Origin of the sequence: Pseudomonas entomophila (assembly GCF_029193575.1) — a bacterium.
Lineage (GTDB): Bacteria > Pseudomonadota > Gammaproteobacteria > Pseudomonadales > Pseudomonadaceae > Aquipseudomonas > Aquipseudomonas entomophila_G.
In genome coordinates, this window is the sequence record NZ_JARGCS010000009.1 from 1 (window position 1) to 191468 (window position 191468).

Annotated in this window: 171 protein-coding genes, 3 tRNA genes and 3 pseudogenes; 82 read left to right on the top strand and 95 right to left on the bottom strand. The window is 65.1% G+C overall.

The features are described 5' to 3' along the window. Both P0Y43_RS02975 and P0Y43_RS02980 read left to right on the top strand, forming a co-directional pair. Window positions 1-549, top strand: a 549-nt coding sequence (locus tag P0Y43_RS02975) for an IS66 family transposase (protein WP_275635816.1), incomplete at its 5' end; no start/stop codon positions are given. A gap of 47 nt (window positions 550-596) precedes the next feature. Continuing rightward, window positions 597-908: pseudogene (locus P0Y43_RS02980) on the top strand (hypothetical protein); the annotation flags it as partial. Between the two features lie 54 nt (window positions 909-962). Here P0Y43_RS02980 and P0Y43_RS02985 read toward each other — a convergent pair. The 14 genes from P0Y43_RS02985 to P0Y43_RS03050 form a co-directional block, all read right to left on the bottom strand. Further along, the gene (locus P0Y43_RS02985) at window positions 963-1175 is read right to left on the bottom strand and encodes a HEAT repeat domain-containing protein (RefSeq protein ID WP_275635818.1); all 213 of its coding nucleotides are present in this window, start codon (window positions 1173-1175) and stop codon (window positions 963-965) included. Window positions 1176-1207: 32 nt separating this feature from the next. After that, a complete protein-coding gene (locus P0Y43_RS02990; protein ID WP_275635819.1) occupies window positions 1208-1711 on the bottom strand; it encodes a hypothetical protein in 504 nt (167 codons plus the stop codon). A 42-nt stretch (window positions 1712-1753) separates the two neighbouring features. Continuing rightward, window positions 1754-2626, bottom strand: a complete 873-nt coding sequence (locus P0Y43_RS02995) for a phage antirepressor N-terminal domain-containing protein (RefSeq protein WP_275635820.1) — start codon at window positions 2624-2626, stop codon at window positions 1754-1756. Further along, window positions 2623-2829: a hypothetical protein gene (locus P0Y43_RS03000; RefSeq protein ID WP_275635821.1), complete on the bottom strand. Its 207-nt coding sequence runs from the start codon at window positions 2827-2829 to the stop codon at window positions 2623-2625. The genes P0Y43_RS02995 and P0Y43_RS03000 overlap by 4 nt, the downstream gene beginning before the upstream one ends. Next, window positions 2826-2984, bottom strand: a complete 159-nt coding sequence (locus tag P0Y43_RS03005) for a hypothetical protein (RefSeq protein ID WP_275635822.1) — start codon at window positions 2982-2984, stop codon at window positions 2826-2828. Before P0Y43_RS03005 ends, P0Y43_RS03000 begins: the two co-directional genes overlap by 4 nt. 678 nt (window positions 2985-3662) lie before the next feature. After that, window positions 3663-4022 carry a hypothetical protein gene (locus tag P0Y43_RS03010; RefSeq protein ID WP_275635823.1) on the bottom strand — a complete coding sequence of 120 codons (360 nt, stop codon included), beginning with the start codon at window positions 4020-4022 and terminating at the stop codon, window positions 3663-3665. 620 nt (window positions 4023-4642) lie between these two features. Next, a tRNA-Thr gene (locus P0Y43_RS03015) sits at window positions 4643-4718 on the bottom strand. A 98-nt stretch (window positions 4719-4816) separates the two neighbouring features. Beyond that, a complete protein-coding gene (locus P0Y43_RS03020; protein WP_275635824.1) occupies window positions 4817-5065 on the bottom strand; it encodes a hypothetical protein in 249 nt (82 codons plus the stop codon). A 20-nt stretch (window positions 5066-5085) separates the two neighbouring features. After that, the gene (locus P0Y43_RS03025) at window positions 5086-5466 is read right to left on the bottom strand and encodes a hypothetical protein (protein ID WP_275635825.1); all 381 of its coding nucleotides are present in this window, start codon (window positions 5464-5466) and stop codon (window positions 5086-5088) included. 313 nt (window positions 5467-5779) lie between these two features. Further along, complete coding sequence (locus tag P0Y43_RS03030; protein WP_275635826.1) at window positions 5780-6997, bottom strand: methyltransferase; 1218 nt, start codon at window positions 6995-6997, stop codon at window positions 5780-5782. Window positions 6998-7084: 87 nt separating this feature from the next. After that, window positions 7085-7774: an ABC transporter permease gene (locus tag P0Y43_RS03035; protein ID WP_275635827.1), complete on the bottom strand. Its 690-nt coding sequence runs from the start codon at window positions 7772-7774 to the stop codon at window positions 7085-7087. Further along, window positions 7771-8466 carry an ABC transporter permease gene (locus tag P0Y43_RS03040; protein ID WP_275635828.1) on the bottom strand — a complete coding sequence of 232 codons (696 nt, stop codon included), beginning with the start codon at window positions 8464-8466 and terminating at the stop codon, window positions 7771-7773. The genes P0Y43_RS03035 and P0Y43_RS03040 overlap by 4 nt, the downstream gene beginning before the upstream one ends. A 57-nt stretch (window positions 8467-8523) precedes the next feature. Next, on the bottom strand, window positions 8524-9273 hold the full coding sequence (locus tag P0Y43_RS03045; protein WP_275635829.1) for an ABC transporter substrate-binding protein: 750 nt from the start codon (window positions 9271-9273) through the stop codon (window positions 8524-8526). 11 nt (window positions 9274-9284) lie between these two features. After that, complete coding sequence (locus tag P0Y43_RS03050; RefSeq protein ID WP_275635830.1) at window positions 9285-10058, bottom strand: ABC transporter ATP-binding protein; 774 nt, start codon at window positions 10056-10058, stop codon at window positions 9285-9287. A 643-nt stretch (window positions 10059-10701) separates the two neighbouring features. On the opposite strand from P0Y43_RS03050, the gene gabP reads away from it, so the two are divergent. Further along, window positions 10702-12090, top strand: a complete 1389-nt coding sequence (gabP, locus tag P0Y43_RS03055; RefSeq protein WP_275635831.1) for a GABA permease — start codon at window positions 10702-10704, stop codon at window positions 12088-12090. A gap of 130 nt (window positions 12091-12220) precedes the next feature. Here the strand turns inward: gabP and P0Y43_RS03060 are convergent, their stop codons facing one another. The 7 genes from P0Y43_RS03060 to P0Y43_RS03090 all read right to left on the bottom strand — a co-directional run bounded on the left by P0Y43_RS03060 (window position 12221) and on the right by P0Y43_RS03090 (window position 18348). Then, window positions 12221-12664 carry a hypothetical protein gene (locus tag P0Y43_RS03060; protein ID WP_275635832.1) on the bottom strand — a complete coding sequence of 148 codons (444 nt, stop codon included), beginning with the start codon at window positions 12662-12664 and terminating at the stop codon, window positions 12221-12223. Window positions 12665-12758: 94 nt separating this feature from the next. After that, the gene (gene ppk2, locus P0Y43_RS03065) at window positions 12759-13673 is read right to left on the bottom strand and encodes a polyphosphate kinase 2 (protein WP_275635833.1); all 915 of its coding nucleotides are present in this window, start codon (window positions 13671-13673) and stop codon (window positions 12759-12761) included. Between the two features lie 179 nt (window positions 13674-13852). Then, window positions 13853-14191 carry a hypothetical protein gene (locus tag P0Y43_RS03070; RefSeq protein ID WP_275635834.1) on the bottom strand — a complete coding sequence of 113 codons (339 nt, stop codon included), beginning with the start codon at window positions 14189-14191 and terminating at the stop codon, window positions 13853-13855. A gap of 401 nt (window positions 14192-14592) precedes the next feature. Continuing rightward, a tRNA-Phe gene (locus tag P0Y43_RS03075) sits at window positions 14593-14668 on the bottom strand. Between the two features lie 91 nt (window positions 14669-14759). Then, a complete protein-coding gene (locus tag P0Y43_RS03080) occupies window positions 14760-15032 on the bottom strand; it encodes an oxidative damage protection protein (protein WP_275635835.1) in 273 nt (90 codons plus the stop codon). Continuing rightward, entirely contained in the window at window positions 15029-16096 is a 1068-nt protein-coding gene (gene mutY, locus P0Y43_RS03085; RefSeq protein WP_275635836.1) for an A/G-specific adenine glycosylase, read from the bottom strand. The genes P0Y43_RS03080 and mutY overlap by 4 nt, the downstream gene beginning before the upstream one ends. After that, window positions 16093-18348 carry an AsmA family protein gene (locus P0Y43_RS03090; protein ID WP_275635837.1) on the bottom strand — a complete coding sequence of 752 codons (2256 nt, stop codon included), beginning with the start codon at window positions 18346-18348 and terminating at the stop codon, window positions 16093-16095. Before P0Y43_RS03090 ends, mutY begins: the two co-directional genes overlap by 4 nt. Window positions 18349-18728: 380 nt before the next feature. On the opposite strand from P0Y43_RS03090, the gene P0Y43_RS03095 reads away from it, so the two are divergent. From P0Y43_RS03095 to hisF, 6 genes are all read left to right on the top strand, one after another. After that, window positions 18729-20387, top strand: coding sequence for an OFA family MFS transporter (locus P0Y43_RS03095; RefSeq protein ID WP_275635838.1), 1659 nt, complete (start codon window positions 18729-18731; stop codon window positions 20385-20387). A 221-nt stretch (window positions 20388-20608) separates the two neighbouring features. Beyond that, window positions 20609-21202 carry an imidazoleglycerol-phosphate dehydratase HisB gene (gene hisB / locus P0Y43_RS03100; protein WP_275635839.1) on the top strand — a complete coding sequence of 198 codons (594 nt, stop codon included), beginning with the start codon at window positions 20609-20611 and terminating at the stop codon, window positions 21200-21202. Beyond that, window positions 21202-21840, top strand: a complete 639-nt coding sequence (gene hisH, locus P0Y43_RS03105) for an imidazole glycerol phosphate synthase subunit HisH (RefSeq protein WP_275635840.1) — start codon at window positions 21202-21204, stop codon at window positions 21838-21840. The genes hisB and hisH overlap by 1 nt, the downstream gene beginning before the upstream one ends. After that, entirely contained in the window at window positions 21841-22101 is a 261-nt protein-coding gene (locus P0Y43_RS03110; protein WP_275635841.1) for a DUF2164 domain-containing protein, read from the top strand. Window positions 22102-22128: 27 nt separating this feature from the next. Continuing rightward, a complete protein-coding gene (gene hisA / locus P0Y43_RS03115; RefSeq protein ID WP_275635842.1) occupies window positions 22129-22866 on the top strand; it encodes a 1-(5-phosphoribosyl)-5-[(5-phosphoribosylamino)methylideneamino]imidazole-4-carboxamide isomerase in 738 nt (245 codons plus the stop codon). A 10-nt stretch (window positions 22867-22876) separates the two neighbouring features. Further along, window positions 22877-23647, top strand: a complete 771-nt coding sequence (gene hisF, locus P0Y43_RS03120; RefSeq protein WP_275635843.1) for an imidazole glycerol phosphate synthase subunit HisF — start codon at window positions 22877-22879, stop codon at window positions 23645-23647. A gap of 90 nt (window positions 23648-23737) precedes the next feature. On the opposite strand, the gene choV is transcribed toward hisF, so the two are convergent. The 3 genes from choV to P0Y43_RS03135 all read right to left on the bottom strand — a co-directional run bounded on the left by choV (window position 23738) and on the right by P0Y43_RS03135 (window position 26781). Continuing rightward, a complete protein-coding gene (gene choV, locus P0Y43_RS03125; RefSeq protein ID WP_275635844.1) occupies window positions 23738-24916 on the bottom strand; it encodes a choline ABC transporter ATP-binding protein in 1179 nt (392 codons plus the stop codon). Beyond that, window positions 24913-25761, bottom strand: a complete 849-nt coding sequence (gene choW / locus P0Y43_RS03130; RefSeq protein WP_275635981.1) for a choline ABC transporter permease subunit — start codon at window positions 25759-25761, stop codon at window positions 24913-24915. Before choW ends, choV begins: the two co-directional genes overlap by 4 nt. Before the next feature lie 72 nt (window positions 25762-25833). After that, the gene (locus tag P0Y43_RS03135; RefSeq protein WP_275635845.1) at window positions 25834-26781 is read right to left on the bottom strand and encodes a choline ABC transporter substrate-binding protein; all 948 of its coding nucleotides are present in this window, start codon (window positions 26779-26781) and stop codon (window positions 25834-25836) included. A gap of 445 nt (window positions 26782-27226) precedes the next feature. Between P0Y43_RS03135 and P0Y43_RS03140 the strand changes: the two genes are divergently transcribed. Both P0Y43_RS03140 and P0Y43_RS03145 read left to right on the top strand, forming a co-directional pair. Then, a complete protein-coding gene (locus tag P0Y43_RS03140) occupies window positions 27227-28603 on the top strand; it encodes an L-serine ammonia-lyase (RefSeq protein WP_275635846.1) in 1377 nt (458 codons plus the stop codon). A gap of 391 nt (window positions 28604-28994) precedes the next feature. Then, entirely contained in the window at window positions 28995-30101 is a 1107-nt protein-coding gene (locus tag P0Y43_RS03145; protein WP_275635847.1) for a GlxA family transcriptional regulator, read from the top strand. A gap of 62 nt (window positions 30102-30163) precedes the next feature. On the opposite strand, the gene P0Y43_RS03150 is transcribed toward P0Y43_RS03145, so the two are convergent. The 5 genes from P0Y43_RS03150 to choX form a co-directional block, all read right to left on the bottom strand. After that, complete coding sequence (locus P0Y43_RS03150) at window positions 30164-30421, bottom strand: hypothetical protein (RefSeq protein WP_275635848.1); 258 nt, start codon at window positions 30419-30421, stop codon at window positions 30164-30166. A gap of 442 nt (window positions 30422-30863) precedes the next feature. Next, window positions 30864-31334, bottom strand: a complete 471-nt coding sequence (locus P0Y43_RS03155; protein WP_275635849.1) for a thioesterase family protein — start codon at window positions 31332-31334, stop codon at window positions 30864-30866. A 10-nt stretch (window positions 31335-31344) separates the two neighbouring features. Then, on the bottom strand, window positions 31345-32310 hold the full coding sequence (locus P0Y43_RS03160) for an L-carnitine dehydrogenase (RefSeq protein WP_275635850.1): 966 nt from the start codon (window positions 32308-32310) through the stop codon (window positions 31345-31347). A gap of 25 nt (window positions 32311-32335) precedes the next feature. Then, entirely contained in the window at window positions 32336-33220 is an 885-nt protein-coding gene (locus P0Y43_RS03165; RefSeq protein WP_275635851.1) for a 3-keto-5-aminohexanoate cleavage protein, read from the bottom strand. Window positions 33221-33354: 134 nt separating this feature from the next. After that, on the bottom strand, window positions 33355-34299 hold the full coding sequence (gene choX, locus P0Y43_RS03170; protein WP_275635852.1) for a choline ABC transporter substrate-binding protein: 945 nt from the start codon (window positions 34297-34299) through the stop codon (window positions 33355-33357). A 110-nt stretch (window positions 34300-34409) separates the two neighbouring features. On the opposite strand from choX, the gene P0Y43_RS03175 reads away from it, so the two are divergent. Then, a complete protein-coding gene (locus P0Y43_RS03175) occupies window positions 34410-35396 on the top strand; it encodes a GlxA family transcriptional regulator (RefSeq protein WP_430540217.1) in 987 nt (328 codons plus the stop codon). Window positions 35397-35410: 14 nt separating this feature from the next. Here P0Y43_RS03175 and P0Y43_RS03180 read toward each other — a convergent pair whose 3' ends face one another. Further along, on the bottom strand, window positions 35411-35815 hold the full coding sequence (locus P0Y43_RS03180) for a lysozyme inhibitor LprI family protein (RefSeq protein WP_275635854.1): 405 nt from the start codon (window positions 35813-35815) through the stop codon (window positions 35411-35413). A 283-nt stretch (window positions 35816-36098) separates the two neighbouring features. Here P0Y43_RS03180 and P0Y43_RS03185 point away from each other — a divergent pair, with 283 nt between their 5' ends. From P0Y43_RS03185 to P0Y43_RS03210, 6 genes are all read left to right on the top strand, one after another. Then, a complete protein-coding gene (locus tag P0Y43_RS03185; protein ID WP_186712608.1) occupies window positions 36099-37076 on the top strand; it encodes a dipeptidase in 978 nt (325 codons plus the stop codon). 77 nt (window positions 37077-37153) lie between these two features. Then, window positions 37154-37684, top strand: a complete 531-nt coding sequence (locus P0Y43_RS03190; RefSeq protein WP_275635855.1) for a DUF5943 domain-containing protein — start codon at window positions 37154-37156, stop codon at window positions 37682-37684. 15 nt (window positions 37685-37699) lie between these two features. Beyond that, the gene (gene dgcA, locus P0Y43_RS03195; RefSeq protein WP_275635856.1) at window positions 37700-39760 is read left to right on the top strand and encodes a dimethylglycine demethylation protein DgcA; all 2061 of its coding nucleotides are present in this window, start codon (window positions 37700-37702) and stop codon (window positions 39758-39760) included. A 185-nt stretch (window positions 39761-39945) separates the two neighbouring features. After that, window positions 39946-41898, top strand: coding sequence for a dimethylglycine demethylation protein DgcB (gene dgcB, locus P0Y43_RS03200; protein ID WP_275635857.1), 1953 nt, complete (start codon window positions 39946-39948; stop codon window positions 41896-41898). Further along, window positions 41898-43130, top strand: a complete 1233-nt coding sequence (locus P0Y43_RS03205; protein ID WP_275635858.1) for an electron transfer flavoprotein subunit alpha/FixB family protein — start codon at window positions 41898-41900, stop codon at window positions 43128-43130. Before dgcB ends, P0Y43_RS03205 begins: the two co-directional genes overlap by 1 nt. A gap of 10 nt (window positions 43131-43140) precedes the next feature. Then, window positions 43141-43911, top strand: coding sequence for an electron transfer flavoprotein subunit beta (locus P0Y43_RS03210; RefSeq protein ID WP_275635859.1), 771 nt, complete (start codon window positions 43141-43143; stop codon window positions 43909-43911). A 659-nt stretch (window positions 43912-44570) separates the two neighbouring features. On the opposite strand, the gene gbcA is transcribed toward P0Y43_RS03210, so the two are convergent. Beyond that, complete coding sequence (gene gbcA / locus P0Y43_RS03215) at window positions 44571-45863, bottom strand: glycine-betaine demethylase subunit GbcA (RefSeq protein WP_275635860.1); 1293 nt, start codon at window positions 45861-45863, stop codon at window positions 44571-44573. Between the two features lie 295 nt (window positions 45864-46158). On the opposite strand from gbcA, the gene gbcB reads away from it, so the two are divergent. After that, window positions 46159-47259, top strand: a complete 1101-nt coding sequence (gbcB, locus tag P0Y43_RS03220; protein ID WP_275635861.1) for a glycine-betaine demethylase subunit GbcB — start codon at window positions 46159-46161, stop codon at window positions 47257-47259. 125 nt (window positions 47260-47384) lie between these two features. Here the strand turns inward: gbcB and P0Y43_RS26995 are convergent, their stop codons facing one another. Continuing rightward, window positions 47385-48257, bottom strand: a complete 873-nt coding sequence (locus P0Y43_RS26995) for a methyl-accepting chemotaxis protein (RefSeq protein WP_430540218.1) — start codon at window positions 48255-48257, stop codon at window positions 47385-47387. Continuing rightward, window positions 48240-49010, bottom strand: a pseudogene (locus P0Y43_RS27000) (MCP four helix bundle domain-containing protein); the annotation flags it as partial. The pseudogene P0Y43_RS27000 and the gene P0Y43_RS26995, both read right to left, overlap by 18 nt. A gap of 271 nt (window positions 49011-49281) precedes the next feature. Between P0Y43_RS27000 and P0Y43_RS03230 the strand changes: the two are divergent. Both P0Y43_RS03230 and P0Y43_RS03235 read left to right on the top strand, forming a co-directional pair. Continuing rightward, window positions 49282-49512, top strand: a complete 231-nt coding sequence (locus tag P0Y43_RS03230) for a hypothetical protein (RefSeq protein WP_275635863.1) — start codon at window positions 49282-49284, stop codon at window positions 49510-49512. After that, entirely contained in the window at window positions 49509-49811 is a 303-nt protein-coding gene (locus tag P0Y43_RS03235) for a cell division protein ZapA (protein WP_275635864.1), read from the top strand. Before P0Y43_RS03230 ends, P0Y43_RS03235 begins: the two co-directional genes overlap by 4 nt. A 123-nt stretch (window positions 49812-49934) precedes the next feature. On the opposite strand, the gene P0Y43_RS03240 is transcribed toward P0Y43_RS03235, so the two are convergent. Beyond that, the gene (locus P0Y43_RS03240) at window positions 49935-50975 is read right to left on the bottom strand and encodes a low specificity L-threonine aldolase (RefSeq protein WP_275635865.1); all 1041 of its coding nucleotides are present in this window, start codon (window positions 50973-50975) and stop codon (window positions 49935-49937) included. A gap of 316 nt (window positions 50976-51291) precedes the next feature. Between P0Y43_RS03240 and P0Y43_RS03245 the strand changes: the two genes are divergently transcribed. The 9 genes from P0Y43_RS03245 to P0Y43_RS03285 all read left to right on the top strand — a co-directional run bounded on the left by P0Y43_RS03245 (window position 51292) and on the right by P0Y43_RS03285 (window position 61653). Beyond that, entirely contained in the window at window positions 51292-52545 is a 1254-nt protein-coding gene (locus tag P0Y43_RS03245) for a serine hydroxymethyltransferase (protein ID WP_275635866.1), read from the top strand. A gap of 14 nt (window positions 52546-52559) precedes the next feature. Next, the gene (locus P0Y43_RS03250; RefSeq protein ID WP_275635867.1) at window positions 52560-53810 is read left to right on the top strand and encodes a sarcosine oxidase subunit beta family protein; all 1251 of its coding nucleotides are present in this window, start codon (window positions 52560-52562) and stop codon (window positions 53808-53810) included. 16 nt (window positions 53811-53826) lie between these two features. Then, window positions 53827-54159 carry a sarcosine oxidase subunit delta gene (locus tag P0Y43_RS03255; RefSeq protein WP_275635868.1) on the top strand — a complete coding sequence of 111 codons (333 nt, stop codon included), beginning with the start codon at window positions 53827-53829 and terminating at the stop codon, window positions 54157-54159. Next, a complete protein-coding gene (locus tag P0Y43_RS03260; protein WP_275635869.1) occupies window positions 54156-57173 on the top strand; it encodes a sarcosine oxidase subunit alpha in 3018 nt (1005 codons plus the stop codon). Before P0Y43_RS03255 ends, P0Y43_RS03260 begins: the two co-directional genes overlap by 4 nt. A gap of 142 nt (window positions 57174-57315) precedes the next feature. Further along, the gene (locus tag P0Y43_RS03265; protein WP_275635870.1) at window positions 57316-57948 is read left to right on the top strand and encodes a sarcosine oxidase subunit gamma; all 633 of its coding nucleotides are present in this window, start codon (window positions 57316-57318) and stop codon (window positions 57946-57948) included. Between the two features lie 12 nt (window positions 57949-57960). Next, window positions 57961-58818 (top strand): formyltetrahydrofolate deformylase, encoded by an 858-nt coding sequence (gene purU / locus P0Y43_RS03270; protein ID WP_275635871.1) that lies wholly within the window; start codon window positions 57961-57963, stop codon window positions 58816-58818. A gap of 259 nt (window positions 58819-59077) precedes the next feature. Further along, on the top strand, window positions 59078-60277 hold the full coding sequence (gene fdhA / locus P0Y43_RS03275; RefSeq protein ID WP_275635872.1) for a formaldehyde dehydrogenase, glutathione-independent: 1200 nt from the start codon (window positions 59078-59080) through the stop codon (window positions 60275-60277). Window positions 60278-60675: 398 nt separating this feature from the next. Then, window positions 60676-60984 (top strand): hypothetical protein, encoded by a 309-nt coding sequence (locus P0Y43_RS03280; RefSeq protein WP_275635873.1) that lies wholly within the window; start codon window positions 60676-60678, stop codon window positions 60982-60984. Window positions 60985-61086: 102 nt separating this feature from the next. Further along, complete coding sequence (locus P0Y43_RS03285) at window positions 61087-61653, top strand: DUF2780 domain-containing protein (RefSeq protein ID WP_275635874.1); 567 nt, start codon at window positions 61087-61089, stop codon at window positions 61651-61653. Between the two features lie 48 nt (window positions 61654-61701). On the opposite strand, the gene P0Y43_RS03290 is transcribed toward P0Y43_RS03285, so the two are convergent. Further along, window positions 61702-62589: an acyltransferase gene (locus P0Y43_RS03290; protein WP_275635875.1), complete on the bottom strand. Its 888-nt coding sequence runs from the start codon at window positions 62587-62589 to the stop codon at window positions 61702-61704. A gap of 181 nt (window positions 62590-62770) precedes the next feature. Here P0Y43_RS03290 and P0Y43_RS03295 point away from each other — a divergent pair, with 181 nt between their 5' ends. From P0Y43_RS03295 to creD, 4 genes are all read left to right on the top strand, one after another. Beyond that, complete coding sequence (locus P0Y43_RS03295) at window positions 62771-63274, top strand: ATP-dependent zinc protease family protein (RefSeq protein ID WP_275635876.1); 504 nt, start codon at window positions 62771-62773, stop codon at window positions 63272-63274. Window positions 63275-63359: 85 nt separating this feature from the next. Next, window positions 63360-64043: a two-component system response regulator CreB gene (gene creB, locus P0Y43_RS03300; RefSeq protein WP_275635877.1), complete on the top strand. Its 684-nt coding sequence runs from the start codon at window positions 63360-63362 to the stop codon at window positions 64041-64043. Further along, entirely contained in the window at window positions 64043-65476 is a 1434-nt protein-coding gene (gene creC / locus P0Y43_RS03305; RefSeq protein WP_275635878.1) for a two-component system sensor histidine kinase CreC, read from the top strand. Before creB ends, creC begins: the two co-directional genes overlap by 1 nt. A 116-nt stretch (window positions 65477-65592) precedes the next feature. Further along, the gene (gene creD / locus P0Y43_RS03310) at window positions 65593-66921 is read left to right on the top strand and encodes a cell envelope integrity protein CreD (RefSeq protein ID WP_275635879.1); all 1329 of its coding nucleotides are present in this window, start codon (window positions 65593-65595) and stop codon (window positions 66919-66921) included. 132 nt (window positions 66922-67053) lie between these two features. On the opposite strand, the gene P0Y43_RS03315 is transcribed toward creD, so the two are convergent. The 5 genes from P0Y43_RS03315 to aceE form a co-directional block, all read right to left on the bottom strand. Further along, complete coding sequence (locus P0Y43_RS03315) at window positions 67054-67677, bottom strand: glutathione S-transferase (protein WP_275635880.1); 624 nt, start codon at window positions 67675-67677, stop codon at window positions 67054-67056. Window positions 67678-67680: 3 nt separating this feature from the next. Beyond that, window positions 67681-68349 carry a peptide-methionine (S)-S-oxide reductase MsrA gene (gene msrA, locus P0Y43_RS03320; protein ID WP_275635881.1) on the bottom strand — a complete coding sequence of 223 codons (669 nt, stop codon included), beginning with the start codon at window positions 68347-68349 and terminating at the stop codon, window positions 67681-67683. A 126-nt stretch (window positions 68350-68475) separates the two neighbouring features. Further along, the gene (locus P0Y43_RS03325; RefSeq protein WP_275635882.1) at window positions 68476-71169 is read right to left on the bottom strand and encodes a putative bifunctional diguanylate cyclase/phosphodiesterase; all 2694 of its coding nucleotides are present in this window, start codon (window positions 71167-71169) and stop codon (window positions 68476-68478) included. A 331-nt stretch (window positions 71170-71500) separates the two neighbouring features. Next, window positions 71501-73135: a dihydrolipoyllysine-residue acetyltransferase gene (gene aceF / locus P0Y43_RS03330; protein ID WP_275635883.1), complete on the bottom strand. Its 1635-nt coding sequence runs from the start codon at window positions 73133-73135 to the stop codon at window positions 71501-71503. A 13-nt stretch (window positions 73136-73148) separates the two neighbouring features. Next, window positions 73149-75794 carry a pyruvate dehydrogenase (acetyl-transferring), homodimeric type gene (gene aceE, locus P0Y43_RS03335; protein WP_275635884.1) on the bottom strand — a complete coding sequence of 882 codons (2646 nt, stop codon included), beginning with the start codon at window positions 75792-75794 and terminating at the stop codon, window positions 73149-73151. A 384-nt stretch (window positions 75795-76178) separates the two neighbouring features. Between aceE and glnE the strand changes: the two genes are divergently transcribed. The 8 genes from glnE to P0Y43_RS03375 all read left to right on the top strand — a co-directional run bounded on the left by glnE (window position 76179) and on the right by P0Y43_RS03375 (window position 86253). Next, window positions 76179-79112 carry a bifunctional [glutamate--ammonia ligase]-adenylyl-L-tyrosine phosphorylase/[glutamate--ammonia-ligase] adenylyltransferase gene (gene glnE / locus P0Y43_RS03340; RefSeq protein ID WP_275635885.1) on the top strand — a complete coding sequence of 978 codons (2934 nt, stop codon included), beginning with the start codon at window positions 76179-76181 and terminating at the stop codon, window positions 79110-79112. A 180-nt stretch (window positions 79113-79292) separates the two neighbouring features. Further along, window positions 79293-80342, top strand: coding sequence for a lipopolysaccharide heptosyltransferase II (gene waaF, locus P0Y43_RS03345; RefSeq protein WP_275635886.1), 1050 nt, complete (start codon window positions 79293-79295; stop codon window positions 80340-80342). Next, entirely contained in the window at window positions 80343-81401 is a 1059-nt protein-coding gene (gene waaC / locus P0Y43_RS03350; protein ID WP_275635887.1) for a lipopolysaccharide heptosyltransferase I, read from the top strand. Beyond that, window positions 81401-82525 carry a glycosyltransferase family 4 protein gene (locus tag P0Y43_RS03355; RefSeq protein ID WP_275635888.1) on the top strand — a complete coding sequence of 375 codons (1125 nt, stop codon included), beginning with the start codon at window positions 81401-81403 and terminating at the stop codon, window positions 82523-82525. The genes waaC and P0Y43_RS03355 overlap by 1 nt, the downstream gene beginning before the upstream one ends. Beyond that, the gene (gene rfaP, locus P0Y43_RS03360) at window positions 82522-83328 is read left to right on the top strand and encodes a lipopolysaccharide core heptose(I) kinase RfaP (RefSeq protein WP_275635889.1); all 807 of its coding nucleotides are present in this window, start codon (window positions 82522-82524) and stop codon (window positions 83326-83328) included. The genes P0Y43_RS03355 and rfaP overlap by 4 nt, the downstream gene beginning before the upstream one ends. Continuing rightward, a complete protein-coding gene (locus tag P0Y43_RS03365) occupies window positions 83328-84062 on the top strand; it encodes a lipopolysaccharide kinase InaA family protein (protein ID WP_275635890.1) in 735 nt (244 codons plus the stop codon). Before rfaP ends, P0Y43_RS03365 begins: the two co-directional genes overlap by 1 nt. Then, a complete protein-coding gene (locus tag P0Y43_RS03370; protein ID WP_275635891.1) occupies window positions 84059-84811 on the top strand; it encodes a lipopolysaccharide kinase InaA family protein in 753 nt (250 codons plus the stop codon). The genes P0Y43_RS03365 and P0Y43_RS03370 overlap by 4 nt, the downstream gene beginning before the upstream one ends. Then, window positions 84811-86253 carry a lipopolysaccharide kinase InaA family protein gene (locus tag P0Y43_RS03375; protein WP_275635892.1) on the top strand — a complete coding sequence of 481 codons (1443 nt, stop codon included), beginning with the start codon at window positions 84811-84813 and terminating at the stop codon, window positions 86251-86253. Before P0Y43_RS03370 ends, P0Y43_RS03375 begins: the two co-directional genes overlap by 1 nt. A gap of 152 nt (window positions 86254-86405) precedes the next feature. On the opposite strand, the gene P0Y43_RS03380 is transcribed toward P0Y43_RS03375, so the two are convergent. From P0Y43_RS03380 to P0Y43_RS03410, 7 genes are all read right to left on the bottom strand, one after another. Continuing rightward, window positions 86406-86585: a hypothetical protein gene (locus P0Y43_RS03380; protein WP_275635893.1), complete on the bottom strand. Its 180-nt coding sequence runs from the start codon at window positions 86583-86585 to the stop codon at window positions 86406-86408. Beyond that, window positions 86582-87694, bottom strand: coding sequence for a PepSY-associated TM helix domain-containing protein (locus P0Y43_RS03385; RefSeq protein WP_275635894.1), 1113 nt, complete (start codon window positions 87692-87694; stop codon window positions 86582-86584). Before P0Y43_RS03385 ends, P0Y43_RS03380 begins: the two co-directional genes overlap by 4 nt. A gap of 132 nt (window positions 87695-87826) precedes the next feature. Next, window positions 87827-90232, bottom strand: coding sequence for a TonB-dependent siderophore receptor (locus tag P0Y43_RS03390; protein WP_275635895.1), 2406 nt, complete (start codon window positions 90230-90232; stop codon window positions 87827-87829). Window positions 90233-90426: 194 nt separating this feature from the next. Continuing rightward, entirely contained in the window at window positions 90427-91383 is a 957-nt protein-coding gene (locus P0Y43_RS03395; protein ID WP_275635896.1) for a FecR domain-containing protein, read from the bottom strand. Then, a complete protein-coding gene (locus tag P0Y43_RS03400) occupies window positions 91380-91898 on the bottom strand; it encodes an RNA polymerase sigma factor (RefSeq protein ID WP_275635897.1) in 519 nt (172 codons plus the stop codon). The genes P0Y43_RS03395 and P0Y43_RS03400 overlap by 4 nt, the downstream gene beginning before the upstream one ends. A gap of 170 nt (window positions 91899-92068) precedes the next feature. After that, complete coding sequence (locus tag P0Y43_RS03405) at window positions 92069-92779, bottom strand: 3'-5' exonuclease (RefSeq protein WP_275635898.1); 711 nt, start codon at window positions 92777-92779, stop codon at window positions 92069-92071. Continuing rightward, a complete protein-coding gene (locus tag P0Y43_RS03410; protein WP_275635899.1) occupies window positions 92776-94713 on the bottom strand; it encodes a putative nucleotidyltransferase substrate binding domain-containing protein in 1938 nt (645 codons plus the stop codon). Before P0Y43_RS03410 ends, P0Y43_RS03405 begins: the two co-directional genes overlap by 4 nt. 207 nt (window positions 94714-94920) lie before the next feature. Between P0Y43_RS03410 and P0Y43_RS03415 the strand changes: the two genes are divergently transcribed. Further along, a complete protein-coding gene (locus tag P0Y43_RS03415) occupies window positions 94921-95370 on the top strand; it encodes a response regulator (RefSeq protein ID WP_275635900.1) in 450 nt (149 codons plus the stop codon). Window positions 95371-95406: 36 nt separating this feature from the next. On the opposite strand, the gene P0Y43_RS03420 is transcribed toward P0Y43_RS03415, so the two are convergent. Then, a complete protein-coding gene (locus tag P0Y43_RS03420) occupies window positions 95407-97584 on the bottom strand; it encodes a malate synthase G (protein ID WP_275635901.1) in 2178 nt (725 codons plus the stop codon). A 456-nt stretch (window positions 97585-98040) separates the two neighbouring features. Between P0Y43_RS03420 and P0Y43_RS03425 the strand changes: the two genes are divergently transcribed. Further along, the gene (locus tag P0Y43_RS03425; protein ID WP_275635902.1) at window positions 98041-98559 is read left to right on the top strand and encodes a glycine cleavage system protein R; all 519 of its coding nucleotides are present in this window, start codon (window positions 98041-98043) and stop codon (window positions 98557-98559) included. 48 nt (window positions 98560-98607) lie between these two features. On the opposite strand, the gene rarD is transcribed toward P0Y43_RS03425, so the two are convergent. The 4 genes from rarD to P0Y43_RS03445 all read right to left on the bottom strand — a co-directional run bounded on the left by rarD (window position 98608) and on the right by P0Y43_RS03445 (window position 102266). Next, window positions 98608-99495 carry an EamA family transporter RarD gene (gene rarD, locus P0Y43_RS03430; protein WP_275635903.1) on the bottom strand — a complete coding sequence of 296 codons (888 nt, stop codon included), beginning with the start codon at window positions 99493-99495 and terminating at the stop codon, window positions 98608-98610. 60 nt (window positions 99496-99555) lie between these two features. After that, window positions 99556-100533 (bottom strand): serine/threonine protein kinase, encoded by a 978-nt coding sequence (locus tag P0Y43_RS03435; protein WP_275635904.1) that lies wholly within the window; start codon window positions 100531-100533, stop codon window positions 99556-99558. A gap of 175 nt (window positions 100534-100708) precedes the next feature. Beyond that, window positions 100709-101473, bottom strand: coding sequence for a TOBE domain-containing protein (locus tag P0Y43_RS03440; protein ID WP_275635905.1), 765 nt, complete (start codon window positions 101471-101473; stop codon window positions 100709-100711). Window positions 101474-101528: 55 nt separating this feature from the next. Next, the gene (locus P0Y43_RS03445) at window positions 101529-102266 is read right to left on the bottom strand and encodes a ComF family protein (protein ID WP_275635906.1); all 738 of its coding nucleotides are present in this window, start codon (window positions 102264-102266) and stop codon (window positions 101529-101531) included. An 89-nt stretch (window positions 102267-102355) separates the two neighbouring features. On the opposite strand from P0Y43_RS03445, the gene bioB reads away from it, so the two are divergent. From bioB to P0Y43_RS03490, 9 genes are all read left to right on the top strand, one after another. After that, the gene (gene bioB / locus P0Y43_RS03450) at window positions 102356-103414 is read left to right on the top strand and encodes a biotin synthase BioB (protein WP_275635907.1); all 1059 of its coding nucleotides are present in this window, start codon (window positions 102356-102358) and stop codon (window positions 103412-103414) included. Between the two features lie 2 nt (window positions 103415-103416). Next, window positions 103417-104589, top strand: a complete 1173-nt coding sequence (gene bioF / locus P0Y43_RS03455; protein WP_275635908.1) for an 8-amino-7-oxononanoate synthase — start codon at window positions 103417-103419, stop codon at window positions 104587-104589. Next, complete coding sequence (locus P0Y43_RS03460) at window positions 104582-105313, top strand: alpha/beta fold hydrolase (protein ID WP_275635909.1); 732 nt, start codon at window positions 104582-104584, stop codon at window positions 105311-105313. The genes bioF and P0Y43_RS03460 overlap by 8 nt, the downstream gene beginning before the upstream one ends. Next, window positions 105306-106130, top strand: a complete 825-nt coding sequence (gene bioC, locus P0Y43_RS03465; RefSeq protein ID WP_275635910.1) for a malonyl-ACP O-methyltransferase BioC — start codon at window positions 105306-105308, stop codon at window positions 106128-106130. The genes P0Y43_RS03460 and bioC overlap by 8 nt, the downstream gene beginning before the upstream one ends. A gap of 1 nt (window position 106131) precedes the next feature. Continuing rightward, window positions 106132-106812: a dethiobiotin synthase gene (bioD, locus tag P0Y43_RS03470; RefSeq protein ID WP_275635911.1), complete on the top strand. Its 681-nt coding sequence runs from the start codon at window positions 106132-106134 to the stop codon at window positions 106810-106812. A gap of 135 nt (window positions 106813-106947) precedes the next feature. After that, the gene (locus P0Y43_RS03475; protein ID WP_275635912.1) at window positions 106948-107244 is read left to right on the top strand and encodes a pyrroloquinoline quinone biosynthesis protein PqqE; all 297 of its coding nucleotides are present in this window, start codon (window positions 106948-106950) and stop codon (window positions 107242-107244) included. 278 nt (window positions 107245-107522) lie between these two features. After that, complete coding sequence (locus tag P0Y43_RS03480; protein ID WP_275635913.1) at window positions 107523-109328, top strand: phenylacyl-CoA dehydrogenase; 1806 nt, start codon at window positions 107523-107525, stop codon at window positions 109326-109328. A 225-nt stretch (window positions 109329-109553) separates the two neighbouring features. Then, complete coding sequence (locus P0Y43_RS03485) at window positions 109554-110837, top strand: GGDEF domain-containing protein (RefSeq protein ID WP_275635914.1); 1284 nt, start codon at window positions 109554-109556, stop codon at window positions 110835-110837. Between the two features lie 120 nt (window positions 110838-110957). Then, window positions 110958-112736, top strand: a complete 1779-nt coding sequence (locus tag P0Y43_RS03490) for an acyl-CoA dehydrogenase C-terminal domain-containing protein (protein ID WP_275635915.1) — start codon at window positions 110958-110960, stop codon at window positions 112734-112736. Between the two features lie 336 nt (window positions 112737-113072). On the opposite strand, the gene P0Y43_RS03495 is transcribed toward P0Y43_RS03490, so the two are convergent. Beyond that, window positions 113073-113981: a LysR family transcriptional regulator gene (locus tag P0Y43_RS03495; protein WP_275635916.1), complete on the bottom strand. Its 909-nt coding sequence runs from the start codon at window positions 113979-113981 to the stop codon at window positions 113073-113075. A gap of 211 nt (window positions 113982-114192) precedes the next feature. On the opposite strand from P0Y43_RS03495, the gene P0Y43_RS03500 reads away from it, so the two are divergent. Together P0Y43_RS03500 and P0Y43_RS03505 are read left to right on the top strand one after the other, a co-directional pair. Further along, the gene (locus tag P0Y43_RS03500) at window positions 114193-115467 is read left to right on the top strand and encodes an aspartate aminotransferase family protein (protein WP_275635917.1); all 1275 of its coding nucleotides are present in this window, start codon (window positions 114193-114195) and stop codon (window positions 115465-115467) included. Between the two features lie 208 nt (window positions 115468-115675). Beyond that, on the top strand, window positions 115676-115834 hold the full coding sequence (locus tag P0Y43_RS03505) for a YqaE/Pmp3 family membrane protein (protein ID WP_009681539.1): 159 nt from the start codon (window positions 115676-115678) through the stop codon (window positions 115832-115834). A 52-nt stretch (window positions 115835-115886) separates the two neighbouring features. Here P0Y43_RS03505 and P0Y43_RS03510 read toward each other — a convergent pair whose 3' ends face one another. From P0Y43_RS03510 to P0Y43_RS03555, 10 genes are all read right to left on the bottom strand, one after another. After that, window positions 115887-117695 (bottom strand): alpha/beta hydrolase family protein, encoded by a 1809-nt coding sequence (locus tag P0Y43_RS03510; protein WP_275635918.1) that lies wholly within the window; start codon window positions 117693-117695, stop codon window positions 115887-115889. Further along, a complete protein-coding gene (pqqE, locus tag P0Y43_RS03515; RefSeq protein WP_275635919.1) occupies window positions 117661-118809 on the bottom strand; it encodes a pyrroloquinoline quinone biosynthesis protein PqqE in 1149 nt (382 codons plus the stop codon). Before pqqE ends, P0Y43_RS03510 begins: the two co-directional genes overlap by 35 nt. Continuing rightward, on the bottom strand, window positions 118781-119056 hold the full coding sequence (gene pqqD, locus P0Y43_RS03520) for a pyrroloquinoline quinone biosynthesis peptide chaperone PqqD (protein ID WP_275635920.1): 276 nt from the start codon (window positions 119054-119056) through the stop codon (window positions 118781-118783). The genes pqqE and pqqD overlap by 29 nt, the downstream gene beginning before the upstream one ends. Further along, entirely contained in the window at window positions 119053-119802 is a 750-nt protein-coding gene (gene pqqC / locus P0Y43_RS03525; RefSeq protein ID WP_275635921.1) for a pyrroloquinoline-quinone synthase PqqC, read from the bottom strand. The genes pqqD and pqqC overlap by 4 nt, the downstream gene beginning before the upstream one ends. A gap of 64 nt (window positions 119803-119866) precedes the next feature. Next, window positions 119867-120778: a pyrroloquinoline quinone biosynthesis protein PqqB gene (gene pqqB / locus P0Y43_RS03530; RefSeq protein WP_275635922.1), complete on the bottom strand. Its 912-nt coding sequence runs from the start codon at window positions 120776-120778 to the stop codon at window positions 119867-119869. 68 nt (window positions 120779-120846) lie between these two features. Beyond that, entirely contained in the window at window positions 120847-120918 is a 72-nt protein-coding gene (pqqA, locus tag P0Y43_RS03535; RefSeq protein WP_003243383.1) for a pyrroloquinoline quinone precursor peptide PqqA, read from the bottom strand. Between the two features lie 121 nt (window positions 120919-121039). Continuing rightward, window positions 121040-123358: a pyrroloquinoline quinone biosynthesis protein PqqF gene (gene pqqF / locus P0Y43_RS03540; RefSeq protein WP_275635923.1), complete on the bottom strand. Its 2319-nt coding sequence runs from the start codon at window positions 123356-123358 to the stop codon at window positions 121040-121042. A 59-nt stretch (window positions 123359-123417) separates the two neighbouring features. Beyond that, a complete protein-coding gene (locus P0Y43_RS03545; RefSeq protein WP_275635924.1) occupies window positions 123418-124206 on the bottom strand; it encodes a carbon-nitrogen hydrolase family protein in 789 nt (262 codons plus the stop codon). A 15-nt stretch (window positions 124207-124221) separates the two neighbouring features. Continuing rightward, a complete protein-coding gene (locus P0Y43_RS03550; RefSeq protein WP_275635925.1) occupies window positions 124222-125904 on the bottom strand; it encodes a flavin monoamine oxidase family protein in 1683 nt (560 codons plus the stop codon). Window positions 125905-126119: 215 nt separating this feature from the next. Further along, a complete protein-coding gene (locus P0Y43_RS03555; protein ID WP_275635926.1) occupies window positions 126120-126581 on the bottom strand; it encodes an Lrp/AsnC family transcriptional regulator in 462 nt (153 codons plus the stop codon). 214 nt (window positions 126582-126795) lie between these two features. On the opposite strand from P0Y43_RS03555, the gene P0Y43_RS03560 reads away from it, so the two are divergent. Both P0Y43_RS03560 and P0Y43_RS03565 read left to right on the top strand, forming a co-directional pair. Continuing rightward, complete coding sequence (locus P0Y43_RS03560) at window positions 126796-127446, top strand: hypothetical protein (RefSeq protein ID WP_275635927.1); 651 nt, start codon at window positions 126796-126798, stop codon at window positions 127444-127446. 135 nt (window positions 127447-127581) lie between these two features. Next, entirely contained in the window at window positions 127582-128265 is a 684-nt protein-coding gene (locus P0Y43_RS03565; RefSeq protein ID WP_275635928.1) for a glycosyltransferase family 25 protein, read from the top strand. Between the two features lie 16 nt (window positions 128266-128281). Here the strand turns inward: P0Y43_RS03565 and P0Y43_RS03570 are convergent, their stop codons facing one another. Beyond that, window positions 128282-129502 (bottom strand): MFS transporter, encoded by a 1221-nt coding sequence (locus tag P0Y43_RS03570; protein WP_275635929.1) that lies wholly within the window; start codon window positions 129500-129502, stop codon window positions 128282-128284. Window positions 129503-129590: 88 nt separating this feature from the next. Here P0Y43_RS03570 and P0Y43_RS03575 point away from each other — a divergent pair, with 88 nt between their 5' ends. Continuing rightward, window positions 129591-130151, top strand: a complete 561-nt coding sequence (locus tag P0Y43_RS03575) for a TetR/AcrR family transcriptional regulator (protein WP_275635930.1) — start codon at window positions 129591-129593, stop codon at window positions 130149-130151. 590 nt (window positions 130152-130741) lie between these two features. Then, a complete protein-coding gene (locus P0Y43_RS03580; RefSeq protein WP_275635931.1) occupies window positions 130742-131755 on the top strand; it encodes an acyltransferase family protein in 1014 nt (337 codons plus the stop codon). A gap of 6 nt (window positions 131756-131761) precedes the next feature. Here the strand turns inward: P0Y43_RS03580 and P0Y43_RS03585 are convergent. The 8 genes and pseudogenes from P0Y43_RS03585 to rpsU form a co-directional block, all read right to left on the bottom strand. Beyond that, window positions 131762-132481, bottom strand: a pseudogene (locus P0Y43_RS03585) (hypothetical protein); the annotation flags it as partial. Between the two features lie 174 nt (window positions 132482-132655). Next, window positions 132656-133192, bottom strand: coding sequence for a hypothetical protein (locus tag P0Y43_RS03590; RefSeq protein ID WP_275635932.1), 537 nt, complete (start codon window positions 133190-133192; stop codon window positions 132656-132658). Window positions 133193-133470: 278 nt separating this feature from the next. Then, the gene (locus P0Y43_RS03595) at window positions 133471-133875 is read right to left on the bottom strand and encodes a toprim domain-containing protein (protein ID WP_275635933.1); all 405 of its coding nucleotides are present in this window, start codon (window positions 133873-133875) and stop codon (window positions 133471-133473) included. Between the two features lie 338 nt (window positions 133876-134213). Then, a tRNA-Ile gene (locus P0Y43_RS03600) sits at window positions 134214-134290 on the bottom strand. 14 nt (window positions 134291-134304) lie between these two features. Beyond that, on the bottom strand, window positions 134305-138048 hold the full coding sequence (locus P0Y43_RS03605; RefSeq protein WP_275635934.1) for an EAL domain-containing protein: 3744 nt from the start codon (window positions 138046-138048) through the stop codon (window positions 134305-134307). 125 nt (window positions 138049-138173) lie between these two features. Beyond that, the gene (rpoD, locus tag P0Y43_RS03610; protein WP_275635935.1) at window positions 138174-140024 is read right to left on the bottom strand and encodes an RNA polymerase sigma factor RpoD; all 1851 of its coding nucleotides are present in this window, start codon (window positions 140022-140024) and stop codon (window positions 138174-138176) included. Window positions 140025-140091: 67 nt separating this feature from the next. Next, window positions 140092-142074 carry a DNA primase gene (gene dnaG, locus P0Y43_RS03615; RefSeq protein WP_275635936.1) on the bottom strand — a complete coding sequence of 661 codons (1983 nt, stop codon included), beginning with the start codon at window positions 142072-142074 and terminating at the stop codon, window positions 140092-140094. 291 nt (window positions 142075-142365) lie between these two features. After that, entirely contained in the window at window positions 142366-142581 is a 216-nt protein-coding gene (rpsU, locus tag P0Y43_RS03620) for a 30S ribosomal protein S21 (RefSeq protein WP_003255575.1), read from the bottom strand. 204 nt (window positions 142582-142785) lie between these two features. Here rpsU and tsaD point away from each other — a divergent pair, with 204 nt between their 5' ends. Further along, window positions 142786-143811, top strand: coding sequence for a tRNA (adenosine(37)-N6)-threonylcarbamoyltransferase complex transferase subunit TsaD (tsaD, locus tag P0Y43_RS03625; RefSeq protein ID WP_275635937.1), 1026 nt, complete (start codon window positions 142786-142788; stop codon window positions 143809-143811). A gap of 11 nt (window positions 143812-143822) precedes the next feature. Here tsaD and plsY read toward each other — a convergent pair whose 3' ends face one another. Beyond that, complete coding sequence (gene plsY / locus P0Y43_RS03630; RefSeq protein WP_275635938.1) at window positions 143823-144392, bottom strand: glycerol-3-phosphate 1-O-acyltransferase PlsY; 570 nt, start codon at window positions 144390-144392, stop codon at window positions 143823-143825. 74 nt (window positions 144393-144466) lie between these two features. Here plsY and folB point away from each other — a divergent pair, with 74 nt between their 5' ends. Together folB and folK are read left to right on the top strand one after the other, a co-directional pair. Further along, the gene (gene folB, locus P0Y43_RS03635) at window positions 144467-144823 is read left to right on the top strand and encodes a dihydroneopterin aldolase (protein WP_275635939.1); all 357 of its coding nucleotides are present in this window, start codon (window positions 144467-144469) and stop codon (window positions 144821-144823) included. Further along, window positions 144814-145323, top strand: coding sequence for a 2-amino-4-hydroxy-6-hydroxymethyldihydropteridine diphosphokinase (folK, locus tag P0Y43_RS03640; protein ID WP_275635940.1), 510 nt, complete (start codon window positions 144814-144816; stop codon window positions 145321-145323). Before folB ends, folK begins: the two co-directional genes overlap by 10 nt. Before the next feature lie 55 nt (window positions 145324-145378). On the opposite strand, the gene P0Y43_RS03645 is transcribed toward folK, so the two are convergent. The 11 genes from P0Y43_RS03645 to P0Y43_RS03695 form a co-directional block, all read right to left on the bottom strand. Then, complete coding sequence (locus P0Y43_RS03645) at window positions 145379-146512, bottom strand: multifunctional CCA addition/repair protein (RefSeq protein WP_275635941.1); 1134 nt, start codon at window positions 146510-146512, stop codon at window positions 145379-145381. A 53-nt stretch (window positions 146513-146565) separates the two neighbouring features. Next, complete coding sequence (locus P0Y43_RS03650) at window positions 146566-148134, bottom strand: SpoVR family protein (protein ID WP_275635942.1); 1569 nt, start codon at window positions 148132-148134, stop codon at window positions 146566-146568. Next, a complete protein-coding gene (locus P0Y43_RS03655; RefSeq protein WP_275635943.1) occupies window positions 148131-149402 on the bottom strand; it encodes a YeaH/YhbH family protein in 1272 nt (423 codons plus the stop codon). The genes P0Y43_RS03650 and P0Y43_RS03655 overlap by 4 nt, the downstream gene beginning before the upstream one ends. 139 nt (window positions 149403-149541) lie before the next feature. Next, window positions 149542-151464: a PrkA family serine protein kinase gene (locus tag P0Y43_RS03660; RefSeq protein WP_275635944.1), complete on the bottom strand. Its 1923-nt coding sequence runs from the start codon at window positions 151462-151464 to the stop codon at window positions 149542-149544. A 283-nt stretch (window positions 151465-151747) separates the two neighbouring features. After that, entirely contained in the window at window positions 151748-152077 is a 330-nt protein-coding gene (gene glpE, locus P0Y43_RS03665) for a thiosulfate sulfurtransferase GlpE (protein WP_275635945.1), read from the bottom strand. A gap of 14 nt (window positions 152078-152091) precedes the next feature. Then, the gene (locus P0Y43_RS03670) at window positions 152092-152958 is read right to left on the bottom strand and encodes a symmetrical bis(5'-nucleosyl)-tetraphosphatase (RefSeq protein WP_275635946.1); all 867 of its coding nucleotides are present in this window, start codon (window positions 152956-152958) and stop codon (window positions 152092-152094) included. Beyond that, complete coding sequence (gene apaG / locus P0Y43_RS03675) at window positions 152958-153338, bottom strand: Co2+/Mg2+ efflux protein ApaG (protein WP_275635947.1); 381 nt, start codon at window positions 153336-153338, stop codon at window positions 152958-152960. Before apaG ends, P0Y43_RS03670 begins: the two co-directional genes overlap by 1 nt. Window positions 153339-153454: 116 nt before the next feature. Then, a complete protein-coding gene (rsmA, locus tag P0Y43_RS03680) occupies window positions 153455-154243 on the bottom strand; it encodes a 16S rRNA (adenine(1518)-N(6)/adenine(1519)-N(6))-dimethyltransferase RsmA (protein ID WP_275635948.1) in 789 nt (262 codons plus the stop codon). Next, entirely contained in the window at window positions 154240-155229 is a 990-nt protein-coding gene (pdxA, locus tag P0Y43_RS03685; RefSeq protein WP_275635949.1) for a 4-hydroxythreonine-4-phosphate dehydrogenase PdxA, read from the bottom strand. Before pdxA ends, rsmA begins: the two co-directional genes overlap by 4 nt. Then, on the bottom strand, window positions 155226-156545 hold the full coding sequence (gene surA, locus P0Y43_RS03690; protein ID WP_275635950.1) for a peptidylprolyl isomerase SurA: 1320 nt from the start codon (window positions 156543-156545) through the stop codon (window positions 155226-155228). The genes pdxA and surA overlap by 4 nt, the downstream gene beginning before the upstream one ends. Then, window positions 156526-159357, bottom strand: a complete 2832-nt coding sequence (locus P0Y43_RS03695) for an LPS-assembly protein LptD (RefSeq protein ID WP_275635951.1) — start codon at window positions 159355-159357, stop codon at window positions 156526-156528. The genes surA and P0Y43_RS03695 overlap by 20 nt, the downstream gene beginning before the upstream one ends. 130 nt (window positions 159358-159487) lie before the next feature. On the opposite strand from P0Y43_RS03695, the gene P0Y43_RS03700 reads away from it, so the two are divergent. From P0Y43_RS03700 to P0Y43_RS03710, 3 genes are read left to right on the top strand one after another with little or no spacing between them, the layout of a single operon-like run. Further along, window positions 159488-160507 carry an aminoglycoside phosphotransferase family protein gene (locus tag P0Y43_RS03700; protein ID WP_275635952.1) on the top strand — a complete coding sequence of 340 codons (1020 nt, stop codon included), beginning with the start codon at window positions 159488-159490 and terminating at the stop codon, window positions 160505-160507. After that, on the top strand, window positions 160504-161175 hold the full coding sequence (gene murU, locus P0Y43_RS03705; RefSeq protein ID WP_275635953.1) for an N-acetylmuramate alpha-1-phosphate uridylyltransferase MurU: 672 nt from the start codon (window positions 160504-160506) through the stop codon (window positions 161173-161175). The genes P0Y43_RS03700 and murU overlap by 4 nt, the downstream gene beginning before the upstream one ends. A gap of 1 nt (window position 161176) precedes the next feature. Beyond that, entirely contained in the window at window positions 161177-161941 is a 765-nt protein-coding gene (locus P0Y43_RS03710; RefSeq protein ID WP_275635982.1) for a TerB family tellurite resistance protein, read from the top strand. Between the two features lie 14 nt (window positions 161942-161955). Here P0Y43_RS03710 and P0Y43_RS03715 read toward each other — a convergent pair whose 3' ends face one another. Then, complete coding sequence (locus P0Y43_RS03715; protein ID WP_275635954.1) at window positions 161956-162939, bottom strand: alpha/beta hydrolase family protein; 984 nt, start codon at window positions 162937-162939, stop codon at window positions 161956-161958. Between the two features lie 94 nt (window positions 162940-163033). Here P0Y43_RS03715 and P0Y43_RS03720 point away from each other — a divergent pair, with 94 nt between their 5' ends. From P0Y43_RS03720 to trpE, 9 genes are all read left to right on the top strand, one after another. Further along, window positions 163034-165421 (top strand): PAS domain-containing sensor histidine kinase, encoded by a 2388-nt coding sequence (locus tag P0Y43_RS03720; protein ID WP_275635955.1) that lies wholly within the window; start codon window positions 163034-163036, stop codon window positions 165419-165421. Window positions 165422-165431: 10 nt separating this feature from the next. Continuing rightward, window positions 165432-166061, top strand: a complete 630-nt coding sequence (locus P0Y43_RS03725; protein ID WP_275635956.1) for a response regulator — start codon at window positions 165432-165434, stop codon at window positions 166059-166061. A 272-nt stretch (window positions 166062-166333) separates the two neighbouring features. Further along, window positions 166334-167446: an ABC transporter ATP-binding protein gene (locus P0Y43_RS03730; RefSeq protein ID WP_275635957.1), complete on the top strand. Its 1113-nt coding sequence runs from the start codon at window positions 166334-166336 to the stop codon at window positions 167444-167446. A gap of 40 nt (window positions 167447-167486) precedes the next feature. Beyond that, window positions 167487-168521: an ABC transporter substrate-binding protein gene (locus P0Y43_RS03735; RefSeq protein WP_275635958.1), complete on the top strand. Its 1035-nt coding sequence runs from the start codon at window positions 167487-167489 to the stop codon at window positions 168519-168521. 67 nt (window positions 168522-168588) lie between these two features. Beyond that, window positions 168589-169836, top strand: coding sequence for an ABC transporter permease (locus tag P0Y43_RS03740; protein ID WP_275635959.1), 1248 nt, complete (start codon window positions 168589-168591; stop codon window positions 169834-169836). Between the two features lie 12 nt (window positions 169837-169848). Continuing rightward, window positions 169849-170676, top strand: a complete 828-nt coding sequence (locus P0Y43_RS03745) for an ABC transporter permease (protein WP_275635960.1) — start codon at window positions 169849-169851, stop codon at window positions 170674-170676. Between the two features lie 164 nt (window positions 170677-170840). Beyond that, window positions 170841-171515: a ribulose-phosphate 3-epimerase gene (gene rpe, locus P0Y43_RS03750; RefSeq protein WP_136912648.1), complete on the top strand. Its 675-nt coding sequence runs from the start codon at window positions 170841-170843 to the stop codon at window positions 171513-171515. After that, complete coding sequence (locus P0Y43_RS03755) at window positions 171512-172330, top strand: phosphoglycolate phosphatase (RefSeq protein WP_275635961.1); 819 nt, start codon at window positions 171512-171514, stop codon at window positions 172328-172330. The genes rpe and P0Y43_RS03755 overlap by 4 nt, the downstream gene beginning before the upstream one ends. A 68-nt stretch (window positions 172331-172398) precedes the next feature. Then, entirely contained in the window at window positions 172399-173880 is a 1482-nt protein-coding gene (gene trpE / locus P0Y43_RS03760; protein WP_275635962.1) for an anthranilate synthase component I, read from the top strand. Window positions 173881-173992: 112 nt separating this feature from the next. Here the strand turns inward: trpE and estP are convergent, their stop codons facing one another. Further along, a complete protein-coding gene (gene estP / locus P0Y43_RS03765; protein ID WP_275635963.1) occupies window positions 173993-175882 on the bottom strand; it encodes an esterase EstP in 1890 nt (629 codons plus the stop codon). A 375-nt stretch (window positions 175883-176257) separates the two neighbouring features. Between estP and P0Y43_RS03770 the strand changes: the two genes are divergently transcribed. The 4 genes from P0Y43_RS03770 (at window position 176258) to P0Y43_RS03785 (ending at window position 179537) form a co-directional block, all read left to right on the top strand. Next, window positions 176258-176851 carry an aminodeoxychorismate/anthranilate synthase component II gene (locus tag P0Y43_RS03770; RefSeq protein ID WP_275635964.1) on the top strand — a complete coding sequence of 198 codons (594 nt, stop codon included), beginning with the start codon at window positions 176258-176260 and terminating at the stop codon, window positions 176849-176851. 9 nt (window positions 176852-176860) lie between these two features. After that, complete coding sequence (gene trpD / locus P0Y43_RS03775) at window positions 176861-177910, top strand: anthranilate phosphoribosyltransferase (protein ID WP_275635965.1); 1050 nt, start codon at window positions 176861-176863, stop codon at window positions 177908-177910. Then, entirely contained in the window at window positions 177907-178740 is an 834-nt protein-coding gene (gene trpC, locus P0Y43_RS03780) for an indole-3-glycerol phosphate synthase TrpC (RefSeq protein WP_275635966.1), read from the top strand. Before trpD ends, trpC begins: the two co-directional genes overlap by 4 nt. Before the next feature lie 92 nt (window positions 178741-178832). Continuing rightward, complete coding sequence (locus P0Y43_RS03785) at window positions 178833-179537, top strand: lipoate--protein ligase family protein (protein ID WP_275635967.1); 705 nt, start codon at window positions 178833-178835, stop codon at window positions 179535-179537. Here P0Y43_RS03785 and crp read toward each other — a convergent pair. Then, a complete protein-coding gene (gene crp, locus P0Y43_RS03790; protein WP_275635968.1) occupies window positions 179534-180178 on the bottom strand; it encodes a cAMP-activated global transcriptional regulator CRP in 645 nt (214 codons plus the stop codon). The genes P0Y43_RS03785 and crp overlap by 4 nt on opposite strands. A 189-nt stretch (window positions 180179-180367) precedes the next feature. Here crp and P0Y43_RS03795 point away from each other — a divergent pair, with 189 nt between their 5' ends. Next, window positions 180368-180790, top strand: a complete 423-nt coding sequence (locus P0Y43_RS03795; RefSeq protein ID WP_275635969.1) for an OsmC family protein — start codon at window positions 180368-180370, stop codon at window positions 180788-180790. Between the two features lie 181 nt (window positions 180791-180971). Here P0Y43_RS03795 and P0Y43_RS03800 read toward each other — a convergent pair whose 3' ends face one another. From P0Y43_RS03800 to hemJ, 6 genes are all read right to left on the bottom strand, one after another. Next, the gene (locus P0Y43_RS03800) at window positions 180972-182012 is read right to left on the bottom strand and encodes a DUF2157 domain-containing protein (protein WP_275635970.1); all 1041 of its coding nucleotides are present in this window, start codon (window positions 182010-182012) and stop codon (window positions 180972-180974) included. Between the two features lie 9 nt (window positions 182013-182021). Continuing rightward, a complete protein-coding gene (coq7, locus tag P0Y43_RS03805) occupies window positions 182022-182669 on the bottom strand; it encodes a 2-polyprenyl-3-methyl-6-methoxy-1,4-benzoquinone monooxygenase (protein ID WP_275635971.1) in 648 nt (215 codons plus the stop codon). A 66-nt stretch (window positions 182670-182735) separates the two neighbouring features. Then, on the bottom strand, window positions 182736-183074 hold the full coding sequence (locus P0Y43_RS03810; protein ID WP_275635972.1) for a histidine triad nucleotide-binding protein: 339 nt from the start codon (window positions 183072-183074) through the stop codon (window positions 182736-182738). A 64-nt stretch (window positions 183075-183138) separates the two neighbouring features. Beyond that, the gene (locus P0Y43_RS03815) at window positions 183139-183921 is read right to left on the bottom strand and encodes an SDR family NAD(P)-dependent oxidoreductase (RefSeq protein ID WP_275635973.1); all 783 of its coding nucleotides are present in this window, start codon (window positions 183919-183921) and stop codon (window positions 183139-183141) included. A gap of 76 nt (window positions 183922-183997) precedes the next feature. Beyond that, window positions 183998-184945: an NAD(P)H-dependent flavin oxidoreductase gene (locus P0Y43_RS03820; protein WP_275635974.1), complete on the bottom strand. Its 948-nt coding sequence runs from the start codon at window positions 184943-184945 to the stop codon at window positions 183998-184000. 29 nt (window positions 184946-184974) lie between these two features. After that, window positions 184975-185400, bottom strand: coding sequence for a protoporphyrinogen oxidase HemJ (gene hemJ, locus P0Y43_RS03825; protein ID WP_275635975.1), 426 nt, complete (start codon window positions 185398-185400; stop codon window positions 184975-184977). Window positions 185401-185541: 141 nt separating this feature from the next. Here hemJ and argC point away from each other — a divergent pair, with 141 nt between their 5' ends. Next, a complete protein-coding gene (gene argC, locus P0Y43_RS03830) occupies window positions 185542-186576 on the top strand; it encodes an N-acetyl-gamma-glutamyl-phosphate reductase (RefSeq protein ID WP_275635976.1) in 1035 nt (344 codons plus the stop codon). A 145-nt stretch (window positions 186577-186721) separates the two neighbouring features. After that, window positions 186722-187072, top strand: coding sequence for an iron-sulfur cluster insertion protein ErpA (gene erpA / locus P0Y43_RS03835; RefSeq protein WP_275635977.1), 351 nt, complete (start codon window positions 186722-186724; stop codon window positions 187070-187072). Between the two features lie 60 nt (window positions 187073-187132). On the opposite strand, the gene P0Y43_RS03840 is transcribed toward erpA, so the two are convergent. Next, the gene (locus tag P0Y43_RS03840) at window positions 187133-188224 is read right to left on the bottom strand and encodes an anhydro-N-acetylmuramic acid kinase (RefSeq protein WP_275635978.1); all 1092 of its coding nucleotides are present in this window, start codon (window positions 188222-188224) and stop codon (window positions 187133-187135) included. 1 nt (window position 188225) lies between these two features. Next, complete coding sequence (locus tag P0Y43_RS03845; RefSeq protein WP_275635979.1) at window positions 188226-189644, bottom strand: peptidoglycan DD-metalloendopeptidase family protein; 1419 nt, start codon at window positions 189642-189644, stop codon at window positions 188226-188228. A 214-nt stretch (window positions 189645-189858) separates the two neighbouring features. Between P0Y43_RS03845 and tyrS the strand changes: the two genes are divergently transcribed. Then, window positions 189859-191058 (top strand): tyrosine--tRNA ligase, encoded by a 1200-nt coding sequence (gene tyrS, locus P0Y43_RS03850; protein ID WP_275635980.1) that lies wholly within the window; start codon window positions 189859-189861, stop codon window positions 191056-191058. Window positions 191059-191468 lie beyond the last annotated feature (410 nt).

The window sequence follows — 191468 nt, forward strand, 5'->3', positions numbered from 1 at the left end:
CGCAAGTTTGTTGAAGCTCAGAAGGTGCAGCCCAAGGGCAAAGCCGGGCGAGCAGATATGGCGCTGGCATTGATCAATAAGCTGTATGGCGTCGAGCGTGAACTGAAGGACGCCTGTGATGAGCAGCGATTGACTGGCCGGCAGGAGAAGAGCCTGCCGATCTTGAGGCAATTGAAAAGTTGGTTGGATAAAACTCAGCCTCATGTGACGCCGCAAAGTGTGCTCGGCAAGGCTGTGAATTACCTGGCGAGCAATTGGAGTCGGCTGGAGCGTTATGTGGAGGCTGGGTATTTGCCGATCGACAACAACCCGGCAGAGCGCGCCATAAAGCCATTTGTGATCGGCCGCAAAGCCTGGCTGTTCAGCGACACGCCCAAGGGTGCCGCGGCCAGCGCGCAGCTCTACAGTTTGGTCGAGACCGCCAAGATCAACGGCCAAGAGCCCTATACGTGGCTGCGCCACGTACTGGAGCGGCTGCCCGGTGCGCAGTCGGTGGCAGAATATGAAGCTCTGTTGCCCTGGAACTGTTCACCGGAAATGCCACGGTAAACGATGGTCTCACCTTGCGGTAGGTGGGGTTCATGGATCGCTTACACCTCAACCTGGTGGTGGGGCAGAAGCTGAACGCGACGATCGGCGGCGACCTGCAGGAGCGGATCGAGGGCTTGCGAAAGAGTGTGGCGGCGGTCAGCCAGCGCCTGCAGGCGCCGAAGACGTGGCTAGGGTCGGAAGGAGTAAACGTGCTCCAGGTGCTGTGCGATCTGCTCGACCTGGTGCAGGAAATGAATGCCCAACTGGCGGGCCACACTCATGGGCCAACTCCGGTACCGAGTAACGCGACGGCGTTCACGCAAGCACGAGTCTCGACACTTTTGCTTTCGGAGAGGCTTAAACCAATCACTCTATAGAAAAGGCCGCTCTCTAGCGGCCTTTTTAGAACAGTCCAAGTTGGCACAGCTTCATTATGGTTTTAAGGACTTACCAAGCGCTCTAATCGCTGCCGCCTGCAGAGTTAAGTCTTCCAGTGGATCATCAATCACCGCGATAAGCGCATCACGCGCAGCACTGGTGTCCGTGTTACCCAGGGCATCGGCGGCAGCGATCCTTCTTTCCATGAAGTCTCTGTCGTCACGCATAATATCTGAAAGCTTAGTGATTATATTTGAGGGATTCATTTCTGGCGCCTGTCTGGTTTATGTAAGTTGGTTTATTGATCGCAATGTCCGCTGATACTTATTTTGATATTGGATCGCGGAATATCGTAAGTCGCAGAGATTCGATTAATTGCATCTACAATAGTGAGCAGTCTATCATCGTCGTGATTATTGATCTTCAAGTCTGAGTGTGTGGAACCTTCTAAATCAGGCGGCGAAAGGTGCACGCTGAGGTCGGCCTCGAACACATCGCCATTTTCGGTTTCCTGGATGGATCTCGGGAGGCCATCTATAGTCGAGACGCTTAAGATATCTGCCACTACGAACTTATGTGCCCACTTGTCATCCTTTCGAGAAACGGTGGTGCTTCTAATTTTTCCGAGGTAGCCAGTTTTGAGAAGTCTTGCGTCGTAGTGGGTGGCTGCAACGTAAATGTATTCGAAAGTAAAATCTTTCAAAGGGGTAATGTAGATTTTCTCGATTGTAAATGTGTCTATTAATTTAGCTATTTGCTTGTCATTACTTACGATTAACAGCGTTTTCTGTTCTTTGCTCATCTTCAATTCCTTTTAAATTGCGCGCAGCGTACTTGTTTTTCTTCAATCGCGCTGTCTGTTTGCTTGTAAGGGTGAATTAGGGGCAAATGAGGCTCTTAGAGCTTCTTTAATATCCGCTTTCACTCGGAATGGGATTTCGTACTTGGCAAAAGTCTTGTTGAGTGAACTCCAGTGCAGGGCCAGGATCTGCTCTGGCTTCTTGGAGTGATTGTAAGCGATGCCTAGGGCATCGAGCTTGCGAAGCGCTGCCCACAGTGGCTCCAAGAGTTCATCCGCACTGGGCGTACCCTGGCCGATACTCTCGAGAATAGGAACTGACAACCCCAACTGCTGTGAGACGAGAGCCAGTTGGTCATGGAGCGCGCTGCGCAGGGTGTTATCGCGGGTCCGGTGCAGTTCCTTGAGCAGGGCCACCCTGTGACGCGATAGCGCGATCTGCTGGTTCACGCTGGTGCTGCCTGGCCTTGAGGCGCTGCCCTTGGTCCAGTAGTCCCACAGCGCGTCGTCGCATTCTTCCTGGTAGCGGATGATCTTGTCGCGCAGATCGGGCTTCACTTTGTTTGGGTTGATCGTCATCAGCCAAGAAGCCAGTTTTCGCAGGGGGAGACAAACCGCTTCTTGCGCGCCACCCAGCGAAGGTGTGGTGATAATCACCATACCCCACCGGGTTGTGTTGTTGCTCAATTTTGCGTGCTGACTTTTCCAGTCGAGCCCCATGTTGGTGACAATCGGCTTCATCGCGACGAACGGATCGTTGTCTTGACCTACCAGCATGACGGTGTCGCCGTGGAACGGGACTGGCATCAATTGTGGGTGCATATCAAATCCTTGTGCATGGCGATCAACTGAGGCGGAAATCGCCGCAGTTGGGTAGGCAGTTGTTGTCGACATGACAACACCTTCACCGTCATTCATCGGGAAGAAAACCTCACGCCTGCAGCGTCCACCACGCTGCCCAGGTTCTCGGTGGTCAGGTCCAGCCAGGCCGCCATCATCTGCGGCGTCATCGAGTTGGAACGTTGTACCTCATCCAGCAGGATCGCCACCAGTCGCATCGAGTCGTGCACCTGCTTCAGCTTGTAGAACTCGTCTTCGGTCAAGGCGTAGGGCGTTCTCATTGGGCACCGCCTTGCGCTTCCAGGGCGCGCACGATGTCCATGTGGTGGTTGTAGCGGGCGAGGCGGGAAGCGAGCGAGGAGTCGGCGTGCAACGCGGCCAAGGCCATGCGGCGGTGCGCCAGGGCGCGGACTTTGGACGGAATGAGGGCGGTCATGCTGGAGCTCCTGAGTTGAGGAGCCATCACCGCTTGCGGCCAAGCAAGGAATGGTGACGGCTGTACGTGGGTTGGCCGACCGGGACTCAAGGCACCCGGCACACCCGAAGGTGTCCCACGCACAGCCGCCATAACGAAACAGCGGACACAAAAAAAGCGCCTCCTATCGCATGGAGGGCGCTTGTGCGCCTTGAGTTGTGCGACCGGCCAAGGTCGGTCGCTGATTTGGCAGCGACGGCCAGAGACTAGGCGCAATGCGCCTAGTGGTCAACAAAAATGCCGGCCGCAAAAAAAATCGGCGGAGAAAATCACTTATCCCCCTCCCGCCGACGCGCTTTTCGTCGCGAATTAGTGCAAAGCAGCGGTGGGGTGCAATGCGAGCTGCAGGCGGCGCCGTCTGCGGGGTCCCGCAGGGGGTGCGCCATTTCACACAGTGAAAGGAAATGAAGGATTGTGCAGGCTCGGCTGCACAGTGGGGCGGGGAAGGGGCAGGAGGGCAGGCCCGCTGCAGGCCACGTAATCCGGGAGGGCGCGGTGTGAAAACCTAGGTTCTACCGGGTTTTCCATTTTGGACTTGGTCTTTTCAACCGCTGCAGATCGCACCAGGTGCAGAGCGCTAATTCGCCTGGAGCCCCCGAACGGTGGGGCTCCTGCGTTTCCTCAGCTTTGCACAGCGCTTCACGCCTGCTCGACAGCCACCAGTCGGAGGTGGGGCATGTTGGCTTCTTTCTGCAGGCGCTTGAATTCCTTGGCGACCACAGGGATCAGCAGGCGATCCAAGGCGTGGCGCAGTTGCAGGGCCTGAGCCTCGGTCAGGCGCTTCACTGTTCCAGTACGAGCGCTCGCACAAGCCACCTTCTCAGGCGCAATACCGATCGCGTCCATCGCCCCATCGATGTAGCCGTCCAGGTACTCACGGCGCTTGAACAGGATCGAGCTCTCCGGCGCTTCCTGGTAATCCCAGTGCACCTCCCAGGCCTTGCCGGACTGGATGATTTCGATGATGGGCAGTGCCGCTTGGGTCGCTGGTTTGCGCATGCTGATTCTCTCGATCAATTCGCTACGCGGGGCAGTGTGAAGGATAGCTTCGGGGTGCCCCATGAAAGGTTTTTCAGGCTGACCCTCAAATCCCTGTCAGAACATGGATATCTGTCAGGAAATCGGCTGCAGGCCGCGTATTTACTGGGTTTGCGATCTGACAACGAACTGGGAAATTCGTGGCAAATCTGACAGACCAAATAAAAAAGCCTTATAAATCAATGGCTTGAGAAATCGAAATCTGACACAGTGGTTTTGTCAGGTTTTGACACCTCGCCGACACCTTTCTGACACTACCTGAAAACGCTGGAGGCCTTGAGATAGAAGGGTTAGACAGAGGTAAGAATATTCATCTGACAAATCTGACAGGCTTTTTAGGGGGCAACCTAAATTTTGCTTTGCTACGTGCAGGGGGGCGTTTCGTATGACGCGTATACACAGCGACGGCTCGAAAAACCCGGCCTATCACACCGCGATACTGCTACTACTCACCCCTTCGCATACGAGCCTTGGCTTGCCTGCGATCGGCCACTGGGGCCTTGAGGAGGGCGCTTGTTACGTGCGTTGTTACGCATAGGCTTGAAAAGGCCTCAGCAAACGTACGTAAGTGCTTGATTTGATGGTGCCGGCACCAGGAATCGAACCCGGGACCTACTGATTACAAGTCAGTTGCTCTACCATCTGAGCTATACCGGCACAGGGGCGTCATTATAGCGATCGGCGTGCGCCTGTAAACCACTTCCTTGCGCTCAGCCCTAAACGCCCTAAGTTACCGCCTGGAAAGAAGAATTCTCCTACCAGCCGCGGTGGATGGTGTTGACGCTCGGCTCAGGCTGCCCGGGGTTGAAGAACAGCTTGTCGTTGTCGCAGCCGCGCTTGCGGCACGGGGTCTCGACACGCAGTGGCAGGCCGCGGTCGCCGCCCAGTTGCATGCCGGGCATGTTCCAGTCCAGCGAGGGTTGCTTGGGGGCGGGGGCGCCGCCGGCGCATCCGGCCAGGGCCACGGCAACGGTCAACAGGGCGAAAGGTTTGGTCTTGGTCACGGTGTTCGGTCCGTTCTGAGTCAGTAGTCGTTCTGGATACGTACCACGGTGCCGCCACAGGCGGTGTAGCAACTGTTGTAGTCGCCGGTGCAGTCGTACTGCGGCTCCCGGCTGAAATCCGTCAGGGTCGTGGTGCAGGCGCGGCGCGCTTCTTTATAGCTCTTGCCCTTCTGGCAGGCGCTGTACTGGCGCTGCGAGGCACGCATCAACTGCAAATGCAGCCGCTCCTGGGCATCGGCGTTCACCTGGCAGCGGTTCTGCTCCTGGGTGCAACCCTTCATACAACCCTGCGCCGTTGGCGGCGCGGCATAGCGATAGCTGTAGGTCGGCGCGCAGGCGGCGAGCAGCAGGCTGGCCAGCAGCAGGGTGGCAAGGCTTGCTAGTCGGGCATCCATGGTCATGCGGCAGTCCTTGATCATCATCGCTGAAGGGGCCTCAGCACTCGACGGCGGGCGCGATGATACACCGATCGGCACGCGGGCGCTGCTTCGCTGAATCGAGGCCTCGCTGAAAACGCTTATGCACAAGGGGCATTCGCCCTGTGCGCGAAAGGCATGCCGAACCGCTGTACCACTGGTCTTTGCGCAAAGGCCTGTTTTTACTGGTTTTCGCTTACCTGCCGGAATAAGCCGAACGCTGCAAATAGCGATTGGATCCCACATTCCGTGATTTTCATCACAAGCTTGTTCACAGAGTTATCCACAGGTTGTGCGGTCAGTCGCGCTCGGCTAGCAGCAGCAGGTTGCGTGGGGTCAGCGGGTAGTCGCAGAACAGCCCGACGTTGACGACGTAGCCGTGCTCCTGGAGGAACAGCGCGCGGTCGAGCACCAGCCACAGCTCCAGCGGGCGGCGGAACAGGTTGCGCAGCAGTTCGAGGTTGCGCACCTCGGCCAGGCGCTGCCAGCCGGCTTGCTCCAGCGCGTGCCAGTCCAGCGTGCCGCTGAGGGGCACTTGGCGCAGTTGCGCCAGGTCGCGGCAGTACTGCTCGAAGGGCTTTTCCAGCCAGGCCGTGGGCAGCGACGGGGTGGGCAGGTAGTCGTCGCACTGGCGTTGCTCGCGTTGCAGCAGGTCGAAGCCCAGGCGCCGGGCCATCGAGGCATCGCGCTGGCGGCGCACGCGGGCGCTGGAGGTGACCGCCTCGTTGAGGGGCAGGCCGAGGTCGGCGATCGACAGGTGCAGGGGGGAGGCCTGCGCGGCCGTGGACATCGGCTGGTAGTGCTCGCCGGGCACGCGGTTGTAGCAGCACGGCGATACCGCCACCTGGCGGCAACCCTGCTGGCTGGCGGCGCGCAGCAGGCGCATGTGCAACTCGCCGCAGGCGTGCAGGGCGACCACGCTCTTGTCGTCATCCAGGTGGCGGGCGCTGTCGGCGGCCAGCACGTCCTGCTGCACGTGGGTGGCGGGCAGATGGTGGTGGTCGCTCAAGGCCTGGCCTGCCTCGACCAGTTCGGCGTCGTATTCCAGGCAGGTCAGCTGTTGGCCGGGCTGCAGCAGGCGCCGGCCCAGGTGGCCCTTGCCCGAGCACCAGTCCAGCCAGTGGCGGGTGGGCTGCTGGAAGGCCAGGCGGCTGCCGAAGGCTTCGATCTGCTGCCATTTGCGGCCGGGGACATTGACGTCCAGGCGATGGCCGGCGGGGTGAAGGTCGGTGTTGGGCAGTTCGCCGACGTCGGCCAGGCGCAAGGCTTCGGCGGCCAGCTGCGGGAAGGGCGCGGGGGCGGGCAAGCATTCGGGGTGATGCTGGGCGGCTTCGGCCTCTTCCAGGGTGCGTTGGCGCAGCCAGTGGGCCAGTTCCGGGTGCTGGGTTTCCCAGTCCATGCGCCGGGCGGTGAAGGGGCGGGGTTTCCACAGCGACTGGTGGGCGGCCAGGAACTGGTCCAGGGCCTGGAAGCGGTCGCGGAGTTGGTCGTCGTGGAGGTGGGGGGGGGTGGCCATGGTCGGGGTCGTGGGGGGTTGGGGCCACGTTGCGGCCCAATCGCGGGGCAAGCCCGCTCCTACAGGTTCAGGAGCGGGCCAACAGGGTCAGCGACCTTGGCAGGCGTCGACACGCAACCAGCGTTCCAGCAGCTTGAAGCCTTGCACCAGGATGAACGAGATCAACAGGTAGAACACCCCGGCAGCGAAGAAGATCTCCACCGGCAGGTAGGTGCGGGCGATGATCGTCCGCGCCATGCCGGTCAGCTCCAGCAGGGTGACGGTGCTGGCCAGGGCGCTGGCCTTGAGCATCAGGATCACTTCGTTGCTGTACGCCGGCAGGCCGATGCGCGCGGCGCGCGGCAGCATGATGTAGAACAGCGTCTTGCCCCGCGACATGCCCAGCGCCCGCGCCGCCTCGATCTCGCCCTTGGGAATCGCCTGCAATGCACCGCGCAGGATCTCGGCGATGTACGCGGCGGTGTGCAGGGTCATGGTCAGCACCGTGCACCAGAACGGGTCGCGCAGGTACGGCCACAGCGAGCTGCTGCGCACTGCGTCGAATTGCGCCAGGCCGTAGTACACCAGGAACAATTGCACCAGCAGCGGCGTGCCGCGGAAGAAGAAGATGTAGCTGTACGGCACCGCGCGCACGTACCAGTGCCGCGAGGAACGGGCGATGCCCAGCGGGATGGCCAGGATCAGCCCGGCGACGACGGCGATGGCCACCAGCTCCAGGGTCAGGGTCGCGCCCTGGGCCAGGCGCGGCAGCCACTTGATGATCACTTCCCAGTTCATTGCGCGGCCCTCATGAAGCCGCGAGCGGCGCGTTTTTCCAGGAAGTGCATGCCGATCATGGCGAGGACGGTCAGGCTCAGGTAGATGCAGGCGGCGACCATGTAGAAGGTGAACGGCTCCTTGGTCACGGTCACGCCGATCTGCGCGTGCCGCATGATTTCCTCAAGGCCGATCACCGACACCAGGGCGGTGTCCTTCATCAGGATCATGAACAGGTTGCCCAGGCCCGGCAGGGCGATGCGCCACATCTGCGGCAGGATGATCCGCGACAGGATGCGCCCGCGCGAAAGCCCCAGCGCCAGGCCGGCTTCGCGGTGGCCCTTGGGGATCGCCAGGATGGCGCCACGGAACACTTCGGTGGCGTAGGCGCCGAAGCACAGCCCCAGGGCGATCACCCCGGCGGCGAAGGCGCTCAGTTCCAGGCCAGGCAGGTTCAGCGCCTCGCCGAGGGCGTTCATCAGGCCGACGGTGCCGAAATAGATGAGCAGCACCCAGAGCAGTTCGGGTACGCCGCGCACCAGGGTGGAATAGGTGCCACCAAGCCATTGCAGTGGCTTGGCCGGTGAAGTCTTGGCCAGGGCGCCGAGCAGGCCCAGGACCAGCCCCAGCAGCAAGGCGCAAAGCGCCAGTTTTACGGTCATCAGGGTGCCGGCCATCATGGCCGGGCCGAATCCGTGCAGGTCGATATTCATGGGCAGGGTGCGTTCAAGGGACCGACACCGCGCAGCGGCGGTGTCGGTCGGGGCGAATCAATAGATGCTGAACGGGAAGTACTTGTCGTTGATCTTCTTGTACGTGCCGTCGGCGACGATTTCCTTCAGCGCGGCATTCAGCTTCTCGCGCAGCGGGTCGCCTTTACGCACGGCGATACCGATCTTGTCGCTCTCTTCCACCGGCTCGCCCTTGAACTCGAAGTTCGAGCCGTCCTTGCTCTTGAGCCACTCGTACTGCACGTACTTGTCGGCCAGGATGCCGTCGATGCGGCCGGAGACCAGGTCCAGGTAGGCGTTTTCCTGGGTGTCGTAGAGCTTGATCTCGGTGCCGCTGGTGTTGTCTTCCAGCCAGGTGCCGGCCAGGGTCGCGCGTTGGGCGCCGATCACCTTGCCTTTCAGCGCGGCCTTGTCGGTCTTGAAGTCGACGTTCTTCGGCGCGATGAACTGCAGCTTGTTGGAGTAGTAGGGGTCGGTGAAGTCGACGGCCTGCTTGCGCTCGTCGGTGATCGACAGCGACGACACCAGGAAGTCGAACTTCTTGGCGTTCAGGGCGGGGATGATGCCGTCCCAGTCGGAGGTGACGACCGAGCACTCGACCTTCATCTTGGCGCACAGGGCGTCGCCGATGTCCTTGTCGAAGCCGACCACGTTGCCGCTGGCGTCCTTGTTGTTGAAGGGTGGGTAGGCGGCTTCGATACCCATGCGCAGTTTTTCGGCGGCCATGGCGTTGGCCGACATCACCAGCGTGGCAGCAGCGGCCAGGAGGAACTTCTTGTAAGTCTGCATGTATTGCTCCGTTAGCGGTGGCTGGACATGAATTGCTTGCAACGCGCCGAGGTCGGGTTCTCGAAGACCTGCTGCGGCGATCCCTGCTCTTCGACCAGGCCCTGGTGCAGGAACACCACTTCACTGGACACCTGGCGGGCGAAGTTCATCTCGTGCGTGACCAGCAGCATGGTACGGCCTTCTTCGGCGAGCGCACGGATAACGTTAAGCACTTCCTGGACCATTTCCGGATCGAGCGCCGAGGTCGGCTCGTCGAACAGGATGACCTTGGGCTTCATGGCCAGGGTGCGGGCGATGGCGGCGCGCTGCTGCTGGCCACCGGAAAGCTGGGCGGGGTAGCTGTGGCGCTTGTCGAAGATGCCGACCTTGTTCAGCAGCGCCTCGGCGTGCTCGATCGCCTCGGCCTTGCTTTGGCCGAGCACGCGGCGCGGGGCCTCGATGATGTTGTCGAGGATCGACATGTGCGGCCACAGGTTGAAATTCTGGAAGACGAAGCCGATCTCGCTGCGCAGGCGGTTGATCTGGCGGTTGTCGGCGGCGATCAGGTCGCCGGTCTTGGTGCTCTTGAGCTTGAGCTCTTCACCGGCCACGAGGATCTGGCCCTGGTGCGGGTTCTCCAGCAGGTTGATGCAGCGCAGCAAGGTGGACTTGCCGGAGCCGGACGAACCGAGGATCGAGATCACGTCACCGTCGCGCGCGGTCAGCGAAATGCCCTTGAGAATTTCCTGGTCGCCGTAGCGTTTGTGCAGATTGCGGATTTCCAGCGCGGGCGTGGCCTGGGCCATGTGCGGTCCTCATGTGTTCGGTTGCGTTCCCAGCTGTTGGCGGCCTTCCTGGCGAGCGCAACGCTAGCATAGCGCCTTGATGGCGGCCAACCGGGTCGCAGGGGGCTCGGGTCGCTGGCGGGGCAGTTTGTCGCATCGCTGCAGTGCAACGTCGCGCGGATGTCCGCAAAGGCGGTTTCCGGTACCCGGAGCCTGGATGAAAAAAAGGCGCGATGGTGCCACCTTTGGGCCGGGGAGGGAAGCGCTTTTGTCCTGGGCGCGAAGGCCCTATCGCGGGGCGAGCCCGTTGTAGCAGCGGGCTTGCCCCGCGATGGAGGCGATGGTTGCTCCACAGGGTTGCGCCTTTCTGTGCGCCGAAATGGCGAACAGGTGTTACCAGGCGCAACCTTTTGCCTGTTTGTAAGTGGGTATTTCAGTAATGCACACTTGGCACGCGACCTTGATGGCCATTCGGTCAGGCAATGACCGAAGCCCCCGCCAAGCCCCGCCATTCGTGCCTGTCGGATAATTCAGGACGAATGATGATCGTTCCTGGCGCGCTTATTGCCGCCAGGCAGCCCACCGATTGCCGCGACGCCTAAACAACCCCTGGCGCGCTTCGTATCCAGCAATCGGGTGGTCCACTCCTTACAAAGGTAGTTTTATGAGCGGTAAGCACAATTCCAATGACCTCGCTCAGGGGCTCAAGCAACGGCATGTCACCATGCTGTCCATCGCCGGCGTCATCGGTGCCGGTCTGTTCGTCGGTTCCGGCCATGCCATCGCCGCAGCCGGGCCTGCTGTCCTGCTCGCCTACGCCGCCGCCGGCACCCTGGTGGTGCTGGTGATGCGCATGCTCGGCGAGATGGCCATCGCCTCGCCGGACACCGGTTCGTTCTCCACCTACGCCGACCGCGCCATCGGGCGCTGGGCCGGGTTCACCATCGGCTGGCTGTACTGGTGGTTCTGGGTGCTGGTCATCCCGCTGGAGGCCAACGCCGCCGCGGCCATCCTGCATGCCTGGTTCCCGGCGGTCGACCTGTGGGCGTTCTCGCTGGTGATCACCCTGGTGCTGACCGGCACCAACCTGTTCAGCGTGAAGAACTACGGCGAGTTCGAGTTCTGGTTCGCCCTGCTCAAGGTGCTGGCGATCGTCGCCTTCATCGTGGTCGGCTGCGTGGCCATGTTCGGCCTGGCGCCGGGCAGCCAGGTCAGCGGCGCCAGCCACCTGTTCGATACCCAGGGCTTCATGCCCAATGGCCTGGGTGCCGTGCTGGCGGCCATGCTGACGACGATGTTCTCGTTCATGGGCACCGAGATCGTCACCATCGCCGCGGCCGAGTCGAAGGACCCAGGCAAGCAGATCACCCGCGCCACCAACTCGGTGATCTGGCGGATCTGCCTGTTCTACCTGGTGTCGATCTTCCTGGTGGTGGCCCTGGTGCCGTGGAACGACCCGGCCCTGGCCGAGAAGGGCTCGTACCAGACCGTGCTGAGCCTGATCGGCGTGCCGAACGCCAAGCTGATCGTCGACATCGTCGTGCTGATCGCCGTGACCAGTTGCCTGAACTCGGCGCTGTACACCTCTTCGCGGATGCTGTTCTCGCTGAGCAAGCGTGGCGACGCCCCGGCCATCGCCCAGCGCACCACCAAGGCCGCTACCCCGCACTGGGCGGTGCTGCTGTCCACCGCTGCGGCGTTCCTCACCGTGTTCGCCAACTACGTGGCGCCGGCGCAGGTGTTCGAGTTCCTGCTGGCCAGCTCCGGGGCGATCGCCCTGCTGGTGTACCTGGTGATCGCCGTGTCGCAACTGCGCATGCGTGCCCAGCGTGAGGCGCGTGGCGAGAAGATCGCCTTCAAGATGTGGCTGTTCCCCGGCCTGACCTGGCTGACCATCGCCTTCATCGTGGCGGTGCTGGTGGTGATGGCGATCCGGCCGGACCACCGTGCCGAGATCGTCGCCACCGCGCTGCTGAGCATCGGTGTGGTCGCGGCGGGCTTGCTGGTGCATCGCAAGCGCGAGGCGGCTGGGCGGGTGGCGTTGGATAACTGATCCGCGTTGGCATGAATGAAAAGGCCGCGTCCTGCGAAGGGCGCGGCCTTTTTATTTGTCTGTGGTGGCCCTTTCGCGGGTTTGCCCGCGAAAGGGCCGGAGCAGGCAATAAAGATGTTTAGGGGTGGGCTCAGCCGAACTGCTTCTGCTGTTGCTGCTGCTTGGCCACCAGCTCCGAGGCCGCCACGTAGGCGTCCTGGAATTCATCGCTTTCCAGCCACGCCATGGTGGCGTCCGCGTCGGTGCCGTCGAGCCACTGACGGTAGGCGGTGAACACCAGCACGATGTAGTCGGTGGCGTGCTCTTCCTTGTGGCCCTTGAGCACCAGCGCCAGCAGCGGGTCGACCAGGAAGACCGAGATCATCGGCACCAGGCCGTTCTGCTGGGCTTCCTTCATCTTGTCGAACAGGCTGTTGTAGCTGCCCGATTCCATGGCCTTGTTGAACACCTGCTCGACGCTGGCGCTGTCGCCAGTGCTGGCCTTCACCGCCTGGCCGCTGCGCACCATGCGGTTCTGCTTGGCCTTGGAGGCGGCGCGCTTGGCGCGTTTCTGTTGCTTGGTATTGGAGGCCATGGGGGCGTGAATCCTTGGTGTGGCTGGAAATGCGCGTATTGAAGCGTAGTTGCCGGGGAAACCCAAGTGTTGTTGGGCGATAGGGCCCTAGGGCTCACCCAACCGCCTCATCCTCTTCGAACCCTCGCGAAGCCCGCCCCACCAGCAGCGCATCCGGCGCATGGGCCACGCTGTGGTCCTTGCCCGGATAATCCAGAGAATGCAGGAAATGGCGGATGCAGTTGATCCGCGCGCGTTTCTTGTCGTCGGACTTGATCACCGTCCACGGTGCGTCGGCGGTGTCGGTGTGGAAGAACATCGCCTCCTTGGCCTCGGTGTAGTCGCCCCAGCGGTCCAGCGACTTGATGTCGATCGGCGACAGCTTCCAGTGCTTGAGCGGGTCGTCGCGGCGCGAGATGAAGCGGCGCAGCTGTTCCTCGCGGTTCACCGAGAACCAGTACTTGAACAGCCGCAGGCCGCTGTTGCACAGCATGCGTTCGAGCTCCGGCGCCTGGCGCATGAATTCCAGGTATTGCACGGGGGTGCAGAAGTCCATCACCCGCTCGACGCCGGCGCGGTTGTACCAGGAGCGGTCGAAGAACACCATTTCGCCGGCCGTGGGCAGGTGCTGCACGTAGCGCTGGAAGTACCACTGGCCTTTTTCCTGTTCCGAAGGCTTCTCCAGTGCGACGATGCGCGCACCGCGTGGGTTCAGGTGCTCCATGAAGCGCTTGATGGTGCCGCCCTTGCCCGCCGCGTCGCGGCCCTCGAAGAGAATGACCACGCGTTGGCCGGTGTCCCTCACCCAGCTTTGCACCTTCAGCAGCTCGATCTGCAGGGCATGCTTGGCCTTCTCGTATTCCTGGCGGCGCATGCGCGTGCGGTACGGGTAGCTGGCCGGCAGGCGCGCCGAGGTGCTGTCCTCGTTGCTGCCCTTGCGGGCGCTGGCCACCTGCAAGGCGGCGGGTTGCTGGCTGATCGCGGTGATGCTGTCGGGCGTGGGCAGGGGGAGGGTGGATTCTTCGCTCATGGCGGTCCTTGCGGGTCGGTGATGTGCACCGTTCATGCTAGGGCGGCCAGGGGCGGGGGCGTTGATGTCGATCAATGCCGGGGCTGCTGCGCAGCCCATCGCGGGGCAAGCCCGCTCCTGCAGGTATCCGAATCAGCGGCGTACCTGAGCGGGCTTGCCCCGGCAAGACACCGAAGCTATCAGCCGTTCGTCGCTGGAGCTTCCGGCTTGTGCCTTTCCAGCGTATGCGCAATCGCACCGGCAACGGCCTTGGCGGCATCGAGCGTGTATTTCACCAGCCAGGCATCCCGGGCCGAAAACTCACGTTCATGCATGGCTGTGGCATATACCGGCTCGTCGAGCGCATCCAGCAGTTCGCACAGTGTCCGCGCCGCATCGGCAACAGGAATACCTGGCGTCACGGTGAATAGTCGAAGGTTGTCGGGTTCCATTCCAGTGGGGCAAAAACGATGTCCTGCGGAAATCGTAAGGACGAGGCTTGTGCTGTCAGGCGGTGAAGGGTGAGAGGCAATGCGCATAGGTGGACTCCTTGTACTGGTTTGCCGCCACCCCGCTGCCGCCACCCCGCTGCCGCCAAGCAGTTAGGGTGGCGGATTGCGCAGGATTGGCGGACCGGCGTACAAGGGAACCGGCGCACCCGAAGGTGCTCCTGCGCAACCTGCCATAGCACAGGTGTGCCGGGCACAAAAAAGCGCCGACAACCATGATGGGGAGGCCTGCCGAGAGGAAAACGATCCAGTCTTACTTGTCGATGCTTTGAGTGACCTCGAGCGTGCTGCTGATAAGGCGGGCTGAGAAAGCCCGGTCATTACCCAGCGTCCACCTTCTCAAACCAAAAATTCCAGACAACAAAAAACCCGCACTAGGCGGGTTTTTTGTTTTGCTTCGACTGGCTTTGCAACCACCCGATGCTTAATGGTGGTGCCCAGAGACGGAGTCGAACCGCCGACACGAGGATTTTCAATCCTCTGCTCTACCGACTGAGCTATCTGGGCGACGGGGCGAATTAAAAAGGTTTTCAGATCCTTCGTCAACGACTTTTTGAAAATTTTTTTAAATTATTCCGTCGCTTACGCTTCACCAGGGTCACGCGCTGGGTGGCACGTACCCTTCTGCCTGGGCGTAGTCTTCGCCAGCGAAGAACTTGTCCATTTCCGCCTGGAGGAATTTGCGGTCCTCGGCGTTCATCATGTTCAGGCGCTTCTCGTTGATCAGCATGGTCTGGTGCGCCTGCCACTCGTCCCAGGCCTTCTTCGAGATGTGCTCGAAGATGTCCTGGCCCTTGGCGCCAGGGTAGGGCGGGCGCTCCAGGCCGGGCAGTTCTTCGTTGTACTTGCGGCACTTCACGGTGCGGGTCATCGGGAATCTCCTGCAATCAATTCATCGGCCGCGCGTTTGAGCAGTTTCTTGACCGGGGCGGCGAGGCCCAGGCGCGGCGGGGTGGCGAGGTTATACCAGAGCCAGTCGGGCTCGGCCACGTGCGAGCCGACCGGGTCCACGCGCACCAGCCACGGCTCGATGGCCAGCTGGAAGTGGCTGAAGGTGTGGGTCAAGCCATCCAGGGCCCGGCTGCCGGCCAGGCGCAGGCCGTGCTGGTAGGCCAGGTCGTCGAGCTGTTCGAGGCTGTCCAGCTCCGGCAGGCTCCACAGCCCGCCCCACAGGCCGCTCGACGGGCGACGGTAGAGCAGGATCGCGCCGTCATGGTTGGCCAGCAGCGGCATCAGCGTCTTGCGCTGGGGCAGGGCCTTGCGTGGCTTGGGCTCGGGGTAGCGGGTCTCCTCGCCGTGCAGGTGCGCCTCGCAACCGCGTTGCAACGGGCAGATCAGGCAACTGGGCTTGCTGCGGGTGCACAGCGTGGCGCCCATGTCCATCATGGCCTGGGTGTAGTGGTTGGCGCGGGCCTGGGGGGTGAAGCGCTCGGCGCTGGCCCACAGCGCATTGGCCACTTTCGGCTCGCCGGGGTAGCCGGCTTGCGCGGTGTAGCGGGCCAGCACGCGCTTGACGTTGCCGTCGAGGATCGGCGCGCGAATGCCCATGCTGATGCTGGCGATGGCGCCTGCGGTGGAGCGGCCGATGCCGGGCAGCTCGGTGAGCTGCTCGACGCTGCGCGGGAACTCGCCGCCGTGGCGCTCGACGACGATCTTCGCCGCTTTCTGCAGGTTGCGTGCGCGGGTGTAGTAGCCCAGGCCCGTCCACAGGTGCAGCACTTCGTCCTCCGGCGCCTCGGCCAGGGCCTGCACGGTGGGCAGGGCCTGCATGAAGCGGTCGAAGTAGTTGAGCACGGTGCTCACCTGGGTCTGTTGCAGCATGATTTCCGACACCCACACCCGGTAGGGGGTGATGCCCTGTTGCCAGGGCAGGTCGTGGCGGCCGTGCTGGTCGTACCAGTCCAGCACGGCGCTGGAGAACTGCTCGGGGCTCATCGCTTGAACAGCCCCTTGAGTGCTTCTTTGATTTCCGGGCTCACTTTGTCACCGAGTTTCTCATCGAGTTTTTCGTCGAGCTTGTCTTTCAGGCGGTTGCCGGCCAATTGCGCGGCGACCTTGCCCAGGCCGTCCTGGTCCAGGCGGCAGGCCTTGGCGCCCAGTTCCAGCGGGCCGCGGCAGCGCAGCGGCACGGCGACGCCGACGTAGCGTTCGTTGACCTGGCAGGCCGGGTCGGGCATGGCGCGCTGGTCGCCTTCGACGATCACGCCGACGTTGTAGTCCATGCCCAGCACGCGCAGGTCGAGGTCGCCCTGGCCGTTGACGGTCAGGCCCGGGATGCGTGCCTTGAGGTCGGGGTTGCTGGCCACGCCGTTGCGCACCACCAGGCTGCCGCGCAGTTCCTGGAAGGGCGTGTCCTTGGCCCGTGGCTCGCCGCTGAGCTGCTTGCGGTTGAGGGTGGCGATGGCCTGGCACAGTTGCTGTTCGAGGTTGGCGTTGACCAGCACGCCATCGTTGATGGTGAAGCTGGCATTGCCGTTGAGGGTGTCGATCAGCGCTTTCTGGCTGTTGCCGGTGGCGGTCAGGTCGCTGGACAGCGTCAGCAGCCCCTTGACCGGCGGCGCCTGGTCGGGGCTTTCGCGCTTGATGAAGTGCTCCACCGGCACGCGGTTGATCTTGGTGTTGACGCCGATCTGCGGCACGGCCGGGCGCACGTCGACGGTGCCCTTGGCCTCGAAGCTGCCGTTGTACAGGCCGCCGCGCAGGGTTTCCAGGGTCACCAGGCCGCCTTGGCCGTTGGCTTTGAGCTGGGCGTCGCTGATCGGCAGCTTGTCGAGGGTCAGGGCGCCGAAGGCCAGGTCGGCCTGCAGGTCGAGGGCGCGCAGGCGATCGACCGGCAGCAGCTTGTCGTTGCTCCAGGCCACCTGGGTGGGCGCGTTGGGCAGCGGCGAGGTGCCGGCGCCGACGGTGGCGCTGGCCTCCTGCTGCTTGACCTCGGCCTGGCGCGCGGCGGTGGCGCCCTTGGCCTCTTCGCTCTTGGCCGGCAGGTAGCGGTCGGCGTTGAACGTGTCGGCCTTCAGTTGCAGGCGCAGGGCTTGCTTGGCGAAGTCCTCGATGGCCACGCGGCCGCTGAAGGTGCTGTCGTCCAGCTTCACCGCCAGGTCCTCGAAGGCCAGGCTGTTCTGCGTGCCTTGCAGGCGGCTGACCAGCTCCAGCTTGCTGAACGCGGCGGGGTCGGCGGTGGCCGGCAGCGGGTGGCCGATGCCGTCGAGGAAGGTGCGCAGGTCGAACTGGGCGATGGACAGCCCGGCGCTGAGCTGCGGCGCCTTGTCCAGGTCGCGCACGTTCAGCTCGCCGAGGGCGCGCAACTGGTTGGCGGAAACCTTCAGGCCAGTCCAGGAGGCGACGTTGGCCGCCAGGTCGACCATCACCTGGCCCTGGGCGGCGAAGGTCATGCTCTTGCCGGCCAGCGGCTCGCCCGAGGTTTCGCCGGACAGGCGCATGTCTTCGAGGTTGTAGCGCTTGAGGCGGCGGTCGAAGCGCAGCTCGCCGGTCAGTTCGGTGCGCGCCTTGATGTTCGGCGCGCTGGCGCTGAGGAAAGCGCTGGCCTTGATCGGGATGTTCACCCCATCGTGCACCGCGCCGGTGCTCAGCTGGATGCTCTCGGCGCCATAGCTCTTGCCGCTCTGTTCATCGGTGAACTGCACCCGCGCGTTGTTCACGGTCAGGCTGTCGATGTCGAGCTTGACCGCGCGCTCGCTGCCGGCCGGCGTGCCGCCCTCGGCGCTGGCCGGGGTAGCTGGCGCCTGGGTGGTGGCGGCCTGGGTGCCGGCGTTCGGCTCGGGCAGCGGCTTGCCGATGTCTTCCCAGTTGCCGTGGCCGTTGGCGTCGCGGGTCAGGGTCAGGTTCAGCCCTTCCACGCGCACGTCGCTCATCTGCACTTCGCGGCGCAGCAGCGGCAGCACGCGCACCGACAGGCCGAGCATCTGCAGGTCGGCGAACGGCGCCTTGGGGTTGGCCAGGGTGGCGATGCTCGCCTCGTGCAGCTCCAGGCCCAGCCAGGGGAACAGGCTCCAGCCGATGTCGCCGTTGAGGGTCAGCTCGATGTGGGCCTTGTCGCGGGCCAGCTGGCGAATCTCGTCTTTGTAGTCGTTGGGATCGAAGAGGTGGGTCAGGGCGAAGCCCAGCGCCACGATGATCAGCAACAGCCCGAGCAGCCCCAGTCCCAGGATTTTGCCGAACGCTTTCATGGGCGAGTCCTTGTAGTCCGATTTTTAAATTCAAGCGGCTGAGTATAGCGCCGCTGCCATGGCCTCTGCGTATCCGACAACAGATACAGAGCATTTCATTTGAGTGTGTGGATGCCTGCCACGGCACCCCCGGTTCGGGGTTCGACCCCGTGCAATGCGACAGTTCCGTCAAACGTTTGCGCTGGCACAAAAATATCAATGTCAGAGTGCTTTCATCGGGCTTGCCACCTGTTACTCTTGCGCCGTTCGGGGAGCATCGTGCGACGCATTGTCGCGGATGTTGCCGCAAACGGCCGGGCTTTTCCGGGGGAAAAGCCACATTCAGAGCCGGGTATTCAATCCACGAACGCCAGCCTACCTACAAATAAAGGAACGATCCCATGAACAGCAACGTTGCGACAGGGATACCGGAACGCGTGCCCGGTTTCCTGTCCAAGGAACGCATCATCGCCCGCCCGGGCTTCAACCGCTGGCTGGTCCCGCCGGCGGCCCTGGCCATCCATTTGTGCATCGGCATGGCCTATGGCTTCTCGGTGTTCTGGCTGCCGCTGTCGCAAGCCATCGGCATCACCGCGCCGGTCGCCTGCTCGGCTGACGTGGGCTTCATCGCCCGCCTGTTCAGCGCCGAGTGCGACTGGCCGATCTCCATGTTGAGCTGGATCTACACCCTGTTCTTCGTCTTCCTCGGCTGCTCGGCCGCGGTGCTCGGCGGCTGGCTGGAACACGCCGGCCCGCGCAAGGCGGGCCTGGTGTCGGCGCTGTGCTGGTGCGGTGGCCTGCTGATCTCGGCGATCGGCGTGAAGACCCACCAACTGTGGCTGATGTGGCTGGGCTCCGGGGTCATCGGCGGTATCGGCCTGGGCCTGGGCTACATCTCGCCGGTCTCGACCCTGATCAAGTGGTTCCCGGACAAGCGCGGCATGGCGACCGGCATGGCGATCATGGGCTTCGGTGGCGGCGCGATGGTTGGCGCACCCCTGGCCACCGCGCTGATGGGCCACTTCGCCAACGGCCAGGAAGTGGGCGTATGGCAGAGCTTCGTGGCCATGGCGGCGATCTACTTCGTGTTCATGACCGCCGGCGCCCTGGCCTACCGCGTGCCGCCGACCGGTTGGAAGCCTGAAGGCTGGACCGCCCCGGCGAAGAAGGCCAACACCATGGTCACCGACCGCCACGTGCACGTCAGCGTTGCGTGGAAAACCCCGCAGTTCGCGCTGATCTGGTTGGTACTGTGCCTGAACGTGTCGGCAGGTATCGGCATTCTCGGCATGGCCTCGCCGCTGCTGCAGGAAGTCTTCGCCGGCAAGCTGCTGGGCAACGGCCTGAGCTTCAGCGAGCTGAACAGCGCGCAGCTGGCGCAGATCGCCGCCATCGCCGCGGGCTTCACCGGCCTGCTGAGCCTGTTCAACATCGGCGGTCGCTTCTTCTGGGCGTCGTTTTCCGACTACATCGGCCGCAAGAACACCTACTTCGCCTTCTTCGCCCTGGGCGTCGGCCTCTACAGCCTGGTGCCGAACCTCGGCCACCTGGGCAACGTGGCGCTGTTCGTGGCGGCGTTCTGCGTCATCCTGTCGATGTACGGCGGTGGTTTCGCCACTGTGCCGGCGTACCTGGCCGACCTGTTCGGCACGCAGATGGTCGGTGCCATCCACGGTCGCCTGCTGACCGCCTGGGCGGCGGCGGGCGTGCTCGGCCCGGTGCTGATCACCTACCTGCGCGAGTCGCAGCTGGCGGCGGGCGTGGCGCGCGCGGCGGCCTACGACATGACCCTGTACATCCTCGCCGGCCTGCTGGTGCTGGGCTTCATCTGCAACGCGCTGGTGCGCCCGGTGGCCGACAAGTACTTCATGACCGATGAAGAGCTGGCCGCCGAGCGCGCGCTGAGCCACGACAAAGGCGCCGATGGCGCCCGTTCGCTGGAATGGCACGCCGCGCCGGGCAGCCTGCCGCTGGTGCTGCTGGCCTGGGCGGTGGTGGTGATTCCGCTGGCCTGGGGGGTGTGGATCACCCTGCAGAAGACCGCGGTGCTGTTCCATTGATGGCTGATACAGCCGGCTGATTGGCTGGCTGTGATGGCCCTGTCGCGGGGCGAGCCTGCTGCTACGAGTACTGCGCTGTGTGAAAACGGCGGGGTATTTGCGGGAGCGGGCTCGCCCCGCGATGCATTTGCCCGCCTGCCACACGTCATCCGCGTTTCAAGCCGGCGCGTCTTGGGCCTATAATGGAGCCCTTTTCGCCCAATGATTTTGCGGAGCTGGTGATGGTCGAACGTAAGGCTTCCGTCGAGCGCAACACCCTGGAAACCCAGGTGAAGGCCTCGATCAACCTCGATGGCAGTGGCAAGGCCCGATTCGATATCGGTGTGCCTTTCCTCGAACACATGCTCGACCAGATCGCCCGGCACGGGCTGATCGATCTGGACATCGAATGCAAGGGTGACCTGCATATCGACGATCACCACACCGTGGAAGACGTCGGTATCACCCTCGGCCAGGCATTCGCCCAGGCCATCGGCGACAAGAAAGGCATCTTCCGCTACGGCCACGCCTATGTGCCGCTGGACGAAGCGCTGTCGCGCGTGGTCATCGACTTCTCCGGCCGCCCAGGCCTGCAGATGCATGTGCCGTACACCCGCGCCTCGGTCGGCGGCTTCGACGTCGACCTGTTCCAGGAGTTCTTCCAGGGCTTCGTCAACCACGCCCTGGTGACCCTGCACATCGACAACCTGCGCGGCCACAACACCCACCACCAGATCGAAACCGTGTTCAAGGCCTTCGGCCGCGCCCTGCGCATGGCCGTCACGCTCGACGAGCGCATGGCCGGGCAGATGCCGTCGACCAAGGGATGCCTGTAATGCAGACAGTCGCCGTAATCGACTATGGCATGGGCAACCTGCACTCGGTGGCCAAGGCGCTGGAGCACGTGGGCGCTGGCAAGGTGCTGGTCACCAGCGACGCGGCGGTGATCCGCGAAGCCGACCGCGTGGTGTTCCCCGGGGTGGGCGCGATCCGCGACTGCATGGGCGAGATCCGCCGCCTGGGCTTCGACAGCCTGGTGCGTGAAGTCAGCCAGGACCGCCCGTTCCTCGGCATCTGCGTCGGCATGCAGGCGCTGCTCGAGCGCAGCGAAGAGAACGACGGCGTCGACTGCATCGGCCTGTTCCCCGGCCAGGTGCGGTTCTTCGGCAAGGGCCTGGAGGAAGACGGCGAGCACCTGAAGGTGCCGCACATGGGCTGGAACGAAGTCAGCCAGTCCGTCGACCACCCGCTGTGGCACGACATCCCGCAGCAGGCGCGTTTCTACTTCGTGCACAGCTACTACATCGAGGCCGGCAAGCCGGGCCAGGTGGTCGGTCGCGGCCACTACGGCGTCGACTTCGCCGCCGCGCTGGCCGAGGGCTCGCGCTTCGCCGTGCAATTCCACCCGGAAAAGAGCCACACCCACGGCCTGCAACTGCTGCAGAACTTCATCGCCTGGGACGGGCGCTGGTAAATGAGCCGGTCGCGGAACAAGGCCCCGATCATCACCCTGGCCCCGGAGCAGGAGCGCGAGGCGCTCGACACCCTCAAGCGTTTCCTCGAGGACCGCTTCGAGCTGCAGCTGGGGTCGTTCGAGGTGGCCGAGGTCCTCGACCTGTTCAGCAAGGAAATAGCACCCCACTACTACAACAGGGCGATTGCCGATGTTCAGCTGCACCTCAAGGAGCGGTTCGAGAGCATCGAAAGCGACCTGTGGGCGTTAGAGAAGCCCTGAACTCCAACGATTAGACAGGTTCCCAAGATGCTGATTATCCCCGCTATCGATCTCAAGGACGGTGCCTGCGTGCGCCTGCGCCAAGGCCGCATGGAAGACTCCACGGTGTTTTCCGACGACCCGGTGAGCATGGCCGCCAAATGGGTCGAGGGTGGCTGCCGTCGCCTGCATCTGGTCGACCTCAACGGCGCCTTCGAAGGCCAGCCGGTCAACGGTGAAGTGGTCACCGCCATCGCCAAGCGCTACCCGCACCTGCCGATCCAGATCGGCGGCGGCATCCGTTCGCTGGAAACCATCGAGCACTACGTCAAGGCCGGCGTCAGCTACGTGATCATCGGCACCAAGGCGGTCAAGCAGCCGGAGTTCGTCGCCGAGGCGTGCAAGGCCTTCCCGGGCAAGGTCATCGTCGGCCTGGATGCGAAAGACGGCTTCGTCGCCACCGACGGCTGGGCGGAAGTCAGCTCGGTGCAGGTCATCGACCTGGCCAAGCGTTTCGAGGCCGATGGCGTCTCGGCGATCGTCTACACCGACATCGCCAAGGACGGCATGATGCAGGGCTGCAACGTGCCCTTCACCAAGGCCCTGGCCGAAGCCACGTCGATCCCGGTGATCGCCTCCGGCGGCATCCACAACCTGGGCGACATCAAGGCCCTGCTGGACGCCAAGGCCCCGGGCATCATCGGCGCCATCACCGGCCGTGCCATCTACGAAGGCACCCTCGACGTCGCCGAGGCCCAGGCCTTCTGCGACAACTACCAAGGCTGAGGACCGACACATGGCACTGGCCAAGCGCATCATCCCTTGCCTGGACGTGGACAACGGCCGGGTGGTCAAGGGCGTCAAGTTCGAGAACATCCGCGATGCCGGCGACCCGGTGGAAATCGCCCGTCGCTACGATGAGCAGGGTGCCGACGAGATCACCTTCCTCGACATCACCGCGAGCGTCGATGGCCGTGACACCACCCTGCATACCGTCGAGCGCATGGCCAGCCAGGTGTTCATCCCGCTGACCGTGGGCGGTGGCGTGCGCACCGTGCAAGACATCCGCAACCTGCTCAACGCCGGCGCCGACAAGGTCTCGATCAACACGGCCGCGGTGTTCAACCCGGAGTTCGTGGGTGAGGCGGCGCAGCGCTTCGGTTCGCAGTGCATCGTCGTGGCCATCGACGCGAAGAAGGTGTCCGGCCCGGGCGAGGCGCCGCGCTGGGAGATCTTCACCCATGGCGGGCGCAAGCCGACTGGCTTGGACGCCGTGGAGTGGGCGAAGAAGATGGAAGGCCTGGGGGCGGGGGAGATCCTGCTGACCAGCATGGACCAGGACGGCATGAAGAGCGGTTTCGACCTGGGCGTGACCCGGGCGATCAGCGATGCGCTGGGGATTCCGGTGATCGCCTCCGGGGGCGTGGGCAACCTGCAGCACCTGGCCGACGGGATTCTGGAAGGGCATGCCAGCGCGGTGTTGGCGGCGAGCATCTTCCACTTCGGCGAGTACACCGTGCCGGAGGCCAAGGCCTACATGGCGTCGCGTGGGATCGTGGTGCGCTGATTCAGCGAAGGGGGCTGCGTTGCAGCCCAATCGCGGGGCAAGCCCGCTCCTACCTGGACCGTGTAGGAGCGGGCTTGCCCCGCGATGGTTTCAACCGTGGTTCTTGCCGAGCAAGGCGTGATACAGCTCGGTATCGCCGAGAATCCCCACCACCTTGTCGTTGTCCTGCAGCACCAGCTTGTGGCCGGTCTGGTAGCGGATCTGCAGCGCTTCGCGCATGCCGATGTCGGCGTTCACCAGGGTCGGCAGGCGGCCCAGGCTCTCCACGTCCTGCCCCGGCGCCCAGGCTTGCAGGTCCAGGCCATTCTGGCCCTGGCGCGCGCGCTTGATCGAGTTGCCTTCGCCCAGGTCCAGCCAGGAGTCGCCGCCGGGGTCGAGGCACACCGAGCCGTTGATGCGCTTGCAGTTGTCCAGGCTGCGCATCAGGCTGCGGCCGCACAGCACGTTGAGCGGGTTGGTGTGGGCGACGAAGGTACGCACGTACTCGTCGGCCGGGTTGAGCACGATCTCCTCGGGCTTGCTGTACTGGATGATCCGCCCGTCCTTCATGATGGCGATGCGGCTACCCAGCTTCAGGGCTTCGTCCAGGTCGTGGCTGACGAATACGATGGTCTTGCTCAGCTTGCGTTGCAGCTCCAGCAGCTCGTCCTGCAAGCCTTGGCGGATCAGCGGGTCGAGGGCCGAGAACGGTTCGTCCATCAGCAGGATGTCGGCGTCCATCGCCAGCGCCCGGGCCAGGCCCACGCGCTGCTGCATGCCGCCGGAAAGCTCGTCGGGCTTCTTGTTGCGCCACTGGGTCAGGCCCACCAGCTCCAGCTTCTCGTCCACCAGCTTGCGCCGCTCCTTCTCGGGGCGGCCCTGCATCTCCAGGCCGAAGCTGATGTTCTCGCGCACGGTCAGCCAGGGCATCAGGGCGAACTTCTGGAACACCATGGCGATGCGCTTGGTGCGCATCATCTTCAACTCCGCCGGGGTGCAGTGGGCGACGTCGATGTCCTTGCCTTCATGCTCGATGAACAGCTTGCCGCGGCTGACGGTGTTGAGGCCGTTGATGCAGCGCAACAGGCTCGACTTGCCCGAACCGGACAAGCCCATCAGCACGCAGATCTCGCCCTTGTTGATCTCCAGGTTGGCCTTCTCGACCCCGACCACCAGGCCGGTCTTCTTGAGGATCTGCTCGCGGGTCTGGCCCTGGTCGAGCAGGGCCAGGGCCTCGCGCGGCTTGTTGGAGAAGATGACGTCGACATCTTCGAAGCGAATGATGCTCATGCCTCACCCCTTACCGGCAGTTCCGGTTGCTTGCAGATACGGTCGAGCATGATCGCCAGCAGCACGATCGCCAGGCCTGCCTCGAAGCCCAGGGAGATGTCGGCGGTGTTCAGTGCGTTGACCACGGGTTTGCCCAGGCCGTCGGCGCCCACCAGGGCGGCGATCACCACCATCGACAGCGACAGCATGATGCATTGGGTGACGCCCGCGGCGATGCTCGGCATGGCGTGGGGCAGTTCGATGCGTGTCAGCAGCTGGCGGCGCGAGCAGCCGAAGGCCTTGCCGGCGTCGAGCAGCTCCTGCGGCACGTCGCAGATGCCCAGGTAGGTGAGGCGGATCGGCGCGGCGATGGCGAACACCACGGTGGAGATCAGCCCCGGCACCACACCCAGGCCGAACAGGGTCAGGGTGGGGATCAGGTAGACGAAGGTGGGGACCGTCTGCATCAGGTCCAGCACCGGGCGCATGCCGGTGTAGAACATCGGCTTGTGCGCGGCGACGATGCCCAGCGGCACGCCGATGGCCACGCAGACCACGGTGGCGAAGGTCACTTGCGCGAGGGTTTCCATGGTTTCCTGCCAGTACCCCAGGTTGAGGATCAGCAGGAACGACAAGGCGACGAATACGGTGAGCGCCCACTTGCGCTGGATCAGGTGCGCGAGGGCGGCGAACAGGGCGACGAGCACGAAGGGGTTGAACCAGGTCAACGCACTGGTGACGCCATGGATCATGAATTCCAGGGCCTGTGCGATGGCGTCGAAGTAGCTGGCGCCGTTCTGGGTCAACCATTCGACGAATGAGGCGATGTACTGCCCCAGGGGTATTTTCTGATCGATAAGCATGATAGCGAGCTTCCACCTGCGAGATTGGAATCAGTCCGGGGCGGGCACGGTCCCGCCCCGAGGTAGTGCCTACAGCTACTGCGCCAGCTTGGCCCTGGCCGCCTCCAGGCCCGGTTTGCCGTCAACGGTGGTGACGCCCGCCAGCCAGGTGTCGAGCACCTGCGGGTTGGCCTTCAGCCACGCCCTGGCGGCGGCGTCCGGTTTGACCTTGTCGTCCAGGACCTTGCCCATCAGCTCGCTTTCCATGTCGAGGGTGAACGACAGGTTCTTCAGCAACTGGCCAACGTTGCTGCATTCCTGTGCATAGCCCTTGCGGGTATTGGTGAAGACGGTGGCCTTGCCGAAGTCAGGGCCGAAGAAGTCGTCGCCACCGGTGAGGTACTTCATTTCGAAGCGCTTGTTCATCGGGTGCGGTTCCCAGCCGAGGAACACCACGTCGGTGCCGCGCCGCGCGGCACGGTCGACCTGCGACAGCATGCCGGCCTCGCTCGACTCGACCACCTTGAAGCCGGCGTCCTTCAGGCCGAAGGCGTTCTTGTCGATCATGCTCTGGATGGTGCGGTTGCCGTCGTTGCCCGGCTCGATGCCGTAGATCTTGCCGTCGAGCTCCTTCTTGAACTTGGCGATGTCGGCAAAGTCCTTCAGGCCCTTGTCGTACAGCGCCTTGGGCACGGCCAGGGTGTACTTGGCGTTCTCCAGGTTGGCGCGCACGGTCTCGACGGTACCGGCGTCGCGGTACTGCTTGATGTCGTTTTCCATGGTCGGCATCCAGTTGCCGAGGAACACGTCCATGTTCTTGCCGTCGGCCAGCGACTTGTAGGTCACCGGCACCGAGATCATGGTGGTGCGGGTCTTGTAGCCCAGCGCTTCGAGCACTTCGCTGGTGACGGCGGTGGTGACGGTGATATCGGTCCAGCCGACATCGGAGAAGTTCACGGTCTGACACTTCTCCGGTTCTGCGGCCTGGGCCAGCAACGGTGCAGCGAGCAACGCGACCAGCAACAGCGAGGGTGAACCTTTCATAAGGGAGACTCCTGTGATTTTTTCTTCGGGTTCGCGCGGGGCGCCGGGCCTTCTTCGGGCAGCCGGTCGACCAGGCCTGCAGAGGGCAGGTTGCGAGGCCGTGCAATACGAGTCGCTTTCGATAATCCACCAGCGTTAGGCAATCGCCTACTGGTAGGGTCGTAACCAGTGCAGGACAGGTCGCATCCAGTACGGGCAATGTCGCATATGGATTTTTCCACCTCCCCGGCCTCGTCTTTGCGTCACACCGGCGCCGGAAAGCGGCGCGACGACCCCCGGATCGGCAGGGCGCTGCTGGACAAAAGTACGTCGGTTGCAGACGGCGAGGGGAGGGATAAAAGCCCGATGATGCGTGCAATAACGGCAACTCGCCGCTACCAGCCTAGCAGCTGCGTGGGCCGCCACACGGCGTGCCCGGACAAGCCCATCAAGAGGTGATTCGACAATGGCCATCAGCGTGTTCGACCTGTTCAAGATCGGTGTCGGGCCTTCCAGCTCCCACACCGTCGGCCCCATGCGCGCCGCCGCCCTGTTCGTCCAGGGCCTGCGCGAGCGCGGCGAGCTGGAGCAGGTGCGGCGCATCGAGGTGCGGCTGTACGGCTCGCTGTCGGCCACCGGCGTCGGCCACGGCACCGACAACGCCACGATCATGGGGCTGATGGGCGAATGGCCGGATTCCATCGACCCCACGCAGATCACCCCGCGCATCGCCGACTTGCGCGAAACCAACACCCTGCGCCTGGATGGCCGCCTGCCCGTCGAATTCGTCTGGGCCCGCGACATGCTGCTGCTGGACGAGAACCTGCCCTACCACCCCAACGCCATGACCCTGATCGCCGAAGGCGCCCAGGGCGAGCTGCACCGCGACACCTACTACTCGGTGGGCGGCGGCTTCGTGGTCGATGCCGCGCAGGCCGCCAGCGGGGTGCTGGACGCCGACCAGACGGTGCTGCCGTACGACTTCAACAGCGCCGCCGAGCTGCTGCGCCTGTGCAAGCAAAACGACATGCGCGTGTCGCAATTGATGATGGCCAACGAGAAGGTCTGGCGCAGCGAAGCGGAAATTCGCGCGGGCCTGATCAAGCTCTGGGAGGCCATGCAGGAGTGCGTGAACAACGGCCTCAAGTACGAAGGCACGCTGCCCGGCGGGCTCAACGTGCGCCGCCGCGCGGCCAAGCTGCACCGCAGCCTGCAAGAGCTGGGCAAGCCCAACGTGATCGGCTCGACCATGAGCGCCATGGAGTGGGTCAACCTGTATGCCCTGGCGGTCAACGAAGAGAACGCCGCCGGCGGGCGCATGGTCACCGCGCCCACCAACGGCGCGGCGGGGATCATCCCGGCGGTGCTGCACTACTACATGCGCTTCTCTGACGTGGTGGACGACTCCAACGTGGTGGATTTCCTCCTCGGCGCCGCGGCGGTGGGCATCCTGTGCAAGAAGAATGCGTCCATCTCCGGCGCCGAGGTCGGCTGCCAGGGCGAGGTCGGCTCGGCCTGCGCCATGGCCGCCGCAGGCCTTGCCGAGGTACTGGGCGCCACCCCGGCGCAATTGGAGAACGCCGCCGAGATCGCCCTGGAGCATAACCTGGGGCTGACCTGCGATCCGGTCGGCGGCCTGGTGCAGGTGCCGTGCATCGAGCGCAACGCCATCGCTGCGGTGAAGGCGATCAACGCCGTGCAGATGGCCCTGCGTGGCGACGGCGAGCACTTCATCTCCCTCGACCAGGTGATCCGCACCATGCGCGACACCGGCGCAGACATGCACGACAAGTACAAGGAAACCTCGCGCGGCGGCCTGGCGGTCAACGCCATCGAGTGCTGATGCGCCGATTTCGCCCCTGACCGGCCGCTGTGCCACCTTTTGGCGCGGCGGCTGCGATAGACCGGCTGTCGGGTGTCGCTACCAGAGGTGTCATTGTCGGTGACACTCATGAATGTCGTTTCTGGGCAACCTTCCCACAAGTGCTACCGAATTGCTCAGCCGTGACACGCGAGGGCGCTGGCACGCCGGTTTGCGTTTATCGCCAGACCTTATAAGAAAAGCCCTACAAGTCGCATGGCGACGTCGTTTTTGGTTTTTTTTGGACAGCCGTTCAATTTCAGGCACGGCGTTTGCGTCGAGATTGGCAAAGCCCCTGCATGCGAATTGGGGCAATAACAAGAAAACGGTGCCTGCCTGAGGCACGCCCTGCATTGTGTGAGGAGAAATCGCGATGACGTCGTACACCTCCGGGAACCCAACCCAGAACCGCACAGCCCCCCAGTCCATCGGCTTTCTCCTGCTGGACAACTTCACCCTGATTTCCCTGGCGTCGGCGGTCGAGCCGCTGCGCATGGCCAACCAGCTGTCCGGGCGCGAGCTGTACCGCTGGCACACGCTGACCGTCGATGGCGGCCAGGTGTGGGCCAGCGACGGCTTGCAGATCACCCCCGACGCGGCCATGCACAATGCCCCGCCGATGGACACCGTGATCGTCTGCGGCGGCGTCGGCATCCAGCGCACCGTCACCCGTGAGCACGTCACCTGGCTGCAGGCCCAGGCCCGCCAGTCGCGCCGTTTGGGCGCGGTGTGCACCGGCAGTTGGGCGCTGGCCTGCGCCGGGCTGCTCGACGGCTTCGATTGCAGCGTGCACTGGGAGTGCCTGGCGGCGATGCAGGAGGCCTTCCCACGGGTCAACATGAGCACCCGCCTGTTCACCCTCGACCGCAACCGCTTCACCAGTTCCGGCGGCACCGCGCCGCTGGACATGATGCTGCACCTGATCAGCCGCGACCATGGCCGTGAACTGTCGGCGGCGATCTCCGAGATGTTCGTCTACGAGCGCATCCGCAACGAGCAGGACCACCAACGTGTGCCGCTCAAGCACATGCTCGGCACCAACCAGCCGAAGTTGCAGGAAATCGTCGCGTTGATGGAAGCCAACCTGGAAGAGCCGATCGACCTGGACGAGCTGGCGGTGTACGTGTCGGTGTCGCGGCGCCAGCTGGAGCGCTTGTTCCAGAAGTACCTGCACTGCTCGCCATCGCGCTACTACCTGAAACTGCGGCTGATTCGCGCGCGGCAGTTGCTCAAGCAGACGCCGATGTCGATCATCGAGGTGGCGTCGGTGTGCGGCTTTGTCTCGACCCCGCACTTCTCCAAGTGCTACCGCGAGTACTTCGGCATTCCGCCGCGTGACGAGCGTGTGGGCTCCAACACCGCGCAGCAGGTGGCGATGATGCCGATCCCGCAGGCCATGGCGCTGTCGCCGCACAGCGGGCCGATGGCGGCGCTGAGCCAGGCGCGCAACGAGTCGACCTTTGCCAGTGTGAGGCTGTAACGCGCCACACCTCCCTGTGGGCGCGGGGCAAGCCCGTGCCTACAGGGAGGTGTCGTATGGGGTCAGGCGCGTTTGCTGAACTGCGCCAACGCCGGCAGCAGTTGCTTGTCGATCGCCTGGCGCACGGCCGGCAGGATGGTGGCGCTGCCGGTGTACATCTGCTCTACCATGCCCTTCAAGGCCCGCGCATTGGGCTCGTTCAACCCACGCACCACCACTTCGCAGGCCTGCTCGGCGCTCGCCCCGGCAGGGATGTCGAAGCCGCGTGCGCGCAGCTGGCCCAGCAGGTCGTCCTGGTCAATCAAATCCGCATGCATCATGGTGCTTATCCTTTTCGCTGCTGTGATCTGTACTCGATTCTGTGACCAAGCCAACACCCCGGCAAGGACAGAATGTCGCAATGGCTGCTTTGGCTAAGAACAGGTCGTTTACGGCTAAATCGACCGTCGGGGGATTGAGCACACTGGAGTCATTCACGGCACCGAGGGCTTGGTCACCCTCACTCACGCACAGTGGATGTTGCTCGCTCTCGGCCCCGGACGCTCACGGCTTTCCGGGGTTCTTTTTTGCCCTGTGGAATCGCCAAAAACACTGTAGGAGCGGGTTGACCCGCAAAGAGGCCGACATTGAAGGGGCGCAATCGAGAGACCAGCATGGCGCGTCGTGGGAGCGGGCTCGCCCCGCGATAGGGCCAGCAGGTTCAACGATGTTGTTCCTGTCGGGCCTATCGCGGGGCGAGCCGCTCCCACAAGGGGGGCGTTTTCAGGAGGGAAGGCGCATTACGCGGCCGACGTACTCGGCTGCGGCCAGGTCGTGTTGCTCATCCACCAGCGCTTGCAGCAACCCCACGCTCTGCTCGCTGAACGGCGCCGACTTCGGCCCCGCCAGGTCCACGTGCAGCAGCATCTGCTCGCTCACTGCCAGCGCCTCGTCGAAACCTTCGCGGTGCAGGCTGTGATAGACGTGCAGGCGCTTCTTGTCGAAGCCGATGATCTGCGTCTGCACCCAGACCTCGGTGCCGAGCTTCACCTCATGCAGGTAGTTGATGTGCGCCTCCAGGGTGAACAGCGAGTTACCGCTCTGCCCACGGCTGTCGGCGTCCAGGCCGATGCGCTCCATCAGCGCATCGGTGGCGTAGCTGAAGATCAGCAGGTAGAAGGCATCGCGCAGGTGCCCGTTGTAGTCGACCCAGTCCTCCTGGACCGGGGTGCGGTAGGTGATCAGGGCGGGCATCGCAGTCTCCTCAGTCGCCGAAGGCCATGCCGTGCTTGGCCTTGCTGTTCTTCACCGCATCCAGCACGGCCAGCAGCGTGTCGTCGCGGTAGCGCTCCAGCGCCGCGATGCTGCGTTCGCCCAGCTGCTCCGAGGTGCCGTCGACCACGTCGTCGATCAGCTTGTCGGTCAGCTCCGGCGCCGGCAGGTAGGTCCAGGGCAGCTTCAGCGCGGGGCCGAACTGCGACATGAAGTGGCGCATGCCGGCATCGCCACCGGCCAGGGTGTAGGTCAGGAAGGTGCCCATGAACGACCAGCGCAGGCCAGCGCCGAAACGGATCGCATCGTCGATTTCGCCGGTGCTGGCGACGCCATCGTTGACCAGGTGCAGGGCTTCACGCCACAGCGCTTCGAGCAGGCGGTCGGCGATGAAGCCAGGCACTTCCTTGCGCACGTGCAGCGGGCGCATGCCGAGCGCGGTGTAGATGACCTTGGCGGCCTCGATGGCCTCCGGGGCGGTGTTCTTGCCGCCGACGATCTCCACCAGCGGCAGCAGGTACACCGGGTTGAACGGGTGGCCGACCACGCAGCGCTCGGGGTGGCTGGACGACTCGTAGAACTCGCTCGGCAACAGGCCCGAGGTGCTCGAGCCGATGATCGCGTTGGGCTTGGCCGCGGCGCTGATCTTGGCGTGCAGGTCGAGCTTCAGGTCCAGGCGCTCGGGGGCGCTTTCCTGGATGAAATCGGCATCGCGCACGCACTCTTCGATGGTGGCGACGAACTTCAGACGCTCCTGTGCGGCGCCGGGTGCCAGGCCCTGTTTCTCCAAGGCCGGCCAGGCATTGGCGATGCGCTTGCGCAGCGCCTGCTCGGCGCCGGGGGCCGGGTCCCAGGCGATCACGTCCAGGCCGTGGGCCAGGGCGCGGGCGACCCAGCCGCTGCCGATCACGCCGCTGCCCAGCGCGGCGAAGGTCTTGATGTCGGTGATGAAGGACATTTCGTGCAACTCCTGAAAGTAAGGCTTAGCGACGCTTGAGGTTCATTTTTTCGCGGCCTTCGGCCGGGGTCAGCACGCGGCCACCGAGGCGCGAGATGATCTCCACCGCGCGTTCGACCAGTTGGCCGTTGCTGGCCAGCACGCCGCGGTCCAGGTACAGGTTGTCTTCCAGGCCCACGCGCACGTTGCCGCCGAGCAGCACGGCCTGCGCGGCCATTGGCATCTGCATGCGGCCGATGCCGAAGCCGGCCCAGGTGACGTTGGCCGGCAGGTTGTCGACCATCGCCTTCATGGTGGTGGTGTCGGCCGGCGCGCCCCATGGGATGCCCAGGCACAGCTGGAACAGCGGGTCTTCCAGCAGGCCTTCCTTGATCATTTGCTTGGCGAACCACAGGTGGCCGGTGTCGAAGATTTCCAGCTCGGCCTTCACGCCCAGCTCGGTGATGCGCTTGGCTCCGGCGCGCAGTTGCGCGGGGGTGGAGACGTAAATGGCGTTGCCGTCGCCGAAGTTCAGGGTGCCGCAGTCCAGGGTGCAGATTTCCGGCAGCAGCGCCTCGACGTGGGCCAGGCGCTCCAGCGGGCCGATCAGGTCGGTGCCTTTGCCGAATTCCATCGGCGACTCGCCTGGGCCGATCTCCAGGTCGCCGCCCATGCCCGCGGTGAGGTTGACGATCACGTCGACGTCGGACTCGCGGATGCGCTCCATCACTTCGCGGTACAGCGCGACGTCACGGCTGAAACGACCGGTCTCGGGGTCGCGGACGTGGCAGTGGACCACGGTGGCGCCGGCCTTGGCGGCTTCCACGGCGGCTTCGGCGATCTGTTTCGGGGTCACCGGCACCAGGTGGCTCTTGGCGACGGTGTCGCCGGCACCGGTCAGTGCGCAGGTGATGATGACGTCATGGTTCATGGTGGTTTCCTTCAGGCGTGTCGGGTCTGTTCGTGGCGTTGCGGCGACGAGTTTTTGGGGTGTGTCAGTGGGGCCCTATGGCGGGGCGGACCCGCTCCTGCCGGGGTGGGGGGGAACCCGGCAGGAGCGGTTTTTCAGTTGCCGGTGAGCTTGAGGTTCTCCGCCGCCGGCTTGCCGTCGAGGGTGGTCACGCCTTCCAGCCAGCGCGCCTTGTCTTCGGGGTGGTCCTTGAGCCATTGGCGGGCCGATTCCAGCGCGTCCTTGTGGTCGAGCAGCGGTTGCATCATGCGGCTCTCGGCTTCGGCGCTGAAGGTCAGGTTGGCCAGCAGGCGGCTGGCGTTGGGGCAGCTCTGGGCGTAGTCCGGGGCGGTCACGGTCCACACCGTGGCCTTGCCTTCGTCCGGGCCCAGGGCGTTTTCGCTGCCGTCCAGGTAGGTCATCTTGATGTTCACGTTCATCGGGTGCGGGGCCCAGCCGAAGAACACCACGGCTTCATTGCGTCGCACGGCGCGGTCGACTGCGGCGAGCATGCCGGCTTCGCTGGACTCGACCAGCTGGAACTTGCCCAGGCCGAACTGGTTCTTGGCGATCATCGCCTTGATCTGGGTGTTGGCGCCCGAGCCGGGCTCGATGCCGTAGATCTTGCCGCCCAGTTCCTTCTCGAACTTGTGGATGTCGGCGAAGCTTTTCAGGCCTTTCTCGGCCAGGTAGGTGGGCACGGCCAGGGTGGCGCGGGCGTCTTCCAGGCTGGGCTTGTCGAGCACCTTGACCTGCTTGGCGTCGACGAACGGGGTGATGGTCTGGGTCATCAATGGGTTCCAGTAACCGAGGAACATGTCCAGACGCTTGTCGCGGATGCCCGCGAAGATGATCTGCTGCGAGGCGCTGGTCTGCTTGACCTGGTAGCCCAGGCCTTCGAGCAGCACTTGGGCCATGGCGCTGGTGGCGATCACGTCGGTCCAGTTGACCACGCCCAGGCGCACGTTCTTGCACTCGGCGGGCTCGGCGGCGAACAGCGGGGAGACGAGGGTGGAGCTGAGAGCGAGGGATAACAAGCTGCGGCGGATAAAGCGTTGCATGGTGGCTCTCCATCGGCAGTGCGTATTGTTATTGGGGGCCGGCCTCTACGGGCCGTGTTAAAAAAGTTACGCCGGTGGCACAGTGTGCAATCGCACGCTGGCGACCAAGAATGGCACGCAAGCGACCACCTTGCCTGTGGAGCACGCAATTGCCCGAAACCATCCAGTTCCTGCTGTTGCCGGGGTTCTCCGCGATCGGCTTCATCAGCGCCGTGGAACCGCTGCGCGTGGCCAATCGCTTCCGTGGCCCGCTGTACCGCTGGCGCGTGCTGAGCCTCGATGGGGGGGCGGTGCAGGCCAGCAATGGCATGTCGGTGAACGCCGACGGCGCGCTGGGCGAGGCCGAGCGCGGGATGATGCTGCTGGTGGTGGCGGGGTTCGAGCCGTTGGCGGGGTTCTGCCCGGCGCTGCAGCATGTGCTGCGCCGGCTCGACCATGAGGGGATGATCCTCGGCGGCATCGACACCGGGGCGATGGTGCTGGCCGAGGCGGGCTTGCTCGACGGTCACCGTGCGACCTTGCATTGGGAGGCGCTGGAGGCGTTCAAGGAGCGCTACCCGCGCTTGCAGGCGACCCAGGAGCTGTTCGAGATCGACCGTCGGCGCATCACCTGCGCGGGCGGCACCGCGTCCATCGACCTGATGCTCGACCTGATCGCCAAGGCCCATGGCAGCGAGCTGGCGATCCAGGTGTCGGAGCAGTTCGTGCTGGGGCGCATCCGCCCGCGCCAGGACCACCAGCGCATGCAGATCGCCACCCGCTACGGCATCAGCAACAAGAAGCTGGTGCAGGTGATCGGCGAGATGGAGAAGCACACCGAGCCGCCGCTGAGCACCCTGGAGCTGGCCAGCCGCGCCAAGGTCACCCGGCGTCAGCTGGAGCGCCTGTTCCGCATGCACCTGGACGACACGCCGAGCAACTTCTACCTCGACCTGCGGTTGGACAAGGCCCGGCAGTTGCTATCGCAAACCGACATGAGCATCACCGAGGTCAGCGTGGCCTGCGGCTTCGACCTGCCGTCGTACTTCGCCCGGCGCTACAAGCGGCGTTTCGGCACCAGCCCGCGCGAGGAGCGGCGCCAGCACCGCCCACGCTGAGGCCGCGGCGACGCTTATTGTTGCCCGATCGACTGCAGGTATTCCGAACGCTCGTCGCTGCGCTGCGCCACGCAGGTATTCCACGCCGCCTCGAACGCCTTGCTGCCGGCCTTCTCGGCGTAGGTCTCGACCTTGCAGTCGGCATCACGCAATTGCCCCCAGAGCTTCTGCGCGGCCTGCAGGCTGCCGACCAGCGCCTCGGCCTTGGCGTTCTCTTCGGCGTACTGGTCGCGCACGCGCTGGGTCAGGTCGTCGAAGGCCTCTTTCAGCCCGCGTTCGGCGGCCTGCTTGTTGTAGGCCGCGCAGGCGTACCCTTGCGCGTCGGTGTCGACGTTGTCGCAGGGCGTGCTTTCTTCCTCGGCGGCCTGGGCACCCAGCGCCACGGCGGCCAGCAGGACCAGCCATGCCTTTGATTTCATCCGTTTTCTCCTGAACAGGCTGACGAATCGCTGGCGATTCTCGCTCAGCCGTGGGCGGCGCGATAGCTCCCTGACGAAAAGTTCATAAAGGCCGGCAAAGGGCTTATCGAGAGCCACTCTCATTACCGCAACCCCTGGCGCAGAGCCCATGTCGCGCATTGACGCTTTCGGCAAACCCCCTGTCGTTTTTGCATCGGGGCGACACGGGCCGCAGGCATATGCTGGCCCCAAAGCGCCGACACACGATTTGGCGCGGCCCAACTGAATAAAAGGGGACAGCCTGATGAGCCCAGCCGAATTACACGCCGACAGCATCGTCATCGATGGCCTGATCATCGCCAAGTGGAACCGCGAGCTGTTCGAAGACATGCGCAAAGGCGGCCTGACCGCGGCCAACTGCACCGTGTCGGTCTGGGAAGGGTTCAAGGCCACCGTCGACAACATCGCCGCCAGCCAGAAGCTGATCCGCGAGAACAGCGACCTGGTGATGCCGGTGCGCACCACCGCCGACATCCGCAAGGCCAAGGAGCTGGGCAAGACCGGCATCCTCTTCGGCTTCCAGAACGCCCATGCCTTCGAGGACCAGATCGCCTACGTCGACGTGTTCAAGCAGCTGGGCGTGGGCATCGTGCAGATGTGCTACAACACCCAGAACCTGGTCGGCACCGGCTGCTACGAGCGTGATGGCGGCCTGTCGGGCTTCGGCCGCGAGATCGTCGCCGAGATGAACCGCGTCGGCATCATGTGCGACCTGTCCCATGTGGGCTCGAAGACCTCCGAGGAAGTCATCCTCGAATCGAAGAAGCCGGTGTGCTACTCGCACTGCCTGCCTTCGGGCCTGAAAGAGCACCCGCGCAACAAGTCCGACGCGGAACTGAAGTTCATCGCCGACCACGGCGGCTTCGTCGGCGTGACCATGTTCGCGCCGTTCCTGGCCAAGGGCATCGACTCGACCATCGACGACTACGCCGAGGCCATCGAGTACACCATGAACATCGTCGGTGAGGATGCGATCGGCATCGGCACCGACTTCACCCAGGGCCATGGCCAGGACTTCTTCGAGTACCTGACCCACGACAAGGGCTACGCCCGTCGCCTGACCAACTTCGGCAAGATCATCAACCCGCTGGGGATCCGCACCGTCGGCGAGTTCCCCAACCTCACCGAAACCCTGCTCAAGCGCGGCCACTCCGAGCGCGTGGTGCGCAAGATCATGGGTGAGAACTGGGTCAACGTCCTCAAGGATGTGTGGGGCGAATAAGCCGCACTCCTAGCCTGAAAGCCCCGGCCAGCAACGTCGGGGCACCCAACATAAAAATTTTCTGGAGTTGAGTTTCCATGGCCAAGATCGCCCCGCAATTGCCAATCGAAGTCGACAGCGAAACCGGTGTCTGGACCTCCGACGCCCTGCCGATGCTGTACGTGCCGCGCCATTTCTTCGTCAACAACCACATTGGCATCGAGGAAGTGCTGGGCGCCGACGCCTATGCCGAGATCCTCTACAAGGCCGGCTACAAGTCCGCCTGGCACTGGTGCGAGAAGGAAGCCGAATGCCACGGCCTGGAAGGCGTGGCGGTGTTCGAGCACTACATGAAGCGCCTGAGCCAGCGTGGCTGGGGCTTGTTCGAGATCCAGGACATCGACCTGGACAAAGGCACCGTCAGCGTCAAGCTCAAGCACTCGGCGTTCGTCTACGTCTACGGCAAGTGTGGCCGCAAGGTCGACTACATGTTCACCGGCTGGTTCGCCGGCGCCATGGACCAGATTCTCGCCGCCCGTGGCAGTTCGATCCGCACCGTGGCCGAGCAGGTCTACGGTGGTTCCGAAGAAGGTCACGACGACGGCCTGTTCGTCGTCAAGCCGCTGTAAGCCGGAGAGCGTGTCATGGCATTCGAAGCAATGTTCCAGCCGATCCAGATCGGCAAACTGACCATCCGCAACCGCGTGCTCAGCACCGCGCACGCCGAGGTCTACGCCACCGACGGCGGCATGACCACCGACCGCTACGTGAAGTACTACGAAGAGAAGGCCAAGGGCGGCATCGGCCTGGCCATCTGCGGCGGCTCGTCGGTGGTGGCCATCGATAGCCCACAGGGCTGGTGGAAGTCGGTGAACCTGTCGACCGACAAGATCATCCCGCACTTCCAGAACCTGGCCGACGCCATGCACAAGCATGGCGCCAAGATCATGATCCAGATCACCCACATGGGCCGCCGCTCGCGCTGGGACGGCGAGCACTGGCCGACCCTGATGTCGCCATCGGGCATCCGCGAGCCGGTGCACCGCGCCACCTGCAAGACCATCGAGGTGGAAGAGATCTGGCGGGTGATCGGCAACTACGCCCAGGCCGCGCGCCGGGCCAAGGAAGGCGGCCTGGACGGCGTCGAGCTGTCGGCCGTGCACCAGCACATGATCGACCAGTTCTGGAGCCCACGGGTCAACAAGCGCACCGACGAATGGGGCGGCACCTTCGAGGGCCGCATGAAGTTCGGCCTGGAAGTGCTCAAGGCCGTGCGCGCCGAGGTCGGTGACGACTTCTGCGTGGGCATGCGCATCTGCGGCGACGAATTCCACCCCGATGGCCTGAGCCACGAGGACATGAAGGAGATCGCCAAGTACTACGACGCCACCGGCATGCTCGACTTCATCGGCGTGGTCGGCTCGGGCTGCGACACCCACAACACCCTGGCCAACGTCATCCCCAACATGAGCTACCCGCCGGAGCCGTTCCTGCACTTGGCGGCCGGCATCAAGGAAGTGGTCAAGGTCCCGGTGCTGCACGCGCAGAATATCAAGGACCCGAACCAGGCCACACGCATCCTCGAAGGCGGCTACGTCGACATGGTCGGCATGACCCGCGCGCACATCGCCGACCCGCACCTGATCGCCAAGATCAAGATGGGCCAGGTCGACCAGATCAAGCAGTGCGTCGGCGCCAACTACTGCATCGACCGTCAGTACCAGGGCCTGGACGTGCTGTGCATCCAGAACGCCGCGACTTCCCGCGAATACATGGGCGTGCCGCACATCATCGAGAAATCCACCGGGCCGAAGCGCAAGGTGGTGGTGGTCGGCGCCGGCCCTGCCGGCATGGAGGCCGCTCGCGTGGCCGCCGAGCGTGGCCACGACGTCACCGTGTTCGAGAAGAAGGAGCAGATCGGCGGGCAGATCACCACGGCGTCCAAGGCGCCGCAGCGTGACCAGATCGCCGGCATCACCCGCTGGTACCAGCTGGAGTTCGCGCGCCTGAAGATCGACCTGCGCCTGGGCACCGCCGCGGACGTGGCGACCATCCAGGACCTGCGCCCGGACGTCATCGTGCTGGCGGTGGGCGGCCACCCGTTCGTCGAGCAGAACGAGCACTGGGGCGCCGCCGAAGGCTTGGTGGTGAGCAGCTGGGACGTGCTTGATGGCAAGGTCGCGCCGGGCAAGAACGTGCTGGTGTACGACACCATCTGCGAGTTCACCGGCATGTCCACCGCGGACTTCCTGGCCGACAAGGGCGCGCAGGTGGAGATCGTCACCGACGACATCAAGCCGGGCGTGGCCATGGGCGGCACGACCTTCCCGACCTACTACCGCAGCCTGTACCCCAAGGAAGTGATCATGACCGGCGACATGATGCTGGAAAAGGTCTACCGCGAGGGCGACAAGCTGGTGGCGGTGCTGGAGAACGAGTACACCGGCGCCAAGGAAGAACGCGTGGTCGACCAGGTGGTGGTGGAGAACGGCGTGCGTCCGGACGAGGCGCTGTACTACGCGCTGAAGGACGGTTCGCGCAACAAGGGCCAGATCGACATCGAGGCGCTGTTCGCCATCCAGCCTCAGCCGATCCTCAGCCAGCCGGGCGAAGGCTACCTGCTGTACCGCATCGGCGACTGCGTGGCCCAGCGCAACGTCCACGCGGCGATCTACGACGCCTTGCGCCTGTGCAAGGACTTCTGATCGCCGGCCGGCACCCATTGGCGCCTGCCGAGAACGCGCCAGACGGACGCAGCCCTTGTAGGAGCGGGCTTGTCCCGCGATAGCGTCAGCACGAACGACATCGTCGTCTGACCGGACGCCATCGCGGGCGAGCCCGCTCCCACAGAGGGGGCGGCGCAAGAATCCAGCTGTTGTGGGAGCTTCCCATGTTGAACACCCTTCTACCCATCCTGCTGTTTGCCGCCCTCGGCCTGGCCGTGCTCGGCGCCGTGCGCCGGGTGCGCCTGTGGCGCAGGGGCCGGCCGAGCCCGGTCAACCTGCTCGGCGGGCTGCTGGCCATGCCGCGCCGCTACCTGGTGGACCTGCACCACGTGGTCGAGCGCGACAAGTACATGTCCAAGACCCACGTGGCCACCGCCGGCGGCTTCGTGCTGTCGGCCGTGCTGGCGATCCTGGTGCATGGCTTCGGCCTGCAGAGCAAGATCCTCGGCTACGCCTTGCTGGTGGCCACGGTGATCATGTTCAGCGGCGCGATCTTCGTCTTCAAACGCCGCCTCAACCCGCCCGCGCGCCTGTCCAAGGGCCCGTGGATGCGCCTGCCGAAAAGCCTGCTGATGTTCGCCGCGAGCTTCTTCATCGCCACCTTGCCGGTCGCCGGGATCCTCCCGCAAGGCACCGGAGGCTGGCTGTTGGTGGCCGTGCTCGGCGTCGGTGTGTTGTGGGGCGTGTCGGAGCTGTTCTTCGGCATGACCTGGGGCGGGCCGATGAAGCACGCCTTCGCCGGCGCCCTGCACCTGGCCTGGCACCGCCGCGCCGAGCGCTTCGGCGGTGGCCGCTCCACCGGCCTCAAGCCGCTGGACCTGGAAGACCCCAACGCGCCCCTGGGCGTGGAAAAACCGGTGGACTTCACCTGGAACCAACTGCTCGGCTTCGACGCCTGCGTGCAATGCGGCAAATGCGAAGCCATGTGCCCGGCGTTCGCCGCCGGCCAGCCACTGAACCCGAAGAAACTCATCCAGGACATGGTCATCGGCCTGGCCGGTGGCACCGATGCGCAGTTCGCCGGCAGCCCGTACCCCGGCAAGCCGCTCGGCGAGCACGGCGGCCACCCGCACCAGCCGATCGTCAATGGGCTGGTCGATGCCGAGACCCTGTGGTCGTGCACCACCTGCCGCGCCTGCGTCGAGGAGTGCCCGATGATGATCGAGCATGTCGATGCCATCGTCGACATGCGCCGCCACCTCACCCTGGAAAAGGGCGCGACCCCGAACAAGGGCGCCGAGGTGCTGGACAACCTGATCGCCACCGACAACCCCGGCGGCTTCAACCCCGGTGGGCGGATGAACTGGGCGGCGGACCTGAACCTCGACCTGCTGTCGGAGGTGAAGCGCACCGAGGTGCTGTTCTGGGTCGGCGACGGCGCCTTCGACATGCGCAACCAGCGCACCCTGCGCGCCTTCGTGAAGGTGCTCAAGGCCTCGGGCGTCGACTTCGCCGTGCTCGGCCTTGAGGAGCGCGACAGTGGCGACGTGGCGCGCCGGCTGGGCGACGAGTCGACCTTCCAGCAACTGGCCAAGCGCAATATCCAGACCCTGGCCAAGTACAGCTTCCAGCGCATCGTCACCTGCGACCCGCACAGCTTCCATGTGCTGAAAAACGAGTACGGCGCCCTGGGCGGTGACTACGAGGTGCAGCACCACAGCACCTACATCGCCGAGCTGATCGCCGCCAACAAGCTCAACCTCGGCCAGCACAAGGGCGGCAGCGTCACCTACCACGACCCGTGCTACCTGGGCCGCTACAACGGCGAGTACCAAGCCCCGCGCGACGTGCTCAAGGCCCTCGGCATCGAAGTGCGCGAGATGCAGCGTTCGGGCTTCCGTTCCCGCTGCTGCGGCGGCGGCGGCGGTGCGCCGATCACCGATATCCCGGGCAAGCAGCGCATTCCCGACATGCGCATGGACGACATCCGCGAGACCGAGGCGGAGCTGGTGGCCGTGGGTTGCCCACAGTGCACCGCGATGCTCGAAGGCGTGGTCGAACCGCGCCCACAGATCAAGGACCTCGCCGAGCTGGTGGCCGACGTTCTGATCGAACCCGAGGCCCCCGCGACGGCAAAGTCGCAGGCCGCCAAACGTGAACCTGCGGAGGTGCACTGATGAGCGACATCATCCGCCGCGACCCACGCGCCGAGTGGATCGCCCGTAACCGCCTGCACCCCTTGCACGCGGCGATGCAGACGCAACAGACAAGCTGGATGGGCCCCAATGGCCTGCTGCGCAAGAACCCCCACGCGCTGGCGGCCGGCTTCATCGGCCCGGCCGGGCTCAAGCGCATCGACCGCAGCGGCGCCCAGCAGGGCACCGGGGTCGGCGGGCGGCGCAGCGCGGCCGCTGAGGTGCAACTGCCGCTGCACCAGGTGGCAGACCCGGCGTTCTACATCGCCGTGGTGCCGGACATGGTCGGTGGCCGCCTCGGCAGCCACGACCGCGACCTGCTGGGCCTGGCCCGCAGCCTTGCCGGCGATGACGGCGCGGTGCTCGCGGTGGTGTTCGGCGAGCACAAGGAAAGCCACTTTTCCACAGCCGGCGTCGACCGCCTGCTGGTCATCGATGGCGAGCAATACCTGGGTTACGCCCCCGAGCAACTGGTGCAGGGCCTGCGCGCTGTGGATAACCAGTTCGCCCCGCGCCACTGGCTGCTGCCCGACAGCCGCAGCGGCGGCGGCGAACTGGGCCGGCGCCTCGGCGCGGCCTTGGGCGAGCGCCCGGCCACGCGGGTCTGGCAGGTCAAGGACGGCCAGTGCATCGGCCGCGCCGGTGCCGGCCAGCAAGACTTGCAACGGGCCTTGCCGCGCTTGGTCCTGGCCGCTGCCGAATGTGCCGAGCCGGTCAGCGAGACCCGCCATGAAGCGCTGCCGGTGGAGTTGTCCACAGGTGTGGCGCGCAGCTTGTCGCGTATCGAAGACCTCGGCCCGGTGGCCGTGGACCCGGCCGCCATCGCCATGGCCGAGGCGGAATTCATCGTCTCTGGCGGCAACGGCGTGAAGGACTGGGCGCTGTTCCACCGGGCCACCGCGGCCCTTGGCGCCACCGAAGGCGCCTCGCGGGTGGCGGTGGACGACGGCTTCATGCCGCGCAACCGCCAGGTCGGCGCCACCGGCACCTGGGTCACGGCGCGGGTCTACGTGGCCGTGGGCATTTCCGGGGCGATCCAGCACCTGCAGGGCATCGGCGCCTGCGACAAGGTGGTGGCGATCAACATGGACCCAGGCTGCGACATGATCAAACGCGCCGACCTGTCGGTGATTGGCGACAGCGCGGCAATTCTCCAGGCGCTGATCGAGGCTGTGGAAAACTACCGCCGCGGCGCCCAGCGCGACGCGGCATAGGGGCACGAGCATGAGTACCAAAGTGATCAGCCTGGTGTCGATCGGCGCCCACCCCAGCTCCGGCCGCGCACGCCGCGCCGAGCAGGACGCCCGCGCCGTGGAACTGGGCTTGCAGCTGGCTGGGGATAACTTGCAGGTGGTGCATGCCGGCGACCCGCGCGAGGAGGCCCTGCGCGGCTACCTGGGCATGGGCCTGGACCATCTGGACGTGCTGGAGCAGCCAGCGGGCGCCGATGTGCTTGGCGTGCTGGGTGACTACCTGCGCGATGCCGGGGCCCAGCTGGTGCTGACCGGCAGCCAGGCCGAGACCGGCGAAGGTTCGGGGATGCTGCCGTTCCTGCTCGCCGAGCGTCTGGGCTGGCCGCTGGTGGTGGGGCTGGCCGAGGTCGAATCCATCGACAATGGCACCGCCCAAGTGTTGCAGGCGTTGCCGCGTGGCCAACGCCGTCGGCTGAAGGTGCGCCTGCCGTTGCTGGCGACGGTGGATAACGCCGCGCCCAAGCCGCGCCAGAGCGCCTTCGGGCCGGCGCGCCGGGGTGTGCTGGCGGCGCGTGACGTGGCGGTGGTGGAGGACGAGCTGCTGGGCGACGACGCCCTGCAGCCGGCACGTCCACGGCCCAAGCGGCTGAAAGTGATCAAGGCCAAGAGCGGCGCCGACCGGATGAAGGCGGCCACGGCCAAGGCCAGCGGCGGCGGTGGCAAGGTACTCAAGGATGTTTCCCCGCAGGAAGGCGCCGAGGCGGTATTGAAGCTGCTGGTGGAGGAAGGAGTGCTGCGTTGAGGGGGGAGCCAGTGCCGGCCCTAATCGCGGGGCAACCCTGCGATAGGGCCATCACAGGCGCTTTGCACACAAACTCTGTTCGCCACTCTGTGGATAAGGTGTTCGCGCCTGCCCCAATCCCTTGAAAAACAAGGCCTGCAGAGGTTTGATCAATAATTGACCAAGAGCAGCCACGGATTTTCCGTGGCTTTTTCGTTTCCTGTGAGTGGCAATTGGACGAGGTTGCCCACAATCACTGTTGGCGGCTCTGTGGATAATCTGTTTGGTAACCGCTACAAGCCTCATAGACAAAGGCCTTGAAGGATTTGATCGTTTTTTGAGCGATTACCGGTTAAAGACCACCAACCCAGCGTTTTCACTGGGCTTTTATTGCTTATCCACAAGCCTTTTCAGCGCATTCTCTTCCTGCTCACAAATTCTGTTGGCGGCTCTGTGGACAAGGTGTTCGGTTTACGCTGTAGGCCTTGATAAATCTGGCTTGGATGGATTTGATCAAATAATGATCAGTAGGTCTGCGCCATGTTCGATCAACGCGCCCTATGATTTTCCACAGGGCCTGTGCAGCGATCTGTGCATAACCTGTAGAGATCCTCTGCATAGGCATGTAAAAACGCCACGGCGAGTACTCACCGTGGCGTTTTCAGGGGGTTGCGAAGCGGTTACTGGGTTTTCACTTCCTTCAGGTACGGCGCTGGCTCCGCCCCCAGGTTGGCCAGCACGCGGTCGCTGTACCAGTCGATGAAGTTCACCACGCCGAACTCGTAGGTCTTGGAGTACGGCCCCGGCTGGTAGGCGGTGGAGTTGATCCCGCGCTGGTTCTCTTCGGCCAGGCGGCGGTCCTGGTCATTGGTGGCGTCCCACACCTTGCGCATCTGTTCGGGGTCGTAGTCCACGCCCTCGACCGCATCCTTGTGCACCAGCCACTTGGTGGTGACCATGGTTTCCTGCGCGCTGATCGGCCACACGGTGAACACGATCATGTGGTCGCCCATGCAGTGGTTCCACGAGTGCGGCAGGTGCAGGATGCGCATCGAGCCCAGGTCCGGGTTCTGGATGCGGCCCATCAGCTTCTTGCATGCCTGCTTGCCGTCCATGGTCATCGACACGGTGCCCTTGAGCAGCGGCATGCGCACGATGCGGTTACGCAGGCCGTGGCTCTTGTGCAGGTACGGGATCTTCTCTGCTTCCCAGGCGGCGGCCGAGGCGGCCACGTGGTCCTTGAAGGCTTGGTCGGCGCGCGGGTCGTTGGTGTCGTCCCACTCCAGCAGGGTCTTCAGCAGTTCCGGGTGCGAACCGTTGCAGTGGTAGCACTCGCGGTTGTTTTCCAGCACCAGCTTCCAGTTGGCCTTTTCCATCAAGGTGGTCTGCACCGCCACCTTGGTGTTCTCCATGTCGTACGGTTCCATGTAGTGGTCGAGCGTTGCCAGGAACTCGTCGATCGCTGGCGGGTTCTCGGCCAGGCTGATGAAGATGTAGCCACCGGCGACCTTCACGTTCACCGGTTTCAGGCCGTACTGCTTCATGTCGAAGTCGGCGCCCATCTCGGTGCCGGCGAACAGCAGGCGGCCGTCGAGCTCGTAGGTCCATTGGTGGTACGGGCAGACCAGCTTGGCCACCTTGCCCTTCTCGCTGGTGCACAGGCGCGAGCCGCGGTGGCGGCAGACGTTATGGAAGGCGTGCACCTTGCCCTCGGCGCCACGGATGACGATCACCGGGTTCTTGCCGATCTGCAGGGTGAGGAAATTGCCCTTGGTCGGGATCTCGCTGACGAGCCCCGCGATCAGCCACTCCTTGTGGAAGATCTCCTGCATGTCGATCTGGAACACGCGCTCGTCGCAGTAGAACGGCTGCGGCAGCGAGTAGGTGCGCTCGCGGGTCTGCAGCATCTCGGCGGTGGCCTTGCGTGCGGGTTCCAGTGGATCGCCCAGGCTCAGGGTTGCGGTGACGTCCATCGTTGTATCCTCAAGGCCGTTGTCGGCCGGCGAAAGGTGGCTAATCGTTGTTGTGGTGCCGCAAGGCTGGCTGAAAAAAATCAGCAGGTCCATTTGCCGAGGAGTGTGCGTTCGCGCCGTTCGCGAACCATATCCATGGGCGACATGGCCGAATCGAATTCCGACGCGCCAACCCTTGTGGTGCGGGGCTGGTCGCGATAAGCACGCCGATGTCGCGGATGGGAATGTGCGACGCCGCGCGCTTGCGCATTATCGGGGGCATAAGAAGGCCGATAGTCGGCTGCTGGAGATGAACATGTCCGATACCTTCCTCAACCCGGTCACCACCCAGACCTGGGCCAACGGCCGCCACATCGTGCGCTGCGTCAAGGTCATCCAGGAGACCTGGGACGTGCGCACGTTCTGCTTCATGGCCGACCAGCCGATCATGTTCTTCTTCAAGCCAGGGCAGTTCGTCACCCTGGAGCTGGAGATCGAAGGCAAGCCGGTGATGCGTTCCTACACCATCTCCAGTTCGCCGTCGGTGCCGTACAGCTTCTCGATCACCGTCAAGCGCGTGCCGGGCGGGCAGGTCTCGAACTTCCTTCACGACACCTTGCACGAAGGCCAGGAGTTGGCCGTGCACGGCCCGGTGGGCTTGTTCAACGCCATGGACTTCCCGGCGCAGAAGGTGCTGTACCTTTCCGGCGGCGTCGGCATCACCCCGGTGATGTCCATGGCGCGCTGGTTCTACGACACCAATGCCAACGTCGACATGGTCTTCGTGCACAGCGCCCGCTCGCCGAAGGACATCATCTACCACCGCGAGCTGGAGCACATGGCCTCGCGGATCCCCAACTTCAGCCTGCACATCATTTGCGAGAAGCATGGCCTGGGCGAACCCTGGGCCGGCTACCGCGGCTACCTGAACCAGCGCCTGATGGAGCTGATCGCCCCGGACTACATGGAGCGCGTGGTGTTCTGCTGCGGCCCGACGCCGTACATGAACGCGGTCAAGCGCATGCTCGAAGCGGTCGGCTTCGACATGAAGAACTACCACGAGGAGTCGTTCGGCGCGACGCCGCCGGAGGCCAAGGCCGACGCGGTGGAGCATGCCGAAGCGGCGGCGGACGCGCCGGAGCTGGACCTGGCCGAACTCAACCTGGTGGAGTTCGTCGGCAGCGAGAAGAGCATCCGCATCGCCCCGGGCGAGACCGTGCACGCGGCAGCGGCCAAGGCCGGGCTGATGATCCCCAAGGCCTGCGGCATGGGCATCTGCGGCACCTGCAAAGTGCTCAAGCTCGGCGGCGAAGTGGAGATGGACCACAACGGCGGGATTACCGAGGAGGATGAAGCCGAGGGCTACATCTTGTCGTGCTGCAGTGTGCCGAAGGGTGATGTGCGGATCGACTACTGATCCAGCGGCCAGTGTGAAGGCATCGCGGGGCAAGCCCGCGCCTTCAGGTTCAGCACTGTTCTGAAGAGCCGTGCTGAACCTGTAGTCGCGGGCTTGCCCCGCGAAGCGGCCCCAGGTTCGTCAGGTCAGGTGCGGAACCGCGCCACCAACCCATTCAGGTCCACCGCCAGGCGTGACAACTCAGCGCTCGCCACGCTGGTCTGGTGCGCCCCGGTGGCGCTCTGCACCGACAGGTCGTTGATGTTCACCAGGTTGCGGTCCACCTCGCGCGCCACCTGCGCCTGCTCTTCGGCGGCGCTGGCGATCACCAGGTTGCGCTCGTTGATCTGGCCGACGGCGCTGGCGATGGTGTCCAGCGCCAGGCCCGCGCCACGGGCGATGTTCAGGGTCGACTCGGCGCGCTCGGTGCTGGTGCGCATCGACTCCACCGCCTGCTCGGTGCCGCCCTGGATGCTGCCGATCATCCGCTCGATCTCGCTGGTCGACTGCTGGGTGCGGTGGGCCAGCGCGCGCACCTCGTCGGCCACCACGGCGAAGCCACGGCCCGCCTCGCCGGCCCGCGCCGCCTCGATGGCGGCGTTGAGCGCCAGCAGGTTGGTCTGGTCGGCCAGGCCTCGGATCACGTCGAGCACCTTGCCGATGTCTCGCGATTGCTCGGCGAGCTTGGCCACCAGCCCGGCGGTGGCCTGCACGTCGCCGCTCATGCGCTCGATGGCGCCGACCGTCTCCAGCACCAGGTCGCGGCCATCGCCGGCCGAGCGGCTGGCCTCACCCGAAGCCTCCGAGGTGCTGACCGCGTTGCGCGCCACTTCTTCCACTGCGCTGGTCATCTCGGTGACCGCCGTGGCGGCTTGCTGGATCTCGTTGTTCTGCTGGGCCAGGCCACGGGCGCTCTCGTCGGTGACGCTGTTGAGCTCCTCGGCGGCCGAGGCCAGCTGGGTGGCGGAGCCGGCGATCAACTGCAAGGTGTCGCGCAGCTTGTCCTGCATCTTGGCCATGGCCTTGAGCAGGCGCGCGGCCTCGTCGTTGCCTTCGGCGTGGATGCTGTGGGTCAGGTCGCCCTCGGCGATCTGCTCGGCGGCTTGCAGGGCTTCGTCGATCGGCTGGACGATGCTGCGGGTCAGTAGCAGGGCGAACACCAGGGTCACCACGGCGGCGGCGATCAGCAGGCCGATCACCAGGGTGAAGGCGCTGTCGTACTGGCTGGCGGCCGCTTCGTTGGTTTCGCGGGTCTGGTCGGTGTTGATCCGCACCAGGGTGTCCATCACCTTGTTGATCTGGTCGGAGTTGGCCAGCAGGTCACGGTTGAGCAGCTCGCGCAACTCATCGAGCTTGCCCGCCTGGCTAAGGCTGCGCAGGCGCGCCTCGAGCTGGCGGTACTGGCCGAGCAACTGGCCGTACTGGTCGTAGGCCGCCTGTTCGTCGGCGGCTGAGATCAGCGGCTCGTAGGCGAGGCGGGCTTTGTCGATCTGCAGGTTGCGTTCTTCCAGCAGGCGCTGGATGTCGGCCTGGGCCTGGGCGTCGCGGCTGACCAGCAAGCGGTAGGAGAGGGTGCGCAGCCGCAGGTTCAGTGCGGTCAGTTCATCGAGGGTCTTGATGCTCGGCACGCTGATGCGTTCGATATCCATGCCGGCCTGGCGGATCTTGCCCATCTGCACCAGCGAGAAGGCACCCAGGCCCAGCATCAGTACACCGATCAGGGCGAAGCCCAGCAGCGCGCGAGGGGCGATATTCAGACTACGTAGGGACATGGAGGCGGTACCTGAAAGGCGTTTCGCGATCCATGCGAAGGAAATTGACCTAATTGCCTATCGGTCGTGACCGCCTAGTCTTGAGGGCTCGCGCGGAAATTTCGCCGCCTGGGCGTGAGCTTCCTGACAGGCGGTTGACCCAGGTCGGAACAAGGTGCGCCAAGGCCTGTCAATCTTCGCGGGCTGGGGCCGCTGGTTCCCGATATTTAATGGCGGGGGCGCGCGCATGTCTTTACCATGTGCGCCCTTTGCAACAACCCGAGATAGACGCATGTTGGAAGCATCCCTGAATCAACTGGAGCAACTGGTCAACGACCTGATGCACAAGAACACCCAACTGGCCGAGCAGAACCAGCAGCTCGACGCCGAACTGGCCCAGGCCAAGGAAGAGAACGAAACCCTGCAACTGTCGCTGATGGAGCAGGAAGAGAAGCACGGTGCCACCGCCGCGCGCATCCAGGCCCTGGTCGAGCGCGCCAGCGCGGGTGTCGTCGGCGCATGAGACTGCACGCGCAGCCGATCAACGTCGTGTCGATCCTCGGCAACGACTATTCGCTCAAGGCGCCCGAAGGCCAGGAGGAGACCCTGTCGCAAGCGGTGCGCATGCTCAACGCCGCCCTGGCGGAAACCAAGCGCCAGTACCCGACCCTGATCGGCGACAAATTGCTGGTACTGGCGGCCCTTAACCTGTGCTCCAAGCAGATCGAACTGCAGCGCGAGCACCAGCAGACCCTCGAGCGCACCCAGGCGCAAGTGGATGCGGCGGTGACCGCCATCGCCCGGACCATCGGCGAGCAATAATTCAGAACGCCACGGTGAACCTGTGCCGGCCTTATCGCGGCGCAAGCCCGCTCCTGCAGAAACACCGCGTTGCCTGTGGGAGCGGGCTTGCCCCGCGATAGGGGCGGCAAAGGCAATAGCGCTTCAGGCAGTGAGAATCGCGCGGATATCCGCCGCCAGCTCGCGCACCCGCGCTTCTTCGGTGTCCCACGAGCACATGAACCGCGCGCCGCCGCTGCCGATGAAGGTATAGAAGCGCCAGCCCTTGTTACGCAGGGCTTCCAAGGCCTGTTCCGGCAGTTGCAGGAACACCCCGTTGGCCTCCACCGGGAACATCAGTTCCACCCCCGGCAAATCACTCACCAGCGATGCCAGCAACTGTGCGCAGTGGTTGGCGTGCTTGGCATGGCGCAGCCAGGCGCCGTCTTCCAGCAGCCCGACCCACGGCGCCGACAGGAAGCGCATCTTCGAGGCCAGTTGCCCGGCCTGCTTGCAGCGGTAGTCGAAGTCGTCGGCCAGGGCGCGGTTGAAGAACAGGATCGCCTCGCCCACTGCCATGCCGTTCTTGGTGCCGCCGAAGCACAGCACGTCGATGCCGGCCTTCCAGGTCAGCTCCGCCGGCGAGCAGCCGAGGAACGAGCAGGCGTTGGAGAAGCGCGCGCCGTCCATGTGCAGGTTCAGGCCCAGCTCCTTGCAGGTGGCGCTGATCGCCTTGAGCTCGTCGGGGCGGTACACGGTGCCGACCTCGGTGGCCTGGGTGATGGTCACCACGCGCGGCTTGGGGTAGTGGATGTCCTGGCGCTTGAGCGCCACTTCGCGGATCGACTCCGGGGTCAGCTTGCCGTTCACGCTGCGCGCGGTCAGCAGCTTGGAACCGTTGGAGAAGAACTCCGGCGCGCCGCACTCGTCGGTCTCGACGTGGGCGGTCTCCGAGCAGATCACGCTGTGGTAGCTCTGGCACAGCGAGGCCAGGGCCAGTGAGTTGGCGGCGGTGCCGTTGAAGGCGAAGAACACTTCGCAGTCGGTCTCGAACAGCTCGCGGAAGTACTCGGCGGCGCGTTCGGTCCATTGGTCGTCGCCGTAGGCGCGTTCGTGGCCCTGGTTGGCCTTGGCCATCGCAGCCCAGGCTTCCGGGCAGATGCCGGAGTAGTTGTCGCTGGCGAATTGTTGGTTGTTATCGGTCATGACGCCTGTCCTTTTTACGACGCAAGGCAGCACTCTAAACCATCGCTGAAACGGTTGCCTATACAAGCCATTGGTGCTGGCTTCATCACGGGGCAAGCCCGCTCCCCCAGGCCAAGCCGCGTTGCTTGGGCCGCTGGGGAGCCTGTGGGCGCTGGCTTGCCCCGCGATGAAGCCAGCACCGACACCCGCGATGTCGTAAACGCGCCATTGCAAGGCGCGCGCAGGCATCTGTGCCCCCCGGCCCAGTCATACCATCGCGGCAAAGGGTGAGAAGACCCTCATCAGACAAGAAACGATCGCTGCCGGGAGATACACGATGTTCAGCAAGCAAGACCAGATCCAGGGTTACGACGACGCACTGCTGGCGGCGATCAATGCCGAAGAACAGCGCCAGGAAGATCACATCGAGCTGATCGCCTCGGAGAACTACACCAGCAAGCGCGTCATGCAGGCCCAGGGCAGCGGCCTGACCAACAAGTACGCCGAGGGCTACCCGGGCAAGCGCTACTACGGCGGCTGCGAGCACGTTGACAAGGTCGAGGCGCTGGCCATCGAGCGCGCCAAGCAGCTGTTCGGCGCCGACTACGCCAACGTCCAGCCGCACTCCGGCTCGTCGGCCAACAGCGCCGTGTACCTGGCCCTGCTGCAGGCCGGCGACACTATCCTGGGCATGAGCCTGGCCCATGGCGGCCACCTCACCCACGGCGCCAAGGTGTCGTCCTCGGGCAAGCTGTACAACGCCGTTCAATACGGGATCGACACCAATACCGGCCTGATCGACTACGATGAAGTCGAGCGCCTGGCCGTCGAGCACAAGCCGAAAATGATCGTCGCCGGCTTCTCGGCCTATTCGAAAACCCTCGACTTCCCACGCTTCCGCCAGATCGCCGATAAAGTCGGCGCGCTGCTGTTCGTCGACATGGCCCACGTCGCGGGCCTGGTCGCCGCCGGCCTGTACCCGAACCCGATCCCCTTCGCCGACGTGGTCACCACCACCACCCACAAGACCCTGCGCGGCCCGCGCGGCGGCCTGATCCTGGCCAAGGCCAACGAAGAGATCGAGAAGAAGCTCAACGCCGCCGTGTTCCCCGGCGCCCAGGGCGGCCCGCTGATGCACGTGATCGCCGCCAAGGCGGTGTGCTTCAAGGAAGCGCTGGAGCCCGGCTTCAAGGCTTACCAGCAGCAGGTCATCGAAAACGCCCAGGCCATGGCCCAGGTGTTCATCGAGCGCGGCTACGACGTGGTCTCCGGCGGCACCGACAACCACCTGTTTCTGGTCAGCCTGATCCGCCAGGGCCTGACCGGCAAGGACGCCGACGCCGCCCTCGGCCGCGCGCACATCACCGTCAACAAGAACGCCGTGCCCAACGACCCGCAGTCGCCGTTCGTCACCTCGGGCCTGCGCATCGGCACCCCGGCCGTCACCACCCGTGGCTTCAAGGTCGCCCAGTGCGTGGCGCTGGCCGGCTGGATCTGCGATGTGCTGGACAACCTGGGCGATGCCGACGTCGAGGCCGACGTCGCCAAGAACGTCGCCGCGCTGTGCGCCGACTTCCCGGTCTACCGCTGAGTGGAGTAACCAACATGCAACGCTATTCGGGCTTCGGCCTTTTCAAGCACTCCCTCAGCCACCACGAGAACTGGCAGCGCATGTGGCGCACGCCGACCCCTAAGAAGGTCTACGACGTGGTCATCGTCGGCGGTGGCGGGCATGGCCTGGCCACCGCCTACTACCTGGCGAAAGAGCACGGCATCACCAATGTCGCGGTGGTCGAGAAGGGCTACCTGGGCGGCGGCAACACCGCCCGCAACACCACCATCGTGCGTTCCAACTACCTGTGGGACGAGTCGGCGCACCTGTACGAACACGCCATGAAGCTGTGGGAAGGGCTGTCGCAGGACATCAACTACAACGTGATGTTCTCCCAGCGCGGCGTCTACAACCTGTGCCACACCCTGCAGGACATCCGCGACTCCGAGCGCCGGGTCAACGCCAACCGCCTCAATGGCGTGGACGGCGAGCTGATCCGCACCGAGCAGGTGGCCGCCGAGATCCCGTACCTGGACTGCTCGAAGAACACCCGCTACCCGATCCTCGGCGCCACCGTGCAGCGCCGTGGCGGCGTGGCCCGTCACGATGCCGTGGCCTGGGGCTATGCGCGCGCCGCCGACGCCCTGGGCGTGGACCTGATCCAGCAGACCGAAGTGATCGGTTTCCGCAAGGAAAACGGCGCGGTGATCGGCGTGGAAACCAACAAGGGCTTCATCGGCGCCAAGCGCGTCGGCGTGGTCACCGCCGGTAACTCCGGGCACATGGCCAAGCTCGCCGGCTTCCGCCTGCCGCTCGAATCGCACCCGCTGCAAGCGCTGGTGTCCGAGCCGATCAAGCCGATCATCGACAGCGTGATCATGTCCAACGCCGTGCACGGCTACATCAGCCAGTCCGACAAAGGCGACCTGGTCATCGGCGCCGGCATCGACGGCTGGGTCGGCTACGGCCAGCGCGGCTCGTACCCGGTGATCGAGCACACCCTGCAGGCGATCGTCGAGATGTTCCCGATCCTGTCGCGCGTGCGCATGAACCGCCAATGGGGCGGCATCGTCGACACCACCCCGGACGCCTGCCCGATCATCTCCAAGACCCCGGTCAAGAACATGTTCTTCAACTGCGGCTGGGGCACCGGCGGCTTCAAGGCCACCCCAGGCTCGGGCAACGTCTTCGCGGCGAGCCTGGCCAAGGGCGAGATGCACCCACTGGCCGCGCCGTTCTCCATCGACCGTTTCTACAACGGCGCGCTGATCGACGAACACGGCGCCGCTGCCGTCGCCCACTGACCCGGAGACAACCGTCATGTTGCACATTTTCTGTCCCCACTGCGGCGAGCTGCGCTCCGAAGAAGAATTCCATTCCTCGGGCCAGGCGCACATCGCCCGCCCGCTGGACCCGAACGCCTGCTCCGACGAGGAGTGGGGCACCTACATGTTCTTCCGCGACAACCCGCGTGGCCTGCACCACGAGCTGTGGGACCACGTCGCCGGCTGCCGCCAGTACTTCAACGTCACCCGTGACACGGTGACCTACGAGATCCTGGAAACCTACAAGATCGGCGAGAAGCCTCAAGTCACCGCCGCCGGCAAGCAAGCCGCCGCCGCGACCGCCAAGGGCCAAGGGGAAAAAGTATGAGCCAGACCTATCGCCTCGCCAGCGGCGGACGCATCGACCGCAGCAAGGTCCTGAACTTCACCTTCAACGGCAAGACCTACCAGGGCTATGCCGGCGACACCCTGGCCGCCGCGCTGCTGGCCAACGGCGTCGATATCGTCGGGCGCAGCTTCAAGTACTCGCGCCCGCGCGGCATCATCGCCGCCGGCACCGAAGAGCCGAACGCCATCCTGCAGATCGGCTCCAGCGAAGCCACGCAGATCCCCAACGTGCGTGCCACCCAGCAGGCGCTGTACTCGGGCCTGGTGGCCAGCAGCACCAACGGCTGGCCGAACGTCAACAACGACGTCATGGGCATCATCGGCAAGGTCGGCGGCAACATGATGCCGCCGGGGTTCTACTACAAGACCTTCATGTACCCCAAGTCGTTCTGGATGACCTACGAGAAGTACATCCGCAAGGCCGCGGGCCTGGGCCGCGCGCCGCTGCAGAACGACCCCGACAGCTACGACTACATGAACCAGCACTGCGACGTGCTGATCGTCGGCGGCGGCCCTGCCGGCCTTGCCGCTGCGCTGGCCGCTGGCCGTAGCGGGGCGCGGGTGATCCTCGCCGACGAACAGGAAGAGTTCGGCGGCAGCCTGCTCGACAGCCGCGAAACCCTCGACGGCAAGCCCGCCGCCGACTGGGTCGCCGCGACCCTCGCCGAGTTGCAAGGCCTGCCGGAAGTGACCCTGCTGCCACGTGCCACGGTCAACGGCTACCACGACCACAACTTCCTGACCATTCACGAACGCCTCACCGACCACCTCGGCGACCGCGCGCCGATCGGCCAGGTGCGTCACCGCGTGCACCGTGTGCGCGCCAAGCGCGTGGTGCTCGCCGCGGGTGCTCATGAGCGCCCGCTGGTGTACGGCAACAACGACCTGCCGGGCAACATGCTGGCCGGCGCCGTGTCCACCTACGTGCGCCGCTACGGCGTGGCGCCGGGCCGCAAGCTGGTGCTCTCGACCAACAACGACCACGCCTACCGCGCCGCGCTGGACTGGCACGACGCCGGCCTGCAAGTGGTGGCCATCGCCGACGCGCGCCACAACCCGCGCGGTTCGCTGGTCGAGGAAGCGCGCGCCAAGGGCATTCGCATCCTCACCTCCAGCGCGGTGATCGAAGCCCGTGGCGGCAAGCACGTCAGCGGCGCCCGCGTGGCGGCCATCGACGCGCAGGCACACAAAGTCACCAGCCCCGGCGAGTGGCTCGACTGCGACCTGGTCGCCACCTCCGGCGGCTACAGCCCGGTCGTGCACCTGGCCTCGCACCTGGGCGGCCGCCCGGTGTGGCGCGAAGATATCCTCGGCTTCGTGCCGGGCGATGCGCCGCAGAAGCGCGTGTGCGTGGGTGGTGTGAACGGCGTCTACGCGCTCGGCGACGTGCTCGCCGAGGGCTTCGAAGGCGGCGTGCGCGCAGCCTCCGAGGCGGGCTTCAAGGCCAGCGCCGGCACCCTGCCGAAAACCGTGCAGCGCAAGGAAGAGGCCACCGTGGCGCTGTTCCAGGTGCCGCACGACAAAGGCACCGCGCGCGCGCCGAAACAATTCGTCGACCAGCAGAACGACGTCACCGCCGCGGCCATCGAACTGGCCACCCGCGAGGGCTTCGAGTCGGTCGAGCACGTCAAGCGCTACACCGCGCTGGGCTTCGGCACCGACCAAGGCAAGCTGGGCAACATCAACGGCCTGGCCATCGCCGCCCGTTCGCTGGGCATCGGCATCCCGGAAATGGGCACCACCATGTTCCGCCCCAACTACACGCCGGTGACCTTCGGCGCGGTGGCGGGCCGGCACTGCGGCCACCTGTTCGAACCCGTGCGCTTCACCGCCCTGCATGCCTGGCACGTGAAGAACGGCGCCGAGTTCGAGGACGTCGGCCAGTGGAAGCGCCCGTGGTACTTCCCCAAGCCGGGCGAAGACATCCACGCCGCCGTGGCCCGCGAGTGCAAGGCGGTGCGTGACAGCGTCGGCCTGCTCGACGCCTCGACCCTGGGCAAGATCGACATCCAGGGCGCGGACGCGCGCGAATTCCTCAACCGCGTGTACACCAACGCCTGGACCAAGCTCGACGTGGGCAAGGCCCGCTACGGCCTGATGTGCAAGGAAGACGGCATGGTCTTCGACGACGGCGTGACCGCCTGCGTCGGCGACAACCACTTCATCATGACCACCACCACCGGCGGCGCGGCCCGCGTGCTGCAATGGCTGGAGCTGTACCACCAGACCGAATGGCCGGAGCTGAAGGTGTACTTCACCTCGGTCACCGACCACTGGGCGACCATGACCCTGTCCGGCCCCAACAGCCGCAAGCTGCTGGCCGAGATCAGCGACATCGACCTGGACAAGGAAGGCTTCCCGTTCATGAGCTGGAAGGAAGGCAACGTCGGCGGTGTGCCGGCGCGGGTCTTCCGCATCTCGTTCACCGGTGAGCTGTCGTATGAAATCAACGTGCAGGCCAACTACGCCATGGGCGTGCTGGAGCAGATCGTCGAGGCGGGCAAGCAGTACAACCTGACCCCTTACGGCACCGAGACCATGCACGTGCTGCGCGCCGAGAAGGGCTTCATCATCGTTGGCCAGGACACCGACGGCTCGATGACCCCCGACGACCTCAACATGAGCTGGTGCGTGGGCCGCAACAAGCCGTACTCGTGGATCGGCCTGCGCGGCATGAACCGCGAAGACACCACCCGCGAGAACCGCAAGCAGCTGGTGGGCCTCAAGCCGGTCGACCCGAACGTGTGGCTGCCGGAAGGCGCGCAACTGGTGTTCGACCCGAAACAGCCGATCCCGATGGACATGGTCGGTCACGTCACCTCCAGCTACGCGGCCAACTCCCTGGGTTATTCGTTCGCCATGGGCGTGGTCAAGGGCGGCCTCAAGCGCCTGGGCGAGCGGGTGTATTCGCCGCAGGCCGACGGCAGCGTGATCGAGGCGGAAATCGTGTCTTCGGTGTTCTTCGATCCGAAGGGTGAGCGGCAGAACGTCTAAGGCATTGGAAGACCGCGCCGGACCCTGTGGGAGCGGGCTTGCCCCGCGATTGCGATGGTGGCCTCAGCGCCCCAATCGCGGGGCAAGCCCGCTCCTACAGGTCGGCGCCGTTCCTGGCACAAGAATTCAAGGCAGGTAAGAAATGAGCGCTATCAACGTCTTCCAGCAAAACCCCGGCGGTGAGGCCAAGGCCCAGTCGCCGCTGCACCACGCCGACCTGGCCAGCCTGGTCGGCAAAGGCCGCAAGAACGCAGGGGTGACCCTGCGCGAGAAGAAATTCCTCGGCCACCTGACGATCCGTGGCGACGGCCACGACCCGCAGTTCGCCGGCGCCGTGCACAAGGCCCTGGGCCTGGAGTTGCCGGTGGCCCTGACCGTGGTCGCCAACAGCGAGATGTCGCTGCAATGGATGGGCCCGGACGAATGGCTGCTGATCGTTCCCGCAGGCCAGGAGTACGCCACCGAGCAGAAACTGCGCGAGGCCCTCGACGGCCTGCACGTGCAGGTGGTCAACGTCAGCGGCGGGCAGACCCTGCTCGAGCTGCGCGGCGCGAACGTGCGCGACGTGCTGATGAAATCCACCAGCTATGACGTGCACCCGAACAACTTCCCGGTCGGCAAGGCCGTGGGCACCGTGTTCGCCAAGTCGCAACTGGTGATCCGCCGCACCGCCGAAGACACCTGGGAGCTGGTGATCCGCCGCAGCTTCTCCGACTACTGGTGGCTGTGGCTGCAGGACGCATCGGCCGAGTACGGCTTGGCCATCGAGGCATAAGGAGCGCAGATCATGAGTCGGGCACCGGACACCTGGATCCTCACCGCCGACTGCCCGAGCATGCTCGGCACGGTCGATGTCGTCACGCGGCACCTCTACGAGCAGCGCTGCTACGTCACTGAGCACCACTCCTTCGATGACCGGCTGTCGGGGCGCTTCTTCATCCGCGTCGAGTTCCGCGCGCCGGACGGCTTCGATGAAGACGCCTTTCGCGCGGGGCTGGCCGAGCGCAGCGAAGCGTTCGGCATGGCCTTCGAGCTGACCGCGCCGAACCACCGCCCCAAGGTGGTGATCATGGTCTCCAAGGCCGACCATTGCCTGAACGACCTGCTGTACCGCCAGCGCATCGGCCAGCTGTCGATGGACGTGGTCGCGGTGGTGTCCAACCACCCTGACCTGGAACCGCTGGCGCACTGGCACAAGATTCCCTACTACCACTTCGCCCTGGACCCGAACGACAAGCCGGCCCAGGAGCGCAAGGTGTTGCAGGTGATCGAGGAGACCGGCGCGGAACTGGTGATTCTCGCTCGCTACATGCAGGTGCTGTCGCCGGAGCTGTGCCGGCGCCTGGATGGCTGGGCGATCAACATCCACCACTCGCTGCTGCCCGGTTTCAAGGGCGCCAAGCCTTACCACCAGGCCTACAACAAGGGTGTGAAGATGGTCGGCGCCACGGCGCACTACATCAACAACGACCTCGACGAAGGGCCGATCATCGCCCAGGGCGTGGAGGTGGTGGACCACAGCCATTACCCGGAAGACTTGATCGCCAAGGGGCGCGACATCGAGTGCCTGACCCTGGCGCGGGCGGTGGGGTATCACATCGAGCGGCGGGTGTTCTTGAACGCCAATCGGACGGTGGTGCTCTGATCGGCCTCATCGCGGGGCAAGCCCGTTCCTACAGGTACAGCGCCGTTCTCAGGCACGCTGATCCCCTGTAGGAGGGGGCTTGCCCCGCGATGGCGCGCGCCGCCGCACCCTCGCCGCAAACAGACAACCCTCTGTCGCATCCAGTCACCGCGACTTCCCCCATCAAGCCCACAATTCCCCCATCCAGTAACACATGCCGCCCATGGATGGCGGCGCTTCAACCAACGCTGCATAACTACAAATCAAGCGAGGTAAGAGCATGTCTGGTAATCGTGGAGTGGTGTATCTCGGCGCCGGCAAGGTCGAGGTACAGAAGATCGACTACCCCAAGATGCAGGACCCACGCGGCAAGAAGATCGAGCACGCGGTGATCCTCAAGGTGGTCTCCACCAACATCTGCGGCTCCGACCAGCACATGGTCCGTGGCCGCACCACCGCGCAGGTCGGCCTGGTGCTGGGCCACGAGATCACCGGTGAGGTGATCGAGAAAGGCCGCGACGTCGAACACCTGCAGATCGGCGACCTGGTCTCGGTACCCTTCAACGTCGCCTGCGGCCGCTGCCGCTCCTGCAAAGAGATGCACACCGGCGTGTGCCTGACCGTCAACCCTGCGCGTGCCGGCGGTGCCTACGGCTACGTCGACATGGGCGACTGGACCGGCGGCCAGGCCGAATACGTGCTGGTGCCGTATGCCGACTTCAACCTGCTGAAACTGCCTAATCGCGACAAGGCCATGGAGAAGATCCGTGACCTGACCTGCCTCTCCGACATCCTGCCGACCGGCTACCACGGCGCCGTCACCGCCGGTGTCGGGCCAGGCAGCACGGTCTACGTCGCCGGTGCCGGCCCGGTCGGCCTGGCCGCTGCCGCCTCGGCGCGCCTGCTGGGCGCGGCCGTGGTGATCGTCGGCGACCTCAACCCGGCCCGCCTGGCGCATGCCAAGGGCCAAGGCTTCGAGGTGGTCGACCTGTCCAAGGACACCCCGCTGCACGAGCAGATCGCCGACATCCTCGGCGAGCCGGAAGTGGACTGCGCCGTCGACGCGGTGGGCTTCGAGGCACGTGGCCACGGCCATGAAGGCGCCAAGCACGAGGCCCCGGCCACCGTGCTCAACTCGCTGATGCAGGTCACCCGCGTGGCCGGCAAGATCGGTATCCCGGGCCTGTACGTGACCGAAGACCCGGGCGCGGTGGATGCGGCGGCGAAGATCGGCTCGCTGAGCATTCGTTTCGGTTTGGGCTGGGCCAAGTCGCACAGCTTCCACACTGGGCAGACCCCGGTGATGAAGTACAACCGTGCGCTGATGCAGGCGATCATGTGGGACCGTATCAACATCGCCGAGGTGGTCGGGGTGCAGGTGATCAGCCTGGACCAGGCGCCGGAGGGGTATGGCGAGTTCGATGCGGGCGTGCCGAAGAAATTCGTGATCGACCCGCACAAGACCTTCAGCGCGGCCTGAAGGGTGTGAGTGGAGCCCCTCCTTGCGAGGGGCTTTTTTGTGGGTGTTGGGTTGAGAGGGGCGGGTAGGGGCATGGCTTGGGAGACCCCTCCTACAAGGCCCTAGGCCGCGTCCTACTGAATCGCCCATCCCTGACGAAATACCCTACGCAACCTGTCGACTCCCTTCTGATTGTCCTGGGAAAGCCTGCCCCCTAGGCTTTCCCGGTCGCTGGCCATTCAGCGACCGGGTGTGGAAACCCGGGTATACGGAAAAGCAGCCGCCCGTTATGGCAGCTGTATGCGGGAGGTCTTCGGACCTACCGGGTTTTCCGTGTTCCCGGCTTTCCACCCCGTGTACAGCTGCCACCCTAAACGTGTGGAAACGAAAGGATGCAGCCCAATCAACACGGAGTTGACATGAAAAAGATCGTCCCAGACCCACCCGCAGACCTGCACCGCACCTTCGACATCCCCGCCGGCCAATCCCTCTCCACGGCCATCTTCGAAGGCCTCGTGCCCATCGACGCCGTGCTGTCGAACGCCTGCAAGTCCATGCTTCATACCTATGCCGATATCGTCCAGGCGCACGAAAGCGCCACTGACCCGGACGTGCGCAGGCTACTGATGGCTGGCCTGTTGAACCTCGAGGTGGCGCTAGGGCAGGTGGACGCGCTGGTGGCGGCACTGCGCCAGGTGCCGGAGTCGGGGTTTCATGGCATGCCCTGAGCGCGCCGGGGCCGCAACGCGACGCCCGGCCCGGAACAAACCCCCATACCCCCAGTCCAACGCCTCGTTTCCCGGCCATCCCGGCCAACGAGGTCCCTCCCGATGAAAGCATTCACCCTGGCAACCCTGATGACCCTGGCCGCAAGCCCGGTGTTCGCCTTCAACCTCAGCGACGCGGCCAACGCCGTCTCGGCCATGCAGAACCCCAACGGCCAGGTGCAGGCCCCTGCTGGGCAGGCCAACCTGCTCAACACCCTGGGCAGCGAGCTGAAGATCACCCCGGAGCAGGCCGTGGGCGGCGCGGGCGCCATGCTCGGGTTGGCGCGCAACAACCTGAGCGGCGACGACTACGGCCAGTTGACCAAGGCCGTGCCGGGGCTCGACCTGCTGGCCGGCGCCAATGCGTTGGGGGGCTTGAATGGCCTGGGCGAACTGCTGGGCAAGAACAGCGAGAAACCCTCGGCACTGAGCAACGCCCTGGGCGAGAACGTCGAGAACCGCGCCGACCTGGACAACGCCTTCAAGGCGCTGGGGATGGATACCGGCATGATCGGCCAGTTCGCCCCGTTGATCCTGCAGTACCTGGGCCAGCAAGGCATTGCCGGGTCGCTGCTGCAAAACCTGGGCAGCCTGTGGACGGCCCCGGCAGTCGCCACGCCATCGGTCTGACGACCGGGGCAAGCCCGCTCCTGCCAGGAGTAACAGGGCCTTTTGGGGTCAGCGCATTTCTGCGCGCAACTGCTCGATCCGCTGGTCCTTGTCTTCCCACAGCTGGTTGACCCAGGCCTGCACCGTCTGTCGGAAGGCCGGGTCGTTCTCGTAATCCCCGGCGCACAGGGTCGGGTCCAGCTCACGCACGCGGATGTCGATGATGACCCGGCTGATGCTGCCGTTGAGCAGGTCCCAGAACCCTGGCGCTTTGTCGCCGGGGTAGACGATGGTGACGTCGAGCAGCGCATCCAGCTGTTCGCCGAGGGCGGCCAGCACGAACGCCACGCCGCCGGCCTTGGGCTTGAGCAGGTGGCGGTAGGGCGACTGCTGCGCTGCGCGCTTGGCCTCGGTGAAACGGGTGCCTTCGAGGTAATTGACCACGGTCACCGGCTGGCGCTTGAACAGCTCGCAGGCGGCTTTGGTGATTTCCAGGTCCTTGCCCTTGAGTTCCGGGTGTTTGTCGAGAAACGCCTTGCTGTAGCGTTTCATGAAGGGGTAATCCAGCGCCCACCAGGCCAGGCCCAGCAGCGGCACCCAGATCAGCTCCTTCTTGAGGAAGAACTTGAAGAACGGCACCCTGCGGTTGAGGCTCTCGATCAGCGCGGGGATGTCGACCCAGGTCTGGTGGTTGCTCACGCACAGGTACGAGGTGCTCTGGCGCAGGTTTTCGACGCCGCGGATATCCCACTGGGTGGGGATGCACAGGGCGAAGATCGCTTTGTCGATTTCCGACCAGGTCTCGGCGATCCACATCACCGCCCACGAGGCATAGTCGCGGCCACGGCCGGGCAGCACCAGCTTGAGCAGGGCGAAGACCAGCAGCGGGCCGATCAGCACCAGGGTGTTGAGCAGCAGCAGCAGGGTGGTGAGGATGCCGGTCAGCAGGCGACGCATAAGGAGACTCTTGTTGTGTGAATTTGGCGGTTGGCAATGATAAGCAGGGCAGCGTCTTACGCCAAACGTCCAGTGCCCGGTGGGTGGTACAAATGTTTCACATTGTGTTGGATAACCTGTGACAACGAACCTATCCTGCCTGCGCAGTCTAAGCACTGTCTCATCTCAAGGAATTCTGCCCGTGAAACCTTTGCTAGCCCTCCTGTCGTTGCTGGCGCTGCCGGTGATGGCCGCCGAGCCGACGCTGTATGGCCGCTACGAGTACATCAAACTCCCGGAGATCGGCGAAACCCTCAAGGCCAAGATGGACACCGGCGCGCTGACCGCGTCGCTGTCGGCCAAGGATATCGAGACCTTCAGCCGTGATGGCGAGGACTGGGTGCGCTTCCGCCTGGCCACCAAGGATGCCGACGGCAAGGTGTACGAGCACAAGGTGTCGCGCATCAGCAAGATCAAGGCGCGCAGCGGCGACGAGGAAGACGAGGACGAGCCCGCCGAAGCGGCGCGTCGGCCAGTGATCGACCTGGAGTTGTGCCTGGGCGAGGTCAAGCGCACGGTCGAGGTGAACCTCACCGACCGCAGCAACTTCAACTACCCGCTGCTGGTGGGCTCCAAGGCCCTGCGCGAGTTCAAGGCCGCGGTGAACCCGGCGCGGCGCTTCACCGCCGACAAGCCGGATTGTTGATTGGCCGCAAGGGCCCTATCGCGGGCTTGCCCCGCGATTGCGTCCGGCCAGACAATGCAGGCGTCGCGCCCACAGAGCCCCCGCCATGCCCCACATCCTCATCGTCGAAGACGAAGCCGCCATCGCCGACACCCTGGTCTACGCCCTGCAAGCCGACGGCCACAGCACCGAGTGGGTGACCCTGGGCAGCGCCGCTGTCGAGCAGCAGCGCCTGCGCCCGGCGGACCTGGTGATCCTCGACATCGGCCTGCCCGACATCAGCGGCTTCGAGACCTGCCGCCAACTGCGCCGCTTCACTGAGGTGCCGGTGATGTTCCTCAGCGCCCGCGATGCCGAGATCGACCGGGTGGTGGGCCTGGAGATCGGCGCCGACGACTACGTGGTCAAGCCGTTCAGCCCGCGTGAAGTCACCGCGCGGGTGCGGGCGATCCTCAAGCGCATGGCGCCGCGCGCCGAGCCCTCGGCGGCGCCTGACGGCGCGTTCGAGGTCGACACCCTGGCCATGCGCATTCTCTACCACGGCCAGGCCCTGGCCCTGACTCGCCATGAGTTCCGTCTGCTGCAGTGCCTGCTGGAGCAACCGCGCCGGGTGTTCAGCCGCGAGCAGTTGCTCGACGCCCTGGGTGTGGCGGCCGACGCGGGCTACGAACGCAGCATCGACAGCCACATCAAGAGCCTGCGCGCCAAGCTGCGCCAGGTCAGGGCCGACGCCGAGGCGATCCAGACCCACCGCGGCCTGGGCTACAGCTATAGCCCGGAACACGCCTGATGCGCCTGGGCATCCGCATTTTCCTGGTGTACTTCCTGTTCGTCGGGCTGGCGGGGTACTTCCTGCTCAACACCGTGCGCGAACAGATCCGCCCGGTGGTGCGCCAGTCGTCCGAGGAAACCCTGGTGGACACCGCCAACCTGCTGGCGGAGATCCTGCGTGCCGACGTCAAGGCCGGCACCCTGGCCCAGAGCGACCTGCCACGGGTGCTGGAATCCTACGGCCAGCGCCGCCCGGGCGCGCAGATCTGGGGCCTGGCGAAGAACCGGGTCAGCCACCGCATCTACGTCACCGACGCCCAGGGCATCGTGCTGCTCGACTCCAGCGGCGAGGCCCTGGGCAAGGACTACTCGCGCTGGAACGACGTCTACCTGACCTTGCGCGGCCAGTACGGCGCGCGCTCCACGCGCAGCGACCCGAACGACGAGAACACGTCGGTGATGCACGTGGCGGCGCCGATCCTCGACCAGGGCCAGGTCATCGGCGTGGTCACCGTGGCCAAGCCCAACACCTCGCTGCAGCCCTACATCGACCGCGCCGAGCGGCGCCTGTTGAACCTGGCCCTGGGCCTGATCGGCCTGGGGCTGCTGGTGGGCGCGTTGCTGTCGTGGTGGCTGGCGCGTTCGCTGCGCCGCCTTACCCAGTACGCCCAGGCGGTCAGCGAGGGCCAGCGCGCGGCCTTGCCGCACTACACGGGCGGTGAGTTGGGGCAGTTGGCCACAGCGGTGGAGCGCATGCGCACGCAGTTGGAGGGCAAGGCCTACGTCGAGCGCTACGTGCATACCCTCACCCACGAGCTGAAGAGCCCGCTGGCGGCGATCCGGGGTGCTTCGGAATTGCTCCAGGGCGACATGCCCGCCGAGCAGCGGGCGCGCTTTGCCGGCAATATCGAACGCGAGAGCGGGCGCTTGCAGCAGATGATCGAGCGTTTGCTCAACCTGGCCCAGGTCGAGCAGTTGCAGGCGCTGGAGGATGAGCAGCAGGTGGCTTTGGCGGCCTTGGTGGATGAACTGCTGCTGGCCCATGCCGCGCGCATCGAAAGTGCCGGCCTGCAGGTGCGCCAGCGAGTGCCGGTGGGGGTGCGGTTGTTGTGCGACCCGTTCCTCATGCGCCAGGCGCTGGCCAACCTGCTGGACAACGCCCTGGACTTCACCCCGCCCGGTGGCGCGCTGCTGTTCGAGCTCGAGCAGGGCGCCGAGCGGGTGGCGCTGAGCCTGTTCAACCAGGGGGAGGCGATTCCCGAGTACGCCCTTGGCCGGGTCAGCGAACGCTTCTATTCGCTGCCCAGGCCCGGCACGGGGCGCAAGAGCACGGGGCTGGGGCTGAATTTCGTGGATGAGGTGATGCAGTTGCACGGCGGGGCGCTGGAGGTGGCGAACCATGAAGGCGGCGTGCGTGTGCGGTTGTGGTTGCCGGTGCGGCGGGTCAGCTGATTCCGCGATGGGGCCGCTGCTGACCTCACACAATCTCCACACAGTCTCCACATGCCCTCCCCAACGGCTCCACGGGCGCGGCTGACACTGCGCCCATCACAACCGGAGCCTGCCCCATGAACAAAACCCTAGGTTTCAAGCTCGGCATGATCGCCCTGCTGATCCTGCTGCTGTTGATTCCCCTGCTGATGATCGACGGCCTGATCGACGAACGGCAGAACCTGCGCGACGGCGTGTTGCGTGACATCGCCGAAAGCTCGAGCTTCGAGCAACAGCTCAGCGGCCCGTTGCTGGTGGTGCCGTACCGCAAGGTCGAGCGCCGCTGGCTGGAGAAGGACGGCGCCAGCACCCAGGAGGTGCGCTATGTCAGCGGCCAGCTGTACTTCCTGCCGGAGACCTTCGACGTGGACATGGACGTCGACACCGAACTGCGCGCCCGAGGCATCTACCAGGCGCGGCTGTTCCACGCCAAGGGCCGGGTCAGCGGGCGCTTCAAGGTGCCGGAGCGCTGGGGCATCGAGAGCGACTTCGACGACTACCAGTTCGACAAGCCGTTCCTGGCCGTGGGCATCAGTGACATCCGTGGCATCGAGAGCAACCTGGAACTGACTCTGAACGACCAGCGCCTGCCCTTCCAGGCCGGCACGGGGCTGACGTGGATGCGCGATGGCGTGCACGTGCCGCTGCCGGGGCTGGATGCGCGCAAGGCCGGTGCGTTCGACTATGCCTTCGACCTCGCCCTGCAAGGCACCGGCCAGTTGCACATGCTGCCGGTGGGGCGCAGCAGCAGTGTCGACCTGCGCGCCAACTGGCCGCACCCAAGCTTCGTCGGCAGCTACCTGCCGAGCCGCCGCGAGATCGACGCCAAGGGCTTCAACGCGCACTGGCAGACCTCGATCTTCGCCACCAACCTGGAGGACGCGCTGCGCCAGTGCACGATCACCGAGCAGTGCGCGGAGCTTCAGGGCCGCAGCTTCGGGGTTGGCTTCGTCGACCCGGTGGACCAGTACCTCAAGAGCGAACGGGCGATCAAGTACGCGCTGCTGTTCATCGCCCTGACGTTCGCCGGCTTCTTCCTCTTCGAGGTGTTGAAGCACCTCAGCGTGCACCCGGTGCAGTACCTGTTGGTCGGCGCGGCGCTGGCGTTGTTCTACCTGTTGCTGCTGTCGTTGTCCGAGCACCTGGGCTTCGGCCTGGCGTATGGGCTGTCGGCGTCGGCGTGCGTGCTGCTGATCGGTTTCTACCTGTGCCACGTGTTGCACAGCGTGGGGCGCGGGCTGGGCTTCGCGGCGGGGCTGGCGGCGTTGTATGGGTTGCTGTACGGGCTGTTGAGTGCCGAGGACTATGCGCTGTTGATGGGCTCGTTGCTGTGTTTTGGCTTGCTGGGCGTGTTCATGGTGCTGACCCGGCGGCTGGATTGGGCGCGGGTGGGGAGGGCGGCATGAGGGAGGATCGGGAGGTCAGGCGGTGGTTGGCGGTGCGGATTGGGTTGTTGTTTGCGCCGAGACCGGGGTGAGTAGGGGGCCGCTGTGCGGCCCAATCGCGGGGCAAGCCCGCTCCTACGGGTTCCGTGCGGTTCAGGCAACCGGCACGGTGGCGAGCATCGACGGCCGCTGGCTCACTTCGGCGTACCAGGCCGCCAGCCCCGGCTGCCGCTCACGCCAGCCGAACTGCGGCTGGCGCAGGTCCAGGTAGCCGAGCGCGCAGGCCACGCCGATGGCGGCGATGTCGAAGGTCGAGGCCAGCTCCGCCAGGTGCTGCTGCTCAAGGTTGGCCAGGCCACGCTGGATCTTCTGCGTCTGCGCCTCGACCCAACCGTCCCAGCGCTTGTCTTGCGGGCGCAGGAACGTTTCGTAGCGGCTCGACACGGCGGCATCCATGATCGCATCGGCCTGCGAAGCCAACGTCAGGCGGCGCCAGCGCGCCGAGCCTTCACGCGGCACCAGCGGGTTGCCGACGTGTTGCTGGTCGAGGTACTCGCAGATCACCCGGCTGTCGTGCAGCACCGTGCCGTCGGCCAGGCGCAGGGCCGGGATCTTGCCGATCGGGTTGTCCTGGTTGAGCTGCGCGTCGCCCGCGACCGGGCTGATGTTCACGCCGTGCAGGGTGACCCGGTCGAGCTGCCCGGTTTCGTGCAGCACCAGCATCACCTTGCGCACGAACGGCGACAGCGGCGAGTGGAACAGGGTCATCGAAGCCATGGCTCAGTTGCCCTGCAAGCTCGGTGGCAGGCACACGCCGGTGCCGCCGATGCCGCAGTAGCCGTTGGGGTTCTTGGCCAGGTACTGCTGGTGGTAGGCCTCGGCGAAGTACACGGTCGGGGCCTGGTCGATCTCGGTGGTGATCTCGCCGAAGCCGGCCTTGCTCAGCTCGGCCTGGAACGCCGCGCGGCTGGCCTGGGCCTGTTGCAGTTGCTCGGGGCTGGTGCAGTAGATGGCCGAGCGGTACTGGGTGCCGATGTCGTTGCCCTGGCGCATGCCCTGGGTTGGGTTGTGCAGTTCCCAGAACATCGCCAGCAGCTCCTGGTAGCTGACCCGGTGCTTGTCGAACACCACCAGGACCACCTCGGTGTGGCCGGTCAGGCCCGAGCAGACTTCCTCGTAGGTGGGGTTGGGGGTGAAGCCACCGGCATAGCCGACCACGGTGCTGACCACGCCCTCACGCTGCCAGAAGCGGCGCTCGGCGCCCCAGAAGCAGCCCAGGCCGAAGATGGCGAAGTCGATATCGCCCTCGAAGAACGGGCCGAGCAGCGGGGTGCCTTCGAATACGTAGTGGAATTCGGGCAGGGACATGGGGGTTTCGCGACCAGGCAGGGCCTGTTCAGCGGTGGGTAGGACGTTTTTGTTCACCAGGATTTCCGAACGCAGGACCATGGTGGCACCTCTGTGGAGTTTGGGTGGGCAGGGCCGGCCTCATCGCGGGGAAGCCGCTCCCCGTGAGCGGGCTTGCCCCGCGATGAGGCCCGAATGCCCCTAGTGTGCCCGAGACCGGCCCAGCTGTCAGGCCAGCGGCCCACGCGGGTAGCGCTTGAGCTTGTCGACCAGCTCGCGCCCGGGGATGGGCCGGTCGAACAGGTAGCCCTGGCCGACGTCGCAGCGGTGCCGGCGCAGGAACGCCAGCTGCTCGGCGGTCTCGATGCCCTCGGCCACCACCTTGAGCTTGAGGTTGTGGGCCATGGCCACCACCGCCGAGGTGATCTCCATGTCGTCCTGGTTGGCCGGGATCTCGTTGATGAAGCTGCGGTCGATCTTGATGATGTCGATGGGAAACTTCTTCAGGTAGCTCAGCGACGAGTAGCCGGTGCCGAAGTCGTCCATGGCCAGGGTCAGGCCCAGGCGCTTGAGGTCGTCGAGCTGGCGGCGGGTGTCCTCGGTGGCTTCCAGCAGCAGGCCTTCGGTCAGTTCCAGTTCCAGCAGGTGCGGCGGCAGGGCTTCTTCCTTGAGGATGGAGCCGATCGAGCTGACCAGCTCCGGGTCGGAGAACTGCTTGGGCGACAGGTTGATGGCCACGTGCAGGTTGCCCATGCCGGCCTCGCGCAGTTCCTGGCTCATGCGGCACGACTGGCGCACCACCCACTTGCCGATGGGGATGATCAACCCGGTTTCCTCGGCCACGCTGATGAACTGGTCCGGGCGGATCATGCCGCGTTCGGGGTGGTTCCAGCGCAGCAGCGCCTCCAGGCCCAGCAGGCGGCCGCTGCGCAGGCACAGCTTGGGCTGGTAGAACACCTCCAGCTCGTTCTGGGTCAGGGCGCGGCGCAGGTTGTTCTCGACGAACAGCTTGTAGCTGGCCTCGGCGTTGAGCACCTCGGTGAACACCTGCACCTGGTGCTTGCCGTTGGCCTTGGCCTTGTGCAGGGCCAGGCCCGCGTTCTTCATCAGGGTCGCCGGGTCGCTGCCGTGCAGCGGGGCGCAGGCCAGGCCCACCGAGGCGGTGACGTTGATCAGCTGGTTGTCGACGAACATCGGTTTGTCGAGGGTGCGCAGCAATTGCAGGGCGACGCCCTGGCCATCTTCCAGGCTGGTGTCGTCGAGCAGCACGGCGAACTCGTTGCTGGCGAAGCGCGCCAGGCTGCCGCCGCTGCTGAGGCTGTTGCGCAGGCGGCGGGCCAGGCTGATCAGCAGCTTGTCGCCGGTCGTGTGGCCGAGGCTGTCGTTGATGCGCTTGAAGTTGTCGATGTCCACCAGCAGCAGGCAGATCGGGCTGTCGCCGTCGCGGGCGAAGCGCTCGTCGAGGCTGCGGATGAACGCCGGGCGGTTGCCCAGGCTGGTCAGGTTGTCGGTGTAGGCCAGGCGCTCGATTCGCTGCTGGGCCAGCTTGCTCTGGGTGATGTCTTCGTAGATGCCGATGTAGTGGGTCAGTTCGCGGTTGTCGCCGTACACCTTGGAAATCGACAACTGGCCCCAGTACGGCTCCAGGCTCTTGCGCCGGCTCTTGAACTCGCCCTGCCAGCTGTTGCCCATGGCCAGGCTCGACGGCGAGTCGAAGAGGATCTCGCTGAGGTTCTCCAGCGCTGGCAGCTCGGCCAGGTGATGGCCCTGGACCTCCTCGGTGCTGTACTGGGTGATCGCCGTGAAACTGGGGTTGACGTACTCCACCACGCCGTCGCGGTTGACCAGCAGGAAGGCGCTGGCGCTTTGCTCGACCGCACGCTGGAACAGGTGCAGGGCGCTGGTGGCGGTGCGTCGGTTATGGTTGGTGATGACCTGGGCGAACTGGTCGGCCAGCTCGCCGGCGAAGGCGATCTCGTCGGACTGCCAGGCCCGCGGCTGGGCGGTCTGCTCCAGGCACAGCACGCCGACCACCTGGCCATCGACGCGGATGCTGGCATCGAGGATGGCGTTGTTGTCGGTGTTGAACAGGCTTTCGGCCATGTCGCGGGTGCGCGGGTCGTGGCTGGCATTGTGCGCGTCGATGGCGCGGCTGGCGTGCAGGGCCTCGAGGTAGTCGGGGAAGCGGCTGGCATCGATCGGCTGCGGCAGGCGGTAGGCCTGTTCGTGCTGGTACCAGGCGCTGATCGGCTCCAGGCGCTGCTCGTTGAGGTGCCAGAGGCTGGCGCAGTCGACCTTGTAGATCTCGCAGGCGCTGCGGGTGATCAGTTCGGCGGCTTCGAGCAGCGAGTTGCTGGCGCTGTAGCGCTGGCGTGCCAGGCGCAGGATGAGGTCCTGCTGGGCATGCACCCGTTCGAGGTGTTCGAGCTGCTCCTGCTGGGCGCGCTGGTTCAACTGCAGGGCCAGTTCCAGGCGGCTGTTACGCGACTCGAGATCGTTTGCGTCGAGTTCCGGGCCGGTGTCTTGCTGGTCGTCGAGGACCGTGAGGTAGCCACGCAGCAGTTGGCGATTGTGCTGCTTGTAGGCTTCGCCGACCTCCAGCAGGCGCAGCGGGCCGCTGGCCGCATGCAGGGTGTAGCGCACCCGGTAGTGGCCGCGCTGGGCCAGTTGCAGCTGGATCTGGTCGTGTTGCTTGTAGCGTGCCTCGGGTTCCATCAGGCTGGCGTAGGGCGAGCCGATCAACGCGCAGAGCTCGGCGGCGGCCAGGCCGAACTGGCGCTCGCAGCCGGGGTCCAGGTAAAGCATCGCCCAGCTGGCCTCGTTCAGCCGCTCGAAACGCAGCATGCCGAGCCGCGAGGGCACGGGTAGCTGCGTCACGACCTCGGCCGCCACTCGGCTGACGGCATCGGGTTGGCTTTTCATCGAAGACTCGCTTGAAGGGGGCGGTTGGCGCGGTTGCCAAGGGTCAGGCGGCGGCGCGTTGAGCAAGGGTGCATCATGTCCCGAGGGCTGGCAAGCGGCCATGTGGGAAGCTTCATGCAGGTTGTCGGCTGGGTGGGGGGAATCTGAAGGTTCCGCACCCCCGTGCAGCGGCGCAACCCCTGTGGGAGCGGGCTGGCCCCGCGATTCGGCCGGAAAACCCAGCACAAAAAACGTGGCAAAAAAAAGCCCCGCCAGAACGTGACGGGGTTGAGGTACGAGCGTGGCAGCTCGAAAAGGGTGCCGCCCCTCCGGGGAGGGGCGGGTTGCCGCCTTACAGCAGCAGGGTGCGGATATCCGCCAGCACGTCGCCCAGGCGCTTGGTGAAGCGCGCGGCGGCGGCGCCGTTGATCACGCGGTGATCGTAGGACAGCGACAGCGGCAGCATCAGCTTCGGCTGGAAGGCCTTGCCATCCCAGACCGGCTGGATGGTCGCCTTCGACACGCCGAGGATCGCCACCTCAGGCGCGTTGACGATCGGCGTGAAGCCGGTGCCGCCAATGTGGCCGAGGCTGGAGATGGTGAAGCAGGCGCCTTGCATCTCGTCCGCCGAGAGCTTCTTGGTGCGGGCCTTCTCAGCCAGCGAAGCGGCTTCGGCGGCCAGCTGCAGCAGGCTCTTCTGGTCGACGTTCTTGATCACTGGGACCAGCAGGCCGTCCGGGGTGTCCACGGCGAAGCCGACGTGCACGTATTTCTTGCGGATGATCGCCTTGCCGCTTGGCGCCAGCGAGCTGTTGAAGTCCGGCAGTTCCTTGAGCAGGAAGGCGCAGGCCTTGAGCAGCAGCGGCAGCACGGTCAGCTTGACGCCAGCCTTCTCGGCGGCGGCTTTCTGCGAAACGCGGAAGGCTTCCAGCTCGGTGATGTCGGCGGAGTCGAACTGGGTCACGTGCGGCACGTTCAGCCAGCTGCGGTGCAGGTTGGTGGCACCGACCTGCATCAGGCGGGTCAGGGCGACTTCTTCCACTTCACCGAACTTGCTGAAGTCCACGGCCGGGATCGGCGGGATGCCGGCGCCACCGGTCGCGCCGGCGGCGGCCGGGGCTTCCTTGGCCTTCTGCATCATGGCCTTGACGTAGACCTGCACGTCTTCTTTCAGGATGCGACCGTGCGGGCCGGTGGCCGCGACGGCGCCCAGGTCGACACCGAATTCACGGGCCAGCTGGCGCACGGCGGGGCCGGCGTGAACCTTGGCGCCGCTGCCGGCGGCCGGCGCGGTGGCGGCTGAGGCGGCAGCCGGGGCAGCGGCAGGCGCGGCAGCCGGAGCGGCCTCAGCCTTGGCCGGAGCCGGGGCGGCAGCGGCCGGAGCCTGCGCGGCGGCAGGCGCGGCGCCAGCAACTTTCAGCTTGAAGATCAGGTCGCCAGTGCCGACTTCATCTTCCAGCTTGCACAGCACTTCTTCGACCACGCCCGCGGCAGGCGACGGGATCTCCATGGAGGCCTTGTCGGACTCCAGGGTGATCAGCGACTGGTCGGCTTCGACGGTGTCGCCGACCTTGACCAGCACTTCGATGATCTTGGCCTTGCCCGACGAGCCGATGTCCGGCACATGGATATCCTGCACGCTGGCGGCAGCAGGGGCTGCGGCCGGCGCTGGGGCGGCTTCGGCCGGCTTTTCAGCGGCGGCGGGTGCGGCAGCCGGGGCGGCGGCGGCCGGCGCCTCGGACGCCGCAGCGGCGCCCTCGACTTCCAGCACCAGCAGCTCGTCGCCTTCTTTCAGGCGGTCGCCCAGCTTGACCTTCAGTTCCTTGATCACGCCGGCTTTCGGGGCCGGGATCTCCATGGAGGCCTTGTCGGACTCCAGGGTCAGCAGGCTCTGGTCGGCCTCGATGCGGTCGCCGACCTTGACGAACAGCTCGATGATTTCACCTTCACCGCTGCCGATGTCAGGTACGCGAATGAGTTCGCTCACTTAAAAATACTCCTCAGCAGTCCAGTGGGTTGCGCTTGTCCGGGTCGATGCCGAACTTGACGATGGCGTCGGCCACCACCTTCGGTTCGATCTCGCCACGGTCAGCCAGGGCTTCCAGCGCAGCCAGCACCACGAAGTGACGGTCGACTTCGAAGAAGTGACGCAGCTTCTTGCGGCTGTCGCTGCGGCCGTAGCCGTCGGTACCCAGGACCTTGAACTCTTTGCTCGGCACCCACTGGCGAATCTGCTCGGCGAACAGCTTCATGTAGTCGGTGGAGGCGATGACCGGACCCTTGCGACCGTTCAGGCACTGCTCGACGTAGGTCTGCTGTGGCTTCTGGCCAGGCTTGAGGCGGTTGGCGCGTTCCACGGCCAGGCCGTCGCGACGCAGTTCGTTGAAGCTGGTGACGCTCCACACGTCGGCACCGACGTTGAACTCTTCACGCAGGATCTTCGCTGCTTCGCGGACTTCGCGCAGGATGGTGCCGGAGCCCATCAGCTGCACGTGGTGCGCGGCTTCGCGGGTGTCTTCTTCGAGCAGGTACATGCCCTTGATGATGCCTTCCTCGACACCGGCCGGCATGGCGGGCTGCTGGTAGGACTCGTTCATCACGGTGATGTAGTAGAAGATGTCCTGTTGCTCTTCGGTCATCTTCTTCATGCCGTCCTGGATGATCACCGCCAGCTCGTAGCCGTAGGTCGGATCGTAGGTGCGGCAGTTCGGGATGGTGCCCGCCATCATGTGGCTGTGGCCGTCTTCGTGCTGCAGGCCTTCACCGTTGAGGGTGGTGCGGCCGGCGGTGCCGCCGATCAGGAAGCCACGGGTGCGGCTGTCGCCAGCGGCCCAGGCCAGGTCGCCTATACGCTGGAAGCCGAACATCGAGTAGAAGATGTAGAACGGCAGCATCGGCTGGTTGTGGCAGCTGTACGAGGTGCCGGCGGCGATGAACGACGACATGGCGCCGGCTTCGTTGATGCCTTCCTCGAGGATCTGGCCCTTCTTGTCCTCGCGGTAGAACATCACCTGGTCCTTGTCGACCGGCTCGTAGAGCTGGCCCACGGACGAGTAGATGCCCAGTTGGCGGAACATGCCTTCCATACCGAAGGTGCGGGCTTCGTCCGGGATGATCGGCACGATGCGCTGGCCGATTTCCTTGTCCTTGACCAGTTGCGCCAGGATGCGCACGAAGGCCATGGTGGTCGAGATTTCGCGGTCGCCCGAGCCATCCAGGATGGCTTTCAGGGTTTCCAGCGGCGGGGTCGGCACGCTGAAGCTCTGCGCGCGGCGCTGCGGCACGAAGCCACCCAGGGCGTTGCGGCGCTCGGCCAGGTACTTGGCTTCGGCGGAGCCTTCTTCAGGCTTGAAGAACGGCAGGTTTTCCAGGTCGGCATCCTTGACCGGGATGTCGAAGCGGTCGCGGAAGTGACGCAGGCTGTCGACGTCGACCTTCTTGGTGTTGTGCGCGGTGTTCTTGGCTTCGCCAGCACCGGTGCCGTAACCCTTGATGGTCTTGGCCAGGATGACGGTCGGCTGGTCCTTGTGGTTGACCGCCTGGTGGTAGGCCGCATAGACCTTGTACGGGTCGTGGCCGCCACGGTTGAGCTTCCAGATCTCGTCGTCGGACAGGTCTTCGACCATGGCCTTGAGCTCTGGGGTGTTGAAGAAGTTCTCACGGACGTACGCGCCGTCCTTGGCCTTGTAGTTCTGGTACTCGCCGTCGATGACTTCGTCCATGCGACGCTGCAGGGCGCCGTTGGTGTCCTTGGCGAACAGTGGGTCCCAGAAACGACCCCAGACCACTTTGTTGACGTTCCAGCCGCCGCCACGGAACACGCCTTCGAGTTCCTGGATGATCTTGCCGTTGCCGCGAACCGGGCCGTCGAGACGCTGCAGGTTGCAGTTGATGACGAAGATCAGGTTGTCCAGCTTCTCGCGGCCAGCCAGGGCGATGGCGCCCAGGGATTCCGGCTCGTCGCACTCGCCGTCGCCCATGAAGCACCAGACCTTCTGCTTGCCGGCCGGGATGAAGCCACGGGCTTCCAGGTACTTCATGAAGCGCGCCTGGTAGATCGCCTGGATCGGGCCCAGGCCCATCGAGACGGTCGGGAACTGCCAGAAATCAGGCATCAGCCACGGGTGCGGGTACGAAGACAGGCCGTTGCCGTCGACTTCCTGACGGAAGTTGTTCATCTGCTCTTCGCTGATGCGGCCTTCCATGAAGGCGCGGGCGTAGACGCCTGGCGAGGCGTGGCCCTGGTAGAAGATCAGGTCGCCGCCGTGCTCTTCGGTCGGGGCCTGGAAGAAGTAGTTGAAGCCGATGTCGTACAGCGTGGCGCTGGAGGCGAAGCTCGAGATGTGTCCGCCCAGGTCCGAGTCTTTCAGGTTGGTGCGCATGACCATGGCCAGGGCGTTCCAACGCACCATCGAGCGAATGCGGCGTTCCATGAACAGGTCGCCAGGCATGCGTGCTTCGTGGGTGACAGGGATGGTGTTGCGGTATGGCGTGGTGATGGCATACGGCAGCTGCGAACCACTACGGGTGGCCAGCTCGCCCATGCGGGTCATCAGGTAATGAGCGCGGTCTTCGCCTTCTTTGTCGAGGACCGACTCCAGGGCATCCAGCCATTCCTGGGTTTCGACGGGATCGAGGTCTTGCATGGCTTGCTCCAGGGCGGAAAGGCAACCAGAATCGGAAGCCTGAGTTTGCGACTGGCCTTTTGGGCAGACGTCGTGAATTCTTGGATTAGCCGGACAGTGATCCGGCGCCGTGTAGTTTTACTACAAATGGTTCGGCATTTCATGCTTTTGCACTGAAGGGGTAGTAGTAAAACTACAGAAAACCGGCTTTTGGCCGCCGTTCAGTTTGTGGAGAAAAACGTTCCTGTGGGTTGGTACTGTGCTTGCGTCGGGTGAACCTTGATGTTTCTTGCCAATGATTCGCGTTTTTCAGCTATTTCCAACTTTTGTATGACAGTCCAACCGTGGTCCGGCCCTCTCTCGACCACCCATCCCCCTCTCTTTCACGCCGATCAAGGATAGACCATGCGCTTGCCTTTGCCGCTCGATCTGCCTGCCTCCCTGCAACCGCTGGTCGCCCGTAACCGACAGAGCCTGCGCGATGCCCTGGCCAGCCACCCGGGCCTGGACCCGGACGCCTGGAGCGCGGCGCACCGCTTGCAGTTCGACCAGGTGGCCGCGGCCAGCGAGTTCGTCCTCGACCAGGCCCAGCGCGAACCGGCGACGCTGTTCGAGCTGATCGCTTCGGGCGAGCTCGACCAGCCGTTCGCCCCCGGCCAGATGCGCGCGCGTATCAAGGCAGCCGCCGACGCCGCCCAGGGCGAGGACGAACTGGCGCGCAACCTGCGCCGCGCGCGCAACCGTCAGCAGCTGCGCATCATCTGGCGCGACGTCACCCGCCAGGCGGCGCTGGGCGAGACTTGCCGCGACCTGTCCGACCTCGCCGACGCCTGCATCGACGAAGCCTATCAATGGCTGTACCCGCGCCATTGCCAGCAGTTCGGCACGCCGATCGGCAACCGCAGCGGGCAGCCGCAGCACATGGTGGTGCTGGGCATGGGCAAGCTCGGCGCGGTTGAGCTGAACCTGTCCTCGGACATCGACCTGATCTTCGCCTTCCCGGAGGGCGGCGAGACCGAAGGGGTCAAGCGCTCGCTGGACAACCAGGAGTTCTTCACCCGCCTGGGCCAGCGGCTGATCAAGGCGCTCGACCCTGTCACCGTCGACGGCTTCGTGTTTCGCGTCGACATGCGCCTGCGCCCTTATGGCTCTGCCGGCGCGCTGGTGCTCTCGTTCAACGCCCTGGAGCAGTACTACCAGGACCAGGGCCGCGACTGGGAGCGCTACGCGATGATCAAGGCGCGGGTGGTGGCGGGCGACCAAGTGGCCGGGGCGCAGTTGCAGGAGATGCTGCGCCCGTTCGTCTACCGCCGCTACCTGGACTTCTCCGCCATCGAGGCGCTGCGCACCATGAAGCAGCTGATCCAGCAGGAGGTGCGGCGCAAGGGCATGGCCGAGAACATCAAGCTCGGCGCGGGCGGCATCCGCGAGGTCGAGTTCATCGCCCAGGCCTTCCAGCTGATCCACGGCGGGCGCGACCTGAGCCTGCAACAGCGGCCCTTGCTCAAGGTGCTGGCCACCCTCGAAGGCCAGGGCTACCTGCCGCCGGCAGTGGTCGGTGAGCTGCGCGAAGGGTATGAGTTCCTGCGATACACCGAGCACGCCATCCAGGCCATCGCCGACCGCCAGACCCAGATGCTGCCGGACGGCGAGCAGGACCGCGCACGGGTCGCCTACATGCTTGGCTTCGCCGACTGGCAGGCGTTCCACGACCAGTTGATGCAGTGGCGTGGGCGCGTCGACTGGCACTTTCGCCAGGTGATCGCCGACCCGGATGAAGAGGAGGGCGAGGGCGAACTGGTGGTCGGCGGCGAGTGGTCGCCGCTGTGGGAGCAGGCCCAGGACGAGGATGCCGCCAGCCGCCAGCTCGAACAGGCCGGTTTCAAGCAGCCCGCCGAGGCCCTGCGGCGCCTGGCATCGCTGCGCGCCAGCCCGGCGCTGCGTTCGATGCAGCGCATCGGCCGCGAGCGCCTGGACGCCTTCATCCCGCGCCTGCTGGCCCAGGCGGTGGAGCACGACGACCCCGACCTGGTGCTGGAACGCGTGCTGCCGCTGGTCGAGGCCGTGGCGCGGCGTTCCGCCTACCTGGTGTTGTTGACCGAAAACCCCGGCGCCCTGCGCCGTCTGCTGACCCTGTGCGCGGCCAGCCCGTGGATCGCCGAGCAGATCGCCCGCTACCCGCTGTTGCTCGACGAGCTGCTAAACGAGGGCCGGTTGTTCAGCCCGCCGCTGGCGCCGGAGCTGGTCTCTGAGCTGCGCGAGCGGCTGACGCGCATCCCCGAGGACGACCTGGAGCAGCAGATGGAGGCCCTGCGCCACTTCAAGCTGGCCCACAGCCTGCGCGTGGCGGCCTCGGAAATCAGCGGCAACCTGCCGTTGATGAAGGTCAGCGACTACCTCACCTGGCTCGCCGAGGCGATCCTCGACCAGGTGCTGGCCCTGGCCTGGCGCCAGACCGTCGCCCGCCACGGCCAGCCCAAGCGCAGCGACGGCAGCCTGTGCGACCCGGGCTTCATCATCGTCGGCTACGGCAAGGTCGGCGGCCTCGAACTGGGCCACGGCTCGGACCTGGACCTGGTGTTCATCCACGATGGCGACGCGCACGCCGAAACCGACGGCGCCAAACCCATCGACAGTGCGCAGTTCTTCACCCGCCTGGGCCAGCGCATCATTCATTTGCTGACCACCCAGACCAACTCCGGCCAGCTCTACGATGTCGACATGCGCTTGCGCCCCTCCGGCGCCTCGGGGCTGCTGGTGAGTTCGGTCGGCGCCTTCGAGCGCTACCAGCAGAACGAAGCCTGGACCTGGGAGCACCAGGCCCTGGTGCGCGCCCGCGTGCTGGTGGGCTGCAAGCAGGTGGCGGCGGCCTTCGAAGACGTGCGCGCGCGGGTGCTCGGCCAGCCCCGCGACCTGGAAAAACTGCGCGTCGAAGTCAGCGAGATGCGCGCCAAGATGCGCGACAACCTGGGCAGCAAGGGTACCGCCGCAGGCACCGCCGGCAACGCCTTCGACGCCGGCCAGCCGTTCGATATCAAGCAGGATGCCGGCGGTATCGTGGATATCGAATTTATGGTGCAATACGCCGCTTTGGCCTGGTCCCACGACCACCCGGCGATCCTGCGCTGGACCGACAACATCCGCATCCTCGAAGAGCTCGAGCAGGCCGGCCTGATGCCCGCCGCCGATGCCGTGCTGCTGCGCGAGGTGTACAAGGCCTTCCGTTCGGCCTCGCACCGCCAGGCCTTGCAGAAGCAGGCCGGGGTCATCGATGCCGGGCAGTTCGTGGACGAGCGCCGGGAGGTGCGGCGGATCTGGGGGCAGCTCGGTTTGAGCTGAGTGGTACACTGTCCGCCACATAGCCTGAATATAAAGAGGGGAGGCCGCTCGCTCCGGCCCTCACCGAACCCTGTAGGAGCGGGCTTGCCCCGCGAGGGCGTCAGCAGGACCAACCCCGTTGCCCGTGCCGACGCCCTCGCGGGGCAAGCCCGCTCCTACAGCAGCGTTTCTGGATAAAGCATGAGAATACTGATCATTGGCCCCAGCTGGGTCGGCGACATGGTGATGGCGCAGACCCTGTTCCAGTGCCTGAAGCAGCAGCACCCCGAATGCGTGATCGACGTGCTGGCCCCCGAATGGAGCCGGCCGATACTCGAACGCATGCCCGAGGTACGCCAGGCCTTGAGCTTTCCGCTCGGCCACGGCGCCCTGGAGCTGGCCACGCGCCGGCGCATCGGCAAATCGCTCGCCGGGCAGTACGACCAGGCGATCCTGCTGCCCAACTCGCTCAAGTCGGCGCTGGTGCCGTATTTCGCCGGCATCCCCAAGCGCACCGGCTGGCGCGGCGAGATGCGCTACTTCCTGCTCAACGACGTGCGCACCCTCGACAAGACGCGCTACCCGCTGATGATCGAGCGCTTCATGGCCCTGGCCTATGCGCCGGGTGCCGCGCTGCCGCAACCCTACCCACGCCCCTCGCTGCAGATCGAAGCCCAGAGCCGCGAGGCCGCGCTGGCCAAGTTCGGCCTGGCGCTCGACCGCCCGGTGCTGGCGCTGTGCCCGGGCGCGGAGTTCGGCGAGGCCAAGCGCTGGCCCGCCGAGCACTACGCCCAGGTCGCCGATGCGCTGATTCGCCAGGGCTGGCAGGTATGGTTGTTCGGCTCGAAGAACGACCACCCGGTGGGTGAGCAGATCCGCGACCGGCTGATCCCGGGGTTGCGTGAGGAGTCCAGCAACCTGGCCGGGGAAACCTCGTTGGCCGAGGCCATCGACTTGATGTCCTGCGCCGATGCGGTGGTGTCCAACGACTCCGGCCTGATGCACGTGGCCGCCGCGCTGAACCGCCCGCTGGTGGCGGTGTACGGCTCGACCTCGCCGGGCTTCACCCCGCCGCTGGCCGAGCGGGTCGAGGTGGTGCGCACCGGCATCGAATGCAGCCCGTGCTTCGAGCGCACCTGCCGCTTCGGCCACTACAACTGCCTGCGCCTGCTGGAACCCGAGGCGGTGATCGCCGCGCTCACGCGCCTGGGCGGGCCGAACCTGATCGATGTCATGGCCGAGGTCGACTAAGTGCGGGTACTGATCATCAAGACCTCGTCCCTGGGCGATGTGATCCACACCCTGCCGGCGCTGACCGACGCCGCCCACGCCATCCCCGGCATCCGCTTCGACTGGGTGGTGGAGGAGGGCTTCGCCGAGATCCCCACCTGGCACCCCGCGGTCGACCAGGTGATTCCGGTGGCCATCCGCCGCTGGCGCAAGAACCTCTGGCAGACCTTCAAGAGCGGCGAGTTCAAGGCCTTCAAGCAACGCCTGCGCGAGCGCAAGTACGACCTGGTGATCGACGCCCAGGGCCTGGTCAAGTCGGCTTGGCTGACCCGCTACGTCAAGGCGCCGGTGGCCGGGCTCGACCGTTATTCGGCGCGTGAGGGATGGGCCAGCCGCTTCTATGACCGGCGCCTGTCGGTCGCCGTCGGCCAGCACGCCGTGGAGCGGGTGCGCCAGCTGTTCGCCCTGGCCCTGGCCTATGACCTGCCCGAGGGCATCGGCGACTACGGCCTGGACCTCGCCCGCCTGGAGCTGCCGCCGGTGGCGCCCTACGTGGTGTTCCTGCACGGCACCACCTGGGCCACCAAGCACTGGCCCGAGGCCTACTGGCGTGAGCTGGCCGAGCGCATGGGCCGGCGCAAGCTGCAGGTGCTGCTGCCTTGGGGCAACCCGGCGGAGAAGGCCCGCGCCGAACGCATCGCCCAAGGCTTGAACCATTGCAAGGTGCTTCCCAAATTGAACCTCGCAGGGGTTGCGCGCATTCTCGCCGCGGCCAAGGCCTGCGTGGCGGTGGACACTGGCCTCGGCCACTTGGCCGCGGCCCTCGACGTGCCGACCATCTCGCTGTTCGGCCCGACCAACCCCGGCCTGACCGGCGCCTACGGACGCGCCCAGATTCACCAGGCCAGCAACTTCCCCTGCGCGCCGTGCCTGCAGAAGAAGTGCACCTACAAACCGAGCGCCGAGGACCTGCGCCGGTTCGATCTCAAACGCGAGTGGCCTCTGTGCTTCACTCGCCTGAATCCCGAGCATGTGGCGGGCCGCTTGAGCGCGCTGCTGCTGGCTGAGGATGTTCGTTGATGCAACTGGCTTTCGTGCTTTACAAGTATTTTCCCTTCGGCGGGCTGCAGCGCGACTTCATGCGCATCGCGCTGGAGTGCCAGCAGCGCGGCCACCAGATCCGTGTGTACACGCTGATCTGGGAAGGCGACGTGCCGCCGGGCTTCGAGGTGCGGGTGGCGCCGGTCAAGGCGCTGTTCAACCACCGCCGCAACGAGAAGCTCAGCGCCTGGATGGCCGCCGACCTGGCCAAGCGCCCGGTCGACCGCCTGATCGGCTTCAACAAGATGCCCGGGCTGGACGTGTACTACGCCGCCGACGGCTGCTTCGAAGACAAGGCCCAGACCCTGCGCGGCGGCCTGTACCGCCGCTGGGGCCGCTACCGGCACTTCGCCGAGTACGAGCGGGCGGTGTTCGCCAAGGACGCTGCCACCGAGATTCTGATGATCTCCGAGGTGCAGCAGCCGCTGTTCATCAAGCATTACGGCACCCCCGAGGCGCGCTTCCACCTGCTGCCGCCGGGCATCTCCCACGACCGCCGCGCGCCGGCCAACGCCGCCGAGATCCGCGCCGGTTTCCGCGAGGAATTCGGCCTGGGCGACGACGAGCTGCTGCTGGTGCAGATCGGCTCGGGCTTCAAGACCAAGGGCGTCGACCGCAGTCTCAAGGCCCTGGCCGCGCTGCCCTCGGCGCTGCGCAAGCGCACCCGGCTGATGGTCATCGGCCAGGACGACCCCAAGGTGTTCCAGCTGCAAAGCGCGGCCCTGGGCCTGGGCGAGCAGGTGCAGTTCCTCAAGGGCCGCAGTGACATCCCGCGCTTCCTGCTGGGCGCCGACCTGCTGATCCACCCGGCCTACAACGAGAACACCGGCACCGTGCTGCTGGAGGCCCTGGTGGCCGGCCTGCCGGTGCTGGTGTCGAAGGTCTGCGGCTACGCCCACTACATCGCCGAGGCCGACAGCGGCCTGGTGCTGGACGAGCCGTTCGAGCAAGAGCAGCTCAACACCTACCTGCAACGCATGCTCGAAGACGCCCCGGCCCGCGCGACCTGGAGCCGCAACGGCCTGGCCTTCGCCGCAAGCGCCGACCTGTACAGCATGCCGCAGCACGCCGCCGACGTGATCCTCGGCCAGGGGGCCGCATGACCGTGATATTGGCCGAGCCGTTCAAGCGCCTGTGGGCCGGGCGCGACCCCTTCGAGGCCGTGGAGGCCCTGCAGGGCGAGGTGTACCGCGAGCTGGAAGGCCGCCGGACGTTGCGCACCGAGGTCGAGGGCGCGGGGTATTTCGTCAAGATCCACCGCGGCATCGGCTGGGGCGAGATCTTCAAGAACCTGTTCAGCGCCAAGCTGCCGGTGCTCGGTGCCGGCCAGGAGTGGCAGGCCATCCAGCGCCTGCACGAGGTGGGGGTGCCGACCATGACCGCCGTGGCCTACGGCGAGCGCGGCAGCAACCCGGCGACCCAGCATTCGTTCATCGTCACCGAGGAACTGGCGCCGACCGTCAGCCTGGAAGACTTCAGCCTCGACTGGCTGCGCCAGCCGCCCGAGCCGCGTCTCAAGCGCGCGCTGATCGCTGAAGTGGCGAAGATGACCGGCGGCATGCACCGCGCCGGGGTCAACCACCGTGACTGCTACATCTGCCACTTCCTGCTGCACACCGACCGCCCGGTGACGCCCGAAGACCTGAAACTGTCGGTCATCGACCTGCACCGCGCGCAAACCCGGGCGAAGATCACCCGCCGCTGGCGCGACAAGGACCTGGCCGCGCTGTACTTCTCGGCGCTGGACATCGGCCTGACCCGCCGCGACAAGCTGCGGTTCCTGCGCGGTTACTTCCAGCAGCCGCTGCGCCAGGTCCTCACCGAGGAAGCCGCGCTGCTCGCCTGGCTCGAACGCAAGGCGCAGAAACTCTACGATCGCAAGCAACGCTATGGGGATGCGCTCTGATGGCGGGTTGGACACTGGCGCCGGGTTACCAGCAACTGGCGGCGGAATTTGGCAGTATCGACGCGGTGTTCGCCATTGAAGGCGAGCGCCTGACCCACGACCCACTCAGTGAGGTGGTGCGCATCGAGCGCGACGGGGTCAACTACTACGTCAAGCGCTACACCGGCGCCGGCAAGCACATGCGCCGCTTCCTCGGCAGGCCGCGGATCAAGGCCGAATGGCAGAACCTCAAGCAGTTCGCCAAGTGGGGCATCCCCACCGCCGAAGTGGTGGCCTGGGGCCTGGAGCGCAATGGCCTGGCCTTTGGCCGCGGGGCGATGATCACCCGTGAGCTGCCGCGCACCGAGGACCTCTCGGAGCTGGCCCGGCGCGATGACCCGCGCCTGGCCGACCGCCGCTGGGTCGACCATGTCAGCCGCCAACTGGCGCGGCACACGCGGGTGATGCACGATCACCACTTCGCCCACAACGACCTGAAATGGCGCAACCTGCTGGTCGACGACCAGGGCACGCTATTCTTCATCGATTGCCCCACCGGCGACTTCTGGCGCGGCTTCATGCTGCGCCACCGGGTGATCAAGGACCTGGCGTGCCTGGACAAGGTCGCCAAATACCACCTGTCGGCAACCCAGCGCCTGCGCTTCTACCTGCAGTACCGCGGGCATGCGCGGCTCAATGCCAAGGACAAGCAACGGGTGCGCCAGGTGGTGAGCTTTTTCGAGGGAAGGGAATGACCGACTACCTGGCCAGTGCCGACCATGCGCTGCTCAAGCGCCACGGCCTGAACGACTTCGAGGCGTTGTGGGCGTTGCAGCTCGACGCGGTGGACGAACCCAACACCGGGCGCGGCGGCTGGAGCAGCGTGTTCCGCCTGGAGCTGGAGGGCAAGGGCTACTACCTCAAGCGCCAGAGCGACTACCTCACGCGCACACTGCACCGGCCGTTCGGCGAGCCGACCTTCGCCCGCGAGTTTCGCAACATCAGCCGCTACCAGAAGCTCAGCATCCCGGCCTTGCAGGCGGTGTTCTACGGCGAGCGCAAGCAGGGCGGCCAGCACCGGGCGATCCTCATGACCCGTGCGCTGGACGACTGGAGCGACCTCGACGGCCTGCTGGCGCAATGGCCGCAGCTGGAGGCCGCGCAGCGCCAGGGTATCCTCCAGGCCTGCGGCCAGCTGGCGCGTACCCTGCACGCCGCTGGCCAGGTGCATGGCTGCTTCTACCCCAAGCACATCTTCCTGCGCGAGCGCCGCGAAGGCTGGCAGGCGCAGTTGATCGACCTGGAGAAAACCCGCCCGCTGCTGTTCGGCATGCGCGACCGCCTCAAGGACCTCGAGCCGCTGCTGCGCCGTGCCCGCGCCTGGAGCGAGGCCGACGTGCGCGGCCTGCTCGCCGCCTACCTGGAGCAACCCGCCGACAGCGCGTTGGTCGGCACTTGGCTGCAACGCCTGACGCAACGCCGTCGTGAAAAAGAGGCCCGCTGATGCGTTTGTCTGAACTCAAGGACGCCGGGCGCAGCCCGTCGTTGCCCCTCACCGTGACCCTGGCCGACGCCGCCGGCAGTGCCGAGCTGCAATTGCTCAGCCTGCTGCGCGTGCTGCCGGGCCAGCGCTACGTCGGTGCTGGTGTCTGGCGCGGCACGCCCGTGCTGGCCAAGCTGCTGGTCGGCGGCAGTGCCGCGCGGCACTTCCAGCGGGAGCTGGACGGCGTGCGCCTGATAGCCGCGCAAGGCCTGACCACCCCGCAGCTGCTGGCCGACGGCCTGAAGGAAGGCGAGGGCGGCTGGTTGCTGTTCGAGTTCCTGGAAAACGCCGAGAGCCTGGGTGACGCCTGGGCGGCGGTGGAGCACCTGCCGTTGCTCGCCGACGAGCAGCAGGCGGTGCTCGGTGAGGCCCTCACCGCCGTGGCGCGGATGCACGCCAAGGGCCTGTGGCAGGAAGACCTGCACCTGGACAACCTGCTGCGCCACGGCGGCCAGCTGTACCTGATCGACGGCGCCGGCATCAAGGCCGAGGCCCCGGGCCAGCAGCTGTCGCGCCAGCGCGTGCTGGAGAACCTCGGGGTGTTCTTCGCCCAATTGCCCAAGCGCCTGGAGCCGTTCATCGAAGAGCTGCTGTTGCACTACCTGATGGCCAACGCCGAACACGCGTTGCCGCTGGAAGCCCTGCAGAAGCAGGTGGACAAGGTGCGCGCCTGGCGCCAGAAGGACTACCTGGAGAAGGCCGGGCGCGACTGCACGCTGTTCAGCGTCGAGCGCAGCCTCTCGGGCTTGCGGGCGATCCGCCGTGGCGAGGTCGAGGCGCTGGCGCCGGTGCTGGCCCAGGCCGATGCGCTGATCGACCAGGGCCACCTGTACAAGACCGGTGGCGCGGCCAGTGTGGCGCGGGTCGAGGTGGGCGGCCGCCGCTTGGTGCTCAAGCGCTACAACATCAAGAGCACCGCGCACTGGTTCAAGCGTTTCTGGCGCCCGAGCCGGGCCTGGCATTCGTGGATCGAGGGGCATCGCCTGGAGTTCCTCGGCATCGCCACGCCGCGCCCACTGGCGGTATTGGAGCAGCGGGTGATGGGGTTGCGCAGCACGGCGTACCTGGTCACCGAGTATGCCGATGGGCCGGACCTGACGGCCTGCTTCGCGCCGCATGTGCAGAGCGGCGAGGCGCCGCAGGAGCAGGTTGAGGCGCTGGTGCAACTGATGCAGCGGTTGATCCAGGCGCGTATCAGCCATGGTGATTTCAAGGGGCACAACCTGTTCTGGCAGGGCGGGGAGTGGTCGCTGATCGACCTCGATGCCATGTGCCAGCACGCGACCCAGCTGAGTTTCGCGCCGGCCTATGCCCGGGATAGGGCGCGCTTGCTGCGCAACTGGCCGAGTGGCAGTGCGCTGCATCGGCGGTTGGACGAGGTGTTGCCGCGGCTGGCGGATTGACGCGGTGCCGGGTGGATGGCACGGACTGTGTCCGTGATCGCGGGGGTACAAGCCCACACAGGTACCGCGCCGCGCTCAAGAACGACGGTGAGCCTGTGTGGGGGCTCGTCCCGTGATAGGGCCCGCAGGGACGCCAGCGTTACCTGATCCGATCACCTGCGTTGCAACAACCCACGCACACCCAACACGGCTGGGATGCCCAACCCCAGCCACGCCAACGCATCCCACCCGCCGTCCCCCAGCAGTGCGGCGAACAACCCCGCCGCACCCAGCACGCCGATCAGCGCCGGCCAGGCGAAGATCCGCCGGGTACTCTGCGACTTGTGGCTCATGCCCTCGCCTCCCTCGGCCGACGCTGCTTGCCCCACCACAGGTACAGGCCGCTGCCCAGCACCACGATGGTCAGCACGTCCAGCACCGCCCAGAGCACCTGCATCGGCCGCCCGCCGTAGTCACCGAAGTGCAACGGCTGCGACAACCCCATCGCATCCATGTACCACGGCCTGTCGCCCACCGCCGTCACCGCCAGCGTCTGCGCATCGATCAGCACCGGGGTGAACAGGTGCGAGGTCAGCGGCGTGCCGCCCTTCATGAACACCGCGTAGTGGTGCTCGCTGGAGAAGCGCGTGCCGGGAAAGGCGATGAAGTCCGGGCGCATGCCTGGCGCGGCCTGCTCGGCGATCTGCAGCAGGTTCGACGCCGACGCCCGCGTGGTGAGCGGCGGGGCGTCACGATAGGGCGCGACCATCGCCGCCAGGCTCTCGTTGCGCCAGGCGGCGATCACCAGGTCGGACAGCGCGCTGATCACCCCGGTGACGCCCACCACCAGCGCCCAGGTCAGGGTGACCACGCCGATCAGGTTGTGCAGGTCGAGCCAGCGCAGGCGCCGCGACTTGTCCTGGCGCACCGTGGCGAACTTCAGGCGGCGCATGAACGGTGCGTAGAGCACCGTGCCCGAGACGATCGCCACCACGAACAGCACACCCATGAACGCCAGCAGCAGCTTGCCGGGCAAGCCGGCGAACAGGTCCACGTGCAGGCGCAGCATGATCATCATGAAGCCGCCGTTGGCCGCAGGCATGGCCACTGCCTCGCCGGTGCGGGCGTCTAGCATGAAGGTGTGCGAGGCGTTGGGGTCGGTGCCCGCAGTGGCGGCCATGATGGCGATCACGCCGTTGCGGTCGTCTTCGTCGTAGCCGATGTACTGCATCACCTCACCGGGGCGGTGGGCCTCGGCCTTGAGCACCAGCTGTTGCAGGTCCAGCTGCGGCGTGCCCTCGGGCAGCTCGCGCAGGACCGGGGCATCGCCCAGCAGGTGTTCGATCTCGTGGTGGAAGATCAACGGCAGGCCGGTGAGGGCCAACAGCAGCAGGAACAGCGTGCAGACCAGGCTGCTCCAGGTGTGGATCACCGACCAGCGGCGGATGGTTTGGCTTTTCATCGCGGTTCTAGCCTGTGGGGCTCTGTTGTTTTTTTAGACGCAATCGTGGGGCAGGCCCGCGCCTACAGGACAGCGGTGTGCCTGTAAGAGCGGGCTTGCCCCGCGATGGGCCGCACAGCGGCCCCGGGTCACTCAGAACTTGTAATTGACGCTGGCCACCACGTTGCGCTCATCGCCGTAGTAGCACCAGAAGCCATCACAGTTCGACAGGTATTCCTTGTTGAACACGTTCTTCGCTTCCACCGCCACGGTCAGCCCTTTCATGCTGTTGTCCAGGCGGCCCAGGTCGTAGTGCACCGACGCATCGTAGACGGTGTACGAGCCCACGTGCCCCAGGTCGGTGTTGGCGGTGTTGCCGTAGGTGTCGCCCACGTAGCGCACGCCGCCGCCGATGCCGAAGCCGTCCAGCAGGCCCTGGTGCCAGGTGTAGTCGGCCCACAGGGTCGCCTGGTTGCGCGGGATCAGCGCCATGCGGTTGCCCTTGTCGTTACCCTTGAGGATCTCGGTATCGGTGTAGGAGTACGAGGCGATGGTCTTGAGGTTCTCGGTCACCTGGGTGGTGGCTTCCAGCTCCAGGCCACGCACCTGCAACTGGCCGACCTGGCGGGTGATGCTGCCTTCGGTGACGTTGACGTTCTTCTGGCGCAGGTCGTAGACGGCAGCGGTCAGCAGGGTCTGGCTGCCGACCGGCTGGAACTTCACGCCGACTTCGTACTGGCGGCCTTCGGTGGGCTTGAACGAGGTGGTGGAGCTGACGTTGGCGCCGATGGCCGGCTGGAACGACTCGGTGTAGGAGAAGTACGGGGTGATGCCGTTGTCGAACACGTAGCTCAGGCCGACGTTGCCGCTGAACGCCTTGTCGCGCTCGGTGCTGGTGGCGTCGTTGCTGTTGTGGAACACGGTGCCGGTGTGAATCCAGTCCTCACGCCCGCCGAGGGTCAGGCGCCAGTTGTCCAGGGCCATCTGGTCCTGCACGTAGAGGCCGGTCTGGCGGGTCTTCTGACCGAAGTCCTGCAAGGCGAAGTAGGTCACCTGCGACATGTCGGCGCCATACACCGGGCGCACCACGTTGATCGGCGGCACACCCATGCCGTACAGCCACTGGTAGTTGGTGTTGGAGCGCTGGTGGTCCAGGCCCAGCAGCAGGGTGTGGTCAATGGCCCCGGTCTGGAAGTTGGCCTGGAAGTTGTTGTCCACGGCGAACTGGCTGATGTCTTCGTTGACGATGCCCGACTCGCGGTTGACGTTGCCGTTGGCGTCGACACTGTTGAAGGTGTTCACGTTGACCGCCTGGAACGACAGGTCGCTCTTGGTGTAGCGCAGGTTCTGGCGGAACTGCCAGGTGTCGTTGAAGCGGTGCTCGAACGCGTAGCCCAAGGCGTAGTAGGTGCGGTCGTAGAAGTCCCAGTCCGGCTCGCCGAGGTTCTTGTGGTGGGAGATCTTGCCCACTGGCGAGGACAGCTTGGTGCCCTGCAGCGGCAGGAACTGCCCGGTGATGCCGGTATCGTCGCGGGTGTACTGCGACAGGAAGGTCAGCTTGGTGTCGTCGTTGATATTCCAGGTCAGGCTCGGGGCGATGTTGTAGCGCTTGTCCGGAATGTGGTCGACCGGGGCATTGCTGTCACGCACGGTGCCGCTGACGCGGTAGAGGAACTGGCCCTCGTCGTCGATTTTGCCGGTGCTGTCGAAGTTGATCTGCTTGTGCTCGTTGCTGCCGACCTGGGCTTCGACCTGGTGCGCGCTTTCGGCCTGCGGGCGGCGGCTGACCATGTCGAGCATGCCGCCGGGCGGGGTCTGGCCGTACACCGACGAGGCCGGGCCGCGCAGCACGGTGATGCGCTCGAGGTTCCACGGTTCGATCTTCGGGTTGGCGAACGAGCCCTTGGGCAGTGGCAGGCCGTCGAGGAACTGGGTCGGGTCGAAGCCACGCACGCGCAGCCAGTCGGCGCGCGAGTCGGAACCGTAGCCGCTGCTCTGCACGCCAGCGGTGTAGCGCAGGGCGTCGTTGAGGTTGAGCACCTGGCGGTCGTCGAGCTGCTGGCGGGTGATCACCGACAGCGAGCGCGGGGTTTCGACGACCGGGGTGTCGGTCTTGGTGCCAGCGGCGGTGCGGGTGGCCACATAGCCGCTGGACGCGCCCCAGGCGCTTTCGTATTCGCTGTTGGCGTTGATCGCGGTTTCCGGCAGGGCCACGCTGCCTTCCGGGGCGGCGACCAGGCTGTAGCTGCCGGCGCTGCTCTGTTGCAGTTGCAGGCCGGTGCCGCGCAAGGCGGCATGCAGCGCGCCGAGGGCGTCGTACTGGCCGCTGACCGGGGCCGAGGTGCGGCCGCTGACCAGCGCAGGGTCCAGGGCCAGGGCGATGCCGCCCTGGCTGGCGATCTGGTTCAGCGTGGTGGACAACGCGGCGGCGGGCAGGTTGTAGGCGCGTACGCTGGACTGCTCGGCGGCGAACAGGGTGGCGCTCAGCAGCGGGGTGGCAAGGCCGATGGCCAGGGCCATGAGGCTGGGGCGCAGGATCGAATCAACAGCACGGGACATGCAGCGGCTCCTCGACGGATAAGTGCTAACTGCTTCCTTGCCGGGTGAGATTTGGAAAGTGACAGGGGCTGTGGGAAAAATTTTTGCCTGGGGATTTCCCTGGGTGGTTTCGGGCCCTCTCGCGGGGCAGGCCCGCTCGCACAAATACCCGGACGCGCCTGGGGGCGGTGGGGTATTTGTGGGCCGCTAGTGATTCACCGAGGCCCGACCGTCACCCACCACGGCGTATGCCGCTCGACCTTCACGGGCAATGCCGGCAGCAGCGAGGCGAGTGCCAGGTCGATGTCGGTCAGCGGGAAGCTGCCGGTCACCCGCAGGTTGGCCACCTCGTCGGCCACGCCCAGGTGACCGTGGCGGTAGCGCCCCAGCTCGGCCACCAGATCGGCCAGGCGCACGTTGTCCACCACCAGCATGCCGCGGGTCCAGGCGTCGGCGCCGGTGCTCACCGGGTTGACCTGGCCCAGGCCGTTGGCGCTCATCAGCACCTGCTGGCCTTCACGCAGCACTTCTTCATTGCCACTGTTGCGCGGCTTGGCCGCGACCTGCGCCTGCAACACCTCCAGGCGCGTGCCGGCGGCCTCGCGCTTGACCAGGAAGCGCGTGCCCAGCGGGCGCAGGCGGCCTTCGTCGGTGCGCACCCACAGCGGGCGCGGGTCTTCGTGGCCGGTTTCCACCGATATTTCGCCCTGGTGCAACACCAGCACGCGCTGCTCGCCTTCGTAGTCGATGTCCAGCGCGGTGTGGGTGTTGAGGCTCAGCAGGGTGCCGTCCTCCAGGCGCAGGGTGCGCATCTCGCCTGTGCCGGTGCGCTGGTCGGCCAGCCAGTAGTCCGGCGACAGCGACGGCGCGCCGACCCACGCCAGCAAGCCACCGAGCAACAGCATGCCGAGCAGCCCGCCGCCGGCCTTGCCGACCCTTCGGCGCAGGCCCGCGCGCGACTGCAACAGGGCATGGCGCGCAGGGCCGGCGGCGGCGCCGACGCGCTGGTCGAGCATCCCCAGCTGGAACCAGGCGCGCGCGTGTTCTTCATGGGCGGCGTGCCAGCGCTTGAATTCGTCGCGTTCGTCGGCGCTGCCATCGCCGCCTTCCAGGCACAGCTTCCAGGCGATCGCCGCTTCCAGCACCTTGGCCGAGACTGGCCCGGTGCTCACGTCGGCTCCCCGTACAGGGCCACGTAGCATTGGCGCATGCCTTGGGCGATGTACTGGCGCACCCGCGACACCGACACACCCAGGCGCTCGGCGATCTCGGCATGGGCCAGGCCATCCAGGCGGTTGTAGAGGAATGCGGCGCGGGCCTTGCTCGACAGTTTGCCAAGCAGGCGGTCGATGGCCTTGAGGTCTTCGAGGATCAGGTGCTGGGCTTCGGGGGAGGGCTGCTCGGCTTCAGGCACCAGCGCCAGCTCGGCGAGGTAGGCCTGTTCCAGCGCGGCGCGGCGGAAGTGGTCGAACATCAGGCCCTTGGCCACGGCGACGAGGAAGGCACGGGGTTCGCGGGGGGCATCCAGCTGCTCGCGGCCGAGCAAGCGCACGAAGGTGTCCTGGCTCAGGTCTTCGGCGCGTTGGCGGCACGCGGTGCTGCGCTGCAGCCAGGCCAGCAGCCAGCCGCGGTGGTCGCGGTACAGGTTGCCGACCAGTTCGGCATGTGGGCTGTGCGCAGACGACAAGAAGGCGTCCCCCAGGAAAAGAAATGCGTTAACTAACGATAATTATTCGCGATTGTGGCAGAGGCGAGGCGAAGGGCGCAATGAGCGCTCATCGGAATGCTGTCTATTTGATGGCTGGGGCCGCGCTGCGGCCCATTCGCGATGCAAGAGGGGCAAAGCCCCGGGGTACCTCAGAGGCCGTGGCTCTGTACGTTGCGCCGCCGCCATTGGCGCAGCCGTTGCTCCAGCTGCAACGGGCTATCCAACTGCTGGCGGCGTGCCTGGCTGAACAGGATCAACGCCAGTTCCGCAGTGACCTGGGCATCGGCGCTGGCGTGGTGGCGGGCCTGGGTGTCGAGGCCGAAGCGGGCGATCCAGTCGTCCAGGCCGGCCTCGCGCAGCACGGTGTCGGGGTTGAGCATCGGCGCCAGTTCCGCCACGTCGAGGAACGGGTGCTGCAGGCGGTGGCCGAGGCTGTCTTTGAGGGCGCGGGTGAGCATGCCTTGGTCGAACGGGGCATGGAACGCCAGCACCGGGCTGTCGCCGATGAACTCCAGCAACGCGACCAACGCCTCGGCCGGGTCGCAGCCGGCGGCCAGGGCGCTGGGCCCAAGGCCGTGGATCAGCACGCTGGAATTGGTCTTGTGCCCGGGGCGGTGCAGGGTGCGCTCGAACTGCCGGCCCATGGCGATGGCGCCGTCCTCGATGGCCACCGCGCCGATCGACAGCACCTGGTCACGGGCCAGGTTCAGCCCGCTGGTCTCAAGGTCGAGCACTACCCAGCGCTGCGCGCGCAGCGGTTGCACGCCGAACGGCGCCGGGCGTGGCAGGCGCGCCAGGCGTTGGCGCAGGTCGTCGTCGAGGGCCGGGGCGGCCGCGCGCAGCCAGGCGAACAACTTCATAGCTGGTACCGCTGCGCCAGGCTGCTTTGCAGGCGCTGGGCCTGACGCAGCGATTCGCGCAGGATGCGCCGGTCGAGGTGGTTGAGGCTGTCGGGGTCGAGGCGGTTGGAGTACGGCAGGTTGTCGCGGCTCTGGCGCTGGTGCTGCTGCATGCGGGTTTGCTGGATGAAGTGGTACGCCTCTTCGAAGGCGGCGCCGTCGAGCGGGTCGATGATGCCCTTGGCCACCAGCTGGCGCAGGCGCTCCAGGGTGTTGTTGGCGCCGATGCCATGGGCCAGGGCCAGCAGCCGGGCGCCATCGACGAACGGTGTCAGGCCCTGCACCTTGAGGTCGAGGGTGGCGGCCTTGTCGTTGCCCTGGCGGGTCAGCACGAACTCGCGCAGGCGCCCCACCGGTGGGCGTTGGCGCAGGGCATTGTCGGCCAGCATGCGCTGGAAGATACGGTTGTCGGCGACCTGGGCGAGGATCCCCTGGCGCAATTGCTCGCAGGCCACCTCGTCGCCCCAGACCACGCGCAGGTCGAAATAGATGCTCGAACCCAGCAGGTTCTCGGGGCTGGCCTCGCGGATGAACCCGGCGAAGCGCCGCGCCCACTCGGCGCGCGACAGGCACAGTTCTGGGTTGCCGGCCATCACGTTGCCCTTGCACAGGCTGAAGCCGCACTGGGCGAGGTTGTGGTTGATGTGCTGGGCCAGCGGCAGCAGGCGCGCGCGAATGGCATCGGCTTCGGCGCCGTCGCGGGCATCGAACAGGATGCCGTTGTCCTGGTCGGTGTGCAGGGTTTGCTCGCGGCGGCCCTCGCTGCCGAAGCACAGCCAGCTGAATGACACGCCCGGGTCGCCGCGCTCGGCGATGGCCAGCTCGATCACCCGGCACACGGTGTGGTCGTTGAGCAGGGTGATGATCTGGGTGATCTGCGTCGACGACGCGCCATGGGCCAGCATGCGCTCGACCAGTTGGCCGATCTCGCCGCGCAGCGCCACCAGCACCTCCAGGCGCGGCGCATGGCGGATGGTGCGCGCCAGGTGCACCAGGTCGACGCGCTGCAACGAGAACAGGTCGCGCTCGGAAACCACGCCGCACAGGCGGCGCTGGTCGACCAGGCAAACGTGCGCGATATGCCGCTCGGTCATCGCCATGGCGGCGTCGAAGGCGCTGGCCTGGGGGCTGAGGTAGAACGGCGCGGCGGTCATGTGCCGGTCGATCGGCGCGCTGAGTTCGGCGCTGGCGTCGGCCACCACCTGGCGCAGGTCGCGCAAGGTGAAAATGCCGATGGGGAAGCGCTGTCCATCGACGATGACGATGCTGCCCACCTGCTGCTCATGCATCAGCCGCACCGCGTCGCGCAGCGGCGTGTCGGGTGCGCAGACCACAGGGTGGCGCATGGCCAGTTCGCCCAGTGGGGTATTCAGCGAATACTGGGTGCCGAGGGTTTCCACGGCGCGCTGGCGCACCTGCTGGTTGACCTGGTCGAGCAGGCTGCTGACCCCGCGCAGGGCGAAGTCGCGGAACACCGCCGACAGCGAGAACACGCGAATGAACGCGGCCTTGTTCAGTTGCAGGCAGAAGGTGTCTTCGCCGGCCAGGTGCTCGGTGCGCGTGGCCCGCTCGCCGAGCAGCGCGGCCAGCGGGAAACACTCGCCGCTGGCGATCTCGAAGGTGGTTTCCGTGCCAGGGCCGGTGACGTGCTGGCGCTCGCCGACAACGCGCCCCTGCTTGACGATGAAGAAGTGTTCGACCGGCCCGTCGGAGGGCTTGATGATGCTCTCGCCACTGGCGTAGAAACGCAGTTGGCACTGCTCCACCAGGTAGGCCAGGTGGCTGTGCTCCATCTGGTTGAACGGCGGGAAGCGCTGGAGGAACTGCAGGGTGCCCTGGATGTTCTGCAGCACCGCCGTCCTGCCGGCCTGGATGTAGGCGTCCTTTTTGCTCATGGAACTGACCGCGTCTATGTGTCTGGGTATTTATACACAGACCTTGTTGTTCTAGGCCCCCATGGTCGACCGAGCGCTCTGTGGTGCCCATTGGACGTAAGTCTATAAACGGAATGCGCGGCCTGGTTGCGTCAAATAGCCGACGAAAGGCAGTTTGCGTGGCGTGTTTTGCGGTCTGAACTTCAATAACGGGATTTTTTTGACGAGATGGCCATGACCGAGCATGACGACCTGCTGAGTGACGCCGAGCGTGAGGCGTTGGCCGTGCTCGCCGCGCCCCCGTCCCAGGCGCCAGTGGCCCTGGTGGTTGACGACAATAGGCTCAACCGCGAGGCGCTGTGCCTGTATTTGAAGACCAAGGGGGTCGAGTGCCTTGCCGCAGACGGTGCCCAGGCGGCGCTGGATTGTCTCAAGCGCGAATCGCGCATTGGCGTGATGATCACTGACCTGCGCATGGAGCCGAAGGATGGATTGGAACTGATCCGGCAGATCCGCGAGTCTGAGCGGGCGGCGCTGTCGATCATCGTGGTGTCGGGCGACACCGATGTGAAGGAGGCGGTGGACGTGATGCACCTGGGGGTGGTGGATTTCCTGCTCAAGCCGGTGGACCTGGGGCGGTTGCTGGAGCTGGTCAGAAAGGAGTTGGGGATCGGCTGACGCCATCGCGGGGCATGCCCCGCGATGGCTTGCGATCTACAGCCCGTTACGTGCCTTGAACTCGCGACGACGACGGTGCAGCACCGGCTCGGTGTAACCGTTCGGCTGCTTGGCACCCTCGACCACCAGCTCCACCGCCGCCTGGAACGCGACATTGCTGTCGAAGTCCGGCGCCATCGGGCGGTACTGGGCGTCGCCGGCGTTCTGCTTGTCGACCACCGCCGCCATGCGCTTGAGGCTTTCCAGCACCTGCGCCTGGGTGACGATGCCGTGGCGCAGCCAGTTGGCCAGCAACTGGGCGGAGATACGCAGGGTGGCGCGGTCTTCCATCAGGCCGACGTTGTTGATGTCCGGCACCTTCGAGCAGCCCACGCCCTGGTCGATCCAACGCACCACATAGCCGAGGATGCCCTGGGCGTTGTTGTCCAGCTCGTTGCGGATCTCGTCTTGCGACCAGTTGGTGTCGGCCGCCAACGGGATGGTCAGGATATCGTCCACCGACGCCGGGGTGCGCGAGGCCAGCTCACGCTGGCGCGCCTGCACGTCGACCTTGTGGTAGTGCAGGGCATGCAGCACTGCCGCGGTCGGCGAGGGCACCCAGGCGGTGTTGGCACCGGCCAGTGGGTGGGCGATCTTCTGCTCGAGCATCGCCGCCATCAGGTCAGGCATGGCCCACATGCCCTTGCCGATCTGCGCGCGGCCTTGCAGGCCGGTGGCCAGGCCGATGTCGACGTTGTTGTTCTCGTAGGCGCCTATCCACTTCTCGTTCTTCATGGCGCCCTTGCGCACCACGGCGCCCGCTTCCATGGAGGTGTGGATCTCGTCGCCGGTGCGGTCGAGGAAACCGGTGTTGATGAACACCACGCGCTCGGCCGCCGCCTTGATGCAGGCCTTGAGGTTGACCGTGGTGCGGCGCTCCTCGTCCATGATGCCGACCTTCAGGGTGTTGCGCGGTACGCCCAGCAGGTCTTCGACGCGGCTGAAGATCTCGGCGGCGAACGCCACTTCCTCGGGGCCGTGCATCTTCGGCTTGACGATGTACACGCTGCCGGTGCGGCTGTTCTTGCGGCTGGCGTTGCCCTTGAGGTTGTGCAGGGCGATCAGGCCGGTGAACAGGGCGTCCTGGATGCCTTCGGGGATCTCGTTGCCTTGGCCGTCGAGGATCGCCGGGTTGGTCATCAGGTGGCCGACGTTGCGCACGAACAGCAGCGAGCGGCCATGCAGGGTGACGCTGCCGCCGTTCGGCGCGGCGTACTCGCGGTCCGGGTTCATGGTGCGGGTGAAGGTCTTGCCGCCCTTGCTCACGCTCTCGGCCAGGTCGCCTTTCATCAGGCCCAGCCAATTGCGGTAGACGATGACCTTGTCGTCGGCGTCGACGGCGGCGACCGAGTCTTCGCAGTCCATGATGGTGGTCAGCGCCGACTCCATCAGGATGTCTTTCACGCCGGCGGCGTCGGTGCTGCCGACCGGGGTGCTGGCGTCGACCTGGACCTCGAAGTGCAGGCCGTTGTGCTTGAGTAGGATGGCGGTAGGGGCCGCGGCGTCACCCTGGAAGCCGATCAGTTGGGCGTCGTCGCGCAGGCCGCTGTTGCTGCCGCCCTTGAGGGCGACGACCAGCTTGCCGGCGTCGATGCGATAGGCGGTGGAGTCGACGTGGGAGCCGGCGGCCAGTGGCGCGGCTTGGTCGAGGAAGGCGCGGGCGAAGGCGATGACCTTGTCGCCCCGCACCTTGTTGTAGCCCTGGCCTTTCTCGGCGCCGCCTTCCTCGCTGATGGCATCGGTGCCGTACAGCGCGTCGTACAGCGAGCCCCAGCGGGCGTTGGCGGCGTTCAGGGCGAAGCGCGCGTTCATCACCGGCACCACCAGCTGCGGGCCGGCCATGCGGGCGATTTCTTCGTCGACGTTCTCGGTGGTGGCCTGGAAATCGTCGGCTTGTGGCAGCAGGTAGCCGATTTCCTCGAGGAAGGCTTTGTAGGCCGCGGCGTCGTGTGCCTGGCCCTGGCGTGCCTGGTGCCAGGCATCGATCTTGGCTTGCAGCTCGTCACGCTTGGCGAGCAGCGCTTTATTCTTTGGAGCGAGGTCGTTGATGATCTTCTCTGCGCCGGCCCAGAACTGCGCGGCGACGATGCCGGTGCCTGGGATGGCTTCGTCGTTGACGAAGTCGTGCAGGACCTTGGCGACCTGAAGGCCACCGACGTGAACGTGTTCAGTCATTGCTTGCCTCACTCTGCTCAGCTGTTTCGCTCTTTCAGTAATAAGCCTGTAGCGCTTCTCTAAACACGCCTACCAGTACATGCCCCCATCTGCGACGGGGGCGGCTGGGTGCGGCCTGCCAGACGCGCTGGCGGGCGGTTTGCGTGTTTTCACAGGCGCCTTGGCAGACAGTCGAACGACGTTTTGTAGTCTGCGCTGGCGCATACTACATGATGCAGCAGGCGGGTGGGCATCAGACTAAAAGCGTCGCTCCGCGACCAGAGGGTCGCTTGGGGTCACACTGGAAGAACGCATGTTCGCAAAAAATAGGTGGATTGTTCCAGATAAATCTTGAAACAGTACACGATTTACTGCGCACCCCGCCCTGCGGCAGGTTGCCGCGCCTTGCCTATACTGACTCGATGCCGTTGTTCCACGCCGTTTGCAGCGGCCCCGAGCGCCCATGAGGAGTGACCTGTGGATCATCTTGTACTGACCGTGATCGCCCCTGACAAGGCCGGGCAGGTCGAACGTATCGCCGAGTGTATCGCCGAGCATAGTGGTAATTGGCTGGAGAGCCGCATGTCGCGCATGGCCGGGCAGTTCGCCGGGATCCTGCGGGTGGCGGTGCCGGCGGAGAATTACGACGAGCTGGTCGTATCGTTGCAGAAGCTGGGTGACCACGGCATTCGCGTGCTGATCGCCGAAAGCGGTATCGAGCCGTCGTGCACCTGGAAGCCGATCGCCATGGAACTGGTAGGCAACGACCGCCCGGGGATCGTGCGTGACATCACCCGGTTGCTGGCCGAGCAGGGGGTCAACCTTGAGCGCTTCACCACCGAGGTGGTGCCAGCGCCGATGAGCAGCGAGCCGCTGTTCCGCGCCGAGGCGTTGCTGGCGCTGCCGTTGACCCTGTCGCTGGATGACCTGCAGCAGCGGCTGGAGAGCCTGGCCGATGATCTGATGGTTGAGTTGCGGTTGCGCCCGGAAGAATGAATGCGGCCCCAGCGCGGGGCGGGCTTGCCCCGCGATAGGGCCCGCGAATCAGGCCCGCTTACGCAAACTCATCCACGCATCGACGCTATAGATCGCCAACCCCGCCCAGATGAACATGAACGCCACCAGCGTATTCGGCGACAGGTGCTCATCGAACAGCAACACCGCCTGCAACAGCACCAGGGTCGGCGCCAGGTATTGCAGGAAGCCCAGCGTGGTGTACGGCAGGTGCCGCGCCGCCGCGTTGAAGCAGACCAATGGCACCAGGGTCACCGGCCCCGCGGCCATTAGCCACAACGCCTCGCTGCTGGTGAAGAACTCGGGTTGCACGCTGTCCGCCGCTGGGTGCAGCAGCAGCCAGCCGCAGGCCAGCGGCACCAGCATCCAGGTCTCCACCACCAGCCCGGGCAGCGCGGCCACCGGCGCCTGCTTGCGGATCAGGCCGTAGAAGCCGAACGACAACGCCAGCGCCAACGACACCCACGGCAGGCTGCCGACCTGCCACACCTGCTGCGCCACGCCCAGCGCCGCCAGCCCTACCGCCAGCCATTGCAGGCGGCGCAGGCGCTCGCCGAGCAGCAGCATGCCCAGCAGCACGTTGACCAGCGGGTTGATGTAGTAGCCCAGGCTCGCCTCGAGCATGCGCCCGTTGTTTACCGCCCATACGTAGGTCAGCCAGTTGAAGGCGATCAGCGTGCCGCTCAGGGCCAGGATTGCCAGGCGCCGTGGGTTGTCGCGCAGCTCGCGCCACCAGCCTGGGTGTTTCCACACCAACAGGAGCAGCGAGCCGAACAGTGCCGACCAGAGCACCCGGTGGACGATGATTTCCACCGCCGGCACGCTCTGGATGGCTTTGAAGTACAGGGGGAACAGGCCCCAGATGATGTAGGCGGACAAGCCCAGGATGTACCCGCGTTGCGGGTTTGCGGCGTGCATGCAGATTCCTTGCTTAGGTAGCTAATTATGCGGCGCCTATTGTAGGCAAAGTACGCCGCGCTACTGGAACAATTTCAGTGGCGGCTCTTCCAGCGCGGCGGTCTGCTCGCGCAGGGCGAGGATCTGGTCGCCCCAGTAGCGCGGCTGGCCGAACCACGGGAAGCTCGGCGGGAACGCCGGGTCGTCCCAGCGCCGTGCCAGCCAGGCGCTGTAGTGGAGTTGGCGCAGGGCGCGCAGTGGTTCGATCAGCGCCAGTTCGCGCGGGTCGAAGTCGTGGAATTCGTTGTAGCCGTCGATCAGTTCGGCGAGCTGGCTCAGGCGCTCCTCGCGGCTGCCGGCGAGCATCATCCACAGGTCTTGAACGGCGGGGCCCATGCGGCAGTCGTCGAGGTCGACCACGTGGAAGGCGTCGTCGCGGTGCATCAGGTTGCCGGGGTGGCAGTCGCCGTGCAGACGGATCGCGGTGTACGGGGTGCGCGCGCAGGCGGCCTCGACGCGCTTGAGCAGGTCGCGGGCCACCGATTCGAAGGCGGGCAGCAGGTCCTTGGGGATGAAGCCGCCGGCCAGCAGGGTGTCCAGCGAGGCATGGCCGAAGTTGTCCACGGCCAGCGTCTCGCGGTGCTCGAACGGGCGGCTGGCGCCGATCGCATGCAGGCGGCCGAGCAGTTGGCCGAGGCGGTAGAGCTGGTCGAGGTCGCCGGGTTCGGGCGCGTGGCCGCCACGGCGCGGGAACAGGGCGAAGCGAAAGCCCTGGTGTTCGAACAGGCTGCGGCCTTCGTGGTGCAGGGGGGCGACCACGGGCACTTCGTGCTCGGCCAGTTCGGCGCTGAAGCGGTGTTCCTCGTGGATGGCCGCGTCGCTCCAGCGACCGGGGCGGTAGAACTTGGCGATCAGCGGTTGCGCGTCTTCGATGCCCACCTGGTAGACGCGGTTCTCGTAGCTGTTGAGCGCCAGTACCCGGGCGTCGCTGAGGAAACCGAGGCTTTCCACGGCGTCCAGGACCAGGTCGGGGGTGAGGCTGTCGAAGGGGTGTGACATGGAGGCTCCGGGCGGTGGGCGGCGTGGCGCCATGGTAGCGCATTAGGCCCTGGGGGATTGGGCGTTCGTGCCGGCCCTCTCGCGGGGCGAGCCCGCTCCAGGCACACCACAGCCCTCGTGAACGGCGGAATGCCTGCGGGCTTGCCGCGATCCGTGCGCGCCGCGCGCGGCCAACCTACACCGGCACCCCCAGCAGCACGAACGACGGATGGAACTGCACCTTCAAGTCACTGCCCGCCGCCACCTGCCGCTGCGCCAGCCAATCCTTTTCGGCAAACGCGCACAACGTCTGCCCATTGCCCAGCGCCAGCCTCACTTCGCTGGCCCCGTCCTCGTCGTCCAGCACGTCCTCGACCACCGCGCGCAACGCATTGCTACCCGGTTTCACCGCCTCGTCCAGCCCCAGCAACGTCACCCAGCCGGCCTTGAGCAACGCCACCACCGTGCTGCCCAGGGTCAGTTCCAGTCGCTCTGTGCTATCGCGGGTAATCAGCGCATCCAGTTCCAGCCCGCCCCCCAGCGCCAGGCTCACCCGGTCGTAACGCCCTTCGCGGCGTAAGCCGCTGACCTGCCCCTGCAACTGGTTGCGCGCGCTGGTGCGCAGCATCAGCCGGCCGAGCAAATCCAGGTCGCTGCTTTCTTCGGCGGCCTCGAGGAACTCCGCCTGCAACGCCTGCAAACGCTGGTACAGGCGCAACACCCGCTCGCCCTCGGCCGACAGCTTGGCGCCACCGCCGCCCCGCCCGCCGGTGCTGCGCTCCACCAGCGGTTTGGCCGCGAGGTTGTTCAACTCGTCGATGGCGTCCCAGGCGCCTTTGTAACTGATGCCGGCGGCCTTGGCCGCGTGGGTGATCGAGCCCTGTTCGGCGATGTGCTGCAGCAGCGCGATGCGCTGCGGTCGGCGGGCAATGTGCTGGGTCAGCAAGGTGGGCAGGGACATGGTCGGGTTACCGGCGGTGGGAATGCGCCGAACTTGCCTCCCGCCCCGGGCCAAGTCAACCCTGCTGGGGTTTGGGCGTGCGCGCCAGGCAATACACATCGACGCGGCGAGCGCCGGCCTTGCGCAGCAGTTGGGCAATCGCCCGGGCCGTGGCGCCGGTGGTCAGCACGTCGTCGATGAGCGCGATATGGCGACCCTCGACGTCGCTACCTGGCGACAGGCTGAAGGCCTGGCGCAGGTTGCGCTGGCGGGCCTTGGCGCCCAGGGACTGCTGCGCCAGGGTCTCGCGTGGGCGCTTTAGCTGCCGCTCATCGCAGGGGATGTCCAGTTGCTTCGACAACCAGCGCGCCAATAGCCCGGCTTGGTTGAAGCCACGTTGGCGCAGTCGACGCCGGGCCAGGGGGACGGGCAACAACTGCTCGGGCCGTGGCAGGCCTTCCATGTAGCGGTGCTGCAAGGCTTGGCCGAGCAACTGCGCCAGCAGGCGCCCCAGCGGCCACTGGCGGTTGTGCTTGAAGCGACTGATCAGGGTGTCGACCGGAAAGCCATAGTGCCAGGGCGCGACCACCTGCTCGAAGGGCGGCGGACGGCGGCTGCACGGGGCGCAGGTCAGGCCCGCCAGCGGCAATGGCAGGGCGCAGCGGGCGCATTGCTCATCGAGCCACGGCAGCTCCAGTTCGCAGGCCAGGCATAAGGGATGGGGTTGCCCGGCGTCGGTGCCGCAGAGCAAACATGCCTGGTTAATATTTAGACACTTGTAAACCAGTGTCTTGATGCGTGGTTGACAGTGCATGGGCCTTCCGTGACTATGCGAGCTATCCGTGATGCGCTGGCGGGCTTTCCTGTCCCGGCGCCAGTCAGAGCCTAGATAGGGAAACGCCGATGAGCGCCAGCACAATTGCAACAACACGTCACGACTGGGCCCTGGCCGAGGTCAAGGCCCTGTTCCAGCAGCCGTTCAATGACCTGTTGTTCCAGGCGCAGACCGTGCATCGGGCGCATTTCGACCCCAACCGCGTGCAGGTTTCGACCCTGCTGTCGATCAAGACCGGCGCCTGCCCGGAAGATTGCAAGTACTGCCCGCAGTCCGGCCACTACAACACCGGGCTGGAAAAGCAGAAGCTGATGGAAGTGCAGAAGGTGCTGGAGGAAGCTGCCCGCGCCAAGGCCATCGGCTCCACGCGTTTCTGCATGGGCGCGGCGTGGAAGCATCCGTCGGCCAAGGACATGCCGTACGTGCTGGAGATGGTCAAGGGCGTCAAGGCCATGGGCTTGGAGACCTGCATGACCCTCGGTCGACTCGACCGCGAGCAGACCGAAGCCCTGGCCGAGGCCGGCCTGGACTACTACAACCACAACCTCGACACCTCGCCGGAGTTCTACGGCAGCATCATCACCACCCGCACCTACGGCGAGCGCCTGCAAACGCTGGCGTACGTGCGTGATGCCGGCATGAAGATCTGCTCGGGCGGCATTCTCGGCATGGGCGAGTCGCTGGACGACCGCGCCGGCCTGCTGATCCAACTGGCCAACCTCCCGGAACACCCGGAGTCGGTGCCGATCAACATGCTGGTCAAGGTCGCCGGTACCCCGCTGGCCGAAGCGCAAGACGTCGACCCGTTCGACTTCATCCGCATGCTGGCGGTGGCGCGCATCCTCATGCCGAAATCCCACGTGCGCCTGTCGGCCGGCCGCGAGCAGATGAACGAGCAGATGCAGGCCCTGGCCTTCATGGCCGGCGCCAACTCGATCTTCTATGGTGAAAAACTACTGACCACCGCCAACCCCCAGGCCGACAAGGACATGCAACTGTTCGCGCGTCTCGGCATCCAGCCCGAAGCACGCGAGGAGCACGCCGACGAAGTGCACCAGGCGGCCATCGAGCAGGCGCTGGTCGAGCAGCGCAGCAGCGAGCTGTTCTACAACGCGGCCTCGGCCTGAGCATGGCGTTCGACCTGGCGGCGCGCCTGGCCGAACGGCGCGCCGCTGACCTCTATCGGCAGCGCCCGTTGCTGGAAACCCCGCAGGGGCCGCAGGTGGTGGTCGATGGCCAGCCGTTGCTGGCCTTTTGCAGCAACGACTACTTGGGCCTGGCCAACCACCCCGAAGTGATCGCCGCCTGGCGCACCGGTGCCGAGCACTGGGGCGTCGGGGGTGGCGCCTCGCACCTGGTGATCGGCCACAGTGCGCCGCACCACGCGGTGGAAGAGGCCATCGCCGAGCTGACCGGGCGCCCGCGTGCGCTGTTGTTCTCCACCGGCTACATGGCCAACCTCGGCGCCATCACCGCGCTGGTCGGGCAAGGCGACACGGTGTTGCAAGACCGCCTCAACCATGCCTCGCTGCTCGATGGCGGCTTGCTCAGCGGCGCGCGTTTCAACCGCTACCTGCACAACGACCCGGCCAGCCTGGCCAGCCGCCTGGAAAAGGCCACGGGCGATACCTTGGTGGTCACCGATGGGGTGTTCAGCATGGACGGCGACCTCGCCGACTTGCCGGCCCTGGCGGCGGCCGCGCGGCCGCATGGGGCTTGGCTGATGGTCGACGATGCGCATGGCTTCGGCACCCTGGGCGCCAACGGTGGCGGCATCGTCGAACACTTCGGTCTGGGCGTGGACCAGGTGCCGGTGCTCATTGGCACGCTCGGCAAGGCCTGCGGCACCGCAGGTGCCTTCGTCGCCGGCAGCGAAGACTTGATCGAGGCGCTGGTGCAGTTCGCCCGGCCCTACATCTACACCACCAGCCAGCCCCCGGCCCTGGCCTGTGCCACGCTCAAGAGCCTCGACCTGCTGCGCCGTGAAAGCTGGCGCCGCGAGCACCTGAATGCGTTGATCCGCCAGTTCCGCGAGGGCGCCCGGCAGATCGGCCTGGCGCTGATGGACAGCCCGACGGCGATTCAGCCGATCCTGATCGGCGACAGCGCGCGGGCCTTGCAGCTGTCGCGCCTGCTGCGCGAGCGCGGCCTGCTGGTGACCGCCATTCGCCCGCCGACCGTTCCGGCCGGCAGCGCGCGCCTGCGCGTGACCCTGAGCGCGGCGCACAGTGCGGCGCAGGTCCAGCTATTGTTGAATGCATTGGCTGAATGTCATGCACAGTTGGAGCCTGCCGATGCGTAACCGACTGATTCTCCTGCCCGGCTGGGGGCTGGGCACCGCGTCACTGGAACCCCTCGCCGCCAGCCTGCGTGCCCAGGACCCGCGCTTGCAGGTCGAACTGGCGCCGCTGCCGGAACTGGCGGACAGCGACGTGCAAGCCTGGGTCGAGCATCTCGACCGCAAGCTGCCCAACGATGCCTGGCTCGGTGGCTGGTCGCTCGGCGGCATGCTCGCCAGCGCCCTGGCGCACAAGCGCGGCGACCACTGCTGCGGCCTGCTGACCCTGGCCAGCAACCCCTGCTTCGTGGCCCGCGCGGACTGGCCCCACGGCATGGCCGAGGACACCTTCGGCACTTTCCTCGACGGTTGCCGCAGCCATGCCCAGGTCACCCTCAAGCGTTTCCGCACCCTGTGCAGCGACGGCGCGCAGCAGCCGCGCACGCTGCTGCGCCAGCTCGGCGTCGGCGTGCCGGACATCGACCCGCTGTACCTGGCCACCGGCCTCGAAGTACTGGCCAAGCTCGATACCCGTCATGCCCTGGAGCAATACGGCGGCCCGCAACTGCATCTGTTCGCCGGTAGCGATGCGCTGGTGCCGGCGGGTGCGGCCAAGGCCTTGAGCGAGCTGCTGCCGGACGTGGAGGTCGGCCTGGTCGAAGACAGTTCCCACGCCTTCCTGCTGGAATACCCACAGGAGTTGGCGGCGGGTATCAAGAGTTTCCTGCATGAGAGTGGCGATGACTGACCTTTCCCGACCGACCTTGCCCGGTGCCCTGCCCGACAAGCGCCAGGTGGCCGCCTCGTTCTCTCGCGCTGCGGCCAGCTACGACAGCGTGGCGGCCTTGCAGCGTGCGGTGGGCGATGCCCTGCTCGGACAACTGCCGGCCAGCATGGCGCCTTCGCACTGGCTCGACCTGGGCAGCGGCACGGGCCACTTCAGTCGGGTCTTGGCCGAGCGCTTTGCCGGCGCGACCGGTGTGGCGGTGGATATCGCCGAGGGCATGCTCGGGCATGCATGCGCGCAGGGCGGTGCGCGTTATCACGTGGCCGGCGACGCTGAGCGCCTGCCGTTGCGCGATGCCTGTTTCGACTTGGTGTTCTCTAGCCTGGCGGTGCAGTGGTGCGGCCAGTTCGCCAGCGTGCTGGGCGAGGCCCGGCGCGTGCTGCGGCCGGGGGGCGTGCTGGCCTTCAGCAGCCTGTGCGTCGGTACCCTGGAGGAGCTGCGCGCCAGCTGGCAGGTGGTGGACGCGCTGGTGCACGTCAACCGCTTTCGCCGTTTCGAAGACTACCAGCGCCAGTGTGCTGCCAGTGGCCTCGAGGTGCTGGGCCTGGCGCGCCAACCCCATGTATTGCACTACCCCGACGTGCGTAGCCTGACCCACGAGCTCAAGGCCCTCGGCGCGCACAACCTCAACCCGGGGCGCCCTTCGGGGTTGACCGGCCGGGCACGGATGCAGGGGCTGCTGCAGGCCTATGAACGGTTCCGCCAGCCGCAGGGGCTGCCGGCGACCTACCAGGTGGTCTATGGTGTGCTGCGCAAGCCGCTGGATGAGGAGGCGTGAGATGAGCCAGGCCTATTTCATCGCCGGCACCGACACCGATGTCGGCAAGACCACCATCGCCGCCGGTTTGCTGCATGCCGCTCGTTCGCAGGGCCTGAGCACCCTCGGCGCCAAACCGGTGGCGTCCGGTTGCACGGTCACGGCCAAGGGCCTGCGCAACAGCGATGCGCTGGCGTTGATCGACGAAAGCACGCTGAAGCTGCCCTATGAGCAGGTCAACCCGTTCGCCTTCGAACCGGCCATCGCCCCGCACCTGGCGGCGCGCGAGGCCGGTGTGGCACTGAGTGTGCCGACCTTGCTGGCGGCCATGCGCCAGGTGCTGGCCCAAGGTGCGGATTTCACCCTGGTCGAGGGCGCTGGTGGCTGGCGCGTGCCGCTGTCGGGCCACGCCAACCTGTCGGACCTGGCCATGGCCCTGAAGCTGCCGGTGATCCTGGTGGTCGGGGTGCGGCTGGGTTGCATCAACCATGCGTTGCTCAGTGCCGAGGCGATCGCGCGTGATGGCCTGCAACTGGCGGGCTGGGTGGCGAACATCGTCGACCCGCGCACCTCCAGGCTGGAGGAGAACCTCGCCAGCCTGGCCGAGCGGCTGCCGGCGCCGTGCCTGGGACGGGTACCGAAGCTCAAGCAGGCCACTGCCGATGCCGTGGCGGCGCATTTGCAACTGGACCTGCTGGACTGACACGGTTCCCTGTAGGGGCGGGATTCAGCGCTCTCTATTGGCTGGCACTAGGCTATTAGGGATTTAAACGGGCCTTTTCGCCTCGGGGCTGCTTTAATGGAGCGTGTTCGTCTTTCGCTTTCTTGGAGTTCCGAAATGGAAATCACCGGTAGCTCTGCCTTCTATGCGGGCCTCGGCGCCATCCAGGCCGGGCAGAACCGCGTCGACCAGGCCGCCAGCCAGATCGCCAGCAACAGCGTCGAACGCTCGGCCACCAGCCAGTCCAGCGACTTCCAGGCTGAACGCCTGCGCGCGGTCGATCGCAGCCAGCAGATGGACCTGGCCACCAGCACCGTCGAGTTGGCGCTGGGCAAGCATCAGCTCGAGCTTGGCGTGAAAGTCGCCAAGGCCTCCGACGAGATGCTCGGCCGCTTCATCGACACCTACGCCTAACCCCCGACAGCTCACTCGCCTGTAGGCGCGTGCTCGTAAGCGATTGCGTCGTCTGTAGCATCTGACAGAACGTAGTCGCGGGGCGAGCCCGTTCCTACAGGGTTTTCGTACCTGCGTGGCGCATATGGCCTGTTTCGAGGCGTAAATGACACCATGGTCTGTTCTTGACATTGCCCGGAGCTAAACGTAAGTTTCAAACACTTGTTTGACCGAAAGCCACCAAGAGCTGGTCGGTATTCGCGGTCTCCCCACCGAACTCATCACAGAGGTTCATCGCCATGCCTGATTACAAAGCCCCCTTGCGTGATATTCGCTTCGTCCGCGACGAGCTGCTCGGCTACGAAGCGCACTATCAGAGCCTGCCGGGTTGCCAGGACGCCACGCCCGACATGGTCGACGCGATCCTCGAGGAAGGCGCGAAGTTCTGTGAGCAGGTGCTGGCCCCACTGAACCGCGTGGGCGACCAGGAAGGCTGCACCTGGAGCGAGTCGGGCGTGAAGACCCCGACCGGCTTCAAGGAAGCCTACCAGCAGTTCGTCGAAGGTGGCTGGCCGAGCCTGGCCCATGACGTCGACCACGGCGGCCAGGGCCTGCCGGAGTCGCTGGGCCTGGCGATCAGCGAAATGGTCGGTGAGTCGAACTGGTCCTGGGGCATGTACCCGGGCCTGTCCCACGGTGCGATGAACACCATCTCCGAGCACGGCACCCCCGAGCAGCAGGAGGCCTACCTGACCAAGCTGGTCACTGGCGAGTGGACCGGCACCATGTGCCTGACCGAACCGCACTGCGGCACCGACCTGGGCATGTTGCGCACCAAGGCCGAGCCGCAGGCCGACGGTTCCTACAAGGTTTCCGGCACCAAGATCTTCATCTCCGCTGGCGAGCACGACATGGCCGACAACATCGTCCATATCGTCCTGGCCCGCCTGCCCGACGCCCCGGCGGGCACCAAGGGCATTTCCCTGTTCATCGTGCCGAAGTTCCTGCCCAACGCCGACGGCGGCGCGGGCGAGCGCAACGCTGTGAGCTGTGGCTCCATCGAGCACAAGATGGGCATCCACGGCAACGCCACCTGCGTGATGAACTTCGACGGTGCCACCGGCTACCTGATCGGCCCCGCCAACAAGGGCCTGAACTGCATGTTCACCTTCATGAACACCGCTCGCCTGGGCACCGCGCTGCAAGGCCTGGCCCACGCCGAGGTGGCGTTCCAGGGTGGCCTGAAGTATGCCCGCGAGCGTCTGCAGATGCGTTCGCTGACCGGCCCGAAAGCCCCGGAAAAAGCCGCTGACCCGATCATCGTCCACCCCGACGTGCGGCGCATGCTGCTGACCATGAAAGCCTTCGCCGAGGGCAACCGCGCCATGGTCTACTTCACCGCCAAGCAGGTGGACATCGTCAAGTACAGCCAGGACGAGGAAGAGCGCAAGAAGGCCGATGCGCTGCTGGCCTTCATGACCCCGATCGCCAAGGCGTTCATGACCGAAGTCGGTTTCGAAGCCGCCAACCACGGCGTGCAGATCTACGGTGGCCACGGCTTCATCGCCGAGTGGGGCATGGAGCAGAACGTGCGCGACAGCCGTATCTCCATGCTGTACGAGGGCACCACTGGCATCCAGGCCCTCGACCTGCTGGGCCGCAAGGTGCTGATGACCCAGGGCGAAGCGCTCAAGGGCTTCACCAAGATCGTCCACAAGTTCTGCCAGGCCCAGGAAGGCAACGAGGCGGTCAAGGAGTTCGTCACCCCGCTGGCCGCGATCAACAAGGAGTGGGGCGAGCTGACCATGAAGATCGGCATGGCCGCGATGAAGGACCGCGAGGAAGTCGGTGCCGCTTCGGTGGACTACCTGATGTACTCCGGCTACGCCTGCCTGGCCTACTTCTGGGCCGACATCGCCCGCCTGGCTGCCGAGAAACTGGCCGCCGGCACCAGTGAAGAGGCGTTCTACACCGCCAAGCTGCAGACTGCGCGTTTCTACTTCCAGCGCATCCTGCCGCGTACCCGTACCCACGTGGCGGCGATCCTGTCGGGTGCCGACAACCTGATGGCGATGAAGGAAGAAGACTTCGGTCTGTCGATCTAAGCCCTGCAGCTGTACGAAAAACCGCCTGCCTTAACCGGCCGGCGGTTTTTTCTTGCCTGTACCGGCCTCATCGCGGGGCCGGCGGGGTGTGCCTGTGAGTGCAACTGTCTTATCCGGTAACGAGAAAACTCCTACGACGCGCGATCCGTATTCATCTATTCATGTGCGCTGCCGATGAACTATGGGCACAATGCCATTATCGATCTGCCGGGTCGGAGATTACCCTTGTTTCGTTTATCCGCGGTACGCGCGAGCCACTTCCTGCCTTCACTGCTGTTATTGGTGTCGGGGCTCGCGGCGGCGTACGTCAGGGACCTCAGCGTCTTCTTCACGTCCCTGTTCAACGTCTTGCCTACCTTGGTGCTGCTGCTCGGCGGTGCCTACTGCGCGGTCTACCGTCGCCAGCGCGAGCTGTTCCTGATGGTCACGGTGTACATCGCCTACTTCCTGCTCGATACCCAGACCGACTACTACCGCGACAACGGTCACGTGCGCGAGGACGCGGCCGTAGTCTTCCACTTGGTGTGCCTGCTGCTGCCCGCGCTTTACGGGTTGTTCGGCGCCTGGCAGGAGCGCACCCACCTGGCCCAGGACATGCTCGCCCGCTTCGCCGTGCTGTTCGCCGTCGGCAGCGTGGCGCTGGCGCTGGAGCAGAGTTTCCCGCAGGCGCTGCTGGCCTGGCTGGCAGAGATCCGCTGGCCGGCGTTGCACGGCCAGTGGATGGCCTTGATCCAGATGGTCTACCCGCTGTTCCTGGTGGTGTTCGTCCTGCTGGTGGTGCAGTACCTGCGTGAACCCAGGCCCCTGCATGCGGCGCAGGTCATCGGGCTGCTGGGTATCTTCTGGATGTTGCCGCAGACCTTCATCCTGCCCTTCACCCTGAACATCATGTGCAGCCAGGTGATGATGATGATCGCCGCCGCGGTTTCCCACGAGGCCTACCAGATGGCCTTCCGCGACGAGCTGACCGGCCTGCCCGGGCGCCGTGCGCTGAATGAGCGCATGCAGCGCCTGGGGCGCAACTACGTAATCGCCATGACCGACGTGGACCACTTCAAGAAATTCAACGACACCCATGGCCACGACGTCGGTGACCAGGTGCTGCGCCTGGTCGCCAGCCGCCTGTCGAAAGTCACCGGTGGCGGCCGCGCCTACCGCTACGGCGGCGAGGAGTTTGCCCTGGTGTTCGCTGGCAAGACCGCCGAGGAATGCCTGCCGCACCTGGAGGCAGTGCGCGAGATGATCGCCAACTACGCGATTCAACTGCGTGACCAGCACAACCGGCCCCAGGACGATTCGGCGGGACGCCAGCGCCGCGCCGGGTCCGCAGGCAACACGGTATCGGTGACCATCAGTATCGGCGTCGCCGAGCGCCTGGCTGAGCACCGTAACCCCGATGAGGTGCTCAAGTCCGCCGACCAGGCGCTGTATAGCGCCAAGGGCGCGGGGCGCAACTGCGTCATGGTCTCGGGCCAGCAATCGCGGCGCGGCGCCATTCGCACTGCGTGACTGAAATGAACTATACGGTCGCGTGATGACCCTATGTCTCGCAAAAGTTGTTCGGTTACACTGCAGGCAACCCAGAGTGCGGTCCGCAGACCGCCCCGACCCTGCTAGCGAGAGGTTGTCATGGCCGACTATAAAGCGCCGCTGCGCGATATGCGCTTCGTACTCAATGAAGTCTTCAAGGTCGCCGACCTGTGGGCGCAACTGCCCGGGCTGGCCGAGGCGGTCGACGCGGACACTGCCCTCGCCGTGCTGGAAGAGGCGGGCAAGGTCACCGGCAAGAGCATCGCGCCACTGAGCCGTGCCGCCGACGAGGAAGGCTGCCAGTGGGACAACGGCAACGTCCGCACCCCGGCAGGCTTCATCGAGGCCTACAAGACCTACGCTGAAGGTGGCTGGGTCGGCGTTGGCGGCGACCCGCTGTTCGGCGGCATGGGCATGCCCAAGGCGATCTCGGCCCAGGTCGAGGAGATGGTCAACGCATCCAGCCTGTCGTTCGGCCTGTACCCGATGCTCACGGCCGGGGCCTGCCTATCGATCAACGCCCACGCCAGCGAAGCGCTGAAGGAAAAGTACCTGCCGAACATGTACGCCGGCGTGTGGGCCGGCTCCATGTGCCTGACCGAGCCCCATGCCGGCACCGACCTGGGTATCATCCGCACCAAGGCCGAGCCGCAGGCTGACGGTTCCTACAAGGTTTCCGGCACCAAGATCTTCATCACCGGCGGTGAGCACGACCTCACCGAGAACATCATCCACCTGGTATTGGCCAAGCTGCCGGACGCCCCGGCGGGGCCCAAGGGCATCTCGCTGTTCCTGGTGCCGAAGTTCCTGGTCAATGAAGACGGCAGCCTCGGCGCGCGCAACCCGGCGACCTGCGGCTCGATCGAGCACAAGATGGGCATCCAGGCCTCGGCCACCTGTGTGATGAACTTCGACGAGGCGGTCGGTTATATCGTCGGCGAGCCCAACAAGGGCCTGGCGGCGATGTTCACCATGATGAACTACGAACGCCTGGGCGTCGGCATCCAGGGCCTGGCGTCGGCCGAGCGCTCCTACCAGAACGCCGTCGAATATGCCCGCGACCGCCTGCAGAGCCGCGCGCCGACCGGCCCGCAGGCCAAGGACAAGGTCGCCGACCCGATCATCGTCCACCCCGACGTGCGCCGCATGCTGCTGACCATGAAGGCGTTGATCGAAGGCGGCCGTGCCTTCTCCACCTATGTCGCGATGCAACTCGACAGCGCCAAGTACAGCGAAGACGCCGCCACGCGCACGCGCAGCGAAGAGTTGGTGGCGCTGCTGACGCCGGTGGCCAAGGCGTTCCTCACCGACCTGGGCCTGGAGTGCGCGGTGCATGGCCAGCAGGTGTTCGGCGGCCATGGTTACATCCGCGAGTGGGGCCAGGAACAGTTGGTGCGGGACGTGCGCATTACCCAGATCTACGAAGGCACCAACGGCATCCAGGCGCTGGACCTGATGGGTCGCAAGGTGGTGGCCAGCGGTGGCGCCTACTACCGGTTGTTCTCCGACGAGATCCGCCAGTTCATTGCCAGTGCCGACGCGGGCCTGGGGGAGTTCACCGCACCCTTGGCGGGCGCGCTGGACCAGCTCGACGGGCTGACCGAATGGGTCCTGGAGCAGGCCAAGGGCAACCCCAACGAGATTGGCGCGGCGTCGGTGGAGTACCTGCATGCCTTCGGCTACGTGGCCTATGCCTACATGTGGGCGCTGATGGCCCGCACCGCGCAGGCGGGCGAGGGGGACGAGGCGTTCTATGGGGCGAAACTGGGCACGGCGCGGTTCTATTTCGCCCGGCTGCTGCCGCGGGTGCAGTCGTTGGTGGCGTCGGTGAAGGCGGGCAGCGAGTCGCTGTACCTCCTGGACGCCGAGCAGTTCTGACCGATCGAGGTGAGCCATCGCGGGGCAAGCCCCCACAGGTACCCGTTGATTGTGCATGCAACGGAGTACCCGTGAGATGGGTCGGCCGTGGGTTAAAACGCAATGGCTGAAAAACCTTATCTTTGTAAGCTTTCTCTTACGTGACGTGGTGACTTTTCGCCTCTTTCCAATAATTGGATCCACGGTTAATCTTTGTCACATGGACGTAGCGCAGGAAGCGCGAAGGACAGAACACGGACACGTAGGATTTCCCGCCAGGACGGTGGGGCGATAAGGATGTCAGGGAAACAGTCTAGGAAACCCCGCTTCGGCGGGGTTTTCTTCGTCCAGCGTTTTTCAGCCGCGCCCCTCCAGTGGCCGGGCGTCGCTTTCTTCTTCCAGCAGGGTCCGCAACAGCTCCACCGACGCTTGCTGACGTTGCGCATCGCGGAACACCAGGCCGACCTTCAGCGGTACCCGTGGCTCGCTCAATGGCTTCCACAACAGCGCCTGGTCATCCTCGGCGGCCTCCTTGGCGCGGCCTGGCAAGATGGTCGCCAGTGCGGTGTGCGCCAGGCTGTCGAGAATCCCCGCCATGTTGTTCATTTCCGCCTGCACCTGCGGTCTGCGCCCCAGGTTGGCCAACTGCGCCTGCCAGATCTGGCGGATCTGGAATTCTTCCCCGAGCATCAGCAGCGGTTGTTCGGCCGCTTGTCTGATCGACACCTTCTTGAAGTCCTTCAAGGGGTGGGTATTGGGGATGACAAGCTGCAGTTCATCTTCGTACAGCAGCAAGCCATGCAACCCCGGTTGGCGGGGCGGCAGGTAGCTGATGCCGATATCCAGGTTGCCGTTGAGCAGGCGCCGTTCGATCTCCTGCCCCGACAGTTCGTAGATCTGCACCACCAGGTGCGGCTGCGCCCGGCGCACCTTCTCCAGCAAGCGCGGCACCAGGCTTGGCCGCACGGTTTGCAGCACGCCGATGGCCAGGGTGCGCAGCGACTGGCCCTTGAAACCGCGCATGGCTTCGTGGGCGCGCTGCAAGCCGTCGAGCAACGGCAGGGCATGGTTGTACAGGGTATGGGCGGCGAGGGTCGGCAGCAGGCGCTTGTTGCTGCGCTCGAACAGGCTCAGGTCGAGGCTGTGCTCCAACTGGCGGATCTGCTGCGATAGCGCCGGCTGCGACAGTGACAGGCGCTCGGCCGCGCGGCCCACGTGGCCCTCTTCATAGACCGCGACGAAATAACGCAGTTGGCGAAAATCCATAAGTTCTTCTTATCGAAAATGCTGAAAAAACGAAATGGCCGCGCACCGCCGGCAGGCCTAGTCTATCGGCGTATTCCGTAGGCCTGAAGCATTCCTGGAATGGATTTCACCCCCGGCCACGAAACACTTTTGATAGGCAAGGCAAACGATCGACCGCCGGCACAGACCGGGGCGCCTTGACCACCGCCTGACGTGATTGCCTGGAGCCCCGATGAACCTGTTCAAGCTGCGCCGCTCGGCCCCTGTCGGCGAGCCCCTGCCTGCCGTGCCGCCTCCAGCGCAGGCCCCGCAGCGGGCCCGTGAGCGGCTGATGCCCGGGAGTGGGCGGGCGCCGCAGGTGTTCGTGCGGGGCCAGGGCTCCTGGTTGTGGGACGACGCCGGCCATGCCTACCTGGACTTCACCCAGGGCGGCGCGGTCAACAGCCTCGGCCACAGCCCCGATGTGCTGGCCAAGGCGTTGGGCAGCCAGGCCCAGGCGCTGATCAACCCTGGCGCCGGCTATCACAGCGCGGGCCTGCTGAACCTGGTCGAGCGCCTGTGCCAGAGCACCGGCAGCGACCAGGCCTACTTGCTCAACAGCGGCGCCGAAGCCTGCGAGGGGGCGATCAAGCTGGCGCGTAGATGGGGCCAGCTGCACCGCAACGGCGCCTACCACATCATCACCGCCAGCCAGGGCTGCCATGGGCGCAGCCTGGGCGCGTTGTCGGCCTCCGACCCGCTGCCGTGCAATCGCTGCGAACCGGGCCTGCCGGGTTTCAGCAAGGTGCCGTTCAATGACCTGGCGGCGCTGCACGCCGAGGTCGACTCGCGCACCGTGGCGATCATGCTGGAGCCGATTCAGGGGGAGGCTGGGGTGATTCCAGCGACCCGCGAATACCTTCAGGGTGTCGAGCGGTTGTGCCGGGAACTGGGCATCCTGCTGATCCTCGACGAAGTGCAGACCGGCATGGGCCGCTGCGGTGCGCTGCTGGCCGAGCAGACCTATGGCGTGCGCGCTGACATCGTTACCTTGGGCAAGGGCCTGGGCGGCGGTGTGCCTCTGGCGGCACTGCTGGCTCGTGGTATCGCGTGCTGTGCCGCGCCGGGGGAACTCGACGGCAGCCATCATGGCAACGCGCTGATGTGCGCCGCCGGCCTGGCGGTATTGGAGACGGTCCAGGCGCCCGGCTTCTTCGAGCAGGTGCAGGACGCGGGGCGTCACCTGCGTGACGGGCTCAGTCGACTGGCCGGGCGTTACGGCCAGGGCGAGGTGCGCGGGCAGGGCTTGCTGTGGGCGCTGCAACTGCGTGAGGGGTGTGCACGGGGGCTGGTCGAGGCGGCGTTGCAGGAGGGGTTGTTGCTGAATGCGCCGCAGCTGGATGTGTTGCGTTTCTCTCCAGCGCTGACCGTGAGCAAGGGCAATATCGACGAGATGCTGTTACGCCTGGCACGGGCCTTTGCGCGGCTGCATGCGCGCCAGCAGGGGCGCCGGGAGGCGTCGGCCTGATCGAGCGAATTCAATGAACCGTCTGGCGTAACCTGCGCGTCGCCCCTGGCCTGTGGTATTTGGCCTGGGGCGTTTTTTTGCCTGGGGTTTTGACGGTGGGGCCGGCATAGGCACAGCAAAGGCAGTTGCTCTTACCGACCCCTGGCAACAGTGGAACCTCTTGCACGCCCAGCTAGTCTCTGTTGGGAACCCTACAGGAGACGCACGCATGGACTTCATTCGCATCATCATCGCCATTATCCTGCCGCCGCTGGGCGTGTTCCTGCAGGTCGGGTTCGGCGGGGCGTTCTGGCTGAACATCCTGCTCACCCTGCTGGGGTACATCCCGGGGATCGTGCACGCGGTGTACATCATCGCCAAACGCTGAACGGGCCGGGGCCGCGATGCGGCCCTTTCGCGACGCAACGTCGCTGGCCAGGCTACTGGCCCAACACCCGGCAATAGAACCTCCATTCTTCCTCCAGCGCATGGGCGAGGTTCTGTGCGTTACGGAACCCATGCCGCTCGCCGGCGTAGAAATGCCCCTGCGCCTCCACTCCATTGGCCCGCAGCGCCGCCAGCATGCTGCGGGTCTGCTCTGGCACCACCACCGCGTCCAGTTCGCCCTGGAAGAAGATCACCGGTGCCTTGATCTGCCCGGCATGCAGCAGCGGGGTGCGCTGGCGGTAGCGTTCGGCGTCGCGCAGCGGGTCGCCGATCAGCCAGTCCAGGTAATCGCCTTCGAACTTGTGGGTGGCGCGGGCCAGGGCCAGTGGGTCACTGACGCCATACAGGCTGGCGCCGGCGCGGAACACGTCGTGGAAGGCCAGGGCGCAGAGGGTGGTGTAGCCGCCAGCGCTGCCACCCCTGATGAACGCCTTGGCCGGGTCGACCAGGCCGCGTGAGGCAAGGTGGGCCACCGCCGCGCAGGCGTCCTGCACGTCCAATTCGCCCCAGCGCAAATGCAGGGCCTGGCGGTAGGCGCGGCCATAGCCGGTGCTACCCCGGTAGTTGAGGTCGGCGACGGCGAAGCCGCGTTGGGTCCAGTACTGGATGCGCGGGTCGAGCACCGGGTAGCACGCCGACGTCGGCCCGCCGTGGATGAACACCACCAGTGGCGGCAGTGCTGCCCCGTTCATCGCGGGGTAGAAGAACCCGTGGGCGACGCCGTCACCGCTGGCGTAACGGATCGGCTCGGGCTGGCTGATGCGCTCCACGGGCAGTACCGCGGCGCCCCCCGCGAGCACCTGCACGGCATGACCGTCGCGGGCGATGGCGATCACCGCAGGCGGGCTGATCGCCGAGGCGGCGATGGCGTAGAGGTGGGTGTCGTCCATGGCCAGGCTGCGAAAACGCGTGTAGGCGCTGGCGAAACGCTCCATTTCACCGTCAGTCAAGCGCAGCCCTAATTGTGCGACACCGTCTTCGAACCAGGTCGCCAGGTAGCTGTGCGGCCCCAGGGCGCGCCATGTGCTGGCGCCCAGTTGCCAAGGTGCGGCGGCATGGTCGGCGGCGTGGGCTGGCAGCGCTTGCCAGGCGCCATCGCGTTCGCCCCAGGGCTGCCAGAAACCGTTGCGGTCCGACAGGCAATAAAGCTGGCCCTCGGCGTCGAAGCACGGTTGCTGCAGCGACTCGTCCAGCCCCGCGACACAGCGCGCTGGCCCCTCGCCGTCGCGGCACATCAGGCGGGTGCGGGTCCAGGGCTGGTGCGGGCGGTCCCACTCGATCCAGGCCAGGCGCAGGCCATCGTCGCTCAAGGTCGGTGCGGCATAGAAGTCGGCGCCCTCGGCGAGGACGTGGCGTTCGCCGTCGGCCAGGGCGACGAGGCGATGGCCGACGGCGTCGCCATGCTGCTCCTCGACCGCCAGCACCCGGCCGGCGTGCCACAGCACATCGCCGTAGCGGCAATCGGCGTTGGCGCTCAACGCGCGTGGCGCCGAGCCGTCCAGGGCCTGGGTGTAGAGCTGTTGGTCCTGCTCATTGACGAACACCACGCCATCGCCGCCCAGGCAGAAACTGCCGCCACCGTATTCGTAGACCCGGCTACGCACACTGAAGCCGTCCGGGGTCACGCAGCGGGCCTGGCCGTCACACCAGTGCCACAGGCGGCAGGCGCCGTCGGCGGGGCGGAACTCGTTCCATACCAGGCCTTGGGCGCCGACCTTGAGTTCGGCGAAATCAGTGCCGGCGGCCACGGCCTGGGCCGCGCTGAAATCAGCCTCGGGCGATGACATGCGAGTTGCGCTCATTGCGGAAGGTCAGCTGTTCGATGGCGAGGTCGGCCTGCTCGGCCTCCTCGCGAGCCTTGAGGATCACGCCGTGGTCTGGCGACTTGGCGCACACTGGGTCGGCCTTGCTGGCATCGCCCGTGAGCATGAATGCCTGGCAGCGGCAGCCGCCGAAGTCTTTCTCCTTCTCGTCGCAGGAGCGGCAGGGCTCGGGCATCCAGTCGTAGCCGCGGAAGCGGTTGAAACCGAAGGAGTCGTACCAGATGTGGCGCAGGTCGTGCTCGCGCACATTGGGGAACCGCACTGGCAGTTGCCGCGCGCCGTGGCAGGGCAGGGCGGTGCCGTCGGGGGTGATGGTCAGGAACAGGCTGCCCCAGCCATTCATGCAGGCCTTGGGGCGCTCCTCGTAGTAGTCCGGGGTGACGAAGATCAGCTTGCACGGATGGCCTTCGGCCTTGAGCCGGGCGCGGTATTCGTTGGTGATGCGCTCGGCGCGCTCGAGTTGCGCTCGGGTCGGCAGCAGGCCCAGGCGGTTCAGCTGCGCCCAGCCGTAGAACTGGCAGGTGGCGAGCTCGACGAAGTCGGCTTCCAAGGCCAGGCACAGCTCGATGATGCGGTCGATCTTGTCGATGTTGTGCCGGTGGGTGACGAAGTTCAGCACCATTGGATAGCCATGGGCTTTTACTGCGCGCGCCATCGCAAGCTTCTGCGCGAAAGCCTTCTTCGAGCCCGCCAGCAGGTTGTTCACCTGCTCGTCGCTGGCCTGGAAGCTGATCTGGATATGGTCCAGCCCGGCCTCGCGGAAGGCGGCGATCTTGCGCTCGGTCAGGCCGATGCCGGAGGTGATCAAGTTGGTGTAGTAGCCCAGCCGGCGGGCTTCGCCGATCAGCTCGGCGAGGTCCTGGCGCACCAGCGGCTCGCCGCCGGAGAAGCCGATCTGCGCCGCGCCCAGCGCACGCGCCTCGGCCATCACCTTGAACCACTGCGCGGTGCTCAGCTCCTGGCCTTGCTTGGCGAAGTCCAGCGGGTTGGAGCAGTACGGGCACTGCAACGGGCAGCGGTAGGTGAGCTCGGCCAGCAGCCACAGCGGCAAGCCGACCGGCACCTCAGGCGAGGACGATCCAGTGCTCGGCACGGGCCACCTCCATGAATTGCTCGATGTCGTCGGCGACCTCGGGCACGTCGGGGAATTGCTGTTGCAGCGTGGCGATGATCGCCGCCACGTCGCGTTGGCCGTCGATCAACGCGCCGATCAGGCCGGCGCTCTCGTTGAGCTTGATCATGCCCTCGGGGTACAGCAGCACATGGCCCTGTTGCGCGGGTTCGTACTGGAAACGGTAGCCGGGGCGCCAGGTCGGCACCTGCTTGCGGTCGAAACTCATAGGACGATCCCCTTGTGCCAGGCCCGCTCGCGGGTGACGGTGTGGTAGGGCGGGCGGTTCAGCTCGTAGGCCATGCTCATGGCGTCGAGCATGCTCCAGAGGATATCCAGCTTGAATTGCAGGATCTCCAGCATGCGCTGTTGCGACGCGGCGTCGGTGCAGTGCGCGAGGGTGATCGCTAGGCCGTGCTCGACGTCGCGGCGGGCCTGGCCCAGGCGAGTGCGGAAGTAGTCGTAGCCGGCGGGGTCGATCCACGGGTAGTGCTGGGGCCAGCTGTCCAGGCGCGACTGGTGGATCTGTGGGGCGAACAGCTCGGTCAGCGAGCTGCTGGCGGCCTCCTGCCAGTTGGCGCGGCGGGCGAAGTTGACGTAGGCGTCGACGGCGAAGCGCACGCCGGGCAGCACCAGTTCCTGGGAGCGCAACTGGTCGGGGTCGAGGCCCACGGCCTGGCCCAGGCGCAGCCAGGCCTCGATGCCACCGTCCTCGCCGGGGGCGCCGTCATGGTCGAGCAGGCGCTGAATCCACTCGCGGCGGATTTCGCGGTCCGGGCAGTTGGCCAGGATCGCGGCGTCCTTGAGGGGGATGTTCACCTGGTAGTAGAAGCGGTTGGCGACCCAGCCCTGGATCTGCTCGCGGGTCGCACGGCCTTCGTACATCGCCACGTGGTAGGGGTGGTGGATGTGGTAATAGGCGCCCTTGGCGCGCAGGGCCTGTTCGAATTCGGCGGGGGATAGGGCGTGGCTCATGGGGGCCTCTGTGGTGTCTGGGGCGGCGCTATCGCGGGGCAAGCCGCGTGGCGCGGGTGTTCTCCTACAACTCGATACTCATGCCATCGTAGGCGACTTCCACGCCGCGGCGCCGGACTTCGGCGCGTTCGGGTGAGTCTTCGTCGAGGATCGGGTTGGTGTTGTTGATGTGGATAAGCACCTTGCGTTGACGTGGGAAACCGTCCAGCACCTCGAGCATGCCGCCAGCGCCGTTCTGCGCCAGGTGGCCCATCTCACGGCCGGTGCGGGTGCCGACGCCACGCCGCTGCATTTCGTCGTCGTCCCACAAGGTGCCGTCGACCAGCAGGCAATCGGCGCCGTCCATCATCGCCAGCAGGGCGTCGTCGACCTGGCCCAGGCCCGGCGCGTAGAACAGCTTGCCGCCCGTGCGCAGGTCTTCCACCAGCAGGCCCAGGTTGTCGCCGGGGTGCGGGTCGAAGCGGTGTGGCGAATAGGGTGGCGCGGCACTGCGCAGCGGGAACGGGGTGAGCTTCAGGTTCGGGCAGGCGGGAATGACGAAACTGCCTTGCAGTTCGATGCGGTTCCACGCCAGGCCGCCATTCCAGGGGCTGAGCATGTTGAACAGCGGAAAACCGGTGGTCAGGTCCTGGTGGACCATGTCGGTGCACCAGACCTGGTGCGGACAGCCTTCGCGCAGGCTGAGCAGGCCCGTGGTGTGGTCGATCTGGCTGTCCAGCAGCACGATCGCGTCGATGCCGCTGTCACGCAGCGCACGCCCCGGCTGCATCGGCGCGAAGGCCTGGAGCTGGGCGCGGATGTCTGGAGAGGCGTTGCACAGTACCCAATGCACGCCATCGTCGGAGAGGGCGATCGACGATTGGCTGCGCGCGGTGGCGCGCAGGGTGCCGTCGCGAAAGCCCCGGCAGTTGGCGCAGTTGCAGTTCCACTGGGGGAAACCGCCGCCAGCGGCGGACCCGAGAATCTGGATATGCATCACTCTTTACCCGAACAGGCGAAAACGAAAACGCCCCGGCGAGCCGAGGCGTCGAACCGCACGGCGCATCAGCGATTGGCGAAGTACATGGTCACTTCGAAGCCGATACGCAGGTCAGTGTATGCAGGTTTGGTCCACATGGGCTTGCTCCTTTCGGTTGGATTTTTCGGTGAAAGATTGCGCTATCTTACAGAAAAAGTGACTGCTGAAAGGTTAAATCTTTGAAAGTTACCGTTACGCCAGTGGTAATGATCATGCCGTTCACCAGTGCTGCCATCCTCGTTCCGGGGCGGTGCCGTTGGCCAGGCAAAGCCAGCCGTGCTCGGCTGACAGCAGGCGTGCGGTCAAGTCGTCCAGATCGGATTGTCCAGTCATCAGGATAGACCTGCACATGTCGGAAAGATTCGAAGTGTGTGTAGCCAGTTGTGTCTGCCAGGCCCACTCGGCGAGTTCGGCGTGGCTCATGGCGGCGGCACTGAATTGCTCAGCGAGGGTTTGGCGGGCATGGGGTTCGAGGGTTACGCCCTGGCTCAGTAAGGTTTGCAGGTGCTGAAGGATTTCCTCGTGGGTGGCGTGGGGGGACTGCACGCCGAACAGCAGGCCAGCGAAACCTTCAAGCTGACGATAGGCGCTGAACACGCCGTAGCCCAATTGCAGTTCGACGCGCAGGCGCTGGTACACCGGGCCTTGCAGCAGGTGGGCCAGCAGGCGGCCGCTGGCTTGGAGTGCGGCGGGGAGTGGGCAGAACAGCAGCAGCGCCTGTTCGCTGGCCTGGTCTGGAACGCGGCGCCAGTGACGACCGGTTGGAAGCCGCGGCGGGGGAGTGCGGGCGGGGTTGCCCATCAGGTCGCGCAAGGTGGTGCCCAGGGCGTTTCTGGCTGGCGTGTCGAAGCCCAGGGCGAGGCCTTGCCAGTGGGTGCTGGCCCAGAGCTGCTCCAGCTGTGGCGGAGCCAGCGCGTGAACGGGCTGAGGCAGCGGCGTATACCCGTGCAGGGCGTCTGGCAGCGCCTTGAGCAGGGCTCGAAGGGGCATCAGCGGGGGCGAGGGGGGCGTTGTCACCTGCCAGTCGCCGGGCGTGCGCAGCAACGCGAGGGCTTGCTCGACGGTGCGGATCACCCCTGCGGGAGCGCCACTGCAATGAAGCGTCCAGTGCTCGCCAGCGGCACTCCATTGCAGGCGCAGCGAGGCGCGCTCGGCGCGTTCCTGCAAGGGCCGCAGGGCCTGCTCCAGCACGGGCAGGTAGCGTTCGCGCAGGGGAGAGGTTACGTGCCAGCGCAGGTAGAGCGCGGCGTGCTCATCGCCAGTGGGCATCAGGTCGATGGTCTGCAGCCCCTGCGGCAGTGGGGCGGGCGGGGTGCTTGGCAGGCTGGCGCTGAGCAGCGGGTCCGGCTCGGGCAGACGCCAGTGGCCGGTATCGCTGGCGGGCAGGTCGGCGAGCAGCGCCCGCAGGGCATGCAGTGCACTGCTGTCCAGTGCCTGGAAGGGGTTGCCCGCCGCATCGCGTCGGGCCAGGTCCAACGCGCTGGCGGTGCGTGCGCGGCACGCCTGCAATTGGCCGAAGGCATGGTTCAGACGCTGCGGCTCGGCTTGGCGAAGGAAGGCCAGCCAGCCGTGCAGCAGGGCTTGGGCCTGCTCGGTGCTGGCGTCTTCACTCAATTGCAACTGCAGGTGCCAAAGCACTTGCCCGGCAAAGGCATACAGCGGCTCGGCCTGGTAGGCCCGCAGCCAACCGCGCGCGCGCAGCTCACCCAGCCAGCCGCCTGGACGGCTGTCGCCGAGGTGGGCGAGCAGTAGCTCCAGCGCTGCTTCGGCGCCGGGCGGGAGGTGGTCGTGGGCGAACGACAGGCCCAGTTCGCCGGGAGGCGTAACGATTTGGCGCAGCGGCCCGTCCAGAAGCGCTGGCGTCAGCGAGGGTGCGCGCCGCTGGCCTTGACTGAACAACGCGCCGTAGGCCGTGCCCAGCGCTCGCAGTTCATCCAGCGGCTGAGGCCCACACAGGCTCAGGGTCATCTGCCCAGCCTGATAGAAGTCGTCGTGGAACTGCTTGAGGGCCTGCTGGAAAGCAGGGTTCTGCAGGGGCAGGCTGTAGCGGTTGCCGGCGTGGAAGGCGCTAAGCGGGTGGCGGGCGGAGACGGTCTGCAACCGTGCGAATTGACGTTGGGCTTGAGGATTGCGCGACCAGGCGATGAATTCGGCGTGGATCACCTCGCGTTCCCGGCGCTGGCGCTCGATGTTCAGGTCCGGTTCGGCGAGCATCTGGCACAGGCGCTCGAGGCCCCCGGCCAAGGCGGTGGAAGGCACCTCGAAGAAGAAGTCGGTGGTGCGTTCGCGGGTGGTGGCGTTGACCTGGCCACCTAGGCCCTGGACGTAACGCATCAGGCCGTTTTCCAGGGGAAAGCGCGAGGTGCCGAGGAAGAACAGGTGTTCGAGGAAGTGCGCAAGGCCGGGCCAGCGCGCGGGGGCGTCGTGGCTGCCGGCGTGGACCCGCAGCGCAGCGGCGGCGCGTTTCAGGCGCGTGGTGTGGCGCAGGGTCAGGTGCAGGCCGTTGCCTAGGGTGAGGTGCTGGATAAGGTCGGGCATGCATTCATGCTAATGCATTTATGGGGGCTGGGCGGGCTCATCGCGAGGCGAGCCCGCTCCTACACGCGATGCAGATCCCGGCGCAGGTCGGCCAGGTAGGGAAACGCCTGGCGCCCCTGCGCCACCCGCTCGCGCTCCAGCTCGGCGAACAGCTGGCACTCAGCATGGCCGGCCATCGCCAGCAGGCTGCCGTCCGGGCCGATGATGCTGCTTTGTCCGCAGTACTGGATCTCGCCTTCCGCCCCACAGTAGTTGGCGTACACCAGGTAGCACTGGTTCTCCTGGGCGCGGGCGCGCACGGTGACCTGGCAGGTGAAGTCGTAGGGCGCCATGTTCGCCGTAGGCACCAGCAGCAGCTCGGCGCCGGCCAGGGCCAGGCGCCGGGCGTTTTCCGGGAACTCGATGTCGTAGCAGATCAGCAGCCCGACCTTCCAGCCATCGAGCTCGGCCACCGGGAAGTGGTCTGGACCTGCGCTGAACATCGACCGGTCCAGCTCACCGAACAGGTGGGTCTTGCGATAGTTGCACAGGCTACGGCCATGAGCGTCGATCAGTTGCACGCTGTTGTACAGCGCGCCGTCCTCGGCCAGCTCCGGGTAGCCGTAGACGATGGCGATGCGCTGCGCCAGGGCGATTTCCACCACGGTCATGGCCGAAGGGCCATCGTCGGGCTCGGCCAGGCGTTGCACGGCGTCCAGGCCGATGTTGTAGCCGCTCAGGTACATCTCCGGGCACACCAGCAGTTGCGCGCCGCGCTCGGCGGCCAGTTGCGCCTGGTGCTGCAGGCGCTCGAGGTTGCCGGGCACGTCCAGTGGCCTGGGCGCGCCCTGGAACAGGGCGATGCGCATGGCGAATCCTCGTGGTCAGTCGGCCAGGGCGATCGGCCCGATCTCGTGGAACACGTCGCCCGGGCCGGGGTTGTCCAGGTGGGTCTTGCCACCGAAGTGGTTCATGATACCCCACACTGCGTTGAGCGACGTCTGCACCGCGCCCTCCACCCACGCCGGGGTCCACGACACGTCGTCACCCGCGATGAAGATGCCGCGCTGCTCGACGGGCATGTCCTGCTGCATGAAGTGCGCGTACATGCGCTGGTTGTAGCGGTAGTGGCCCGGCAGCGCGCCCTTGAAGGCGCCGAGAAAATGCGGGTCGGCCTCCCAGGAGATGGTGATCGGGTCGCCGATGATGTGTCCGGCGATGTCGGTCTTGGGGTAGATCTTCTTCAGCGCGTCGAGCGCGAGTTGCACGCGCTTCTCCACCGGGTGCGGCAGCATCTTCAGGGCATCGCTCATCCAGGCGTAGGACAGGCAGATGACGCCGGGCTTGTCGTCACCGTTGTCGAACAGGTAGGTGCCACGGGTCAGGCGGTCGGTGAGGGTCATGCTCAGCAGGTCGCGGCCAGTCTGCGGGTCTTTGTCCTTCCAGAACGGCCGGTCGACCATCACGAAGGTCTTCGACGACTGCATGTAGCGGGTGCGGTCCAGGGCCATCCACATCTTCTGCGAGAACAGCGACTCCTCGCAGTCGATCTGGGTGGTCAGCAGCCAACTCTGGCAAGTGGTCAGCACGGCGGCGTAGTGGCGGGTGTCGCCCCAGTTGTCGGTGACCGCCAGGCGCCCATCGGCAGCGCGGGCGATGCGCTTGACCCCGCCGCGCGGCGCGCCGCCATGCAGTGAGCTGAGGCTGGTGCCGGCCGGCCAGTGGGCGCAGCGCTCGGGTGCGTGGCGCCAGATGCCCTGGGGCACCTGCTCGACGCCGCCGACCACCAGGTGCTGGTGATCGTCGCAGTTGGTCATCACTACGCGGAAGATCTCCAGCATCGAGTTAGGGAAGTCGGAGTCCCAGCCGCCGGTGCCGAAGCCAACCTGGCCGAACACTTCGCGGTGCTGGAAGCTCAGCTTGGCGAAGGCTTTCGAGGTGGCGACGAAGTCGTAGAAGGTGCGGTCGTCCCACAGCGGCACCAGGGTGTTCCACAGCGCCTTGAGGCGCGGCACGTCGCGCTCGCGGATCGCCTGCTGGATCTCGCCGAAGCGCGCGCCATCCTCCAGCGCATCGGCCCAGGCATCGGCGACTTCATGGAACAGCTGTGGCAGGTCGGCAGCCTTTTCCGCGTAGTAGGTCTGGCCTTCCAGGTCGATCACCGTGCTGCGCGAGGCGGGGGTCAGCGGGTTGGGGAAGGGCTTGGTTTCCAGGCCCAGCTTGTCGACGTAATGGTAGAAGGCCGTGGACGACACCGGGAAGCGCATGCCACCGAGTTCGGCAACGATGCCGTCGGTACCGTTGAAGGCCTGCGAGCGCAGGCGTCCGCCGAGTTTCGAGGCCTCGTAGACCACCGGCTTGAGGCCCAGCTTCATCAGCTCGTAGGCCGCCACGAGCCCGGCGATGCCAGCGCCGACGATCGCCACTTCCTCGCCGTGTCGGTCAGTGGGGATGCTGCCCAGGCCTGCGGGGTGCTCCAGCCAGTCGTCGAAGGCGAAGGGGAAGTCGGGGCCGAAGATGGTGATGGGCTTCTTGCCATCGAGCGGGTGGCGGTTGTTCTTGTTCATGAAGTGACCTTGCCAGAGCGGCTGCGCGAGGCGCGGAGCCTGAGTATAGGAGATGTCTGGCGGTCATTTTAGGGACTGGGGTGTTCGTAAATAAGATGCAGAGTGTTGTCGTTATGGATGATGTTTTTACATTATGACGATATGGGTATGCAAAATGGCTTGCTGATGGCCCTATCGCGCGGCGAGCCCGCGATAGGGCCGGAACTGTTGACGCATCACCTCGGCTCGCCCCGGTCCACCTTGCTACTGAGAATGATCGATGTGGTGGTCTTCTCCACCCCATCCAACCCGCCGATCTGGTCGAGCAATTGGTCGAGCTGCTCTGGCGAATCGCTGTGCAGCCACGCCACGTAGTCGAATTCTCCACTTACCGCGCAGAGCTGCTGCACCTGGCCCATGGCGCTCAGCCTGCGCACCACCTCCTTGCCGGAGCGCGGCTGCACGGTGATCCCCACGTAAGCCTGCAAACCGCCGCCGGCCAGGCGTTGGCCCAGGCGCACGCCGTAACCGGTGATCACCTTGTGTTTTTCCAGCCGTGCCAGGCGCGAGGTCACGGTGGTGCGCGCGATGCCCAGCTGGCGGGCAAGTGTGGCGACGCTTTCGCGGGCGTTGATCTGCAACAGGGCGATCAACTGGCGGTCGACTTCATCGAGGGCGAGGGTGCGGGCATCGGACATGATGTGTCTCTACAATAGGTTTGCTAGCCTAGCCATTGGCCGCCTTGGCCTGCAAGTTGAGCCGCTTGCACGATGATGGCGAAATGATTTAGCGGAATTCACTTCTTTTGCTCGCGGGTGGCGTATAAGATGGCGAGCTGGTTTTTGATAATGGTTCTCGTTAAAGGATTGACGCCAAAATTTCTGCTCTCCGTGAGCATTTCATAGGTGTCCCGTGGTCAGCCCGTTCAAGTTCGACGTCGATGCAGTGTTCTGTGTGTCCTTGCGAGAGCGCCAGGACAAGCGCGATCGCTTTGCCAGTGAAATCGCCAGCCGGATCAGCAACCCGGTGGCCTTCCATCTCATGGACAAGGACGCCAACCCGCTGCGGGCCACCTACGAATCGCATCGCGCACTGGCGCTGATGGCCCTGGAGCAAGGCTGGGCGCGCATCCTGGTGTTCGAGGACGATGCCAAGGCCTATGCCTTGCGCGCTTCGTCGATTCGCTGGATCAACCGCTTCGTCAACCGCCAGCCCTTCGAGGCGCTGCACCTGGGCTACGCCATGGGGCGCACCTGGCTGACCTGGTTTCCGTTCATCGCCCGCGGCAGGGTGACCGCCACCCACGCCTACATCCTGTCCCTGGAAGGTTGCCGGGTGTTCGCGGCGGCGCCCTATGACGGCGGTACCCTCGATGCGCTGTTCAAGAAGTGCATCGACCAGCACTGCGCGTACCCGATGCTTTTCCGTCGTGCCAGCCTCACTGCCGATGGCGATGGGGTGCTGGCCCGGCACGAGGATGCGCAATGGCAGCGCAATTGGGACCGGCATGTGCGCTCTCCGTTGAAGTACCTGTGGAAGACCCTGCTGCGTCCAGGCTTCTGAATCGGCTCGGCTGCCACGGCCTGCTCACATTTATTCACATAGAAATATGGCTCAATGCTATGACCCAAGCGACAATACCGGTCCTTTTAACCCGTGTGCCGTGGCACGCCCAGTGATCGAGAGCGAAGTAACGCAATGCCCAAAGCCAAGGATCTGAGCCGACTGGCCATTGACGGTGTGTTTTGTATCAGCCTCAAGGAACGAAGCGATCGTCGTGAACTGTTGCTCAAGGAGTTCGAAGGCAGTGGGTTGGACATCGAGTTCCTGCTGGTCGAGCGTGACAGCCAGGGCCCGGAATGTGGGTGCTTCACGTCCCACGTCGAATGCGCGCGCCTCGCGCTGGAGCGTGGCTACCGTCGTGTACTGATCCTTGAAGACGATGCCACCCTGGTGACCTTCAACCCAAGCCAGGTCCAGCAGATCAACACCTTCCTCGACCGGCGCGACCCCGAGCTGTTCTACCTTGGCGCCAACCTCGGCAAGGTCTGGCTGACCTGGAACCGGGGTATCGCCCGTGTGCGCACCAAGGGCGCCCATGCCTACATCCTGTCTGTGCGTGGTTGCCAGCGCATGCTCGAGCACGCGCCTTACCAGGGCATCGCCATCGACAAGGTGATGTCTCGGCAGTTCAAGGCCTACATGGCCTTCCCAATGATCAGCCAGCAGCAGCCCGAGGCCATGGCGTCGAGCGACATCCGCCATGCCCGGTCCACCGATGGCACCTTCCCTGATGAGGTCTTCTGGCGCAAGAACTGGCGCAAGCAGTACAGCCAAGTGCTGAAGAACCTGGGCAAGACCGTCACCTTCCGCGACCTTTGAAACGCCGGGCCGCCGCTTAGCTGGCTGAGGCCATGGCCATTCGGCGTGCCCGTCGGCTGAATACCAGGGCCAGCACTGCGCCCATCACCAGCAGGCAGGCATAGCCGTTGGTGGTGGTGAGCAGGCCAAAGCGTTGGCTTGCCGCCCCCGCGACGATCGCTGGCAGGCTGAACGCCAGGTAGCTCAACAGGTAGAAACCGGCCATCAAGCCACCCCGTTCATGAGCGTGTGCCAGTGGCATCACCGAGCGCAGGGCACCGAGGAAACCACCACCGAAGCCGAGACCGGCTGCCGCGGTGCCGATGAAGAACAGCCAGCTATTGCTGTTGTCGACGCCGGCCAAGGTCAGTAGCAAGCCAAGGATCAGGGCTATCCCGCCACGCCGCAGGATGACCGATGCCTCCTGCTGGCGCAGGGCAAAGATGCCCAGTGCGCCGAACCCGGTCAGCAGGAACACCAGCGCGCCGCCAACCAACGGCGCGTGCAGGCCGGTCACCTGGCGCACCAGGGTAGGCCCCAGCGACAGGTAGAACCCTCCCAGTGCCCAGAGGCTGGCGTTCAACGGTGCCATGCTCCAGAACGCGCGGCGGGCTTGCGGTGGAATGCGCACCCGCGGCCGCAGCGAGGCCAGGGCGCCGGGCTTGCTGCTGATGCTTTCCGGCAGGCGCAACAGCAGCGCGGCGAACAGTGCGAAGAGCCCGGCCAGCACCCAGAACACCCGGTGCAGCGGCGCGTCGGAAAACTGCACCAGGGCGGCGCTGCCCAGCGCGCCCAGGGCCAGGCCCAGCATCGGGGTGAGGCTGTTCAGCAACGGCCCGCGCTCGCGGTCGAAGTCCAGCAGCGCGGCGCCCAGCACGCTGGTGGCCAGCCCCGTGGCAAAGCCTTGCAGCAGGCGCGCGACGATCAGCATCTGCACCGATTCAGCCTCGAGGAACAGGCCCATGGCCACCAATTGCAACGCCAGTGCCGCGGCAATCACCGGGCGCCGCCCGATATGGTCCGACAGCGAACCGAATACCAGCAGGGTCAGCAGCAGGCCGCCGGCATAGATGCTGAAGACCACGGTCAGCAGCGCCGGGGAGAAGCCCCAGGTTTCGCGGTACAGCGCGTACAGCGGCGTCGGGGCGCTGGCGGCGGCGGAAAAGGCGATGAGGATCGCCCCGATCAGCCAGATCGACGCTTGTCGGGAAAGCCCGGGGCGCTGGTTGCTTATGGTTTTGGATAAGGTGTCTTTCATGACAATCTCGGAAAAGGCTAAGATTTAGCTTTTGCGAAACGATGAACCTGTTTTCAGTTAAAAGCAAATTCTTTGCGTTAGGGTGAGTATGGCGATCAATCAGGGCGTGCGGCCGGGCGGCCGCAGTGCGAGGGTCCAGGCCTCTGTGCACAAGGCGGTGAGCGAGTTGCTGGAAGAGCGTGAGCGTGGCGAGTTGACCGTGCCGTTGATTGCCGCGCGTGCGGGCGTCACGCCCTCGACCATCTACCGCCGCTGGGGCGACCTCAACGAACTGCTGGGCGACGTGGCCTTGCAACGCATCCGCCCGGACGGCGAGCCTGCCGACACGGGCAGCCTCAAGGGCGACCTGTTGGCCTGGGGTATCCAGTACATGGAAGAGACCGCCTCGGTGCCCGGTCGCGCAGTGGTGCTCGATTTGCTCGCGGCTGGGGGCGGCTGCTCGGGGCGCTGCCTGGAAATCGCCAGCGCCCAGTTCGGTATCTTGTTGGCGCGTGCGGTGGCAAGGGGCGAGCCGGTGCCGGAGAAGGACAGGATCGTCGATCGGTTGGTGGCGCCGCTGGTGTACCGGATCCTGTTTTCCAGCGAGGAGTTGGAGGCGGGGTACGTCGAGGCGTTGGTGGACGGGGTGCTTGAGGGCGTGCCTGGCTGACTACTGTTATTCAGCGCTTGCCTGCCTTCGGCCTGGCTCCGGTCGACCTGATAACGGGTGCTGCTGTGAGCCGAATAGGAACGCCTTTCGGTTCACAGTTTGTCGGGGCGTACCCATCAAGCTGAGTCTTGGGAGAGCGAGCATAAAAAACCGCGCAGACGCGCGGTTTTTGGTATGTCTGGTGGGCCCACACGGACTCGAACCGTGGACCAAAGGATTATGAGCCCAAAAAATTACCCGTGCTCATTGAGAAAAACCATAATGTGCCTGATTTTATTGAACATTCGATCTTATTGGGGAAGGGTTTTCGCTTCCGGTGTGGACACATTGGACTGTACCGAACTGCACAGGTCTTCAATCCTTTACACTCTCTGCAATGCCTTGCTGCGCTACAAGGTCCGTGTCGGGCCTGCTCCGGGGCTGCATTGCACCTGGGCGGGGCTTTGCACTATTTCGTGACGCAAAGCGCGTCGGCGGGAGGGGGATAAGTGATTTTCTCGCCTGATTTTTTTTGCTGAAGTAAGTTTTCTCGCGCCGAGCCATGCATGGATAATGCTGCCTCAAGGTATTCGAGCTGCAGGAACTGGGAAGTGCTGAACCGCCACAATTCATTCGATCTGATCAGGCATGCCGCCGCGCTGATGGTCCTCGTCAGCCACCACTTCGCATTATCCGGGCAAACTGAACCCACGCTGCAGGGCATCAACTCGCTGGGCGGGTTTGCGGTTCTGGCATTTTTCGCCATTTCTGGGTACCTCGTCACCCAAAGCTTTTTACGATCGTCGCTCCAGAGCTATGCGATCAAGCGTGCAGCTCGGATCTTCCCGGCCCTCATCGTTTGCGCATTTGTGATGGTGTACTGGGTAGGGGGCATGTATAGCGACGCGCTCCTGGCTACGGCTGGCAGCAAGGAAGCGCTGTTGAAGTTTTTACAAATCTCGGCATTCGGGCGTGCGGACATCAACACAGTGACCCAGGGGTTCGTCTTCCCTGAATCCCTCAACGGCAGCCTATGGACCCTCAAGTTCGAGTTTGGCTGTTACGTCCTGGTTGCACTGGCACTAAGCCTGGTGCGCCGTCCAGTCGTGCCGTTGCTCATCTTGCTGGGCTTTTGTGCGTTGAACGTTGCCAGCACATCGATCAGCCATCCCCTGTCGGGCAAGCTCTCCATTTACTCTTCGGTGTGCATTGGATTTTTCGTAGGGGCGGCACTGGCGTTTCACCAGGGCTTGCTGGGCAGCTTCAAATCGAGAGCGATTCTTGCCGGGGTGGGGTTGCTGCTGATGGGTGTTGCGGTTGTCGGCTTCATGCCGTTGCTGGCATCCAGTGTCGGCTTCAGCTTGGCCACTCTTGCCTTTGGCACCATGGTTACCGACCGAATCATTCGTGGCAGGTTCGACATTTCATATGGCCTCTACCTGTACGCCTTCCCGGTTCAGCAGTTGCTGATCAACTGCACCGAGCTGGGGTTCTATCCATCGATGGCTGCAGCCGCTTGCGTGACAACACTGCTGGCAACGTTGTCATGGCTCTGCATCGAGAAACCGGCCCTGGCCTACGCAAAAGGCCCCCGCCGACCGACCGTGACAGGGGCAGAGGCCTAGCCGCCGTCAGGCGGTGATGGGTTTCAATTTGCCGCTCAGCAGGGCGGCTTTCGCGGCGTCGGCGCTGAAGTCGCCGGCGTTGCTTGGCGCCGGGCTGGTGCCATGCACGTGACCCGCGACCTGCAGGTTCATCTGCTCCACCAGGTCCACCAGGTCCAACAGGGCACACAGCACCTGCAGCACGTTCACCCCTTCCGACCCCAACCAGGTCCTGGGTGCCTGCAGGCGCTGGCTTACCCCCACCACGCTCTCGCGTAGGCCCTCGATCCGCTCTTGGAAGTCGCCGCCGATCGTCGCGTTCAGCTTGTGCCCCACCACCAGGTTGTAGTCGCGCCCGGTGGCCTGGTTCAGGTCATTGACGGCCGCCACGCTCGCGGTGCCGCCTGACAAAAGCTTGAGTGCGCCCAGCGCCTCGATCTTCTTCACACCGCCCACCGTCTCGGTGGAGTGGTCGTCCACGTTCCTGGTGTGGCTCTGGTACTGCTCGCGGTTCCCCAGGGCCTCTACCTTGGGCTCGATAGCCTTGTCCTGGATCTTGCCGTCGGTCTGGCGCAGCCAGTTGCCGTCCGCGTCGACGCGCTGCTGGCAGGCCTCGCTGTGTTGCCAGACCTGGTCACCCTTTGGCACCCGGGGAAGTCTCAACCCGTGGGTCAGGATCTGCTGGATGAAGGGCTTGTGCGGCAAGCCATAGGCGAAGGACACCACCACGGTGGGCGTCGATGTAGGTCCGATCGGACTCGATCAGTACCAATGGCAGGTTGCTGACCTCGGCGAATGATCGAAGCAGGCCGACGGCACTTGCCTCCGATCCGCTTGGCCTGATGCCTTCGGTGTTTTCCCTACCGAGCAGGCGCCAGAGTAAGCGCAGCAACATGGATTTTCCCGAGCCAGGCTCACCGCTCAGCTCCGAATGAGGCCTGTTGGCTTGCGATCTGTTGCACAAATAGGGATGTGGTCCACCACGCCAGAGCGCCAAGGCCATTCCAGAGCGCCAAGGCCATTCATGTCGGTCCCGTCGACGAAGTCGCGGAACCAGGATGGATCGAACTCTTCGCCGCGCTCGAATTTGACGGTGGCCAGTGCAGTCTTGATGCCTCGGCCTTTCACCTCGATGAAACTGTTGCCGTTCGTGTCCTCGTCGTACCCCAGGAAGGGTAGGCTGCGTACACTGCGGACAGGGCGGTACTCATCATTCAGCCACTTGGCTTTGAGCCAGGCCAGTTCACGGGCGCCGCCTTCGAAGTTGCCGCCAGGTGTGAAGTCCAGCATGTCCTTCACGAAGCCTCGGGGATCTGCGATCGAACCGGAGGACAGGGCTGCCTGGCAGTTGCGGCTTTGGTCCGGGAAAGCAAAGCTGAAGTGGTAGCGCTGCTCACCGGTGATGACGTCCTTCTCGAGGTAGTCGAGATCCGGTACGCAGTTGGTTACCTGCTCCACCCGTGACGCGTCGTAGAAAATGTCGCGATTGCCTTCCAGTTTCTGGTCGTCCAGGGCCTAGGTCAGTTCGGCCTGGTTGACCCGGACGGAGAACAATTGGTTTTTGAATTCGACCAGGTAGAAGCCAGCTGGCCGGCGCAGGTAAACCAGATAAGCGAGTTTGCGCGCGCTCTCGGCGGTGAGCAGGCGGCCCCGGTAGCAGGCGTCATCATGAACACCTGGTCAAGATTTCCGTCTCGGTAGACGTCGTCCCAATCAAGCTCGCCGACGAGCGCAACCTAGGCAATTTCTTTCATCGACCGCAGTTGCTTGAGGTGCTTACGGATGTAGGTCCTACCCGCCTTGTCGTCGTCCAGGGCGATTACCCAAGTGATCATCTTGCCCTCGTTGGCCTCGATGATGTCCCAAGGGAAGTTCACGCAACTGATCGCGGCGATGGCTTTGAAGCTAGCTAGGTGAAGAGCGATGGCGTGGAAAATGCCTTCGACGATGTACACCCAATCATGCTTCTCGATCGTCTGCCCTGGCGGTATCCAGCCGGAATCGGTGTACTTCATGCCCGCCTTGATGCCCGCCTTCTGGTCCTCGTTACCGGCGATAGCTCGGGCATCGATGATGCGCTTCCAGTAGCCGTCGCAAAGCGGGAAGCGGACAGTGTCGGCCCAAACGCCTGATGGCTTCATCTGCCGCCTGCCCTGGGTATATCAGTTCTTGATCTTGCTTATGTCGAAGTCGCGGGCTCGGCTCAGGTAGGCGTCGGTGGTTGCGGTGGGATTCTCCGGTGTCGACGGAAAGCGCTCACCCCTCAAGGCGCCGGCTAGTCGAGTGGTGGGATTATCTATCTCCGGAAAGACGCAGTGCCCTTCAGCTAGATTCATATCAGTCACAGCGAAGTTCAGAAGGTTTTTGAGGTCCTTGGCGCGTTGTGATGGTGGAAGTCTTGTGGACGGTTGAAATCTGAAAGACGTGCTGATCCGTAACGATAAAAACACGAAAGCCGCGCAATGCGCGGCTTTCAGTTTGGTGGGCCCACACGGACTCGAACCGTGGACCAAAGGATTATGAGTCCTCTGCTCTAACCAACTGAGCTATAGGCCCCAGAGGTGCGCGGATTATAACGAGGGTTTGCTAACGGTGCCATCCGAAAGATCCGTTAGTGCTATGCGCAGGAAGGTGGCCGCGAACTCCTCGGCGGGCAGAGGCAGGCTGACGATGTAGCCCTGGATCTGCTCGCAGCCCTCGGCAGCCAGGAAACGTTGCTGCGCCTGGTTCTCCACGCCCTCGGCGATGATCGTCAGTTGCATGCTGCGGCCCAGGGCGATGATTGCGCGGGCGATGGCGGCGTCGTGGGGGTCGTCGGGCAGGCCGCGGATGAACGATTGGTCGATCTTCAGGATGTCCAGTGGCAGACGCTTGAGATAGCTCAGCGACGAATAGCCGGTGCCGAAATCATCGATCGCCAGTTGCACGCCCAGTTGCTTGAGCTGGTGGAGAATGGCGAGTGCCTCCTCGGCCTGGCTCATGATGAAGTTCTCGGTGATCTCCAATTGCAAGTCGCCGGCCTTGAGCTGGAAGGTCTTGAGCAGGTGCTCGATGCGCCGTGCCAGGTTGGGCTGGCGCAGCTGGGCGCCGGCCAGGTTGATCGACAGTGGGCCGAACGCCTGGTAGGTGCTCTTCCAGGCGTGCATCTGCCAGCACGCCTGCTCCAGCACCCAGTCGCCGATCTGCAAGATGGTGCCGTTCTCCTCGGCCAGGTGGATGAACTGCTCCGGCGGCACCTCGCCCAGGGTCGGGTGGCTCCAGCGGATCAGCGCCTCGGCGCCGACCAGGCTCTGGGTCTTGAGGCTGAACTTCGGCTGGTAGTACAGGCTCATCTCGTTGCGTTCGATAGCGCGGCGCAGCTCGTGCTCGAGGGCGATGCGCTCGCTGGCCTGCGCGGTGAGGTCGAGGGTGTAGGCCTCGACGCGGTTGCGGCCCTTGGCCTTGGAGCGGTACATGGCGGCGTCGGCGTTGCGGATCAGCGTGGCGACGTCGCTGCCATCCTGGGGGTAGAGGCTGATGCCGATGCTGGCGCTGGTGAAGAACTCGTGCTCGCCGGCCTGCACCGGCGCGTGGAAGCAGGCCAGCAGCTTGGCGGCGATGGCGCCGGCGTCGCCAGGGCGGTGCAAGCCGGGCAGGAGGATAATGAACTCGTCGCCGCCCAGGCGCGCCACGGTGTCGATGTCGCGCACCTGCTCCTTGAGGCGTTGCGCGATGCCCTTGAGCAACAGGTCGCCGACCGGGTGGCCGAGGCTGTCGTTGATGTGCTTGAAACGGTCCAGGTCGAGGAACAGCACGGCGCCCTGGCGGTTCGACAGTTGCGCACAGCTCAGCGCTGCCTGCAGGCGGTTCTCGAACAGCGCGCGGTTGGGCAGGCCGGTCAGCGGGTCGTGGTGGGCCTGGTAGTCGAGCTTGGCCTGGGCGTGCTTGAGGCTGGAGATGTCGGCGAATACCGCGACGAAATGGGTGATCTCGCGTTCGCTGTTGCGGACCGCGCTGATGGTCAGCCAGCCGGGGTAGAGCTCGCCGTTCTTGCGCTTGTTGAAGATCTCACCTTGCCAGTGGCCTTCGGCGGTGAGCTGGTGCCACATGGCGGCGTAGAAGGCGCTGTCGTGCTGGCCGGAGGCGAGCAGGCGCGGGGTCTGGCCGAGGGCTTCGCTTTCGCTGTAGCCGGTGATCTCGCTGAAGGCGCGGTTGACCGCGCTGATGCGCTGGTCGGTGTCGGTGATCAGCACCCCTTCGGCGGTATTTTCGAACACCGTGGCGGCCAGCTGCAGTTTCTCCTGCATCAGGTGGCGCTCGGTGATGTCGCGGGCTATGGTCAGCATGCAGTCGACGCCACCGATCGGCAGTGGCCGCGCCGACAGCTCGCAGAGGCGGATCTGCCCGTCGCTGCGGCGGATATGGCAACTGAAGTCGCGCACGTAGCCGTCGCGTCGGAGCTGGTCGATCAGCCGCCGACGTTCGTTGAGGTCGACCCAGATGCCCAGGTCCAGGGTGGTCTGGTCGAGGGCCGGGTTGACGTCGAAGCCGGTCAGCCGACAGAAACCTTCGTTGACCTCGAGCAGCAGGCCGTCGCTCTGGCGCGACAGCAGCAGGCCGTCAGGCGATGCGTGGAAGGCTTTGGCGAATTTTTCCTCGGAAATCTGCAACTGCTGTTGGGTTTCCTTGAGCTGGCTGATATCGCGCACTGCGACCACCAGGGCCGGCGTGCCGTCGAGGTCGAAGCTTTCCGCCGAGGTCAGGCCGGTGAACAACTGGCCGTTGCTGCGCCGAAAGCTCGTTTCCAGGTTGCGGATGCCACCCCGCTGCAGGCGTTCGAGCAGGGCTGGGCCGGTGCCTGCGACGCCCCACAGGCCCAGCTCGGTGGCGGTGCGGCCGATGACCTGGGCCGGGCTCAGGCCGATTTGCTCCTCGAAGGCTTCGTTCACCTCCAGCAGGCAACCGTCGCTGTGGCGGGCGATCAGCAGGATGTCCGGGCACTGTTGGAATACCGAGGCGAACTTCTGCTCCGACAGGCGCAGGGCATCCTCGGTGCGCTTGGTTTCGCTGATATCGATCATCAGGCCGCGCATCAGTGGCCTGTGGCCATGCTCGATCATGCTGACGATGTTGCGCACCCATAGCGTGTGGCCGTCGGCGCGGATTACCCGATAGTCGAGGCTGTGGTCGCGCCCGGCGGCGGTTTCGCTGTCGCAGTAGGCTTGTGCCCAGAGGGTGTCCTCGGGGTGCAGGATGCTGCGCCAGAAGCCGGGCTTGAGCCATTCGCTCAAGGGGTAGCCGAGCAGGTTTTCGGCGTGGGGCGAGACATAGCTGTAGGTGAAATCGTTGGCGTCGGCTTCCCAGGCGATTGCCGACAAGCTCTCGACCAGGCCGCGGTAGTGGTACTCGCTGCTGCGCAGCTCCTGCTCCAGGGCAATGCGCCGGGAGATCTCCGAACTCAGGCGGCGGTTGATGCGCAGCATCGCGGCGAGCACCGCCAGCGCCACGGCCAGGGTGGGCAGGCCGTAGAGCAGCATGTCGTGCCAGAAGTTTCGTTGATCGACGACGTTGCCCACCCAGCGCTGCTGGATCGCGTTGATTTCACTGCTGCTGAGGTCGGCCATGACCTTGTCGAGGATGCCGACGAGCACCTTCTGCTGGCGCGGCGCGGCCATTGCCAGTTGGTAGCGATAGGGCGTTTCGCCGCTGACGTAGAGGCCTTCGAGCTTCAGCTGGCGCAGGCTCCAAATGCTTGAGGCGAGGTCACCGACTACCGCATCGACCTCGTCGGTGGCCAGGGCTTGCAGGGCCGAACTGACGTTGGGTAGTGCCACCAGGTTGAGGTCCGGGTGGTGGGTGCGCAGCAATTCGTGGGGGGCGTAGTTCTCGACCACAGCGATCTTCAGGCCGTACAGGTCCTTGAGGGTGCGCGGTTGCGGGCCGCCTTCGTGGGCGAGGATGACGATCGGGAAGTCCAGGTATGGGCGGGTGAAGGCCAGGTAGGCTTGGCGTTCGGGCGTGGACATGATGCCCGGCAGCAGGTCGATGCGATTCTGCTTGGCCTGCTCCAGCACTTGGCTCCAACTGCTGGGCTCGATCGGTTGCAGCGCAACCCCCAGTCGTTCCTGGATCAGGGCAATGTAATCGGCGGCCAATCCCTGGTAGTGGCCTTCCTGGTCGCGGAACTCGAACGGCGGCCATGAAGCATCGACGCCCAGGCGCAGTTGTGGGTGCGCGCTGAGCCAGGCTTTCTCCTCGTCGGTCAGGGTCAGGGCGCCGGCCGTTGTGTTCCAGACCATCAGGAGCAGCAACAGGAGGGCCGGCATCAAGGACATGTCTACCTCTCGCATCAGGTGGCTGATTCGAGTGTAGACCGGCGGGGGCGGCGTGTGCCTCTGTAGGCGCGGCTATTGGTCCTGCTGCGGGAAAGAAAAACCCCGGCCTGGGCCGGGGTTCGTCATCACTCGTCGAGGAAGGAGCGCAGGTGCTCGCTTCGCGTCGGGTGGCGCAGCTTGCGCAACGCCTTGGCTTCGATCTGACGGATCCGCTCGCGGGTCACGTCGAACTGCTTGCCGACTTCTTCGAGGGTGTGGTCGGTGTTCATGTCGATGCCGAAACGCATGCGCAGCACCTTGGCTTCGCGCGCGGTCAGGCCCGAGAGCACGTCGCGGGTGGCTTCCTTGAGGCTTTCGACCGTGGCCACGTCGATCGGGGACTGCATGGTGGAGTCCTCGATGAAGTCGCCCAGGTGCGAATCTTCGTCGTCACCGATCGGCGTTTCCATGGAGATCGGCTCCTTGGCGATCTTCAACACCTTGCGGATTTTGTCCTCAGGCATCTCCATGCGCTCGCCCAGCTCTTCCGGGGTCGGTTCACGGCCCATTTCCTGGAGCATCTGCCGGGAAATACGGTTGAGCTTGTTGATCGTCTCGATCATGTGCACCGGGATGCGGATGGTGCGCGCCTGGTCGGCGATCGAGCGGGTGATCGCCTGGCGGATCCACCAGGTGGCGTAGGTCGAGAACTTGTAGCCACGACGGTATTCGAACTTGTCCACCGCCTTCATCAGGCCGATGTTGCCTTCCTGGATCAGGTCCAGGAACTGCAGGCCACGGTTGGTGTACTTCTTGGCGATGGAGATCACCAGACGCAGGTTCGCCTCGACCATTTCTTTCTTGGCGCGGCGGGCCTTGGCCTCGCCGATCGACATGCGACGGTTGATTTCCTTGATTTCCGCGACGGTCAGGCCGGTTTCGCTCTCGAGGTCCACCAGCTTCTGCTGGCAGGCGACGATGGCGGCGTCCTTCTCGCCCAGGGCGGCAGCCCACTTGGTGCTGCGCTTGGACAGGTCGCCGGACCAGGTCTGGTCGGTCTCGTTGCCTGGGAACAGGCGCAGGAAGTCGGCACGTGGCATGCGCGCATCACGCACGCACAGCTGCATGATGGCGCGTTCCTGGGCGCGCAGGCGCTCGAGGGCGCCACGCACGCGCTCGACCAGGGCGTCGAACTGCTTCGGTACCAGCTTGATCGGCATGAACAGCTCGGCCAGGGCCAGCAGGGCGGCAACGCCCTCATTGCTGGCGCGGCCGTGCTTTTTCAGGGCTTTGACAGTGAGGCCGAGCTGGTCGGAGACGGCGCCGAAACGCTGGCGTGCGACTTCCGGGTCTGGACCGCTTTCGGTCTCTTCCTCGTCGTCGCTGCTCTCTTCGCTTTCTTCCTCGTCGTCCGCTTCTTCCTTCGCGGCGGCGGCCTTGGCGCCTGGAATCGGCACCTCTTCGGTCGGCGCGGCGATGTTGTCGTCAGGGTCGATGTAACCGCTGAGGACGTCGGACAGGCGGCCACCTTCGGTGGTGACGCGGTCGTATTCGCCGAGGATGTAGTCGACAGTGCCCGGGAAGTGGGCGATGGCGCCCATGACTTCGCGGATGCCTTCCTCGATGCGCTTGGCGATTTCGATCTCGCCTTCACGGGTCAGCAGCTCGACGGTACCCATTTCGCGCATGTACATGCGCACCGGGTCGGTCGTGCGGCCGATATCGGTTTCAACGGCCGCCAACGCGGCGGCGGCCTCTTCGGCTGCGGCTTCGTCGGTGTCGGCTTCCGCCAACAGCAGGGCATCCGCATCCGGAGCACTCTCGAATACGTTGATCCCCATGTCGTTGATCATGCGGATGATGTCTTCCACCTGTTCCGGATCTGAAATATCCTCAGGCAGGTGGTCGTTGACCTCCGCGTAAGTCAGGTAGCCCTGCTCACGACCGCGGGTGATCAACTCTTTGATACGAGATTGCTGTTGCGCTTTTCCGGACATAACACCCTATCCACTGAAGGTCTTGGCGGGCAAAAAACAAGCCGAGGATTATACCCGAGCATGGACCTCACGCGCCAGATGAGGTCGGGGTTTGTGCGGGAACATTACGGCTCAGCAGGGCCAGAAGCTGAGATTTTTCCTCTGCGCTCAGTTCACTTTGACGTGCTTTTCGCAGCAGATGTTCCAGGCTGCGCTCGCGCTGGCGAGCGGACAAGCTAGTTATAGTGTCGAAAAACTGTTGTTCAAGGTTGTCGGCATCGATCAGCCATTCCTTTTCCGCCAGCGCCCGTAACAGGCGTCCTTGTTCGGTGCCGTGCCAACGTGCGATCAACTGCATGGAGCTTAGCCCAGGATTCTTCTGCACGGCCTCGATCAGCGCCACCAGCAGCTGGCTGTAGAGGTGTTCCTCGCCGGCGAAATGACTCGCGTCCTCGACCTTGCCGGCCAGCAGTGGGTGGTGCAGTAGTGTGCGCAGCGCCGCCAGCGCCGGTGGTTCGACCGGTGCCGGTACGCGTGGCGGCGCCTCTTCGCGCTGCCAGGGCTTGCCGCCCTTGCGGTTCTTGTCCCAGGGCTTGCCGTTGCCATCCCATTGCTTCTTGCCACCGCCCTTGTTCGGCGTCCATGGGCGCTGCTCCTGCTGCGCAGGGGCGTAGTCGTAGGACGGTTCACTGTAGTCGGGGGTGTAGCTGGCCATGGCGTCGTAGTCGAAGCCAGGGTCGTAGTCCGGGGTGCTTGCCGCTGGCGCCTGCTGCGCCAACTGTTCCATCTGCTGCATGTCCAGCCCGGTGATGTCCTTCAGGCGGTTGCGCATCAGCTGGCGCAAGTTGGCGCCGGGGATCTTTTCGATCAACGGTGCGGCCAGCGTCGCCATGTGCGCCTTGCCTTCCAGCGAACGTGGGTCGGCTTCGTTGCTCAACTGCTCGAAGAAATAGTCGGCCAGCGGCTGGGCGTGCTGGTTGATGCGCGCGTGGAACGCGTCGGTGCCTTCGGCGCGGACCAGGCTGTCCGGGTCTTCGCCCTCGGGCAGGAACAGAAAGCGCGCGCGGCGCCCGTCTTGCAGGTTCGACAGGGTAGCCTCAAGCGCGCGCCAGGCAGCCTTGCGCCCGGCTTGGTCGCCGTCGAAGCAGAACAGCACGTGCGGTACCACGCGGAACAGGCGCTTGAGGTGCTCCTCGCTGGTGGCGGTGCCGAGGGTCGCCACGGCATTGCGCAGGCCTTGCTGGGCCAGGGCGATGACATCCATGTAGCCCTCGACCACGATGATCTCGTCGAGGTTGCGGTTGTGCTTGCGTGCCTCGTACAGCCCGTACAGCTCCTGGCCCTTGTGGAAAACCGGGGTTTCCGGGGAGTTCAGGTACTTGGGCTTGTCGTCACCCAGCACCCGGCCGCCGAAAGCGATCACCCGGCCACGGCTGTCGCGGATCGGGAACATCACGCGGTCGCGGAAGCGGTCGTAGCGCTTGCCGCTTTCGGCGTTCTCGATCAGCAGGCCGGCGTCGATCATCACTTTTTGCTGCAGGGTGTCGGCGCCCAGGTGCTTGAACAGGTTGTCCCAGCCTGGCGGTGCGAAGCCCAGGCCGAAGTCGCGGGCGATTTCCCCGGACAGCCCGCGGCCCTTGAGGTATTCCACCGCCGCCTTGCGGGTCGGGTGGTTGCGCAGGGCCTGGCGATAGAACTCGGCAGCCGCTTCCAGCAGTGGGTACAGCGGGGAGTCGGTGGGCTGGCGTGGCTTCTGCCCGCGACGGCCTTCCTCGCGGGGGATTTCCATGCCGGCCGCGCGGGCCAGTTCCTCGACCGCCTGGGGGAAGTCCAGGTTGTCGTGGTCCATGATGAAGCCCAGGGCGTTGCCCCCGGCGCCGCAGCCGAAGCAATAGTAGAACTGCTTGTCGGGGCTGACGGTGAAGGACGGGGTCTTTTCCTTGTGGAACGGGCAGCAGGCGGAGAGGTTCTTGCCGGTTTTTTTCAGCTGGATGCGCGAACTCACCACGTCGACGATGTCGGTGCGGTTGAGCAGGTCATCAATGAAACTCTGGGGAATCAGCCCGGCCATGGCAGTCTCGTCATCTGGCAACTGGCAAGTCTAATCGCTAATGCGCGGGTTCGGGGCGTAAGGTGTAGCAAGGAAGTGCGAGGGGAGGTTGTGCTCGTCGCAAGCCACGAGGGGCTCGTCAGTCAGGACGTGCACGTCTGGCGTGAACCAGTTGCTGACGTGTTGTAGCGGGTTGCCCATGGCTGTTGCCGGGGCGCCCGAGGCGCATGGCCAAGGGATTGAAACAAGCGCTGCCATCAGCCCGGCACGGTGGCCGGGCGGGGGGCAGAAGCCTTGCGTAGAACGCCTGTATTAGTACAGACGAACGGCGCGGCGCTGTTCGCGCTGGACTTTCTTGGCGTGACGCTTGACAGCGGCAGCAGCCTTGCGCTTGCGCTCGGCAGTCGGCTTTTCGTAAAACTCGCGGCTACGAACTTCAGCCAGTACACCGGCTTTTTCGCAGGAGCGCTTGAAACGACGCAGAGCTACGTCGAAGGGTTCGTTCTCTTTAACTTTGACGGCTGGCATCCAGGGCTACCTTCATTCATTACCGGGGTAGACGTACTCCTGACAAAACAAAGGTGTGCTGGAGAACGTCGGTTTTCAAGGGTTGCGGATGTTAACCCTTAGCTGGCCGGAATGCAAAGCCTCTGATCGAAAACCGCTGGTCGGCACTCGGCACGGGGACTATCATGCGCGGCTTCGAATTCAGCCTCCACAAGGCACGGACCCATGCTAGTACTGGGATTGGAAACATCCTGCGACGAAACCGGCGTCGCATTATATGACAGCGAACGCGGTTTGTTGGCCGACGCGTTGTTCAGCCAGATCGACGTGCACCGCGTCTACGGCGGCGTTGTGCCCGAGCTCGCCTCGCGTGATCACGTCAAGCGCATGCTGCCGTTGATTCGCGAAGTGCTGGGCGAAGCCGGCTGCGTCGCCGCCGACATCGATGCCATCGCCTATACCGCCGGCCCAGGCTTGGTCGGCGCACTGCTGGTCGGCGCGTCCTGTGCCCAGGCCCTGGCGTTCGCCTGGGATATCCCGGCGATCGGCGTGCACCATATGGAAGGCCACCTGCTGGCGCCCATGCTGGAAGCGCAGCCGCCCGAGTTTCCGTTCGTTGCCTTGCTGGTTTCCGGTGGTCACACCCAGTTGGTGCGTGTCGATGGCATCGGCCAGTACCAGCTGCTGGGCGAGAGCCTGGACGACGCCGCCGGTGAGGCCTTCGACAAGACCGCCAAGCTGATTGGCCTGAATTACCCCGGCGGCCCGGAGATCGCGCGCCTGGCCGAGCAGGGCGTGCCGGGGCGTTTCGTGTTCCCGCGGCCGATGACCGACCGTCCGGGCCTGGAGTTCAGCTTCAGTGGGTTGAAGACCTTCGCCCTGAACACCTGGCAGCAGCGTCGCGATGCCGGGGACGACAACGAGCAAACCCGTTGCGACGTGTCCCTGGCATTCCAGCAGGCGGTGGTGGAGACTCTGACCATCAAGTGCAAGCGTGCCCTCAAGCAGACCGGCCTCAAGCGCCTGGTCATCGCTGGTGGCGTCAGTGCCAACAAGGCCTTGCGCACATCGTTGGAAGAGATGCTCGCCAGCCTCAAGGGCAACGTCTACTACGCGCGGCCGAAGTTCTGCACCGACAACGGCGCGATGATCGCTTATGCAGGTTGCCAGCGTTTGCTGGCTGGGCAACAGCAGGACCTGGCGATCAGCGTGCAGGCGCGCTGGCCGATGGAGCAACTGCCGCCGCTGTGAAGGTGCGCGCTTCAGAAATGCCGTTCGCGTCCGGCAAACAGGTCGCGTAGATTGCTGCGATGGCGCCATACGATCAGCAGTGTCAGCGTCGCCATTGGCAGCAGCGCCGCCGGCTCACGCCAAGCCAGCAGTGGCAGGGTCAGTGGCGTGGCGATCAACGCGGCCAATGAACTGGTGCGGGTGAGGTAGAAGGTCAGCAGCCAGGCGCCGATGGCCAGCAGCGCGGCGGGGAAGTAAAGGCCCATGAGCATGCCGGCTGCAGTGGCCACGCCCTTGCCGCCCTGGAAGTGGAAATACAGTGGGAACAGGTGGCCGATCACGGCGCACAGGCCGATCCAGGCTTGTTCCTGCAGGCTGAGCCCGGCCAGTTGCGCCAGTAGCACCGGCAGCAGGCCCTTGCACAGGTCGCCGAGCAGGGTCAGGATCGCCAGTTTGCGGCCCGCCAGGCGCAGCATGTTGGTCGCACCGGCGTTGCCCGAGCCGCTGGTGCGGGGGTCGGGTCTGCCGCTGACGCGGCTCAGCACGATGGCGAAGGACAGCGAGCCGAGCAGGTAGGCGAGCAGTGCCAGTAACCAAAACATGCTAACTATTCCGGGCGAGGATGCCCTGATTCTAACGGCGCCCGTCGCCCTTGTCGTGCTGTGGAGAGAAGTGCTTGGACAGAGTGTTCATCGAAGGCCTGGAAGTCGATACCGTCATCGGCGCCTATGACTGGGAACGGGATATCCGCCAGTGCCTGCGCCTGGACCTGAGTTTCGCCTGGGACAACCGCCCGGCCGCCGCCAGTGACGACCTGAGCCTATGCCTGGACTATGCCAGCGTGACGGCGCGCATCCAGGCATTCGCCGAGCAGTCCAGCTTCGAATTGGTGGAAACCTTCGCCGAGCGCTTGGTGGCGGCGCTGATGGAGGAGTTCGGCATCCCCTGGGTGCGCCTCAAACTGACCAAGCCGGGTGCGATACCTGCGGCCCGTGGTGGTGTTGGCGTGGAGATCGAGCGCGGATGTCTCTGAGCACGGTATACCTGGGGCTGGGCAGCAATATAGACCGTGAGGCGCACCTGTGTGCCGGGCTCGACGCGCTGGCCGGCTTCTTGCGCGACATGCAGTGCTCCGCGGTGTTCGAAAGCCAGGCGGTGGGGATCAAGAGCGGCCCATTCTTCAATTTGGTGGTGCGCGGCCAGACCGACCTGCCGCTACTGGAGCTGGATCGCCGGCTCAAGTTCATCGAGGCGGACAATGGCCGCTATGCGCCGGATCGCAAGGGCCTGCCGCTGGATATCGACGTGCTGATGTACGACGACCTGCATGGCACGTTCAATGGGCTGGTGCTGCCGCGGGCCGAGATTCTGAAGAATGCTTTCGTGCTCTGGCCTCTGGCCTTGCTGGCCCCGGAGCTGATCCACCCCGTTGCAGGCAAGTCTATCGGGCAGTTGTGGCAGGAGGCGCGCATCGATCAGGTGCTGGCCCCGGTGCCGTTCGAGTGGCGCGGGTTGCAACTGACGCGGAATTAGTGGCGAGTCCATCGCGGGGCAAGCGCGCGATGGGCCCGCATCGACACCCTCGCATTCAGGACTTGGCCGCCTCCCGATAGGTTGTCAGCGCCTTCAGTCGCTCCCCCTTGATCGCCTCCCCCAGCGCCTGCCCACCCAGGCCACTCTCCACCAATGGCTTTACGTCGACCGACCGGGCCGCCGCCGCTGCACCGCGCAGGTAATCCACCTGTGGATAAGCGTGCAGCGCCAGCCCCTTGCCTGCGTCCATTGCGCAGGCGGCAATGAAGTCCTCGAAACGCTGCGGGCGTCGATAGACGTCGAACTTCTGCAACAGCTCAAGCAGCTCCGTTGGCTGCAACGCTTGGGCCAGGCGGCAGTGGCCTTGGAATTCACCCACCAGCAGCGCCAGTTCCTGGCATTCCCGCGGCGCCTTGAAGCGTTGGTTGATCGCCTTGATCGCCTTCAGGTCGAGGCCAAGCAGCAGGCAGGCCCAGCGCACGTGCAGTGGTTGCCGGTAACGGGCGGCGTGTTCGAGGGCAGCCAGCGGCGGATGACTGGCATCGTGCAATAGCGCGTCGAGCTCAGGCATCAGTTCCTTAAGCGCGTGGCAATCGCGCAGCACTTGGATGAACACCTCGGGTTGCGCTTCCATCAGCGCGCGCTCGATTTCTTTCCAACTGCGTTCGGCCGTCAGCGCCTGAAGCTCGCCAGAGGCACTGATTTGCCGCATCAGTGCCAGCGTTTCTTCCGCCACCCGGAAACCCAGTGGCGCATAGCGCGCGGCAAAGCGGGCGACGCGCAGTACGCGCAAGGGGTCTTCGGCAAACGCCGGTGAGACGTGGCGCAGAATGCGCCGCTCGAGGTCGGCTTTGCCGCCGTAGGGGTCGCACAGGTTGCCCTGATCGTCCTCGGCCATGGCGTTGATGGTCAGGTCACGGCGGATCAGGTCTTCTTCGAGGGTGACCTCAGGGCTGGCGTGAAAGGTGAAACCGCCGTAACCACGCCCGCTCTTGCGCTCGGTGCGGGCCAGGGCGTATTCCTCACCGCTCTTGGGGTGGATGAACACTGGGAAGTCAGCGCCGACCGGGCGAAAGCCTTGGGCCTGCATCTGTTCGACGGTGGCACCGACCACCAGCCAGTCGATGTCGCTGACCGGGCGGCCGAGCAGGCGGTCGCGCACCGCGCCGCCAACTTTGTAGATCTGCATGGGAAATCTCCGTTACTGCCGACAGGATACCCTGTCGGCAGTAACGGAAGCGCTTAGAGGTGGTGAACCACGGCCAAATCCATGCGCCCGTAGTCGCCGGCTTCGCCATGCTCGCCACGGGGCGGCATGTGGTGGGTTTTCATCACCTGGTCGCCTTGCACGGTTTCCAGGTGGATGTCGAAGCCCCACAGGCGGTGCAGGTGCTTGAGCACTTCCTCGGTGGAGTCACCCAAGGGTTTGCGGTTGTGCTGCTGGTGGCGCAGGGTCAGAGAACGGTCGCCGCGACGGTCGATGCTCCAGATCTGCACGTTCGGCTCGCGGTTGCCCAGGTTGTACTGGGCGGCCAGTTGCTCGCGAATGGCACGGTAGCCGGCTTCGTCGTGGATCGCTGGCACCAGCAGGTCGTCGCGCTGGTCGTCATCGAGGATGCTGAACAGCTTGAGATCGCGGATCACCTTGGGTGACAGATACTGCAGGATGAAGCTTTCGTCCTTGAAGCTGCTCATGGCGAACTTCACGGTCGATAGCCAGTCACTGCCGGCAATGTCGGGGAACCAGCGGCGATCTTCCTCAGTGGGGTGCTCGCACATGCGGCGGATGTCGGTGTACATGGCGAACCCCAGGGCATAGGGGTTGATGCCGCTGTAGTAAGGGCTGTCGAAGCCCGGCTGGAACACCACGCTGGTGTGCGATTGCAGGAACTCCATCATGAAACCGTCGGTGACCAGGCCTTCGTCGTACAGGTCGTTCATCAGCGTGTAGTGCCAGAAGGTGGCCCAGCCTTCGTTCATCACCTGAGTCTGGCGCTGGGGGTAGAAGTACTGGGCGATCTTGCGCACGATACGCACCACTTCGCGCTGCCAGGGTTCGAGCAGCGGAGCGTGCTTTTCGATGAAGTACAGGATGTTTTCCTGGGGTTCGGTCGGGAAGCGTCCTTCGTCCCGGTCGTTGCCCTTGTCGGTGCCTTTGGGGATGGTGCGCCACAGGTCGTTGATCTGTCGCTGGAGGTGCTCCTCGCGCTCCTTCTGCCGACGGCGCTCTTCTTCGGCGGAAATGGGGTAGGGACGCTTGTAGCGGTCAACGCCATAGTTCATCAGGGCGTGGCAGGAGTCGATCAGGTCCTCGACAGCGTCGATGCCGTGGCGCTCCTCGCATTGGGCGATGTACTGCTTGGCGAACACCAGGTAGTCGATGATCGAGCTGGCGTCGGTCCAGGTGCGGAACAGGTAGTTGCCCTTGAAGAAGCTGTTATGCCCGTAGCAGGCGTGGGCGATCACCAGTGCTTGCATGCATATGGTGTTTTCTTCCATCAGGTAGGCGATGCACGGGTCGGAGTTGATGACGATCTCGTAGGCCAGGCCCATCTGCCCGCGGCTGTAGGATTTTTCGGTGCTGAGGAACTGCTTGCCGTAGGACCAATGGTGATAGCCCAGTGGCATGCCGACGGAGGCATAGGCGTCCATCATCTGCTCAGCGGTGATCACCTCGATCTGGTTGGGGTAGGTGTCCAGGGCATAGCGCTCGGCCAGGCGGCTGATTTCCCGGTCATAGGTCTGGATCAGCTCGAAGGTCCATTCCGAGCCCGTGGAAATGGGTTGGCGTCTCTGTGCTCTGGCGGTCATGTGGCTAACCTGCGCTGGAAGAGTTCACGGAAGACCGGGTAGATGTCACCGGCCGAAACCAACTGTTGCTGGGCGAAGGTGTCGGGGAAGGCTTCGCCGATACGTTCGTATTCGTACCACAACGCCTGATGCTCACGTGGGGTGATCTCGACGTAAGTGTAGTACTGCACGTGCGGCATGATCTGCTTGGTCAGGATGTCGCGGCAGATGGGCGAGTCGTCGTTCCAGTTGTCGCCGTCCGAGGCCTGGGCGGCGTAAATGTTCCAATCGCTGGCAGGGTAGCGCTCGCTCATGATCTCCTGCATCAGCTTAAGGGCGCTGGAGACGATGGTGCCGCCGGTCTCGCGGGAGTAGAAGAACTCCTCCTCGTCGACCTCGCGGGCGCTGGTGTGGTGGCGGATGAACACCACCTCGATGCGCTCGTAATTACGCTTGAGGAACAGGTACAGGAGAATGAAGAAGCGCTTGGCGATGTCCTTGGTGGCCTGGGTCATGGAGCCGGACACGTCCATCAGGCAGAACATCACCGCCTTGGAGCTGGGGTTGGGCTGCTTGACCAGCAGGTTGTACTTCAGGTCGAAGGTGTCGAGGAATGGCAGACGGTTGATGCGCGCCTTGAGGCGCTCGATTTCGGCTTCCACGGCCTGGATATCGGTGAAATTGTCCGGCTCCTCGACCTTCAGGCGCGCCAGCTCCTGTTGAGCCTCGCGCAACAGTGCGCGGCTGCTGCCGGTCAGGGCGATACGCCGGGCATGAGCCGAGCGCAGGGTGCGGACGATGTTGATGCGTGAGGGGTTGCCCTCGTTGGCGATGCCGGCGCGCACGGTCTTGAAGGTGTCGGCGCCGGTCAGGTGGCGTTTGACCAGGTTGGGCAGTTCGAGGTCCTCGAACATGAACTCGAGGAACTCCTCCTGGGTGATCTGGAAAACGAAGTCGTCCATGCCCTCGCCGGAATTACCGGCCTTGCCGCGTCCACCACCCCCGCCGCCACCTTGAGGGCGGGCGATGTGTTCGCCAGCGGTGAACTCCTTGTTGCCCGGGTGCACGATGGTCTGCTTGCCACCACGACCATGGTGCAGCACCGGTTCATCGATATCACGGCCCGGGATGCTGATCTGTTCGCCGTGTTCCATGTCCATGATGGAACGGCGGCTTACGGCTTCCTCGACGGCTTTCTTGATGTGTTCACGGTAGCGCCGCAGGAAACGCTGGCGGTTGACCGTGCTCTTGTTCTTGCCGTTCAGGCGTCGGTCGATTACGTAGCTCATGGGCCCTCCGGTGACTGGGTGCAGCTGCAAGCCTCAAGCTGCGAGCTGCAAGAAAGAGCAGCCACCGCTGCCGCAAGCCATGGCGCGGGTTCGGGCCCGGCGCTGCATGGCTTGCAGCTTGCGGCTTGTAGCTTGCCGCTTATTGCGATTTCCTGACCCGCAGGTACCATTCCGACAGCAGTCGTACCTGCTTGTCGGTGTAGCCACGCTCCACCATCCGGGTGACGAAGTCGTTGTGTTTCTGTTGATCCTCCTTGCTGGCCTTGGCGTTGAAGCTGATGACCGGCAGCAGGTCCTCGGTGTTGGAGAACATTTTCTTCTCGATCACCACCCGCAGCTTCTCGTAGCTGAGCCAGCTGGGGTTCTTGCCGTTGTTGTTGGCGCGGGCGCGCAGCACGAAGTTGACGATCTCGTTGCGGAAATCCTTCGGATTGCTGATGCCGGCCGGCTTCTCGATCTTTTCCAGTTCCTCGTTGAGGGCGATACGGTTGAGGATCTCGCCGGTTTCCGGGTCGCGGTATTCCTGGTCCTGGATCCAGAAGTCGGCGTACAGCACGTAGCGGTCGAAGATGTTCTGCCCGTACTCGCTGTAGGACTCCAAGTAGGCGGTCTGGATTTCCTTGCCGATGAACTCGATGTAGCGCGGCGCCAGGTATTCCTTCAGGTAACGCAGGTAGCGCTCGCGTACCTCGGCGGGGAATTGTTCCTGTTCGATCTGTTGCTCCAGCACGTACAGCAGGTGCACCGGGTTGGCCGCCACTTCGTGCGGGTCGAAGTTGAACACCTTGGAGAGGATCTTGAAGGCGAAGCGGGTCGACAGGCCGTTCATGCCTTCGTCGACGCCCGCGGCGTCGCGATATTCCTGTATCGACTTGGCTTTCGGGTCGGTGTCCTTCAGGTTTTCGCCGTCATACACGCGCATTTTCGAGTAGATGTTGGAGTTCTCCGGCTCTTTCAGGCGTGACAGCACGGTGAACTGGGCCAGCATCTTGAGGGTGTCGGGCGCGCAGTGGGCCTTGGCCAGGGAACTGTTGATCAGCAGCTTGTCGTAGATCTTGATCTCATCGCTGACGCGCAGGCAGTACGGCACCTTGACGATGTAGATACGGTCGATGAAGGCTTCGTTGTTCTTGTTGTTGCGGAAGGTGTGCCACTCCGATTCGTTGGAGTGCGCCAGCAGGATCCCGGAGTAGGGGATCGCCCCCAGGCCCTCGGTGCTGTTGTAGTTGCCTTCCTGGGTGGCCGTGAGCAGCGGATGCAGGACCTTGATCGGTGCCTTGAACATCTCGACGAATTCCATCAGGCCCTGGTTGGCCCGGCACAGCGCGCCCGAGTAGCTGTAGGCGTCGGCGTCGTTCTGCGGGAATTCCTCGAGCTTGCGGATATCAACCTTGCCCACCAGCGCGGAGATGTCCTGGTTGTTCTCGTCGCCGGGCTCGGTCTTGGCAATGGCGATCTGGTTGAGGATCGAGGGGTAGAGCTTGACCACCTTGAATTTGCTGATGTCGCCGCCGAACTCCTGCAGGCGCTTGGTGGCCCAGGGTGACATGATGGTGTTGAGGTAGCGGCGCGGGATGCCGAACTCCTCTTCAAGGATGGCACCGTCCTCGGTCGCGTTGAACAGGCCCAGGGGCGACTCGAATACCGGTGAGCCCTTGATCGCGTAGAAGGGCACCTTTTCCATCAGTTGCTTGAGCTTTTCAGCCAGGGATGACTTGCCACCGCCCACGGGACCGAGCAGATAGAGGATTTGTTTCTTTTCTTCCAGGCCCTGGGCGGCATGCCGGAAGTAGGAGACGATCTGGTCGATGCACTCTTCCATGCCATGGAAGTCGGCAAAGGCCGGATAGCGGCGGATCACCTTGTTGGAGAAGATCCGCGACAGCCTGGAGTTGCTGGAGGTGTCGATCAGCTCCGGTTCGCCGATGGCCAGCAACAGCCGTTCGGCCGCCGAAGCGTAGGCGCTGCGATCCTCTTTGCACAGCTCGAGGTACTCCTGCAGCGAGAGTTCTTCCTGGCGGGTTGACTCGAAACGTTGTTGGAAGTGGCTAAAAATGCTCATGACGTCACCTCGCTCGATACGTGGAGCCGACGCCGGATCAGTCAGCTGATGCTGGCATGCAACCGGGCTGGCCGATTGCTGTATACCCCCCAGAACACCCGTAGAAACGCTACCGATGACCCGCACGCCGGTGTACCGGCTCTCCCCTTTTTGGATGGCCTGGGCTTAAGGATAGTTGGTTCTGGGCAAGGTCAAGGGCGCGAGGCCGAGAAGATGCTCACGACCGTTCGTCAGGTGAGGCGCGAGCCCGCTCAGGGCGCGGGCTGCAGGAAAAATGAAAAAATTATTCGGCCGAGCCCTGGGCGGTCTCTGCCGGGTAGGTGGCGCGCCACAGCTCGAAGCCGCCGTCGATGCTGTAGACGTCGGAGAAACCTTGGCCGACGAGGTAGGCGGCGGCGCTCTGGCTGGAGTTCCCGTGGTAGCACACCACCAGGGTCGGGATGTCGAGGTCGGCGTTGCGGATGAACTCGGCGACCGAGTGGTTATCCAGGTGCTTGGCGCCGGTGATGTGGCCGGCGGCGAAGGCTTGCGGGTCACGAATGTCGACCACGACCGCACCTTGCTCACGCAAGGCCTGGGCCTGCTCGGGAGGGATGCGTTTGAATTCGCTCATGGGGCGGGTTTCCTTCAGGGCTGATCGTTCATTCTAGCGGGTTGTGCCGGTGGGCGTAGGGTGCCGTCGTCGGCGCAGTCACAGCGGTGCATTTCGCCACTGTCGACGTTGTACAGGGTCATTGCGCCACCCCACACGCAGCCAGTGTCCAGGGCCACTACGCAGGGCTCGTGCACACGCCCTTCGAGGGCCGCCCAGTGGCCGAAGATGATCTTCACGTGGCGGGCGCGGCGCTCTTTGTGGGCGAACCAGGGTTTGTAGCCCTTAGGGGCACTGCCCAGGCCTTCCTTGCTCTTGAGGTCGAGCTTGCCTTCGGCGGTGCAGAAGCGCATGCGGGTGAAGTAGTTGGTAATCACCCGCAGGCGCTCGATCCCGACGAGGTTCTTGCTCCACTTGCTCGGTTCGTTGCCGTACATGCCGTCGAGGTAGAGTTTCAGGCGGTTGTCGTCACGCAGTACTTCTTCCACCTCTGCAGCAAGTTCCAGGGCCTTGCCCAGCGTCCACTGGGGAGGGATGCCGGCATGCACCAGGGCGATACCGCGCGGCTCGTCGTAGTGCAGTAGTTTTTGCCGGCGCAACCAGTCGAACAGCGTGTCGGCGTCCGGCGCTTCGATGACTTCACGCAGGGTGTCGCTCTTCTTCAGGCGTTCGACGTTGTGCCAGGCCGCCAGCAGGTGCAGGTCATGATTGCCCAGCACGCACACCAGGGAATCGCGCATCGAATAGAGGAAACGCAGGGTCTCCAGTGACTCGGGGCCGCGGTTGACCAGGTCGCCGACCAGCCACAGGCGGTCGACGGCGGGGTTGAAGCGCACGCGTTCGAGCAGGCACTTGAGGGGCTGCAGGCAGCCTTGCAGGTCGCCGACCGCGTATACCGCCATCAGTGCAGCGCCCCGGGTACCGCCAGGCGGAAGGGGGCGATGTCGGCATCGAAGCGTTTACCGTCTTCGGCGAACATCTGGTAGCTGCCCTGCATGGTGCCGACGCGGGTGGTGATGACCGCACCGCTGCTGTAGGTGTGGCTCTTCCCCGGTTCGATCATCGGTTGTTGGCCGATGACGCCGGCGCCGCGGACTTCCTCGACTTCGCCGTCACCGTTGGTGATCAGCCAGTGGCGGGACATCAGCTTGGCTTTCAGCGTGCCGCTGTTGTGCACGGTGATGGTGTAAGCGAAGGCGAAACGACTGTTTTCGGGGTCGGATTGTTCTTTGAGGTAGCGGGTCACGACGCTGACGTCGATCTGGTAGCGGGGATCGGACATGCAAAGGCCTTGGACGAACGAACGCAAAAACGACAGTGGTTGCAGTCTAGGCCATTGGTGGGGGGGAGAGCCAGCGGAAAGGGGGCGGGGCGGCCCCATCGCGGGGCCGCGTCAAGTCAGGCCAACTGGTCGGCCAGGCGCACGAAGGCAGCCAGGTCCAGTTGCTCGGGGCGCAGGCTGCCATCCACACCTGCGGCCTCGATAGCCTGGGCGTCGAGCAGGCCTTTGAGGGTATTGCGCAGGGTCTTGCGGCGCTGGTTGAAGGCCTCGCGGACGATGCGTTCCAGCTGGCGCGGGTCCTTGGCCGGGTGCGGCAAGGTTTCGTGCGGCACCAGGCGCACGATCGCCGAATCGACCTTCGGCGGCGGGTTGAAGGCGCCGGGGCCGACGTTGAACAGGTGTTCGACGCGGCAGTGGTACTGCACCATGATCGACAGGCGACCCCAATCACCGCCCCCGGGGCCGGCTGCCAGGCGCTCGACCACTTCCTTCTGCAGCATGAAGTGCATGTCGCGGATCAGCCCGGCGTGGTTGAGCAGGTGGAAGATCAGCGGGGTGGAGATGTTGTACGGCAGGTTGCCGACCACCTTGAGACTGCGTGGCGGGGTGCCCAACTGGTTGAAGTCGAACTTCAGGGCGTCGCCCTGGTGCAGGCGGAAGTTGTCGCGGTCAGCGAACTTGTGCTGAAGGATCGGCACCAGGTCCTTGTCCAGTTCGACCACGTCCAGCTGTGCGCCGCTGCCCAGCAGGCCCTCGGTCAGGGCGCCCTGGCCCGGGCCGATTTCCAGCAGGTGCTCGCCCGGCTTGGCGTTGATGGCCCGCAGGATGCGGTCGATGACCCCGGCGTCGTGCAGGAAGTTCTGGCCGAAGCGCTTGCGCGCCCGGTGTTGGTATTGCTCGTTCATGGGCGGTTCTCGGCCATCTGGTAGGCGGTTTCCAGGGCGACGCGCAGGCTGCCGGTGTCGACCTTGCCGCTGCCGGCGAGGTCCAGGGCGGTGCCGTGGTCGACCGAGGTGCGGATGATCGGCAGGCCAAGCGTCACGTTGACCGCGGCGCCAAAGCCCTTGTACTTGAGCACGGGCAGGCCTTGGTCGTGGTACATCGCCAGCACTGCGTCGCAGTGCTCCAGATATTTGGGGGTAAACAGGGTATCGGCCGGCAGCGGGCCACGAAGGTCCATGCCTTCGCCACGCAAGCGTGCCAGTGCAGGCTCGATGATGTCGATTTCTTCGCGACCCAGGTGGCCGCCTTCGCCGGCGTGCGGGTTGAGACCGCAGACCAGGATGCGCGGTTGGGCGATGCCGAACTTGTCGCGCAGGTCGGCATGCAGGATGCGTGTGACCCGCTCCAGGCGCTCGGCGGTGATGGCGTCGGCGATGTCGCGCAGGGGCAGGTGGGTGGTCACCAGGGCCACGCGCAGGCCATGGGTGGCCAGCATCATCACCACCTGTGCGGTGTGGGTGAGTTCGGCGAGGAACTCGGTATGCCCGGAGAAGGCGATGCCGCTCTCGTTGATCACACCCTTGTGCACCGGCGCGGTGATCATTCCGGCGAAAGACCCGTCAAGGCAGCCCTGGCCCGCACGGGTCAGGGTCTGCAGGACGAACGCGGCATTCGCGGGGTCGAGGGTGCCGGGTACCACCTTGGCGGCCAGAGGGGTGTTCCAGACGTACAGGCTGCCGGCGGGCGCCGGGTGCTCGGGCCAGTGGCCAGGCTCGACCGGCAACAGGTTGACGGCCAGCCCCAGGCGCGTGGCCCGCTCGGCGAGCAGGTCACGGCTGGTGATGGCGATCAGGGGGTGCGGCTGGGGCTCCGCGGCGAGCAGCAGGCACAGGTCGGGGCCTATGCCGGCCGGTTCGCCGGGTGTGACGGCGAAGCGCAGGGGCTTCACTGGGCGGCCTGGCCGGCGCCAGGCAGCTTGATTTCAACGTAGGCTTCGTCGCGGATCTGGCGCAGCCAGGTCTGCAGCTCTTCGTCGTACTTGCGGTTGCGCAGCACGTTCAGCGCCTGCTGCTCGCGGGCCTGCTCGGTGCTGTCGGTGGCGCGACGGCCCAGGACTTCCAGGACATGCCAGCCGTACTGGGTTTGGAACGGACGGGTGACCTGACCCTGTTGGGCATTGGCCATCTGCTCGCGGAACTCCGGCACCAGGCTGTTCGGGTCGACCCAGTTCAAGTCGCCACCGTTGAGTGCCGAGCCAGGGTCTTCCGAGAAGCTTTTCGCCAGGGTGGCGAAATCTTCGCCGTTCTGGATGCGATCGTAGAGCCGCTCGGCCAGTTGCTTGGTGGCTGTTTCGCTACGGATCTCGCTGGGCTTGATCAGGATGTGGCGAACATGCACCTCGTCGCGCAGCACGCTGCTTTCACCGCCACGTTTCTCTTCCAGCTTGAGGATGACGAAACCGTTGGGGATGCGAATGGGCTGAGTGACGTCACCAATGGCCATGCTGCCGAGCAGCTTGGCGAAGTCAGGCGGCAGTTGGCCGGCCTTGCGCCAGCCCATCTCGCCGCCTTCGAGGGCGTTTTCGCTGGCGGAGCGGGCAATGGCCAACTGGCCGAAGTCCGCGCCCTGGCGCAGTTGCTGGTACACCTCGCCAGCTTGGCGGGCGGCGGCCTGGATGGCGTCGGAGCTGGCGCTTTCCGGGGTAGGGATGAGGATGTTGGCCAGGCGGTATTCTTCCGACATCTGCATCTTGCCGAGGTCCGAGTTGAGGAAGTTCTTCACTTCCTGCTCGGACACCTGGATGCGCTCGGCCACGCGGCGTTGGCGCACGCGGCTGATGATCATCTCGCGTTTGACCTGCTCGCGCGCGTCGTCGAACGACAGTCCGTCATGGGCCAGGGCGGCGCGGAACTGGTCCAGCGACATGCCATTGCGCTGGGCGATGGTGCCGATGGCCTGGTTGAGTTCCTCGTCGGTGATGCGGATGCCCGAGCGTTCGCCGATCTGCAATTGCAGGTTCTCGACGATCAGGCGCTCCAGCACCTGCTGTTCCAGCGCACCGGTCGGCGGCACGCCACCGCCGCGCTTGGCGATGGTCTGCTGCACTTCGTGCACGCGCTGGTCGAGCTGGCTCTGCATGACCACGTCGTTGTCGACGATGGCCACCACGCGGTCCAGGGGTTGCACCGCGGCATGCACCGCGCTACTCAGCAATGCGGCGCCCAGCATCAGCGGGCGCAGACGATCAATAAGCTTGCTCTTCACGTGTACGGTAACCTTGAATGCCTTGGTCCAGGAACGATTCGACCTTGTTGCCAACGACGCCGCCGAGGCCCTTGAGGACGATCTGCAGGAAGATGCCATGGTCGCCTTTTTCGTTTTCCGGCAAGGCTTGGCTGAAGTCGTCGGCGTCAAGCCAGTAGCGGTTGATCAGGCGCAGCTTCCAGCAGCAGCTGTCGTATTCGAAGCCGCCCATCGCTTCCAGGGTACGGTTGCGGTTGTAGTCATGCTGCCAACGAGCGATGACGCTCCACTGCGGCACGATCGGCCAGATGACCGAGAAGTCGTGCTGCTGGATCTTGTAGTAGTCCTTGATGTAGCCAGGCTGGCCAGGCGTGCCATAGTCGCCGCCCCCCACTCTCCACAAACCGGTCAGCGAGTCATAGCTGATAGTGTCATTGCGGTAGCGATAGCCGGCGTTGACCACCTTGTTCGGGTTGTCTTCAGGTTGGTAGTGGAACATCGCGCTGCCCGAGCGGGTGCTGCGGCTGTCCGGATCCCAGTTGAAGTCCGAGTTGAAGCGCCAGTCGCGGTTGAAGGCGTACTGGTAAACCAGGGCGTACGGGGAAACGTTCGACTTGCTGTCATCGCGGGTGCGGTAGTCGATGCCAGGCAGCTGGACCTTGCGATCCTGGAAGTAGTAGGCCTGGCCAACGCTGAGGCGCTGGCGCTCGAAACCGTTTTCCTCGACCCAGCGGGTGGTGACACCCAGCGACAGCTTGTTCTCGTCGCCGATGCGGTCGATGCTACTGAAGCGATTGTCGCGGAACAGTGAGTCATAACTGAACAGGGTTTCGCCGGAGTCGAACAGTGGGATGTCCTTCTGGTCCTCGTTCGGGACGTAGAGGTAGAACAGGCGCGGTTCGAGGGTTTGGCGATAGTTGGTGCCGAACAACGAGGTATTTCGGTCGAAGTACAGGCCGCTGTCGACGCTGAAAATTGGGATGTCGCGATTGATCGAGCTGCGATAACTGCCATATCCCGGTAGCGTGGATTGGTTGATGGCCTGCGCTTTGCCTTGGCCATCGAGGTCAAGGTCATAGCTGGTATAGGCATACTTCAGCTTGGGCGTGATATAGCCATAGCTCGCTTCCATGGGAAGGCTGATAGCAGGTGCCACATTCAAGCGAGTGCCGTTGGCCCGCGCGATACCGGTGACACTCTCGTCCAGGCGTCGGCCACCAATGATGTTACCGGCTGGGTCGAAGACATAACCGAGCGACCCATCGGCCTGCCCATCCTTGTTGAACACCAGGTCGTTCTTCAGGTCACGCTCGAAACGAACCGCTTCTGTGTTGTAGTCAAACTTCAAGCCATACGGATCGTAGGGGAGGGTGCCGTTGAAGGTGACTTGCGGCAAACGATCATAGGGCGTGATCTGCGAGATGGTCGCCATCTCGTACGCATGCACATTCAGCCGCGCCTGGTAGCTGTCCCCGCGATAGGTCAGCGCGCCCTGTTGATCGATGTAGTCCTTCTTCTCGACCCCGATCTGGTCCGACTCCAGGTCCTGGAAGTAGAACGGATCGCTGATGTCGGTGTAGTTCACCTCGGTCAGCAGGCGCGAATCCAAGCCGCCCTTGTGCTGCCAGTTGATCATCCAGCGCTCTTTCTTGTAGTCCGTCTGCAGCTTGCGGTCGTCATCCTCGTCGTTGAGGTACGCCCCGCCGAACTGCCCTTCGCTGGACTTGGTCAGGTAACGGAACTCGCCTTCCATCAACAGGCCGCGCTTGGTCATGTAGCGCGGATACAACGTGGCGTCGTAGTTCGGCGCCAGGTTGAAGTAGTACGGCGTGACCAGCATGAAGCCGGTGTCGCTGCTGGTGCTGAACGACGGCGGCAGGAAGCCGGATTGGCGACGGTCGTCGATCGGGAAGTAGATGTACGGTGTGTAGAACACCGGGAAATCCTTGACCCGCAGGGTGACGTTGGTCGCGGTGCCGAAGCCGGTGGCCGGGTTCAAGGTGATGTTGTTGCCCTTGAGCTGCCACGCGTTGCTGCCCGGCTCACAGGTGGTGTAGGTACCGTCCTTGAGGCGGATGATGGCGTTTTCCGCGCGCTTGGCGTACAGCGCGTTGCCGCGGATGTGCGACTTGTGCATCACGTATTCGGCGTTGTCGACCTGGGCTTCGCCCGTGTCGAGCTGGATCTGCGCCTCGTCGCCAACCACCAGCGAACCGTTGTCGCGGATCTTGACGTTGCCCTTGAGCTCGCCGCGGTTCTCGGTCTGGTAGAGGTTGGCCTCGTCGGCCTCGACCTGCATGCTGCCCTGGCGCATGACCACGTCACCGGCGAGGGTGGCGATCTGCTGCTCCTGCTGGTACTTGGAGACCTTGGCGTTGATGTAGGTGGGCGACTCGTCCTTGGGCGTGCTGTCGTTCATGCCCGGGCGCAGCGGCTCGACGTAGGCGCCGCCGCAATACGGGCCGGTCTCGGCCAGCTGGGCAGCCGTGAGCTTCTCGCGGGGGACCCAGTCGAGGTGGCTGTAGTCTTCGCTGCGGGATTTCAGGCCACGGCCCTTGCTCTCGGTGACGAGCACCGGCTTGGGCTCGGCGGCGGCCTCGGCGGTCTGCGCCTCGGTACCGGAACTGAGCGCGGCACCATCATGCACAGGGCGCGGCGGCAGGTTCTGGGCTGCGGTCTTGGGCTTGCAGTCCCAGCCACCAGAGGCGGACACTTGGCAGTCGAACTGCTCCGCAGCCGACGCGAATGGCGCGGCCAGGGGTTGCAGGGCCAACAGGCCACCCGTCACCAGCAGTGGGAACTTTCTACGAAACGCGGGGGATTTCAATGCCATCTTATTAGTCCGGGCTTCCTGCGTGCCATCTGCCCGCGTGTGGGGCCGCACGCCTCTCGATGGTCTGAAAAAGATGCTGGATAATAAAGCATGACCCGCTTGACGGCTAGGGCCGTCGGAGACCCTTGTAATGCCCGATCACGATGTACGCCTGCAACAACTGACCGCCTGGCTCGACGAGCAGCTTCCTTCCATCTTCCAGCGCAATGCCTGGGGCGCGGTGCCCGAGGGCACGTTGACCGCCGCCAGCAGCGATGCGAGTTTCCGTCGTTACTTCCGCTGGGAGGGCGCGGGCCACAGTTTCGTGATCATGGACGCGCCACCGCCGCAGGAGAACTGCCGGCCCTTCGTCGACATCGACCACCTGCTGGCCAGCGCTGGCGTGCACGTGCCGCTGATCCACGCCCAGGACCTTGAACGTGGGTTCTTGCTATTGGGCGACCTCGGCCGCCAGACATACCTGGAAATCATTACCCCAGACAACGCCGACGCGTTGTTCGCCGATGCCATCCAGGCCTTGCTGGCTTTCCAGCGCCTGCCGATGGATGCGCCGCTGCCGAGCTACGATGTCGCCCTGCTGCGCCGCGAGCTAGACCTGTTCCCCGAGTGGTACGTCGGCCGAGCACTGGGCGTAACCTTCGACGACACGCAGCGCGGGGCTTGGCAGCGGGTTAGCCAAATGCTCATCGACAGTGCCCTGGCCCAGCCCAAGGTGCTGGTGCACCGCGACTACATGCCGCGCAACCTGATGCTCAGCGCGCCGAACCCCGGCGTGTTGGACTTCCAGGATGCGGTCTATGGTCCCGTCACCTATGACATCACCTGCCTGTTCAAGGACGCCTTCCTCAGCTGGCCCCAGGCCCGTGTCGAAGGCTGGTTGCGCGACTACTGGCAGCAGGCGCGTGCCGCCGGCATTCCGGTGCAGGACGATTTCGAGGCCTTCCACCGCGCCAGCGACCTGATGGGCGTGCAACGCCACCTCAAGGTGATTGGCATCTTCGCCCGCATCTGCCACCGCGACGGCAAGCCGCGCTACCTGTCCGACGTGCCGCGTTTCTTCGCCTATATAGATGAGGTGATCGAGCGCCGTCCGGAGCTGGCCGAATTGCGCCAGCTGATCGCCGGGCTGCAGGCCGGAGCGCAACGATGAAGGCGATGATCCTGGCGGCGGGCAAGGGCGAGCGCATGCGCCCGCTGACCCTGCATACGCCCAAGCCCCTGGTGCCGGTGGCGGGCCAGCCGCTGATCGAGTACCACCTGCGTGCGCTGGCCACGGCGGGGTTCACCGACGTGGTGATCAACCATGCCTGGTTGGGCCAGCAGATCGAAGACCACCTGGGCGACGGTAGCCGTTTTGGCCTGAGCATCCGCTATTCGCCCGAAGGCGAGCCGCTGGAGACCGGCGGCGGGATCTTCAAGGCCTTGCCGTTGCTGGGTGAGGCGCCTTTCCTGCTGGTCAATGGCGATATCTGGACCGGCTACGACTTCAGCCGCCTGCGACAACCGCCGCGGGGTCTGGCGCACCTGGTGTTGGTCGACAACCCCGGGCACCACGGCCGTGGCGACTTCCGCTTACTGGGCGAGCAAGTGGTCGATGGCGACGACGCTCCTGGCACCCTGACCTTCAGCGGTCTCTCCGTGCTGGACCCGGCGCTGTTCGATGGCTGCCAGCCCGGCCCCTTCAAGCTGGCTCCGCTGCTGCGCCAGGCCATGGCCCGGGGCCTGGTCAGCGGCGAGCATTACCGTGGGCCGTGGGTCGATGTCGGCACCCTCGAGCGCTTGGCCGAGGTCGAGCGCCTGATTGGCGAGCGTGCCTGAGATGTGGTGGCCGAGCACAGTCATTGGTGCCGGCGCCGGTTTCGCGGTGGCCAGCATTCCCGGGGCATTGCTGGGGGCATTGCTGGGGCAGGCCATGGACCGGCGTCTGCGTCTGCAGGGGTGGGACGATGTGCGCGAGCGCCTGGGCGGGCGCCCGGCGTTGCGTGATGAAGAGTTGCTGTTCGTGCTGCTGGGGCGCTTGGCCAAGAGCGATGGCCGGGTGCTGGAAGGGCATATCCAGCAGGCCCGCCATGAGATGAGCCGCCTGGACCTGGCCGAGCCGGCGCGCCTGCGGGCCATCGCCGCGTTCAACCGCGGCAAGGCCGGCAAGGACCGACTGGGCCATTACCTTCGGCGTATCCGCCAGCAGCCTTATGGGGCGGAGGGCACTCTGCGTGCCTGTTGGCGAATGGTCTGGGCCGATGGCAAGGCGGGGCGCCAGGAGCGTGAGCTGTTGCTGGGCTGGGGGCATCAGCTGGGTATGAGCCGCCAGCAAGTGCAGGCGTTGTCCTTGGAGTACGAGCCGGGCAAGGCACTGGCGTCAGCGGGCGTGATGACCTATGCCGTGGCATTGCGGGTGCTCGGGGTCGAGGCCGACACCGAGGCGGGGCAGGTCAAGCAGGCGTATCGGCGGCTGCTCAGCCGGCATCACCCGGACAAGCTGGTGGGCAGTGGCGCGAGTGAGGCGCGGGTGCGCGAGGCGACCGAGCGCACTCGCGAACTGCACCAGGCCTATGCGCTGGTGCGCAAGCGGCGGGGCTTGTAGGGCGAAGCCGCGTCCTACTCCTGCGGTGCCAACCAGCCACGCACCCGGCGGAACAACTGCTCCTGTTCGGCCGCCTTGTTCCCCGGCATGGCGATCAGCGACAACTGCCGGTACTGGCTGTCCTTCTGCCGCTTGCTGGCCTGCAGGCGCCGCTCGGCGGCCTGGCGGTCCTGGGTGCGTGTGGCGTAATAGAGGTCGGCGGTCGGTACCTTGAGGGTTGGCGCCAGGCTTTCCAGGTCATGCTCGACCCGTGCCGGGGTCTGTGCGGCGATCATCACCAGCTTCTGTACCTGGGGCGGCTGCTTCTCGCTCAAGTAGCGCGCCGCCCAATAGGCGCCGCTGCCGTGGCCGATCAACACGATGCTATGGGCGTTCTGTTGCTGGGCATAGGCCACTGCGGCTTCCAGGCGGGCAAAGATACGCTCGGCATCGGCGGGGTCGTTCTGCTCGCTGGCCTCCATCGCATCGGTGCCCTGCGCGGTGTCGGCCTCGGCGGCGGTGGCCTGGGCGACGTTGGCATTGGCGTCTTCCGGGGTGTCCTTGGCCGGTGCGGTCTCACCTTTGCCTTGGTCGGGCTGTGCGGCCGGCTGGGCTTCGACGCGGGCTTGCGGAGCATTGGCCAGGAGATCGGGTAGGGTGAGGCTCAGGCTGTGCCAGCCGACATCGGGGAACTTGCGACGCAGGGGGCCGACGGTGTTCGGCCAGTCGGCGCTTTCGCCGGCACCGGGCACCAGGATCACCGCGCCCTTAGGGTCACTGTCGTTGGCCGGTTTCCACAGCGCCAGGAACGTCTCGGCGCCGGCCTGCAGCGTCTGCTGTTCGGCCTTGGGCACCAGGCGCTCGAGAGCCTGGGCCTCTTCCTGGCTGCGCTCGCCGAGGGCCGGGCGCGCGACAGCGGAAGCCTCGCCGGTCGCCTTCTCGGGTTCGGCGGCCTGGGCCGCGAGGGGGAGGGCCGAGGCCAGGCAAAGGGCCAGCGTCGTGCGATAAAGTATGAACATGGATCAACCCAAGGCCAGAATGATACCGGCAGCCTAATAGTATTTGCCCGCGACGGCCACGCAGGTGGCGGTCATTGCCAGGACGAGTGTGTCGATGAAGCGAATGCGTTGCCTGTTGGTTATCGGCTGGTTGTGCCTGCCCTTGATCGGCCTGGCCAAACCGGAGGCGCCGCCCCCGGTGGTGCTGGCGCCAGCGCAGCAGCAATGGCTGGACACTCACCGCAGCCTGCGCGTGGGCCTGGTGCTACAGGCGCCGTATGCGCAGTTCGACCGCCGCCTCCAGCAGCTCTACGGCGCCAATGTCGAACTGGTGACCTGGCTGGGTCGCGCGCTGGGGCTGGACCTCACCTGGCGCAACTTCACCGACCAGGCTGCTCTCGAACACGCCGTGCAGGCCGGCGAGATCGATTTCGCCCCCGGCCTTACCCAAACCCCCGCCAGCCTGCGCCTGTGGCTGTTCAGCGACCCCTACATGCGCGTGCCGCAGCTGGTGGTCGGCCTGCGCAGCGGCGCCTTGGCAGTGGACCTCGAGCAACTGGGCGCCGCCGAGCGTGTAGCGGTGCGCATGCCCAGTGGCCTGGCCGACTACCTGCGCGGCAACTACGGCAACCTCAACCTGCAAGGCGTGCCCAACGAGCGCGAGGCCTTGCAACTGGTGCTGGGCGGCCAGGCCAGCTACGCGGTGATGGACGAGGCGCAGCTCAGCCGCCTGTCGCGCGAAAGCGAGTTCGGCGACCTGGCGGTGGTCGGTGACATTGGCCTGCCGCAACTGCTGCGCATCGGCTCGCGCAAGGACTGGCCACTGCTGGCGGAGGTACTCGAACGCGGCTTGCAGGCCATGCCGGCCAAGGAGCTGGAGCAACTGCACCAGCGCTGGCTGCAGCCGAAATACCCGCGCTTGAGTGAGTCGGCGGGCTTCTGGCAGAACCTCGCGCTGCTGTTCGGCCTGCTGCTGCTCTGCGCCTTGCTGACCCTGGCCATGCAACGCCGTCAGCAGCGACGCCTGGAGCGCGGCCTGCTGGCGGCGCGGGAAAGCCTGGTGGAGCGCCAGGCACGCGAGGAGGCGCTGCGCCTGAGCCAGTTCTCCATCGACCAGAGCACCGTGGGCATCCTCTGGGTCCACTGGGACAGCCACGTGCGCTATGCCAACCACGCCGCCGAGCGCATGCTCGGGCACGCCGAAGGCCAGTTGCTGGAACGCCCGCTGATCGACATCGAACCCAGCCTGCACATGGACCGTTGGCTCGAACTGTGGAAGCGCGCGCGTGCCGGCGAGGCGGGCGCGGAGGCATTCGAGACCCTGTGCCGGCGGGCCGACGGCAGCCTGTTGCCGGTGGAGCTGTCGCTGAGCTTCCTGCGCTTTCGCGACGCCGAATACCTGGTGGTGTTTCTCACCGACATCACCGAGCGCCGCCGCGCCTTGGCCGCCCTGCGCGAAAGCGAGGCGCGGCTCAAGGGCATCGCCGGCAACGTCCCGGGGCTGGTGTTCCGCCTGGAGCGCGACCCGGCCGAGGGCGACCCGGAGTTCCCCTACATCAGCGAGGGCAGCGAGGCGCTGGTGGGCTACACGCCGGCGGCGATCCAGCACCCGGACATGGGCCTGCGCAACCTGGTGCACCCGCAGGACCGCGCCGACTACCACCGCGTGCAGGACCTCGCCCTGGCCAGCGACCAGGACTGGTCGTGGCAGGGGCGCATCCTCACCCGCGAGGGCGAGCAGCGCTGGGCCGATATCAAGGCCAGCACCCGACGCCTGGCCGATGGCCGCATGGTCTGGGACGGCGTGGTCTGGGACATCACCCAGAGCAAGCGGGTAGAGCTGGAACTGGCACGCTCCCAGGAGCAACTGCGCGAGTTGTCGGCGCACCTGGAAAGTGTGCGCGAGGAAGAAAAGGCGCGCATTGCCCGCGAGGTGCACGACGAACTGGGGCAGATGCTGACCGTGCTCAAGCTGGAGGTGTCGATGTGCGAGCTGGCGTTCGCCGAGCTCGACCCCGGCCTGAACGAGCGTCTGCTGAGCATGAAGCGCTTGATCGCCCAGTTGTTCCAGTTGGTGCGCGACGTGGCCACCGCGTTGCGCCCGCCGATCCTCGATGCCGGTATCGCCTCGGCCATCGAATGGCAGGCGCGGCGTTTCGAGGCGCGCACGCAGATCCCCTGTCTGGTGCAAGTGCCGGATAATCTGCCAGCATTGAGTGAGGCCAAGGCCACGGGGCTGTTCCGCATCCTGCAGGAGGCGCTGACCAACGTGATGCGCCATGCCCAGGCGCACACCGTGCAGATCGAGCTGGCCCGCGAGGGCGGGCAACTGCGCCTGACGGTAATCGACGACGGCGCGGGCTTCAGCCCTGACCAGGCGAGGCCGACATCGTTCGGCCTGGTGGGCGTGCGCGAGCGGGCCTTGATGCTCGGCGGTAGCGTGACCTTGGACAGCGAGCCGGGCGAAGGGACCAGCCTGAGCGTGACCATCCCTTTGAACTAGGAGACCCACCGTGATTCGAGTGCTGGTGGCCGAAGACCACACCATCGTCCGTGAAGGCATCAAGCAACTGATCGGCCTGGCCAAGGACATGCAGGTGGCGGGCGAGGCCGGTAACGGCGAGCAGTTGCTGGAAACCCTGCGCCACACGCCCTGCGAGGTGGTGTTGCTGGATATCTCGATGCCGGGGGTGAACGGCCTGGAGGCGATCCCGCGGATCCGCGCGCTGAGCAACCCGCCGGCGATCCTGGTGCTGTCGATGCACGACGAGGCGCAGATGGCCGCCCGCGCGCTGAAGGCCGGTGCCGCCGGCTACGCGACCAAGGACAGCGACCCGGCGCTGCTGCTGACCGCCATCCGCCGCGTCGCGGGGGGTGGGCGCTACATCGACCCGGCGCTGGCCGACCGCATGGTCTTCGAGGTCGGCCTGACCGAGACCCGGCCGCTGCACACGCTGCTGTCGGAACGCGAGTTCTCGGTGTTCGAACGCCTGGCCCAGGGGGCCAACGTCAACGACATCGCCCAGCAACTGGCGCTGTCGAGCAAGACCATCAGCACCCACAAGGCGCGGCTGATGCAGAAACTCAAGGTCAACTCGCTGGCCGAGCTGGTGAAGTACGCCATGGAACACAAGCTGGTGTGACCATCCCAGCAACGACACATCCCTTGCAGGCGCGGGCGTGCCCCGCCATAGCGCCCGCCCAGCCAATGCAGCCGGCCCGCAGCACGCTATCGCCGGGCAAATCCGCGGGTGCAAGGGCACGACCTATCTGAATGCGTCGTTCTTGTAGGGCAATCCCTACACGCAATCTTCCATCTGGATGATGGCATTCTCTCAGCACCCCCGATTTCCGGGCGCTCGCGGCTTCTCTAGTCTTTTGCCTACGCAGTCATTCCAACAAGAAGGTGCAGGGCATGAGCGAGGCGAATTCGAACGAAACGCTGGTCAGTTTCCGTGGCGTGCAGAAGAGCTACGACGGCGAATCGCTGATCGTCAAGGATCTGAACCTGGACATCCGCAAGGGCGAGTTCCTCACCCTGCTCGGCCCCTCCGGCTCGGGCAAGACCACCAGCCTGATGATGCTGGCCGGCTTCGAGACCCCTACCGCCGGCGAGATCCAGCTGGCCGGGCGTTCGATCAACAACGTGCCGCCGCACAAGCGCGACATCGGCATGGTGTTCCAGAACTACGCGCTGTTCCCGCACATGACCGTGGCCGAGAACCTGGCCTTCCCCCTGAGCGTGCGCAACCTCAGCAAGACCGACATCAGCGAGCGGGTCAAGCGCGTGCTGAACATGGTCCAGCTCGACAGTTTCGCCAAGCGCTACCCCGGCCAGCTTTCGGGCGGCCAGCAGCAGCGCGTGGCCCTGGCCCGGGCGCTGGTGTTCGAGCCGCAGTTGGTGCTGATGGACGAGCCGCTCGGCGCCCTCGACAAGCAACTGCGCGAACACATGCAGATGGAGATCAAGCACATCCACCAGCGTCTGGGCGTGACCGTGGTGTACGTGACCCATGACCAGGGCGAGGCGCTGACCATGTCTGACCGGGTGGCGGTGTTCCACCAGGGCGAGATCCAGCAGATCGCCGACCCGCGCACCCTCTACGAAGCGCCGTGCAACACCTTCGTGGCCAACTTCATAGGCGAGAACAACCGCCTCAACGGCACCCTGCTGTCGCGCACTGGCGAGCGCTGCCAGGTGCAACTGGCGCGGGGCGAGAAGGTCGAGGCGCTGGCGGTCAACGTTGGCCAGGCCGGGGAGCCAGTGACCCTGTCGATTCGCCCGGAGCGTGTGCGCCTGAACGGCCACAGCGAGCACTGCGTCAACCGTTTCTCCGGCCGCGTGGCCGAGTTCATCTACCTGGGTGACCACGTGCGCGTGCGCCTGGAGGTTTGCGGCAAGGCCGACTTCTTCGTGAAGCAGCCGATCGCCGAGCTCGACCCGGCCCTGGCCGTGGGTGACGTGGTACCGCTTGGCTGGGAGGTGGAGCACGCCCGCGCGCTCGATCCGATTGCCCAAGCCCATTGATGGTTTGCTTCACCAACCCTGTACTGTGGAGAGAATAATAATGCGCAAGCAGTTGAAACTGACCGCCCTGGCCCTGGGGCTGTTCGCCGCCGGCCAGGCCCTGGCTGCGGACCTCACGGTGGTGTCGTTCGGTGGCGCCAACAAGGCGGCCCAGGTCAAGGCGTTCTACGAGCCGTGGGAAAAGGCCGGCAAGGGCAAGATCGTCGCAGGCGAGTACAACGGCGAGATGGCCAAGGTGAAGGCCATGGTCGACACCAACAGCGTGTCGTGGAACCTGGTGGAGGTGGAGTCGCCGGAGCTGGCGCGCGGCTGTGACGAAGGCATGTTCGAGGAACTCGACCCGGCGCTGTTCGGCAATGAGTCCGACTTCGTCAAGGGCGCCATCCAGCCGTGTGGCGTCGGTTTCTTCGTGTGGTCCACGGTGCTGGCCTACAACGCCGACAAGCTCAAGACCGCGCCCACCAGCTGGGCCGACTTCTGGGACACGCAGAAATTCCCGGGCAAGCGCGGCCTGCGCAAGGGCGCCAAGTACACCCTGGAGTTCGCCCTGATGGCCGATGGCGTGGCGCCGAAGGACGTGTACAGCGTGCTGGCCACCAAGGAAGGCGTGGACCGCGCCTTCAAGAAGCTCGACCAACTCAAGCCCAGCATCCAGTGGTGGGAAGCCGGCGCCCAGCCGCCGCAGTACCTGGCCTCGGGTGACGTGGTCATGAGCTCCGCGTACAACGGCCGCATCGCCGCGGTGCAGAAGGAGAGCAACCTCAAGGTGGTGTGGAACGGCGGCATCTACGACTTCGACGCCTGGGCCATCCCGAAGGGCGCCAAGGATGTGGAAGAGGCGAAGAAGTTCATCGCCTATAGTGTGCAGCCCGAGCAGCAGAAGACCTACTCCGAGAACATCGCCTATGGCCCGGCCAACACCAAGGCAGTCAGCCTGCTGTCGGATGCGGTGAAGAAGGACATGCCGACCACGCCTGAGAACATCGCCAACCAGGTGCAGATCGACGTGGCCTTCTGGGCCGACAACAGCGAGCAGCTGGAGCAACGCTTCAACGCCTGGGCGGCGAAGAAGTAACCCGCGTCGCCGGAGCGCCGCGCCCTGGGCCGGCGCTCCTTGGTTTCCCTGTTTTTCGGAGTTCGCCATGGCCATTGCAGTGCCCCTGAATGAAGGCGCCGGTCCAAGTCTGAAGCAGCGCCTCAAGCGTGCCGAGCGGGTCAACCGCTGGAAGGCCCAGGCGTTGATCGCGCCGCTGGCGCTGTTCCTGCTGCTGGTGTTCCTCGTGCCGATCGCTGCGCTGTTGTACAAAAGCGTCGGCAACCCCGAGGTGGTCGCCGGCCTGCCGCGCACCGTCGAGGCGGTGTCGCAGTGGGATGGCAAGAGCCTGCCCGGCGAGGCCGTTTACAAGGCCCTGAGCGAGGACCTGGCCGAGTCGCGCAAGAACCAGACCCTGGGCGACCTCTCCAAACGCCTGAACATGGAGCTGGCCGGCTACCGCAGCCTGTTGGCCAAGACCGCCCGCGCCCTGCCGTTCAAGGCCGAGCCGGCTTCCTATAAAGAAGCGCTGCAAACCCTCGACGAACGTTGGGGCGATCCCGCCTACTGGCAGGCGATCCGCCGCAACACCAGTTCGGTCACGTCGTTTTACCTGCTGGCCTCGCTGGACCACCGCATCGACGACCTCGGCGAGCTGGCCAAGGCCACCCCCGACCAGGCCATCTACCTGGACATTTTCGCCCGCACCCTGTGGATGGGTGTGGTGATCACCGTGATCTGCCTGTTGCTGGCCTACCCGTTGGCGTACCTGCTGGCCAACCTGCCGACCCGGCAGAGCAACCTGTTGATGATTCTGGTGCTGCTGCCGTTCTGGACCTCGATCCTGGTGCGGGTGGCCGCGTGGATCGTGCTATTGCAGTCCGGTGGCCTGATCAACGGTGCGCTGATGGCCATGGGCATCATCGACGAGCCGCTGGAGCTGGTGTTCAACCGTACCGGCGTGTACATCTCGATGGTGCACATCCTGCTGCCGTTCATGATCCTGCCGCTGTACAGCGTGATGAAGGGAATCTCGCCCAGCTACATGCGCGCGGCGATCTCACTGGGCTGCCACCCATTCGCCAGTTTCTGGCGGGTGTATTTCCCACAGACCTACGCCGGCGTCGGCGCGGGCTGCCTGCTGGTGTTCATTCTGGCCATCGGCTACTACATCACCCCGGCGCTGCTCGGCAGCCCGAACGACCAGATGGTCAGCTACTTCGTCGCCTTCTACACCAACACCAGCATCAACTGGGGCATGGCCACCGCGCTGGGTGGGCTGTTGCTGCTGGCGACCGTGCTGCTGTACCTGATCTATAGCTGGCTGGTCGGCGCCAGCCGCCTGCGCCTGAGCTGAGGAGCATTTGTCATGCTGAGCCCTTACATGTCGCCCGTGGAGCGGGTCTGGTTCTACAGCCTGCGCATTCTCTGCGGCCTGATCCTGCTGTTCCTGGTGCTGCCGGTGCTGGTGATCGTGCCGTTGTCGTTCAACAGCGGCAGCTTTCTGGTGTACCCGCTGCAGGGCTTCTCGCTGCATTGGTACCAGGACTTCTTCGGCTCGGCCGAATGGATGCGCGCCTTGAAGAACAGCATCATCGTCGCCCCGGCGGCCACCGTGCTGGCCATGGTCTTCGGCACCTTGGCGGCGATCGGCCTGACCCGTGGCGACTTCCCCGGCAAGTCGCTGGTGATGGCGCTGGTGATTTCGCCGATGGTGGTGCCGGTGGTGATCATCGGCGTGGCCAGCTACTTGTTCTTCGCCCCGCTGGGGTTGGGCAACAGCTTCATCTCGTTGATCCTGGTGCACGCGGTGCTGGGTGTGCCGTTCGTCATCATCACCGTGTCGGCGACCTTGCAGGGCTTCAACTACAACTTGGTGCGCGCAGCGGCCAGCCTCGGTGCCTCGCCGCTGCTGACCTTCCGTCGGGTGACCTTGCCGTTGATCGCGCCTGGGGTTATTTCCGGAGCGCTGTTCGCCTTCGCCACGTCGTTCGACGAAGTGGTGGTGACGCTGTTCCTCGCCGGCCCTGAGCAAGCGACCCTGCCGCGGCAGATGTTCAGCGGCATTCGCGAGAACCTGAGCCCGACCATCGCGGCGGCGGCGACCTTGCTGATCGCGTTTTCGGTGATCCTGCTGCTGACCCTGGAGTGGCTGCGCGGTCGTAGCGAGAAATTGCGTACCCAGCAGCCGGCCTGATCCTGCGGTGGCTGTGCCGGCCTCATCGCGGGCAAGCCCGCGCCTACACGTGCAACGCCGCTCTCGTGAACGGCGGGGCACCTGTGGGAGCGGGCACCATTCGACACCCCTTGATACCAATCAGCTACAATGCGCGCCACCGTGATTCCGCCAACAGGTGCGCCATGCAGCCCTACGCTATTGCCCCCTCGATCCTTTCCGCCGATTTCGCCCGCTTGGGCGAGGACGTCGACAAAGTGCTCGCCGCCGGGGCCGACATCGTCCACTTCGACGTGATGGACAACCACTACGTGCCCAACCTGACCATCGGCCCGATGGTCTGCACGGCCCTGCGCAAGTACGGCGTGACCGCGCCGATCGACGTGCACCTGATGGTCAGCCCGGTCGACCGCATCATCGGCGACTTCATCGAGGCTGGCGCCACCTACATCACCTTCCACCCGGAAGCGTCCCAGCACATCGACCGCTCGCTGCAACTGATCCGCGACGGCGGCTGCAAGGCCGGCCTGGTGTTCAACCCGGCGACCAGCCTGGATGCGCTGAAGTATGTGATGGACAAGGTCGACATGGTCCTGCTGATGAGCGTCAACCCCGGTTTTGGCGGGCAGAAGTTCATCCCCGGCACCCTCGACAAGCTGCGCGAAGCCCGTGCGTTGATCGACGCCAGTGGCCGTGACATCCGCCTGGAGATCGATGGCGGCGTCAACGTCAACAACATCCGTGAGATCGCCGCCGCCGGCGCCGACACCTTCGTGGCCGGCTCGGCGATCTTCAACGCCCCCGACTACCAGGAAGTCATCGCCAAGATGCGCGCCGAACTGGCCCAGGCGCGCCCATGAGCGGCTTCGAGCAGCTGTTCCCGGGGGCGCTGCCCAGGCTGGTGATGTTCGATCTGGACGGTACCCTGATCGATTCGGTCCCCGACCTGGCTGCCGCCGTCGACCGCATGCTGCTCGAACTCGGACGCCCGCCTGCGGGCCTGGAGGCCGTGCGCCACTGGGTCGGCAACGGCGCCCAGGTCCTGGTGCGCCGGGCCCTGGCCGGTGGCATCGAGCACGACGAGGTGGACGACGAACTGGCCGAGCGCGCGCTGGCGCTGTTCATGGAGGCCTACGCCGAAAGCCACGACCTCACCGTCGTCTACCCCGGCGTGCGCGACACCCTGCGCTGGCTGCGCAAGCAGGGCGTGGAGATGGCGCTGATCACCAACAAGCCCGAGCGCTTCGTCGGCCCACTGCTGGACCAGATGAAGATCGGCCGCTACTTCCGCTGGATCATTGGCGGCGACACCCTGCCACAGAAAAAGCCTGACCCGGCGGCGTTGCTGTTCGTGATGAAGATGGCCGGCGTCGCGCCCGAGCAGGCGCTGTTCGTCGGCGACTCGCGCAGCGACGTGCTGGCCGCGCGGGCGGCGGGGGTGAAATGCGTGGGCCTGAGCTATGGCTACAACCATGGCCGGCCGATCCACGAGGAATCGCCCAGCCTGGTGCTCGATGATTTGCGCCTGCTGCTGCCCGGTTGCGTCGTCACCGGCACTGGGATAACGTTGGCGGACCTTCAAGCCTCACGAAGCAGAGAGCCCGCTGTGGTGGTTACCGGCAAATTCTGGATGAAAGTCATCAAGGCCCTGGCCCGCTGGCGCTGGCGCGCCTGACTCCTGCCCGCCGGCGCCTGCCGGCCCGTCCGCTTGCCCCCCATTGCTGCTTGCCACGAGGCTACCCCATGACCCGCGACGAATTCCTGCGCCTGGCCGCTGCCGGCTACAACCGCATTCCCCTGGCCTGTGAAACCCTGGCCGACTTCGACACGCCGCTGTCGATCTACCTGAAGCTCGCCGACCAACCCAACTCGTACCTGCTCGAGTCCGTGCAGGGCGGCGAGAAGTGGGGGCGTTACTCGATGATCGGCCTGCCGTCGCGCACCGTGCTGCGGGTGCATGGCTACCACGTGAGCATCCTGCAGGACGGCGTCGAGGTGGAAAGCCATGACGTCGAAGACCCACTGGCCTTCGTCGAGGCCTTCAAGGAGCGCTACAAGGTCGCCGACATTCCTGGCCTGCCACGTTTCAATGGCGGCCTGGTCGGCTATTTCGGCTACGACTGCGTGCGCTACGTGGAAAAACGCCTGGGCGCCAGCCCCAACCCGGACCCGCTCGGCGTGCCGGACATCCTGCTGATGGTCTCCGATGCCGTGGTGGTGTTCGACAACCTGGCGGGCAAGATGCACGCGATCGTGCTGGTCGACCCGACCGATGCGCAGGCCTATGAACAAGGCCAGGCGCAGTTGGAAGGCCTGCTGGACAAGTTGCGCCAGCCGATCACCCCGCGCCGTGGCTTGGACCTCAGCGGCCCACAGGCTGCCGAGCCGGCGTTCCGCTCCAGCTACACCCGTGACGACTACGAGAACGCCGTGGGCCGCATCAAGGAGTACATCCTGGCCGGCGACTGCATGCAGGTGGTGCCGTCGCAGCGCATGTCCATCGACTTCAAGGCCGCGCCCATCGACCTGTACCGCGCGCTGCGCTGCTTCAACCCGACGCCGTACATGTACTTCTTCAACTTCGGCGACTTCCACGTGGTCGGCAGCTCGCCCGAGGTGCTGGTGCGCGTCGAGGACAACCTGGTGACCGTGCGCCCGATCGCCGGTACCCGCCCGCGCGGCGCCACCGAGGAGGCCGATCGCGCGTTGGAGGACGACCTGCTGTCGGACGACAAGGAAATCGCCGAGCACCTGATGCTGATCGACCTGGGCCGCAACGACGTGGGCCGGGTGTCGTCCACCGGCAGTGTGCGCCTGACCGAGAAGATGGTGATCGAGCGCTACTCCAACGTCATGCACATCGTCTCCAACGTCACTGGTCAACTGCGCGAGGGCCTGACCGCGATGGACGCGCTGCGGGCGATCCTGCCGGCGGGCACCTTGTCGGGGGCGCCGAAGATCCGTGCGATGGAGATCATCGACGAGTTGGAGCCGGTCAAGCGTGGCGTGTACGGTGGCGCGGTGGGTTACCTGGCGTGGAACGGCAACATGGACACCGCCATTGCCATTCGCACTGCGGTGATCAAGGACGGCGAGCTGCACGTGCAGGCCGGTGGCGGCATCGTCGCCGACTCGGTGCCCGCGCTGGAGTGGGAAGAGACCATCAACAAGCGTCGCGCGATGTTCCGCGCGGTGGCGCTGGCGGAGCAGACGCCGCGCGGGTGATGGATGAAGAAACGGCGCTCCGATGAGCGCCGTTCTTTTGTGCGGTTCTGTGGTCGGGGCTGCTACGCCGCCCATCGTGGGGCAAGCCCGCTCAGGCGTTTCGGGTTGCCCCTCAGAAGTCCAGGCTCACCGCCACGCTGACCCCCTGCTGGCGCAACTCATCACTCTTGCGCCAGTTGTAGTTGCCCCGCAAGTTCACCCCTGGCAACAGCTCATGGCTCACCCCCAGGCTGGCGCGGGTCAGGTTGCTGTGCGGCGTGTACCCGGTCAGGGTGAAGTCGTTGGCCGGCAGGCTGGTCAGGTGCAGGGTCAGGTCTTGGCGGTCGTCCTCGAACTCATGCTCGCGCGCCACCTCGGCGAACAGCTGGGTGCTTGGCAGCACCTGCACGCTACCCAGCAGCCCTGCCCCCAGCCGACGCGACGTGCGCTCCTGGTCGTCGAAACCCAGCGCCGTCGAGCGGCCACTCTTCTCGTCGTAGCCATCCACTTTCACCCGCGCATAGTCGGCACTGATGAAGGGGGCCAACTGCCAGGTGCCGCCTTCGGTTGCAAGGTTGTAGCCCAGCCGACCGCTCAGGGCCCAGGCCTCGCCATCGGTGTCGCCCTTCTCGCTACGGTCGTTCACGCCCAAGGCAAAGGTGCGCTTGAGGTCGCGGTAATCCAGGTGCCCGGCAGTCAAGGCGGCATCGGCCCACCAGCGATCCTGGCGGAACTGGGCGAAGGCGCTGGCCAGGTAGCTGTCGAGCTTGTAGTCCGAGTCCTGCTGGCCGGCTTCGAGCTTCTGCCGGTATACCCCGCCCGCCAGGCCCACGCGCCAGGCATCGTCGAGGCGATAGCTGCCACCCAGCGTCAAGTTGTAGCCTCGGCCATCGCCGCTGGCGGCGCTGCGCTGGCTGTCGAAGTCCAGGTCCTGCGCGCCGGTGGTGACGAATGCTTGCCATTGGCCGACCGCCTGCCAGGGCGTTTGCCATTGGTTGCGCAGTTCGTCCTGGTGGGCACGCAGGCTGGCGTGGGCGATTTCTGGCAGCAGCGTCAGCTCCCAGGGGGCGGCGAGGATCGAGTAGGCGTAGTCGGCGATCAATTGCTGGCCGGCGATGGTCGGGTGCACCGCGTCGTTGAACAGCAGCTTGGTCGGGTCTGGCGTGGTGCCGTTGGCGCCATACACCGGGTTCTGCACGCAGCCGTCGCCGCTGTAGCAGGTGCCAACCAGGTTCTGCCCGGTGGCCAGGCCGTACTGTGCCGGGTCGCTCAGCGCCTCGCGCAGCAGTACGGGAATGTTCAGCGGGATGATCTCGGCGTCGATCTGCCCAAGGCTGTTCACCAGCGACTGGTTGAACACGCTGGACAGCTGCGACAGCGGCCCTTGCTGCGGGGTGCCGCTGAAGTTCGGTGTTTGCCCGAGGTCCGGCAGCAGCCAGACCATGATGTAGCGCGCGCCGCCCTGCTGCAGGGCCTGGACGCTGGCGGCCAGGCGCGCACCTGCCGTCGCCGCGTCGGCGGCACTGTTGACCCGCCCCTGGAGGAAGTCGTTGCCGCCACCGGTGATGTAGTACAGGGCATTGGGGTCGGCACGCAGGCCGTTGGCCAGGTAGCCGGGGCGCTGGCGCAGTACCGCGCCGGCGCCCGGGTTGCCCGGTGGCACGACCAGCTGCGAGGTGTCGGTGATCGAGTCGAGGATCTGGTCGGTGCGATAACCGCCGACCGCCCAGTTGTTACCGTCCGGGCGGATCCCCAAGGACGTGGAGGGGTTGAGTTCATCCGGCGCGACACCCAGCCGGCCACCGAGGATCATCGGTGCGACCGGGGCGAAGTTGCCGGCGGCGTCGCGGTTGGTGAAGCGCCTGCCGTCGGTGCCGCCGGTCAGGTCGGGGAACTGCCCGGCGTCGCTCAGGCTGTCGCCGAAGACGATCAGGGTGGAGTAGGGGTTCGGCGCCGCGATGGCTTGGCCGCAGGCCAGGGTGAGGATGCACAGGGTAGAGCGCAGGAAAGGGGGGCGTCGCATACGATTGAAGTTCCTTTTCGTTGTTTTTATCGGGACCAGCCGATTGACCTTAGCAAAGTTGGGGGGATGGATTCCAAGTCCGTTCGTTTCCCCGTATTTACGGCCATGTTGCGCCTGCCGTCGCGGTAGGCTACTGTGCCCAGACGTACAAGCGAGAACTTCCCCGTGTTGATCGTCAGCAAACTCTTGATGCGCGTTATCAAGGCCCACGCCCGTTGGCGTTGGCGCGCCTGACTTTATCCCTCGCCGGCACCCGCCCGGCACGTCCCTGTTTGCCTTCCTGATCGTTTCACCCCGTCCGTCCCGGCCTCGTCGCGCCTGGGCTGGCCTGGAAGGCTCGAAAGCAAAGTCAGCAGTTCAAGAGGTTTGCCCCAGATGTTACTGATGATCGACAACTACGACTCGTTCACCTACAACGTCGTCCAGTACCTCGGCGAGTTGGGTGCCGAGGTCAAGGTCATTCGCAACGACGAACTGACCATCGCCCAGATCGAAGCCCTCAACCCCGAGCGCATCGTCGTTTCCCCCGGCCCATGCACGCCCAGCGAGGCGGGCGTCTCCATCGAGGCCATCCTGCATTTCGCCGGCAAGCTGCCGATCTTGGGCGTGTGCCTGGGCCACCAGTCCATCGGCCAGGCCTTCGGCGGTGATGTGGTGCGTGCCCGCCAGGTCATGCACGGCAAGACCAGCCCGGTGTTGCACCGCGACCTGGGCGTGTTCGCCGGCTTGAACAACCCGCTCACCGTGACCCGCTACCACTCGCTGGTGGTCAAGCGCGAAACCCTACCCGATTGCCTGGAAGCCACCGCCTGGACCGCCTTCGAGGACGGCTCGGTCGACGAGATCATGGGCCTGCGCCACAAGACGCTGAACATCGAAGGGGTGCAGTTCCATCCCGAGTCCATCCTCACCGAGCAGGGCCACGAGCTGTTCGCCAACTTCCTCAAGCAGACCGGCGGCCGCCGCTAAGGATCGACCATGGATATCAAGAACGCGTTGAGCCGTATCGTCGGCCACCTGGACCTGTCCACCGAGGAAATGCGCGGCGTCATGCGTCAGATCATGACCGGGCAATGCAGCGAGGCGCAGATCGGCGCCTTCCTGATGGGCATGCGCATGAAGAGCGAAAGCATCGACGAGATCGTCGGCGCCGTGTCGGTGATGCGTGAGCTGTGCAGCAAGGTCGAATTGCAGACCCTCGATGGCGTGGTCGACATCGTCGGCACTGGCGGTGATGGGGCCAACATCTTCAACGTTTCCACCGCCTCGGCGTTCGTCCTCGCCGCCGCCGGTTGCACGGTAGCCAAGCACGGCAACCGTGCGGTGTCGGGCAAGAGCGGCAGCGCCGACCTGCTGGAAGCCGCCGGCATTTACCTGAACCTGACCCCGGTGCAGGTCGCCCGTTGCATCGACAGCCTGGGCATCGGCTTCATGTTCGCGCAGAGCCATCACACCGCCATGAAGTACGCTGCCGGCCCGCGTCGCGACCTGGGCCTGCGTACCCTGTTCAACATGCTCGGCCCGCTTACGAATCCGGCCGGCGTGAAGCACCAGGTGGTCGGCGTGTTCACCCAGGCGCTGTGTCGTCCACTGGCCGAGGTGCTGCAGCGCCTGGGCAGCAAGCACGTGCTGGTGGTGCACTCGAAGGACGGCCTGGACGAGTTCAGCCTGGCTGCGCCGACCTTCGTGGCAGAGCTGAAGAATGACCAGATCACCGAATACTGGGTCGAGCCCGAAGACCTCGGTATCAAGAGCCAGAGCCTGCATGGCCTGACCGTCGAAGGTGCGCAGGCCTCGTTGGAGCTGATCCGCGATGCCCTGGGCCGGCGCAAGACCGAAAACGGCCAGAAAGCCGCTGAAATGATCGTGCTCAATGCCGGCGCGGCGCTTTACGCCGCCGACCACGCGATGAGCCTGAAATCGGGCGTCGAACTCGCCCACGATGTGCTGCACACCGGCCTTGCCTGGGAAAAGCTGCAAGAGCTGGGTGCCTTTACCGCGGTATTCAAGCAGGAGAATGAAGCATGAGCGTACCGACGGTGCTGGAGAAGATTCTCGCCCGCAAGGTCGAGGAAGTCGCCGAGCGTAGCGCCCGGATCGGCCTGGCGGAGTTGGAGCGTCTGGCCAAGGCCGCCGATGCGCCCCGTGGCTTTGCCAACGCGCTGATCGAGCAGGCCAAGCGCAAGCAACCGGCGGTGATCGCCGAGATCAAGAAGGCTTCGCCGAGCAAGGGCGTGATCCGCGAACACTTCGTGCCGGCGGAAATCGCCGTCAGCTACGAAAAAGGTGGCGCCACCTGCCTGTCGGTGCTAACCGATGTCGATTACTTCCAGGGCGGCGACGCCTACCTGCAGCAGGCCCGCGCGGCCTGTGCGCTGCCGGTGATCCGCAAGGACTTCCTGATCGACCCGTACCAGGTGGTCGAGGCCCGTGCCCTGGGCGCTGACTGCATCCTGCTGATCGTCGCGGCGCTCGACGATGTGCGCATGGCCGAGCTGGCAGCGGTCGCCAAGGAGGTCGGTCTCGACGTGCTGGTGGAGGTGCACGACGGTGCCGAGCTGGAGCGCGCGCTGAAGACCCTGGATACCCCGCTGGTCGGTGTCAACAACCGCAACCTGCACACCTTCGAGGTCAGCCTGGAAACCACGCTCGACCTGCTGCCACGCATCCCGCGTGACCGCCTGGCGATCACCGAGAGCGGTATCCTCAACCGGGCCGATGTGGAGCTGATGGAAATCAACGAGGTCTATTCGTTCCTGGTCGGCGAGGCGTTCATGCGCGCCGAGCAGCCTGGCTTGGAGTTGCAGCGGTTGTTCTTCCCGCAGCAGGTGAAGAAGACCGTTCAGGCATTGGACTGATCGAAACCAAGCCGGCTGTTGCCGGCTTTTTTGTTTGTCTGCCAGGGCGCTATCGCGGGGCAACGTACACCATCACATCGCGGGGTAAACGGATGAACCAACAGCCGCTAGCACTCACCGTCGAACAAGGCCTGCACGCCGAGCAGGACCTGCTGGCCACCGTCTGCCGCGGTGAACGCGATGCCGGCGTGCTGTTCTGGCGCCCAACCGACCATGCTTTGGTCATGCCCCGGCGCATGAGCCGCCTGGATAACTTCGAAAGCGCCTGCGCCGAGCTGGCCATCGCCGGCTGGCCGGTGCTGCTGCGTGAAACCGGCGGCGAGCCGGTGCCGCAGTCGCATGCCACGGTCAATGTCGCGCTGGTCTACGTGGCGCCGCGCAGTGAAGGCGATCATGGGCGTATCGAAAATGCCTACGAGCGCCTGTGCCTGCCACTGTGCGAGGTGCTGCGCGAATGGGGTGGGGTGGCCTCGGTGGGCGAGATCGACGGTGCCTTCTGTGATGGCCGCTACAACGTCAACCTCAACGGCCGCAAGCTGGTCGGTACCGCCCAGCGCTGGCGCCAGGGCCTCGAGGGCAAGCGCCCGGTGGTGCTGGTGCATGGTGCGCTGCTGCTGGACAACGAGCGTGAGTCGATGGTCGCCGCAGTCAACCGTTTCAACGAATGCTGCGGGCTGGAGCAGCGCTGCCGCGCTGACAGCCATATCGCGCTGCACGAAGTGGCGCCGGCGGCTCCGTGGTTCGAACGCCTGTCCACGGCCTACGCTGAGGTGCTGGCGCGACTGCCCAGCGATTAACGGGTGCCGTAGACCACCATGGTCTTGCCCTTCACCTGCACCAGGCTGCGTTCTTCAAGGTCCTTGAGCACGCGACCGACCATTTCCCGCGAACAACCCACGATGCGCCCGATCTCCTGGCGGGTGATCTTGATCTGCATGCCATCCGGGTGAGTCATGGCGTCGGGCTGTTTGCACAGGTCGAGCAGGCAGCGCGCGACACGCCCGGTCACATCGAAGAATGCCAGGTCGCCGACCTTGCGCGTGGTGTTGCGCAGGCGCTGGGCCATCTGGCTGCCCAGGGCGTAGAGGATCTCCGGGTCCTGACGTGCCAGTTCGCGGAACTTGTCGTAGCTGATCTCGGCCACTTCGCACTCGGTCTTGGCGCGCACCCAGGCGCTGCGCTGCTGTTCCTGACCGGACGGCTCGAACAAGCCGAGCTCGCCGAAGAAGTCCCCGTTGTTGAGGTAGGCGATGATCATTTCGTGGCCTTCGTCATCCTCGATCAGGATGGTCACCGAGCCCTTGACGATGAACGACAGTGTCTCGGCCCGGTCGCCGGCACAGATGATGTTGCTCTTGGCGGCATAACGGCGGCGCTGACAGTGCACCAGCAGCTTGTCGATGTTCTTGATCTTGGGCGGAAGTGCGGAAGCTACCATCACGAAATCCTGTTAGATGCGACGCAAAGGCTTTTTGTAAGAATTGTCCGGCGTATGCGCCAGTCATTTGGCGTCAGCTTATCAGACACTTCTTCATTATCGGCATTAAAGCAACGCGTCTTGAGCTTTTCCGACAGCGCCACAAGGACTAAGCTGACGGCCTTTTACGAAATCAGGGAGTCCGGATAGATGAAGGCACGCATCCAGTGGGCCGGTGAAGCCATGTTCCTCGGCGAATCGGGGAGTGGTCATGTCGTGGTCATGGATGGCCCACCCGACACAGGCGGGCGCAACCTGGGCGTTCGTCCGATGGAAATGTTGCTGCTGGGCCTGGGCGGCTGCAGCAGCTTCGACGTGGTGAGCATCCTGAAGAAGTCGCGCCAGGCCGTGGAGAGCTGCGAGGCGTTCCTGGAAGCCGAGCGCGCCGATGAGGACCCCAAGGTATTCACCAAGATCCACCTGAACTTCGTGGTCAAGGGCCGTGGCCTCAAGGAGGCGCAGGTCAAGCGCGCGGTCGAGCTGTCGGCGGAGAAGTACTGCTCGGCATCGATCATGCTCGATCGCGCCGGTGTGGAGATTACCCACGGCTACGAGATCGTCGAGTTGGGCTGAGGCCTGCAGGGCATGATTGAGGGGCGGTGCTGTTCCGAGTGGGCTTAACGGTCTTTGTTGGATCAGTGCCGGCCCATCGCGGGGTCAAGCCCGCTCCTGCAGAGGCCCTGCTGGTTTGGGAATCTGCGGAGTCTCTGTAGGAGCGGGCTAGCCCCGCGATGGGCTGCGCAGCGGCCCCATATCAATCCCGCAACGCCGGCAACGCGTCCTGCAACCACCGCGGCAACCGTGCCCGCAGCGACTGGCTCAACTGCTCCCGCCGCTTCTGGTACAGCAGCCCCAAGCCAATCACCGCCAGCCCAATCAACGTCACCACTACCGGGAACAACAGCGACTCGGCGAACACCTCGTACGACAGATAGCCCAGGTACGCCGCCACGCCCAGCGCACCGAACACCATGAACAGTGGCCGACGCAGCAACACGGCCAGGCCCATCAGCCCCAGGTTGATCAGGCAATACAGCAGTTTGCCCAGTTCACTGTCACTGTTCATCAGCGTCAGCCCGCCCCAGAACGCCATTAGCCCCGCCAGGTAGCCCCAGAACGCATAGTCGCGGCGGGTGCGGCCATCCACCAGAAGAAACACCCCGAGCAGGCCAAGGCCGAACCACAGCGATACGCTGCGTCGCTGCTCCCAGCTGAACACTTCGCCATGCACCCACTCGCTAAGGTCCATCGACATGAACCACAAGGCCACGGCGATGGGCATCACGATGAATGGGAACCGCACCAGGCGCAACATCAGCAGGCCGGCGACGACCGTCGCCGCCTCCATCGCCAGCCAACCGCCTTGCACATAGGTGTAGTACTGGTGGTAGTCGACCTGGGCATCATCCAGCGGCCACCAGCCGGCCAGGCGCTGGATGGCGAACACCGCCAACGGCACGATGCTGACCGCCACGGTCGCAAGCACACCAGCGGCGATGGGCTGGCTGCGGCGTTGCAGCGACAGGGCGAAGAGGGTGAGGGTGGCGATATACAGCAAAGCGATGGCCAGCAGGGCCGTGTCACCGATGCGCATCCAGGCTTCGGTGAGCAGCCAGCCCAAGGCGCCCATGATCAGCAGCGCGCCGAAATAGAAGGCCACGTGGGCCAGCTGGAAGCTGCCCCGGGTCTGCGGTTGCTGGCGCAGGAAGTCCAGCAGGGCACGGTCCTGGCCGGGTTGCAGCACGCCGGCGCTGACCGCGCGTGCCAAGTCCTTGGCATCGAAGCGTTCCGTCATGCTGGCGTCCTAGATGCGGTAGGTGCTCTTGGTCATCACCTTGGCCAGCAGGCTCATGCCGAAGCGTACCGGCGCGGGGAAGCGATAGCCGCCGGCTTCCAGGGCCGACTCGGCATGCTGCTCCTCGTCAACGCGCATCTGTTCGAGGATGGCGCGGGATTTTTCGTCTTCTGCGGGAAGCTGCTCCAAGTGTTCGTCCAGGTGCTTGCACACCTGATGCTCGGTAGCGGCGACGAAGCCCAGGCTGACTTTGTCGCTGACCAGCCCAGCGAGGGCGCCAATGCCGAACGACATGCCATAGAACAGTGGGTTGAGCACGCTGGGGTGACTGCCCAGTTGACGGATGCGTTGCTCGCACCAGGCCAGGTGGTCGACCTCTTCCTCGGCGGCATGCTCCATGGCCTTGCGCACCTGCGGCAGCTTGGCGGTCAGGGCCTGGCCTTGATAAAGCGCCTGGGCACACACCTCGCCGGTGTGGTTGATGCGCATCAGGCCGGCGATATGGCGGGTCTGGGTTTCGTCCAGTTCCGCGTCGGGTTGGACGATGGCCGGGGAGGGCCGGGAAGGTTGGCCGCTGAAAGGCAGCAAGGTGCGCATGGCGGTATCGGCCTGCAGCAACAAGCGGTCGAGCGGCGAGTAGTGACGTTCGGTGGCCATCGGGCACCTCCACTGAAGTGATGCCCGACAGTTTAACTCAATCGCCCGGGTGGGGCTTGCCCTGGGTCAGCCCGGTGGCCAGTGCATCTGGCGCTGGCCGAGCACATGCATGTGGATGTGGTAGACGGTCTGCCCGCCCATCGGGTTGCAGTTCATCACCACGCGGAAACCATCGGCGCAGCCCTGCTCGACGGCCAAGCGCTGGGCGGTGAACAGGATATGACCGGCCAGGGCCTTGTCGGCTTCGGTCAGGTCATTGAGGGTGGGGATGTGCTTTTTCGGGATGACCAGGAAATGCACCGGGGCTGCCGGGTGGATATCCTTGAAGGCCAGGATCTGGTCATCTTCGTAGATGATATCCGCCGGGATCTCCCGGTTGATGATCTTGAGGAATAAATCGTTCACGACACGTGCTCCTTGGTGAGGGTCCGAGGCGGAGTGTACCTGCACTGCGGTGCTCGCCCAGTGCCTATTCCACGCCTACCGGGCAGTAGCGGCGATGGATCAAGCCCGCCAGCTTGCGCGCCAGCCAGCGAGGCAGCAAGCGCGGGGCGAAGGCCAGCCAGCGGTTGCGCCGACCGGGCATGATCAGTGCGCGGTTCTTGTCCAGCGCGCGCACGGTGTACAGCGCGACCTCCTCGGGGCTCAGGCAGCGCGCGCGGCCGTCGAGCCGGGGGATCCTGCGTCTGGCCGAGCGGATCGGGCCGGGGCAGAGCACCGAGACCTTGATCCCGCTGCGGCGCAGTTCCTCGCGCAGGGCCTCGGAGAAGTTCAGCACGTAGGCCTTGCTCGCGGCGTAGCAGGCCATCCACGGCCCTGGTGCGGCGCTTGCCAGCGAGGCCACATTGAGGATCTGCCCGCCGCCTTGCACCGCCATCAGGTTGCCGATGGCGTGGCACAGGCGGCTCATGGCCAGGATGTTGACTTCCAGCAGGTCTTGTTCGTCGGCCCATTCGTGGGCCAGGAACGGGCCATAGGTGCGTTGGCCGGCGCAGTTGACCAACAGGTCGATGCGTCGCTCGCCCTCTTCGAGTTCCAGCACGAAGCCGGAAAGGCGCAGCGGTTGGCTCAGGTCGCAGGCGCGGAACAGCACCTCGACGCCGAAACGCTGGGTCAGCTCGATGGCCACCGGCTCCAGCGTCTCGCGCTGGCGTGCCACCAGGATCAGATTGCGCCCGCGCCGCGCCAGGGCCTCCGCCAGGGCCAGGCCCAGGCCGCTGGAAGCTCCGGTGATCATGGCGTAACGGGTCATGCAAGGCTCCTGGGGGCGGAAGAGGGCGCCTAGTGTACAGCCTGGCCAAGCAAGGTGTTGCCTTTTGCTACAAGGCTCAGGCGCCCCAGCGGCGGCTCTGGACCAAGGCCTTGCGGTATTCGTCGTCCAGGCGCGCGATCAGCGTGGCGGCCTCGGGCAGGTCATGGATATCGCCCACGCCCTGGCCTGCGGACCATACGGTTTTCCAGGCCTTGGCCTCTTCATCCAGGGGCTTGAGCTTGCCCTGTTCATGGCCGGCTTTCAGCGTGGCCATGTCGTAGCCGGCGTTTTCCAGGCTCTGGCGTAAGAAACTCGCGGGCACGCCAGAGACCGCTGGTGTGTGGACGATGTCGACGGCGTGGGCGTCCAGCAGCATCTGCTTGTAGGCCTGTGGTGCCTGGCTCTCACGGGTGGCGATGAAGCGCGTGCCCATGTAGGCGAGATCGGCGCCCAGCACTTGGGCGGCGAGGATTTCGTGGCCGTGGTTCAGGCAACCGGCCAGCAGCAGGGTCTTGTCGAAGAACTGGCGGATTTCCGCGACCAGGGCGAACGGGCTCCAGGTTCCGGCATGCCCCCCGGCACCGGCGGCGACGGCGATCAGCCCGTCGACACCCGCTTCGGCGGCTTTCTCGGCGTGCCGGCGGGTTGTCACGTCGTGGAACACCAGGCCGCCGTAGCTGTGCACGGCGTCCACCACCTCCTTCACCGCGCCGAGGCTGGTAATCACGATCGGCACCCGGTGCGCCACGCACAGAGCGAGATCAGCCTGCAGGCGTGGGTTGCTCGGGTGCACGATCAGGTTCACGGCGTAGGGGGCGGGTGCTTGCAGTGAGGCCAGGCCCGCGTCGATCTCGTCCAGCCAGGCCTCGAAACCTGCGCTGTCACGCTGGTTCAGGGCCGGGAAGCTGCCGACCACGCCATTGGCGCAGCAGGCCAGCACCAGTTGCGGGTTGGAGATCAGGAACATTGGCGCGGCCACCACGGGCAGGCTCAGGCGTTGTTCCAGCGAGGCGGGCAAGGACATGGCGGTACTCCTGTGTGAGGGGTTCTTCCCTAGAACGGTTTGACCACCACCAGAATCACGATGCCCAGCAGGATCAGCACCGGCACTTCGTTGAACCAGCGGTAGTAGACATGGCTACGGGTGTTGGTGCCCGCGGCGAAGCGCTTGCGTTGCGCGCCGCAGATGTGATGGTAGCCGGTCAGCAGGATCACCAGGGTCAGCTTGGCGTGCAGCCAGCCCTGGCTCAGCCAGCCCGGAGTGAGGTAGAGCAGCCAGGCGCCGAACACGTAGGTGGCGATCATCGACGGGTTCATGATGCCGCGGTACAGCTTGCGCTCCATGATGGTGAAGCGCTCCTGGCTGATGCTGTCCTGGCTCTGGGCGTGGTAGACGAACAGGCGCGGCAGGTAGAACAGCCCGGCGAACCAGCAGACGACGCTGACGATGTGCAGCGCCTTGATCCAGAGGTAGAGCATGGAAAAGGTTCCTTCAGGTTTTCACGGTCGTCAGATAGTAGAGGCCAAGCGCCCGAAGCGACATCCCGAGAGTTGTTACAGGCTGTCCACGCCCCTATCATCGTGGCCTTTCCAGTCGGCTCGTTGAAAGGGGCAAGCGTTATGATCAAGGTCGGTATCGTCGGCGGCACGGGTTACACCGGCGTCGAACTGTTGCGTCTGCTGGCACAGCACCCACAGGCCGAGGTGGCGGTCATCACGTCGCGCTCCGAGGCGGGCGTTGCGGTTGCCGACATGTATCCGAACCTGCGCGGCCACTATGACGGCCTGACCTTCAGCGTGCCGGACAGCAAGACCCTGGGCGCCTGCGACGTGGTGTTCTTCGCCACACCCCACGGTGTCGCCCACGCCCTGGCCGGCGAACTGCTGGCTGCCGGGACCAAGGTGATCGACCTGTCCGCCGACTTCCGCCTGCAGGACGCCGCCGAGTGGGGCAAGTGGTACGGCCAGCCCCACGGTGCCCCGGAGCTGCTCAAGGATGCGGTCTACGGCCTGCCTGAGGTGAACCGTGAGCAAATTCGCCAGGCACGCCTGATCGCTGTGCCTGGCTGCTACCCGACCGCTACCCAGTTGGGCTTCCTGCCGCTGCTCGAGGCTGGCCTGGCCGACCCGTCGCGGCTGATCGCCGACTGCAAGTCGGGTGTCAGTGGCGCCGGCCGCGGCGCGGCGGTGGGCTCGTTGTTCTGCGAGGCGGGCGAAAGCATGAAGGCCTATGCGGTCAAGGGCCACCGCCACCTGCCGGAAATCAGCCAGGGCCTGCGCCTGGCAGCGGGCAAGGACATCGGCCTGACCTTCGTGCCGCACCTGACCCCGATGATCCGTGGCATCCACGCGACCCTCTATGCGACCGTCGCCGACACCTCGGTCGACCTGCAGGCGCTGTTCGAGAAGCGCTACGCCAATGAGCCGTTCGTCGACGTGATGCCCGCCGGCAGCCACCCGGAAACCCGCAGCGTACGCGGTGCCAACGTCTGCCGTATCGCCGTGCACCGGCCACAGGGCGGTGACCTGGTGGTGGTGCTGTCGGTCATCGACAACCTGGTGAAGGGCGCCTCCGGCCAGGCGGTGCAGAACCTGAACATCTTGTTCGGGCTGGACGAGCGCATGGGCCTGTCCCACGCAGGCCTGTTGCCGTAAGCGTTGTTGCTGTGACGAGGCCCGCCAAGTGCGGGCCTTTTTGTCGGTCTCGACCAAAGCCGCACAATTCTTGACCATTTTTCTCGGGGAAGCGGATAATGCGCGTCATCGAGTTTTATGGCGGCATAACGCCGGGAGAAACAACATGAGCGTCGAAACCTTCACCCCCACCGCGTTGGAGTTCACCCAAGGGGCTGCGCACAAGGTGAAGACCCTGGTCAGCGAAGAGGGCAACGACCGCCTGAAGCTGCGTGTATTCGTCACGGGCGGCGGTTGCTCGGGCTTCCAGTACGGTTTCACCTTCGATGAAGACGTGGCCGAGGACGACACCATTGTCGAGCGCGAAGGTGTTTCGCTGGTAGTCGACCCGATGAGCTTCCAGTACCTGGCAGGCGCTGAGGTGGACTACCAGGAAGGTCTGGAAGGCTCTCGCTTCGTCATCAAGAACCCGAATGCCACCACTACTTGCGGTTGCGGTTCGTCGTTCTCGATCTGAGCCCCTTGCCTCAAACGAAAACGCCGCGCTATTTGCGCGGCGTTTTCGTTTGAGGGGTACTCAGGCAGGGTAGATGGCACCCAGTACCCGCAGGCCCCGGGCAGCGGTCACGCTGGGGCGGTTGGCCGGGATGCCTTCCAGGCAGCAGTGCGCCAGCCAGGCGAAGGCCATGGCTTCGACCCAATCGGGGTCGACCCCGTGTGCCGCGGTACTGCTGACCTGGGCACAGGGCAGCAGGTTGGCCAGGCGTGCCATGAGCGCGCCATTGCGTGCGCCGCCACCGCACACCAATAGTGCCTCGGTGTCTTTCTGGGCGTTGTGCAACGCATCGATGATGCTGCGCGCGGTCAGTTCCAGCAGCGTGGCCTGGACATCTTCGTCGCGGTAGGCGGGCAGCATGGCCAGGTGGGCATCGAGCCACGCCAGGTTGAACACCTCTCGGCCGGTGCTTTTCGGACCGCTGCTGGCGAAGAATGGGTCGCCCAGCAGTGTGGACAGCAAGTCGTCGCGTACCGTGCCGCTGGCCGCCCAGGCGCCGTCGGCATCGAAGGTCTGGCCACGCTTGCGCTCGATCCAGGCATCCAGCAGCACGTTGCCTGGGCCGCAGTCGAAGCCATGGACTGGTGTGTCCCGCTCGATCAGGCTGAGGTTGCTGAAGCCCCCGACGTTCAATACCGCCAGGCGCCGGCCCAGATGGGCAAACAATGCTTCATGGAAGGCAGGTACCAGCGGGGCGCCCTGGCCGCCAGCGGCGACGTCGCGGCGGCGGAAGTCGCCTACCACGGTGATGCCGGTGCGCTCGGCGAGCAGCGCGGGGTTGCCGATCTGCACGGTAAAGCCGCGGGCGGGTTCGTGGCGGATGGTCTGGCCGTGGCTGCCGATGGCGCGGATGGCGGCCGGGGCCAGGCCTTGGTCCGCCAGCAGGCGCTGGATGCCTTCGGCCGCAAGGCTGGCCCAGCGATTCTCTGCCAGAGCGGCGCGAGCGATCTCGTCGGGGCCACTGGCGCATAGGCTCAGCAGGTCCTGGCGAAGCTCTGCCGGCATGGGCAGGTAATGAGTGGCGAGCAGCCGGGGCTGCTCATGCTGTTCGACCAGGGCGATGTCCAGGCCATCGAGGCTGGTGCCGGACATCACCCCCAGGTAAAGCGCCATCTCAGCGTTTGTTCGCGGCGAGCAGGGTGGCCTTTTCCTGGTCCATGCGGGCAATCAGGGGCTGGCTCTGCTGGAGGAAACGCTGGCGCTCGGCCTTGGCGATCGGGTCGGCCATCGGTACTTTCTGGCTCAGCGGGTCGACGTGTACGCCGTTGACCTGGAACTCATAGTGCAGGTGCGGGCCGGTCGACAGGCCAGTGGTGCCAATGTAGCCAATGATCTGGCCCTGCTTGACGCTGCTGCCGGTCGTGATGCCCTTGGCGAAGCCCTGCATGTGGCCGTAGAGGGTCTTGTAGCTGTTGCCGTGGGCGATGATCACGGTGTTGCCGTAACCGCCGCGGCGGCCGGCCAGTTCGATGCGGCCATCGCCGGCGGCCTTGATCGGTGTGCCGCGTGGGGCGGCGTAGTCGACGCCCTTGTGGGCGCGGATCTTATTCAGGATCGGGTGCTTACGGCCGGCGGAAAAGCGTGAGCTGATGCGGGCGAAGTCAACCGGGGTGCGGATGAACGCCTTGCGCAGGCTGTTGCCGTCGGCGGTGTAGTAGCTGGTGTTGCCTTGCTTGTTGGTATAGCGCACGGCGGTGTAGGTCTTGCCGCGGTTGGTGAAACGCGCGGACAGGATGTTGCCGGTGCCCACGACCTTGCCGTCCATGATCTTCTGCTCATAGACCACGTCGAATTCATCGCCAGGGCGGATGTCCTGGGCGAAGTCGATGTCATAGCCAAGCACGCGTGCCATGTCCATGGTCATGCTGTGGGACAGCCCGGCGCGCTGGGCCGAGGCCGACAGGGAGCTCTTGATCACGCCGTGGGCGTAGGCGGTACGCACTACCGGCTTGCTGATCTCGCGCTCGAAGGTGAAACCCTTGTCGGTCTTGCTCAGGCGGATGGTCTCGAGGTTGCTGACCTTGCTGTGCAAGGTGGCCAGCTGGCCGTCCTGGTCGAGCTCGAACTGCAATACCTGGCCGTGCTTGAGCTGGCTGAACTGCTTGGCCTGCTTGTCGCTGGCCAGCACGTCGTGGACCACGTTGGCGGGCAGGCCGACCTTGGCGAACAGGGTAGACAGCGTATCGCCACGGGCGACGACGACTTCACGATGGCCAGGGGCCTTGTCCTCGGCCTTCTCGACTGGGGCAGGTTGTTCCTGGGTGGCTTGTTCGGTGTCGGGCTGCGCGTTCTCGATCTGGGCGAAGGGAGAGCCAGTGCTTTCCTCGGCCTGCACCAGCGGCGCTGCCTTGGATTCGTCCTTCAGCTGTTCGGCCGGGGTTTCCAGTTCCAGGCTGAGGGTGGTCTTCTTCGCTTCTACGTCGCTGGAGGGAAATACCAGCAAGGCCAGGCTGAGCAGGGCGGCGATGCCGCTGGCGGCCAACAGATGGCTTTTCGGATAAAGCGGGGGCGCTTTAGGCGTTTCGTTGGTCATAGATGAGGTGACTTTGAAAAAAGGTGAAATGGAAAAGATGAATGACATGATGAAGATGAAATAACTGTATAAAATATAACCAAATCCATTTTCACGCAAGGGCGCGTAGACGCCGCAGGGCCCCTGCCAGGTCACATCCCTTTGCGAAACTTGTATTTGACGGCCGATCTTGTATGGTTGGTCCCCTTTGAATCTGAGCCTTGCGGGTCTGTCTATGAAGTCGGTTGAAGAGCAGCTGGCGCTTATCAAGCGCGGTGCGGAAGAGGTGTTGGTCGAGTCGGAGTTGGTCGAGAAGCTCAAGCGTGGCCAGCCGCTACGCATCAAGGCAGGCTTCGATCCGACCGCACCGGACCTGCACCTGGGGCACACGGTGCTGATCAACAAGCTTCGCCAGTTCCAGGAGCTCGGGCACCAGGTCATCTTCCTTATTGGTGACTTCACCGGGATGATCGGCGACCCGAGCGGCAAGAGTGCCACTCGCCCGCCACTGACCCGCGAGCAGGTGCTGGACAACGCCGAGACCTATAAACAGCAGGTGTTCAAGATTCTCGACCCGGCCAAGACCGAGGTCGCCTTCAACTCGACCTGGATGGACAAGCTCACCCCGGCCGACTTCATTCGCCTGGCGTCCCAGTACACGGTCGCGCGCATGCTCGAGCGTGACGATTTCGACAAGCGCTATACCAGCAACCAGCCAATCGCTATCCATGAGTTCCTCTACCCACTGGTTCAGGGTTATGACTCGGTGGCGCTCAGGGCGGACGTCGAGCTGGGCGGTACCGACCAGAAGTTCAACCTGCTCATGGGGCGTGAGTTGCAGCGCGGCTATGATCAGGAGGCGCAGAGCATCGTGACCATGCCGCTGCTCGAGGGGTTGGACGGTGTGAAGAAGATGTCCAAGTCCCTGGGCAATTATGTGGGTATCCAGGAGGCGCCGGGCGTGATGTACAGCAAGCTCGTGTCGATTCCGGACACCTTGATGTGGCGCTACTTCGAGTTGCTGAGCTTCCGCTCGATGGATGAGATCGAGCAGTTCCGTGCCGATGTCGCCAAGGGTGCGAACCCGCGTGACATCAAGATCAAGCTGGCGGAAGAGATCGTGTCTCGTTTCCATGGCGAGGAGGCGGCGGCCAATGCTCACCGTGCGGCGGGCAACCGTATGAAGGAAGGCGAACTGCCGGAGGATCTGCCGGAGGTCGAGGTGGCTGCCGCGGAAGATCTGCCGATCGCTGCCGTGCTGAATCGGGCGGGCCTGGTGAAGAACTCTGCGCAGGCGCGTGATCTGCTCGGCAGCGGTGCTGTCAAGGTTGATGGTGCGGTGGTCGATCGTGACTTCGTGTTTGCACGCGGTGCCACCCATGTTTGCCAGGCCGGCAAGAAGTCGTTTGCGCGGGTTACCCTGAAAGCGGAGTGATAGCCAACAGGCGCAGCTATATAGAAGCGGGGAGGCCGACAGGCCTCCCCGCTTCGTTTCTACGGCGCGGGCTTGCCCCGCGATGGGGCCGGTCGAGACGGCGCCTTCCTTTCTTTTTCAACATTTTTGAAATAAAGGGTTGACGGAGTTTCCGAGGCCCTTATAATGCGCCCCACTTCCGACGTAGTCGAAGCGCAAAACTCCTTGGTAATCAAAGAGTTGAGCGATTCAGGTAGTCTCGGAAGTGCTCGATCGACAGGTCGGCAGCGGTGAAAAAGGCAGTTGACAGCAGGTTGTAACGCTGTATGATTCGCCTCCCGCTACGAGCGATCGCAGCGAGTCAAGTGTTTGAAGTGAAACGAGTTTCTCGCAAAAAACTTCAAAATAAACGCTTGACAGACTTTGAGGAA

Bases quoted from the DNA above. Each gene is read 5' to 3' on its own strand.
- P0Y43_RS03145 (WP_275635847.1), top strand. From the start codon at position 28,995: ATGACGTCGTACACCTCCGGGAACCCAACCCAGAACCGCACAGCCCCC.
- hisA (WP_275635842.1), top strand. From the start codon at position 22,129: ATGCTGATTATCCCCGCTATCGATCTCAAGGACGGTGCCTGCGTGCGC.
- pqqD (WP_275635920.1), bottom strand. From the start codon at position 119,056: ATGAGTTTCGACCGCAAGCAGGTGCCGACCTGGCGCCCCGGCTACCGT.
- P0Y43_RS03720 (WP_275635955.1), top strand. From the start codon at position 163,034: ATGAAGCGAATGCGTTGCCTGTTGGTTATCGGCTGGTTGTGCCTGCCC.
- rfaP (WP_275635889.1), top strand. From the start codon at position 82,522: ATGACCGTGATATTGGCCGAGCCGTTCAAGCGCCTGTGGGCCGGGCGC.
- P0Y43_RS03245 (WP_275635866.1), top strand. From the start codon at position 51,292: ATGTTCAGCAAGCAAGACCAGATCCAGGGTTACGACGACGCACTGCTG.
- P0Y43_RS03565 (WP_275635928.1), top strand. From the start codon at position 127,582: ATGCCCAAAGCCAAGGATCTGAGCCGACTGGCCATTGACGGTGTGTTT.
- P0Y43_RS03410 (WP_275635899.1), bottom strand. From the start codon at position 94,713: ATGAGCAAAAAGGACGCCTACATCCAGGCCGGCAGGACGGCGGTGCTG.
- P0Y43_RS26995 (WP_430540218.1), bottom strand. From the start codon at position 48,257: ATGGCCAAGATGCAGGACAAGCTGCGCGACACCTTGCAGTTGATCGCC.
- P0Y43_RS03490 (WP_275635915.1), top strand. From the start codon at position 110,958: ATGGCCGACTATAAAGCGCCGCTGCGCGATATGCGCTTCGTACTCAAT.
- gabP (WP_275635831.1), top strand. From the start codon at position 10,702: ATGAGCGGTAAGCACAATTCCAATGACCTCGCTCAGGGGCTCAAGCAA.
- P0Y43_RS03095 (WP_275635838.1), top strand. From the start codon at position 18,729: ATGAACAGCAACGTTGCGACAGGGATACCGGAACGCGTGCCCGGTTTC.
- msrA (WP_275635881.1), bottom strand. From the start codon at position 68,349: ATGGTCCTGCGTTCGGAAATCCTGGTGAACAAAAACGTCCTACCCACC.
- P0Y43_RS03710 (WP_275635982.1), top strand. From the start codon at position 161,177: ATGTGGTGGCCGAGCACAGTCATTGGTGCCGGCGCCGGTTTCGCGGTG.
- tsaD (WP_275635937.1), top strand. From the start codon at position 142,786: ATGCTAGTACTGGGATTGGAAACATCCTGCGACGAAACCGGCGTCGCA.
- P0Y43_RS03035 (WP_275635827.1), bottom strand. From the start codon at position 7,774: ATGAACTGGGAAGTGATCATCAAGTGGCTGCCGCGCCTGGCCCAGGGC.
- aceE (WP_275635884.1), bottom strand. From the start codon at position 75,794: ATGCAAGACCTCGATCCCGTCGAAACCCAGGAATGGCTGGATGCCCTG.
- P0Y43_RS03715 (WP_275635954.1), bottom strand. From the start codon at position 162,939: ATGTTCATACTTTATCGCACGACGCTGGCCCTTTGCCTGGCCTCGGCC.
- erpA (WP_275635977.1), top strand. From the start codon at position 186,722: ATGAGCGTCGAAACCTTCACCCCCACCGCGTTGGAGTTCACCCAAGGG.
- bioD (WP_275635911.1), top strand. From the start codon at position 106,132: ATGAGCCAGGCCTATTTCATCGCCGGCACCGACACCGATGTCGGCAAG.
- argC (WP_275635976.1), top strand. From the start codon at position 185,542: ATGATCAAGGTCGGTATCGTCGGCGGCACGGGTTACACCGGCGTCGAA.
- pqqC (WP_275635921.1), bottom strand. From the start codon at position 119,802: ATGAGCCACGCCCTATCCCCCGCCGAATTCGAACAGGCCCTGCGCGCC.
- P0Y43_RS03510 (WP_275635918.1), bottom strand. From the start codon at position 117,695: ATGAGCGCAACTCGCATGTCATCGCCCGAGGCTGATTTCAGCGCGGCC.
- P0Y43_RS03045 (WP_275635829.1), bottom strand. From the start codon at position 9,273: ATGCAGACTTACAAGAAGTTCCTCCTGGCCGCTGCTGCCACGCTGGTG.
- P0Y43_RS03700 (WP_275635952.1), top strand. From the start codon at position 159,488: ATGCCCGATCACGATGTACGCCTGCAACAACTGACCGCCTGGCTCGAC.
- P0Y43_RS03155 (WP_275635849.1), bottom strand. From the start codon at position 31,334: ATGCCCGCCCTGATCACCTACCGCACCCCGGTCCAGGAGGACTGGGTC.
- P0Y43_RS03240 (WP_275635865.1), bottom strand. From the start codon at position 50,975: ATGACCGATAACAACCAACAATTCGCCAGCGACAACTACTCCGGCATC.
- P0Y43_RS03820 (WP_275635974.1), bottom strand. From the start codon at position 184,945: ATGTCCTTGCCCGCCTCGCTGGAACAACGCCTGAGCCTGCCCGTGGTG.
- glpE (WP_275635945.1), bottom strand. From the start codon at position 152,077: ATGAGCGAATTCAAACGCATCCCTCCCGAGCAGGCCCAGGCCTTGCGT.
- P0Y43_RS03250 (WP_275635867.1), top strand. From the start codon at position 52,560: ATGCAACGCTATTCGGGCTTCGGCCTTTTCAAGCACTCCCTCAGCCAC.
- P0Y43_RS03265 (WP_275635870.1), top strand. From the start codon at position 57,316: ATGAGCGCTATCAACGTCTTCCAGCAAAACCCCGGCGGTGAGGCCAAG.
- rarD (WP_275635903.1), bottom strand. From the start codon at position 99,495: ATGCACGCCGCAAACCCGCAACGCGGGTACATCCTGGGCTTGTCCGCC.
- creC (WP_275635878.1), top strand. From the start codon at position 64,043: ATGCGCCTGGGCATCCGCATTTTCCTGGTGTACTTCCTGTTCGTCGGG.
- P0Y43_RS03080 (WP_275635835.1), bottom strand. From the start codon at position 15,032: ATGACCCGCACCGTGAAGTGCCGCAAGTACAACGAAGAACTGCCCGGC.
- P0Y43_RS03670 (WP_275635946.1), bottom strand. From the start codon at position 152,958: ATGGCGGTATACGCGGTCGGCGACCTGCAAGGCTGCCTGCAGCCCCTC.
- P0Y43_RS03060 (WP_275635832.1), bottom strand. From the start codon at position 12,664: ATGGCCTCCAATACCAAGCAACAGAAACGCGCCAAGCGCGCCGCCTCC.
- P0Y43_RS03650 (WP_275635942.1), bottom strand. From the start codon at position 148,134: ATGACCGCCAGAGCACAGAGACGCCAACCCATTTCCACGGGCTCGGAA.
- P0Y43_RS03660 (WP_275635944.1), bottom strand. From the start codon at position 151,464: ATGAGCATTTTTAGCCACTTCCAACAACGTTTCGAGTCAACCCGCCAG.
- P0Y43_RS03435 (WP_275635904.1), bottom strand. From the start codon at position 100,533: ATGTCACACCCCTTCGACAGCCTCACCCCCGACCTGGTCCTGGACGCC.
- P0Y43_RS03735 (WP_275635958.1), top strand. From the start codon at position 167,487: ATGCGCAAGCAGTTGAAACTGACCGCCCTGGCCCTGGGGCTGTTCGCC.
- P0Y43_RS03255 (WP_275635868.1), top strand. From the start codon at position 53,827: ATGTTGCACATTTTCTGTCCCCACTGCGGCGAGCTGCGCTCCGAAGAA.
- P0Y43_RS03740 (WP_275635959.1), top strand. From the start codon at position 168,589: ATGGCCATTGCAGTGCCCCTGAATGAAGGCGCCGGTCCAAGTCTGAAG.
- pqqB (WP_275635922.1), bottom strand. From the start codon at position 120,778: ATGCATATCCAGATTCTCGGGTCCGCCGCTGGCGGCGGTTTCCCCCAG.
- trpD (WP_275635965.1), top strand. From the start codon at position 176,861: ATGGATATCAAGAACGCGTTGAGCCGTATCGTCGGCCACCTGGACCTG.
- estP (WP_275635963.1), bottom strand. From the start codon at position 175,882: ATGCGACGCCCCCCTTTCCTGCGCTCTACCCTGTGCATCCTCACCCTG.
- P0Y43_RS03845 (WP_275635979.1), bottom strand. From the start codon at position 189,644: ATGACCAACGAAACGCCTAAAGCGCCCCCGCTTTATCCGAAAAGCCAT.
- P0Y43_RS03415 (WP_275635900.1), top strand. From the start codon at position 94,921: ATGGCCATGACCGAGCATGACGACCTGCTGAGTGACGCCGAGCGTGAG.
- P0Y43_RS03090 (WP_275635837.1), bottom strand. From the start codon at position 18,348: ATGAAAGCGTTCGGCAAAATCCTGGGACTGGGGCTGCTCGGGCTGTTG.
- P0Y43_RS03575 (WP_275635930.1), top strand. From the start codon at position 129,591: ATGGCGATCAATCAGGGCGTGCGGCCGGGCGGCCGCAGTGCGAGGGTC.
- bioC (WP_275635910.1), top strand. From the start codon at position 105,306: ATGACTGACCTTTCCCGACCGACCTTGCCCGGTGCCCTGCCCGACAAG.
- P0Y43_RS03385 (WP_275635894.1), bottom strand. From the start codon at position 87,694: ATGAAAAGCCAAACCATCCGCCGCTGGTCGGTGATCCACACCTGGAGC.
- P0Y43_RS02995 (WP_275635820.1), bottom strand. From the start codon at position 2,626: ATGAATGACGGTGAAGGTGTTGTCATGTCGACAACAACTGCCTACCCA.
- P0Y43_RS03005 (WP_275635822.1), bottom strand. From the start codon at position 2,984: ATGACCGCCCTCATTCCGTCCAAAGTCCGCGCCCTGGCGCACCGCCGC.
- P0Y43_RS03000 (WP_275635821.1), bottom strand. From the start codon at position 2,829: ATGAGAACGCCCTACGCCTTGACCGAAGACGAGTTCTACAAGCTGAAG.
- P0Y43_RS03405 (WP_275635898.1), bottom strand. From the start codon at position 92,779: ATGAAGTTGTTCGCCTGGCTGCGCGCGGCCGCCCCGGCCCTCGACGAC.
- P0Y43_RS03730 (WP_275635957.1), top strand. From the start codon at position 166,334: ATGAGCGAGGCGAATTCGAACGAAACGCTGGTCAGTTTCCGTGGCGTG.
- rsmA (WP_275635948.1), bottom strand. From the start codon at position 154,243: ATGAACGAGCAATACCAACACCGGGCGCGCAAGCGCTTCGGCCAGAAC.
- P0Y43_RS03605 (WP_275635934.1), bottom strand. From the start codon at position 138,048: ATGTCCTTGATGCCGGCCCTCCTGTTGCTGCTCCTGATGGTCTGGAAC.
- P0Y43_RS03840 (WP_275635978.1), bottom strand. From the start codon at position 188,224: ATGGCGCTTTACCTGGGGGTGATGTCCGGCACCAGCCTCGATGGCCTG.
- P0Y43_RS03795 (WP_275635969.1), top strand. From the start codon at position 180,368: ATGAAGGCACGCATCCAGTGGGCCGGTGAAGCCATGTTCCTCGGCGAA.
- P0Y43_RS03150 (WP_275635848.1), bottom strand. From the start codon at position 30,421: ATGATGCATGCGGATTTGATTGACCAGGACGACCTGCTGGGCCAGCTG.
- crp (WP_275635968.1), bottom strand. From the start codon at position 180,178: ATGGTAGCTTCCGCACTTCCGCCCAAGATCAAGAACATCGACAAGCTG.
- trpE (WP_275635962.1), top strand. From the start codon at position 172,399: ATGACCCGCGACGAATTCCTGCGCCTGGCCGCTGCCGGCTACAACCGC.
- P0Y43_RS03135 (WP_275635845.1), bottom strand. From the start codon at position 26,781: ATGAAAGGTTCACCCTCGCTGTTGCTGGTCGCGTTGCTCGCTGCACCG.
- creD (WP_275635879.1), top strand. From the start codon at position 65,593: ATGAACAAAACCCTAGGTTTCAAGCTCGGCATGATCGCCCTGCTGATC.
- P0Y43_RS03180 (WP_275635854.1), bottom strand. From the start codon at position 35,815: ATGAAATCAAAGGCATGGCTGGTCCTGCTGGCCGCCGTGGCGCTGGGT.
- P0Y43_RS03785 (WP_275635967.1), top strand. From the start codon at position 178,833: ATGAACCAACAGCCGCTAGCACTCACCGTCGAACAAGGCCTGCACGCC.
- tyrS (WP_275635980.1), top strand. From the start codon at position 189,859: ATGAAGTCGGTTGAAGAGCAGCTGGCGCTTATCAAGCGCGGTGCGGAA.
- waaF (WP_275635886.1), top strand. From the start codon at position 79,293: ATGAGAATACTGATCATTGGCCCCAGCTGGGTCGGCGACATGGTGATG.
- P0Y43_RS03595 (WP_275635933.1), bottom strand. From the start codon at position 133,875: ATGAAGCCATCAGGCGTTTGGGCCGACACTGTCCGCTTCCCGCTTTGC.
- P0Y43_RS03140 (WP_275635846.1), top strand. From the start codon at position 27,227: ATGGCCATCAGCGTGTTCGACCTGTTCAAGATCGGTGTCGGGCCTTCC.
- P0Y43_RS03815 (WP_275635973.1), bottom strand. From the start codon at position 183,921: ATGACCCGTTACGCCATGATCACCGGAGCTTCCAGCGGCCTGGGCCTG.
- creB (WP_275635877.1), top strand. From the start codon at position 63,360: ATGCCCCACATCCTCATCGTCGAAGACGAAGCCGCCATCGCCGACACC.
- P0Y43_RS02985 (WP_275635818.1), bottom strand. From the start codon at position 1,175: ATGAATCCCTCAAATATAATCACTAAGCTTTCAGATATTATGCGTGAC.
- P0Y43_RS03030 (WP_275635826.1), bottom strand. From the start codon at position 6,997: ATGGCCACCCCCCCCCACCTCCACGACGACCAACTCCGCGACCGCTTC.
- choV (WP_275635844.1), bottom strand. From the start codon at position 24,916: ATGAGCATCATTCGCTTCGAAGATGTCGACGTCATCTTCTCCAACAAG.
- bioB (WP_275635907.1), top strand. From the start codon at position 102,356: ATGAGCGCCAGCACAATTGCAACAACACGTCACGACTGGGCCCTGGCC.
- plsY (WP_275635938.1), bottom strand. From the start codon at position 144,392: ATGTTTTGGTTACTGGCACTGCTCGCCTACCTGCTCGGCTCGCTGTCC.
- folK (WP_275635940.1), top strand. From the start codon at position 144,814: ATGTCTCTGAGCACGGTATACCTGGGGCTGGGCAGCAATATAGACCGT.
- P0Y43_RS03260 (WP_275635869.1), top strand. From the start codon at position 54,156: ATGAGCCAGACCTATCGCCTCGCCAGCGGCGGACGCATCGACCGCAGC.
- rpe (WP_136912648.1), top strand. From the start codon at position 170,841: ATGCAGCCCTACGCTATTGCCCCCTCGATCCTTTCCGCCGATTTCGCC.
- P0Y43_RS03475 (WP_275635912.1), top strand. From the start codon at position 106,948: ATGGAAATCACCGGTAGCTCTGCCTTCTATGCGGGCCTCGGCGCCATC.
- dnaG (WP_275635936.1), bottom strand. From the start codon at position 142,074: ATGGCCGGGCTGATTCCCCAGAGTTTCATTGATGACCTGCTCAACCGC.
- P0Y43_RS03355 (WP_275635888.1), top strand. From the start codon at position 81,401: ATGCAACTGGCTTTCGTGCTTTACAAGTATTTTCCCTTCGGCGGGCTG.
- P0Y43_RS03500 (WP_275635917.1), top strand. From the start codon at position 114,193: ATGAACCTGTTCAAGCTGCGCCGCTCGGCCCCTGTCGGCGAGCCCCTG.
- P0Y43_RS03025 (WP_275635825.1), bottom strand. From the start codon at position 5,466: ATGACCATGGATGCCCGACTAGCAAGCCTTGCCACCCTGCTGCTGGCC.
- gbcB (WP_275635861.1), top strand. From the start codon at position 46,159: ATGTCCGATACCTTCCTCAACCCGGTCACCACCCAGACCTGGGCCAAC.
- P0Y43_RS03505 (WP_009681539.1), top strand. From the start codon at position 115,676: ATGGACTTCATTCGCATCATCATCGCCATTATCCTGCCGCCGCTGGGC.
- P0Y43_RS02990 (WP_275635819.1), bottom strand. From the start codon at position 1,711: ATGAGCAAAGAACAGAAAACGCTGTTAATCGTAAGTAATGACAAGCAA.
- P0Y43_RS03375 (WP_275635892.1), top strand. From the start codon at position 84,811: ATGCGTTTGTCTGAACTCAAGGACGCCGGGCGCAGCCCGTCGTTGCCC.
- P0Y43_RS03185 (WP_186712608.1), top strand. From the start codon at position 36,099: ATGAGCCCAGCCGAATTACACGCCGACAGCATCGTCATCGATGGCCTG.
- P0Y43_RS03545 (WP_275635924.1), bottom strand. From the start codon at position 124,206: ATGCGCATCGCCCTGTTCCAGGGCGCGCCCAGGCCACTGGACGTGCCC.
- P0Y43_RS03800 (WP_275635970.1), bottom strand. From the start codon at position 182,012: ATGACGGAACGCTTCGATGCCAAGGACTTGGCACGCGCGGTCAGCGCC.
- P0Y43_RS03695 (WP_275635951.1), bottom strand. From the start codon at position 159,357: ATGGCATTGAAATCCCCCGCGTTTCGTAGAAAGTTCCCACTGCTGGTG.
- P0Y43_RS03010 (WP_275635823.1), bottom strand. From the start codon at position 4,022: ATGCGCAAACCAGCGACCCAAGCGGCACTGCCCATCATCGAAATCATC.
- P0Y43_RS03480 (WP_275635913.1), top strand. From the start codon at position 107,523: ATGCCTGATTACAAAGCCCCCTTGCGTGATATTCGCTTCGTCCGCGAC.
- P0Y43_RS03175 (WP_430540217.1), top strand. From the start codon at position 34,410: ATGGCACGCAAGCGACCACCTTGCCTGTGGAGCACGCAATTGCCCGAA.
- P0Y43_RS03290 (WP_275635875.1), bottom strand. From the start codon at position 62,589: ATGCGTCGCCTGCTGACCGGCATCCTCACCACCCTGCTGCTGCTGCTC.
- P0Y43_RS03070 (WP_275635834.1), bottom strand. From the start codon at position 14,191: ATGCGCATTGCCTCTCACCCTTCACCGCCTGACAGCACAAGCCTCGTC.
- dgcB (WP_275635857.1), top strand. From the start codon at position 39,946: ATGTTGAACACCCTTCTACCCATCCTGCTGTTTGCCGCCCTCGGCCTG.
- P0Y43_RS03040 (WP_275635828.1), bottom strand. From the start codon at position 8,466: ATGAATATCGACCTGCACGGATTCGGCCCGGCCATGATGGCCGGCACC.
- hisB (WP_275635839.1), top strand. From the start codon at position 20,609: ATGGTCGAACGTAAGGCTTCCGTCGAGCGCAACACCCTGGAAACCCAG.
- P0Y43_RS03770 (WP_275635964.1), top strand. From the start codon at position 176,258: ATGTTACTGATGATCGACAACTACGACTCGTTCACCTACAACGTCGTC.
- P0Y43_RS03205 (WP_275635858.1), top strand. From the start codon at position 41,898: ATGAGCGACATCATCCGCCGCGACCCACGCGCCGAGTGGATCGCCCGT.
- P0Y43_RS03050 (WP_275635830.1), bottom strand. From the start codon at position 10,058: ATGGCCCAGGCCACGCCCGCGCTGGAAATCCGCAATCTGCACAAACGC.
- P0Y43_RS03230 (WP_275635863.1), top strand. From the start codon at position 49,282: ATGTTGGAAGCATCCCTGAATCAACTGGAGCAACTGGTCAACGACCTG.
- P0Y43_RS03160 (WP_275635850.1), bottom strand. From the start codon at position 32,310: ATGTCCTTCATCACCGACATCAAGACCTTCGCCGCGCTGGGCAGCGGC.
- P0Y43_RS03445 (WP_275635906.1), bottom strand. From the start codon at position 102,266: ATGCACTGTCAACCACGCATCAAGACACTGGTTTACAAGTGTCTAAAT.
- trpC (WP_275635966.1), top strand. From the start codon at position 177,907: ATGAGCGTACCGACGGTGCTGGAGAAGATTCTCGCCCGCAAGGTCGAG.
- P0Y43_RS03365 (WP_275635890.1), top strand. From the start codon at position 83,328: ATGGCGGGTTGGACACTGGCGCCGGGTTACCAGCAACTGGCGGCGGAA.
- dgcA (WP_275635856.1), top strand. From the start codon at position 37,700: ATGGCATTCGAAGCAATGTTCCAGCCGATCCAGATCGGCAAACTGACC.
- choX (WP_275635852.1), bottom strand. From the start codon at position 34,299: ATGCAACGCTTTATCCGCCGCAGCTTGTTATCCCTCGCTCTCAGCTCC.
- purU (WP_275635871.1), top strand. From the start codon at position 57,961: ATGAGTCGGGCACCGGACACCTGGATCCTCACCGCCGACTGCCCGAGC.
- P0Y43_RS03755 (WP_275635961.1), top strand. From the start codon at position 171,512: ATGAGCGGCTTCGAGCAGCTGTTCCCGGGGGCGCTGCCCAGGCTGGTG.
- coq7 (WP_275635971.1), bottom strand. From the start codon at position 182,669: ATGGCCACCGAACGTCACTACTCGCCGCTCGACCGCTTGTTGCTGCAG.
- P0Y43_RS03655 (WP_275635943.1), bottom strand. From the start codon at position 149,402: ATGAGCTACGTAATCGACCGACGCCTGAACGGCAAGAACAAGAGCACG.
- gbcA (WP_275635860.1), bottom strand. From the start codon at position 45,863: ATGGACGTCACCGCAACCCTGAGCCTGGGCGATCCACTGGAACCCGCA.
- ppk2 (WP_275635833.1), bottom strand. From the start codon at position 13,673: ATGAGCGAAGAATCCACCCTCCCCCTGCCCACGCCCGACAGCATCACC.
- P0Y43_RS03745 (WP_275635960.1), top strand. From the start codon at position 169,849: ATGCTGAGCCCTTACATGTCGCCCGTGGAGCGGGTCTGGTTCTACAGC.
- hisF (WP_275635843.1), top strand. From the start codon at position 22,877: ATGGCACTGGCCAAGCGCATCATCCCTTGCCTGGACGTGGACAACGGC.
- P0Y43_RS03235 (WP_275635864.1), top strand. From the start codon at position 49,509: ATGAGACTGCACGCGCAGCCGATCAACGTCGTGTCGATCCTCGGCAAC.
- P0Y43_RS03550 (WP_275635925.1), bottom strand. From the start codon at position 125,904: ATGAACAAGAACAACCGCCACCCGCTCGATGGCAAGAAGCCCATCACC.
- glnE (WP_275635885.1), top strand. From the start codon at position 76,179: ATGCGCTTGCCTTTGCCGCTCGATCTGCCTGCCTCCCTGCAACCGCTG.
- P0Y43_RS03325 (WP_275635882.1), bottom strand. From the start codon at position 71,169: ATGAAAAGCCAACCCGATGCCGTCAGCCGAGTGGCGGCCGAGGTCGTG.
- hisH (WP_275635840.1), top strand. From the start codon at position 21,202: ATGCAGACAGTCGCCGTAATCGACTATGGCATGGGCAACCTGCACTCG.
- P0Y43_RS03210 (WP_275635859.1), top strand. From the start codon at position 43,141: ATGAGTACCAAAGTGATCAGCCTGGTGTCGATCGGCGCCCACCCCAGC.
- P0Y43_RS03555 (WP_275635926.1), bottom strand. From the start codon at position 126,581: ATGTCCGATGCCCGCACCCTCGCCCTCGATGAAGTCGACCGCCAGTTG.
- P0Y43_RS03285 (WP_275635874.1), top strand. From the start codon at position 61,087: ATGAAAGCATTCACCCTGGCAACCCTGATGACCCTGGCCGCAAGCCCG.
- hemJ (WP_275635975.1), bottom strand. From the start codon at position 185,400: ATGCTCTACCTCTGGATCAAGGCGCTGCACATCGTCAGCGTCGTCTGC.
- bioF (WP_275635908.1), top strand. From the start codon at position 103,417: ATGGCGTTCGACCTGGCGGCGCGCCTGGCCGAACGGCGCGCCGCTGAC.
- pqqF (WP_275635923.1), bottom strand. From the start codon at position 123,358: ATGCCCGACCTTATCCAGCACCTCACCCTAGGCAACGGCCTGCACCTG.
- P0Y43_RS03420 (WP_275635901.1), bottom strand. From the start codon at position 97,584: ATGACTGAACACGTTCACGTCGGTGGCCTTCAGGTCGCCAAGGTCCTG.
- P0Y43_RS03280 (WP_275635873.1), top strand. From the start codon at position 60,676: ATGAAAAAGATCGTCCCAGACCCACCCGCAGACCTGCACCGCACCTTC.
- P0Y43_RS03190 (WP_275635855.1), top strand. From the start codon at position 37,154: ATGGCCAAGATCGCCCCGCAATTGCCAATCGAAGTCGACAGCGAAACC.
- mutY (WP_275635836.1), bottom strand. From the start codon at position 16,096: ATGAGCCCCGAGCAGTTCTCCAGCGCCGTGCTGGACTGGTACGACCAG.
- P0Y43_RS03440 (WP_275635905.1), bottom strand. From the start codon at position 101,473: ATGTCCCTGCCCACCTTGCTGACCCAGCACATTGCCCGCCGACCGCAG.
- P0Y43_RS03110 (WP_275635841.1), top strand. From the start codon at position 21,841: ATGAGCCGGTCGCGGAACAAGGCCCCGATCATCACCCTGGCCCCGGAG.
- P0Y43_RS03165 (WP_275635851.1), bottom strand. From the start codon at position 33,220: ATGAACCATGACGTCATCATCACCTGCGCACTGACCGGTGCCGGCGAC.
- P0Y43_RS03645 (WP_275635941.1), bottom strand. From the start codon at position 146,512: ATGCAGATCTACAAAGTTGGCGGCGCGGTGCGCGACCGCCTGCTCGGC.
- P0Y43_RS03495 (WP_275635916.1), bottom strand. From the start codon at position 113,981: ATGGATTTTCGCCAACTGCGTTATTTCGTCGCGGTCTATGAAGAGGGC.
- apaG (WP_275635947.1), bottom strand. From the start codon at position 153,338: ATGTCCGATCCCCGCTACCAGATCGACGTCAGCGTCGTGACCCGCTAC.
- P0Y43_RS03390 (WP_275635895.1), bottom strand. From the start codon at position 90,232: ATGTCCCGTGCTGTTGATTCGATCCTGCGCCCCAGCCTCATGGCCCTG.
- rpoD (WP_275635935.1), bottom strand. From the start codon at position 140,024: ATGTCCGGAAAAGCGCAACAGCAATCTCGTATCAAAGAGTTGATCACC.
- fdhA (WP_275635872.1), top strand. From the start codon at position 59,078: ATGTCTGGTAATCGTGGAGTGGTGTATCTCGGCGCCGGCAAGGTCGAG.
- P0Y43_RS03315 (WP_275635880.1), bottom strand. From the start codon at position 67,677: ATGGCTTCGATGACCCTGTTCCACTCGCCGCTGTCGCCGTTCGTGCGC.
- P0Y43_RS03380 (WP_275635893.1), bottom strand. From the start codon at position 86,585: ATGAGCCACAAGTCGCAGAGTACCCGGCGGATCTTCGCCTGGCCGGCG.
- murU (WP_275635953.1), top strand. From the start codon at position 160,504: ATGAAGGCGATGATCCTGGCGGCGGGCAAGGGCGAGCGCATGCGCCCG.
- rpsU (WP_003255575.1), bottom strand. From the start codon at position 142,581: ATGCCAGCCGTCAAAGTTAAAGAGAACGAACCCTTCGACGTAGCTCTG.
- P0Y43_RS03460 (WP_275635909.1), top strand. From the start codon at position 104,582: ATGCGTAACCGACTGATTCTCCTGCCCGGCTGGGGGCTGGGCACCGCG.
- P0Y43_RS03570 (WP_275635929.1), bottom strand. From the start codon at position 129,502: ATGAAAGACACCTTATCCAAAACCATAAGCAACCAGCGCCCCGGGCTT.
- P0Y43_RS03370 (WP_275635891.1), top strand. From the start codon at position 84,059: ATGACCGACTACCTGGCCAGTGCCGACCATGCGCTGCTCAAGCGCCAC.